This is a genomic window from Dietzia sp. oral taxon 368 (genome assembly GCF_002999155.1).
In the GTDB taxonomy this organism is placed as follows: domain Bacteria; phylum Actinomycetota; class Actinomycetes; order Mycobacteriales; family Mycobacteriaceae; genus Dietzia; species Dietzia cinnamea.
In genome coordinates, this window is record NZ_CP027238.1 from 1,187,412 (window position 1) to 1,418,097 (window position 230,686).

Below are 230,686 nucleotides of genomic sequence, written 5' to 3' on the forward strand. Positions count from 1 at the left end.
AGAGCATCCGCGATCGGCGGCGGCGACCTCTTGTCGTCGTCGTCACCGACGGCCGCGCCACCCATGGCCGGCACGCCCTCGCCCGGTCCCGCACCGCGGCGGCCGGGCTGGCCTCTCTCGGCGTGGCGTCCGTGGTGGTGGACTGCGAGACCGGCCGGTTCCGCATGGGCCTGGCCGCCGAGCTCGCCGCGCACCTCGGCGCCGAGCACGTGCCGTTGGGCGAGGTCACCGCCGACGGCCTCACCCGCACCGTTCGAGAACACACCACCGCACCGACCCCCACGACGCGAAACGAGGTCGCCTGATGCCTCAGGGACAACCCACCACCGTCCCCGACGACGGCCTCAGCACCCGCCAGCGCCGAAACCGCCCGCTCGTCATGGTCCACACCGGGCCCGGCAAGGGAAAATCCACCGCCGCGTTCGGCCTGGCCATGCGCGCGTGGAACCAGGGCTGGGACATCGGCGTGTTCCAGTTCGTCAAGTCCGCCAAGTGGCGCATCGGCGAGCAGACCGTCATGGAACGCCTCGGCCAGCTGCATACTGAGACCGGCGAGGGCGGCCCGGTGGAGTGGCACAAGATGGGCTCGGGATGGTCGTGGTCGCGCAAGGAAGGCACCGAAGCCGACCACGCCGCCGATGCCGCCGAGGGCTGGGCCGAGATCAAGCGCCGCCTCGCCACCGAGCGGCACGACCTGTACCTGCTCGACGAGTTCACCTACCCCATGAAGTGGGGCTGGGTGGACGTCGACGACGTGGTGGCCACCCTCGCCGCGCGGCCCGGGCGGCAGCACGTCGTGATCACGGGCCGCGACGCCGACCCGCGGCTGCTCGAGGTGGCCGACCTCGTCACCGAGATGGGCAAGGTCAAGCACCCCATGGACGCCGGGCAGAAGGGGCAGCGGGGGATCGAGTGGTAAGCGAACTCCCGCGCCTGGTCGTGGCCGCGCCGGCGTCGGGGCACGGCAAGACCACCGTCGCCACCGGCCTCATGGCCGCGCTGCGCCGTACCGGGCTGGAGGTCTCGGGGCACAAGGTGGGCCCCGACTACATCGACCCCGGCTACCACGCCCTCGCCACCGGGCGGCCCGGGCGCAACCTCGACCCGCACCTCGTGGGCGAGGATCGGATCGTGCCGCTGCTGCTGAACGGTGCGCGGTTCGGCGGGACTCGCGGCGGGCGGCCGGCCGACATCGCGGTGATCGAGGGCGTCATGGGCCTGTACGACGGCCACATCGGCCGCGAAGGGTTCGCCTCCACCGCGCACGTCGCCCGCCTCACCGATTCCCCCGTCGTGCTGGTGGTCGACATCTCGCACGCCTCGCGCACCATCGCCGCCACGGTCCTCGGCATGGCCACGTTCGACCCGGACGTCCGGATCGCCGGGGTGGTGCTCAACAAGGCGGGGTCCGTACGCCACTCCGACGAGGTCCGCCGCGCCCTCGCGCCCCTGGGCATCCCCGTGCTGGGCGTGCTCCAGCGCGACGACGACGTCACCGCCCCCTCCCGCCACCTCGGCCTCGTCCCCGCCGCCGAGCGCCCCGAGGCCGCGCGGTCGCTGGACCACCTCGCCGGCAAGGTCGCCGCATCCATCGACCTCGAGGCCGTCATGCGCATCGCGCGGTCCGCGCCGCCGCTGCGCGGGCAGGCGTGGTCGGCGCAGGAGGCGGTGGCAGGTGGCGGGCGCGGATCCGGCGGCGACGACGACAAGGGCCGCCCGCTCATCGCCGTGGCCGGCGGCCGGGCCTTCACGTTCCGCTACGCCGAGACGGTCGAACTGCTCGAGGCGGCCGGCTGCTCGGTCGCACCGTTCGACCCGCTGGCCGACGAGGCGCTGCCCGACGGGACCGCGGGGATCTACCTGGGAGGCGGGTTCCCCGAGGTGCACGCCGCGGACCTCGCCGCCAACGAGCCCATGCTGCGGGCGCTCCTCGCGGCCACCTCCGCTGGGGTCCCGACGGTCGCCGAATGCGCGGGCCTGCTGTATCTCTGCCGGAGCCTGGACGGCGTGCCGATGGTGGGCGCGATCGACGCCGACGCCGCCATGGCCCCGCGGCTCACGCTGGCCTACCGGCGCTCGACGGCCGTCGCCGACAGCGTCCTCGCCGCCGCCGGCACCGAGGTCACCGGGCACGAGTTCCATCGCACGGCGGTCACGCCTGCGGCGGGTGCGGACACGGAGCCGCGGCCGACGTGGCAGGGCTCAGGCGCGGGCCCGGGCCCGGGCTTGAGCGCGAGCCCGGCGTGGACGAGCAGTGCGGGGCCGGAGGGCTTTGTCACCGGCTCGATCCACGCCTCGTACCTGCACACGCACTGGGCGGGGCATCCTGCGCTGGCGGTACGGTTCGCGGAGCTGGTCCGGGCGTTCGCCGGAGCGCCCCAACCGCCCCGCCGAGCGTCGGATCGCCGGCCAGCCCAACTCGCCCGGCCCTGACCCCGGTTTGGTCGTAGCCATCGCGGGGATGCGGCCGGAATCGCTCGATGGCTACGACCAGTTCCGCGATGATGACGACCGAACAAGATTGGGCTGGGCATCGACCGGACCAGCGCCCCGGCCGACCGCGGCAAGCGAGGAGACCATGAGAGCGTCCACGACGTCATCACAGCCCACTTCGAGGCCTACAACAGCGAGGACCCGCACCAGCTGGCGGCCGTGCTGCACGAGGACGCGGTCCTGCACTCCGCCGCCGGGACGCAGCTCGGGCTCTCCGCCTACCTCGACACCTACCGCGCGATGACCAGCACATTCGTCGACCGCATGACGCCCGAAGAGATCGAGGTCGACGGCGACACGGCCACCGTCACCATCGTGAACACGCTCACCGCGCGCGCTGACGTGAAGGACTTCATGGGGATGTCGCTCGACGAGGGGCAGGCCATGACGTTGAACCTGAAGGGCCGGTACACCGTGGACGGCGACCGGATCCGCGAGATCAACCTCGAATTGCTCTAGCGGGAGTCGGCCGGGCGCTCCACGACGGGCCAGACGGTCCGCGACTGCCACGACGCGAAACTCTGGTGTAGCTACTGCGATGAACCGGCCGGATTTTCGCAGTAGCTACACCAAAGTTCGTCTAGGAAAGTGAGGGAAAGGCGCGCGCCCAGTCCGCGGCGGCCGCGGCGTCGCCGACCATCTGCACTCCGGGCGCGGGGCCGGGTCGGCGCACCACCACGACCGGCACGCCGAGCTCGTCGGCCACAGCCATCTTCGACCAGGTGTGGTCGCCGCCCGAGTCCTTGGTGACCAGCACGTCCACGCCGTGCTCGGCGAAGAGATCGCGCTCGGCGTCGACAGAGTAGGGGCCCCGGCTCAGCAGCAGCTGCCACGGCTCGGGCAGCGCCACCTCGGGCGGGTCCACCACCCTGACCAGCGCCTGATGCTCGGCGAGGGGGCTCACGAACCTGTCCAGCGACTGCCGCCCGATCGTGAGGAACGGCCGACGGCCCAGTCGGGAGGTGGTCGCCGCGGCCTCGTCGTGATCGCCCACCCAGTGCCAGCGGTCGGCCCCCGGAGCGGCAGCCCAGCCGGGTCGCTCGAGGCGCAGCAGCGGAACCCGCGCGGCCGCGCACGCGGCGGCGGCGTTGGACGAGATGCCCGCGGCGAACGGGTGGGTGGCGTCGACGACCGCTGTCACGCCGGCCTCGATCAGGTATTGCTGCAGTCCGTCGACGCCGCCGAACCCGCCGATCCGCACCTCGCCCACCGGCAGTCGAGGCCGCGCCACCCGCCCCGCGAGCGATGACATCACCGGCACCCCGCGCTCGACCAGCAGGGCGGCGAGCTCGCGGGCCTCGGCGGTGCCGCCCAGGATGAGCACGCTCACCGGTCCGCCCCCGGCGGCAGGATCGGCAGCGGCGGCGGGCCCGAGCGCGCCAACTCCAGCAGCGCGTCCAGGTCGAGGTGCTCCTCGGCGAGGTCGCCCAGCAGGTCGAGGCGGCGCTCCCGCGCGGCCGCGAAGCTCACGTCCGAGCGCTCGCGGGTCCGCCCCAGCCCTGCCGCGACCTCGCCCAGGAAGGCGCCCCGGAAACCGTCCGACTCGAGACTCCCGTGCCACATCGTGCCGAACACCCGCCCCCGCCGGGCTCCGCCGGGGAACACCTCGTCGTCGTCGCCCGTCTCTCCCCCGCCGCCGACGCTCACCCGGCCGTGATGGATCTCGTACCCGCTCACCGGCTGCCCCAGCGCGGTCCCGGTCGGCAGGCGCAGCACCTTCTCCGCGCCGAAGCGGGTGGTCACGTCGAGCAGCCCGAGGCCGGTCGTGCGCGCGCCGGGAGAGCCCTCGATGCCGGCGGGGTCGGCGATCTCGCCGCCGAGCATCTGGAGGCCGCCGCAGATCCCCAGCACCGCGCCGCCCCGCTCGACATGTGTAGTGACCGCGCGGTCGAGGCCCCGCGCGCGGAGCCAGGCGAGGTCGTCGAGGGTCGCCCTGGTTCCGGGGACGACGACGAGGTCGGCGCCCGCGAGGTCGCGGGGCTCCGTGACATAGGCGACCTCGACGTCGGCTTCCAGGCCGAGCGCGTCGACGTCGGTGAAGTTGCTGATGCGTGGCAGACGGATCACGGCCACGCGCAGGGCCGCCGTGGCGTCGGCGGCGCGGGGGCTAACCGCGAGGGCGTCCTCGGAGTCCAGCCACAGATCGGGGTGCCAGGGCAGGACCCCGTGGACCGGGCGGCCGGTGAGCGCGGTGAGCTGGTCCAGTCCGGGCGCGAGGAGCGTGGGGTCGCCGCGGAACTTGTTGATGACGAACCCCGCGACCAGCCGCTGGTCGGCAGGCTCGAGCAGCGCGACCGTCCCGAACAGCGCCGCGAAGACGCCGCCGCGGTCGATGTCGCCCACCACCACCACGGGCATGTCGGCGTGGCGGGCCAGGCCCATGTTGACGTAGTCGCTCGAGCGCAGGTTGATCTCGGCCGGGCTGCCGGCGCCCTCGCAAATGAGGAGGTCGTAGCGGGAGGCGAGATCGTCATAGGCCGCGAACGCCGCCTGCGCCAGGTGTGCGCGTCCGTGGACGAAGTCCCGCGAGGACACCGTGCCGGACGGCTGGCCCATCACCACCACGTGGCTGCGCCGGTCGCCGCCCGGCTTGAGCAGCACCGGGTTCATGGCGGGCTCGGGATCGGCACGCGCGGCGAGGGCCTGGATCCACTGGGCGCGGCCGATCTCGGCGGTGGCGTCGGGGCCACCGACGACCATCGAGTTGTTGGACATGTTCTGAGCCTTGAACGGCGCCACCCTCAGGCCGCGGCGGGCGAACGCCCGACAGAGCGCGGTGGTGACGATGCTCTTGCCGGCATCGGACGTCGTCCCGGCGACGAGTAGGGAGGCCGCCGGGGCGTGCGGGGCGACCCGCTCCCCGCGCGGAGGGCGCGAGATATTCATGTGCTGGGGGCTCCTCGGCCGGCATGCGCCGACCACGGACGCGGGCGGCGGTCGGCAGGTATCGGGCTCGACCTCGCCCGCGGGGGCGCCGCGGCGCCGAGGGGCGAAAAGGTCACACCGTTGCGGGACAGCCCCGGACTCTCACCGGGTTCCCTGGACCAACGCACAGAATGCTACCGACAGACGCCAGGGCCCGCCTCCCGGGCTGGGAGGCGGGCCCTGTCAGCGGCGCGCGGCGCGGGGTGCGCTGCGGCGTGGTGGCGCGCGGTGCGTTGCGGCGCGCGTCAGACGGACGGGCCCCCGGAGCGGGCGGTCCGGCCGATCTCGGCGTCCTCGGTGTACATCGAGGCCTTGCTGGTCTCCGGCGCGAGGATCAGCGAGATGATCGTCAGCACGGACAGGCCCACGAGGTAGTAGCCGACGTAGGCGACCGAGTAGTTCTGCACGAGCCACACCGCGACGAACGGGGTGAGCGCCGCGCCGAGGATCGCGGAGAAGTTGTACGCCACGCCCGAGCCCGTGTAGCGGGTGTTGGTGGGGAACAGCTCCGGCAGGACCGCCGACATCGGGCCGAAGGTCAGGCCCATGAGCATCATGCCCACGCTGAGGAACAGCAGCATGCGGGTCACGTCGAGGTCGTCGCCGGTGCCCATGGCCTCGGGCTCGAGCCACCAGCCGAAGCTCAGGCCGAAGACGATGATCGCGGCCGTGACGCCGATGAGCATCCGACGGCGTCCGAGCACGTCGGCCAGCCAGCCGGCGATCGGGACGAACGCCGCGAACAGCAGGATCGCGATGACCTGGATGATGAGGAACGACTGGTAGCCGTAGCCGAGCCCGCCGGTCTCCTCGCTACCGATCGCGAACGACAGGATCCACGTGGTCATGAGGTAGAATAGGCCGTAGGTGGCCAGCATGATGAACGTGCCGAGAATGATCTCCCACCAGTTGCGGCGGAACACCTCGGACACCGGGGTCTTGACGCGCTCGTTGTTGGCGACCGCGCGGGCGAAGACCGGCGTCTCCTCGATGCGCAGCCGCACGTACAGGCCCACGCCGACCATGACGATCGACAGCAGGAACGGCAGGCGCCAGCCCCACACGAGGAACGGCTCGTCGAGGTCGGCGGCGGTGGAGTCGTACGCGAACCAGACGGTCAGCAGCAGGAAGATGCCGTTGGCCAGGATGAAGCCGAACGGTGCGCCGAGCTGCGGCCACATCGCGGCGAACCCGCGCTTCCCGGGCTGCGCGGTCTCCGACGCCAGCAGCGCGGCGCCCGACCACTCCCCGCCCAGGCCGATGCCCTGGAAGAAGCGCAGGATCGTCAGCATCGCCGGGGCCCACAGGCCGATCTGGTGGATGGTCGGCAACAGTCCGATGAGGAACGTCGCGATACCCATCGTGAGCAGCGCGCCGACCAGGGTGACCTTGCGGCCGAGGCGGTCGCCGTAGTGCCCGAAGACGATGGACCCGAGCGGGCGGGCGATGAACGCCGTGCCGAACGTGGCCATCGACGCCAGCAGCGCGGTGCTCGCGTCGCCGCCGGCGAAGAACAGCAGCGGGAAGACCGACACCGCGGCGGTGGCGAAGATGTAGAAGTCGTAGAACTCGATCGTGGTACCGATGAGCGAGGCGAGGATGATCCGGTGACGGGGCACCGGCTCGGCCGAGATCGTCTCGGCGACCGCGGCCGTGCTCCCGTGGGGATCGGTGTTCCCGTCCGGCGTTGCCATGTTCCTCCTAGGTCCGGGTAGCGGGGTGGCTACCGACGACCGCGACAAGGCTAGGCGGCGCGGTGATCTCGGTCACCCCGCCCAGCGGTGGATGTGCACGTGGCACAGTGTGGATCGTCATTTTTCTCGCCCGCTGGGCACCGTGTCCAATCCCGGACACGCCGTCGGGTGTACGGGCGGGGGTGTGACGACGACGACCTGGCAACAGCGCACGGCCTGCGCTACACCGCCCACGCGCTCTGTTGCGGGTTCACCGGCTCCGGTAGTGCAGGAGCACCGTCCCGCCTCCGAAGACGCGCTGCTCGGCGAGCTCCAGATCCAGGCGCGCATCCGGCGGCAGGGCGCGAAGGCCCCCGCCGACCACCTTCGGGACGACGAAGAACAGGAAGTCGCTGACCATCCCCGCCCGGATTGCCTCCGCCGCGGTGGTCGGACCGAAGATCTCCACCTCACCGTCGGCCTCGTCGACGATGCGGCGCAGGGTGCCCGGGTCGAGACGCGGCACCAGGCGGTCGGTGTCCGAGGCGAGGTCGTCGGCCGTCATGGTGGACGAGACCAGGGTGCGGGGGATGGCCTGCCAGCGGCGAGCGAACTCCTGCTCGTCGGGTCCCCACTCCTCGCCCTCGGGTGGGTTCTGCCAGTACTCCATCAGCGCGTAGGTGTGGCGCCCCAGCACCTCGTGGGCGACGGCCTCCATGCGGTCCACGTGGAACCGGAAGACCTCGGCGTCCGGCGCGGACCACTGGAAGTCCCCGTCCGCGTCCGCGACGTACCCGTCGAGCGAGACGGTCGCGGTGTAACTCAGCGTGCCCATGATCGACCTTCCGAGGGTGGCGCGGGGACGATGGGGGCAGCGTATCGCCGGATCCCGCTCCTAGGCTGAGCGTTGACCAGGGTTCTCCGCCGAGGACTCGAGGATCGCCTGCAACAGACGGGCACGGTCGTCGAAGTCGTCCCGGCGGGACCCGTAGCGTCGGGACACCTCGCTGCCCCGGCCGGCGACCACCACCACGTCCCCCGGCCCGGCCACCGCCACGGCGAGGGCCAGAGCCCGTCCCCTGTCCGGCTCCTCCACGACCTCGACCCCCGCGGCCTCACGCGCGCGGGCCACCGCGGCCTCACCCGCGCCGGCGAGGACCTCGGCGCGGAGGGCGGCCGGGTCCTCGTCCTCGGGGCTCTCGTCGGTGACGATCACCAGGTCGGCGAACGACGCCGCGGTGCGCCCGAGCGGGCGCCTCTTGGTGCGGTCGCGTCCGCCGGTCGCCCCGATCACCAGGATCAACCGCCCGGTGGCCATCGACCTCAGGTGCGGCAGCAGCGCGCGCTGGCCGGGTTCGTTGTGCATGTAGTCGACGAGCGCGGTGAACGACTGCCCGGCGTGCACCGGCTCGCAGCGCCCCGGGACCCGGGACAGTCGGGAGATGCCCTCGGCCGCCGCGGCCGGGTCGATGCCGTCGGCGAGGAGGCCGGTCAGCGCGACGAGGGCGTTGGGCACCTGGTGCGGCCCCAGGACCCGCAGCCGGACCGGGACGGCACCGTACGGCGTCCGGGCGGTGAAGCGCGAACCCGTCCCGTCATAGACGACGTCCCCGGCGTAGACGTCCGCCCCCACGTCGCGGACCGAGCACGTCCACGTGGGCGGTTCCGATTCCGCGGCGAGCCGACGACCGTGGGGGTCATCGATGGAGACGACCGCCGTGTCGGCGCGCGCGGCCGTGAACAGTGACGCCTTGACGCTCGCGACCACGGCGCCGGCCTCGGCGGCCCGGTCCTCGAAGTCCAGGCCGTGGTGGTGGCTGCCCGGCAGGGCGAGGTAGGCGTGGCCGGTGGAGACGCTGCGGGAGTCGTCGGTGATGTCGACGACGACGACGAGGTCGGCCACCGCCCGGGCTGTCGCCCGCGACCCGCCCACCAGCGGAGTTCCGAGGAACCGGGAGAGGTCTCCGACCGTGATCGGTGCTCGCTGGGGCACGTCAGGGCTGGTGCGTACGGAACGGGCGCGTCTCGCGGACTCATCGGCTGATCGGGTCACCGCACCCCTTCCGCCCGGGCTCACGTCGTCGTCGTCGACCGCCACGGTCCCACCCCGGACGGTCGGCCGCGACCGCTGAGCCCTCCGGGCGCGGAGTCAGTCGGCCGGTGCGCGGTCGGTGTCGCGCTCGGCGACCTGCTCCGCGCGGGCGAGAGCCTGTCGCCCGTACGCCCACCGGGCCGTGGAGTTGAGGTGCGAGCGATGGTCGCCCATGTGCAGTCCCCAGGACAGCAGGGTGATGACCCGGTTCCGGAAACCGATGAGGAACGCCAGGTGCACGACCAGCCACAGGACCCAGGCGATGAACCCCTGCAGCTGGAACGGGCCGATCTTGGCGACCGCGCTGTAGCGGGACACGGTCGCCATGGATCCCTTGTCGAAGTACTTGAACGGGCGGCGTGCGGCCGGCGACCGTCCCGTCGCTACCTCGCGGGCGATCTGCTTGGCGACGTACTTGCCGCCCTGGATCGCGACCGGCGAGACGCCGGGTAGGTCGTCGAGGTTGATCATGTCGCCGATCACGAAGATCTCCGGCCGGCCCGGCAGGGAGAGGTCCTTGTTCACCAGCACGCGCCCCGCGCGATCCACCTCGGCGCCGGTCTGCTCGGCGAGCATCCGGCCCAGCGGGCTCGCCTGGACGCCGGCCGACCAGATCTTGCACGTGGCGTCGATGCGCCGCAGCGATCCGTCCTGGTCCTTGACCTCGATCCCGTAGTAGTCCACGTCGGTGACCATGGCGTTGAGCTGGATCTCCACCCCGATCTCCTCGAGGCGCGCCCGGGCAGCGTTGCCGAGCCTGTTGCCGAACGGCGGAAGCACGGCCGGGGCGGCGTCGAGGAGGATGACGCGGGCCCGGCGCGGGTCGATCCGCCGGAAGCTGTTCTTGAGGGTCCGCCGCGCCAGTTCGGCGATCTGCCCGGCCATCTCCACCCCGGTCGGGCCGGCGCCGACAACGACAAAGGTGAGCAGCCTGCGACGCTCCTCCTCGTCGTCCGTCACCTCGGCCTGCTCGAAGCAGCCCATGATGCGGCTCCGCAGCTCCAGCGCGTCGTCGATGGACTTCATGCCCGGCGCCCAGTGCTCGAAGTGATCGTTGCCGAAGTAGGACTGGTTGGCCCCGGCGGCGACGATGAGGCTGTCGTACTCGAGCTCGAAGTCGACGTGCCCGGCCGTCGCGTGCACCCTCCGGGCGGTGACGTCGATCTGGTCCACCTCCCCCAGCGCGACCGTGACGTTCTTCTGGTCCCTCAACACGAGCCGGGTCGAGGGCGCGATCTCGCCGACGGACAGGATGCCCGTCGCGACCTGGTACAGCAGCGGCTGGAAGAGGTGGTGGCCGGTCCGGGCGACGAGCGTGACGTCCACGTCGGCCTTCTCCAGCGCCCGGGCCGCGGCGAGCCCGCCGAATCCCGACCCGATGATGACCACCCGATGGCGGTTCTCCTTCGACGGCCCACTGTTCATCGGCGAGTGCGAGTATCCGGTCATGGCGCCTCCTCGAACTGACTGTGCCGTTCCCATGAGCCCGTCGACGGGCTCCGTTGCGGCCGACCCTAGTCGTGTTCGTCGGGTGCGTCGTCCGGTTCCGGATCGCCGTCCTCGTACATCTCCGCATCCATCAGGTATGACGAGTCACCCTCCCCGACCCAGAACCCGTTCGTGTACGCGCCGGTGACGGACGGGCACTCGTGCGCGATCGCGTAGACCTGCGCGACGAGGTCCGCGGCGTCGAGCTCGCCGTCGGCGTCCCGGTGCGGACTGACGATGCCGACCCGGTCCGGCACGGCTCCCGGTTGCCCCAGCAGCGTGACGCGGCGGGCGCGGTGGTCCCCGTCCCGTGCCAGGCGCAGCACCCGGCGGATGACGGTGCCGCGATGGGTGTCCGAGATCGGTTCTGCGATATCCATGCCCGGCACCCTCACACGCCCGCGGGGGTGCGCGTCCCGCGACGGGCGCAGTGAGCGCCGGAGCTGTGGAGGCAGTGCCGGGCCTGTGAATACCGCGTCTCCGCAGCTCTACGCGCCCGACCGGAACACGGTGCCGCGACGCGGGCGATCCCCAGGAAAAAATCAGTCCGCGAGCGGTTCGGAAGGGCGAGAGTCACTGTTACTCTCGGCCAAGTGAGCGGAGATCACTCTCTGCTCGCGCCTCATGCCCGTCGAAAGGAGACACATCCATGGGTTCTGAAGCTCTCGGATCGCTCGGTTCGCTCGCCGCGGGGTCGCTCGCGGCACCCATCCTCGGCTCGCTCGGCCTCGGCTCGCTGCTCGGGGGACCCGGTAGCGGCGCCGGCAGCGCGACCGACTCGCTGACCGGCCTCCTGCCGACCGACCTGCTCGGCGGACTGTCCTAGCCTCGACTTCTCGGCGACCCGGGGGCTCCCGCCCCGGACATCTCGGTGTCCGGCGGGCGGAGCCCCCGGGTCGCTGCGTCTGTGCGGCCGGTGAGCCACGCGCACCGGCCCGCGCCCGCGCTGGCGAGGCCCGCGCTCGCGCCGCGCTGCGCCGCGCTCGGCCCGCGCTCGTCGCTCGAAGTTTTTCCTGATTTTCTCAGCGATTCTTTCTAGGCTGATGCCGTGAACACCGATGACGACGGCCGGCGCCGCTGGCGATCCACGGTGACGACCACGCGCCTCGGTCCCGGCTCGGCCGCCGCCCTGATCCTCATCCCGCTTCTGATCTTCGGTGTCCTGGCCGTGGAAGTCGCCCGGCAGGGTTCCTTCGCGTTCGACCGGACCGTGATGTTGTGGGTGCACGGCGCGACGACGCCCTGGCTGACCGACGCCGCGACGTTCGCCTCGCTACTCGGCGGGAAGGTGGTGCCGGTCGCCGCCGCCCTCACCGCCCTCGTGCTGTGCGTCAGACGCCGATGGGTGGATGCCGGCTTCGTGCTGGTGGCCTACTTCGCCGCCTCGCGGATCAACGTCGCGCTCAAGGCCCTCTTCGAGAGAACGCGCCCCGACTTCTGGGAGCACCTCTCCGCGGAGAACACCTTCTCGTTCCCCAGCGGGCACGCGATGGGGTCGATGTCGATCGCGGCGCCACTCGTCGTTCTCGCCTGGGGCACCCGGTATCGCTGGCCGGCACTCGTGGCGGCGGCGTTCTACGTGCTGGCGGTGGGCGCGTCCCGCGTCTACCTGGGGGTCCACTTTCCCAGCGACGTCATCGCGGGGTGGTGCATGACCGTGGGCGTGGTGGCGGTGTTCGTCGTGATCCTGCAGGTGACCTCTCAGCGGATCCGCCGCCACTCTCCGGCCCTCTCGACCTGAGGGGCCGAGCGCCATCAGCTCAGCGCTGCAGGTCGGTCCTGGGCGCTGGTCCGCCGATGAGCCGGACGGCCTCATCGAGATGCGTCGACTCGACGAGCACGTCGTAGGAGTCGGCTTCCATCGTCTGCACCGACGAGAAGTCGCGGCGTCCGCCCGTCGAGGCGTGGCCGATTGCGCCGAAGAGCGCGCCCCACAGTGCGCCGAAGCCGAGGGACCAGACGAGGATCCACAGGAAGCTCGCCAGCGGGGCGAGGATGAGGAAGAGGATCGCGAGTAGGAGGCCGAACCACAGTCCCGCCAGCGCTCCTCGACCCGCGGCCTTACCCGTGGTCATCCGACCCGTCACCTGCTCGATCGAGCGGAGGCCGCTGCCGACGATCCGAACCCGCTCGACGGGGAAACCGCGATCAGACAGCCGATCGACGATCTCCTGCGCGACCGAGTAGTCCGGCGCGCTCTGCAGAACCCGGTAGTCGGTCACGTTCGTCCCGTACGCGGTCTCCGGGTAGTCGTTACGAGCTGTCGTCAACGTGGTGTCCTCCTTCTCTGCGACGCCCTCTGCAGGCGCCGCCTCGGTGAAAGTTATCGATGCATACACCATCGTACCGATGTGAGGAGAGGGTCCGGGCCCACGAACGGGGGTCCGCATGTCGAGTGGCTGTCGGTTCTCACCCAACTTGTCAGCTTCGTGCCGATCCAGCAGCACGTTGTCAGCAAGTTGTCAGGGGCCGATTGTCACGAAGTTGGCAGAATCCTCGCTCCTGACAGTTTTCCAGCGTCTCCGAGAGGGCTGCACTTCGTTCGGCTCGACCGACTCCAGAGCCTTCTTTCACAAGGGGCTGGTCCCACCCACCTTCGATCCCGAGGTCAAAGGGTTAGCGGTAAACCACCTCGAAGGACCTTGGTACTCATATCGAAATGTCTTGTAACAGCGCCCCAGTCTCAGTCGAACTGAGTACGGTCTGCGTAATGAGTGACCAGCGACGCGGCACGCTTATATGGATCAACGGTGCCCATGGCAGTGGCAAGACTCATGTTGCCGCTGATCTGGTCCGTCGTGTGCCGCACTCCCACCTCGCCGATCCGGAACATGTTGGTTTCGGCTTACGCCGGATGTACCCGCGTAGCGAGAGGCCTGACTACCGAACCCTCGACGCCTGGACCTCTGCCGTCTCATCCACTTTGATCGACATCCTCGATCGCACAGGGGCGACGATCATTGCTCCCCAAACTGTCGCCGACAGTCTTCTCCTATCTCACGTACTCGATCCCGTACGGGCATCGCAGCACCGGGTTTTTCACGTCACGCTGTCACTGCAACTCCACGAACTGCGTAGGCGTCTCCGATCTCGTGGCGACGTGATCGCCTCCTACGCCCAGCACCAAGCTGGCGCCACACTCGATGCGTTATCCGCGCCGGAGTTCGGGGTTCATATCGACACAGGCAACCGGACCGTGCAGCAGGTCGCCGACGAAATCGCGAAGGTCGCTGGCTTGGACATTCGCCCGGACCGCTCGTTCCGTGCGGCCAGGGCTATCCGTACGGCAGCGCTGCGAGTCTCGGCTATCCGTTCACCTTTGGCCTGAGCAGATCGGGTGCGACTACCAGTCAGCGGCTCGACTAGATTGCGTGCAACAGGCGCTCACCTTCGAGCCTCTCGGCCTATCAGAAATGTGCCGCCGTATGAAGCTGAGAAATCCCTCTAAACGAAGTTGAAGGTCACGCCATCACGGCCACGGTGGCGTTCTTCCGAGAGCGTGTCCACCTTAGGAGATCTGGATGCACCGAATCATCAGCTACGCCCCAGAGCACCGGTCTGCGCTACTAGACCTCTCACTCCGAGCTTGGGAACCAGTCTTCCCGATAGTGAGAAACGAAGTGCCGGGTTTCGTGTACAGCGCGTTCTACCCAAATGGGTGGCGTGAAAGGCAGCTCAAGGACCTGTCAGAAGTGCTTGACAACGAACCTGAGAACGTCGATGTCGCGGTTGATGAGGGGCGGCCAATCGGATGGGTGTGCACTCGCTTGCACCCTGACGACAAGATGGGCGAGGTGTTTGTCATCGCCGTTGATCCCGACTATCAGCAACGGGGGGTCGGGCGTCATCTCCTGGAGCACGCGTTCGCTCGAGTTCGCGCGGCGGGCATGGCAATGGTGATAGTCGAGACGGGTGGCGATAGCGGGCACGCGCCTGCGCGAAGAGTGTACGAGTCGATCGGCTTCGAGCCGTGGCCCGTAGCGCGATACTTCAAGCAGCTTGATCAGTAGGAGGCGCTCAGGGGCGCACATCCATCTCAACTGCCGAGAGGTTTGTAGCCGCCCCTCGGCTCCGATCTCTAAATGGGCCATCGGGGCTGATGCATGAGTAGGTGACATCTGATCTGGCTTGCCCTGCGGGGCGGGCCTGGAAGGATGTTGCTGTGCCCAAGCCCTACCCCCAGGAGTTCCGCGACGACGTCGTCCGGGTGGCTCAGTCCCGCGAGGACGGTGTCTCCCTGGACCAGATCGCCCGGGACTTCGGTGTCCATCCAGTGACGTTGCAGAAGTGGATGCGCAAGGCCGACGTGGAGGCCGGGATCAAACCCGGCACCACGTCGGCCGAGTCGCGTGAGCTGCGCGAGGCCAAGCGCCGAGTACGTCTGCTGGAGCAGGAGAACGAGGTCCTGCGCCGCGCTGCTGCCTACCTGTCCCAGGCGAATCTGCCGGGAAAAGGTGGTACCCGCTCGTGAACGAGCTCGCCGCTGACGGCATCGCTGTCACGGTGACGTGCCGGGTACTCGGAATTGCTCGTCAGCCCTACTACCGGTGGCTCAAAAAGCCCGTGACCGACGCCGAACTGGCCGAGGCGTACCGGGCCAACGCCCTGTTCGATGCCCACCGCGAAGACCCGGAGTTCGGGTACCGCTACCTGGCCGACGAGGCCGAGGCCGCGGGCGAGAAGATGTGCCGGCGAACCGCTTGGCGGATCTGCTCGTCCGGTGGCTGGACCAGCGCCATCAGCCGAAAGGGCCGCGGCAAGCACCGCAAGGCCGGCGAGCCCGTACACGACGATTTGGTCGAGCGGGACTTCACCGCCTACGGTCCGAACGAGCTGTGGCTGACCGACATCACCGAGCACCGCACCGGCCAGGGCAAGCTCTACCTGTGTGCGATCAAGGACGTCTACTCGGGACGGATCGTCGGGTATTCGATCGATGCGCGAATGAAGTCCCGCCTGGCGGTCAACGCTCTGAACAGCGCTGTCGCCAGGCGGGGCGAGGTGACCGGTTGCATCCTGCACAGCGATAGAGGATCTCAATTTCGCTCGAAGAAGATGCAGAAGGCCATCCGGCGACACGGCATGCTCGGGTCGATGGGCAGAGTCGGCGCGTGCGGTGACAACGCGGCCATGGAGAGCTTCTTTTCGCTGCTGCAGAACAACGTCCTTGACCGCCGATCCTGGGCCACCAGAGACGAGCTCCGGGCTGCCATCGTGCACTGGATCGAACGCACCTACCACCGCCGCAGACGGCAGGACCGCCTCGGCAGATTGACCCCGATCGAATACGAGACCATCATCAACCATGAGGCCCCTCAGGCCACTCAGGCCGCGTGACTAACCCTGTCACCTAACCGTGCACCACCCCCATCTTTCCAGGGCGGCGTCACATTCCAGGGGACTGCTGCACGAACAAGTGACATCTGATCTGTGGTGCCGAACGTTGCCGCTGGAAATATGTGTACCGTGCCAAAGCCGTACCCCAGGGAGTTCCGCGACGACGTCGTTCGCGTCGCAGGGGTCTTGCGTGAACCGCAGCTTGCCCACTACGTCGTGGGCTGGCCGCGTTACGGGGACCTTGGCGTGGTCGCGCTGTACGAGGTAGCGCCCGTGGGGGCAGCGTGGGTGCGACTGCTCCCAGAGAGCGATCCCAGCTACGGCTACGTCGATGCCGCCACGCCCGAGCTGGCCATGGGGGTCGTGCGGAGTTGGCGCGGACACGGAATTGGGTCCCGACTCCTTGACGCGCTGATCGGGGCCGCACGACAGCGGGGGCTGGCATCGTTGAGCTTGAGCGTTGAAACGGACCTGGGCGGCAGTGCCTGCTGGGAGCGTGGTGGCCACTCTGGCAGGGCTGATCGCTGCGCTGGCTTCCGCCGTCCTCGTTGGCTGTCCCGTGCCGGGCAGAGAGCCGGGACGCGTTGCCGATGTCTCACCGCGAAGATGGACTCATCGACACTCGGCCGGCTGCCTTCGCTGACAAGCTAGTGGCACGCTACTGACACGCAGTTGGCAAACTGACAAACTGTTTGGCAACCGATGTCGCCATGCGGTCCAGATTGACAAGAAACACCGACGCAGATTGGCAGGTCTCTGACTTACCGTTGGGGTGCGTCAATCTATCTGCCCACCGTTCCAGGAATCCGGCGAAAGAGGTGGGATCACCTCTCACGCGTTAGCTGACATCGCCAACACCCTTGAGCCACCCCGGCCAAGGCGGCGGCGGTGTAAATCCATGCTCGTCGACTAAGTTACTCGTGTGCCGACCGAGATGCCTGACCCTGAAGACAGCAGCGAGAATGTTGAGCTGACACCCGATCAGCGAGAGGCGGTACGGCGCGCACGGAGGTCCTTCGAGGAGGCGAGTAGAGCGATGTCGCCCAAGGTCAACTTCGATGCTCCAGCGCTAGCGGGCCTGCGCCAGCTTCAGCAAAGCATGGCCCAAGTCGCCATGGTGCCGGAGGCAGTAAGAAAGAAGCTCAGGGAGGGGCTCAATCCACTCAGAGCTGGTGAGGCTGAGTGGGCGAAGCAGATGCCTGCCATCAATTCGGACGCCCTCGAACAGCTGAATGCGATGCCGAGGATGGACTCTATCTTCGAGCAGATCGCTCGGAAGGCCGAGTTCGCTGACTCTATCTCGAGCTCGGTCACTCAGATCGCAAAATTGCACCAAGCGCAATTCCGGTCCCTCGCAGAGAGCGCAAGCAGGCTGCGCTCCACCTTCTACCCGCCGAACCTACTAGCTATCGAGGAACGCTTCGACTTCACCACGATTGAACAGATTGTGCTAGAAGACGGGATTGCACTGTACGGAGTGCCCCGGTCTTCCATCGCCAAAGCGCTGGTTCGCGCTGAAGGTACGGCGGCCAGATTTGCCGTTATCGATTCCGAATGGAGAGCGGTTGTCGACGATTGCCGCGCCTTGCTCGACGGGTGCGCGAACAACCATGTTTCAGAATGGGTGGTCGCTGGCTACGCCGCGATAGAGGCTCTCGTTGAGGGGCACGAAATCGCCGCCCAAGCCTTGGTGGGGTCGATAACCGGCTCTTCCGGATCCGGAGTGCGTAGCTGGGGTTCGCCGGTGATGCGGTGAGACACAAGATGTAGGGGTCCTGGGGCGTGTGAAGATGCAGGTTCTCACGCCACGCATCGAACACCCCAGGACCCGCTTTGAACGCTACCGCCAGCCTGCTTGCCGACACCATCTGCCGCACCGTCGAGCTCGGGGTGACGATCACCGACGCCGCTGTGGCTGACGAGTTCACGCACCTGTTCTGCTCCCCGGTCACACTCGACCCGATCTGCGCCGAGTGCGGGATGGCGGGGCGCCTGCGAGACCACGTCCAGCGGAAGGTCACGGATCTACCGATCGTCGGGCACCCGACCAGACTGCACGTGCGGGTACCGCGCTTCACCTGCGACAACATCGAATGCGAGACGCGCATCTTCCAGCAGCGGATGCGGGATCTGGCTGAGCCGAGGGCCAAGACCACTCGTCGCTGCAGCCGCTGGATCCTGCAGCGTCTGGCGATCGACCGCACCAGCGTGTCCGCGGTGGCCAAGGCCCTCGGGCTGGGGTGGGATTTGGTCAATGACCTGGCGGTCTCGGAGGTTCGCACGATGGTCTACGAGCAGCCCGGACACTTCGATGGCGTCCGCGTTCTCGGTGTCGATGAGCACAAGTGGAAGCACGTGCGCGGCGATGGCAGCAGTTCGTTCGTCACTGTCCTGGTCGACCTGACCCCGGTCGTGGACGGCACCGGCCCGTCTCGCCTGTTGGACATGGTCCCGGGGCGTTCGGCGAAGGTGCTCACCGAGTGGCTCGACGCCCGTGACCAGGTGTTTCGAGACCGAGTCAAGGTTGTCACGATGGATGGGTTCGCCGGCTATCACTCGGCCGCAGCCAAAGCCGTCCCCGAAGCACGCACCGTGATGGACCCCTTCCACGTCGTGCACCTGGCCGCCGACAAGCTCACCGTGTGCCGCCAACGCATCCAGCAGGCCACCACCGGGCACCGGGGCCGCACGGGAGATCCGCTGTACGGCATCCGCCGCACCCTGCGCACCCGCGCTGAGCTGCTGACCGACAAGCAGAAGGTCCGCCTGTTCAAGGCGTTCACCGCCGACGATGCACACGCGGCGGTGGAGGTCACCTACAGCGTCTACCAGCGGCTCATCGCCGCCTACGAGGCCTCGGGCAAGCGGGAGGGCAAGGTCGCGATGTACAAGCTTCTGCGTTCCATCCGGGCCGGGGTGCCCACCGAACTCCCGGAGCTCGCGCAGCTCGGCCGCTCATTGTGGAAGCGGCACCGCGAGATCCTTGCCTACTTCGACGTGGGCGCCTCCAACGGCCCCGTCGAGGCCATCAACGGACGCCTCGAGCACCTCCGCGGAATCGCCCTAGGTTTCCGCAACCTCAAGCACTACATCTTGCGGTCACTGATCCACTCCGGACAGCTCCAGGACCGGATCAACGCACTCTAAATCCGGAAGGGCCCGATAACCGACACCATTGTGACATCTTATATGGGCGATCGCCAAACTCGGGCCCAGTTCACCCCGGACAGGCGTGGCAATCGCACCAACGACGCATACCGCAAGCTGGGCCTCCGATCGCTGATCGCGCTCGGCCCGATCTTGCAGGCGCACCAGCAATTCCACGCCGAAGACGGCGATGAGATTCCACCGACCTTTAATCGCCATGCGACCGCTCACACCGTAAGCGCAGTGCAATACACACGTCGGAACGTCGTCCAGGGCTTAATGCTGGTATGCAGCTTGATCTTCTACATTGACGAGCGGGGGACTTCTGAGGAAGCGGCGTGATTGGGAAGACCCTCCCGCCGAAAGCTCAGAGCTTCCGATCCAAAGACTTTGACGACGTCGCCCAGTCCCATCCTGGTTGTCGCTTCCGTCCGCTCCACCCAGCAGGCGCCGCTAACCCTATCTAGCCCTTAGCTCCGATAGCAGCACGGGCTCGTCAAACACAGCGCTCCAGTAGTCCCAACCGTCGACATCGTCCGCTCCATCGGCGTAGGCAGCCAGGTCCGGCGTGCGGTACTCGATCTCTTCTAGCAGGATCGTCCCATTTTCAGTCACCTCGGCCAACGAGTCCTTTTCTCCGTCGGCTGGGGCGAGGTAAGTTCCAACGGGGATCGTTCCAGCCTGAACTAGCTCATCGAACGAGGGCAACTCCGGCTCGGACGCAGACGGGACTGGCTTGGCTGCTGGCTTCGGCGAGTAGTTCGGGTCGGAGAGTTTGCGAAAGCCCTCGCGGGTGACCTCCGCCATCAGCTTGCGTCGGGCTGCCAAGAAGTCCTGGTAACTCAAGGCCGTCCAGCCTTCGGGCAGCGCGTGCCACCACATCTGCTTGGCCAGTCGTTCATCGCCAATGGTCTTGTCCGCCACCTCCTGGGGCCAGTAGTCCCCGGGGGCCTTGTCGGAGATATCGATGTTGTCTGACCACTCCACCAACGCTTGATTGGCCACCTGGTTAATCTGCCGCGTCGTGGAGACGTGGAGCTGCTCCTTGAGGTACCCCTTCGGAAACAAGTGGTGTTTCTCGACTCCCTTCACAGGTCGGCGGGAGGGGTCGATCCAGTCCTTGACTGTAAGCGTCGACAGCAACACCTCAGCATCGAGAATCGTAAGCGCTGCCAGGTACGCCGTGAAAGCCGGGCTCGTCGTACCAGAGGTGTACAGGTCGTCTGGCAGTGTGACGCTCCACCAGTCCTCTGTCAGGGTGGTGTCTACCTGAGAAGTGATCACCTCCTTGAACGCCGCTGGAGTGCGATCTAAGCCGTCCAGTCGATTCAAGTCTTCTTGAGCTCGCGTTTCCGGGCTGCCCGAGAAACGGCCAGTGATCTGGGCCATGAAATACCAGCGCGCCATGACCTCCCGCAATTCATCAACCGGCACGTGAAACTCAGTACGACCAATCAGCCAAAGGGCGTACCCGTAGATGACAGTGTTCTTGGAGGTCACCATGGCCCTTGTCCGGATCCCAGCCCTCTCAAGAGCCTTCAGATATTCGTCCCAATTCTTGGGATCCAAAGCTCGGGACTGCCCATTCTTGAGCTTTTCCAGTTCCTTCTCTCGGTCGGCCGGGACGATCTCGCGTGTCCTGGGATTCCGGCCGCGGAGGGCGTTATACGCATCGCCCAAGGGTGCACGACGGTTGCCGATTGCCACCACCACCCGCAGCAGGTGGTTAGGATCCAAGGTCAAGTAGGGATTCTTGGGCGTCCACTTGACCTGTTTACCGGTCAAGCGGGTAATTTCTTGGGGCGTAAACCGTGATCGTCGCGCAAAGTCTTCAATTGCTTGTCGACCCTCTTCCCAGAACACTGAGAGCCAAGTCAGGATGAAGTCTGCTGACGACAACGTGGCTCCCTGAGAGTTAATCCTCACGAAGATGTCAGCCACGGTCTCGCGAGAGACATGCTCTTTGAGCTGGACAACCTCGAAGACGAACTTGAGAACGTCGGCGAGCTTGTTGATCGCGACCTCCGCGGCTCGCTCGGTCTCCCTATCCAGCCTGTCGACTCCGCGAGCCTTCTCGAGCCCTTCAAGGTACTTTGACCTTGCGTCGATCGGCGACTCAAACACCTCGCGGATGTCCTGGATCCACTCCGATGACCGTTTGGTCGCGCCGTCCGGCACAGAAAACCGTTCGGTCAGCGGATTGAAGGAAACAACTATTAGTTCCTCGGAGTAGTCTTCGCGCAGTACGCGCTGTCCATGCACGACTGCATACAGTGACGTCAACCGTTGCTGACCGTCGACGACCTGCATCGAACTGGCCTGAGACTTCGAGTCAAGCCCAATCGCTTTGGTGTGCTCAGCGGCCGTGTTTTCCCAGAACATCAGCTGCCCAACTGGGAAACCGCGGTACATCGAGTCGACCAAGTCTCGGACTTTCGAATTGCCCCATACGAAAGGTCGCTGGATATCAGGAAGCCTTACACGCCCGGAAGACACTCCGGCGACCAGGTCCTGGACGGTCCACGGATGGTGACCGAAGGTTTCAGCCATTGACAACTCCTCGCTCTGGCGACGCCATCTCATAGCTTCAGCAGCCGGTTGACTAGCAGACCTGCTGTGTTGAATCGCATCTTTCGGGCTCGCGGCCGCGGTCAGTGCGCGAACGCAGGACTAGGGGTCATCTAGCCTGTACATCGGCCCTGGACACACTCTTGCACCTGAGTACGACACCGGTCGGCGATCCGGCTCCTGCGGTGCACTCAAGTGTCTCCCCTAACTGGACAGATTGCCCACGGACTGGCCGGCCGCGTCGTTGTCCCAATGCTGGTGCGTAGTCCCTAACTTGCCCGCCTGTGTTGCTGGACGCCAGTTTCGCAGCTCAGGAATCCGCTCAATGCGGTTCAGTCGACCGGGATGCTGCGCCACCACTGAGGGTCTACCACTGAATACCTAAGAGACCACCCCTCGTCATGCCTCCAGACCCATTCGGCCCGCCACCGCTACCACTTCTTCGCGGTCGCCGGGGTTACTGCGGGCTGTACCGGATCAGGGACAGCCGCCGATTTTCGTCATCTTCCTCGCACCAAAATGTAAATGCGTCACTTTGCGAATACGCCGACTCAAACTCTTGCTCGGCAGCCGCTGTTGTAAGTTCTGCGTGCTGATGCTGTTCTGACAGTCGGGCAACCTCAGGCTCATTACCAGCATCAAACGCCGTGTCCATCTCGCGTTCAAGCGATTCTGCGAGTTCGAGGGCGCCCTCCCTGAGAGAATCAGTCCTGTTTGCGTCGCGAGCTCAACATCCTCGTCGGTCTTCCACGGCCGTCCCTCGGCCTCCGGGCCACTCCCAGCTGTGGTCAGGGAGTGGTGCTCATCGACAGGGGGTTTGCCTAACACCTCATGCGCTCTTTCGGTAGGTCGCATCGAAGACGGCCCCGGCGAGCCAATTCTTAAAGCTGCTGTTGTCCTGGAACTCCTTGAATAGCTGAGTGTCATCGGAGATGAGGCGCAACATGACCTGGCTGAGGGCACGGTCACTCTCCACACGGGCGTTCACAGGGTCGTCGTTGGCCTGCGCGTTCTTGTAGGCCTCGTCCTCGGACACCAGCCGCGGGATCTCTTCGGTGATGAACCGCTGCACACGATCAGCGTCGTTCCACTCGATGTTGCCGAAGTGATCGTTGAAGCTGCGCACAATCGCTGAGAGCCTCTCGAGCTCTGGGTCTGAGCGGTGCCCACCGCCGGCGGCTGGCACCGGATCGAGAGTGCCATCCTCATCGTCGAGGACGATCTTCATGGCGCTGAGCTTCTCGGCCCGGTACGACTCCAGATCGATATTCTCCAGGATGCCAGCCGAGAGGTCCTCCTCCTTCGGCGCGGGCAGCTTCGGCACCAGGTGGTCGAGGAAGATTGAGCGCTTCTCCCACTCGCTGCTCCCGTACGGCAGCACAGTCGAGAGGAAGTTGTAGGTGCGCAGGAACGCCTTTGCGCCGCCCTTGAACGCCACCTGATCGTCCTCGTCGGGCATCTCGATGTACTCTGCGACACTCACATCGAGCAGCGGGTCGAGCTGGTCACGGCTCTCGCCAGCCAGGTAGCGGCTCACGAACTCATCGATCTGTTCGATGGTGTAGACCGCGAAGGTGTCGAGATCGTTGACCAGGTCATGAAGCTTGTTGGCGTCGGTCTCCTCGGCCAGCACGGTCGTGCGGTAGTACGGCTCGAACGCACGCTGGATCTCGTCGGCGTCGTTGGCGAAGTCGAGGACGAACGTGTCGTGCTTCGCGGGATGGGCGCGGTTGAGGCGCGACAGTGTCTGCACCGCCAGCACTCCGGAGAGTGCCTTGTCGACGTACATCGTGTGCAGTAGCGGTTCGTCGTATCCCGTCTGGAACTTATTGGCGACGACCAAGATCCGGTACGGATCGGTCTTCACCTGCTCAGCGATGGCGTTGGAGGGGAAGCCATTCAGACTGGCCTCGGTCACCTTCATACCCTTGTACTCGTGCTCACCAGAGAAGGCGACGACCGCCCTGTACGGGCTCTTGCGGGCCGCCAGCGCGTCACGAATCGCATGGAAGTACTCAATGCACCGTGCGATCGACGAGGTTACGACCATTGCCCGAGCCTGGCCGCCGATCTTCCGCTTCGCGACCACCTGAGCAAGGAAGTGTTCGACCATGATGTCGGTCTTCTGCGCGATGGCGTGCTCGTTGCCTTCGACGTATGCGCGGAGCTTTTTCGAGGCGCGCTTTGCATCGAACTCGGGGTCGTCTTCCACGGTCTTCATCAGCTTGTAGTAGCTGCCGACCGGGGTGTAGTTAGAGAGGACGTCGACGATGAAGCCTTCTTGGATCGCCTGCTTCATCGTGTAGGAGTGGAATGGCCGGAAGCTCGTGCCTCCTTCGCCGTTGGGCACCGGTTCGCCGAACATCTCGAGCGTCTTGTTCTTCGGCGTCGCGGTGAAGGCAAAGTAGCTCGCGTTCGTCAACAGCTTCTTTCCCTCGATGATCCGGTTGATCCGGTCTTCGACGGTGTCTTCCTCATCGGCTTCGACACCTGCAAGCGCACGAGAGACGGCCGCGGAAGTCTTCGACCCCTGGGACGAATGCGCCTCGTCGATGATGATCGCGAATGTACGATCTCGATGGTCCGCGCCGATGTCATCCAAGATGTAGGGAAACTTCTGCACCGTCGTGACAATGATCTTTTTGCCCGCAGTGATCGCGCGGCGCAGATCTCCGGAACGGTCGGCATGCACCACGGTCGACCCCACCTGCAGGAACGACTTGATCGTCTGTGTGAGCTGATTATCGAGAATAATGCGGTCGGTCACGACGATGATCGAATCGAAGGCGATCTTGCTGTCATGTGCGGCCTCGGCGAGCTGATGAGTCAACCAAGCGATCGAGTTCGACTTCCCGCTGCCAGCTGAGTGCTGAACCAAGTATCGCCGGCCCGCACCGCGAGCCTCGACGTCCCCGAGAAGCTTTCGAACCACGTCGAGCTGGTGGTACCGAGGGAAAATGGCCTTCGACACCTTCTTGCCCGACTTCTGGCTCTTCTCGACCACGATCTGCGCGTAGTTCTCGATGATCCCGGCAAGGCTCTGTGGTGCGAGAACCCGCCGCCACAGGTAGTCCGTCATGACCCCGTCGGGGTTCGGCGGGTTGCCCGCGCCGTCGTTGAACCCCTGATCGAACGGCAGGAACCACGAAGAAGCGCCTTTGAGATCCGTACAGAATCGTGCGCGCTGGTCGTCCAGCGCGAAGTGCGCGATCGTCCGTCCGAACGAGAACAGTGGCTCACGGGGATCGCGGTCACGCTGATACTGCTGCACCGCGTCTTCCACTGTCTGGTTGGTGATGTTGTTCTTCAACTCGAACGTAAAGATCGGCAGACCATTAATGAACGCCGCCAGATCAACCGCGTCACCTGGATTACTGACGCTGTAGTGCACCTGCCGTGTGATGACGAATCGGTTCGCAGCGAAATGCTCAGCCGCCCTCGGGTTCCCGGCCGCAGGCGTCGGGTAGTACAGGTCAACGTGCAGACCAAGATGGTCGATGCCGTTGCGCAGCACATGGACAACACCCCGCCGGGTGATCTCACCTTGCAGCCGCGCGAGAAACTTATGACGCGTCGGGGTCTCTGTTGCCAGTCCGAGCTGCTCAACGAGTGCTGGCTGGGTCGACTCGATGAACGTTGTGAAGTGCACTAGATCAATCGCGTAGGACGCGACGTAGTCGGAGGGTGTGCCCTCCGTCCAACCGCCACCGCTCATCTGAGCGACGATGAGCGTTTCCAAGCTCTCCTCGTTGAGACGCTGCATCATCAGTTCTCCCCTTCGCTCAGTACTTCCTGAAACTCATCATCGATTGTCAAGACCGCATTTTCGAACGACTCTGGTGCGTCCGGCAAGGTCGCTGCGATCCCGCGAACATCAACCTGGCCGGTTACTACGTCGGCGACGAGTCGAGCTCGGAACTCCTGCAACAGGGTTATCTCACGCGATGCGCGAGATCGTATTGGCAGTGTTTCGGTGTGCTGCCCCTGAATGTCCTGAACAACCCGCCGCTGCTCTTCTATGGGCGGTAGCGGCAATGCGATGGGGCCAAAATCTTCGTAATACAAGCGCATAAATCCCGATGACCCGGTGCCCAAGCCGTTCGATCGCCGGCGAAACTCTGCCATCGCCAGGTCAGTTTTAAAGAGATGTAAGTAGAAGTGCGGATCAACGCCGTCCGCTACGGTCATCGTTGAGTAATCAGGACTCACTAATCCTGTTGTCTTCGCTACCCCGAAAAGACCGATGGATGCGCGCATCCTATTCATGACAAGCTCACCAGGATGAACGATCTTGTAGCCGACAAGATCTTCTGGAGGAATAGGGGTCTCTGTGAATTCGTTGGCGTCGACCAAACCTTCGCGCATCCGTAGCGAGAGGAGACCCTCGCGCCCAGTCTTACTTCTCCGATCGACCTCCTTCAACAGCCGCTTGGCCGGCACAACCAACCACGTATACGGCAACGCACCCAACCAGGAAATCTCGCGACCGCCCGAGGCCATCGAGCTAATTGAACCTGCAAGACCGTTCTCAACCGACCGATCAAGCTCATCAAGCAAGGAGATGAGGCGGCACTTGGCGGCGATAGCCTTGTCGATACGCGCGTTCGCGTGGGCGAGATACCTCACGATCGCCGCCTGCTCCTCCGCCTGCGGTAGCGACACTTGGATGTTTCGCATGCGAGGGATGTCGAGATCCCACTGCCCGATCCGAACGCCGTCCGACGCCGCAGCGAACTTAGCCACATAGGGCTTGCTTCGCAAAAGATACTCGCCAAAACGCGGTACGTCGAAGTCGGCTTCGAATACGAAGTAGGCAGGACTAACTATGCCGTCTACTGGGGCGAGCCCCAATGAGCCCTGCCACGCCTTCATCTTGTTTACGACTAGGTCACCCGACCGGGCAACTTTATATTTGCCAAGATCTTCGGGAATCGAATTCTGATTTGCGTCCTCATTGGAACGGACGAACACGCCGCGTTCACGAGCTACGGTAAGGAGTGGAAGATCGGGGCGGTTTCTCTCGCTGCGAGGGGTCAGGATCGATCGCAGAGATCGAGCTTCCCACGCATCCGCCGACCTATCCACCCGCGGAAGATTAAAGAATGACACTGTCATTACCCCTCACCCGCGATCTCGGCGATCAGGTCATCGGTCTCTGCTTCTAGAGCGCGGATGTCCGCTTGGATCTCAGCGAGAGTGCGCATCGGAGCAGGCTTGTAGAAGTGGCGAGTAAAAGAGATCTCGTAGCCAATCTTGGTCTTCGATTCGTCGATCCAGGCGTCCGGCGCATAGGGCGTCACCTCACGTCGAAAGAAGGCTTCGATCCCACTCGTGTGTTCGCCAGCTGGCTCCGTCAGCGGCACCTGCTCGGTGTCGCGAAGCTCGGTGTCAGGTTCGTACTCGACAACGCGGGTACGACCAGCGATGACGGCCTCGTACCGTCCGTGTAGCGGGTCAGGTACAGCCGTGTAGGGGAGAGCCTTCTTGATGACTGGCGGCGCACTTTCATCGCGCACGCCATCTTCTTTGAGCTGCTTGATCTCCTTCGCGGTGTAGATGCGGTTCGGGTCCACGCCGGCAATGCGCAGCGGACGCTCGACAACGATCTTGTTGTAGCCGAAGTCGATACCGTCGAACACCTTGGAGCGATCAGAATCTTCGAACTTGTCGAACGCAGTGAATGCCTCAAGCACCTTGTCGGCGTCGGTAACGCCAACCTCGACACCTTTCTCGCCGAGATTCTTGCGGAGCGGCGTGTACCAGCTGGTCGCGTCGATGAGCTGCACCTTGCCTTTGCGGCGTTCTTCCTTTCGGTTGGAGAGAACCCACACGTAGGTCGCAATACCAGTGTTGTAGAACATCTTGAGCGGCAGTGCGACGATTGCCTCGAGCCAGTCGTTCTCAATAATCCACCGGCGGATGTTGCTCTCGCCCTGGCCCGCGTCGCCCGTGAACAGCGACGATCCGTTATGTACCGATGCGATGCGGGAGCCCAGCTCGGTCTCCTGTTTCATCTTCGAGATCAAGTTCGCGAGGAACATGAGCTGCCCGTCGCTACTGCGCGTGACAAGCGAGTACTCGCTGTCGCCGTTGTGGGTCACGACGAACCGAGGGTCGATGATCTTCTTCGCGCCCCCGAGTCTCTCCTGGTCGGTCTTCCAACTCTTGCCGTACGGCGGGTTCGAAAGCATGAAGTCGAATTCCTGGCCCGCGAACGCGTCGTTTGACAACGTCGAGTACTCCGGCCCGCCGACGATGTTGTCTGCAGCCTTGCCATCGCCCTTGAGAATCAGGTCGGCCTTCGCGATCGCATACGTCTCGGCATTGATCTCCTGCCCGTACAAGTGGGTCGAGACCTTTTTGCCGGACGACTCCGTCAGGTGATGCAGTGTCTCCTCAGCAACGGTCAGCATGCCACCGGTACCCATAGCGCCGTCGTACAGGCGGTACGTGCCCGACGGGACGGCGTCAGCAATCGGTTCGAACATAAGCCGGGTCATGAGTCGGACGGCGTCGCGCGGCGTCCAGTGCTCGCCGGCCTCTTCGTTGTTCTCCTCGTTGAAGCGGCGCACAAGCTCTTCGAAGACCGTGCCCATCCCGTGGTTGTCCATCCCCGCTGGGGAGAGATCGAGATCTGGAGCGAGGAACTTCTCAATCAACGCACCGAGCGCGTCAGCCTTCGTGAGACGAGGTAGCTGGTTACGGAACTCGAAATTGTCGATGATCTCCTGCACGTTGGGCGAGAACCCGTCCAGGTACGCCTCGAAGTTCTGCCTAAGGCGAGTCGAGTTCGCCACGTGGCGAAGGTCCTGAAGCGAGAACCCCGAGGTGTTGTAGAAATCCTGCTTGGCCGCATCCCGCAGCGGTGCGTCTTGGTCGGCGACGCCCGCCTCATCCAGCATCTTCTTCATCGCCATCACTGCGTCGCGCGTCGGGCCAAGGACGCTGTCCAGGCGACGCAGGACCGTGAAAGGAAGGATAACGTCACGGTACTTGCCCCGGACATAAAGGTCGCGGAGGACATCGTCAGCGATGTTCCAGATGAGCGCCACGATTCGAGAGTGGTTGATGGAGCTGTGTGGCACGGGGATCCTTCATTCTTGATTAGACTTCTTGCCTACCGACTTGCTACAGGCAGTACCGCCTCACCAGGAAAAAGAGGGTAGACGGCACCACTGATATGGTCCCAGACCGCATAGCGGTATCTCGACCCGGTGCCGTGTTCCAGGTATTGGCGCCCAGCTTCAGCGGTCGGGCGCTCAGTTGTTGAGACTACTTGCGCGCATCCATTGGTTTACTGTGCCCAGCGGGAAGCAATGTGTCCCGCAAACATCTCGGCCATGTCTGCCGGCTGCCCACTTTCGGCCCACTGCAGCGGGGACTGGTCATCCAGGTCAGGGTGCGGGGCGCATATCCAGAGCAAAGCGGTCCACGCATCGGTGCTCTTGACCAGCGACCTCCGCAGGGCTACGAGCTCGGGACATACCGAATTGTTGGTGAGCTGCCATGTCGGACAAACCCACGCGCCATTCAGGGGACATCGAGGGTGACCATGTCCTAGCTAGTGATGTCAACTTTAGCCCCTGTCGGCGGGTTCAACGAGGCACACTAGGGCCACTATGGATGCCTACGTCCTGGGTACAGGCCCCAGTGAATTGCATGCTCTCATTGACCTCGACCGCCGCGTGGCGAGCTGCGCCCCCGGTGAACGTTCGTTCGTGGAGGTCGTCGGTGCGTCCGAGTGCGACGGACACTGGTCCGTCGTCGCTACGGTCCGGCGCGCAACGGAGGATAGTCAGTGACTCCCGACGAGGCCCGATCACTGGGTCGAGCCATCCGCGCCGCCCGCACCGAACGCGGTGTCAGCCAACTCAAACTCGCCCATGCCGTTGGGGTAAGCAATGGGCAACTCAGTATTTGGGAACGCGGCAGAGTTCCTACCGCCCGCGGCCGCACTGAGCGTACGGCTGAGGTCAGTCGAACCCAGCTGGAGGAGATCGCGTCCGCGCTGGGCTGCACTGCTGCTGAGATAGCCGATCGTGCGGCGCTAACGGCCACCACGCGGCTTCTTTTCGGCCTCGAGCCGCTTGGCCCAGCTCGCACGGTCATCGGTGGACGAGAATTTGACCTCACTGATGAGGAGGCCGACCGCGTCGCCGACTTCGCTGCCGGGCTGCTGGCGAGCCGCGACCTTCGGCACCAGACCGTGTCAGGCAGCGTCACCTAGGAGACTGCTGAACAAAGTGCGTGTCCGGCCCGCGGAGTTGGGGTGGCCCTGAAATGATGTGGGTCATGCAGGGCGAGTCGGATCGGCAGCGTGAGTTGTTGGATGTGGAGTCGGTGGCGGGGCATCTGCTCGAGGAGGGCAGCGTGTTCGCGTTGCTGGCCGAGCACCGTGATCGGCTGTTCCCGGACGAGTTGTTCGCCGACCTGTTTCCCTCGGGTCGGGGCCGACCGTCGATCCCGGGTGAGGTGATCGCCTCGGTCATCGTGCTCCAGGCACTGTTCGGTCACTCAGACCGGGAGGCAGTCGACGCGCTGACGTTCGATCTGCGGTGGAAGGCCGCCTGCGGGTATCCGGTCGATGCGAAGGGTTTCAACTCGTCGACGTTGACCTATTGGCGGCGCCGCCTGGCGGCCAGTGACCGACCGCAGCGGATCTTCGAGGTGGTGCGCCAGGTCATCGCCGAGACCGGTGCGGTCAAGGCCAAGACCCGCCGGGCGCTGGATTCAACGGTCCTGGATGACGCGGTCGCCCGCCAGGACACGATCACCCAGCTCATCGCCCAGATCCGCCGGGTCGGCCGCGAGGTGCCCGGGGCGAAGGACCTGATCGCCACCGAGTGCACCCGGCTGGCGGCGGTGTGCGGGCAGGACTACTCCGAGGCCGGTAAGCCGCGCATCGCCTGGGACGACCAGGCCGCCCGAGACGAGCTGGTCTCCGCGCTGGTCGCAGACGCGTTGGCGCTGTTGGCGGCACTCGATGTTCAGGCGATCACCGCCGCCGGCGGCAAGCCGGCCGAAGCGGTCGCCCTGTTGGCGCTGGTGGCCGGCCAGGATGTCGAGCCGGCTGAGGATTCAGATGGCACTGACGGGCGGTGGCGCATCTCCCGCCGCACCGCCCCTGATCGGGTGATCTCCACCGTGGACCCCGATGCCCGCCACGCCCACAAGACCCGGCAGCGCCGCCAGGACGGGTTCAAGGCCCACATCGTGGTCGAGCCCGATACCGGCCTGACCACGATGTGCGCCCTGACCAAACCCAACGGACCCAGCAATTCCGATGCCGCGGTCGGTGCGGGGCTGGTCACCGCCGATCCCACCGTCGATGACGGTGAGCAGGTCGAGGTGCTCGGCGATTCCGCCTATGCCAGCGGCGACATGCTGCACACCCTGGCGGGCAAGCAGTGGCTGCCCCTGGTCAAGCCGTGGCCGCTGCGGCCCGCGGTCGAGGGCGGGTTCACCCTGGATGACTTCACCTTCGACGCCGTGGCGGGCACCCTGACCTGCCCCGGCAACATCACCCGTGGCCTCTCTGCCAAGGGCAATGCCACCTTCGGGGCGGCGTGTCGTGGCTGCCCGCTGCGTCAGCGGTGCACCACCTCAGCCACGGGGCGCAAAGTGGTGCTCGGCGAGCACCACCTGCTGCAACGCCAGCACCGCCAGCGGGCCGGCGATGAGGACTTCAAGACCGTGTACCGCCAGCACCGACCGATGGTGGAACGCTCGATCGCCTGGCTGACCCGAGGCGCTCGGCGTGTGCCGTACCGCGGGGTCGAGAAGAACAACACCTGGCTCCACCACCGCGTTGCCGCCCTCAACCTGCGCCGACTACTCGCCATGGGACTGACCAACCAGAACGGAACCTGGGCCCTGGCCTGATCAGCGGGCCGGGGCCAGGCATTCCCGCCCCAGCAGAGGCTCGAACAACCCGCGGTGGGCGCCACGAACCTTTCGCCGAACCCAGAAATCTCAAGCCCCACACTCCGCGCGACGGCCAACCGGACCTTCACGCACACCGGGCGTGCCAGGATCGCAGCTTGTTCAGCAGTCTCCTAGCCCGGGTGATTCATGGGAATCTGCGGATCGCTGGGCGAAAATAGACCGAAGTGCTTCCTGAACAGGGGAAACTGGGACTTGTCTAGAGCTCCAGGTCCTCAAGCAGAAAGCACTCGGTAGGTGAAGCGTACTTCGTGGTCGGCTGGTCTGTCCGTTACTGCCGATGGTGTCGGGGTGATCTCTCACGCCGGCGCCATCGCTCCACGCCTTCTGGCTGATCAGGTCGGTCTGACCACCGAGCTGTCAGGGGCCATGGCTCGCCGACAATTCATCCCCATCCATGACCGCGGCCGGGTGTTGACCGATGTCGCGGTGATGCTCGCCGATGGCGGCGAAGCCATCTCCGACATCGACGTCCTGCGCCACCAATCCGGGGCCCTGGGCCCGGTGGCCTCAGCACCGACGGTGTGGCGGACCCTGGACGAGATCACTGCCGGCAAGCGTAAGAAGATCCAAGTCGCGCGGGCCCGTACCCGGCGTCACGTGTGGTCCCACCTGCCCGGCGGGGTTCCCGCATCCAAATGTGCAGGTCGGGACCTCGGATCGACGATCGTGCTCGATGTGGACGCCACCATCGTGGTCACCCACAGCGAGAAAGAGAACGCCGCGCCGACGTACAAGCGCACCTTCGGCTACCACCCGATCGGCGTGTGGTGCGACAACACAGAAGAGTTCCTCGCCGCGAGCCTGCGCCCGGGCAACGCCGGGTCGAACACCGCCGCCGACCACATCGACGTCCTGGGCCAAGCAATCGCCCAGATCCCCGCCGCTCACCGGCGCGACCTGCTGATCCGCTCCGACGGCGCCGGTGCCTCCCATGACCTTCTGGATTGGATCACCGAACAGAACGGCATCCGCGGTCGACGGGTGGAGTACTCGGTCGGGTTCTCGGTCACCGCCCCGTTGCGCCGGGCCATTGCGATCGCTCCCGAGGCTGCGTGGGGGCCAGCGTTGAATCCCTCCGGCGACATCCGCGACGGGGCTGAAGTTGCTGAGCTGACCGGGTTGCTCGCCTCCAGGATGCTCGCGAAGTGGCCGGACGGGATGCGGGTCATCGTGCGCCGCGAACGGCCCCACCCCGGCGCCCAGTTGTCGATGTTCGAGGAGATCGACGGGTGGCGCTACCAGGCGTTCGTGACCAACACCATCACTGGTCAGCTGCAGTTCCTCGAGGCCAGGCATCGGGCTCACGCCCGGGTTGAGGACCGGATCCGCCACGCGAAAGACACCGGGCTCGGCCGGCTTCCCTCACGGGAATTCGCTCTCAATCAGGCATGGCTGGTGGCGGTGATGATCGCCGCGGATCTCGTGGCCTGGACGCGGATGCTGGCCTGCACCGGCGCGGCCGCAGTTCTGGCCTTGTGCGAGCCCAAAGCGTTGCGCTACCGCTTCCTCCACGCCGCGGCCCGACTGGTCCACAGCGGCCGCAGGCGGCGGGTGAAGATCCCCGAAACCTGGCCGTGGGCCGCCGCCATCGTCGCCGTATTCAACACAATCGCCGCCATCCCCAAACCAGCCTGACCCCGCCTGCCCGCCCACGACAGCACCACCCGGAGACCCGCCCACCGGCAGCGCCAGCCGGCACCCCCGCACGCCCACACGCGAAAACAAGCCCGCCGTCACCCGACATCAGCAGTTACACCGGCCCGTGAATCAGCGGGGCTAGGCGCTCGAGCGGTCGCATCCGCCAGGCTGCGGCCGGCGGTTAGGCCAGCAGGCCGGCCCGAGTGAGGAACTGTTTGGTCGAGTCGAGGCTATCGGTGCCGGTCAGGGTGAGGTTCAGGCCGGTGACTTGGTTCGCGTACTGAGCATGAAACCAGCTGTCCTCGTCTCCACTGATGTGCGCTGCAGCGGTGCGAGCGGGATTTTCGACGATCTCATTGGTTACCACGGCCGAGTCGTCGTATACGCGCTTGCGGATGCTGATGAGCTTTCTCTGGGCCTCGGCCGGGTCGATAGCGAAGGACATGCTGACGGCGCCGCTGGCGGAAAGGCCGTCGACCACGGTGGACTGCGCGGACAATTGGCAGGCGACCTCAAGGGCTCCGCTGTCGGTTCGCCCGTCGGGCTCACAGGAGTCGATGGCGGAGCGAAGCGGAGTCGGTAGAGCTGACAATGACTTCCCGCCCGGCCGGCACCTACAGGACATCGAGGACGGTGAAACTACAGATAGGGCTGCCGACTACATAGTCCCACCGCCCCTGCGTCTCGAAAGCGGGCCTGCCGACGTTTCGCGCGGGCCGGATATCATGAAGCCAGGGTTCCGATTCGACCTCAATCGAGAGATTGGAACCGAGCACTAGGCGTCCGAAAATTCGACAGGCGGAGATCGGTCAATATGGCATTTGTAGGTAAACCTAGGCGGACTAGCCAGCAGTTTTCTTCGCCTGAAGAGTTGTATCTCAGCGGAGCTCTGCCGCGCACCACCTCGGCTGTCGATTCTCTATGGCTGCACCAGGGCGACGTGATTAGAGCCTATGCCGAGAATCATCGGGAGACACCGGATCTGGCGCTCGAGTTGCCCACAGGGACTGGCAAGACGCTGCCAGGGTTGCTCATAGGAGAGTGGGTGCGAAGAGAAGACGAAGGGCCCGTCATTTATGCCACACCCACAAAGCAGTTGGCCCGCCAGGTCGCGGCGACGGCCGCTCGGGAGGGGGTTCCGGCCGCGCTTCTGATCGGAACCGCGAGGGACTGGGCACCGGCAGACGAGGCATTCGTCGAAGGCGGCGAGGCCATCGGAATTACGACCTATAGCTCAATCTTCAACAGTAGGCCGAAGTTGCCCGAGGCTCGGCTACTGATTTTCGACGACGCTCACGCTGGTGAGCAGTTTGTCGGGAATGAGTACGCCATCACTATCCGTCGCCACGACGATGAGGGTGCTTACCTTCATGTCTTAGATGCGTTGAAACCGTTTTTGAGTCCACTCCTAATTCAGCGACTCGAGGGCGAACCCGACCCAGGTGCTCACCACCAAGTGCGCCTAATTTTACCGGGAGTCAACCAGCCAGCCCTAGCTGGCCTCGATGCAGCGCTAGCTGGCCTGCCCCAACCTCACTCGTACAAGCTGGCCATGGTCCGCTCGGGGTTAGGAGCCTGCGCCGTCTACCTCTCGTACGGTGGCATCCAAATTCGGCCGATGGTTCCACCGACCTATGACAATCGCGTTTTCGCTCGGTCCAGGCAGCGCGTTTACTTGTCAGCGACTCTCGGCTCGGGTGGTGAGCTGGAAAGGGCCTTCGGGAGGCAGACAATTCTGCGGATGCCTCTTCCGACCAAGACACCCCCTCGCTCTGGGCGGCGGCTCTTTGTGTTTCCGGACTTGGTCGAGGGGGGTGATGCTGTGGGGCTGACAAAGAGAATTATTGGCCTCACCGACAAGGCGTTAGTGCTCAGTCAGCAAACTGTCGCTAACGCGGAGGCACTTGCAGTTGAATTGGCGGGCGAGGGCGTTCCCGTTATGGGAAAGCGCGACCTGGAGCAATCTGGCTTGGAGTCTTTCGCCGAGGCGCCGACTGGCGTACTCGGACTAGCCAATCGTTACGACGGCCTCGATCTACCAGGAGACTCTTGCCGGATAGTCGTTCTTAGCGGGAAGCCGGATGCTGTCGGTCTCCAAGAGCAGTTTCTGAGTGAGCGGGCAGACTCTAATGCAGCGCTGGCGGAACGTGTGAGAACCCGCATCGTGCAGGGCGCCGGCCGATGCACTCGGGGGCCGAACGACTTCGCTGTGGTAATCGTTCTCGGGCCCGATATTATGAAGTACTTTTCGAGAACCGAGAATCTCAAGGCGCTCGAACCGGAATTGCAAGCTGAAGTCGAGTTCGGTTGGGTAAACAGTAAGGCGGCTGAACCCGACGAGGTAGTCGAAAACGTCGAGATGTTCCTCGAGCACGCATCTGACTGGCGAAAGCTGGGCGAGCCGATGGTGGCCGAGTTCCGCCAGGACGCCATCAAAGTCGAGGCCCCAGGGGCAGACGCTCTCGGTAAAGCTGCTGCGCCGGAAGTTGAGGCTTGGCAGCTCGCCTTCGGCGGCGACTGGATTGGAGCCAGTGAAAAACTACAGCAGGCCGTGCCCCTTGTCGGCCCAGAGGCGACTCGCGGTTACCGTGGTCTGCTGCTGTACCTTGCGGGCGTTTGGCTTCACCTTGGTGCACAGGACGAGACTCAGCGATCACGCGCGCGAGAGCTAGTCCGGCAAGCGGCTCTCGCGGCCAAGCGGGGTACGTGGCTGAAAGAGATGCCAGAGCTTCCTGGGGCCGACGAGGCTCCGCCCGCTCCAGAGGACATCGCAGCTGTTAACAGCGTAGTCGCTAGGCTCCGTGGGCAGTTAAGGGTGAAGCAGATTAAGAGTGACCTTAGTGAGATGCAAGACGCTCTAAATCAGGATGAGGCTTCGAGGTACGAACGTGGGTTGACGGCCCTAGGGTCCTTTCTCGGAGCCGAAGCCTCTAAACCAAAGGGTCAAGGCAGGTGCGACTCCGCATGGTGTTGGGGCGTTGCTATGTGGATGACTATTGAGGCAAAGTCCGAGGAGGACAGTAACGGCCTCCTACCGCTTAAGGACGTGCGTCAGGCCAACACCCAGCTGGACCAGCTGGCGGCGGACCGAGGATCGGACCACCCTCCGGCAGGCAGCCCGGCGGTCATTCTGGCGGACAAGTCGTCGGTGGATCCGCAGCATGCACCTGTGGCGAATTCGAACGTCTACCTCGCATCGACGGTAGTTGTAAGGGAGATCGCTAGTGACGTCGCAGCAGTTTGGACTGACCTGCTTTCGACCGCCGCTGGAATCGCCTCAGAAAGTGACCAGAAGCAACACGTCCGGTCTGTTATGGCTGACAACGGTTGTTTGCCCAGTCAAGTAATCGATCGATTGACACAACACCGGATCAGGCCCGTCAGTTGAGCGGGATCAATTTGGTTGAGTCGGTATCCCCAACCGGGCAAATTTTAGAGACACGTATTGAGATGTCGTCAAGCCTTGTCCTTACGTGCCCGGCCGAGGCATACCGTCTCGAACTACTTACCGTCACCGCGGCGCGGGAACGACGATGTGATGCCGTAGGGAAGCTCGCCGGACCGGTATACACGGCTGTCCAGCCACCGAAATGTCGCTGTCCCGGTCCAGGTCGGCTGGCCTGCGTGGGGCGTCCCCAATTCCTTGAATGCGATTGCTACTTCCGTACTAGTCGACGCGTTGTCGAGCAACTGCACTCCGGGGATGGCTTGGTCCGTTGCAGTTCCGAGAAACTTTCCCCGGTGGAAAAGTAGAACATGGATTGGGGACGAGATGGTGGCGCCCTCCAGCGTGACCAACGCAGCAGACAGCTCGGAATCGGATGACACGTTGTCCTCGATCGGATCGGTAGACCACTTCACTTCCGGAAGCGACGGGAAAGGGGCCAGAGTGGCAACTGCATCGGCGATCATGCAATGCACTATAGGGTTTGCTCTACGTTGAGGGGGGCCTGCGCGCATATTCAGATTCGGATCTAAACCTCAACACTTCATGCGACAGAGGCCTGGAGCCCCCGTGACGAGAGAAGGTCACGGGCTTCGCGCGCGATGTGGTACGCCATGTATGCCGTTCGAGTCTATCCAAAGCCATTCCCCCCTGACGAACGTCACGCGGCCGGCGAGGGTCGCGGGTAAGCGTAGGCGGGCGATGGCGCGTCCGTAGTCCTGTCGGACCTGCTCGATACAATTCCTGGCAAGATCGGGCGGTCGCCCGCGCGATAGGTGCCGGCGGAGTCACTTGCCTCCGTTGCTGGTCTCTGAGCAGCCGCGGAGTCTCGGCTGTCACTGACGAGGATGATGTCAGCTGAGTGAGAATCGACGGATGACAGGCTCGTGATAACGCGCAGGTCGATCGATTTGGGACGGACACTCTGGCTGGGAACCGACAAGTGGCTACAGCCCGCGCGCCATGTCCACGAAGCGCGAGTAGTGGAGCTGGTGCGCGACCGTGATCGTGGACGTGGGACCGCCACGGTGCTTACCAAGGATCAGGTCGGCCTCGCCGGCGCGCGGGTCGTCGCGCTCGGAGGCGTCCGGGCGGTGCAGCAGCATGACGATGTCCGCGTCCTGCTCCAGCGAGCCCGACTCACGAAGGTCGGAGACCTGCGGCCGCTTGTCGGTACGCTGCTCCGGCCCACGGTTCAGCTGCGAGATCGCGATCAAGGGCACGTCGATCTCCTTGGCCAGCAGCTTGAGCTGACGGGAGAACTCCGAGACCTCCTGCTGACGAGACTCGACCTTCTTGCCCGAGGACATCAGCTGGAGGTAGTCCACCACGATCAGGCGCAGGTCGTGCTTCTGCTTGAGCCGACGGGCCTTGGCGCGGATCTCCATCATCGTCATGTTGGGAGAGTCGTCGATGAACAGGGGCGCCTCGGAGATCTCGCCCATCCGCCGGGCCAGCCGCGTCCAGTCCTCGTCGCTCATCTTGCCCGACTTCATGTCGGACAGCTTGACCCGCGCCTCGGCGCTCATCAGACGCATGACGATCTCGGTGCGGCTCATCTCCAGCGAGAACACCACGGAAGTGAGCCCGTGCTTGATGGAGCAGGACCGCATGATGTCCAGGCCGATGGTGGAGTTGTGCGTCGGGATCGCGGTGGGACCCGCCAGGTAGAGGTGGTCGTCGGCGGCCACCTCGATGCACTTGACCGGCACGCTCGCGGCGCCACGCACGTCGGTGATGAGCCGAGCCGCGCGTCCGGAGTCCGGGTGCTCGGGGACGACGATGCCGAAGTCGCAGACCAGCATGAGCGTGTCCAGCGACTTGGTGGTGACGATCTGCTCGGTGCCGCCCATCTCGATGCGCCACTCGTGCTCGGCGTCGGCGACCAGCTCGGTGCCGTCGTTGAACCGCACGGTGAAGCAAGGACGGTCCTCCCACACCTCGGTCTCGGCCACGACCTCGGTGGGCTGCCCGTCGGCGCCGAGCACGCGGTCACCCACCGCGACCTCGCCCATGGTGGTCTGACCGTCCGGGGTGGGCAGGACGGTGTCCAGGCCGAGGGCCTTACCGACGCCGGGGCGGGCGGCGATGATGATCATCTGCCCGCCGTGCAGGCCGTTCGTCACGGCGTCGAGGTCCGCGAACCCCGTGGGAACACCCTGTGCGAGACCGCCCGCGGTATGGATGTTGTCGATCTCGTCCATCGTGGGCTGCAGCAGCTCCTCGATGATGACGTAGTCCTCGGTGGTGCGGCGCTCGGTGACCTCGAAGATCTCCGCCTGCGCCCGGTCCACGACCTCGGCGACGTCCGAGCCCTCGGACCCCGAGTAGCCGTACTGCACGATGCGGGTGCCCGCGTCGACCAGACGACGCAGTACCGCCTTCTCCGCGACGATCTGGGCGTAGTACCCCGCGTTGGCGGCGGTGGGCACGGTCGAGATGAGCGTGTGGAGATAGGGAGCGCCACCAGCGCGGCGGAGATCCCCGCGGCGATCCAGCTCGGCGGCCACGGTCACCGCATCGGCCGGCTCCCCGCGCGCGTACAGGTCGAGGATGACGTCATAGATGGCCTGATGCGCCGGCTTGTAGAAGTCACCCGGCTGGATCTCCTCCACCACGTCCGCGATGGCGTCCTTGCTCAGCAGCATGCCGCCCAGCACGGACTGCTCGGCGGTGAGATCCTGCGGCGGGGTACGGCCGAACTCGCCGCCGCCACCCTCGTCGGGCGGAGGGGGCAGCTCGCCGGGACCGTCGTATCCCGCCTGCGCCATGACCGCTCCTCTTTCACTGTCGAACTCGGCCGCCCGCCCGGTCCCGACTGGGAACCGGCGAGCGACCCCTTCACTGTAGGGCACCGACACGAGACACCCGGAGTCGCGCCCCCGCAGTTATCCACAGGCTTCTCCACATTTGCGAGAGGGCGTCTGTGGAGAACTGTGAATGGTTGGGGGTTACGCAGGGCCGATGGGCGTATCACTGTGGAGAACCGGTGGAAAGACCAGGTCAGTTCGCGCAAAACCGCAGGTCACCGGTATCAATGCAGGTCGGAGGCCTCGTGGAGAACCACGTGTATCACGTCACAAACCGGGACACAATAGATAACGAAAGATGAACGCGACGGATTTGAGAACCCACCGGACCCTAGCCTTTCCAACTAGTTATCCACAGGCCGTCCACAATGGCGAGGGCCCCGGCCGTCACTGTGACGACCGGGGCCCTGCGCGGCGTATCAGGCGGGGACGACCTCGACCGCGACGCGCGCGGTGGTGTCGTGACCCAGGTCGACGACGACGTTGTGGCTGCCGGTCGCCTTGATGTGCTCCTTGGGCATCTCCACGGAGCGCTTGTCGAGCGTGGGGCCGCCGGCGGCCTTGATGGCCGAAGCGACGTCACCTGCGGTGACGGAGCCGAACAGCTTGCCCGTGTCGGAGGTCTTGACCGCGACCTTGACGTCGGTCATCGACTCGAGCTTCTGCTTGAGCTCGTTGGCGTGATCCGAGTCGCGGACCTCGCGGGCCTCGCGGGCACGCTTGATGGACTCGATCTGGCGCTCGGCACCCGGGGTGGCCACGATGGCCATCCCGCGCGGGAGCAGGAAGTTACGACCGTATCCGCCCTTGACCTCGACGATGTCGCCCGGCGCACCGAGCTTGTCGACGTCGGCGGTGAGGATCAGCTTCATGATCCGTCTACCTTTCTTTCCTCCGACGGACCCGACCTGGGCCGGATTGTCGCGAGGTCATGTCTCATGCTTGTGGGGTGGGACGCCGGCAGCGCCCCGGGGAATCGACCCGATCTAGAACGGGGGCTCGTCGTCCATGCCGCCGAAGCCACCGGAACCGCCGGCCTGCGGGGCGCTGCCCCACGGGTCGTCGTTCTGCTGGCCGCGGCCCTGGCCGCCGCCGTAGCCGCCCTGCGACTGACCGCCGCCGTAGCCACCCTGCTGGCCGCCGCCCTGGAAACCGCCGCCCCCGCCGCCTTCGCGGTTGGTGCGGGTCACCTTGGCGGTGGCGTACTTGAGGGACGGGCCGACCTCGTCGACCTCCACCTCGTACACCGTGCGCTTCTCGCCCTCACGGGTCTCGTACGACCGCTGCCGGAGCCGGCCGTTGACGATGACGCGCATGCCCTTCTGCAGCGACTCGGCGACGTTCTCCGCCGCCTGCCGCCAGACGTTGCAGGTGAGGAACAGGCCTTCGCCGTCCTCCCACTGGTTGGTCTGCGAGTTGAAGCGACGCGGCGTGGAGGCGATCCGGAAGTTCGCCACCGCGGCACCCGACGGCGTGAACCGCAGCTCGGGGTCCGCGACGATGTTCCCGACCACCGTGATGGGGGTGTCGCCCTGTGCCATTCGCTTGTCCTCCGTGTTTCAGGCCTGGTGTGGATGGTGATCGGAGGCCGACCGACCGCGCCCAGAGTACCGGGGTGGTCGGACAGTCCGGGTCACTTGTCGGCGCGCAGCACCTTGGTGCGGAGAACGTTCTCGTTCAGACCGAGCTGACGATCCAGCTCCTTGACCGCGTCCGGCTCGGACTTGAGCTGGACGACGGCGTAGATGCCCTCGTTGAGCTTGTTGATCTCGTAGGCGAAGCGGCGCTTCCCCCAGACATCGACCTTGTCGACCGACCCACCCTCTTGCCGGATCACGTTGAGGAACGTGTCCAGCGACGGCGCCACGGTGCGCTCGTCGAGACTGGGATCGAGGATGACCATCACTTCGTATTGACGCATGGGACCTCATCACCTCCTGTGGACTACAGATTCGGCCACGGTGTCTCCGTGGCAGGAGGGTCGTTGCGTCAGCAACCGCTCAAGGCTACCCCGCCCGAACTCGGCTGACGAAATCCCCGTCGGTCTCGGACCGTGCCGCGAGCAGCCCGCGCCCTCACAGATCGTCGAGCCGGACGTACCCGTCCTCCACGGCGCGCAGGAGTAGACGCACCTTGGTCCGCGCGGGCCTGCCCACCGCGTCGTACTTGGACCGCACACGCTGGATGTACGTACTGACCGTCGAGTCGGCCAGGAACAGCCGCTCGGTGACCTCCCGCTTGCTGTCCGAGGCGAGCCAGGCGATGAGGACCTCGACCTCGCGGTCGCTGAGGTCCGGCCGGTTCGCGGCGGATGGAAAAGGAAGTGTTGCCGTCATGATGCCCCCGATGAGATGAATGTGAGTTCATCCTGAGGACTCGCACGACCACCGTCGACTCGGGGCGAGATGTCCGGACGAGTCCGTACGGTCGCGTCGTACGTTCGCATGAAACGCCTGGTTTTCCTGCGCCTTCTCGCCCCGCACAGGCGGCGGTCGGCCGTACTATGTTGACCGTGGAGACAACCCGCGGGCCCGGCGATCACGCCGACGGTCGATCAGCACCCTCTCAGGTTCGGACACGGGAGGAGCTCGGGGCCGCCCTCACCGCGCTCCGGGCGGGGGCCGGTCTGTCGGTCCGGGACGTCGTCCGCCTGGTGCCCTCACTGTCCCTGGGAACCGCCTCGGGATGGTTTTCCGGCCAGCACGTACCGACCCGCGCCAGCGAGTCGACGCTCGTCGAGATGCTCCGGCTCTTAGGCGTGGACGACGCCGGGTCCATGGCGGAATGGCGTGCCGCCGTCGAACGGGTCCGGTCCCGACCGGGGCCGCGACGTCCCGCCCGCCGGTCCACGGGGGCGGCCGCGCCGGGTGGCCGGGCCACGACGGCGGACCGGGACCGTCCCGGGGGAGGGATCACCGAGCCGACCCGGCCGGTGCACCGCACACCGGTGCCCCAGCCCGACGACACCGGCAGCCCGTACGTCGGACTGCGTCCCTATCTGGCGGGTGACGCGCCGCTGTTCCACGGCCGCGAGGCGGAGGTCGGACAGATCCTCGGCCGGCTGGCCTCGCCGCGGGTCCGCCCGTTGATGCTGGTGGGGGCGTCCGGGTCGGGCAAGTCCTCGCTGCTCGCCGCGGGCCTGGCCCCGCGCTGGATCGCCGGCGGCGCGGGCGGCGGCGTCCCCGGTGACGCATCCGTGGTGATCGTCCGGCCGACCGACGTCACCGCGGAGTCCGCCGACGGCGCGAGCCTCCTGGTGGTGGACCAGCTCGAGGAGATCTGGGCGGACGACCTCGACGCCGGCCGCCGCTCTGCGATCCTCGACCAGCTGGGCCGACGCGCCGCGGCCGGCCGCCCGACCGTCCTGGCCCTGCGCGCCGACTTCTTCCAGTCCGCCCTCGCCGAACCGCTCCTCCGCGACGCGCTCGACGACCCGGTGGTGCTCGGCCCGCCGAGCCGCGAACAGCTGGCCGAGATCATCGTCGAGCCCGCCCGGTCCCTCGGCTACACGGTCGAGCCGTCGCTGGTGAACCTCCTGCTCGACACGGTCGCCCCCACCCACGCCGGCGCCGACGAGCGCTCGCTGCTGCCGTTGCTGTCCCACGTGCTGCTCGTGTGCTGGGAGCGCAGCCGGCGGCGCCGGATCACCGTGGACGACTACTACTCCTCGGGCGGGGTCGAAGGCGCCGTCCGCGCGTCGGCGGAGTCCGTCTACCAGGAACTCGACCGGGCGGGACGGGCGAACTGCCGGGCCCTCTTCCTCCGGCTCGTCGACGTCCGCTCCGCCCGACCCGTCCGTCGCCACGCCCCACTCGCCGAGCTGTCCGAGGACCTCCTCGTCGTCGCCACCCCCTTCGCCCACGCCGGCCTCCTCACCGTGGACGGTGACTCGGTCACCCCCACCCACGAGGTCCTCTTCTCCTCCTGGCCGCGCCTGGTCGACTGGATCGACGCGGACCGCGAGGGCCTGCGCGTCCTCGCCCGCGTGCGCGCCGCCGCCGCCGACTGGGAGGACTCCGGCCGCGCCGACGCCGCCCTGCCCCCTGCCTCGGCCACCGCGGACTACGTGAGATGGAGGGACGACGACGAGGTCGCCAGCTCCCACCTGGCGGAATCGGAGCGGCAGTTCCTCGCCGCCGCGGAATCCCATCACCGCTCCGTGGCCCGGCGGGACCGCCGACGCATCCGCGCGCTGACAGGGCTCGCGGCGTCGTTGGCGGTGGTGACCGTACTGGCCCTGGTCGCCAGTGTGCTCGCGCTCCGGGCCGGCGCGGACGCCCGCCACACCCGCGACGTCGCCCTGTCGCGCTCGGGATCGGTGTCCTCGACCACCGCGTTCAGCCGCGACCCCGGGCTCGGCCGCGCGCTCGCGCTGGCCGCCTACCGGATCCATCCCACCACCGAGGCACGATCGGCCCTGCTCAACACCAGCCGCGCCGACGTGCCGCTACGGTTCGAGGCCGCCGCCGGCTCCGGGCGAGTCGTGGCCCTGCCCGACGGTGCGGGCGTCGCCGCCATCAGCTCCGACGGCGTGTTGCGGCTCTTCCGCCCGGGAGACACGGCCGCCTACGCCTCCCTCGCGCTGGGTGCCGGTCCGAGGCACGAGCTGTACGCCGCCGACCTCTCGCCGGACGGCTCGGTCCTCGCGGCCGCCGGGCAGGGCGGGGTGCACCTGGTCGACCTCCGCGACCCCGCCGTGCCCACCGCCCTGTCCGTCCTCGAGGCCGACACCGGCCCGTTCCACTCCGTCGCCTTCTCCCCCGACGGCGCCACCCTCGCCGCCGGCACCGGCGACGGCCGCGTCCTGCGCTGGCCGCTCGCCACGCGGGGCGGCGCCCCCGCCGTCACCGACCAGCGGGCCCGCGTGGCGGTCCCGGACCCCGGCGCCGAGGTCGCCAAGCCCGTCGAATCGCTGGCCTGGCTCCCCGATTCGCGGACCCTGCTCGCGGCCAACCGGACCGCCGGGATCAAGACACTGGTCGACGCCCACGCCGAGGGGCCCGCCCGCCGCGGACCCGCCCTCGACACCGGGCCCGTCGCGCTGCCGCTGGCATTGGCGGTGAGCCCGGACGGCCGCCGCATCGCCGCCGGTACCACCGGCCGGACCGTGCAGATGTGGCAGCTCCCGGGCAGCGGCGCGGGGGGCTCCGGCGCTGACGGGTCGGGCATCGCGGAGCTCGCCGGCGCGCGGGAGCTGCCGAAGCTGACCGGATGGAACGCCTACGTCAACGACGTGGCCTTCGACGATCGGGGCCGACTCGCCGCCGCCGGGTCCGACGAGCGGGTCCGCGTCTACGACCCCGCCGGGCGCGTGCTCACCGAGCTACCCGCCTCGCAGGTCGCGACCGGCGTCCGGTTCACCGACTCCGACCACCTGGTGACGTACTCGGTCGACGGCCTCGTCCGGCTCTGGCCGCTGGGACGCCTCGGGGCCGCGTCGGAGTCCAACTCGATCTTCCAGACCGCCTCCTCGCAGGACCGGACCTCCGGGGTGCTCGGCGTCACCGCCGCGGAGATGCACCACACCGTCGTCGACACCACCGGCCCCGTCCCACGCGAGACCGGCCGCGTCATCCCCGGCGACGACACCCGGTTCTCCGGGTCCGTGGCGATGTCGCCCGACGGGCGGGTCGTCTACGCGGGCCTGGCGGACGGCGGCGTGGAGGTGTTCACCGCGCCCTACGGTCCGGCCACCCGGTCGGTCGCGAGCCTGCCCGTCACCTCCGGCGTCGTGGTGGCCAGCCCGCTCAGCCCCGACGGCCGCACGCTCGCCGTGTGCAGCGACACCAGCCCCGACCTCGGCCTGGTCGACGTCACCGATCCCGGCCGCCCCGCACTGCGGGTGACCGTCCCGCTGCCCGACCCGTGTGTGGTCGCCGAGTTCTCCTCCGACTCCCGGCAGCTCGTCGTCCCGACCCTCGGCCCGGAGACCGTCATCCTCGACACCACCGATCCCGACCGCCCGTCGGTCGCGCACCGGCTCACCACCGGGATCGGCGCCTCGCCGTCCGCGGGGTACGCCCACCACTCCCCGCTGCTCGCCACCTCAGGCGGCGACAAGACCGTCCGGCTGTGGGACGTCTCCGACGCGGCCGCGCCCGCCGAGCTCGCCTCGTTCACGGCGCCACCCGGTGAGATCTACTGGACCGCGTTCTCCGCCGACGACGACCTGCTCCTGCTCACCTCCAGCACCGGGCAGGTGACGGTGATCGACGTCGCCGACCCGTCCGACCCGCGACCGTGGGCGGTGCTCGGCTCGACCACCGACCCGCTGCTCTACCAGGGCCGGAGCGCCTCCCCGGCGGGCGGACTGCTCGCGGTGGGCGCGGAGGGCGCCATGTGGATGTGGCAGCTCGACCCCGACCGCGTGGTGAGCGAGGCCTGCGCGGGCGGCGTCCAGCTCACCGGCGAGGAGTGGGAGCGGTACTTCCCGGACACCGAGCCGTTCGACCTGTGCGGCTGACCCCTCGGGCTGTCGCCGCGGCGGGGCCGCACGCGGCGGGGATGCACGCGGCGGGATGCGTCAGCCGTGCTGCAGCCCGATCGTCAGTGCCTGCGCCACCGGGATCACGGTGAGGAACAGGAAGGCCGCGACGGTCCAGCCGATCCACACGGGTTGACGCCACCCCGCGCGGTAGCCGCCGGCGGCGGTCACCATGCAGATGAATCCGACCAGGATGCACAGGAACATCCAGATCATGGCGCTGGTAGTCATCGGATCGGGTCCTTCGTCTCGGGGTCGGCGGGCTGTGTCCCACCGGAGTCTGAGGGGGTCGCACGGGTGACCGGTCGTTCCCCGGGATCGGCGAGGACCCCGGCGAGTGGGTCGGGTCCCTCGGGCGTGCCCTGATGCGTCATGCGGACGCGGTCGAGGTGGGGCCGGTAGATCTCGAGGATCACGACCGCGCACACGGCGAGGACGAGCAGGTCGCGCACCAGCACGAGCGGGTGGAAGAGCTCGGGGCCGATCCCCTTGTTGGCCACACCGTGGAAGTACGACATGTGCGCCACCCACAGCAGCGCGTCGAACGCCATCCACGTCAGCAGCAGGCGCACGCGTGGCACGGCGAGCACCGCGAGCGGGACCAGCCACAGCGAATACTGCGGGCTCCACACCTTGTTGGTGAGCAGGAAGAACGCCACGATGAGGAACGCCAACTGCGCCACGCGCGGGGTCACGGGCGCGGTCAGACCGATCACCAGCACCGCCAGGCAGGCGAGCGCGAACAACACCAACGAGACGGTGTTCAGCGTCGCGGGGGCCTCCCCGGCGGCGCGACCCGCGTCGAAGCCCTGCCAGCCGGTGAGCGTCTGGATGACGACGTAGATGCTCTCGGGGTTGGCGGGCCGATCGGAGTTGAGTCGGAAGAACTCCCGCCACCCGTCAGGGAACAGGACCATGATCGGCAGGTTGACGGCCAACCACGCCACGACGGCGGCGGCCGCGGCCTTCCCTAGCTCGACGAACCGCCTGCGGCGGATCGCCACCACCAGCAGCGCGCCGAACAGGAACAGCGGGTACAGCTTGGCCGCCACGCCCAGCCCCAGCACGACGCCGGCCCAGACCGGGCGGCGGCGGGCCCACAGCAGCAACGCGACGGAGGCGAACATCACCGCCATGAGGTCGTAGTTGGTGAAGGCCTGGAAGATCACGAGCGGGCTGGCCGCCATGAGCAGCGTGTCCCAGGGCCGCCGGCCGGCCGACCGGTAGGTGGCCCACACGGCGACCATCCACATGAACGCCAGCAGGACACAACCCAGCGCGAAGTACGTGACCACCTCGAGCGGCCCGCCGGGGAAGATCTCGTGCAGCGCCTGGGCGGCCTGCGCCGTGACGTACTGGAACATCCCGGACAGCACCGGGTACTCCATGTAGCGGACCTCGCCGCCCTCGGCGATCCACGAGTACTTGTAGGGCAGCGCCCCGGTGTCCAGGCCCTCGGCCGAGTACAGCGGCAGCGGGTCCGCATAGCAGGCCTTGTAGTACTGCCGACCGTCCCAGTTGAGGCCGGGCTGCGACCCGTCGGTGGGATGGGTGGTCTCCAGGCAGGCGGCCTTGGAGAAGAAGCCGAACGCCAGGAAGATCCCGGCGAACAGCATGATCACGCGCAGCGGCGTCCAGAAGCGCTGGCGGCCGACCACGGCGTGCCGGCCGAGGGGGCCGCCCCACGCGGCGAGCGCGCCCGCACCGGCTCCGTCGCCGGGTCGGACCCGCTCGTGCGGCTCGAGCGATCGCAGGTCGTCGTCGAGCGGCAGCGGGGAGAGGTGGCCGTCGTTCTGCACGGTCACACCGGGTCAGGCCCCGCCGTCGTCGTCGCCGCCGGTTCGGCCGGTGCCGCCGCCGGTTCCGGCCTCGGCCCCGCCGCCTCCCGCGTTGCCACCGCCCGCGTTGCCACCACCCGCGGCACCACCACCCGCGCCGCCACCGGGCACGGCCGGCTGGGGGGCGGGGGCGGGCTGGGCCGGGGCGGGCGCGCCGGCGCCGGGGATGACGATCTCCGGTAGGCCGGGCACCTGAATGGTCAGCGGGCCGGGGGCCTGCGGGGCGGGGGCGGGCTGGACGGGTGCGGGCGCGACGCTCGGCTGGGGAGCCGTGTCGCCGGTCCCGGTACCGCCCGTGGTGCCCGAGCCGGTTCCGGAGGACTCCCACGACGAGCGGCCGGCCTGACCGCCGATGTAGCCGGGCTCGGGGAAGGACTCCCAGTCGGTGCCCGACAGCGCGCCGTCCATGGCCGACTTCCAGATGTCGGCGGGCACGGAGGCCCCGTACATCGTGCCGCCCCAGGCGTTGAGCAACGGCTTGTTCTCGTCGGTGCCGACCCAGACGGCGGTGGCGATCGACGGGGTGTAGCCGACGAACCAGGCGTCCTTGTTGTAGCCGGTGTCGCCGAGCTGGGTGGTGCCGGACTTGGACGCCGATGGGCGGCCCCCGGCCAGCGAGTGGCCGTTCGAGTAGGCGGCGATGGGCTGCATAGCGGACGTGAGGTTATTGGCGACGTCGGCCTCGACGACCTCCTCGCCCTCGATCGACGAGTTGTCCAGAAGGACCTCGCCGTCGGCGGTCTCGACGCGCTCGATGAAGTGCGTGGGTCGGTGGACGCCCTCGGCGGCGAAGGTCGCCAGGCCGGTCGCCATGTCACGGACGCGGATGGGGTACTGGCCCAGGATGAGGCCGTCGTACGGGTCCTCGCCCTGCTCGCTCAGGGTCTCCCACGGCAGGCCCGGGATCTGCTTGGGGATGCCGGTGCGGTGGGCCATGTCGCGCACGTCGTTGGCTCCGTTGTCGAGCATCCGCTGCAGGCGGATGAACGAGGTGTTGAGCGACATCAGCAGCGCCTGGGAGATCGAGCAGGAGCCACAGGACTTACCGCCGACGTTGGTGACGGTGACGTTGCCGGTCGTGACCGGGGCGGAGGAGATCTGGGTGCCGAGGCCGATGCCCTGCTCGAGGGCGGCGGCGACGCCGAAGATCTTGAACGTCGAACCGGTCTGCAGCGGGGCGTTGGCGTAGTCCCAGCCCTCGGCCTCCTCGCCGCCGTAGTAGCCGATCACGCCGCCGGTGCGCGGGTTGATCGACACCACCGCGGTCCGGTTGTCCGGGCTCTCGCCCCGCATGTTGGAGCGCGACGCGTTGACGACCGCGTCCTGGGTTTTGGGGTCGATCGTGGTGATGATCTTGAGACCGCGGGTGTTGAGCATCTGCTCGTCGATTCCGGACTGGGCGAGCTCGGCGAGCACCTGGCGCCGGATCGGGCCGTTGGTGGGGTCGCCGACGTTCTGCTCGACGGCCTGTGGATCCTCGACGACCTGCGGGAACACGGCGTTGCCGCGCTGCTGCGCGTCGATGGCACCCATGTCGCGCATGCCGTCCATGACGTAGTTCCAGCGTCGCTCGGAGGCCTCGCGGTTGTTGAGCGGGTCCAGAGCGGAGGGCGACTGGATGACGCCGGCCAGCAGCGCGCCCTCCTCCACCGTCAGCGCCTCGACGGGCTTGTTGAAGTAGGCGGTGGACGCGGCGGCGATCCCGTAGGCGCCGCGGCCGAAGTAGATGGTGTTGAGGTAGGCCTCGAGTATCTGGTCCTTGGACCACTCGTTCGTCATCTTGGCTGCGATGATGATCTCTTTGGCCTTGCGCTCGTAGGTGGGCGCGTCCCCGACCATCGTGTTCTTGACGTACTGCTGCGTGATGGTGGAGCCGCCGCCCGCGCTGGACTCGCCGGTGATCTGCCCGATCACCGCACGGCCGATGCCGGTGGGGTCATAACCCTCGTTGGTGTAGAAGGAGCGGTCCTCGGCGGCGATGACCGCGTTGCGCACGTGGACGGGCACCGTGTCGAGTTCGATGAGGGTGCGGTTCCCCTCGGGCGGGACGATGCGGCCGATCATCGTGGTGCCGTCGCTCTGGTAGATCTCCGAGATCTGCTCCGTGCGGACACTGCCGGGATCGGGGATCTCCGTGCGGTTGTAGGTCACGACCGCCACCGTGAGGGGGACGACCAGGAAGACGACGGCGAGGAGGATCACCGTCGTCCAGACCGGATGGCGGCGGACCCACCCGGCCTGCTCCGAGGCCCTGCCCCGGTCCTCGCCGGCGGCCTTACCCGTCGTGCCGTTCTGCGCCATGCTCTACCCTCCCGCGAGCCGATCCGACCGACCCGGAAGGCCCCCGGCGGCGGTGCTCTGGCGACCATTGTGTACGAAAAGGGCGCCGACTCTGTACTCCGGAGGCGGTGTCGGGCACCCGGCGGGGTGTTCAGCGGTGGCGTCGGAGCTCTCTGACCGCCCGTCGTACGCGCTTTCCGGTCCCCGGCGTGAGCCCCACCTCGTAGGACTCGACGAGGTGGTTCCACGAGCAGCTGCGGCACACCTCGACGACGTGGACGGTGAACTCGTCGTGGGACAGGGCGAGCTGCTCGATCTCGTCGGCCCCGCGGGCGGAGCCGGACGCCGGGCCCAGGTCGTCGCCGAACACCCAGGACACCTCGGTGAGGTTCTCCTTGCGGCAGACCGGACACACGGTGTCGGTGACCACGCCGTGGAAGCCGGCCGCGCGCAGGAGGTAGACGTCCGCGTCGCAGACCTCGCGCAAGGACAGGCCGCCCTCGCGCAGGGACGCCAGGACGCCGCGACGGCGCAGCGCGAAGTCCACCACCCGGCGACGCCGCAGCGCCGCCCGGCCGGTGGGGTCCTCCGGCCCCGGCGGGGGGCCGGGTCGCGGGAAGCGGGAGTCGGCCTGGTCCACGACCCCAGCCTACGGCTCCCGCCGGGACCCCGGGCCGGGTAGCGCTCACCGGTATATCGCTCCGATACATCAGCGGGTGTACGATCGGTGACCGTGGCATGACATCCGCAGGCACGACCGACGTGGGAAGGGGGGTTGGAGTGCTGGAACTGGCCATCCTGGGGCTGCTCGACGAGCGGCCGATGCACGGGTACGAGTTGCGCAAGCGGCTGTCCGAGATGCTCGGGACGGTCCGGACGGTGTCCTTCGGCTCCCTCTATCCGACGCTGCGTCGCCTCCGACACCAGGGCGACATCGTCGAGGACTCCTCGGCCGCCACCGCTACCCGGCCACCCGCTACGGCGCGGCGCGGGCGCAAGACCTACCGCATCACCACGCGCGGCAAGGAGACGCTGGCGACCCTGCTCGACGAACCCGGGGCGTCGTCGTTCACCGACGACGGCTTCGGCGTCCACCTGGTCTTCTTCGACCGCACGCCCGGCCCCGCCCGGGTGCGGTTGCTCGAGGGCCGGCGTCGGGTCCTGGAGGAGCGACGCGAGGGTCAACGCGATGCCGCCGCACGCACCGGCCCCACCGAACTGCGGTACGCCCGGCAGCTCACCCTGCTCGGGCTCGAGACCAGCGAGCGCGAGTTGCGGTGGATCAACGAGCTCATCCGGACAGAGAACCCATCACAAGGAGAACCCCAATGACCGACCAGAAGGTGCGCGTCGCGATCGTCGGCGTCGGCAACTGTGCGTCCTCGCTCGTGCAGGGCGTGGAGTACTACAAGGACGCGGCGATCGACTCGACCGTCCCCGGCCTCATGCACGTGAAGTTCGGTGATTACCACGTCAACGACGTGCAGTTCGTCGCCGCGTTCGACGTCGACGGCAAGAAGGTCGGCATGGATCTCGCCGAGGCCATCCGCGCCTCCGAGAACAACACCATCACCCTCTGCGACGTCCCGCCCACCGGCGTGACCGTGCAGCGCGGCCCCACCCTCGACGGCCTCGGCAAGTACTACCGCGAGACCATCGAGGAGTCCGCCGCCGAGCCCGTCGACGTCGTGCAGGCCCTGCGCGACGCCGAGGTCGACGTGCTGGTGAGCTACCTGCCCGTCGGCTCGGAGGAGGCCGACAAGTTCTACGCGCAGTGTGCGATCGACGCCGGCGTCGCGTTCGTCAACGCCCTGCCCGTGTTCATCGCCTCCGACCCCGAGTGGGCCGAGAAGTTCCGCTCCGCCGGCGTCCCGATCGTCGGCGACGACATCAAGAGCCAGGTCGGCGCCACCATCACCCACCGCGTGATGGCCAAGCTCTTCGAGGACCGCGGCGTCGCGCTGGACCGCACGTACCAGCTCAACGTCGGCGGCAACATGGACTTCAAGAACATGCTCGAGCGGGACCGCCTCGAGTCCAAGAAGGTCTCCAAGACCCAGGCCGTGACCTCCAACCTCGAGGGCTCGCTCAAGAACAAGGTCCACGACCGCAACGTGCACATCGGCCCCTCGGACTACGTGGAGTGGCTCGACGACCGCAAGTGGGCGTACGTTCGTCTCGAGGGACGTGCGTTCGGTGACGCCCCCATCAACCTCGAGTACAAGCTCGAGGTGTGGGACTCGCCCAACTCGGCGGGCATCATCATCGACGCCGTCCGCGCGGCCAAGATCGCCAAGGACCGCGGCATCGGCGGACCCATCCTGCCGGCCTCGGCGTACCTCATGAAGTCCCCGCCGGAGCAGATGGCGGACGACAAGGCCCGCGCCGAGCTCGAGGCCTTCATCATCGGGGCCTGACCAGCGCACCACAGAGGATCGAATGAACCCCACAGCGACGAACCACCGGCCCACCACCTCGGGACGTCGCCGTGTCCCGGCCGTCATCGCACTCGCGATGGCGGCCGGGGTCGCACTCTCGGCCTGTTCCGCCGACCCGGACGGCGAACCGGTCGCCCCGCCGGCGGCGACGTCGAGCACCTCGTCGTCGTCGACCCCCACGTCCCCCACGCCGACCCGCGACACCGCCGAACCGGTGTCCGCGCCCGCCACCACCACTGCGCCCGTCACGCCCCCACCCCCGCCGCAGCTGCCCGCCAACGTCGTGGGCGCCGGCGGGCCGTGCCAGATGCTCGGCGAGGTCGCCCAGGCCGAGGACGGATCCGCGCTGTTCTGCACCGAGGACCCCCGCGGCGCCGGCCCGTTGTGGCTGCCCCGCGCCGGCTCCGTGCCCGACGCCGGCGAGGGCGGGGGCGGGGGCGGGCTCGCCGAGGCCGTCGGCCAGCCACGCCCCGGCGGGCCGTGCGCGCAGGAGGGCCTCGCCGTGACCGGCGCCGACGACACCGTCCTGACCTGCCGACTCACCGGCGGCGCGGACGTGCCCGGCGGCCTCTACTGGCAGTAGCAGCTCCGTCTCGCGCGGTCACATCGGTTGCAGGCGCCGGCCTTCACAGATTGACTGGGCAACATCCGACCCCCTGCTCAACCGGAGGCCCCGATGACCCAGACCCGGTTCGCCCATATCGAGGTCGACGACGGCGTGTACGCGCCGCAAGACGATTCCTGGCTGCTCTGCGACGCACTCGAGGACTGCGACGTGGTCGCCGGTAAGCGCGTGCTCGACATCTGTACGGGCAGTGGCATCCTCGCCATCGAGGCCGCGCTCAAGGGCGCCCGCGAGGCGGTCGCCTACGACATCTCCCCCGCCGCCGTCGCCTGCGCGTCCAGCAACGCGGAGCGGGCGGGCGTCGACGTCGACGTCCGCCTCGGCACACTGGCCGACGCCCGCTACGCCGGGCCCTTCGACGTGGTGGTGTCCAACCCGCCGTACGTCCCCTCCGACGCCCCTCTCGAGGGCACCGGCCCCAACCGCGCGTGGGACGCGGGTGCCAACGGGCGGGTCGTGCTCGACGAGCTGTGCGCGCTCGCCCCCGACCTGCTCGTGCCGGGCGGGACCATGCTCATCGTGCACTCGGAGTTCTCCGACCCGCCGCAGACCATCAGCAAGATGGAGCAGTTCGGGTTCACCGCGCGCGTCATCGCCACCCGCACCGTCGACTTCGGCCCCGTCATGACCTCGTACGCCGAGCGCCTCGAGGCCGCCGGTCTGCTCGAGCCCGGACGGCGCGAGGAGGAGTTGGCGGTGATCCGCGTTGACCGCAGCTGAGCGCGGGACGCGCGACGCCCGCGGGACCGGCGGCTCGGCTGGTGGCGGAAGCGGCGCGTCGCGCGACGCCCGCCGCGTACGGATCGTGCCGGGCGGTCCTATTCTGGTCGAGGGCCCGGTCGACATGACCACGCCCGACGGGCACCGGGTGTGCTCGGACCGCTTCATGGTGGCGGTGTGCGCGTGTCGGCGCAGCAAGAACTACCCGCTGTGCGACACCAGCCACCGCCGCAAGGTGCGCCCCACTGACACGGACGACGCGCAGAGCTGACCGCCCAACCAGGAATCCGCTACTCCGAGTGGGGATCCGCTACCCCTGTGGGAGTAGCGGATCAGGAGCGGGAGTAGCGGATTCCGGGCTTGGCTGAGCGGGAGTAGCGGATTCCGGGCGGGGGCCGCGTCGGCCCCGCGCTCCGCAGGGGTCGTCGGGCGTCAGGGCAGGAGCGAGGACTCCCCGCGCTTCCACGCCGCGAGCATCTTCTCGGCCGCGAGGTCGTCGAGGTAGTCGAGCGCCCGCATCCCGAACACGATGTCGGCGGCGAGCTCGGGCTCGCGTCCGACCAGGTCGCCCACCACGTCGTGGCGCATGACCTGCTCGTGGACCGCGTCGGCCTCGACGTGCTCGGCGTAGAAGTGCACGCACTCCTCGGGAGCGTCCATCCGTCGCAGGCCCGCCACCAGGCGCGCGGACCCCGGCGAGGAGGTGATCTCGATCGCCGCGAAGTGCCCGATCGCGGCGCCGCGCAGCGACCGGTGCAGGCCGAACATCGACATGAGGTTGACCGTCGACAGCGTCTCGGCGCTGACCCGGTCGATATAGCCGAGGTACGACGGGTCCAACCCGGCCGCGCTCATGAGGTCCGCCCACAACTGCTGGTGGACGCGATCTCCGCGGCCACCACCGAACTCGTCGAACTCGACGGCCACGAACGACGCCTTGGCCTGACCCTGCAGCCGCGGGATCGCGAACGCGTGCGGATCCCCCTCCTTGAGGTGGTACAGCGAGCGGTGGGCGAAGTACTCGCGGATCTGATCCCAGGTGCCCTCGTCCTTGAAGTACCACGACGGGCCGGTGCCGGAGGTGGCCTCGACCGACATCGCGTCCATCTCGGCCACCGGGTCGTCGCCCGGCTCGACCGCGCCGCGCAGGTGCTCGAGGAACACCCGCTCGAGGTCTCGACGCATCCGCAGGAGCTCCGGATCCCACTCGAGTTCGGCATCGACGCCATCGAAGCCCCGGTAGTGCAACTCGTACAACGTGTAGAGCGTCAGCTGCAGGTCGCGGCCCAGCGGCTCGACGTCGGCCGACACCGCCGGCAGGCCGCCCGTGCGCCCGGTCGATAGCGCCCCGATCACCGCGTCGGACAGCGGCCCACACGCGCGGGGCAGCGGCGGCGCGGTCGTGGTGGCGTCGTTCACGGGGGCGAGGTCGGCGGGTGCGGCGGTCATGCCCCTTGTCTACCCTCTCGACCGGTCATCCTCCACCTGCCGAGAGGACTCGGAGTCGCCGTCCGCGATGACGCCCCCGCGGTCCGGGGCCCCGTCGTCGTCGACCTCTCCGCGGCTTTCGCCGCCGGCGGCCGTGTCGACACCCGGATGCTCCCCGTGCCCCTGTTCGCCGTGGCCCTGTTCGCCGCGGCTCCGCTCGCCGTAGCTCCGCTCGCCGTGATGCTGCGTGTCATGGCCGCGGGCGTCGTCGTTGTCGTCGTCGTTGTCGTCGTCGTTGTCGTCGTCATGCTCGCGCTCGATCCGCTGCTGTTCCTGCTGCTCGTCGGGGTCGCCCTCACGGCTCTGGTAGCTGTCGAACATCTTGCGGCGCTCGTGCCACCGCAGGCTGTAGGTGGACTCGCGGACCACGTTCTCGTCGTCGAAGTTCGATCCCAGGGCGCCGGCGAAGGCACCCAGGCAGCTGGACAGCCACGCCAGATGGACGTAGTCGAGCAGGACCGCGGGTCGGTCGAGCTGCGTCGCGAGGTAGTCCGCGTCCATCACGGTGAGCGCCAGGACGAACATCGCCGCGAACAGACCGACGAACATGATGCCCACACCCGCCCCGACCGTGAGGACCGTGGCCGCGTTGTCCATCCGTCGGTTGCCGGGCGTGAAAGCGTCGTTCCGACGGGTCCAGAGTCCGTTGCGCAGGATGAGCCACAAAACGAGGGTGAGCACACCCATCATGCTGATGAGCAGCAGTCGGAGCGCGTGCAGCTCCACCGCGAGAGAAGCGATGCTGCCGTAGAAGATGCCGAAGGCACCGGAGCCCGCCCCGGCGGCCACGACACCGGACAGCGTCGTCACCATCCGGGTGGGTCGGTTGTTGTGCACCATGCCCGTGAGCAGGCGGGCCCGGTTGGCGAACCCGCGCCGGTGCGCCGGGGGCAGGTCGTCGGTGCCGGGCACGCCCAGTCCGTCGCGGCGGGTCCCCGAACGCACCAGCCGGAGCGCCAGCTCGCGGACCTTCGACCGCACGCGGAAGACCCCCAGCACCGGCACACACACCAGGGCGGCCGCGGTCGAGCCGCTGACGTCGTACAACACCGGCACGCCGTCGGGGTGGGTCGCCAGGTCCGTCAGATAGAGCACGAAGTCCCACCCGTGCTGCTGCAGCAGGCGGGGGGCGTGCTCGGTGAGCCGGATCTCCCCCTCCGGTCCGAGCGGGAGGGTCTCCTGGTCGACCTCCACCCGCCAGCGTCCGCCCAGTTCGCGGCCCAGGTCCTCGGCGAGATCGTCGGCGATCGCCACGGCGATCCGGCGCGGCACGCCGGGGTCGGCCATGAGCCCGACGGTCGCGAACGCTCCGGAATCGGTCTGAGTCTGCTCGTCCACCCCACCATGATGCGGATCGGAGGCGCCCGCGGGACGGATCGGTCACCGCCCGCCCGCGACCGGGCGGGTCCGACGGCGATTCGGTTGCGGGGCCCGGGGGGCTCGCGTTACATGGGGCACGTACGCGAGTACGGGAGGTGGCATGTCGGAGACGGAGAACCAGCAGTCCGGGCCGGATCGGCCCCGGGGGTCCAGGCCCGAGCTGGCGAGGTACGGCTCGCCGCTCAACTGGCCCGTGTTACGCCAGCTGGCCGGGTCCGACCTGCTCGGCCGCGGCAGCGCCACCCGTTCGCGCCGCTCGCTAGAGATCACCCCTCGTACGAAGACGGCCGACAAGGTGGTCAAGAGCGTCTGCCCGTTCTGCGCGGTCGGGTGCGCCCAGGACGTCTACGTCTCCGACGGCAAGGTCGTCCAGATCGAGGGGGATGACGACAGCCCCATCTCGCGTGGTCGCCTGTGCCCCAAGGGATCCGCGAGCAAGCAGCTCGTGACCAACCCCGAGCGCATCACCACGGTCCTGCACCGCAAGCCGTACGCCACCGAGTGGGAGGAACTGGACCTCGAGACGGCGATGGACATGGTCGCCGAGCGCGTCCTGGCCTCGCGGGAAGAGTTCTGGGAGGACACGGACGACAAGGGCGACACTGTCCGGCGCACCCGCGGCTTCGCCAGCCTCGGTGGGGCGACGCTGGACAATGAGGAGAACTACCTCATGAAGAAGCTCTACACGGCGCTCGGCGCCATCGAGGTGGAGAACCAGGCCAGAATTTGACACTCCTCCACCGTTCCCGGTCTGGGAACCTCATTCGGGCGTGGTGGTGCCACGAACTACCAGCAGGATCTGGCCAACGCTGACTGCATCGTCATCCAGGGCTCCAACATGGCCGAGGCCCACCCCGTGGGATTCCAGTGGGTCATCGAGGCCAAGCGGCGCGGCGCGACCATCATCCACGTGGACCCGCGGTTCACGCGCACCAGCGCCCTCGCGGACCTGCACGTGCCGATCCGGGCCGGCTCGGACATCGCGTTCCTCGGCGGGCTGATCAACCACATCCTGACCACCGACTCCTACTTCCACGAGTACGTGCGTGCCTACACCAACGCGTCGACGATCATCGGCGAGGAGTTCCTCGACACCGAGGATCTTGCGGGCCTGTTCTCCGGTTTCGACATCGAGGACCGGACGTACGACTTCGAGTCGTGGCAGTACGAGGGTCGCAGCAACGACATGCCGGACGAGAGCGGCTCGGGTCAGGACGACTCGGACGACGAGCCCGCGGAGGTCCCCGGCGCCGCCGGAGCCCGCGCCTCGGCGACCACAACCGACCCGAACGTGGACGAGACCCTCCAGCACCCGCGGTGCGTCTTCCAGGTCCTCAAGCGGCACTTCAGCCGCTACACCCCCGAGATGGTCGAACGGACCTGCGGCATCGCCACGGAGGATTTCCACCGCGTCGCGCGGGCGCTGACCGAGAACTCGGGGCGGGAACGCACGTCGGCGTTCTGCTACGCGGTCGGTTGGACCCAGCACACCGTGGGCGTGCAGTACATCCGCACGGCCGCGATCCTGCAGTTGCTGCTCGGCAACATCGGCCGGCCCGGCGGCGGCATCATGGCGCTGCGCGGGCACGCGAGCATCCAGGGCTCGACCGACATCCCGACCCTGTTCGACCTGCTGCCCGGCTACCTGCCCACTCCGGACGCGCACAGCCAGCCGGATCTGGACAGCTACATCGGCACCGACGACGAGGCGCAGGGCTTCTGGGGCAACATGCGCTCGTACACGGTCAGCCTGCTCAAGGCGTGGTGGGGCGACGCGGCCACCGAGGACAACGACTTCGCCTACGGCTATCTGCCCAAGCTCACGGGCAAGGCCGACTCGACCGCAACCGTGCAGCGTCAGGTCAACGAGGGCGGCGGCGGGTACTTCCTGGTGGGCGAGAACCCGGCGGTGGGCACCGCGAACGGGCGGATGCAGCGCGCCGGGTTGGCCAATCTCGATTGGCTGGTCGTCCGCGACCTGGTCATGATCGAGTCGGCCGACTTCTGGAAGAACGGGCCGGAGATCGAGACCGGCGAGATGCGCACCGAGGACATCGGCACCGAGGTGTTCTTCTTCCCGGCCGCCAATCACGTGGAGAAGAAGGGCACGTTCACCAACACGCAGCGGCTCCTGCAGTGGCGGCACCAGGCCGTCGAGCCGCCGGGCGACGCGCGCAGCGAGCTGTGGTTCTACTACCACCTCGGGCGTCGCCTGAAGGAGAGGTTGGCCGGCTCCACCGATCCGCGCGACCGTCCGCTGCTGGACCTGACGTGGGACTACCCCATGGAGCCGGGGACGGTGGACGAGCCGGACGCCGAGGCCGTGCTCGCCGAGATCAACGGCCGCGGCCCCGACGGCGAGCCGCTGTCCGCGTTCACGCAGCTCAAGCCGGACGGGTCGACCGCGTGCGGCTGCTGGATCTACTGCGGCGTCTACGCCGACGGCGTGAACCAGGCCGCGCGGCGCAAGTCGCGGCACGAGCAGGGCCCGGTCGCGTCGGAGTGGGGCTGGGCCTGGCCCGCCAACCGGCGCATCCTCTACAACCGTGCCTCGGCGGACCCGGAGGGCCGGCCGTGGAGTGAGCGCAAGTCACTGATCCGCTGGGACCCGGATGCGAACGACGGCGCCGGCCGGTGGGTGGGTGACGACGTGCCCGACTTCGAGGCCGACAAGTCACCCGACTACACCCCGCCCGAGGGAGCGGTGGGTCCGGAGGCGATCGGCGGCGCGCAGCCGTTCATCATGCAGGACGACGGCATGGGCTGGCTCTATGCTCCCCGCGGGCTCGCCGACGGCCCGCTGCCCGCACACTACGAGCCGCCGGAGTCGCCCGTGGCCAACCCGATCTACCCGGATCGGGACGCCAACCCCGCCCGGTCGATCCGGCCGGGCCGGTACAACGAGACGCAGCCGGGTCACGGGGATCCGGGGACGGACGTGTTCCCGTTCGTCTTCACCACCTACCGCCTGACCGAGCACCACACGGCGGGGGCCATGAGCCGGACGCTGCCGTACCTGTCCGAGCTGCAGCCGGAGTTCTTCTGCGAGATCTCCCCGGAGCTCGCGCGGGAGCGGGGACTGGTCAACGGCGGGTGGGCCACGATCGTGACCGCCCGTTCCGCGATCGAGGCCCGCGTCCTGGTGACCCGCCGGATGACGCCGCTGCAGGTCGACGGCCGCACCCTCCACCAGATCGGGCTGCCCTACCACTGGGGCGGCAACGGCGTGAGCATCGGCGACCCGGCCAACGACCTGTTGCCGCAGCAACTCGACCCCAACGTGTCCATCCCCGCGACCAAGGCGACGAGCTGTGACATCGTCGCGGGACGTCGCCCGCGTGGCCCCGCGCTACTCGAGTTCGTCGAGGAGTACCGTCGCCGCGCCGGCGTGCCCACCGAACCGGGAACGGAGAGCTGAATCATGTCCGCCTTCCTGTCCGACCTCGGACGGTCCTTCTTCGGTGACATCGACCCGGCCGAGGACAACGGCTACTCGGATCCGCCGCCGCGCAAGGGCTTCTTCACCGACACGAGCGTGTGCATCGGGTGCAAGGCCTGCGAGGTGGCGTGCAAGGAGTGGAACCTCATCCCCGAGGACGGCATCGAGCTGTCGGGGATGAGTTATGACAACACGCAGGCGCTGGGGGCGTCGACGTGGCGGCACGTCGCGTTCATCGAGCAGGAGGTGCCCGCGCGGGTGGCGAACGCGTCGGTCGCGCCGGCGCCGAGCGCGCCCGTCGACCTGGGCATGCCGGCGCCGACCCTGCCCGGTGACTCCCCCGACGCCGGCGAGCCCACCGACTTCCGCTGGCTCATGGAGTCGGACGTGTGCAAGCACTGCACCCACGCGGCGTGCGTGGACGTGTGCCCGACCGGCGCGCTCATGTACACCGAGTTCGGCACGGTCGTGGTGCAGAGCGACATCTGCAACGGGTGCGGGTACTGCGTGAGCGCGTGCCCGTACGGCGTGATCGAGCGGCGCTCGGGTCCGGCTGGCGATCCGGCGGTGGGCATCGCGCAGAAGTGCACGCTCTGCTACGACCGGCTCACCGAGGGGCAGACCCCGGCGTGCGCGAAGGCGTGCCCCACCGACTCGATCCAGTTCGGCGATCTCGACGAGCTCCGCGAGCGCGCGGCCGGTCGACTGGACCAGCTGGTCGAGGCCGGCGAGCCCAACGCCCAGCTGTACGGCCACGACTCCCGCAACGGCGTCGGCGGCACGGGCGCGTTCTTCCTCCTGCTCGACGACCCCGAGGTCTACGGGCTGCCGCCGGATCCCGTGGTGACCACGCGGCACGTGGGGGCGATGTGGCGCCAGGCCGCGCTCGCCGCGGTGACCCTGCTGGGCGGGGCCGTGGCGGCGTTCGCCGCGGGGGGACGGTCCTGATGGGCGACGACGACAAGGCGGGCCTCCCCGCAGGGCCGGGGCAGCGTGCCCGGACCCGCCGGAAGGGCCGCGGGGGCCGCGAGCAACTCGTGGTGCCCCCCGCGGAGTTCCGTTCGTATTACGGCAAGCCGATCGTCAAGGCTCCGCCGTGGAAGTACGACATCGCGGCGTATCTCTTCCTCGGCGGGCTGGCCGGTGGCTCGTCGCTCCTCGCGGCCGGTGCGGACCTGGCCGGGCTGCCCAATCAGCGTCGCTCGGCGCGGATCGTCGCACTCGGCGGGATCACCGGCAGTCTGTACTACCTGGTCCACGACCTGGGACGTCCGGAGCGGTTCCACCACATGCTGCGGGTCCTCAAGCCCACCTCGCCGATGAGCGTGGGCACTTGGATCCTCTCCGCGTACGGGCCGTTCGCGGGCCTGGCGCTGGGTGAGGAGATCGTGCCGCTGCTGCCGGCGAAGCTCGCCCGGCGGCTGCCCACCGAGCTCATCAGCCGGGCGTCGCGGCCGGCCGGCCTCGTCGCGGCGCTCGTGGCCCCGGCGGTCGCGTCGTACACGGCGGTGCTGCTCAACGACACGTCCCTGCCGAGTTGGAGCGCGGCGCGCCGAGAGCTGCCGTTCGTCTTCGTCGGCAGTGCCGCGGCCGCGTCCGGCGGGGCGGGCCTGTTGCTCACTCCGCTCGAGGAGACCGGTCCCGCCCGTCGGCTGGCGGTGGGCGGTGCCGCTCTCGAACTGACCGCCGACCAGATCATGCAGCGGTCCATGGGCATCACCGCCGAGCCCCTGCACGAGGGCCGGGCCGGGAAGTACCACCGGGCGGCGCAGGTCCTCACCGGAGCCGGCGCGGTGGGCGCGGTCCTCGGTCGGCGTAGTCGGCTGCTGTCCGCGGTGTCCGGACTGGCGATGGCGGCCGGGTCGGCGTGCACGCGGTGGGCGGTGTTCCACGCCGGCATGGCCTCGGCGGAGGACCCGAAGTACGTGGTGGTCCCCCAGCGTGAGCGCCGCGACGCCCGCGGCGGCGGCGAGGCCTACGCGGAGCAGGTGGGCGACGACCGGGCCCGCTGACGACCGGATCAGGTGACGACGTGGCCGTCGTCGCCCTCGCGGCGGGTGAGCCCGCGCGCGGCGAGCGCCTCGAGCAGCGGCATCACCACACGCCGCGACGAGCCCAGGTGGGTCCGGGCCGTGCTCGGGGTGAACGGCTGCCGCAGCTGGCGTAGCCGGCGCACCGCCTCGTCGTAGACGTCCGGGCCCAGCCACACGCCGGGACCCAGCGCGGTCAGCAGTCCGGCGCGCTCGCACGCGGCCAGCTCGCGCGGCCCGAGGCCCAGCTCGGCGAGCTCGTCGGCGGTCGGCGCGTCGAACGGGGCGGCCCGCAGCCGCTCGGTCACCTGCTCCGCGGCGGACCGAACCTTCTCCGGTAGCGCAGCCGCGCCGGCCGTCACCCGCCCGCCCTCCGTCCGCAGCGAGGCGGCGGCGGGCTGCGCGAGCACCGCCTCCAGAAGAGCGGCATTCGGCAGGTCGAGGGCGCGACGCGCGGCCTCCGTGGGCAGTCCGGGATCGAGGGGGTCGTCGCGATCGTGCACGCGGACGGCCTCGACCAGGCGTCCGGCCAGCGCGGCCGCCCACTCCGGGTCGATGAGCCACCCGCGGTACGCCTCACCGACGCGTGGGGCGGACACGCCCCACGCCCGCAGGTCGTCGACGTGCGCGACACCCCGACGACGCAGCTCCGACTCCAACTCCGGCGACTCGGGCGCCTGCGCGAGCTCGTCCGCCCGCCGACGGGCGGCGCCGCGGCGACGCAGCTCCGGCGGCGCGGGGTCGAGGACGACGGCACCCGAGGGGATCCGGTCCGCGCCCGGTTCGCGCAGGATCAGGCGGTCCCCGATCCGCATCGGCAGCGGCGCGGAGATCGCCAGCCGCGCGTGGCGCTCGTCGAGGGGCCGGACGCGGGCGGCCACCGCCGCGGAGCCGAGATGCACCATGATCTGCTCGGGCAGCGCGTCGGTTCGCCCGTCGACCCGCACGTCGACCGTGTCGGCCGCGCGCCAGCGGCCCGGCGCGACCAGGGTGCTGCCCCGCGGGACGTCGTCGGCGGCGACCCCGCGGAGGTTCACGGCCACCCGCGCCACCGCGGACACCTCGTCCCGCGTGTGCCCGAGCGACTGCAGGCCACGCACGGTGACGCGCGGGCCCGACGGACCGAGCTCGAGCGAGTCGCCCACGCGGATCGTGCCGGCGGGCAGGGTCCCGGTGACGACCGTGCCGGCGCCGCCGATCGTGAACGAGCGGTCCACCCACAGGCGCACGTCGGCGTCGGGAGCGGGCCGGGGCAAGAGCGAGCCGAGCCTGGCCAGTTCGGCGCGCAGTCGGTCCATGCCCTCGCCGGTGACCGCGGAGACGCACACGGCCGGGATGTCGGCGAGCGGGGTCCCGGCGAGGGCCTCGCGGGCCTCCGCCAACGCGAGCTCCGGCTCCAGCAGGTCACTGCGGGTGATCACCAGGATCCCGTGCCGCACCCGCAGGGCCGCGAGCGCGTCGAGGTGCTCGGCGGACTGCGGCATCCAGCCGTCGTCGGCCGCCACGACGAACATCACCGCCGGCACCGGCCCCACCCCGGCGAGCATGTTCGGGACGAATCGCCGGTGCCCGGGCACGTCGACGAACGCGACGGTCCGGCCGTCGTCGAGGGTGGTGGAGGCGTAGCCGAGATCGATCGTCAGTCCGCGGCGCCGTTCCTCGTCCCACCGGTCGGGCTCATCGCCCGTCAGCGCGCGGACGAGCGTCGACTTGCCGTGATCGACGTGCCCGGCGGTAGCCACGACGAACATCAGGCGAGCGCCCCCACGCGGAGCACGAGCGCCGCGAGCTCGTCGTCGTCACCCGGAGGCAACGCCCGCAGATCCAGGAGGCACCGGCCCTCGGTGACCCGCCCCAGGACGGCTGGGCGGCCGGCGCGCAGCGCGTCGGCGAAGGACTCCGGCAGGGACACCGCGGCGCTGGGGAGTTCGACGCCCGGTGCACCGCCGCCGCCGACGGCCGCCACCGACCGCACGGCCCGCGCGTCGACCCCGGCCTCGCGCAGACGGCCGGCGATGCGCTCGGCGCGCGTCATGAGCTCGACGGGATCCGCCTCGAGTCCCACCACGACGGGCGGGCGAGGCCCCCGCAGCGTCGCCTCGAGCGCGGCGAGCGTGAGCTTGTCGACCCGCAACGCGCGGGCGAGCGGGTGGCGGCGCAGGCGGTGGACGAGCTCGGCGTCGCCGGCCAGAATCCCGGCCTGCGGTCCGCCGAGCAGCTTGTCGCCGCTCGAGGTGACGAGGTCCGCACCCGCCGCGAGCGTGGTCGTCATGTCCGGCTCCTCGGGGAGGGCGGGGTGGGGCGTGAGCAGGCCCGAGCCGATGTCGACGACCAGCGGCACGCCGAGGTCGCGGAGGTCGGCGGGCGGGACGGACGAGGTGAAGCCGCTCACCACGAAGTTCGACGGGTGCACCTTGAGGACGAACGCGGTGGTGTCGTCGACGGCGCGGGCGTAGTCGTCGGCGTTCACGCGGTTGGTCGTGCCGACCTCGCGCAGGCGCGTGCCCGTGGACTCGAGCAGCTCGGGCAGGCGGAAACCGTCGCCGATCTCGACCATCTCGCCGCGCGCGATGACGACCGTGCGGCCCGGGCCGCCCAGTGCCGTCACGGCCAGCGCGAGGGCGGCCGCGCCGTTGTTCACCACGTGTACGTCACCGGCCGTAGGCACCGCGGCACGCAGGGCGTCCAGCGCTCCGCGACCCCGCCTGCCGCGGCGTCCCGTCGCCAGGTCCAGTTCCACGTCGTTGGTCCCCGCCGCCTCGGCGAGCGCCCGCACCGCGGCCTCGGACAGAGGCGCGCGGCCGAGGTTGGTGTGCAGCAGCACGCCGCTGGCGTTGAGGACGCGGGTGAGCGAGACCGGCGCCGCCGGCAGCCCTGACAGCACGGCGTCGACGATGCTCGCCGGGTCGAGGTCGCCCGAGCGGGCCCGCTGCTGCGCGCGCTGGATCTCGGCCTTGACCAGCTCGCGCCCCAGCTCGGCGACGGCGGCCGCGAGCCGGGGATCGCGGAGAAGGACGTCGGTGGACGGGATGCGTCGGCGCGGATCGTCGGAAGCGGGCCGGGGCGGCACCGAGCGTGGATCGTCGGCGGCGGTCCGCGTGGGCCCCGCGGGCGGCTGCTCGGCGATCGTCGCTCCCCTTACGGACGGTTGTGGCGGAGGCGGACGGGAATCGAACCCGCCTGACCGAGATACTCGGCCACGTCGGTTTTGAAGACCGCGGGGACCACCAGGTGCCCGGACGCCTCCCTGCCACCACGAGGGTAGGCGTTCGTCGCCGGACGCGCCCGGTGATCCTCGCGCGTGGGTGCCCACCAGCCGCTCTCGTGGTCACCCGCCCGGCCGCTCTCGTGGTCACCCGCCCGGCCGCTCGCGTGGCTAGGGTCGGGGCATGGCCACCGACACCACTTCGTCCCCCGCCCGGTTGACCTCGTACGCCCACGGTGGCGGTTGCGCCTGCAAGATCCCGCCCGGCGCGCTGGAGAACGTCGTCTCCGGACTCGTCGGGGCCCCGGTCCGCGATCCGGCCGCGGAACTCATCGTGGGCCTCGACGACGGCGACGACGCGGCGGCGGTGCGGATCACCGGTGGCCGGGCCGTCATCAGCACCGCCGACTTCTTCACCCCCGTCGTCGACGACCCGTACGACTGGGGGCGCATCGCCGCGGCCAACGCGCTGTCCGACGTCTACGCGATGGGCGGGACGCCGATCATGGCGATCAACCTGCTGTGCTGGCCGATGGACGTCCTGCCGTACGAGATGGCCGGAGAGGTGCTGCGTGGCGCCCAGGAGGTGGCCGGCGCCGCCGGATGCCACGTGGCCGGCGGGCACAGCGTCGACGACCCCGAGCCCAAGTACGGCATGGCCGTCACCGGGCTGGCGGACCCGGACCGGCTGCTGCGCAATGACGCGGGCCGGGCCGGGATGCCGCTGTCGCTCACCAAGCCGCTGGGGATCGGGATGCTCAACTGTCGGCACAAGAACACCGGGGAGGTGAGCCGCGAGGCGATCGAGACGATGACCACCCTCAACGACGTCGCCTCCCGGGACGCCCTGGCCGCCGGGGTCGAGTGCGCCACGGACGTCACCGGGTTCGGCCTGCTCGGCCACCTGTACAAGATGGCCCGGGCCAGCGGCGTCTCGGCCGTGATCGACCCCGCCGCGGTGCCCTACCTCGAGGGCGCCCGTCAGGCGCTCGCCGACGGATACGTCAGCGGCGGGACGCGCCGCAACCTCGACTGGGTACGTCCGCACCTCGCGGCCGACGTGGACGAGGACGAGCTGCTCCTGCTCGCCGACGCCCAGACCTCCGGCGGGCTGCTCGTGGCCGGGGAGATCCCGGGGGGCACCGTGATCGGCGAACTCGTCCCCGCCGGAGACGCGGCGATCACCGTGCGCTGACGGGGCCGGTTTCCCCGCGCCTCGCCGAGCAGAGGGTTTCGCACACCCGCTCTCGGGCGATACCGGCGAAATCCTCTGCTCGGCGGGAGAGTGAGCGCCCAAAGGCGGGAGGGTGAGCGCACGAGGGCGGGAGAGTGAGCGCGCGCGGCCGGGATCCGCCCCGCCAGCTCAGGCGGGGCGGTCGAGGCGGGCGAACGCGTCGAAGATGCGGGCACCGTGGGCCAGCGCCCGCTCGTCCAGCACGAAGCCCGGATGGTGGAGATCCGTCTCCTCGGACTCGCCGTCCCACACCCCCAACCGCAGGTAGACGCCGGGGATCTCCTCGGTGTACCAGGCGAAGTCCTCGCCGCCGCTGGACTGGTCGGCGGTGCCCACCCCGTCGGTTCCGAGTACCGATTCGACGGCCTTCGCCGCGAGGTCGGCGCACTCGTCGTCGTTCACCACGGGCGGCACACCCTGGATGTACTCGACCTCAGTGCGCGCCCCGTACAGGGCACCGATCCGCTCGACCGTCTCGCGGACCAGCGGCTCGACGGTCGCCCACACATCCCGGTCCGCACTGCGCAGCGTGCCCCAGATCTCGCCCGAGTCGGGGATGACGTTGGGCGCGGACCCGCCGGCCTTGAACGAGGCCCACGTGAGCACGGTGCCGGACCGCGGGTCGATCCGCCGGTCGATCACGCCCGTGACGCCCGTGACGATCTGGGCGAGGGTGAAGACGGTGTCCTGGGTCTCGTGCGGACGCGCGGTGTGCCCGCCGTCCGAGTGGACGGTGATGCCGATCTTGGCGTTGGACGAGGTGATGGCCCCGCCGGTCACGCCCACCTCGCCGACCGGGCGGTGCGGGTCGCAGTGCAGCGCGAGGATGCGGTCGACGCCCTTGACCACGCCCTCCTCGACGCAGTCCTTGGCACCGCCGGGCATCGTCTCCTCGGCCGGCTGGAAAATCAGGCGCACCGGGCGGGGCGGCGGGTCGGCGACCAGCATCTCGGCGGCGCCCAGCAGCATCGCCGTGTGGCCGTCGTGCCCGCAGGAGTGGCTGACGCCCTCGACCTCGGAGGAGAAGGACTCGCCGGACTCCTCGCTCATGGCCAGCGCGTCGATGTCCGCGCGCAGCGCCACCACGTCGGTCGACGTGGCCCCGTCGGCGGCCGCGATGTCGCACCACAGCCCGGTGCCCACCTCGAACCGCTCGGGCTTGAGCCCCATCGAGCGGAGCTCGCCCTCGATGTACTCGGTCGTCTCCCGCTCCTCGTAGGACAGCTCGGGGTGGGCGTGGATGTGCCGCCGCCACCCGACGAGCCGGCCCTCGAACCCGGTCGGGTCGGGGGTCTCATTCTTCTTGCGTCCGAACATCGAACACCTCCTGGCAGAACTGGACCACCCGGTCGCCGAGACGCTGCCGGTTGGCCAATTTCACGAATTCATGACCTTCGTCCTCGAACAGCAGGACGTCCACCGGTACGCCGCGCCGGCGCAGGAACTCCACGGCCTGATCGGTCTCGCTGAGCGGCACATTGGTGTCGTGCGCGCCGTGGACGAAGAGCATCGGGACGTCCACGTGGTGGTACCGCCGTAGGGGCGAGACCTCCCGCAGTAGCTCACGTTCCTGGAGCGGGTTGCCGTACTTGGGGTAGGCGGCCGCGGCGATCCACGGCTCGGTGGTGCGGTAGAAGGTCTGCAGGTCGCTCATCCCGCACGCGGCGATTCCGCCTCGCCACCTGCCGGGGTGGCGGACCAGGGTGGCGTTGACCAGGTAGCCGCCGTAGGACCGGCCCGAGACCACCGCCCGGCCTGGATCGGCGATGCCCTCGTCGATCAGGTGCAGCAACGCGTCCTCGACATCGTCGATGCCGGAGAAGCGACCGTAGCGGTCGTCGGCGTGACTGAAGAAACGCCCCGAGCCGGTGGAGCCGCGCACGTTGGGCAGGAAGTAGTTCACGCCGATGTCGAGGTAGCGGCGGGCGATGTCGTTGTACCCGGGGCGCGACTGCCCCTCGGGACCGCCGTGGAGGTGGACCACGGTCGGGCCCGGTTCGTCGCCGATGTCGGGACGGTAGAGCCAGCCGCTGAGCTGGAGCCCGTCACGGGCGGTGAACTCGACCAACGTCGGCGCGGGGTCGGGTTGCTCGGGCGGCCGCCCGGTCCACCTGCGGTTGTCCACGTCGTACATCACCACGCGCGGCGGCTGGTCGAGGCTCTCGATGGTGAGCGCGAGCAACCGGCCGTCTGCGGTGAGCGTGGGTGAGGTCGCCACGACCTCGGGCAGCGGTGGCCGAACGATCACGCGGGGGCGCTCCGGCCGTAGGTCGAGGACCTCGATCTCCGACAGACCACCGCGCACGTTCCACAGCAGCACCGCGGTCGAGCGGTCCAGGCTCACCTCGACGCGGTCGAGATCGGCGTCGGTGCGGAACGCCACCGGCCAGGACTCGGTGGAGTCCTCGTCCGCCTCGACCGCGAGCAGGCCCATCCGGTCCGCCGAATGGTCGCTGCGGACGACCATCCGCATGGGACGGTCGTCGTCCCCCGCGTCGAGGATGACCCCGGCGTCCGTGGTGGAGCCGGTGTCGACGGGTAGCAGTGGCCACCACCGGCCGTCGGGGACGATGCGCAGCAACTCGCGGTTACCGCGGGCACCCACCCGGAACAGCGCGGCTCCGTCCCACGCGTGGACCAGTGCACCGCCCATCCGTCGATCGACGACGGTGTGCTCCCCGGTCTCGGGGTCCACGAGGCGGCCCTCGGCCAGGCCCTCGGAGTCGAACGCCGTCACCGCGAGCAGGTCGCCGTCCCAGCCGACGATCTGGACGGTGGCGTCGCCCACGGTGTCGACGGGGTAGACGTCGTGATCGTCGGGGTCGGTGGTGACCAGCCAGATCCGTTCGCGCTCGCCGCCGTCCGGGGCGACCTCGCAGGCGAGCCACCTGCCGTTGGGCGAGTAGGCCACGCGGCGCACGGGGCCGTCGACGGGCAGCACGACGTCGCGCTCCGGCCCGGCCCCGTCCAGCCCACCCGGCCCCAACGGCCGCTGCACGGCGCGCGGGTAGCCGGTGCGCTCGGTGACCACACACGCCAACATCGACCCGTCGGGCGACAGGTTGGGGGACGTGGTGTGGCGGATCTGGGTGGCCCCCCCGGCGGCGTCGTCGGGTGGTCCCGCGACGTCGCGGGACTCGGCCTCCTCGGTGACCTCGACGTCGACCTCGGTGGTGTCAGGCACGGTGAATCCAGGTGTCCTTTCCGCCGCCTCCGCTCGAGGCGTTGACGACCATGGTGCCCGCCGGGGCCACGCGCGTCAGTGCGACAGGCGGGGCCGTGGCGGCGATCTCTCCCCCCTCACCGTGCCGCAACATGACGAACGCCCGCATGTCCACGTGGCGACGCTGCAGTTCGCGGCCGTCGAACGTCGGCAGGGTGGACAGCGACTGCACCTCTTGCGCGACGAACCGGTCCCCGTGGCGGCGCAGCTCGTCCCGACGCTCGTCGAGCTCCCGGGGCGAGCATTCCGGGCCCACGGTGATGTCGGACCCGCCGTAGCCGTCGATCGGCTTGACGACCAGCTCGCCGAGCCGGTCGAGGACCTGTCGACGCTGGTCCGGGTCGGCGCACAGGTACGTGTCGACCTGGCCGATGAGAGGCTTCTCGCCCAGGTAGAAGTCGATGATCTTGGGGACCATGGCGTAGATCGCCTTGTCGTCGGCGGCACCGTTGCCGGGCGCGTTGACCACGGCGACGCCGTGCTCCGCCATCGCGTTCAGAAGCCCACTGCGCAGCGCGGTGCCATCTGCGCCCGTAGAGGACAGGAGCATCTCCTCGTCCATACGGACGTAGAGCACGTCGATCTTCTGCCGCTCCCCGCCCTCGACCCGCCACAGGGCGGAGTCCTCGCACACCAGGTCCGAGGGCGTCACCAGGGTGCCACCGACCGCCTCCGTGACACTCTTGAGGTCGTACGCCTCGAGTTCGTCCTCGGCGACCACCACGCCGATGGCGGGATCGTCGACCCCCTCGGGCGCGGCCGCCCGCAGGGTGTCGGTCAGCATCGCCAGCGCCTCGCGGGGGTCGTGGACCTCCGACCGCGCACCGAACTCGGGGAAACCCTCGGCGATCCGGTCGCGCAGTGCGACCGCCATCGCCATCCCCCCGGGCATCCGCAGGTTGTCCTCGAGCACGATCCACTCGCCCGGCGCCGTGGAGACCAGGTCCACGCCACACACCGGGGCGTGGAGGACGCCCTCGGGCACCGCGCGTCCGGTGGGACGGAACCCCGGTGCGCGCTGGAGCGCCTCGGCGGGGACCACGCCGGCCCGGCTGATCTCGCCCGCCCCGTAGATGTCGCGCAGGAACATCTCCATCGCGCGCGCCCGCTGCTCGATGCCCGCAGAGATCCGCGCCCATTGGTCAGCCGGGACGATCCGCGGGACGGAGTCCAGCGGGAAGACCTGCGGCTCGTCCTTGCCGTACACCTTGAGCGTGATGCCCATGGAGCGCAGCGTGTCGTCCACCTGCTCCTTACGCTCGCACAGGACCTCGGGGCCCATGTCGGACACGGACTTGAGCAGGTCCACGTACTCGGGCCGCGGGGTGCCGTCCTCGGAGATGGCCTCGTCGTGCACCTCCTCGGTGACCGCCTCCCCGAGCGGCGAGTAGGAGGCGAGCATGTGTCGCATCCCGCGGTCGTCGGCGGTGTCCCGGGGGCGGATCCGCTCGACGGTCTCGGCCAGCAGGACGGCGATCACGTCGCTGCGGCGTCCCCGTCGGCGGTGCGCCGCGCGTTGGCGGGTGGCCGAGGTCGCGGAACCGCGGACCCCGTCGAGCAGGTTCAGCACCAGGTCGAGTTCGCCTCCGGCCCGGAGGTGGTCGACGTGGTCGTCGACCAGTCCGGTGAGCACCTCGGTGGCGGGGCGGGGGCGCCCGGTCGCCACGTCCACGAGGTCCCCCTCGAGTCCGGAGCGTGCGGCGCGCCAGAACGCCGCGGCCAGCACGGCGTCGGAGGGTCCGTCCCACCCACCGGATCCGGAGTCCTGACCGGCGTCCCGTTCGGCGAGGACGCGGTCGACCGCCGCGCGGAACAGGGCGGCGACGACGACGAGGGTGTCGATCGTGCTGCAGGAATCGCAGGCCACGAGTTCGATCCCGTCCCCGTCCCGGGCGGGGCGGACGTCGACCGCGATCCCCTCCCGTCCCGCGACCACGCCGGTGGCGACGATCTCGTCCTCGCAGGCGAGCGCCTCGTCGGCGGTGTCGGCGGCATAGGCGGGCAGGTGTGCGGGCGACCACTGGCTCTCGAAGTAGCGGGTGGAGGCGTACCCGGAATCGGTGCCGTCGGCCCAGTAGGGGGAACTCGCCGACAGTGCCAGCAGCACCGGCGCGAGGGCGGCGACCCGTCGGGCCGCGTACTGGGCCTCGTCGGCGTCGGCGGTCTCGACCACCACCCGGAAGCCGGCCGAGGCGCGGGTCTGCGACTCGCGGCCCGGCGCGGGGTGGGGGTCCTGCGGGGCGGGGTCGAACTCCACGCCGGGCGAGGCCAGCGACCCTGCCGCGACCACCCCGGTCCGCAGTCCGTTGGCGGCCTCCGCCAGGCGGGTCCGGTTGCGGCGGAGGGTGTCCCCGAGCTCGCCGAGCCCGGTGTGGGCGCCCGCGTCCGCGACCACGATCGCGCCGTGTTGCTCCGGCCGGACGTGGCCCTCCTGTCCCCGTTGCCCGGTGTCGCCGAGAGCGGCGAGCACCTCCGTTGCCCGCCGAACCGGTCGCCGGGTCCTCGTGTCGACGAGGTGGAGTTCCTCTTCGACTCTGATCCATCGCTGTGCGTCGGTCATCATTCCCACGCTAAGCGAACCCGGGCGAGCCCGCACCCGCAGCAGCTCTCCGGGCCCGGCGCGGGGGTCACCGCATGATCCACGTGTCCTTGCCGCCGCCGCCCCGCGAGGAGTTGACGATCATCGATCCCGCCGGCGCGACCCGGGTGAGCCCGGCCGGGACCGCGTGTGCGGTGGTCCTGCCCCCCTCGCGTCGGACGTGGGCGAACGCGCGGAGGTCCACGTGTCGGCGCTGCATCCGGGTGCCGTCGAAGGTCGGCAACGTGGACAGGGGCACGACCTCCTGGGCGATGAACCCCTCCGGCCGGGTGAGCAGGTCCTCCCGGCGGGCGGCCAGCTCCGCCTCCGAGCACTCCGGCCCGATGGTGATCCCGAGTCCGCCGTACCCGTCGATCGGCTTGACCACCAGCTCGCCGAGGCGGTCCAACACGAGGTCCCGCTGCGTCCGGTCGGCACACAGGTAGGTGGGGACCTGCTCGAGGATCGGGGTCTCCCCCAGGTAGAAGTCGATCATGGCGGGGACGGAGGCGTAGACGGCCTTGTCGTCGGCCACCCCGTTGCCGAGGGCGTTGGCGATGGTCAGCCGACCGGCGCCGAGCGCGTCCAGCAGCCCGTCGCGCAGCGGGATGCCGTCGTCGCCCGGCGAGCTGAGGAGCATGTCCTCGTCTATCCGGGCGTACATGACATCCACCCGGTGCAGGTCGCGGCCCGCGCGATGGTGCAGCACCCCGTCCCGGAAGGTGAGCCGGTCTGGCGTGACCAGCGGCAGTCCGGTGCGCTGCGCGATGAGTCGGTGCTCGAACCAGGCCGAATCTGCCGACCCGGAGGAGACGACCGCGAGCTGCGGCTCGTCCCCGGCGGCCGGCGGGGCGGCCGCCTCGAGCGTCTCGCGGATCATGCCGAACGCCTCGTCCGGCGCGTGGAGATCGAACCCGCCCGTGAGGTCGCCGAACAGGGAGGTGGTCATCTGTCGCAGGGCGTGGGAGAAGGCGATCCCGGAGGGCACCCGGACGTTGTCCTCCAGCACGAACCACGTGCCGTCGTCCCCGCACACCAGGTCGATCCCGCAGATGTGCGCCCGCGTCCGACCCGGCCGCTGTACGCGTCCCGTGCTGCGGTGACCGGGGGCGCGGTCCAGGGACTCGGGCGTCATGTGCCCCGCGCGCACGAACTCGCGCTGGCCGTAGATGTCGTCGAGGAAGGCGTCCAGGGCGCGGGCGCGCTGCTCCGTGCCGGCGGCCAGCACCCGCCACACTTCGGGCGAGATGATGCGGGGTACGAAGTCCATGGGGAACGCCTGGGGCCGCTCCTGTCCGGTGACCCGGAACGTCACCCCGGCCACCGAGGCCTCCTTCTCCGCCGTCACCTGTCGCGACCGGAGCCGCACGGTGCCCGCCCGGTCCAGGGCCGACATCACGGGAGCGTAGGCCTCACGGGGGGCACCCCCCTCCTCGACCGCCTCGTCCCAGCTCGGGTCGGCGTCGAGGCCCTCGATCGGTTCGTAGACGCCGAACAGTCGGGAGTGGGCGTCGGGGACCGCCGACCGGGGACCGCTGATCCCGGCGGTCTCCGCCGCGAGCAGGTCGACCACGTCGTGGGGGTGTCCCCGCCGACGGAGGGCCTGGCGCTGCCGGAACGCACTGCTGCCGTTGTAGAGCGCGTTGTCGAGGAGGGTGCGCACGGTGTCGAGGTCGCCCGAGCGGCTCAACTCGCCGGTCAGGGACTCCACCAGATCCGAGACGACGTCGGTGGCGGGCCGGGCCCGGAAGGTGACGGGGTCCACGAGATCACCCTCGAGGCCCGACCGGGCCGCGCGCCACAGGGCTGCCCGCAGCCTCGTCTCGGCGGGGGCCGCCGACCCGGCGCCGTCGGCGACGGCGGTCGCCTCGCGTTCGACGAGGGCCCGGAACAGGGCGGCGGCCAGAACGGTGGCGTCGGCGGAGGGACAGGCGTCGCCCACCTGCAGCTCCACGGACCGCCGGTCGGCCCCGGGCTGCACACCGAAGTCCACCATCGACGCATCGACGACCACCCCGCTGGCCACGAGGTCGGCCACCAGCTCGTCGTACTCGGCGGCCGAGCACACGCCCGCCACGGGCGCCGCCGTGGGCCACTGCGAGGCCGCCACCGAGCGGCAACTCGCGTAGCCGGAGTCCGACCCGTCCCTCAGGAAGGGCGAGCTCGCCGTGAGCGCGAGGAACACCGGCAGGTACGGAGCGATCCGGCAGGACACCGCGACCGCCTCGTCTGCGCCATGGGCCTCCACCCGGATCCGGACGCCACAGTAGATCTGATCCCGGGCCAGGTACTCGTAGTCGGCCAGGAGTCGACGAGTCCTCGGCGTCTCGTCGACGAGGGCGGACCCGGGGGGCACGAGCGGGACGGCCCCGGCGGCGACCACCGCCAGCCCGAGCTCGGCCCCCGCCCCGTTGAGCCCCGCCCGCTCCGCGCGGAGGGCCGACCGCAGCTCCGTCGCGGACCCGGCAGGGGCGGTCGCGGCGCGGATGACGCAGTTGCGCAGTTCCTCTCCCGCGCCACCTCCACCCCGCAGGGCCAGCAGCTCCGCCGCCCGGGGCGTCAACTCCCTGCTCGCGGTGTCGAGGACGTGCAGGTCCTCTTCGACGACCATCGACCTCAACACTGCTTCCATAAAGGAAGTGTAGGGCCGGGGGGGCGGAGTTCACATCCGGTCGGATTGTGGGATGGGTCTCATCGGATCCGGGTTCAGCGCGCCTTCCATACCGGGGCACGCTTCTCCGCGAACGCCCTCGGGCCCTCCGCCGCGTCCTCGGAGGTCATGACGGTGATCATCTCCGTGTCATTGACCTTCCACTGGTCGACCTCCGCCGGACGCCCGCCGTCGGTGATACCGAGCGCGACCCGCTTGGTCCCCTGGACCGCCAGCGGCGCGTTGGCGGCGATGGTCCCGGCGAGCTCGAGCGCGGTGTCGAGCAGCCGGTCGGCCGGGACGACGTGGTTGATCAGGTGCAGGTCGAGCGCCCGCCCGGCGGTGATCGGCTCGCCGGTGAGCATCATCTCCATGGCCACCCGGTGGGGCAGCTGGGCCGGCAGCCGGAACGCGCCACCGGCGGCGGCGATGAGCCCACGCCGCACCTCCGGCAGACCGAACACCGCGTGGTCGGCGGCCACCACGAGGTCGCAGGCCAGGGCGATCTCGCAGCCCCCACCCAGTGCGGTGCCGTTGACCGCGCCGATCACGGGGACCGAGACGTACTGCTGCATCATCCCCGCGAATCCCCACCACCGGTTCTCGACCGGGAAGATGTCCTCACCCCGGGAGATGGCCTTGAGGTCGGCGCCCGCACAGAACGACCGCTCTCCCGCGCCGGTGATCACCACGACCCGGATCTCGGGATCGGTGTCCGCCTCGTGCAGCGCGTTGCCCAGCAGCGTGCTGACCTCGCCGTTGACGGCGTTGCGGGCCTCCGGGCGGTCGAGGGTGACGAGTAGGACGTGGTCCCGGCGCTCGGTACGGACGGCGGGACGGTTCTCGGTTGACGTCATGGGCCCAGTCTCGCCCGGCGGTGGCTGCCACGCAGCCCCTCCGCGCTATTCGGCCCTCTCCGCAGGAAGGTTCGTGCGGATGTCCGCGCATCGCACGCTCGAGTGGCACGGCCGACGTCGCTGCGCGTAAACGCATCCTTCCCCTCGGCCGGTCCCGGTGCGGGCGGGCCCAGGCGCCCCGCCGGTCGGGCACCGTGCCCCGCCGGTCGGGCTCCATGTCGCGGGTCGGGGGCGCCACTCGCGGGTCGCCGACGGTCGCCGCGGGGCCACCGCCGAACTGTCGCCGATTCCGACCCGCGCTGCAGCGCCCCGAGGAGACGGGCCGGTCGAGGGTTGTCATAACCGAAACGAAGGCGAGCGAGAGATGTTTCACGTGAACCCTTCTCGGCGGTGGGTGGATGCCCCGCCCCCGGCGAGGTAGTGTGAGCCACTACAGATATATTTGATTTAGATCATCGGTCTCGGCGCTCCGGGTGGGTGCCCTTCTCTCGTGGAATGAGGTGGCGGACGTGGCCCCCACACGACTCGGCCAGCGCCCGCAGCTCTCCGAGGAGGTCGCCGACCACGTGCGGACTCGGATCATGAGCGGCGATGTCCGCCCGGGGTCCTTCATCCGGCTCGACGAGACCGCCTCCGCACTCGGGGTGAGCGTGACCCCGGTCCGGGAGGCACTACTCACCCTGCGCGGCGAGGGCCTCGTCGATCTGGTGCCGCGGCGCGGCTACCTGGTCTCGCCGATGAGCCGCCAGGACATCGAGGACATCTTCTGGCTCCAAGCGGAACTCTCCAAGCGCATCGTCGACCGGGCCATCACCCGCTACGACGCGGAAACTCTCGAGTTCCACGGTCGTCTGATCGACGAATTCGAGAAGGCATCCGCGTCAGATGACACCGACGGCGTGGTGCACGCCCAGTACGCGATCCACCGGTGCCTCAACCGGGCTTCCCGCTCGGACAAGCTGTCCCGGTTCCTGTCCAACGCCGCCCGCTACATGCCCTACCGGCTGTACGCGGACGACCCCGAGTGGCGTGCGGGCGCACTGACGGACAACCGCCGCATGCTCGAGGCGCTGCGTGACGGCGACGTCGAGACGGCCCACGAAGTGGTGGACGCCGAGTTCACCGGTGGCGCGAGTCTGCTCATCGCCCATCTCGAGCGAGCGGGCGTGTGGGACGACGAGCGCGCACCGGAACTCGACCCCGAGCACTGAGTCCCACTTCAGTGATCGGTCCGTCCGCACTCTCCACCTCAGATCGGTTTGAACAGGATGCGGTGGGTGGCCGTCCGAACCGTCCGGGGGAGTTCGTCGGGCCGCGTGCGAACTCCACGGGATTCCGAGTTCATCCCGGAACGGTCGCTGCAGGAAGCCGGTGGTCGCGCACCTGTGGATCCGGCCCGACGATAGAGCTGGTGAGCACTTCCCTGCTCTCCCGGAGTGGTCGGACGGGAGCCGGGACACCAGCTCAGACGCCCACGGTGCCGTGCTCGGAACGCAGTGTGCCCTTGACGACCTTGCCGCTGGCGTTGCGGGGGAGTTCGTCGACGTGGACCAGATGCTTGGGGAGCTTGAAGCCGGTGAGCTTGTCCCGCAGCCACTCGCTGAGCTCCTCGAGGGTGAGATCGGCAACGCCGTCCTCCACGTTCTGGGCGACCACTGCGACGGGGACCTCGCCCCACCTGTCGTCCTTGCGGCCGATCACCGCGACCTCGCGGATCCTCGGGTGCCCGGCGATGATGTTCTCCACCTCGGCGCAGTAGATGTTCTCGCCGCCGGAGATGATCATGTCCTTCTTGCGGTCCACCACGTAGACGAAGCCCTCGTCGTCCATGCGGACCAGGTCGCCGGAGTGGAACCACCCGCCCTCGAAGGCCTCCGCCGTCTCCTTGGGCTTGTTCCAGTAGCCGGACATGGTGGTGGGACCGCGGTAGACGATCTCACCCGGGCCGACGAGCTCGCCGAAGGCGTCGACGACGCGGGCCTGGAGGGTGGGGATGACCTTGCCGACGGAGCCGATCTTGCGGATCGCGTCATCGCCGTCGAGGGCACAGGTGATGGGGCTCATCTCGGTCTGGCCGAACACCGCGCAGTTCAGGGCGTCCGGGAAGGTCTCGGCCATGGCGCGCAGGATCGTGTCGGTGGACGGGGCCGCGCCCCAGGAGATGGTGCGCAGCACCAGGCTGCGCGGGCGGGCCTGCTGCTCGGCACAGACGGCCTGCCACTGCACGGGGACGAGGAAGATGCTGGTGATGTGCTCGGCCTCGAGGGTGTCCAGGACCGCTGCGGGGTCGAAGGCCTGCAGCGGGTGGACCACCGTGACGCCGCCGAGTTGGAGGCTCGGCGCGATCGAGCCGAGCGCCGCGATGTGGAACATCGGGGCGGCGCACAGTGCGCGCCCGTCCTCCTCGAACAGTCGGAACACCCGGATGCAGGTCAGGGACTGCGCCGTGAGGTTCTCGTAGGAGAGCATCGCGCCCTTGGGGCGACCCGTGGTGCCCGAGGTGTACATGATGAGCGCGGTGGAGTCCTCGGGGACGTCGACGGGCTCGTGCGGCTGGCCCTCCTCCGCGATCGCGTCCGCGTACGTGGTCTGGTCGGGCGTCCCCGGTTCACCGCCGATGACGATGTGGTGGCCCGGCTCCTCGCCCTGGGCGCGGATCGCGCCGACGAGCGGGGCGAGCATCGCGTCGGTGATGACGCCCTTCGGCGTGCAATCGCTGACCAGGTAGGCGAGCTCGCCGGGGGTGAGACGGAAGTTCACCGGGACCGCGATGGCACCCAGCTCGTTGATGCCCAGGACCGCCTCGACGAACTCCGGGTTGTTGAGCGTGATGAGCATGACCCGGTCGCCCCTGCCCACACCGCGGCGGGCCAACGCGTCGGCGAAGCGGTTGCTGCGGTCGTGCAGCTGGGACCACGTGGAGGTCTGGCCGAGGAACCGCAGCGCCTCGGCGTCGGGCTGCATCTCGGCGTGGGTGGCGACCCACGTGTTCCAGTTGTTGCGACGTGCCGCGTGGAGTTCGGCGATGGGATCCGTGGCGGTGGTCATGATCTCGGCCTTTCGTAGGGCGGTGGGTGACGGGAGGGGCAGGTGACAGGAGGGACGGTTCAGGAGAAGTTCGGGCGCCGTTTCTCGAGGATCGAGGACACGCCCTCGGCGAAGTCGGGGGAGATCAGCAGCTCGCACTGGCCCTCGTGTTCCCTGGCCAGGGCCGCGTCCAGCTCGGCGAGCGTGGCCCCGGTGACGGCCCTCTTGGTCAGTTCCAGGGCGCGGCGCGGACCCCGGGCCAGTCGGCGGGCGAGCTTCGCGGCGGCGGGCTCGAGGTCCGCGGTCGGGTGGACCTCCATGGCCAGTCCGACGTCGTGGGCCTCCGCGGCGGAGACGGCGTCGCCACGCAGCAGCATGCGCGAGGCGATCGATCGTCCGACGGCCGCGGGCAGCAGCACGCTGGCGCCGCCGTCGGGCATGAGTCCGATGTTGGTGAACGCGAACAGTAGGTAGGCGTCCTCCGACATGAGGACGAGGTCGGAGGCCAGCGCGAGCGAGACGCCCACCCCGGCCGCCGGGCCGGTGACGGCGGCGATTACCGGGACCGGGGCCGTGAGGACCGCGCGGACCAGTGCGGCGGCCCCGGCCATGGTCGCGTCGGGGCTGGGCGCGTCCGCGCCGGCGTCCTTGATCGCCTGCAAGTCAGCTCCGGTGGTGAACGCCCCGCCCTCCCCTGAAAGCACGATGACCCGGGTGCCCGGATCGCTGCCGTGTTCGATGATGAGCTCGGTCAGCGCGGTGACGGTGGGGTGGTCGAGCGCGTTCATCCGGTCGGGCCGGTTGATACTGATCGTGGTCACGCCCAGGTCGTCATGGTCGACCTTGATGGCGTCACGTCCGGTCGCGGTCATCGGACCGTCTCCCCCGCCTCGACCATCCCGGCCAGCCTGCCGGTGATGATCTCCTCAGCCTCGGCCATCATCCGGTCGACGAGCTCCGCCGCGGTGGGTACGTCGTGGATCAGACCCTGACACTGGCCGGCGCTCCAGATGCCCGCGTCCAGGTCGCCGTCCTCGAAGACCTTGCGTCCGCGGGCTCCGGCGACGAGGTGCTGGATGTCGGAGAACTCGGCACCCTCGGCCTCTTTCGACACGACCTCGGCGGAGACGGCGTTGGCGGCCACCCGCGCGGTGTTGTGCAGTGTCCGGAAGATCAGCTTCGTGTCGAGCTCGGTGTTGGCCACGATCTGTTGTTTGACCTGCTCGGCCACCGGCGACTCGGCCGTGCACATGAAGCGGGTGCCCATGTTGGCGCCGTCGGCTCCCAGCGCCAGTGCTGCCACCATGCCGCGGGCGTCGGCGATCCCGCCGGAGGCGAGGATCGGGATGGACAGCCTCGCCGCCGCGGCAGGGATGAGCACCAGGCCGGGGACGTCGTCCTCCCCCGGGTGGCCCGCGCACTCGAAGCCGTCGATCGACACCGCGTCCACACCGAGCTGCTCGGCCTTGATCGCGTGGCGGACCGAGGTGCACTTGTGGATCACCTTGATGCCGGCCTCGTGGAACACCGGTAGGTGGTCCTTGGGATTGGACCCGGCCGTCTCGACGATCTTCACGCCCGACTCGACGATCGCCTGCCGGTACTCGGCGTACGGGGGCGGAGAGATCGCGGGAAGGATCGTGAGGTTGACGCCGAACGGCTGGTCGGTCATCTCCCGGCAGCGCGCGATCTCCTTGACCAGGTCCTCGGGCGTGGGTTGGGTGAGTCCGGTGATGATCCCCAGCGCGCCGGCCTCGGACACGGCGGCGGCGAGTTCGGCGCGGCCGACCCACATCATGCCGCCCTGGACGATGGGATGACGGACGCCGAACTCCTCGGTGAATCGGGTGCGGATCACGGCTGGACCTCCTCGTAGGTGCCACCGGAGGTGGCCTCAGGACTTGGCACGGGCGACTGATCCCTTCTGCAACCGACCGCGATGACGTCGTCCCTCCAGAACGACCATGGATCCGATCACATATATGTGTAAGTGTCGCTACGCGATGCCCACTGTAGCCGGTGTTGTCAAGATCACACCGTGTTCCACCTAACCCGGAAAGCGCACCCATGTGCCCCTCACGCCCTCGTGGGTCACGCACCCTCTCCGGGCATCGGGTTCGGCGTCCCGACGTGCGGAAATCGCGGGGCGCGGCGGCAGTTCCGCCGGGTTAGGCGGCTCCGGTGGAGCCGGCGGCTGGAGCGTGCACGACCGGGCAGGCGACCACCCGGTCGCGCGGCTGGATGGGGCAGGCCCCCAGGTCGGCGGGACGGTAACCCTCCGGGTATCCCGGGTACGTCCGGTTCTCGGTCCGACGGGACCCGAGCTCGCGGCGGCGGACCGGCAGCCACCGCACAGCCTTCGACCGCATCCGCAGCGCCGCGTAGGCGGCCTCGCGGAACGCCGGAGGAGGCCACGGGAAGCCGAAGGCGCGGGTCATGTCGTCGTCGATCAGCGCCTGCACGACCTTGCGGACCACCGGCCGGGCCGGCTCCGGGTACCAGGAACACATGAGATCGAGCGTGTACGTCCCGATGAGCTCGTTGGTCCGGGCGTAGCGCATGGTGCGCGCCTCGTAGTCGTCCCGCCAGCGCCGGAACTCCCCGATGTCCTGCGGGATCCCCTTGATCTTCATCCGCTCCCCGACTGCGCGGTAGAAGTGGAACGCCGCGAGCCGTTCGTTCGGATGCAGACGCCGCCAGCCGTTCGCATCGATCCACTCGAGCGGTTCGTAGATGAACGTCGACAACACATAGAGCATGTCGTCATTGGTGATCTCGTACATCGCGTGTTGGCGGTTGATCACCCGCAGCGCCTCCTTGCCGCGGGGCGAGTCGTACCCGTGCTCGACCAGCTCCACCATGAGCAGCGCGGTGTCGTCGTACCGCTTCTGCGGGTGATCGCGGAAGTTGCCCGCCTGCTCCAGGACCGCCGACACCGAAGGGATGCAGTAGGTCCGGTACAGCGCCAGCTCGAGCGCCCGCTGATAGTCCCACGGGAACTCGTACGCGGAGGTGATGCGGTGGATCTCCGCCGCGTCCGCCACCGGATCGAGAGTCGCGATGAGATCACGCCAGTACCAGCGCCCGGGCCTGAACGGGACCCCTGCCGTGAGCGGGTGGTCGACGGCGGAGTCGGCGACGAGGTCGGCCGGGATCGGTCCGAACACCCCGGGCACGGCGGACCGCTCGGTGGCCGCGGCCCTCGTCGTCGTCGTCATCTCCTCGGTTCTCTCGGAGGTGGCGGTCATCTCACCTCACATCCTTCCCTGGACGTTCGCGAGCATCCACTTGACGATCTTGATGTCACGCGGCTTGCGGGTCATGGTCATGAGGTTCAGCGGGGCCGCGAACTTCTGCGCGGTGATGGCCTTGGGGCGGGCGAACTCGCGCAACCCGTCGGCGCCGTGGATACGGCCGAAGCCCGAGTCACCCGAACCGCCGAACGGCAACGCCGGGATACCGGCGAACGCGAGGAACGAGTTGACCGACACCATGCCCACGTCCAACTTCTCCGCGAGGGCCAGCCCCCGCTTCTTGTTGCCGGTGAAGATCGAACCGCCGAGGCCGTAGCTGCTGGCGTTCGCCTTCTCGATCGCCTCCTCCAGGTCCGCGACAGGGTTGATCACGACGGTGGGGCCGAAGGTCTCCTCGGTGATCGCGGACGAGTTCTCGGGGACGTCGACCAGGACGACCGGCTCGATGATCTTCTCGCCGACGGAGTCCTCGCCGCCGAGTACGGCCCTGCCCCCCTTCGCGAGTGCGTCCTTGACGTGCCTGCGGACGATGTCGACCTGTGCCGGCAGCGTCATGGGCCCGTAGCTGGAGGAGATGGAGTTGCCCGGGGTGAGCGCGCGGACCTTGGCCGTGAACTTCTGGACGAACGCGTCGTGGACGTCCGAGTGGACGTAGATCCGCTCCACGCCCGCGCAGGTCTGGCCCGCGTTGCCCATGGCGCCGAAGACCGCCTGGTCGGCGGCCGCGTCGAGATCCGCGTCCGAGTCGACGAGCAGGGCGTCCTTGCCACCGCCCTCGATGACGACCGGCGTGAGCGTCTCCGCGCAGGCGGCCATGACCTTGCGGCCCGTCGCGGCGGAGCCGGTGAACGCGAGCTTGTCCACGCCCGCCCGGCACAACGCCGCACCCGTCGAGCCGTCACCGGTGATCGTCTGGATGAGCGGCTGGGAGGCGCCCAGGGAATCCCACACCTCCGCCAGCCACACGCCAACACCCGGCGTGAGCTCGCTGGGCTTGAACACCACCGCGTTGCCCGCGGCCATGGCGTAGGACAGCGTGCCCATCGGGGTGAACGCGGGGTAGTTCCACGGGCCGATCGCGCCGACCACGCCGTAGGGCTGATATTCCACGTAGGCGGCCTGGTTGCTCATGAGCAGCCCGGCCGAGACGGAGCGCCGTCGCAGGACCTTGTCCGCGTTCTTGGCCGCCCACTCCAGATGGCTGACGGTGAGCATGACCTCGAGGGTCGCGTCCTCGTCCGGCTTCCCGGTCTCGGCGGAGATCAGGGACGCCAACTCCTCGGCCCTGGACGAGATCGCCCGCTTGTACTCCAGCAGCCACTCACGGCGACCCCGCGGACCCTGGTTCGCCCACCAGCGGGCCGCGGCACGCGCACGCTCCACGGCGAGGGCGACCTCCTCGGGACCGGCGACGGGGTACTCCGCGAGGACGGTGCCGTCGCGGGGGTCCAGGCTCGCGAACGTGGGGCCGGTCTTGCTGGGCTCGGTTGTCGTCATCTGAGGTCCTCTCGCTTCCGATCACATATATTTGATGTAGCGTGCCGTGATACGGGCCACAGTAGTCCAGTGTGCACCCAACCGACACCCCGTGACAGATACCGGGGCAGCCACACAGAAAAACGAGGCGAGAAGTGTTCGACATCCTCACCGAAGAGCAGCGTGACTTCGCCAAGTCGATCGATGACTTCTGCGCGCGCGAGGTCGGCGGCGTCGAGAAGCGACGCGAGCTCACCACCGAGGGCGGCACCCACTCGCCGCACATCTACTCCAAGATGGCCGAGCTCGGATGGTTGGGGCTGACCGTCCCCGAGGAGTACGGCGGCTCCGACGTCGGTGCCGTCGAACTGTGCCTCCTGCTCGAGCACTCCCTGCGCGGCCTCGCCCCGATCGGCGGCATCGGCCCCACCCTCATCACGGCCGCCGCGTACCAGAAGTTCGGGACCGAGGAGCAGCGCAGGCGCGCCCTCGAGCTGGTCGTGAACGGCGGGACCCTGTCCATCTCGATGTCCGAGCCCGGCGCCGGGTCCGACGTCGCCGCCCTGCGCTGCAAGGCCGAGCGCGACGGCGACGACTGGGTGATCAACGGGCAGAAGACCTGGTGTTCCAACGCCCACTTCGCCGACCGCATCCTGCTCGTCGCCCGCACCGACTCGTCGGGCAAGAAGCACGAGGGCATCACGATGTTCGACGTGCCCGCGGACATCGAGGGCCTGCAGATCACCGGGATCGAGACCATGGGCGGCAAGGAGGTCAACGACCTCTACTTCACCGACGTCCGCCTGCCCGCCGACTCCGTGATCGGAGAGGTCGGCGGCGGCTGGGCGCAGCTCATGACCGGGCTCAACACCGAGCGCCTCATCCTCGCCGCCATGCAGCTCGGCGTGGCCCAGCGGGCGTTCGACGACTGCCTGACCTTCATCAAGGAGCGCGAGCAGTTCGGCCGCCCCGTCGGCTCCTTCCAGGTGCTCCGCCACCGTATGGCCGACCTCGCCACCGAGATCGAGGCCACGCGCCTGCTCGTCTACGCGGTCGCCAGGAAGGTCGACGAGGCCGACCCCACGGCCCTGTTCCCGCGTGAGGCCTCCATGGCCAAGCTCAAGGCGTCCGAGCTGAGCAAGCGGGTCACGCTCGAGTGCATGCAGTCCATGGGCGGGTACGGGTACGCCACCGAGTACGGGATGGAACGTCTGGTCCGCCAGGCGGTGGTCTCCACCATCTACGGCGGCACCAACGAGGTCCAGCGGGACATCATCGGCAAGACGCTCGGCCTGTGAGCACCGCCGGTACAGCCGGGGCGGCCGGGACCGCAGGGACCGCGGGTGTCGCCGCGCGACGACATCGCGGGCAGCCGCTGGAAGGGCATCGGCCTGGACACCGGGCACCCCATGTTCGGCATGCTCGGGCAGATGCGCTGGTGGGGCAAGGACTTCACCGAGGCCCGCAAGGTGGACCCGATCCTCGTCACCGACGACTCCGGTGAGGTCGTGCCGGACACCTCGGCGACCGGCGGGGGCGGGGCGTCCCTGTGGGAGGTCTCCTTCCGCGGCCGCCCGACCGCCTCCATGGTGTACGACCGCCTGCCGGTGATCGACCACTTCGCCGTCGTCGGACCCGACACCCTCCTCGCGGTGATGAACGGGCGCCGCACCGTGCACGAGGGCGAGCACTTCTGGTTCGTCCTGGAGCGCGAGCGCTGAGACGCACGGGCCGGGTGCGCGGGGCGGCGCCACGCCCCACAATGGGGCGCATGACCCCGAACCCCACGCGCCCGGTCCGCATCGCCGTCCAGCTCCAGCCGCAGCACTCGCCGGACTACGGACTGATCCGGGACGCCGTCCGACGCTCCGAAGACGCGGGCGTGGACGTGGTCTTCAACTGGGACCACTTCTTCCCGCTCTACGGTGATCCCGACGGCGCCCACTTCGAGTGTTGGACGATGCTGGCCGCGTGGGCCGAGCAGACCGAACGCGTCGAGATCGGCGCCCTGGTCACCTGCAACACCTATCGCAACCCCGACCTGCTCGCCGACATGGCCCGGACCGTCGACCACATCTCCGGCGGCCGCCTCATCCTGGGCCTGGGCAGCGGATGGTTCGAGCGGGACTATGCCGAGTACGGCTACGAGTTCGGCACCAAGGGCTCGCGGCTCGACGACCTCGGGCACTCCCTCGAGCGGATCGAGCAGCGCTTCGCCACGCTCACCCCCGCCCCGACGAGGGACATCCCCGTGCTGCTCGGTGGCGGCGGTGAGAAGAAGACCCTGCGACACGTGGCCCGCCACGCCGACATCTGGCACTCGTTCGTGGACGTGGAGACCTACCGCCACAAGTCGGAGGTGCTCGCCGGGCACTGCGCGGACGTGGGGCGCGATCCGGGCGAGATCGAGCGGTCGACGGAGATCGGCGGGGCCAGCTCACCCGACGAGGCGAAGCGGCTCGCCGAGGACCTGCACGCCGAGGGCGTCACCCTCTTCACGGTCGGGCTCAACGGCCCCGACTACCCGCTGGACCTGGTCGAGTCGCTGGTGGCCTGGCGCGACGGCCGCTGACTCGGCGCTGACCCTGCCCGTCGGCGCCGAGCCTGCCCGTTGGCGCTGGAAATCCGCTACTTGGATTCCGAATCCGCTATCCCGATCGGCGTAGCGAATCCGCATTCCGAGTAGCGGATTTCGGGTTGGGAGGGAACCGGGCGGGCCGGGCGGGCTGGGGCGGGCGCGTGTCGGCGCAGACCGCGGCGGGTCAGCCCCGCTTGACCGCCCGGTCGACCCGGCGCCACGTCCGGTAGGTGTACCACGACGCCACCAGCATGAGCACCAGCACGAGCGAGGCGAAGATCGACGGTCGCCCGGTGAGGATCAAGCCCACCGCGTTGACCAACGCCAGCACGGTGAAGAACCCGACGAACCCGCCGATGACCTCCAGCCGCTGCCGGGCGCCCAGGGCGTCACCGCCGCTCCGAGCCACCGCCGATCAGCTCTTCAGGCCGCCGGCGGTGAGGCCGGAGATGATCCGTCGCTGGAAGATCAGCACCATGATCACCAGCGGCACGGTGACGAGCGCGCCGGCGGCCATGATCGCCGCGTGCGGCGGCAGGTACGGGTTGACCCCGGAGAACCGGGCGATCGCCACCGTCACGGGCTCGGTCGCGGTCGTGGACAGCTGCTGCGAGAGCACGAACTCGTTCCACGTGATGATGAACGCCAGGATCGCGGTGGTGAACAGGGCCGGCGCGGCGAGCGGAAGGATGATCTTGATGAACGCCTGGCCGCGGGTCGCACCATCGACGCGGGCAGCCTCCTCCAGCTCCCACGGCAGGTCGTTGAAGAACGACGTGAGCGTGTAGATGGTCAGCGGGAGCGCGAACGAGATGTTGGGGATGATGAGCGCCTGGTAGGTGCCGATCCAGCCGATGTCCGTGAACAGCTGGAACAGCGGCGTGACCAGGGCGACGCCGGGGAACATCGACGCGGCGAGGATGAGGCCGGTGACGAAGAATTTGCCGCGGAAGTCGACCCGGGCGAGCGCGTAGGCGGTGAACACGCCGAACGTCAGGGCGAGCGCGGTGGTGACGGAGCTGATGATCACCGAGTTGATGATCGCGCCCAGGAAGTTGTTGCCGCCGTCCGTGGACAGTGCCTCACGGAAGTTGTCCAGCGTGACGTTCGACGGCAGCGGGCTGGCGGAGAACACGAACCTGTTGTCGCGGAACGCCGTGACGAGCATCCAGTAGAACGGCGCGAGCCCCCAGATGAGGATGAGCAGGGCGCCGACGTAGGTGCCCGCGGTGCGGCCGAGGGGCTTGCGCGGGGGCTTGAGGTCCCGGTCGTCGGGACGTCGGTGGGGGCCGGAGGTCGACGACGACGAGGTGGTCGTCGGCGTGGCCGGCGAGGTGCTGTGGTCAGGCACTCGGTGGCTCACCGGATCTCCTCCTTCTTGCCTGTGCGATCTTCCACGACGTTCGCGCCGAGGAACTTCACCATGATGTACGCGACGGCGAAGACCAGCAGGAACACGAGTGTCGAGATCGCGGAGGCGCTGTTGAAGTTGCCCATCCTCATCTCGTTGACCACGAGCATGGACACGGTCGCGGTGGGCGAGTTGGAGTTCGCCGAGACCAGGATGACGGGCAGGTCGTACATGCGCAGCGCGTCGAGCGTGCGGAACAGGATCGCGACCATGAGCGCGGGCCGGACCAGCGGCAGGGTGATGCGGACGAACTGCTGCCACCGGGAGGCGCCGTCGACGCGGGCCGCTTCATAGACGTCACCGGGGATCATCTGCAGTCCGGCCAGGATGAGCAGGGCCATGAACGGCGCGGTCTTCCACACGTCGGCGACGATGATGGCCACACGGGCGTAGAAGGGGTCGGTGGTCCAGGCGATGTTCGTGCCGAGGATCGTGTTGGCGATGCCGTTGGGATCGAAGATGAACGCCCACAGCTTGGCGGTGACGGCGGTGGGGATCGCCCAGGGGACGAGCACCGCGGCCCGCAGGAGGGAGCGGCCCCAGATGCTCTTGCCCATGATGACGGCCATCGCGAAGCCGAGCACGGTCTCGAGCGAGACCGTGGTGACCGTGAAGAACAGGGTGTTGCCCATGGCGGGCCAGAAGTCGGTGGCCGAGACGCCGTCGGGGCAGGTGACGGTGCCGCCGCCGGGGGCCGGGCACGCCTGCGTGAGCCAGTAGAGGTAGTGCTGGAAGCCGGCGAACCCGCCGGAGGTGAACATCCCGGTGGCGGGGTCGAGCCCGCGGTCGGCCATGAAGGACAGGTACACCGCGCGGACGATCGGGTAGCCGATCACCACCGCGAGGATGATCAGGGCGGGGCCCACCATCCACACCGGTCGCCAGTCGAATCTCTTCGCCACCAGCGGAGCCTGGGACTTCTCGCTCGTCGTCATCTCGCCGCTTCCTCGCCGGGTGCGCCACACCCTGTCAGGGAGACCGCTGGGCCCCGGGCTCGCACCCGGGGCCCATCGGCCGTTGTTCAGAGAGGGCCCGTCACTGAGCCTGTTCGATCGCGGCGCTCATGTCGGTGAGCGCCTGCTCGACGGTCTTCTCGCCCTTCAGGGCCGCGAAGGTGTTGTCCTGGATGGCCTTCGACAGAGCCGGGTAGAACGGCGAGACCGGGCGCGGCTCGGCGTTGTCCAGGGCGGCCTTGAGGGCCTCCATGTACGGGAACTGCTCCTGCAGCGCGGCGTCGTCGTAGATCGAGGACAGCACCGGCGGGAAGGACTCCTGCGCGAAGCCCATCTGGACGTCCTCGGAGATGAGGAACTCGAGGAACGCCTTGGCCGTGGCCTTGTTCTCGGAGTAGACGTTGATGCCGTTGTTGTAGCCGCCGAGCACGGACTTGCCCGGACCGTCCGGGCCGAGGATCGGCGCGACGTCGAACTTGTCCACGACCTCCGAGGTCGGGTCGGTCTGGCCCGAGTCGTACATGTACGGCCAGTTGTAGGCGTACATGGTGCGGCCGCCCAGGAAGGCCTGCGCGGTCTGCTCCTCCGTGAAGCTGTCGGACTTCATGGCGACGACGTCGTTCTTGTACGCGTCGACCAGGGCCGTGAGGCCGGCGCGGGTCTCCTCGCTGTCCAGCTCGGGGGTCTGGCCGTCGTCGCCGACGATCCTGCCGCCCCAGCTGTGGATGAACTGCGTGGCCGCGACGGTCAGGCCCTCGTACTGCTTGAGCTGCAGGTTGACGCAGTCGATGGCGGCCTCGACGGCAGCGCCGCAGGACTCGACGAGCTCGCCCCAGTTGGCGGGGGCCTCCGGCTGCAGGTCGGTGCGGTAGTAGAGCAGCTGCGCGTTGGTGTTCTGCGGCACCGCGTAGAGGGTGTCGTTGTAGGTCGCCGAGTCGACGGCGGCCTCGATCAGCCCGCTGGTGTCGACCTCGGTCTCACCCTCGATCGGCTGGAGCCAGCCGTTGGCCGCGAAGTACGCGGTGTCGGTGACGTCGAGCGCGAACACGTCGTACTCGCCGCTCTCCGTCTGCAGCGACTGCACGAGGGTGTCGCGCTGACCGTCCTGCTCGGCGGGGAGCTCGTGGAGGGTGACCTCCTGGTCGGGGTTCTCCGCGTTCCACTGTTCGATGACGGGGCGCAGCTTGTCCGTGTCGTTGCTGCCCATCGCGAAGGTGATGGGGCCGACGCCGGAGGTGCCGGAGCTCGCCTGTTCGCTGTCCTCCCCGCCCCCGGAGGAACAACCCGCGGCGACCACCGCGACGATGGAGGCGGCCGTCGCCGCCTTGAGGAACCTGCCGTGAACGGCCATGCGCTCTCTCCTACTGTCGTGTCTCGACTCCCGTCGGCGCGCGCCGAGGGGCAGCTGATCGACGTCGACTGTGACGCGGATCTCACTGAGGACCTGCTGAGCGTAACCCACACGACGGCGGCGGCGCGGGACCACGGCGATCATCGGCCGCGTCGCTCGCTCCCGCCGTCACGTGGGGTTCACGCAGGCGAGGTCACAGCGTTAACTGTAACAACAACAGATGTTGCGCCGCTTGACGGTTCAGCGGAGGCGGTCGCCGGTCTCCACGTCGAAGAAGCGCACCTCGCCGTCGAGCGCCTCGAGGTACACGGTGTCGCCCTTGCGCGCGTGCTCGCCGGACCCGGCGCGGTACACCACGGGGTGGCCGTCGGCGGTCGAGCAGTGCAGGTAGCTGTCCGCGCCGAGCTCCTCCACCAGCACGACCGTCACCTGCAACCCGTGACCGTCCTCGGCGATCCGCAGGTGCTCGGGCCGCACGCCCACCGTGACCCGCGGACCCGACCCGGCCGGCACCGGCTCGCGGAAGCCCTCGAGGTCCACCGCCCCGTCGGCCACGGGCGCCTCGAAGAGGTTCATCGACGGCGAGCCGATGAACCCGGCGACGAACGCGTTGACCGGGTTGTTGTACAGCTCCCGCGGGGTGTCGACCTGCTGGAGCACCCCGTCCTTGAGCACCGCGACGCGGTCGCCCATCGTCATGGCCTCGACCTGGTCGTGGGTCACGTAGATCATCGTGGTGCGCAGGTCCCGCTGCAGCTTGGCGATCTGCGCACGCGTCGCTACGCGGAGCTTGGCGTCGAGGTTGGACAGCGGCTCGTCCATGAGGAAGACCTGCGGGTTGCGCACGATCGCCCGGCCCATCGCCACACGCTGCCGCTGACCACCGGAGAGTTCCTTGGGCTTGCGGTCCAGGTACGGCACCAGGTCGAGCATCTCCGCGGCGGTCTGGACCCGCTCGGCGATCTCCTGCTTGCTCGCCTTGGCCAGCTTGAGCGCGAAGCCCATGTTCTCGCGGACCGTGTAGTGCGGGTACAGCGCGTAGTTCTGGAACACCATCGCGATGTCCCGGTCCTTGGGTTCCGTGCCGGTGACGTCCTTGTCGCCGATGAGGATGCGGCCGGCGGCCACGTCCTCGAGACCGGCGAGCGCGCGCAGGGTGGTCGACTTGCCGCAGCCGGAGGGCCCGACCAGGACGAGGAACTCGCCGTCGGCGATCTCCAGGTCCAGCCGGTCCACGCTGCGCCGCGCGGCCCCGGGATAGACGATGGACACGTTCTCGAAGGTCACCGAGGCCATGAGCGGGTCTTTCCCTTCACCGGCAGGAACGTGCCGGACGATCCGAGATAGAGGGTGGACACGACGACTGTAGCGGCCCGCGCCGGAGTTCACCGGCACTGCGCCCACAGTTCATCCGGACGTTCACCGGGCGCGTCCGTCCGGTGGTTCTGCGCACCTAGCGTCACAGCGTCCGTTGAGCCGTAGATGTCTTCAGGGAGACTCGAATGTCCGTCCGCCGCCTGCTTCCGATCGCCACTCCGGGGATCTCCAACCGCCAGCACGTGACCTGTGTGTACAAGTGTGGAGACCAGTGCGCCGCCCCGGTGCCGAACACCTCCGACAACGCCTACTTCGGCGACATCGCCACCGAGATCAGCCGCCGCGGGGCGCTCAAGGCCGCGGGCGTCGTGGCGCTGGCGGTGGGAGCCGCGCAGGCCCTGCCCGCGACCGCCGCCGCGCAGGGTTCCGCGGCCACCGGCTCGCTCGGGGCCACCGGCTCGACCGGCGGCGCCGCGATCGACACCGGATTCACCCCGGTCGCGCCCAACAAGGCCGACGCTGTGACCGTCCCCGAGGGCTACTCCAGTGACGTCGTGATCCGCTGGGGCGACCCCGTGCTGCCCGGCGCCCCGGAGTTCGACTTCGAGAACCAGACCGCGGCCGCCCAGGCCATGCAGTACGGCTACAACTGCGACCTCGCCGTGATGTTCCCGATGGACGACCGCGACGGCCGCTACCTGCTCACCGTCAACCACGAGTACACCACCGAGCCCACGATGTTCCGTGGCTACGACTCCGCGAACCCCACCCGCGAGCAGGTCGAGATCGCATGGGCCGCACACGGGCTGACCGTCGTCGAGCTGGCCACCCGCTCCTCCGACGGCGGCCTCGACCCCGTCATGGGCTCCTACAACCGTCGCATCACCGCCACCACCCCGTTCGAGCTGCGCGGTCCCGCCGTCGGCCCGCTCACCCGGACCACCGCCGACCCGACCGGCACGCGCGTCCTGGGCACGCTGAACAACTGCGCGGGCGGGCACACCCCGTGGGGCACCGTGCTCTCCGGCGAGGAGAACTTCAACCAGTACTTCGGCACCTCCGGTTCGGTCACCGACACCGAGCGCCGCGCGCAGCTGAGCCGCTACGGCATCAGCGTCTCCCCCTCCGGCCGGCTGTGGGAGCGGTTCGACGACCGCTTCGACCTGGCGAAGGAGCCCAACGAGGTCAACCGCTTCGGCTACGTCGTCGAGGTCGATCCCTGGGATCCCGACTCGACGCCGGTCAAGCACTCGGCCATGGGCCGCTTCAAGCACGAGGGCGCGAGCATCCACGTGACCGCCAACGGGACCGTCGTGGCCTACTCCGGTGACGACGAGCGCTTCGACTACCTCTACAAGTTCGTGTCCAGCCGCCGCATCGTCCCCGGTAACACCCGGGCCGCGCGGGCCCAGAACATGCGGATCCTCGACGAGGGCACCCTCTACGTGGCCACCTTCTCCGGCAACTCGCCCGCGTCCGAGATCGACGGCTCGGGCACGCTTCCGTCCGACGGCGCGTTCGACGGTTCCGGCACCTGGATCCCGCTCATGACCGTCAACGCCGACGGCAAGGCCGTCTCTCACGTCGAGGGCATGACGCCCGAGCAGGTCGCCGTGCACACGCGTATGGCGGGCGACCGCGTCGGCGCCACCAAGATGGACCGGCCCGAGGACGTGGAGCCCAGCCCGACCACCGGCAAGGTGTACATGGCGCTGACCAACAACTCCCAGCGCGGCGGCACCGGCCGGGCCGCGGCCGACGAGGCCAACCCCCGGCACAACAACAAGCACGGTCAGGTCGTCGAGATCACCGACGACCACGAAGGCACCACCTTCGGCTGGAACCTGCTGCTCGTGTGTGGTGATCCCGCCGAGGCCGATTCCTACTTCGGCGGCTTCGACAAGTCCAAGGTCAGCCCGATCTCGTGCCCGGACAACGTCGCGTTCGACCCCGCCGGCGGACTGTGGGTGTCGACGGACGGCAACGCGCTCGGCTTCAACGACGGCCTCTACTCGGTGGCCACCGAGGGGTCGAACCGCGGCGAGACCAAGCTGTTCCTCACCGTCCCGATCGGGGCGGAGACCTGCGGTCCGCTGGTGTTCAAGGATCGCGCGATCGTCAACGTCCAGCACCCGGGCGAGATGGACGGCGCGTCGATCGAGAACCCGGCCTCGCACTGGCCCGATGGCGGCGACTCCCAGCCGCGCCCGTCGACGGTCGTGGCCTGGCGCGACGGCTTCTCCGGCGGCACGGGCTCGCTCGGCTCGGGTTCCCTGGGCGGGGGTTCCCTGGGCTCGGGGTCGCTGCCGACGGGCTCGCTCGGCCGCTGACCCCACTCGGCCGCTGACCCCGCCGCGCCCCGGAGCGTAGGCCTCTGACCCTGCGCACCGGGGCGTAGGCCGCCGTCGAGAAGACCGTTTCGCACATTTCCACTCGGACAATGCGGGGCAAACGCTCTTCTCGACGGGCCGGCGGACAGGCGGGCAGGCGGGCGGCGCGGCTTACCGCCCGGCGGGTGCGCCCGCGTTCGCGACCGCCGGTGCCGCGCCCGTGTACGCCAGTCCGCGCTCGGCGCAGGCCGCGATCGACGCGGCCACGCCCTCGGGGTCGTCGGACATCGGCACGTGCCCGTCGGCGGTGATCTCCACCTTCGCCTGCGGGAACAGCCGCGTGGCGAGCTTGATCTGACCGACCGGTAGGACCATGTCGAACCGGCCCCAGCGGATGGTGATGGGGAGGTTCTCGTCGACGGGCGCGGAGAACAGGAAGGTCCGGCGGTCGGCCCGGTCCAGCACGGTGTTGGACACGATCGCCTCGCTGTCTATCGCGGCGGCCTCGGCGGGGTACCGCCACGGGCGGGCGCAGAACACCGCCATCATCACCGCGCGTCCGGCGGCCCGCTCGGTGAGGGCGGGGATGTGCCGGCCGAGTCTGCCGGCCGCGCGTCGGAGGCTGCGGAAGACGGTGATCGTGTAGCGCCACTCGGCGTGCGAGCGGAAGAACCCGGCGGGCGAGAGCGCGGTGACGCTGCTGGCCAGCCCGCGCGCGCCGAGTTCCAGCGCGAGGAAGCCGCCGAGGGAGTTGCCGGCGATGTGCGGCCGCTCGCCGGCCGGGACGACCGCCTCGATCAGGTCGACGAGCTCACCGACGAAGTGGTCGAGCACGTCCCCATCGTCCGGCAGGTCGGCGGAGCGTCCGTGTCCGGGCAGGTCGACGACGACCACGCGGAACCGGTCGGCGAGCAGCGGCACCACGGCGTCCCAGGCGTGCGCGCGGTGGCAGACGCCGTGGATGAGGACGATGGTCGGTCCGGATCCGGTGATCTGGTGATACAAACCCATGCCTTCAGTGTCCACCACCACACGCCCCCCCACCAGTGCCTCGACGTGACGCCCCACGGCGGGAGAGGAAGGGCTTACATTCGGTGCCGCGAGGCTCCCGGGGGGGAGCCGGTCTCGAGGGGGCTGGGGTCATGGTGACGACGACGAGGGAACCGGACACCGGTGAGGTCGGGCCCGCTCTGGGTCTCGCCGAACAGTTCCGGCCCATCCTCCTCCGGCTGGACCTGCTGGTCCGCCGGCAGAGCACCCAGTACGCGCTGAGTAGAGCGCAGACGTCGATACTGCACACCCTGGCCTGCCACGGGCGGCTGCGCATGACGGACCTCGCCCGTCTCGAGAACGTGCGGGTGCCGACCACCAGCAACTCGGTGAGCGTCATCGAGGCCATGGGGTACGTCGAGCGCGAGCCCGACGAGTCGGACCGGCGTGGTGTCTGCGTTCGTCTGACGGACCTGGGCCGTGCGCGCATCGAGCAGGTGCTGGCAGACCGCGACCGCGACTTCGCCGAACACCTGGGGCGGCTGACCGGCGAGCAGCGTGAGCTGCTGTCGGCGGCGGTGCCCGCCTTCAACGCCCTCCTCGACGCCTTCGACGCCGACTCCGCCGGACCCGCCTGAACCCACCTGGCCCCCGCCCGACGCACGGCCCCCGCCTGGACCCGCGCGGCCCACTCCCCCGCCTTGCCCGACTAGCCTCGGCGGGCATGAGCACAGTCGTCATCACCGGCGCCTCCCACGGGATCGGGGCGGCGACCGCCCGCGCCCTGGCCGGCAGCCACGACCTGGTCCTGGTGGGCCGCGACGCCGACGCGCTGCGGGCCGTCGCCGCCGACTGCCGCTCCGCACACCCGGGCGACCGCCGGGCCGTGGAGATCGTCGAGGCAGACCTCACGACCGCCGACGGGGTCGCCCGCGTCGCCGACGGCGTCAGCACGCTCGACGGGCTCGTCCACTGTGCCGGGGTCGCCGATCTCGGCCGGATCGAACACACCGACGCCGAGCAGTGGCGCCGGGCGTTCGAGGTCAACGTGCTGGCCGTGGTCGAGCTGACCCGGTCACTGCTCCCGGCGCTGCGCGCGGCACGAGGACACCTCGTCGTCGTCAACTCCGGCGCGGGGACCACCGCCAAGCCCGGCTGGGGCTCCTACAGCGCCTCCAAGTTCGCGCTGCGCGCCGTCACCGACACCCTCCGCGGCGAGGAGCCCGACCTGCGCGTCACCTCCATCCACCCCGGCCGCGTCGACACGGACATGCAGCGCGCGATCGTCGCGCACGAGGGCGGCACCTACGACCCCGGCGCCTACCTCAGCGCCGACTCCGTGGCCACCGCCGTCCGGCACGCGTTGGAGTCGACCCCCGACGCCCACCCCACCGAGGTCGTCCTGCGACCCCGGCCCCGCTGACGCCCGCCGGCCACCCCCTTACGCGCCGCGCCCACCCCCTCGCGCTCTTTCCGCACGCCCGCGTGCCGCGAACGCCTGCCGCGCGGCCGTGCGTGTCGTAACGTCTGCACCACCATGACCAGCCCCGATTCCCCTCTGCGGATCACCGTGATCGGCGCGGGCGTGGTCGGTTGCTACCTCGGCGGCCGGCTCGCCCGCCACGCCGACGTGACCCTCGTCGGGCGACCCCACGTCCTCGACCCCATCCGTGAACTGGGCCTCACCGTGGAGGCGGGCGGCAACGAGGGCGGCCGCCTGCACGTCCCCGCCGACATGCTCACCCTGGCCACCACGCCGGACTCGGTCCGCCGCGCCGACGTCGTGCTGGTGTGCACCAAGGCCGGTCAGACCGCCGCCGCCACCGCGGAGTTCGCGCCGCTCCTGCGCCCCACCACCCTCGTGGTCGGGCTGCAGAACGGGCTGCACTCCGCCGACCTCATCCGCGAAGGCGTGGACTCCGCGCCGGTGATCGCCGGGGTCGTGCCGTTCAACGTCGCGCGCACCGGGCCCGCCACCTACCGCCGCACGTCCACCGGTGAGATCCGGATCGCCGAGCACCCGAGGCTCACCCCACTGCTGCGCACGGCCGCCGAGGCCGGCCTGCCGCTGCGTCCCACCGACGACATCCAGGCCGTCCTGCACGGCAAGATCCTCATGAACCTCAACAGCGCCGTCCAGGCCCTCTCCGGCCTGCCGCTGCGCACCGAGCTGCTCGACCGCGACCTGCGGTGTTGCGTCGCACTGTGCCAGGCCGAGGCGAACCGGGTGTTCACCGCGGCCGGCGTGGTGCCCCGGGTGCCGCTCGCCGTGCCCGCGGGCGCCCTCCCGATCGTGATGCGCCTGCCCACCCCGCTGTTCCGCCGACTCGGTCGGGCCGTGATGCGGGTCGACGCCGACGGCACCTCGTCCATGAACGACGACCTGCTGCGCGGCCGGCCCACCGAGATCGACGTCCTGCAGGGCAAGGTCGTGAAGATGGCCCGTCAGCTCGGACTATCGGCGCCGGCCTGCGAGCGGATGGTGGAGCTGGTGCGCGAGGCGGAAGCCGACGGCGAGAACCGCCGTCGGTGGGGTGGCCCCGACCTGCTCGCCGAGTTGCAGCGCGCGCGGCGCCGGGCACGCCGGCTCGCCCGTTCCAGCAGATGAGCGGTCAGTCCTCGTAACCGATCGAGAACGCGGCCTCGAGGTCATGCTTGGACTGGGTGCGGAACGCGATGTGCGTCTCGGTGTCCAGCACGCCGGGGACCTTGTTGAGGCGGTCGGAGACGATGTCGGCGATCTCCTCGTTGCGCCGCGCCCGGACCAACACGATGAGGTCGATGGTGCCGGTGACGGAGTACACCTCTGACACGCCGTCGATCTCGGCGATGGCGGAGGCGACCTCGGGGATCCGCGCCGTCTCGGCGTGGACGAAGACGATTGCGGTGATCATGGGCCCAAGGCTAGTGCAGTCGAGCGGCCAAGGGGCGGCGGTGTCCGGTGCGAAAACCTCCGGATGGTGGAGCGGCGAACCGCACGGGCCCACTCCTCCGACCGGAGGCCTTCGCTCAGCCGGGGTCAGCTTCTCGAGCCGCGAACGACCCTCCCGTGGATCAGATCTCGCCTGCCTCATCGAGCACCGCATGAGCGCAGGCGACGAGTTCATCGACCGCCTCCGCCGGGATCTGACCCATCGCCGTGAGGTTGCGCGGATCGTCGAGCTGGCGCCGTCGCACCCCCTCGAGGATGATCGCGAGCTTCCACAGTCCGAGGCCATGCCAGAAGGGCAAGTCCGAAACGTCACGTCCTGACACCTCGGCGTAGTGCTCGACCAGCTCGGTCCGTGTTGCGAAGCCCGGCAGGGTCGAGGCGTCGAAGCGCATCGTCGGCGGGTCTCCCTCTTGGGGCCAGTAGGCCAGCAAGGTGCCGAGGTCGGCGAGCGGGTCGCCGAGGGTGGCAAGCTCCCAGTCGAGGATCGCCCGCACCTGCGCGTCATCCGGGTCGATGATGATGTTGCGGAGGTGACTGTCGCCGTGGACGAGGGCGACTTCGCCAGGCGCCGGCTCCAGCGCGTGCAAACGGGTCGTCAACCGATCCAGTTCGCCCAGCTCGCGGGTGCGGGACAGCTCCCATTGACCAGCCCACCGACGCAGCTGCCGCGCGGCGTAGGGCTTGCGGCTCGCGAGGTCGGCGAGACCGACTTCCTCCAGATCGACAGCGTGAATGCGTGCCAGGGTCTCCGCCAGAGACAGCCCCACGGCGTGCCGAGCAGCCGCGGAGAGCCGCTCCGCATCCGCTCGATCATCGAGCACGAGCCCGTCGACGAAGGACACGACGAGTACCGGACGGTCGGCGACCGCCGGGTCCTCGCACAATCCGTGGACGACAGGCAAGGGTACCCGCGTGTCCTGGAGAGCCGAGAGAATCCGGTGCTCCCGCGCGACATCATGCGCGGAGGCGAGGATCTCGCCCATCGGTGGACGGCGTAACACCAACCGGCGGCCCCTGACGTCTGTCGCCAGGTAGGTCAGGTTGGACTGACCCAAACCCACACGTTCGTAGGTCAACGGCTGCTCGACCTCCACTCGCTCGGCGAGCCACTCCGTCATCGCCTCCGTGTCGATGCCCTCGATCACTTCTTCCGCCCCCACTCGGGATCGCGGCGACGGTACTCGCGACGCGCGATGGTCATCTTGTGCACCTCGTCCGGACCATCGGCGAGACGCAGGGTGCGCATATTGGCGTACCAGAGCGCGAGAGGGAAGTCGTCGCTCACGCCGCCACCGCCATGCACCTGGATGGCGCGGTCGATGACCTTCAACGCGACAGCTGGGGCCGCGACCTTGATCGCGGCGATCTCCGTGCGCGCCACCTTGTTGCCGACGGTGTCCATCATGTGTGCCGCCTTCAGGGTGAGCAGGCGGGCCATCTCGATCTCGATGCGCGATTCGGCCACCCAATCCATGATGTTGGCCCGGTTGGCCACCGGCTCGCCGAACGTCACCCGCGACTGTGCGCGGTCGATCATCAGGTCGAGAGCACGCTCGGCCACACCGATCGCTCGCATGCAGTGATGGATACGACCCGGGCCGAGTCGTGCCTGGGAGATCATGAAGCCATCCCCCTCGCCGGCGAGAAGAGCGGAGCGGGGCACGCGCACATCGGTGAACGTCACCTCCGCATGACCTTCCCGATCCATGTACCCGAAGACCGGGAGACCGCGTTCGATCTTCACTCCCGGGGTGTCGAGGGGGACCACCATCATCGACTGCTGCCGGTGAATGGGGGCGTCTGGGTCGGTTTTGCCCATGACGATCATGACCTTGCAGTTCTTGTGCAAGGCGTTGGAGGTCCACCACTTGCGGCCGTTGATGACGTACTCGTCACCATCGCGCTCCATGCGGGTCTCGATGTTGGTCGCGTCGGAGCTCGCGACGGCGGGCTCGGTCATCGCGAAGGCGGAGGCCATCTCGCCGGCGAGCAGCGGCTTGAGGTACTTCTCCTTGTGCTCGTCGGTGCCGAAGAGGGTGAGCACCTCCATGTTGCCGGTGTCCGGGGCGTTGCAGTTGATGGCCTCGGGGGCGATCTCGAGGCTGCGGCCGGTGATCTCGGCGAGGTGCGCGTACTCGAGGTTGGTCAGGCCCGGCCCCCACTCCGGATGCGGGTGGAAGAGGTTCCACAGACCCTGGCTACGAGCCTCGGCCTTGAGGTCCTCGAGCACCTGCGGCTGGTGGTTCGCATCGTTTGATGCACGCATCTGCTCGTGGTAGACGCTTTCCGCGGGATAGACGTGCTCTTCCATGAAGGTGAGGAGACGGTCGCGGTAGTCCTGTCCGCGATCGCTGAGTTCAAACATCGTGGTGGTCCTTTTCTGATGGCGTGCCGGCTACTCGCCGGCGACGGATGGGGCAGGAAGGTGCAAGAGGTCGTGAACGACGCCGATCGTCTCTTCGGCGGTTCGGTGGAGAATGCCGGTGATCCCCAAACGGGCAGCACCGACGAGGTTGTGCTCGAGGTCGTCGACGAGGAGGCACTCATCTGGTGCCACACCGAGCCGAGCACACGCGATGCGGTAGATCTCGCGTGATGGTTTACGTACACCCACCTGAGCGGAGATCACACTGACATCGAAGAGTTCGTCGAGGTCGATGCGGGAATAACAATCCCGACCGAGGGAGTTGGAGACGAGCGCCACCGGTACGCCAGCGGCACGAATCCGGCGGACCATGTCGATCATCGGCAGGTCCAGCTCGAGGTGGGCGCCCAGGCTGGCCAGCAGCCCCCGCGCCTCGACCTTTCCCCCTGCCTCGACAAGGGCTGCCGCGAACGCATCCTCGAAACCCTCATCATCCAGCTGTCCCACCTCGTGCTGCACCAGCGCACAGCGTGCCCCTTCATGGGTGCCGAGCACACCAAGCGCCTGACTCGGTTCGAGTCCGGCGTCTTCGGCGATTCCACGGAAGGCTGAACCCAGCGGGACCGTGAGCACTCCCCCGTAGTCGATCAGAAGTGCCCGCACATGGCGCTCGGCGGACGGGACTGGCTCCGGAGACATTGACGTCATAGCGTGGCTCCTTCACGTTTCATGTGGCTACAGGTATACTTGAACCCTGATTCGCCTTCAAGTCTTTGGCGACCTTTGCCTGAGGAGTGACCATCTCCAGCGCCAGCCCGCCACCGGCTCCGCACCGCGGGACGCTCGCCTGGGCCATCGCCGTGCTCTTCGGCGTGACCGGCCTCGGCAGCGCGGCGGTCGCTGTCGCCCTGCCGGCGATCGCGAACGATCTCAACCTCACAGCTGGTCGTGCCGCTCTCGTCGTCAGCTGCTACTCGCTGGCCCTTGCGGTGGGCAGCGCGATCTTCGGGCGCCTGGGCGACTTTTTCGGCATCCGGCTGCCCCTTCTCGTGGGAGTGTCGGTCATGGTGACCGCGGCCTGTGCGGGGGCGCTCGTCGATTCCCTGCCCGCCCTCATCGCTACACGGACCCTGCAGGGACTGGGTGCTGCAGCCGTCCCGGCGTTGACCATCGCCGCAGTCCAAGCGCTATTCGCGGGCGACTCGAGAGCGCGCGCCATGGCGACGTACTCAGGCATCGGAGCGACGATCAATGCACTCGGTCCGGTGGCCGGGGCCCTGCTCGTCGACCCCTTCGGCTGGCGGCCGGTCGTCGCTATTCCGGTGCTCACCCTTCTCATCGTTCCCCTCGTCTGGCGCGACCTGCCGACAGATCGCCAGCAGGGCGCGACGCTGGACCCCGCCGGAGTGTCCCTCATTGGGGGCGCGGCTGTCGGCGCCGTGATGTCCCTGCAGGCAGCGACGCTGGGCCCGATCGTGGCGGCCGCAGGTGGCGCGCTCCTACTCGTCTGCGGACCCACCGCGGTCCTGCGTTCGCGCTGGCGGCCGCACGGGGTCGTGCCCGCCGGCCTCGTCAGCGACCGAATAGCCCGCCGGAGCCTGCTCACCGCGGTGAGCCTTCCAGCGGCGGCGAACCGGTGGTCCCTGAGGTGTAGAGCAGCACTGCGGCGTCCTCGGACTGTGGCTGCTCGAGCCCGGTTGACGATGTGGAACGCCATGCTCCACGCCGACACCGACGTCACCGCCGAGGATCTGAGCAACCTGCGGTCGCCGAGGCGGTGGAGACGAAGTACCCGCTCCCCCGCTCGACCCACCCCGGTACGAGCTGCCGAGCCGCGCGCACGTGGGCGAGCAGGTTGACGTCCAGTGCGAGCTGCCATTGTTCGTCCGTGGCAGCCAGGCCGGAGCCGTCGCCGACCCCGGCGTTGGCGAAGAAGAGATCGACCGGGCCGTAGTGATTCTGCGCTGCGGTGATCATCTCGCTGATCGTCTCCTCGCGGGAGGCGTCCCCCGCGACCGCGATCGCGCCGAGACGCTCAGCGGTAGCGGTCAGCCGGTTCTCGTCGAGGTCGGAGACGACCACCCGCGCGCCGGCCTCGAGGAGCGCTTCCGCGAGGGCGGCACCGATGCCACCGGCAGCGCCGGTGACCACGGCCACCTTGTCGTGTACCTGCATCGGGACGCCCATCAGTCGCACGGCCCGCCCGCAACGTAGAGAACCTGGCCCGTGGTGAAGCCGGCGCCCTCGCTCGCGAAGAAGGAGACGGCATGCGCGATGTCGTGGGGCGTGCCCGTGCGACCGACGGCCGCCTGGTCGCGCGCCATATTCTTCAGGTCGTCGAACGAGATCCCGATGCGCTCGGCGGTTTCCGCGGTCATCTCGGTCTCGATGAATCCGGGGGCGATCGCGTTGGCGGTGACGCCGAACTTCCCGAGTTCGATGGCGAGGGTCTTGGTCAGACCTTGCATGCCGGCCTTCGCGGCAGAGTAGTTGACCTGGCCCCGGTTCCCCTGCGCCGATGTCGAGGAGAGGTTGACGATACGACCGAAGCGTTCCTGCGTCATGTACGCCTGGCAGGCCTTGGTCATGAGAAAGGCACCGCGCAGGTGGACCGCCATGACGGAGTCCCAGTCCTCGACCGACATCCTGAAGATCAGGTTGTCGCGGATGATGCCGGCATTGTTGACCAGCACCGTGCCTCGACCTGGTCGGGATCCGACACGTCGGCGCCGACCGCGAGCGCCCGGCCCCCGTTGGCGACGATGTCCTCGACGACGTCCGCACAGGTGGATTCGTCCAGGTCCAGTACTGCCACCGCCATTCCGTCGCCGGCCAGTCGCCGGGCGACGTCCGCGCCGATACCCCGCGCGGCGCCGGTCACGACGGCGACACGCTGATGATCAGTGGTCATGTGAGCTCTCCTGTATCCGTATTTGCGATCTATCTCACACGTTAGTTGAATCCGGTTTCAGGTTCAACTATGGTTGAAATCACAACGTTCATGACCCAAGGAGTTCCGCGTGACCCAGACCGCCCGACACCGCCCGACTTCTGTGCAGGACCTGAAAGACCTCTCGGGCCGAGAGCTCGGCCCCACCGCGTGGCACACCGTTGACCAGTCCCGAATCGACGGATTCGCCGAGCTCACCGGCGACCATCAGTGGATCCACGTCGACCCCGCGCGAGCGGCGGACTCGCCGTTCGGCTCGACCATCGCGCACGGTCTCTACAGCCTGTCGCGCACGCCCGCCTTTCTCGAAGAGCTGATGGCCTTCGACGGGTTCGCCCACAGCCTCAACTACGGCTACGACAAGGTCCGCTTCATCCACCCACTGCCGGTGGACTCTCGGATCCGGATGCGCGCCACGTTGACCTCGGTCGAGGAGACAGCCCCGGGCGCGGTGAAAGTCGTCACCACGCTCACCGTCGAGGCCGACGGCATCGACAAGCCGATCCTGGTCGCCGAGTCGATCGGCCGCTTCACGGTCTGACCCGTAACTCGCACGAAAAGGGACCGCATCTGCAGTGCAGGTGCGGTCCCTTTCTGTTTCCCGGTCCGGGTTCGACCTAGTGGCGCACGGCCATAGCCCCCGAGAGGGGGAGCTGCCACCCGAGACCTCGGTGGGCGGCTACCTGCTCATCGATCCGCTGCGCGACGCCGGCGGGGAAGGGCGCCGTCCGTCGCGCGGTGAGGTCGACGTGGCCCTCAATCATCTCGAGCGTGTTGGCGATCCGCCCGGTAGTACGGTTGACGATCACCGAGATGCCGTGAAACACCTTGTCCCCGCGGTCGAGCCACCGGACGTGGACCGAGATCTCCTCACCGATCCGCACTTCGTCGAAGAACTTGAGGTGCTGCTCCATACTGAAGACCCCCATCCGCCGGCTGGCACGGTAGGCCTCGTCGATTCCCACTCGACGTAACTCCTCCTCAGCCCCTCGGATGTGGAAGCCGTAGAAGTGAGCGACGTTGACGTGGCCGTTGCCGTCCTCCCACTCGCCTCCGGCGACCGTACTGCACGCCGCCGGGATCTGGTCGACCTCCTCCACGGAGGGCAGGTTCTGTTTCACGGCACCAGCACGACCTTGCCGGTGACCGAACGCCCCTCGAGGGAGCGCAGTGCAACGGAGGCGTCCTCTAGTGGATGAGTGGCGCCGACGACGGGCCGCAGAGCCCCGCTTCTTAGGTGCGGCAGCATCGCCTCCCACTCCCTGCCGACATGGCCGGGGCGGGATAACGCGTAGGCACCCCATCCGACTCCCACGACGGAGACGTTGTTCAGCAGGAGCCGGTTGACCTTCACCTCGGGGATGGATCCGGCGGTGAAGCCGATGACGAGAAGACGGCCGTGCTCCCGCAGGGAGCGCAGCGAGTCGGTGAACCGTTCACCACCGACGGGATCGACGACGATGTCGACGCTCGCTTTGCCGACCGCCTCGAGGAAGCCGTCGGCCGGGACCACCTCGTCCGCGCCCGCAGCGCGGGCAATCTCGCCCTTCTCCGGCGTGGAGACCACTCCGATGACCTTGCCCGCCCCGAACGCCTTCGCCATCTGGACGGCCGCGGTCCCGATCCCGCCCGCGGCGCCGTGGACGAGGACGGTCTCACCCTCGGCGAGGTGACCGCGCTCGACGAGGGCGAAGTAGACCGTCGCGTAGTTGAAGGTGAAGGATGCCGCCTCCTCGAAGCCGACCTCGTCCGGCAGTGCGAAGGTGAGGTCGGGGCGCGCCAGGGCCTGCTCCGCGAAGCCACCGAGCAGCGTCAGGGCCGCCACGCGGTCACCGACAGCCAGGCCGCTGCCCTCGGGCGCAGCGGTGACGACACCGGCGACCTCCGCCCCCGGGACGAAGGGGAGCTCGGGCTTGAGCTGGTACAGGCCTCGGGTCTGGAGCAACTCGGGGAAGGCGACCCCGGCCGCTTTGACCTCTATGGTCACGAGCTCGTTGTCGCGGAGGTCGGGGAGCTCGACGACCTCGACGGCGTCCGGGCCATCGAGAGAGGAGATGTGGATGGCGCGCATGGTCAGCCCTTTCGGATTCTCAGCAGAAGCTTGCCGGTGTTGACCCCGTCGAAGAGGCCGAGCAGGGCGTCCGGGAAAGCAGGCACCCCGCCCTCGAGGATCGTTTCGGTCGCGACGAGGCGCCCCTCGGCGATGAGTTCCGAGATCTCGGCGACGGCCTCGGCGTAGCGGTCCGCGTAGTCGGACACGACGAACCCCTGCATCGTGGCGCGGAAGACCAGAAGGGACATGTACCGCCGCGGGCCGTCGGCGAGGGTCTCGTCGTTGTACGTCGACACAGCCCCGCACAGCACGACCCGGGCGCCGCGGCGCAGGTTGGCCAGTGCCGCGTCGAGGAGCTCGCCCCCGACGTTATCGAAGTAGATGTCGATTCCGTCGGGGGCGGCGTTGCGGACCTGGCGCAGGAGGTCGCCCTCCCGCCGGTCGATGACCTCGTCGAGTCCGAGCTCGCGGAGCCAGGACACCTTGTCCGGACCACCGGCGACGCCGATGACGCGGGCCCCTTTCGCCTTGGCCAGCTGCGCGACGGTGCTCCCGACCGCCCCGGCCGCCGCGGAGACCAGGACTGTGTCACCGGCCCGGAGTCGGCCGACGTCGTGGAGGCCGAAGTACGCGGTCATGCCGGGCATGCCGAGCGCGCCTAGCCAGGTGCCCATCGGGGCGATGTCGGTGTCGATACGGTCCACCCCCTTGCCGTCTGACAGCGCGTACTCGCACACGCCGAAACTGCCGGTGACCCGGTCGCCGACGGCGAAGTCCGGGTGCTCCGAGGCGATCACCTCGCCGGCGCCCAGTGCCCGCATGACGTCTCCGATCCCGACCGGGGGAATGTAGGACCGCACGTCGTTCAGCCATCCGCGCATCGCCGGGTCGAGGGAGATCAGATCGACGCGTACGAGGATCTGACCGGGACCCGGGTCCGGGATTTCGGTGCTGGTGAGATCCCAGGTACTGGAGTCTGGGCGGCCTTGCGGGCGGGCGGCGAGACGGATCTCCTGCGAGGTCCGGGACATAGGTCGACTCCTGTGTTCGGTGCGGGGTTTGTTCGTCAGCCTCCCACAATCTGAATCTAGGTTCAACTAGTATGAATCGGGATTCAATCGAATCTCGAGTCGACCCACTGCACCCGAACGAAGGACAACAATGGACATTCCCGCCCTCTTCTCTCTCGATGGACGCGTCGCCCTCGTCACCGGCGGGTCCCGCGGCATCGGCCGCATGATCGCCGAAGGCCTGCTCGCCCAGGGCGCGACCGTCTACATCACCGCGCGCAAGTCAGAGGCCTGCCTGACCACCGCCGACGAGCTGTCCGCGACCTACGGCGAGGGGCGGTGCGTCGCCCTGCCGTACGACATCTCCACGACCGCTGGCATCGCCGCCCTGCTCAACGCATTCCGCGAGAACGAGGACCATCTCGACATCCTCGTCAACAACGCCGGTGCAGCGTGGGGAGAGGCCTTCGACGACTTCCCCGAAAGCGGTTGGGACAAGGTGATGGACCTCAACGTCAAGGCGCCCTTCTTCCTCACCCAGGCCGCCAAGCAACTGCTGCTGGCAGGACGCGAGAGCACGGGCCACCTCGCCAAGGTCATCAACATCGCTTCGATCGACGGGCTCTCCCTCAACCCGATGGAGACGTACTCCTACCACGCGAGCAAGGCCGGCATCGTCCACCTGACCAAGCGCATGGCGGTGCGCCTGGCTCCCGAGGGCATCATCGTCAGCGCGATCGCCCCTGGCGCATTCGCGTCCGCGATGAACAAGGGGGCCCGCGACCACGCCGAGGAGATCGCCGGCGAGATCCCCTCCGGCCGTATCGGCCGTCCCGAGGACATGGCGGCCGCGGCGATCTACCTGGCCTCGGACGCCGGCGACTACGTCGTCGGCAGCACTCTCGCCGTCGACGGCGGGGTCAACATCGCCCGCTGACCGCGCGGAGTTGCGCGCTGGACGCCTCAGTCCGCGCGCAACTCCGGCGTCGTCAGGCCCAGGGCATTGGTCCACAACCGGGTCGCTGTTTCGACGAGTTCGTCGATGGACTCGACCACCGCGCCCCCGGTAAAGGATTCGAAGGCCAATCGGGCCACCATGCCGGACAGCGCCATCGCCGCCATCGAGGCGTCGACACCACGATCTGCCAGGCCCCGTTCCTGCAGATCCGCTATGGCACGCGCGTTACGCGTGACGAAGGCCATCGTGCGGGCGTTGCGCAGCTCGCGGAATCGGGGATTGAGCGCCGCCACCTGCTGCAGGAGCACGTTCAGCTGGGCGTTGCGCCGATAGGCTTCGAAGTAGGCGCGGTTGCTGGCGGCGATGATCGCGACCGGGTCATCGCTCGCCTCGATACGGCCCGTCCCCGGATGGAGCATGTCGCTTTGCGCTTGGTACAGGACAGCAGCAAGAACCTCGTCCTTGCTGTCGAACCACGTGTAGAAGCTGCCAATCGAACATTTGGCCTCGGCGGCAATGTCTACGAGCCGGGAATCAACGTAACCATCGCGCTCGAACACCGTGCGCGCGGCCGCGATCAGAGCGTCACGGGTGCGCCGGCCACGCTCCGTCTGCGGCTGCGGCTGGGCACCCAGCCGTGCAGCATCGACGAGGTCGGGGGCCGCCGTGCTGTTATCGCGGTCGCTGGACATACCGGTTATGCTAGCGGCCGCTTATCCGGGAGCGACAATGGTGAAACCGCCAGGGCTTGTGTACTACATGGCGTAGCCAGGTCGGTATGGCGCAGAGGTGACGCCGGGGCGGCAGGTGGTCGGAGCTCGTCATGGCGGGTAGCGAGGGCTCGCCATTGCGTGGCCAGGCTTCGGCGAGCACCGCGCCGTCGTTGCGTTAGCCTCCGGTGGTTGCGCCCGGTGCGAAACGGGTGTCGAACATGCAGGTCAGTACCCACTTGTCGACGCGCACCATGTTGGTATGCGAGCGGCCGCGATTAGCTCATGTTCTCCGGGGTCCAGTAGGCGCGCATCGAGGCGACCTTGCCCTGGTCGTTGTGCACCATGAGGTCCCACACGTTGATGGTCGCCTTGGAGCCGCCGTCGAAGTGGGTGGTGATCTCGAAGTTGAACAGCAGGTCGTTGCCGCACACGCGGGTCTCGAGGACCTTCGCCTCGATCTTCAGCGCGGTGACGGTGGAGTAGAAGGCGCGGATCGCGTCCGCACCCTCGTGCACGGTGCCGCCGCCGACGGGGTCCTCGACGGTGGCGTCGTCGGCGTAGAGGGCCATGACGGCCTCGAGGTCGCCGGCGACGAGCGCGTCGACGTAGGACTGCGCGGTGGCGCGGATCTGCTCGGGTGCTGTGACTGCGGCGCTCATGGTGGGTGGCCTTTCGGTACGACGACGAGGTGACCCGAGCCTAGAACGTGTTCTCGCACTGCGGCCGCGCACCGGCGTATTTCCCGGTGGGCCCTCCTTCGGTGGCGCCTCTCCCGCCCCAGCCCTACCCTCCTCTCACCACTGTCACAGGGCCGGCGGGCCCGGGGAGCGGGGTACGCATGTCCACACAGCAGACGTCCCGACAGCCGTCCGACGAGGAGTCGTTCCACACGGGCCGGGTGGTGATCATCTCCCTGGTCGCCGCGCTCGGCGGGTTCCTGTTCGGCTTCGACACCGCGGTCATCAACGGCGCGGTCGACGCGGTGCAGCAGGACTTCGGGATCGGTGCCGGGCTGATCGGGTTCACGGTGTCCTCGGCGTTGCTCGGATGCATCCTCGGCGCCTACCTGGCCGGGCGACTGGCCGACCGGTGGGGCCGCACCCGCGTCATGGTCCTGGCGGCGGTGTTGTTTCTCGCGAGCGCCCTGGGATCGGGGCTCGCGTTCGGCCCGTGGGACCTCATCGCCTGGCGTGTCCTCGGCGGGCTCGGGGTGGGCGCCGCGTCGGTCATCGCGCCGGCGTACATCGCGGAGGTCGCGCCGCCGGCCGTCCGAGGTCGCCTCGGTTCGCTACAGCAGCTCGCGATCGTCTCGGGCATCTTCGTGGCACTGCTCTCGGACGCGTGGCTGGCGGGAGTGGCCGGCGGCGCGATCGAGGAGTTGTGGTTCGGGGCGGCGGCCTGGCGGTGGATGTTCTGGGCGGAGGTGATCCCCGCGGTGGCCTACGGCGTGCTGGCGCTGATGATCCCCGAATCGCCGCGCTACCTGGTGGGCCGCGGGATGGTCGACGAGGCCAAACGCGTGCTGCGGTCGATCCAGGAGGGCGGCATCGACTCCCGCATCCGCGAGATCCGGGCGACCGTCCGCGAGGACCGCCGGCAGTCGTGGCGGGACCTGATCCGCCCGGGCGGATGGAACTTCCTGCCCATCGTGTGGATCGGCATCATCCTGTCGGTGTTCCAGCAGGCCGTCGGCATCAACGTGATCTTCTACTACTCCACCACGTTGTGGCAGTCGGTGGGCTTCGCCGAGGAGGACGCGTTCACGCAGTCGGTCATCACCTCCGTGACGAACATCGTGGTCACGGTCGTGGCGATCGCGCTCATCGACAAGATCGGGCGTCGCAGACTGCTCATGATCGGCTCCGTCGGCATGACGGTCTGCCTGGCGGTGATGGCGGCGATGTTCAGTCAGGCCACGATGGTCGCCGGCCCGGACGGCGCGCTCGCCCCACAGCTCGGCGACACCTCCGGGCTGGTCGCGCTGATCGCGGCCAACGGGTTCGTCGTGTTCTTCGGGATGTCGTGGGGCCCGGCGGTGTGGGTCCTGCTGGGCGAGATGTTCAACAACCGGATCCGCTCCACCGCGCTGGGACTGGCGGCGGCCGCGCAGTGGCTGGCGAACTTCGCCGTGTCGACCGCCTTTCCGCCGATGGCCGAGTTCAGCCTGCCGTTCACCTACGGCTTCTACGCGGTCGCGGCGCTACTCTCGCTGCTGTTCGTGGCGCGGTTCATCCCCGAGACGACCGGCCGCTCGCTGGAGGAGATGGAGTAGCCACCCGCGCCCCCACCCGCCGCCCCGCGACCCGCCCCGCGGACCCTCACCGTGACTGGACTCCGCCAGCCGTCACTTCGGCCCGCGTTCGCCCAGGTCGCCTCCCGGTGGAACGTACACAAGCGACGGCTGACGCGCGAAACCCTCTCGGGAGGCGCCGGGGCGGGTCAGGCCGCGTCGTCGGGCGTGCCCACCGCGCAGAACAGGTCGGTGCGCAGCGTGGCCGGGTCCATGTCGGGCGACGGCTCGGTGACGTAGGACTCCCAGAACGGCAGCCCGGGCGCGCGTCCCGTCCCCGCGATCTCGCCCATGAAGTCGCCCCAGGCCCGCCCGAGGTCGTCGTACGAGCCCACGTGGCTGATCACGGCGATCTCGCCGGCCGGCAGCTCGGAGGCGACGAGCTGTCGACCGTCGGCCTCGATCGGCTCCGTGCCCACCTGCTCGGCCAGCTGGGCGCGGAGCGGGAAGCCGATCTCCAGGTCCACCACCGAGTCGGGCCCCTCGACCGCGGCGGTGTAGAGCGCGATGGGCGGGCCCGCGGGAGCCAGGCCGACCTCGAACGCGCGCGGCAGCACGGTCCCGAAGACGGAGTCGAACACCCCGGTCAGCTCCGACATCGGCACGCCCGTCACGCGGACCACCGCGGTGGGCACGGCAGGCGCGCGCAGCACCCGCATCCCGTCGATCGGGTCCGCACCGAGGTCGGGGTAACCGGACGGGGGGTCGGCCGGCGCCGTCGGCGCCTGATCGTGTGACGAAGAGGATGACGACGACATGGTGTGCCCTTCCGACGACGAGGTGCCTCCTCCCAGTGTGCGCCGTGGTCGGGATGAGGGGAAGACCCGCCGAGCAGCAGTGTGGACCGTCCCGCGCCGACGGGTGCGCCCGGCGCCCGGGGGAGGCGGCCGACGACGGGTGCGCCCGGCGCCCGGGGTATGCGCCCGGCGAGGGATGCGGCCGGCGCCCGGCGGGGGGACACTGGGGGCATGCCCCACTACCGCCTCCGCACCCCCGACCAGACGATCGATCTCGGCGAGCACGAGACCGCCCAGCAGGCCCTCGAGTCCGCCGTGTCCGGTCATCGCGAGACCCGGTCCGCCGACGGGTCCCTCGAGGTTCAGGTGGGCGAGTCGTGGCACCCCGTCGATATCGAGGGGGACATGCCGTGAGCGCGGCGCGCGGTGCCGGGGCCGATGGCGGACCGGGCGGGGCGGAACCGGGTTCGGTGACCCAGTGCGCGACGTGCGGGGTCGAGCGGGCGGAGCCCCTGCCCGAGGTGTGCCCGATCTGCGCGGACGAACGCCAGTACGTGCCCGTCGCCGGGCAGCGCTGGACCACCCCCGAGCAGTCGCGGGCGGCGGGTGCGTCCATCGAGTTCACCGAGCGCGAGACCGACGTGATCGGTCTGGAGCAGAAGAACTGCCCCGGGATCGGCCAGCGGCCGTCGCTCATCCGGACCGACCACGGGAACGTCCTGGTCGAGGTCCCGAACTACATCAGCGACGAGGCGGTCGCGGCGATCCGCGGGTGGGGCGGGTTGTCGGCGATCATCGCCTCGCATCCGCACATGTACGGGCTGCAGTCGCTGTGGTCGGCGGCGTTCGACGACTGCCCGGTGTACGTCTCCGCCCCGGACGAGGAGTGGTTGGGCCTGCGACCGCGCAACACGATCGTGTGGGGCGGGGGCCACGCGGCGGACCCGTCCGACGGCGGCGAGATAGAGATCCTGCCCGGCGTGCGGGCGTCGCAGCCGGGCGGCCACTTCCCCGGCAGCGTGGTCGTGCACTGGACCGCCCCCGACGGCCGCGGCGTGCTGTTCAGCGGCGACACGATCGGCACGGTCGCCGACCCGGAGTGGGTGACGTTCATGCGGTCGTTCCCCAACTGGATGCCGCTGTCCGGGGCGGTGGTGCGCCGGATCGCCGACCACGTCTCGCGGTACGACTTCGACCGGCTCTACAGCAACTTCGGCGGGTGCGTCCCCCGGGACGCGCGGGCCGCCGTGCAGCGGTCGGCCGAGCGCTACGCGGCGTGGGTCGACGGCGAGTACGACCACCTCACCTAGGGGCGCCCGGGCCCGACCCGCGTTCGGCGGACTCGGCGACGTCGCCGCGCTCGTCGGACGCGGCACCCTCCCCGCGCTCGGCCGCCTCGGCCCGATCCAGGCGCTCGGCGCGCTCCCTGACCTGCGCGAGCCGACGATCCCATCCCCGCGACACCGCGCCGAGGAGGTCGGAGATCTCCCGGATACGGTCCGGCCGCACGGCGTGTACCTGTCGACGGTGATGCGGTCGCGCGTGCACGAGCCCTGAGTCGGTGAGGATGCGCAGGTGCTTGGCGACCGCCTGGCGGCTCACGCCGAGATCGCGGGCCACGGCGCCGGCGTCGTCGGGCCGATCGGCGAGTCGGACGAGGACCCGGCGACGCGTCCGGTCCGCGAGGGCGCCGAACACACCGTCCGCCTCCTCGCTGAGCAGCCGGTCGTGCGGGACCTCTCCCCTCGGGCTGCTCATCCGCCGCCCTCGGCACGCACCCGCGCGAGCTCCAGCTCGGACACCCAGCCCTCGGAGTTCTCCTCGAACCGCCGGCGCCGGACGGCCGCGTCGTCGTGCAGCCCCGCGAAGCCGGTCTCGCGGACCGTCAGGACGACGCCCGATCCGTGGTCCTCGATCGTGAACTCGACCAGATTGGCCTGCGCCTCGTCGATCTCTCCGGCCATGCCGCCGAGCCACCGGAACACCGCGCGACGCGGCGGGTCGAGCTCGACGGTGCCGATCGTGAACTCGCCGTGCACGGGGTCGACGACGCGCGACACGTCGCCGTCGGTGGTGATCTCGTGCTCGGTCCATGTGCCGTCGTTGATGAACCATCCCGGTTCCGACACGATGGCCCAGACCGTCTGCGCCTCGGCTTCGATGTGGATACTGCGGACGATCTCGTCGGGCACGTCATCGCTGGTCACTCCCGCTCCGGGCGCGCTATCGCCGTCGACGGGCACGGTGTTCTCGCTCATCGGGCTCTCCTCTCCCCCGCGGTGCCTCCCGCTCGGTGAGGTGGTGTCGCGGCTGCACCTGCCCTCCCACGATGACACGCCGCGCGCCCGGGTGCAACCATTCAGTTGCAGTTAAGCGCTGTCTCGGCCGCGGCGAACTCCCAGAACCGCGCGGCCGCCGCGGGGTCGGAGGCCTCGGCGCTCCGACCGATGAGCGTGGGCATGCCGCGCAGGTGCCTCATCGCGTCGGGACCGGTGTAACTGCACGGCGGCAGCGGTCGAGTCGCGGCGCTCATCGTCGTCAGCGCCGCCTGCGCCGCGGGCTGGGCGAACAGGGAACAGACGCCGGTGACGATCCTGTCCAGCGTCGCGTTACCCGTCGCGTTGGAGATCCCGGTGGCCGCCCACCCGGGGTGCGTGAGCTGGACGTCGACCCCGACCCTGCCGGCCTCGGCACGTCCGTCGCGCAGCCGCCGCTCGAGCTCGAGCCCCCACAGCATGTCCCCGAGTTTGGACTGCGCGTACGCCGCCGCGGACGTCCACCGCCGACGCCGGAAATGCGGGTCGTCGCCGTCGAAGGTGCCCGCGTGGTGGGCGTTGGACGCGACGATCACCACGCGCCGACGCACCACGGGCAGCAGCAGGTTGGTGAGCAGGAACGGGCCCAGCACGTTGACGCCGAGCAGCATCTCGAACCCGTCCACGGTCTCCCGCCGACGAGGCGTGATGGCTCCCGCGTTGTTGACCAGCACGTCGATCTCCTCGCGGCCGCGGCCGTCCTCGCCGGTCAGTTCGCCGGCCGCGCGTCGCACGCTCGCGAGGGAGGCCAGATCCGTCTCCACGACCCGCGCGTCGCCGGGCAGTTCGGACGCCACCTGACGACCGCGGGCGGTGTCGCGGACCGCGAGGATCACCCGCGCCCCGTGCCCGGACGCCGACCGAACCGTCTCGAGCCCGACCCCGCTGGTCGATCCGGTGACAAGCCACGTCTGGCCGGTGAGGTCGGGGATATCGATCTGCTTTCGCGCCACGGCCGAAGCGTACGACCCGGATCCGCGCGCCCGCGCCACTTCGCAGCGGAGCCGGCAGCGCGAACCAGCCCCATGAGACGCCGCGCGTGGGGCTGCGGCCGGCGATCCGGTCGTAACCACCGCAGAAAAGGTCGTAGTCATGTGGGCAAAACGCCGCCGGGGCCACGATGGCGACGTCCAAGAAATCGATGATGACGACCAGCTGCGCGATGGACCGGCGAGTGTGTGGTCACGTGTCGAAACGGCGGGCCAGTTGACCTAGCGACGACGGGCACGGGCACCCTACTGCGGGGCTCGGGAAGAGAACCGGCTCGCCGCTTGCGGGGCTGGGTGAAGCCGGGACGAACGCGGCCCGCCGATTGCGGGACCGGACGAACCCGCCTGGAGAGGCGCGGGCGGCGGACTACCCTCCGGGTATGAACTCCCTCACCTCCCCGAAAATCGGGCGGACGCTCTGCGCGGCGGCTGCGGCCCTCGTCGTCGTCGCCCCTCTCACCGTCCCCACCGCCGGCGCGGCGCCCACCGCGGCGACCAACCCGGCACCCACCTGGTCCGGACTCGACACCCGCGAATGGGCTCGGCCGATCCCCGCGCCGGGGGCCGCGGCGGAGACCGTCCCGCTCGACCCGTCACTCTCCCTGCCGCAGGCCGGACGGGCCGTGCGGCAGGTCTACGGCACCCTCGACCAGCACGGCCGGCCCGCGATCTCCGGGTCCGCGGTCTTCCTGCCCCACGGCGCCGCGCCGGAGGGCGGCTGGCCGGTCATCGCGTGGGCGCACGGCACCACCGGCCTGGGCGACGACTGCGCACCGTCCACCCAACCCCGCTCCGAGCGTGACGCCGAGTACCTCGGCCACTGGCTCGACCGGGGCTACGCCGTGGTCGCCTCCGACTACGTGGGCCTGGGCACGCCCGGGCTGCTCAGCTACCTCAACGGGCCCGCCACCGGCCAGGCGATCGTCGACTCGGTCATCGCCGCACGCTCCGCCGGCCTGCCCCTCTCCCCCACCTGGGCACTGGTCGGCCAGTCGCAGGGCGCCGGGGCCGCGCTCAACACCGCGGTCCGCGCCACCGAACTCGGCGCGCCCGCCGGGCTCGACTACCGCGGCGTCGTGGCCACCGGGGCCCCGGCGAACATCGAGCACATCTTCCAGTGGGGCGCGCCCGGCTTCCCGCCCGTACAGCTACCGACCGGACTCAACGTCTACGCGATGTACATCCTCGCCGGGTTCCGCGACCAGCACCCCGAGCTCGACATCAACGGCTACCTCACGCCGGCCGGGCGCGAGATGGTCGACGCCGCCGAGACCCTCTGCTACGCGGCGATGCGCGAGAAGGTGGGCGGATTCCAGATCTCGCAGGCGCTCTCGCGGCCCCTCCAGGAGATCCCCGACGTGTTCGGCCACCTGCGCCGCTACATGGGCACGCCCGCCACCGGGTACGACCGACCCGTGTTCCTCGGCCAGGGGTTGCTCGACCTCGACGTGCCCGCGCCGTCGGCCCTGTCGCTCGCCGCGGAGATGACGCTCAACCGGCAGCCGCTCGAGCTGCGCGTCTACCCGGACAGGGACCACAGCGGGACCGTGTACGCCGCGACCCCGGATGCGACCGCGTTCCTGGCGCGGGTGATGGGATGACCGGGTGATGGGGTGGTTCAGATCACCCCGAACACCCCGTTCGGTGCGGTCGTCCACTTAGCACCGCGCATTCCTGCACGTCAGGGCGCGCGCTCGAGTGCTCACAGTGTGACCTGCACAATAATCGTTACAGACTTGTCACATCGCGCTGTCACGGGTTAGAGTCTCGCCATCGCCGCGCGGGGATGTTTCAGGGACTCCCCGCGCGGCTGACATCATTTCGAGGCGACGCCGGGTTCGCCGGGCCGCTAGATTGCCGGGACAGCGCGATTCCTAGAACGCGTTCTAGTACCGTTGAGGCCATGAGCGCCCTCGACTTCGAGTCCACCAGCAAGACCATCACCGCCGGCCGTTTCGAGCTGCACTACCACGAGGCAGGGCGGGCCACGAGCGCAGCGGGCACGGCCGAGCCCGAGAGCGCGGTGCCCGTCCTGTTCCTCCACGGATCCGGTCCGGGCGTCACCGCCTGGTCCAACTTCTCGGGCAACTTCCCGGTCTTCGCCGAGCGGTTCCACACCATCCTGCTCGACATGCCGGGCTTCGGGAAGAGCTCCGACCTCGAGTGGGAGAAGGCCTACCCGATGATCGCCGCCGAGGCGATCGACGCGTTCTGCGAGGCCAAGGGCATCGAGAAGGTCGACATCATCGGCAACTCCATGGGCGGCAACGTCGCGTGCGAGACCGCCCTCGCCTACCCGGACCGCGTCCGCAAGATGGCCCTCATGGGCCCCGGCGGCCTCGCCGCGCCGCTGTTCGCGCCCGACCCCAGCGAGGGCTCGCGCCGCCTGTTCGAGTTCCTCGCCGATCCGACCGACGAGAAGATGAGCGCCTGGGTCGACACGATGGTGGGCAACAAGAAGGTCGTCTCCCCCGAGCTGATCCGCGCCCGCACCGAGGCCGCGACCGCGCCGGGCGCCGTCGAGCGCATGTACTCGATCTTCGGCTCGATCCTCAAGCCCGAGAACGCCTACACCCCGCTGTACACCCGCGCCTCCCAGATCCGCCAGGAGACGCTCCTCATCTGGGGCCGCGACGACCGCATGCTCCCCTACGAGCAGGCGCACTTCGCGTTCCGCCAGCTCCCCAAGGCCGAGCTGCACGCCTTCTCCCGCTGCGGGCACTGGGCCATGATCGAGCAGAAGGACAAGTTCGAGCGCCTGGTGATCGACTTCCTGCTCAACTGAGCGCCCGCCGGGCGGCCGGGCATGTGGCGGCCGGGCGCGTGGCGTCCGGTCGCGTCGTGGGCCGGACGTGTCGCGGCCGCCGGGACGCGGGTTAGCCTGTCGTGCATGACCGACTCCCCGCAGCCCGGCCAGCCCGAGCAGCCGCAGGACCAGCCGCCCGCCGTCGACCCGCGGACCGGCGAGGACCTGTCGTGGAAGCAGACGCCCGTGGCGATCGTGCTGCTCGACCGGCCCGCCCCCGGCTACGACGAGATCGGTGAACTGCTCGCCGAGATCTTCGAGGGCTCCTACGAGGTCGAGCGCGGCACCGAGGACGACCCCGCCACGGCGGTGTACATCGAGGACGCGACGGTCATCGTCTCCTCGATCGACGCCCCCGTGGCGGAGGCCGCCCAGTACACGCGCGACCTGGCCGCGTGGAACGGCGGCGAGGCCGTGGTGGAGACGCACCGGTCCCAGGTCGTGGTGGCGGCGTTCCGGTGGGGACCGGTCGGCGACGACGGCGAGCCCACCGATCCCGAGTACCTGGACCCGCGGCTCGATACGCTCCGTTGCGAGTTGGCGGTCGCGAACGTCACGGCAGCACTGACCGCGCTACCCGGCGCGGTGGCCGTCACCGTGGGCGGCGCCGCGATGACCCTGCCGGCCGGCCCGTACCGCGATCTCGTCACGGGCAACCCGGTGCCGGCGCCGGCGCTCGTCGGGGTGCGGGCGGGGATGCAGTCCGAGTCCACGTCGTGCGTCTACACCACGGGGATGGGCCGGTTCGGCCGGATGGACCTCGAGCGCCTGGACGTGGACGCGCCGCCGGCGGCCGTGTACTCCGAGATGTGCAATCTCGTCGCCTACTCGCTGGCCACCGACACCGTGCTCGTGCCCGGCCAGACGATCGAGGTGGGCGGGCCGCAACCGCTGGTCGCCAGCGCCGAGGTCTCCCCCTTCACCGGCCAGGAGATCCTCCGGCTCGCGCCCGGCCCGAGGGGCTGACCGGCACGCGCCGGGCCCGGGCGCCGCGGCGCGGACCCGGCCCGAGGGGCTGACGGTCAGGGCCGCTGGCGGTTCATCCGCTCCACCACCAGCCGCGTCGTGGCCGCCAGCTGGAACGGCCGGATGACCGGCTCGATCCGGCTGGCCAGCCGCTCCTTCTTGAGCCGGGCGATCACGCTGCGGACCAGCTCCGGCAGCGGGTTGCCGAGGTGGTCGACCAGTGGGTAGATCCGCACCTCCGGCGCGATCCGCGCCATCTCGACGATCGCGTCGACGTGGTCGGACAGATCCATCCGGTCGGCGTACGTGAACAACAGGTGCGAGCACAGCACGAGGTCGGACGAGTCGCTGGCCAACGGCAGCGACGGCAGCGCACCGGCGATGTACCGCTCGGGCGAGGCCTCCAGGTCCGTGAGCATGCGGTCCGCCGCCGTGCGCCGGATCGCCTCGTGTCCCACGACGCCGCCGCGGACGTCCCAGTCGAAGTCCACCTCGCGCGCCTGCTTCTGCGCCACCGAGCGGTCGACGTCCGCGAGGATCCGGCCGCGGAGGTCGTCCGCACCCCGGGCGTACTGGGGGTCCACCGCGATCGCGTCCCCGCCGGCCGCGCAGATCTCCGCCACCGCGCTGGCCGCGCCGCCCGGGCAGTCCACGATCCGGCCCTCCAGGTCAGCCCCGTTCAAACCGAACATGTCCGTGTACTCGGCCAACGATCGCGCGCTCACGAGGACATCGGTGTCCTCCAGCGCGTGGAACGTGGTGTCGGGACTTACGGTCACCTGGAAACTCTCCTGAAGTGAGCCGGCGCGGATCTGATTTCCGCCGCCGTGGGGTCATGAGCATGGACCCGGGTTCCGGCGCGGACCGCCGCTGATACCGACCGCGGCCCGCCCTTCTCCGGTGGGCCCGCGCGTCGTCCGTGCTACGCCATGACGGCGTGGGCGACGCGGGACCTCTCCGGTACGCGTCGCCAGCACATCAGCACATCTTTCGGCACGGACTCACCGTAACAGCGGCGTACGACAGTGGCCACCGTGAAGTTCACGGTGATCAGAATCGACTCCTGAGGTGCACCACCGGCCGAACATGACACACGCTAGGGTTTTGTCCAGTTCACGGTCCTCGCGGACCACCTACCGTCTCGACCCCCGGGGAGCACTTGTGAGATCACCGACCAGCCGCCGCAGGAGAACGCCCGGACTGTCCGCCGCCGCGGGTGCGCTCGCCCTGGGCGTCGCGATGGCGCTGGCCCCCGCCGTCTCGCCCGCCGCCCCGGAGGCCGCCGCGCAGGGCTCGTCCAACACGCCCGACCGCAGCGCGTTCTACACGCCGCCGGCCGACCTGCCCGCCGAGCCGGGCACGGTCATCCGCACCGAGCCCATGACCATCACGCCCAGCTTCCCCGATCTGGCGAACGGCGGCGCACTGCCCGCCGACGCGCAGCGGATCATGTACCGCTCCACCGGTGCGGCGGGCGGGCCGATCGCCGTCACCGGCACGTATCTCCAGCCCAAGGCCCCGTGGACCGGGCCGGGCCCGCGGCCGCTCGCCGTGGTCACGCCCGGTACCCAGGGCCAGGGCGACCAGTGCGCGCCGTCCAAGTCCATGGAGGTCGGGCTCGGCGTGCAGACCGCACCGCTGTCGGCGGCCGCCGGCTACGCGGTGATCGACGCCCTGACGATGGTCCAAGAGGGCTTCGCCGTGGTCGTCACCGACTACGAGGGCCTCGGCACTCCCGGCCACCACCCGTACGTCAACCGCGACTCGCAGGGCCGCTCCGCGTTGGACGCCGCACGCGCCGCGCTGCGCCTCCCGGGCACGGATCTCGCTCCCGACTCCAAGACCGTGATCAGCGGCTACTCCCAGGGCGGTGGCGCCGCCGCGGCGGCCGGTGAGATGCAGCCGACCTACGCGCCGGACGTCACCCTCGTGGGCATCGCCGCGGGCGCACCGCCGTCGGACATGATCGGCACGCTCGAGCGCGTTGACGGCGGCCTGCTCACGGGCGCCGTGGGCTACGCGATCAACGGGATCCTGCAAGTCCACCCCGAGCTGCGAGAGGCGTTCGACCGCCAGCTCAACGACGAGGGCCGTCGGATGCTCGAGGTGACCGCCGGGCAGTGCGTCGCCGAGACCGGCTTCGCCTACGGCCTGCGCCGGACCACCGAGTTCACCCGGGACGGCCGCTCCCTCGCCGACGCGGCCCGGTCCGAGCCGGAGATCATGCGTGTCCTCGAGGGCTACAACCTGGGCGACGAGGCGCCGGCGGTCCCGTCGCTCGTGCTGATCGGGCGGAACGACGACGTGGTCCCGCACGACACCGCCGTCGACCTCGTCCGGGACTGGTGCGCACAGGGCACCACCGTCGAGCTGCGGACCGCCGAGGCGCCCGCCCTGGCCCCAGGCCTGGTGATCGACCACGCGATCCCGATGCTGTCCGAGCGCGCGACCAACGCCCGCTACCTCATGGACCGGGTGCACGACCGTCCCGCGCCGAACTCCTGCGGGACCGTCTGACCGACCGCGCGCCGCGGCGGTCTCAGGGCAGATTGTGGTGGTACGCCTGCTGCTGCGTCAGCCGCGAGATCCGCCAGCCGGCGTCCGCGCGGACGAACTCGAGGACGTACCAGAGCCCGTAGAAGAACACCTGCTGGTCCTTCTCCTCCACGGGCCGCAGCGCCATGGGGTTGAAGCACATGCACCGGCCCGTCGCCGAGTCCCCGTCCAGACTCACCTCGAGGTTGGCCATGAGGTGCTGCGTGGCCGTGAAGACCGGCAGCATCTCGGCCAGCCACGCACGGATCGCCGGGTAGGCGTCGTCGGGCCCACCGGAGGCCTCGTAGCTCACCCGCGCGTCCGGCGTGAAGACCCGGTCCAGGCCCTCGAAGTCGCGGGCGTCGATGCAGGTTGCGTACCTGGTCACGAGGTCCTGCAGGTCCCAGCGGTCGGATAACTCGACCAGTGTTCGGCTCATGATCCCTACGCTAACGTGGCCGTATGCAGTACGAGGAGGAAAGGCGCGCCCGCGAGGCTATCGAGCAGCTGAAGTACCGCTACTGGCGGGCATGCGACGCCAAGGACCCCGACGGCTTCCGCTCGTGCTTCGTGGCGACCGGCGGAGTACTCGACTTCGGCCCCCTCGGCCGGACCGACCCCGACACCATGGTCGGCATCTTCCGGCAGATCGCCCTGGCCACCGCCGCCGACGGCGGGCCCCGCATCCTCGACATGCACCACGGCTTCATGCCCTCCATCACCATCGAATCCGGCGGACCGAGCAGCCCGCCGAACCGCGCCACCGGCACGTGGACCCTGCAGTTCCGTCAGATCGACCGGGACAAGGGCACGGAGACCCTCTCCACCGGCGAGTACTCGGACGTTTACGTCCTGGAGGGTGACGGCGAGGACGAGCGCTGGGTCATGGCCGAGTGCCTGTTCACGCCCGGCTGGTCCATCACCCGCACCCTCGACGAGGCCACCGTGACCTACCCGGAGGTCAGCGTCGTCCCGGGTGCGGCCACCGAGGGAGCCGACTCGTGAGCGCCCGGGTCGCACTGGTGACAGGTGGCAGCCGTGGGGTCGGCCGCGGGGTGGCCACCGCGCTCGCCGACGCGGGGTGGGATGTCTACGTCACCGGACGGTCCGCCGAGCGACTGCAGAGCACGGTCGACGCAGCCGACGGCGCCCCGGGCCGGATCCGTCCACTCGAGTGCGAGCACTCCCGGGACGAGGAGATCCTCGCCGTCGTCGCCCGGATCGCCGACGAGACCGGCCGCCTGGACCTCCTGGTCAACAACGTGTGGACCAACCCCAAGGGCTTCATGGGGTTCAACGGCCGGTTCTGGGAGCGGCCCGCCACCGACTGGGACGCGCTCATGGGTGTCGGCCTGCGCGCGCACTACGTCGCGAGCTGCGAGGCCGCCAAGGTCATGGTGCCGCAGGGGTCGGGGCTGATGGTCAACATCTCGTCGTTCGGTTCGCGCGCGCCGTTCCACACCGTCCTCTACGGCATGAGCAAGACCGCCCTGGACAAGATGGCCTCCGACATGGCGCATGAGCTCGCCGGCACCGGCGTGTCCACCCTGTCCCTGTGGTTGGGCCTCATCCGCACCGAGCTGCTGCTGTCCACCGGCATGGAGGACTTCAACGGCTTCCCGCTGGCCCGCGCCGAGGACCCGACGTTCGTCGGTCGCGTCATCGCCGCCCTCGCCGACGACCCCGATCTCGCGGGTATGAGCGGCTCGACCGTCATCACGGCCGAGTACGGTCGCGAGAAGGGGATAAGGAACGACGACGGCGAGGTGCCGCTGTCGCACCGGGGTGCCTTCGGCGGGGGCCCGCTCTTCCCGCCCGTGACGGATGAGCATCTCGGGATCGAGACAGTGGACGAGGTGGCCGCGGCGGGCGGACACAACGGATTCACCAAGGAGGGCTGAATGACATCCGCCGAGTTCGGGGAGCTCAACGACCCGCTCGAGCGACTGGAGCGAAACGAGCGTCAGGGCAACCAGGCGTTCCGGTTCGTATTGCTGTCCACGCTCGCGGTCGTGGCGCTGGCCGTGGTGATCGTGCTGATCCGCGGCGGCGTCGGGGACGAGTGCGCCGACCAGGGCGCGCTGTGCCTGACCTCTGACCGCGTCGAGGTGGTCATCATCCCGCTGCTGCTGTCGATCGTGCTGGCCATCACGTCCGCCGTGAAGACGTACCGGCGGTGGCAGGCGCGGATCCGCTGGCGGCCGTGGCTGTACGCGACCTACGCGATGTGGATGGTCACCACCGCGTACCTGCTCATCTCGTCGTCGGCGGTGTTCGTCCAGCGCGGCTGAGCCGCGCACGGCCCCGGTGCCCGGGCACCCCGCCCGGCACGCGCCCGCCAACCCGAAATCCGCTACCCTCCCTCCGGATCCGCTACTCCCATACGAGTAGCGGATCCCGAGTCCGGGTAGCGGATTTCGGCGCGCGTCAGCAGTAGCACCAGGGTCAGGGCACGATATTGACCATCTTGCCCGGCACCACGATCACCTTCTTGGGCGCGGCGCCGCCCAGGTTCTCCTGCACCTTGGCGTCGGCCAGGGCGGCGGCCTCGACGTCGACCGGCGAGGCGTCGGCGGGCACGGTGATGCGCGAGCGCACCTTGCCCTTGATCTGAACCGGGTACTCGACCGAGTCCTCGACCAGGTACGACTCGTCGAAGGTCGGGAACGGGCCGTGGGCCAGCGAGCCGGTGTGCCCGAGTCGGGCCCACAGCTCCTCGGCGAGGTGCGGGGCGACCGGCGCGACCATGAGGACCAGCGGCTCGACGACCGAGCGAGGGGCGCCCGGCCCCTCGGTGGGGTACGCCTTGGTCAGGGTGTTGACGTACTCGATGAGCTTGGCGATCGCGGTGTTGTCCCGCAGGCCGGCGTAGTCGTCGCGGACACCGGCGATGGTGCGGTGCAGCGCCTTGAGCACGTCCTCGCCGGGTGCGCTGTCGGTCGAATCCGTGTCGGTCACACGGACCTCGCCGGTGGACTCGTCGATCACCACGCGCCACAGCCGCTGCAGGAACCGGTGCGCGCCCACGACGTCCTTGGTGGCCCAGGGACGCGAGGTGTCGAGCGGGCCCATGGACATCTCGTACACGCGCAGCGTGTCGGCGCCGTAGGAGTCGCAGATCTCGTCCGGGGAGACGGAGTTCTTGAGCGACTTGCCCATCTTCCCGTACTCCTGGAACACCTCGATCTCGGTGGCGTCCGCGCCGGCGGAGGCGTCAGTCCAGTAGAACTTCCCGTCCCGCTCGGTCACCTCGGCCGCGGGTACGTAGACGCCGCGGGAGTCGGTGTAGGCGAAGGCCTGGATGTACCCCTGGTTGAACAGGCGCCGGTAGGGCTCCTCGCTGGTGACGTGGCCGAGGTCGAACAGGACCTTGTGCCAGAACCGCGAGTACAGCAGGTGCAGCACGGCGTGCTCGACGCCGCCCACGTAGAGGTCCACGCCGCCCGGGTCGCCGGCACCGTGGATCTCGGGGCGCGGGCCGGTCCAGTAGCGCTCGTTCTCGATCGCGCAGAGCTGCTCGGAGTTGGTGGGGTCGATGTAGCGCAGCTGGTACCAGCTGGAACCGGCCCAGTTGGGCATGACGTTGGCGTCGCGGGTGTAGGTCTTGAGCCCGTCACCGAGGTCCAGCTCGACCGTCATCCACTCGGTGGCCTTGGCCAGCGGCGGGGACGGCACCGAGTCGGCGTCGTCGGAGTCGAACGAGACGGGCTTGTAGTCCTCGACCTCGGGCAGCTCGACGGGCAGCATCTCCTCGGGCAGCGCGTGGGGCACGCCGTCGGAGTCGTAGACCACGGGGAACGGCTCGCCCCAGTAGCGCTGGCGGGCGAACAGCCAGTCGCGCAGCTTGTACTGGACGGTGCCCTCGCCGGTGCCCTCCCCCTCGAGCCAGGCGATGGTGGCGGCCTTGGCCTCGTCCACGCCCAGGCCGTCGAGGGACAGCCCCTCGTCGTTGGTGGAGTTCACGGCCACGCCGTCGCCGGCGTAGGCCTCGGCCTGCACGTCGAGCTCGCGCCCGTCGGCGGGCGCCACGACCTGCCGGATGGGCAGCCCGAACGCCAGGGCGAACTCGTGGTCGCGCGCGTCGTGGCCGGGCACGGCCATGATGGCGCCGGTGCCGTAGCCCATGAGGACGTAGTCGGCGACGAACACCGGGACCTGTTCGCCGTTGACCGGGTTGACGGCGTAGGCGCCGGTGAAGACGCCGGTCTTGTCCTTGTTCTCCTGGCGCTCGAGCTCGGACTTCATGGACGCGGCGCGCCGGTAGGCGAACACGGCCTCGGCGGGCGAGGAGTGTCCGCCGGTCCAGCGCGGGTCGAGGGCACCGGGGGTCGACTCGCCGGGGGCCGAGCCGGGCGCGCCGGCCGGGACCTCGGGCCAGAACGGTCCGGCGAGCTCGTCGACCAGCGGGTGCTCGGGCGACAGGACCATGTAGGTGGCGCCGAACAGGGTGTCGGGGCGGGTGGTGAACACCTCGATGGACTGGTCGGCCACGGCGAACCGGACGCGGGCGCCCTGCGAGCGACCGATCCAGTTGCGCTGCATGGACTTGACCTTGTCGGTCCAGTCGAGCCGGTCGAGGTCGTCGACGAGCCGGTCGGCGTAGGCGGTGATCCGCATCATCCACTGGCTGAGGTTCTTGCGGAAGACGGGGAAGTTGCCGCGCTCGGAGCGGCCCTCGGCGGTGACCTCCTCGTTGGCCAGGACTGTGCCCAGGCCGGGGCACCAGTTGACCGTGGAGTCCGAGAGGTAGACGAGCCGGTGCGCGTCGAGGACCTTCTCCTGCTCGGCGCGGGTCAGCTCGCCCCAGGTGCGGCCGGCGAGGTCGGCGGCGAGATCGGCGGGCAGTCCGGCGGCCAGCGGGCGGGCGCCGGAGGCGAACTGCTCGACGAGCTCGGCGATGGGCCGGGCGCGGCCGGTGCGGGTGGGGTGGTCGCCGCCGTCGATCGTCCGGGCGGGGGCGTCGGGGTCGTACCAGGAGCCGTGGATCTGCAGGAAGATCCACTGGGTCCAGCGGTAGAAGTCGGTGTCGGTGGTGGCGAAGACGCGGCGGCGGTCGTGGCCCAGGCCGAGGCGGCCGAGCTGGCGCTCCATGTTGGCGATGTTGGACTCGGTGGTCACGCGCGGGTGCTGTCCGGTCTGGACGGCGTACTGCTCGGCGGGCAGGCCGAACGCGTCGTAGCCGAGGGTGTGCAGCACGTTGGTGCCGAGCATCCGGTTGTAGCGGGCGAACACGTCGGTCGCGATGTAGCCCAGCGGGTGGCCGACGTGCAGCCCGGCGCCGGACGGGTAGGGGAACATGTCCTGGACGAAGAGCTTGTCCGCGGGCAGCTCGCCATCGGGCGCGGCCAGTGGGCCGACGGGGTTGGGCGCCTCGAACGTGCCGCGCTCGGACCATTCGCGCTGCCAGCGGGACTCGATCTCGCCGGCGAGCGCCGCGCCGTAGCGGTGGGCGGGCCCGGTCTCGGGCTGGGTCCCGCTCCCGGACGCCCCCGCGGTCTCGGGCTGCACGCCGGTGGCGCTCTGGTCGCTGCTGCTCACGTCGTCTGCTCTCCCCTGGTCTCGCCGGTGCCCACACGCAGGCCGTGTCCAGCCTAAACCCTGCCCGAGGTGGGGCCGCGCCAGCGTGGGGACCGCGCGGCCGGACGGGTGGTCACGTCCGGCCGCGCGGGGCCGTGGGCGCCGGGCCGCGGCGGGGTCCGGGTCAGACCGTGCGAGGTCGGACCGCGCGCCTGGGGGCTCGGTCAGGTGCCGCGCCGGGTCGGGTCAGGCGCGGGCCGCGCGCCGGCGGGCGAGGACCGCGTCGACGCTGTAGCGGCCGGGGCCGACCAGACCGAAGACCGCGGCGGCGAGCCCGACCACGGCGACGAGCTCCCAGCCGTTGTTGGAGACGTAGACGCCGGAGCCGGCGTGGACGGTGAAGAACGCGCCGATCATGACGACGACGAGGACGGCGACCAGGGGGGTGAGCAGTCCCAGGATGAGCAGGATGCCTCCCACGAGCTCGATCACGCCGACGACGGCGGCGGCGGCCGTGGCCCCGGGGATGCCGACCGAGTCGAAGAAGGCGCCGGTTCCCTCGATGCCGTTGATGGCGAACTTCTCCCAGCCGTGGGCGATGAGCACGACGCCCAGGATGACGCGCGTGATGAGCAGGCCCGCGTCGCGGACGGCCGCGGGGACGGGGAGGAGCCGGCTGTCGGCGGCCTCGGGACGGGTGGCGGTGGTGGTCATGGGAGTCCTCTCGGTAAGTGATACGGCACATACTTTCACCCACCCGCTACGTGTCGTGTCAACTACGCCGCTATAGTGGAGCTATGGCAGACCAGGCTCGGAATCACCAGGTGCGCTGGCTGGACAGCGAGGAGAAGGCCCTGTGGCGGGACTACCTCGCCGTCCAGGGCCGCCTCCACCTCGAGATCCAGCGGGACCTCAAGGCGTCCTCCGACCTGACCGAGCCCGAGTTCGAGGTCCTCGTGTACCTCAGCGAGGCGGACGGCCCGCAGCGCATGACCGCCCTCGCCGACGTCCTCATGTGGGAGCGCAGCCGTCTCTCTCACCAGGTGAGCCGCATGATCAAACGCGGCCTCGTGCAGCGGACCGCCTGCCCCGAGGACGGCCGGGGGGCGTTCGTCTCCGCGACCGACGAGGGGATGCGCGCCATCGAGCAGGCCGCCCCGGACCACGTCGCCACCGTGCGTCGGGTGTTCCTCGACCGCCTCGGCGAGGAGGACAAGCGGGAGCTCGCCCGACTTCTCGCCAAGGTACGGGGCGCGGACGGGGCTGAGGCGACTCGGCGATCCGCCGTCGCGGGCGTACCCTCAGGGGCGTGAACGCAGTGCTCGTGGTGGTCATGGTGCTCCTCGTGGGGCTCGCGGTCGTGGTCGGCGGCACCGGGCTGGCGGGCCTCCTCGGCCGACTCCCCGGCAACGGCGTCCTCGGCGTTCGCACGCCCGAGACCCGCCGCTCCCCCGAGGCGTGGGAGCTCGCCAACCGGGCCGCCGGACCCGCGTTCCTCGGCTCCGGTCTCGTGCTCCTGCTCGGTGCGCTCGCCCTGGGACTGATCGGCGGATGGGTGGGCGGCCTCGTCGTCGTCGTCTCCCTCGTCGGCTCCCTCGCCCTGCTCAGCGTCGCCGGCCTCGCCGGGGCACGCGCGGCGGCGATCTGGGCCGCCAGCGAAGACGGCGACCAGGGCGGATGCGGTTGCGGCCCCGACGGTTGCGGCGGCCACTCCGGCATCGACACCGCCGACACCGGGTGCGCGGGCGGCTCGTCCGGCGACTCCCCCGCCGGCACCTGCTCCCCCGCCGACGCAGGGTCCGGCGCCCCCGGCGACCCCGCCGCCGACTGCGGTGTCACCGGCGGATGCGGCTCGTGCGCCCTCCGGGGCATGTGCGAGACGGAGAGCGCCACCCGCTGAGCGGACCGGTGGATCGGCCCCACGGTCGCCCCTACGGTGTGGGACACATCAGTCACCACCGTGGAAGGAGACCGACATGGCCGCCACAGACACGACCCGGGACGTCACCGAGATCCTCACCGCCGATCACCGCGAGATGATCGAGCTCCTCGACCAGATCGAGACCTCCACCGACCCCTCCGACCGCCGCGCCCTCGCCGACGCCGTCACCGCCGAGGTGATGCGTCACTCCGTGGCCGAGGAGATGTTCGTCTACCCCGTCATGGAACGCGACATCCCCGGCGGCAAGGACGAGGTCGAGCACGACAAGGAGGAGCACGACGAGATCGTCGTGGTGATGAAGAAGCTCGAGAACGTCGACGCCGCGGACGCCGAGTTCATGGGCCTCGTGCGCGAGCTCAAGGAACTGCTCGACCACCACGCCGACGACGAGGAATCCGACCAGTTCCCCAAGCTGCGCGAGCACCTGTCGAAGGACACACTGCTGGACATGGGCCGCAAGGTCGAGGCCGCCAAGCAGGTCGCCCCCACGCGGCCGCACCCCAGCGCCCCCCACTCCGAGCTGTTCCATAAGACGGTCGGCGCGGGCGTCGGCATGGTCGACCGGCTGCGTGACGCCCTGAGCGGGCGCATGAAGAACACCTGAGGCGAGGGGCGACGCGGCTGCGGCGATGCTCGGCTCGGCGCCGCGCGGCGCCGCGCGGCGCGGCGCCGCGCGGCGCGGCGCGGCGCGGCTCGGCGCGGCGCGGCGCGGGCACGGATTTGGACGTAACCATGTTGGTCTGGAGGCCATTTCGCCGACATGGTTACGTCCATTCCCTCCATGACTACGTCCACACCCGCGGAGGCCTGTTCCCAGGGCGCCCGGGAGGGTGATCGGCGGGGCGCGACGCCCGGACGGGTCACCGCAGGGACGTCACCACGATCGCGACGAGCCCGCAGGCGGCGATCACGATCACCAGGGCCACCAGCCCGATGTTGTGACGGGTCTGCGTCTGCTCGACCTCGTCCGCGCGGACAAACCGGTCCACCCGCTGCTCGTGCCGACGCTGCACCCGCAACAGGGCCAGCAGCGGGGCCACCACGAGCGCCGAGAACGCGGCCGCCCACGCCCACGACAACTCCCCGACCAGCTTGGCGACGAGGATGATGTTCACCGCCACCACGGCCCAGGTGCGGGCCCACGACAGGCTGGTCCGCTCGGATTGGAGCCCGGCGTCGGGCGGAACCGCAGCGGGCTCCACGCCGATGCGGCGCGGGCGCGGAGAGGTCACCCGAAGGTCCCGCTGAGGATCGCCACGATGAGCACCACCGCACCCGCCGCGATGCCCAGGACCAGCAGGATCGACGCCTGCGGCATGGGCAGCGGCCGCTGGTGTCGCATGGCCGACTCGATCCGGATCCAGCGCCGGAACGCCACGATCGCCAGCAACCCGGCCAGCACCAACAGGATGCACGCGAGCGGGGTGCGGATGATCTCCGGGATCTCGTCGCCCGCGAACGCCTCCAGCGCCACCGCCCCGGCCGTCAGCCCGAGGCTCGTGCGGATCCAGGCCAGGAACGTGCGCTCGTTGGCGAGCGTGAAGCGCGGGTCCGGCTCCTCGCCGTCCCGCAGCGCCCTGGGCCGCCATCCCTGCTCCGTCATCCGGCCTGCTCCGTCATGACCCGAGCCTATCGGGCGCCCCGCGCGGCGGGAGTGATGCAATAGGGGGATGGGCCTTCTGCGTCGTCTCCGGATCGAGCCGTTCATCCTGGCGATCCTGGCCGCGGTGGTCGTCGCCGCGTTCCTGCCCGCCACCGGCGGTGCGGCCGACGCCCTCGACTGGGTGACGACCATCGGCATCGCCGTGCTGTTCTTCCTCTACGGCGCGCGACTCGAGCCGCGCGAGCTGCTGGTCGGCCTCACGCACTGGCGGCTGCACTCGGTGGTGCTCGTGGCGACATTCCTGCTGTTCCCGCTGCTCGGCCTGCTCGGGCAGTGGATCCTCACGCCCGTGCTCGGCCCGGCGCTCGCCGCGGGGGTCCTGTTCCTCACGCTGGTCCCGTCGACCGTGCAGTCCTCCATCACGTTCGTGGCGATCGCGCGCGGGCACGTCAGCGCCGCCGTGGTGTCGGCGTCGGTGTCCAACCTGCTGGGCGTGTTCGTCACTCCCCTGCTGGTCTTCGCCCTCATGACCACGGACGGGTCGGTGGTCATCACGTGGGACTCGGTGGGGTCGATCGCGTTGCAGCTGCTGCTGCCGTTCGTGGTGGGTCAGTTGCTGCGGCGGTGGGTCCTGCCCGTCATCCGCAGGATCCCGAGGATCGCGCTGTTCGACAAGACCGTCATCGTGCTGGTGGTCTACGCGGCGTTCTCCGAGGGGGTCGCCGACGGGATCTGGTCGACGATCGGAGCGGCCGAGCTCGCGTGGCTGCTCGTGGCGTGCTGCGTCCTGCTCGCGGTGGTGCTGGGCCTGACCGAGCTCGCCTCCCGCGCCCTGCGCTTCGAGGACCGCGACAAGCGCGTGGTGCAGTTCTGTGGTTCCAAGAAGTCGCTGGCCACCGGGCTACCGATGGCGGCCGTGCTGTTCGTCGGGCAGCCGATCGGCCTCATGGTGCTGCCGCTCATGCTGTTCCACCAGATCCAGTTGATCGTGTGCGCGTGGCTGGCCGGTCGCTACGGCCGCGCAGAAGACGCCCGGGCCGAACCCGCGGCCTGAGCGACGGGCTGCCGCGGGCTTGCGCGCCGGGCCGCCGCGTCGGACTGTAACGCCGGCCCGCGCCGGCTCACACTCGCCCGGATACCCTCCGGAGAAAGTCGACGATCCCCTCGGCCACCTCGGCCGGCCGCTCTTCGGGCGCGAAGTGCCCGCACCGCTCGATGAGTCGCAGGCCGCTGCCCGGGATCGCGGCCTGCAGCCGGCGCGCCCAGTCGGTGACCTGCCAGGTATCGTCGGCGCCCCACAGCAGTTGCACCGGCACCTGACCCAGCCGGTCCAGCTGATCGCTGATCTCGAGCGTGTGCCGCGGGTCGTAGTGGGCGACCTGGTGCCGGAAGAAGCTGGGTTGGCCGATCGGCCCGCTGATGAAGTCGAGGTACACGTCGAGCGCGTCCGGGTCGAAGTTGCGATCCCGCCGCCGATGTCGTGGGCGACCAGGTGGAACGTGTCCAGCCCCCACTCCTCCAGCAGGCCGTCCAGCACGGCGACCTGCCCGGTGATCGAGGTGTCGACCTCCGGGTCCGCCGGTCGCTCGGACAGCCCGTAGCCCAGCAGGTCGAAGACGTGGGTGCGGTACCCGGCCTCGGTGAGACCGGGTACCATGCCCCGCCAGATGTACGACGACGAGGGCGTTCAATGGATGAGGACGACGGGTTCGCCCTCGCCGTGTATGCCGAACCGGATCCGGTGGCCATCGATGACGGTGTCGCGGTCGGCGATGTGGTTCATCGGCATCGGATCAGCCGAGGTCGGCCACGATCCGCTTGGCAAGTTCCTCAGAGGACTGCGGGTTCTGGCCGGTGTAGACGTTGCGGTCAACCACGACGTGCGATCCCCAGGGCTCGGTGGCCTTGGAGTAGTCGGCGCCCAGCTCGACCAGCTTGTCCTCGAGCAACCAGGGCGCGTTGGCGGCCAGGCCGACCTGCTCCTCCTCGTCGTTGGAGAACCCCGTCATCTTGTAGCCCGCGAACGGCGAGGAGGCCGGATCGTCGGATGCGGCGAGCACGGCGGCCGGCGCGTGGCACAGGAGCGCGACGTGCTTACCTTCGCTCACGCGGTCCCGGAGGATCGCGCCGGAGGTCGTGTCCACGGCGAGGTCCTCCAGCGGGCCGTGCCCGCCGGGGTAGAACACCACGTCGAAGTCGTTGTGGTCGACGCTGGCCAGGTCGGTCGGCGCCTCGAGGACCTGCGCGAGACGGTCGAGGGAGGCCCGGACGTGCTGCAGGGTCTCCGGGTCGCCGGCGCCCTCGTCGAGGCTCGCCTGGTCGACGGAGGGGGTGCGGCCGCCCGGCGTGGCCACGGTGACGGACCACCCGGCGTCGGTGAACACCTCGTAGGGGGCTACGAACTCCTCGGCCCAGAAGCCCGTCGGGTGCTGGGAACCGTCCTTGAGAGTCCAGTGGTCGGCTGCGGACAGGATCATCAGTACGTTCGCCATGGGCGCGACCCTACGGATCTCACGCGGCCTCGCAACTGGTCTCACCGAGGTTCCTCCCGCGTGACCTCGCCCACAGATAACTGTATTTTCCCTCGCCCGGATGTGACGGAAGGTGACATGCGCGATCCCACTACCAGCAGCTTTTCTGTTGTACGCGAGGTAGGCGACATATCAGCAGGTCAGGACGGGTGCAATCCGAACGGCTGCTTAGGGAGCAAAACGTTGAAGAGCGGTGGGGCGACCCTTAGCGTTCACGCCGCATGAGCTGAGCGGCTCACGCGAGTCGAGGGGTGACCCAGGCCCCTTTCGGTGCACTGAAGGAGTTCACGTTGGCCACAAAGCCCGCCCTGCTCCGTCGCATCGCTCCACTCATCGTCCTGCCCGGCCTCGCACTGCTGGGGTTCTCGGCAGGGGCGGGAACCGCATGGATGACTGAAGCTACCGCCTCAGCATCCACGAACCACCGCGCAGATCCTTCCGTCGCGCAAGCGGGTTTGGTCTCTCCGACGACGGCCGACCCGACGTCCACAGCGCCCACATCGACTCCGGCGACGTCGACGGCCCGCGTAGATGCCAAGCCACCGGAGTCTTCGACATCCGAGGAGCCCTCGACCGGGCCGGCGCCTGCACCCGCGCCCGCCGTCCGCGTGCCAGTGGCGCCCGCACAACCACCCGTGCGGCCGCGGTACACGCCGGCTCCCGCGCCGCAGCCTGTGCCACCACCAGCGCCGGCGCCCGCACCGGCACCGGCACCGGCGCCGCCCGAGACGATCACCATCGATCTCGGCGGCCGCGGGGGGATTATCCCGCAGGCGCCGATTCCGCCAAAGCAACTCCATATCGGCTAGCGGCCAACCGGCCGCGAGCTAATCACAAAAATCGAAGGAGAACTAGCATGGACCCGATCTCGATCCTCATTGCCACGATGATCGCCAACACCGCCGTGCCCGCCGGGGCCGCGTCCGCCGCGCCCGCTTTGGCAGGTGCGGCTGCGGCAGTGGCCGCAGCTCCCGCTTGGGCCGTCCCTGCGGGCATCGTCGGTACCGGCGCCGCGGCTGGCGGATCGGCTGCCCTCGGGGCAGGGGCGGGCGTCGTAGCGAACAACCCGCACGCTGCCACCGGCATTGAGAATGCCTTTCATGAGGCGATGAATAACGCCAAGGACGCTGCTGCGGGGTCGATCAACAACATGAACATCCCGGGTGTCCCTTACATCACCTTCAACTGACCTAAGTTGAACGCCGCGCCAAGCCTAGATGGTCACTGAGCCTCAGAGCTGATCGCCGTGCCGCCCTCTCCCCCGCAACAGCCGGGTAGGAGAGGGCGGCACTGTTCTAATAGGGCGGTGACCAGCGTGACCTACCTTCAGCAGACCACCGCGGACCAGCTTCGCCCGGCCAATCGCGCAGATCTCACGATCTCCCGCGTCTTTCCCGCCGAGCCCGCCTTCAACGAGCGGATGTACCGCGTGATCGGCAGCGACTGGAACTGGGTCGACCGCCTCGACTGGTCACAGGGCCGCTGGGTCTCCTATTGCTCCGACCCGTGCGTCAGCACCCTCCGCGCGAGACTGGGCGACGAGGTCGTCGGCTACGCGGAACTGCGCATGAGTCCCTGCGACAGCGCAGCCGACGCGGCCACTGCGGGCGGGACCGGGTCCGACGATGACGGAGTCGACGTGGAGATCGTCTACTTCGGCATCCTGCCCGCCTTCGCTGGCCGCGGCCTGGGCGGCTGGTTCCTCTCCGAGGTCTGCCGCATCGCCTGGAACGTCCCGGGCTGCCGCCGCGTGTGGCTGCACACGTGCGCCGACGACTCCCCCGCCGCTGTCCCCAACTACCTCGCCCGCGGGTTCGTCGAATACGACCGGGCGGACACCGGCTGCGACGCCTGCACTGCGTGATCCAACGAGCGGGCCCGGCTCACTGCTCGGGAAGCCGACTCAGCGCCCGCCCGCTCATCCGCGAGATCAACTTTTCTGCGACCGCCCCGAACGCCTGCAGCTCGTCGTCGTCACATCCCTCGAACAACCAGTCGGCGAGGCCGACGCGCGCCGTCACCACCTCATCCACAATCCGGCGCGACTTCTCCGTCAGGCTCACCAATCGCACCCGCCGGTCATCCGGCGGCATCGTCCGCTCCACGTGACCACTGGCCACCAGGCCGTCCACCAGCGCCGTCACCTGGCGCGGTGAGCAATCGAGGTACGTCGCCAGCTCCACCTGCTTGCACTCACCCTGCAGGCCCAGCACGAACAGCAGCTCCAACCGCGGCACGGTGAGACCGTAGTTCGCCGCCGCACGCTCGATGTGCCCGGCCATCTGCTCGGAGAGCATCAACGCGCGATCGAGAATTTCCCTCGAAGATAGTGCCACCTGTTTATAGTTACCACTATTCACGGTTTCATCCCCACCGGGGGCCGGTGGGCGACCAGTCTCAGGAGACATCATGGACGTGACCATCCCGGCGGGCTTCGACTTCACCGACCCGGACCTGTTCGAGAAGCGGCTCCCACACGACGAGTGGCGCCAGCTCCGGCGGACGCAGCCCATCCACCGCGTCGACAAGCGCCCCGGCTCCGACGGTTTCGACGACGACCACTACTGGCTCGTCACCAAGCACGCTGACGTCAAGGAGATCTCCCGCCTGACCGGCGAGATCTTCTCCGCGGGGGAGAACACGATGATCCCGCGCTTCGCCGAGGGCACGCCGCGCGAGATCATCGAGGCCCAGCGCGCGATGCTCGTCAACGAGGACGGCGAGATCCACAAGAAGCACCGCCGCATCATCTCCCGCGGCTTCACGCCGCGCGGCGTCGCCGGCATGCGCGACGAGCTCGCGGACCGCGCGCGGAAGATCGTCACCGCCGCCGCCGAGAACAACGCCGACGACTTCGTCACCGCCGTGGCCTCCGAGCTGCCGCTGCAGGCGATCGCCGAACTGCTGGGCGTACCGCAAGAGGACCGGCACAAGATCTTCGAGTGGTCCAACATCATGACCAGTTACGACGCCGGCGTCGACCCGGACGCGCCCGCCATCGCGTCCATGGAGCTCATCGGCTACGCCAACGCCATGGCCGAGGACCGCGCCGCCAATCCGCAGGACGACATCGTGACCAAGCTCGTCCAGGCCGACGTCGACGGCGAGCACCTCTCCGCCGACGAGTTCGGCTGGTTCGTGACCCTCCTCGCCGTCGCCGGCAACGAGACCACCCGCAACGCCACCACCCACGGCATGGTCGCCATGCTCGAGCACCCCGACCAGTGGGAGCTGTTCAAGCGCGAGCGGCCCGAGACCGCCTACGACGAGATCCTGCGCTGGGCCTCGCCCATCACCCAGTTCCAGCGCACCGCCATGGAGGACACCGAGATCGGCGGGGTGTCCATCGCCAAGGGCGATCGGGTGCTGATCTGCTACGGGTCGGCGAACTTCGACGAGGAGGTCTTCGACGACCCGTTCACGTTCAACATCCTCCGCGACCCGAACCCGCACGTGACCTTCGGCGGCCAGGGCCCGCACTACTGCCTGGGCGCGAACCTCGCGAAAATGCAGCTCGAGCTGATCTTCAACGCCGTCGCCGACCACCTGCCGGATCTCACCGCGCTCGGCGACCCCAAGCGCCTGCGCTCCGGGTGGCTCAACGGACTCACCGAGTGGAAGGTCGACCTCGGCGTGTGCCCCGTGGCGAGTTGATCCGCCCGCGTGCTCAGCCCAGCCAGGCCTGCAGCACCATGTACGTCGCCGTGCCCAGCACGATGCTCGCGGCGGCGCGGCGGAACGCCAGGTGCACGCCCAAGGTGAGCGCGAGCGCGACGGTCGCCGGCACCCACGAGCCGAGCGCCGTGGTGGTGTCGCGCAGCGTGTAGACCACCAGGACCACCATCACGCCGGCCGGCATGGTGCGGCCGAGATAGCGGACCACGCCCGAGTCGCGGAGGCGGGTGAGCGCGACAAACGGGGCGGCCCGCAGCGCCACGGTGACGAGGAACATCACGCCCAACCCGGCAAGCAGGTAGGCGGTCCCGGGGACGGCGGTCACGCGACATCACCCCCGGTGCGCTGCGTCTGTTCGGCGTGCTTCGCCCGCCCGGTCCGCTGCAGCCACGCGTACCGCACCAACAGCACGCCCACGAACGCGCACAGACCCACGATGAGCATCTGGTCGGGAGCCACCACGGCGGCGACCAGCCCGCACACCAGGCCGATCACCGGCGCGGGCAGGTCGCCGGACGACCGCCACGCGTCCACGGCCAGCACGGCGAACAGCCCGGTCAGCGCGAACTGCAGTCCGTCCAGCCCCTCGGGGAGGGCGGTGCCGACGAGCGCTCCGATCACGCCCGGGATCACCCACAGGGACTGGCAGGTGATCGCGATGGTCAGCGTCCGCGGACCGCTCATCTCCGCGCGCCGCTTGGTCGACGTGATCGCGTAGACCTCGTCGGTGAGCGCGTACACGGCGTACAGCCGACCCAGCCGTGAACGGATAGCCTCGAGCGGGAAGCTCAGGCCGTAGAAGACGTGGCGGAAGTTCACCAGGAACGCCGCGGCGGCCAGCGAATACAGGGGGGTGACGGCAGTGAGCAGGCCGATCGCCAGGAACTCCATCGACCCGGCGTAGATCACCAGGGAGAACACGGGCGCCCACCACCAGTCGAACCCCGCCTGGGTCATCAGCACCCCGAACGCCAGTCCGAGCGGCACCAGTCCGAGCCCGACCGTCGAGCAGTCGGCCAGACCCTTGCGGATCTCTGCGCGGATCTCTGCGCTGGCGGAGGGGCTGGTCGACACGCCGGGCAGTCTAGCCAGCCACGATTTCGCATCACCCCCGACAGAGGCCTACCGCCGCCCGGCCGGCCGGCGCAGACTCGACCCATGGACGCACATCAGACGGGCACGCCACCCGCGCCGACGGTGTGGCACTGTTTCCGGTGCTCCGACGCCCGGACGGTGATCGACTGGCTGGTCGCGACCCTGGGGTTCGTGGAAACGGCGTGTTACTCCGAGGACGGCGTGGTGACCCACGCGGAGCTGCTGTGGCCCGAGGGCGGGGGCGTGATGCTGGGCGAGGGCGGGCGCGGGGCGGACGATCCGCACGCCTCGCCACCCGGCACCGGTCTGGCCTACGTCGTGACCGCCGACTCGGAGGCGGTGTACCGCAGGGCCGTGGACGCAGGGGCCGAGGTGGTGCTGGAGCTGCAGGACACCGACTACGGGGATCGCTCCTTCTCCGTGCGCGACCCGGAGGGCAACGTGTGGTCGGTGGGGCAGTACCGGGGCGCTCCTGCACCCTGACGATCGCGCGATGCGGGGCGGTCAGGCGCGACGCGGATCGGTCAGGCCCGGCGCTGGTCGGCGGCGGGTACGAGCGGAATCGCCAGCGCCGCGATCACGGCCGCGCCGGCGAACACCGGCCAGTAGCCGACGGCGTCGATCACCGCGGCGACCAGGGGAGTGGACGCCGAGATCGCCACGAACTGAGTGGTGTTCTGCACCCCGAGCGCCCGGCCGCTCCACCGGGGCCCGGCGAACTCGGCGACAGCGGTGAACGCCAGGCCGTTGTCGGACACCGAGAGCACGGTCGCGATCACGCCGAGCGTCACCGCGATGACCCCGGGCGCGCCCAGAGCTTCCGCGGCCGCCAGCGCGGCCAGTCCGGCGGTCACCGAGATCGCCACGCCGCGAATGGGCGTCATGCGGGACCCCACCCGGTCCGAGACCGCGCCCGCCACGATCCGCGCGACCGCGCCGAGCACCTGACTCACCGTCACCACGACGCCCGCGGACACCGCCGACCAGCCGTGCCCCAGCACCAGCCACGTCAGCAGGAACGCCTGCAGCATCCCCTGCGGCAGCACGAGCAGCACCGACACCCCGTGGACGCGGTACAGGTAGCCGGACCCGCGGTACGGCGAGCCGTCCGTCGCCGCGCCACTCACCGCCTCACCGTCGGCGCCTGTCGCCGCGCCACTCATCGCCTCGGCGCCCGCGTCGCGCGTGGCCTCGGGTGGAGGCGGATCGGTGACGACGACGAGGGCCGCCACCGCCGAGACAGCGGCCATCGCCAGGGGGAGCGCGAACGCCGCGCCCAGACCGTACGACTGCGCGAGCAGCGGCATGGTCATGGCCGCGACCGCGGAACCGGCCGGCTGCGACATCTGGCGGACACCCATGGCGAGCCCGCGGCGGTGCGCGGGGAACCAGCTCACGACCAGTCGCCCGCTCGCCGAGTTACCCGAGGCGGTGAAGGCGCCCGTGACCAGCAGCAATACCGCCAGCAACACGAACGACTCCACGAACAGTGCCGCGGTGAGGGTGACGGCGGCACCGACCGACCCGGCGACCAGGACGACCTTCTCCCCGGCACGGTCGACGAGCCAGCCCCACGCGATCAACGCCGCGGCCATGCCGACCAGCGGCATCGCGACCAGGATCCCGCCCTGCGAGAGGGACAGTCCCATGACGCTCGTGAGATGAGGGAGCAGGAAGCCGACGCCGATCACGAACGCCGATCCGGACGCGGCGACGAACGTGGCCACGGCCAGCACCAGCCAGTGCCGGGCCGTCACCGTCGTCGACTCGCCGCCTACCGTCTCCACCTGCAGGAGCATATGTCACTGCCCAGAATACGGAAACATCGTACCACATTGTGAGACAGCGCGAGGCGGCGATGTCAGTTGAGGTCGCCGTCCTGCAGGTACGTGGCGTACAGGGGCAGGGGCATCTCCTGGCGGCGCAGCACCGCGCCCCATACGTCGACGCGGGCGGGCGCGAGCAGATCGCTGGGCAGGCTGGGCGCGACGTACCAGTCGCCGCGGTCGAGCTCGTCCTGCAGCTGACCGGGCGCCCAGCCGGTGTACCCGACGAACACCCGCATGCCGTCGATGTGCTCCCGCAGGAGGTCGGGATCGCTGTCCAGGTCCACGACGTGCACGCGGCCCTCAATCTGCTGGAGCCCGCTGAACCGGTGGCCGTCGACGCCGGCGCTCAGCACGACCAGGGCGATGCCGGTGTCGGGTTTGACGGGTCCTCCGATGTGGAACACGGACGGGGGAGCGCACAACTCGGACCAGGCGGGCAGGATCTCCTCGACATCGGTCTCGCTGCGCCGGGTGATCACCACGCCCAGCGACCCGGAGTGGTCGTGTTCGATCATGTAGATGATCGCGCGCCGGAAGTTCGGGTCGGGCATGTCGGGCGCGGCGATGAGCAGTGAACCGGCGACGGGATCCCGCTTGTCCATGGCGTCGTAGAGGCGGTCGCCGAACAGGCCTCCGCCGCTCAGATCATCCGGTCCCGTGTCCATGTATCCATGATGCCCCCGTCGTCGCCGGGCCACACGCGCGTCCCCTCGATCGGGTCTCGCCGCGGTGATCGGCGGCCCGGCCGCGAGCGCTACCGTGACTCCCGTGACCTCACCGCCCACCGACCCGGCCGTTCCCACACGGGGCCGCCTGGCAGCCGCACTGCGCGAGTCCGAAGGTCTGGGTCGGCTGTCGACGGCACGGCTGGCGGCGTTGCTCAGCGAGGGCATCCATCAGGCCGCCCTCGGCGGGATCGTGCTGTTCAGCCCCGAGTCGGGCACCACTCCGGCGGCGATCGTGGGCGGGTTCGCAGTGATGCTGCTGCCCTATTCGATCGTCGGGCCCTTCGCCGCGGCCGCGCTGGACCGGTGGGACCGCCGGGTCGTGGTGGCCGTCGCCGCCCTGGTGCGGACCCTCGCGATCGTCGCGACCATCGCGCTCATCGCCGCCGGCGCCGTCCACTCGGGCGCGGGTCTGACGGCGCTGTTCGTCCTGTCCCTCGTGGCGATCGGCCTGGGCCGGCTCATCAACACCGGGATGACCGCGGCCATGCCCAAGGTGGTGCCCGACCGCCTCCTCGCGGCCACCAACTCGGTGCTGGTCACGGTCGGTTCGGTCATCACCGCGGTGGGCGCGGTCGCGGCGTTCGCGGTGCTCGCCGTCCTGGGCGCGGGCGACACCGCGGTCTCGTGGACCCTCGTGCCGTCCGTGGTCACCGCGTTGGCGGGGGTGTGGGCGATCCTCGCCCTGCCGCGGCGCCACCTGGGACCCGACGACGACGAGGTCCGCTCCCACCCGGTCGAGGCCGTCACCCGCCGTGCCGCCCGGGCGTTCGCCGGGGGACTCGCCGAGGGCGTCCGGGCCGCCCGTTCCTCGGCCCTGGTGTGGGTGTCGTTGACCGGCGTGACGCTCGGGCGGGCCGCGTTCGGGATCACGACGATGCTGGCGATCCTGCTCCTGCGCGATGCCGAGTCCGGCGGGTCGGGCGGCCCGGTCGTCGCCGGGATGGGCGGATTCGGCTTGATGTCGGCGGCCGTGGCCGCGGGCATGGGTCTGGCCGCGGTCGTCACACCGTGGGCCATCGCCCGAGCCCGACGCGTCCTCGTCGTCGCCGCCGGGGCCGGTGTGTCCGCGCTCGCCCAGCTCGTCGTCGGACCGACCCTCGACCCGACGGCCCTGGTGGTCGGCGCGGTGGCGATCGGCCTGGGGGCGCAGGTGGTCAAACTCGTCGCCGACAACGCCATGCAGACCGACGTCCCCGATGTCCGCCGGGGCGGGGTGTTCGCCCTCCAGGACGCGCTGTTCAACTCGGCGTTCGTCGTGGGCATGCTCGTAGTGCTTCCGCTCGTGCCCGCGGACGGCCGGTCGGTGTCGCTGATGGTGGTCCCGGCGGTGCTGTACGCCGCCGCGGCCGTGATCGCGCTGGTGGTGGGCACGCGATCAGGAGCCCAGACCGAGCGAGCCCGCGGCGATCGAGCCGCCACCCACTGAGCCCCCACCAACAGAGCCCCCACCCACCGAACCCGCACCGACCGACCCGGCGCCGATGCTTCCGGCACCGACCGAGCCGCCGGCCGCAGAGCCGCCCCCGACGCTGCCCGCGCCGGCCGACCCGGTCGCGGCGGACCCTGCGGCGGCCGAACCCGCGGCCGCGGAGCCGGCTCCGAGCGCGCCCGCGTCGATGGCCCCGACGTCCACCGAGCCGGCCACCGACCCCGCGTCGACGTGCGGCAGTTCGACATGCGGGAGCTCGATGGTGGGGAGCTCGATGCGGGGCGGTTCGAAGTGCGGCAGCTCGATGCGCGGGGGTTCGAACGGCAGGGCGGTGTCGAGGCGACCGTTGCCGTCGACGTCCGCGACCGACAGCCACCCGCCGCCCGTGTCGACCGTGATCGATCCGTCCTCCTCGACGACCGGGGCCGCGGGCTCGGGGACCGTGCCACCCTGTACCGGCGGGGGCGGGGCCGGGGCTGGCTCGGTGACCGGGGGAGTCGACCATCTGGACGAGTCCGCAGCCGCGGCGGAGCCGTGATGGATCGCGCCGATCGCATCGGACAGCAGCGAACCCCAGTCCGGCAGCGCCCCCAACGACTGCGAGCCCGCGGCGATCGCGTCCGACCCTGCGGCCAACGCACCGTCGACGAGGCCGTCCGACCCGTGCACCCCTGCCGCGATCGACCCGGCCGCCAGGGAGCCGGCGCCGACGGAGCCGAGACCGACCGAACCACCGCCGACCGAGCCCGCACCCACCGAGCCACCGCCGACGCTGCCTGCGCCGACCGAGCCACCACCGACGCTGCCCGCGCCGACCGAGCCGGCGCCCGCGGCTCCCGCGCCGAGAGAACCCGCCGCGAGCGCCCCCACGCCACCCGCGTGCACGTTCCACACGCCGCGGTTGCCGTCGTCGGCGTAGGCGACCTGACCGGCGGCGCCGACGTCGGTCACCACACGGTCCGCGGTGCCGTCGACGTCCGAGTCCCAGAGGGCGTCATCGGCGTACCCGTCGCCGTCGAAGTCCAGCCACAGCGCGTCCGGCGCGCCGATTCCGAGGGTGAGGTCGGGCTCGCCCTGCCACTGCGTCGGTTCACCGACGCCGTCTCCGAAGAAGTAGTCCATGCGCCGATCGTGTCGCTCACGAACCGCACCGACCAGAGCCACCGGCCGATCTGTGGAGAGCCCACCGAGTTGTCCACAGGCCACGCGGAGCGCTTGACGCCTTTCCGCTCGTCGCGCGGCAGTTGCCGCCCGATCGTGGGGCCACGCCGTCCCGAGGAGCGGCGCTGCGGAGGCTCGCTCGGGCCCTACGGCATCGCGGTCAACCGTCGAGTGGTCAAGAACGGCAACAATTCCCCAGGTCACCGCCGCCGAAAACCGGCATTTGCGACCACTCGGCGAGCGGGGCGCTCCGAGCGGCGCTCGTGCGGTGAGGTGCGCGCTGCCGAAGCGGGCCGACTGGAGCCCGAGTGGGCGAGCTGGCTCGGTGGGGCGCCACGGGGGCCCCGGCGAGCTGGGCGGCTCGCCGCGGCGCACACCCGCCATCGAGTGGTCAAGAGCGCCCACGCTTCTCCAGGTAAGTGCGGCCGACGACCGGCATTTGCGACCACTCGGCGAGCGGGGCGCCCCGAGCGGCGTGCAGCGGGGCGGAGTCGGCAGCGTGCCGCCGGGCCAGGCGGGCGCGGCGGCGGGCGGACCGGGGGCCGGCGCGGCGAGCAGCGGCCGGCCGGGCCAGGCCAGCGGCGCGCAGCCGGCGGAACCGGCCGGGCCGCGCAGCCCGGGGGAGGCGCGGTCAGCGGGCTAGCGCGCGGTCCAGCACCACGGGCTGGCGGGGGTCGCCGCCCAGATCGGGCCGGCCCAGGCGGGCCGCCCGCAGCCCGAGCACCACCAGGAACACCAGCGCCCAGATGAGGTAGGCGTTGCCGACGAGGTGCTCGACCGGGCTCCAGCCCAGCTCGCGGCCCTCGCTGTTCGGCACCCACCACTGGGGAGTCGCCAGGAAGATCACCACGCCGCTGGCGGCGAGGCCCAGCCAGAGGCGCTCGTCGCGGTCGCCCCGCCGCCCCGCACGGTCGGCCCACACCAGCGCGAGCACGACCGCCGGCACCGCCCACACCCAGTGGTGGCCCCACGACACGGGCGAGCAGAACAGCGCGACGTGACCCACCGCCACCGCAGCGGCGACCTCCTGACCAGACCGCAGCAGACGCCACGCGACCCACGCGATCCCCAACCCGATCGTCGCGGCCACGAGGAACCACACGATCGACGCGGCGGTGTCCTCGAGGCCGAGCCGGTAGACGACGCCGTTCACCGACTGGTTGGAGGTGAACGCGAGGCCGCCGATCCGCTCGGGATCACGGATGGCGAAGCTCCAGTAGCGGGCGGAGTCGTCAGGCGCGAGCAGGTGGCCGAGGCCGGTGAACGCCAGCGCGGACACCACCGCCGTGGCCAGCCCACGCCAGTCCCGCCGCAGGAAGAAGTACAGCAGGAACACCGCGGGCGTGAGCTTGATGGCCATCGCCAGCCCGGTGAGCGTCCCGCCCCACCACCGCCCGCGGCCGAGGATGACATCGACCAGCACGAGCGCCATGAGGAACACGTTGACCTGTCCGAACCCGATCGTCTCGCGGACCGGGCCGAACCATAGCGCCACCACCATGACGGCGGCCGTGAGCCACCACAGCTCGCGCGCCGGCCGCTCGCACGTGCGCGTGAGCACCAGCTGCACGACGAGCGCCAGCACCGCGATGGTCGCCAGCGTGACGAGCGCGGACGCCACCGGCAGCGGCACCAGCGTGAGCAGCGAGAAGATCTGCGCGGACAGCGGGGGATAGGTGAACGGCAGGTGCGCGCCCTGCGCGAGCTGCGGCAGTTCGCCGTACAGCTCGCCGCCGTCGCGGAACACCTGTCCGCCGACGCGGTAGACGTCGAGGTCGATGCGGTACGGCGGGATCTGTTGCAGGCCCGGGACGCCGACGGTGTGCAGCAGCGTGCCGACGGCGGCGAGGACGACGACGACGAGGCGACCGACCGCCGACGAGAGGTAGCGGTCGACCGCTCCGCCGGTCACGCCGGGTCGCCGTTCTGCCGGTCCGTGTCCGGTCCCCCGGCCGGCTGGTCCCCGCCGTTCTGCTCGGCCCACCACCGGAGGAGTTCGGCCTCGGCCTCGTCCCGGTCGAGCGGGCCGCGGTCCAGACGCAGTTCCTTGAGGAACGCCCACGCTCGGCCGACCTCGGGCCCGGGCTTGAGGCCGAGCAGACTCATGATCTCGTTGCCGTCGAGGTCGGGGCGGACCCGCGCGAGGTCCTCCTTCTCCTCGATCTCGGCGATCCGCCTCTCCAGCGAGTCGTAGTTGGCCTGCAGCTTGGCCGCGCGGCGCCTGTTGCGGGTGGTGCAGTCGGCGCGCACGAGCCGGTGCAGGCGGGGGAGCAGGTGACCGGCGTCGGAGACGTAGCGGCGCACGGCCGAGTCGGTCCACTGGCGCTCGCCGTACCCGTGGAAGCGCAGATGCAGGAACACCAGTCCCGAGACGTCCTCGATCATCTGCTTGGGGTACTTCAGGGCGCGCATGCGCTTGCGGACCATCTTGGCGCCCACCACCTCGTGGTGGTGGAACGTCACGCCGCCGCCGGGCTTGGGCGCGCGGGTGGCCGGCTTGCCGATGTCGTGCAGCAGCGCCGCCCAGCGCAGGACGAGGTCGGGACCCTCCGGCTCGAGGTCGATGGCCTGCTTGAGCACGGTCAGCGAGTGCCAGTAGACGTCCTTGTGCTGCATGTGCTCGTCCCGCTCGAGCTTCATGCCGGGCACCTCGGGCAGCACGTGGTCGGCCAGGCCGGTCTCGCACAGCATGTTGATGCCGTCGATCGGGTAGTCGCCGAGAATCGTCTTGTCGAGCTCGGCCCGGACCCGCTCCGCGGTGATGCGGTCGATCTCCGCGGTCATCTCCGTCATCGCCCGGAACACGCGTGGCGCGAGGGTGAAGCCCAGCTGGGAGACGAAGCGGCACGCCCGCAGCATGCGCAGCGGGTCGTCGGCGAAGGACTGCTCGGGCGCGGCCGGGGTGTCGAGCACGCCGGCCAGAAGCGCGTCCATCCCGTTCAGCGGGTCGACGAACTCGTGCCGGCCGTCGGGGTGGAGACGCACCGCCATGGCGTTGACGGTGAAGTCGCGCCGCACGAGGTCCCCGTCGAGGGTGTCCCCGTAGACGACCTCGGGGTTGCGGGTGACCCCGTCGTAGGAGTCCGCGCGGAAGGTCGTGATCTCGATCTGCTGCTCGATCCCATCGCGGTCCCGCTTGACGGCGGACAGCGTGCCGAACTCGATCCCCGTGTCCCACACCGCGTCCGCGTAGCGGTCGAGGATCCCCCGGACCGCCTCCGGGCGGGCGTCGGTCGTGAAGTCCAGGTCCGTGCCGAGCCGCCCGAGCACGGCGTCGCGGACGCTGCCGCCCACCAGATACAGCTCGTGCCCGGCCTCACCGAACGCCGCCGCCAGCGGGGACAGCACGTCGGCGAGCTGGTTGAGGGTGGTCTGGGCACCGGCCAACAGCCGGACCCTGCGGGCCTCGACCTCCGCCGGATCGGGCCTGGCGCCGGGGCCGTCCTGCAGACCCGAGAACACCGCGGCATCGTGTCGGTCGGAGGCGGCACGATCGCCGGCGGCGCTGCGATCGGAGGTCGGTCTGCGGGCTGTCACGGCGCTGACTTTACCGAGTGGGCCCGACATCCCCCGGCCGGGCGGAGAACCGGCGCTGGCGACCCGCCGCGGGTCTCAGTCGTCCGCCACGGCCGTCTTGGACCACAGCGGCTCGACCGCCTCGACCTCCGGCGGCCCGCTCAGCAGGTCCCCCGACTCCTCGAGATACCGCAGGTAGGCCGGGTTGCCGAGGAACTCCTGCGCGGCGGCCGCGTCCCGGTAGTGCTGGAACACCACCATCACGTCCGGGTCCACGTACGAGGCGCACAGGACGTAGGCGCGATGCCCGTCGTTGGCCTGTACCGCCCCGGGCATGTGCCGACGCCACGCCTCGATCAGATCCTCGCGACGGCCCGGCTTGGCCCGGTGTCGCAGGACCAGGGCGTGCGCGGGCGGGCCAGAGCTCATACAGCGGACTCTAGCCGCGCCCGGGTCGCCGGTCCCGCCTCACGTGGCGCCCACCCCGACACCCTGTGCCCTGTGACAGGAGTGACTTAGAGTGACGGGCGTGTCTCGTCGTCGCCGCCCCTGTCCACGCCTGTCACCCACCCGTCGGACCGGCGCCCCGGCCGCCGTCACCCTCGCGGCGGTGGCGGCCCTGACCGGCGCGGCGGCCACCCTGACCGCGGTCGTCCCCGGGACCGTCCCCACGGCGGCCGCACAGTCCGCCGGCGGCGTCGACACCTCCACCGCCCTGGGCTTCACCACCGCCCCGCGACCCACGGCCCCGCCGCCCGCCGACCCCGCACGCCCGCAGGTCCTGCGCGTCCAGCCCGTGGAGGGCCGCAAGGTCCTCGCCGACGTGTGGTCGCCGGCCATGAACAAGGCGGTGCCGACGTTCGTCCTCCTCCCGCCGAGCGCGCGCCCGGCGCCGCTGCTGCTGCTGCTCAACGGCGTCGGCGGCGGCGAGGACCACGTCGGCTGGGCCTACCACACCGACTACCAGGACTTCTTCGCCGACAAGCACGTCCTCGTCGCCAGCCCCGAGGGCGGCCGGTTCAGCCTCTACACCGACTGGCAGCGACCCGACCCCGTCCTCGGCGTCAACCGCTGGCACACCTTCCTCGACTCCGAGCTGCCCGCCGCGCTCGCCGAGCGACTCCGCGGCACCGCCCTCTATCTCGCCTCCGCACCGGGCAACCCCGGCCCCGACGACGCCGCGGAGTTCGGTTCGGCGACCCTCGCGATCGGCGCCCCCACCGAGCTCGCCGCCGACCTGGGGACCCGCCACATGGCCGCCGCGCTGCGGGCCGGCGGCGTGCCGTTCACCTACGACCGCTATCCCAGCGGCGCGCACACCTTCGGCCTGTTCTCCCGCGAGCTGCGCGACTCGTGGCGGGTCGTCGGGCCGGCGCTCGGGGCCTGACCGCGCGCGGCCCGGCGACGGCACGCCGTGGATTCCGGTCAAGTCACCCCCGGCCGGTAGCATCGATGGGTGTCCGAAGCCGATCGTCCCGCCGACCCGCGCGCCAACGCGCCGCGGCGTCGTCGTGCGCGTCGGCCGGCCGGACCCGGCACCCCTGGACGTGAATCCGCAGGTCATCGGTCGGATCGGACCGGAGCGAAGGGCTCCGACGGGCAGCGGTCCGGGCAGGGCGACGCCCAGAAATCAGCCCCGCAGAAGCCCTCCGGCGGTGCCGGCGGCGCGTCGGGCCCGAAGGCCGCCCACGGGGGACAGTCCGGGGCCCCCGACGACGGCCAGCACCGCCAGGGCCGGCGACGCCGTCGCGGGGGCCGCGGACGACGCGGCGGCCGGGGGCAGGGCCGCGCGGCCGAGGCCCAGAAGCAGCAGAGCGCCGACACCACCCACACGGTGAAGTCCGGCGACGGCACCGCCGGCGCGACCTCACGCCAGGCGCCCCGCCACCCACGCGCCTCCACCCGGTCCCGATCCGGTGGGGGACAGGCGGCCTCGGCCAACACCACCCGCACGTCGCCGCCCGCGAAGGCCGGCGGCAAGGGCGGGTCCAAGACCGGCGGTAAGACGGCCGCCAAGAACGCGCCCAAGACCGGCGCCAAGCCGGGCGCCCAGGGCGGCAAGGGCGGCGCCAAGAACGCCCGCGGCGGCCGCGGGGGAGCGCGCCATCCCCGCGGGGGCCAGCGCCTCAAGACCGTGCTGGAGACCTCGGCCGGCGGGCTGGTCGTGCGCGGTCTCGAGCGCGCCGCGAGCGGGCCCGAGCCGGACCTGTCCCGGCTCGAGGTGGCGCTCATCGGTCGCCTCGACCGGCGCGGGCGCATGCTGTGGTCCATGCCCAAGGGGCACATCGAGCCGGGCGAGACCGTCGAGGAGACGGCCCGGCGCGAGGTGCTCGAGGAGACCGGCGTCGACGGCACGGTCCTGGCGGCGCTGGGCACCATCGACTACTGGTTCGTGGCCGAGGGCCGACGCATCCACAAGACCGTCCACCACCACCTCATCCGCTACGACCACGGCGACCTGTGCGACGAGGACCCCGAGATCACCGAGGTCGCGTGGGTGCCGTTCGACGACCTGCCCCGCCGCCTGGCCTATCCGGACGAGCGGCGGCTGGTCGAGGCCGCCCGCACCCTGTTGCCGCAGCTCGCCCGCGCCGAGGCCGCAGGCGACAACCCTCCGCCCGCCGACGCGCAGGTGGTGGACCCGTCCCGCCGGGCCGACGGTCCGGAGCCGGTCCGCCGCAGTCACGCCCCGGGTTCCGCAGCCGCGCCCCGCGACGACTCCCCGGAGGAGTCAGGGCCGTGATCGGGCGGCCGGTTGGGCGTGCAGTCCGGGCGGTCGTCCCGACGGCGTTGTGCGCGGCACTGGCGATCGGACCGGGCTGGGGCGTCGGCACCGCGTGGGGCCCGGCCGCGGCCCGCGCGATCACCCCCGAGCAGGCCTCGGCCGCCGGCTACATCCCCGATCCGGCCCCCGCACTGGCCAGGATCAGCATCGACGAGCTCACCCCTCGGGTCCTCGACGGCGCGAACGACCCGGCGGGCGCCGGGGGCGGGGGAGGGGCCGCCGTCGGCACCGAGGCCGGCGTCCCGGTCGTCACGGTGTCGGGGACCATCACCAACGTCGGCGACACCCCGCTCGAGGCGGTCGACGTGCGCCTGCAGCGCGGGCCGCGGTCCGCCGACGCCGAGTCGGTGCGCGAACCGCTGGTGTGGTCGGAACCGTCGTTCGGGGTGCGCGGCGAGTTCGTCCGCGTGGCGGAGGCCGTGCCGCCGGGCGCGTCGGTGACGTACCGGGTCTCCATGCCCGCGCGCGCCGTGCCCGGTGATCCGGGTCCCGACCTGCAGCTCACCGAGCCCGGCGTCTACCCGCTGCTCGTCAACGTCAACGGCACGCCCGCGGGCGGATCCCCCGCGCGCCTCGACGACGCCCGCACCCTGTTGCCCGTGCTGGAGGCGCCGCGGCCGGCGACCGTGCCGGGGGTCGACGACGACGAGGTGGTCGACCCCTCGCCGGCGGACGAGCAGCGTCCGGCGCCGGTCCCGCTGACGGTGCTGTGGCCGCTGGCCTCGTCACCGACGCGGGTCGCGGCGGTGCCCGGTGTCGAGGGTCCCGATCCCGTGGTGATGCTGACCGACGATTCCCTCCTGCGGGAGCTGTCGGACTCCGGTCGCCTCACCGGTCTGGTCCGCGCGGCCGACGAGGCGTTCGACGGACCCGGGGGTCAGGAGCTGCGGCGTTCGATGTGTCTGGCGGTGGATCCGTCGCTCCTGGGGACCGTGTCCGAGATCGCGGGCGGCCGCCCCATCGTGATCTCCGACGACGCCGGATCCGATCGCACGGGTGACTCCTCCGCGCGTGGCGCCAGGGTCCGCGGCGGTGGCGATGACGACTCCGGGTCCGGCGGCGCCACGACGCGCCCGGCCGATCCGGAGGCCGTCGCCGCGGACGCCACGCGCTGGTTGGACGAGCTGCGCGCCTTGGCCGACGGCGCGTGCGTGGTGAGCCTCCCGGCCGCGCAGGCGGGTCTCGAGTCCGTCGCGGCGGTCGGGTCCACCGACCTCACGCGTGCGGCACTCGACAACGCGGGCTCCGTCGAGCGGATCCTCGGGGTGGCGCCCGTCCCCGACGTCGTCGTGCCCGCCTCGGGCACCCTGGCGCCGGGCACCGCCGAGGCCCTCGCCCCGCAGGGCGGTGGCGCGGGCAGCGCCGTGGTGGCCGCGCCGTCCACCCGCACCGACACCGGCCTCGTGCCGCCCCCCGGGGTCGTGGGCCTGGCCGGCACGGCGGCCGGGCGCGCGCTGACCTACTCCGCGACGATCGGCTCGGCCCTGGCCGCGACCGGCGACGTGCCGGAGAACCCGCGCTACTCGGACCCGGCCACCCGGTACTGGCTCACGGCCGACTCGCCGGCAGCCCGGCTCCAGGACGCCCGCGCGGCCCTCCTCGCGCCGGTGGTGGACGCGATCGACGCGGCGGGTGGCCCGGGGGACACCACGGCGGACGCTCAGGGCGTCCTCGCCGTGCCGCCCCAGGTGTGGACCGTCGACGGGGAATCGGCCGGCTCCCTGCTCGAGTCGCTCGGCGCCCAGCTGGCGGCCGGCCGCATGCGGGCGCTCCCGCTCACCGAACGCCTCACCGGCCCCGTGACCGTCCCCGACGGGACCCTCGCCCCGGATCCGACGGGCGCGGTCGACCCCGGCGCGCCCGACCCTGCCGACGCGGACCGGCGCATCGCCACCGCCCTCGAGGCCGTCGGCACGCTCCGCTCGTTGGTCGACACCTCCGATCCGACCTCCGCGGGCGCCCAGGATCACCTCGACCCGATGGTCACCGACGCGCTGCGGGTCCTCTCGGAGACCGGGCGGCGGGCCGGCGGCGACGGTGTGGACCCCGGATCCGGGACCGGCGAGGACGCACTGGCCCGGTCCGCCGCGCGACTCGACCGGCTCGAGGAGACGGTGAGCGCCTCCCTCGACCGCGTCGACCTCCTGCCGCCGGGCAGCGTCTTCACGATGGCCAGCCCCAACAGCCCGCTCCTGCTCGTGACGCGCAACGCCCTGCCGTTCCCGGTCCGCGTCGGCGTGACGGTGACCGCCCCGGAGGACATCCGGGTGGACCCGGTGGGGGTCGTCCAGATCCCGGCGAGCGGATCGCGCACCCTGCAGGTGCCCACCCAGTCCGACGCCGAGGGCGGCACCCGGCACGCCGTGACCTTCATGCTCACCGGTCCCGACGGCCGACCGCTGTCGGAGCCGGTGGAACTGTCCGTCCAGACCGGCGGGTACCCGGTCGCGCAGGCGTTCGCGTTGGCCGCGGCGGCGCTCGCCCTCGTCCTCGGGGGTCGGCGCTACCTGCGCTACCGTCGGGGCATCCTCGACCCCGCGGACGAAGGGCACCGACCGTGAACGACGAGCAGGGGTCCACCGGACCCGAACTGCGCAGACCGGATCCCGGCCTCAGGGCCAGGCGGCGTGAGTCGGGCAGCTGCGTGCTGCCCGGCCCGGCGTCGCCGCCGCCGGTCGCCGACTCGTTCGTCCCCGACGCGATCCCGACCCCCGCGATGACGGCCGCCTCCGTGAGCGCGGCGACCCCGGCTGCCGGCGCGTCCACGGACGGGTCCTCCGAGTCCCGCTCCGGGGGCGGGACCGGGGGCCGCACGCGCGACTCGTCCGACGCGTCCGTGATGCGGTCGACGGGCTCGATGGCCGTGGCCAACCTCGCGAGCCGTATCACCGGCTTCGTCCGGATGATCCTCATCCTCACCGTGCTGGGCCCCGCGGTCGCGTCGGCGTTCAACACCGCCAACACGCTGCCCAACATGATCACCGAGCTCGTGCTGGGTTCGGTGCTCACGGCCATGTTCATGCCGCTGCTGGCCAAGGCGGCGCAGGAGGACGCGGACGGGGGAGTGTCCTTCATCCGCCGCCTGCTCACCGTCACCTCGGCGCTCGCGCTCGGCGCGACGGTGCTCGCCGTGGCGTGCGCGCCGCTGCTCACCGAACTCAACCTCGGCGACGGCGAGGTCAACACCGACCTGGCCACCGCGTTCGCGTTCCTGCTGCTTCCGCAGATCTTCTTCTACGGCGTGTTCTCCGTGATGCTGGCGGTGCTCAACTACAACGGCGTCTTCCGGCCCGGCGCGTGGGCGCCGGTGTGGAACAACGTCGTCGCGATCGCCACGCTCGCCCTGTTCGCGGTGGTGGGCAGCGGTATCGACCCTGCGGCGCCGGTCAACCTGCTCAGCGGCCCGATCCTGCTGCTCGGTCTGGGCACGACGCTCGGCGTGGTCGTCCAGGCCGCCGTCCTCGTCCCCGCGCTGCGCCGCGCCGGTGTCGACCTGCGCCCGCAGTGGGGGCTCGACCCGCGGATCAAGCAGTTCGGCGGGCACGCGCTGGCCGGCGTGACGTACGTGCTCATCTCGCAGGTCGGTCTGGTCATGACCAACCGCATCGGCGCCGCCGCCGACGAGGCCGCCATCGCGATCTACCAGACCTATTGGCTGCTGCTGCAGGTCCCGTACGGGATCATCGGCGTCACGCTGCTCACGGCGATCAACCCCCGCCTCGCGGACAACGGCGTCGCCGGCCGGAACGACGCGGTCGTGCGCGACATCTCGCTGGGGACCCGGCTGTCCCTGTTCGGCCTCCTGCCGATCATCGCCTTCATGACGGCGTTCGGACCGACCATCGCCACGGGCCTGTTCCGCTACGGCAACTTCGACGCCGAAAGCGCCCGGGTCCTCGGCCTCACCGTGGCCGCCGGCGCGTTCACCCTGGTGCCCTACGCGATCGTGCTCCTGCAGCAGCGCGTCTTCTACGCCCGTGAGGACTACTGGACGCCCACGGTGATGATCCTCGCGATCACCGTCGTCCGGGTCGTCCTCTCGCTCCTCGTCCCCGCGGTCGCGGACGAGCGCTCGCACGTGGTGATCGGCCTCGCCCTGGCCAACGGCATCGGCTGGGTCGTCGGCGCGGTGGCCGGGTACGTCCTGCTCCGCTCGAAGCTCGGGTCGTTGCGCGGCCGGGAAACCCTCCGGTCCGCCGCGTGGACGCTCGGCGCCTCGGTCGCCGGCGCCCTGGTGGCCCTCGCGGTGGACACGGTGCTGCCGATGGACGCGCTCACCGACGCCGTCGGCAGCATCGGCTACGTGCTCCGCGCGGCGCTCGCCGGTGTCCTCACCCTCGCGGTCACCGGGCTGGTCCTGTCGAGATCCCGTCTGCCGGAACTGGACTCCATCACCCCCGTTCTCCGCGGCCTCGTGGGGCGTCTGAGGCGATAGTCGATTCCCCGGGCGGGCGGTACGTACACTCGAGGGGTCACGAGCGGCCGACGGGAGGCCGGGCGCACCAGGCGAGGAGGACAGCGGGTGGGCGATCAGACCGGGGCCCCCGTGGGGTCCGCTTCCCCCACTCCTCCTCGTCTGACCGTCGGCGGCCTCGTCTCCGGTGGCCGGTACGAGCTGCTCGAGCCGTGCGGCGGCGTCGCCGGGCAGGCGTTCTGGAAGGCCCGCGACCGGCGCCTCGACAGGTTCGTCGCCCTCACCTTCGTCGACCCCCTGCCCGGCGAGCAGCCCCCGGGCTCGGCCACCGGGGTCCTCGACCGGACCGTCGCCCTGACGTCCGTCTACTCCGACGGCCTCGCGCGCGTGCTCGACGTCATCCGCGGCCGCGCGGGCGGCATCGTCGTCACCGAGTGGATCCCGGGCCGCAGTCTCGCCGCCGCCGTCTCGGAGCCCGACCCGGATTCCGCCGTGGGCGCGGTGTGGGGCCTGTCCGACGCCGCGACCCGCGCCGAGGAGGCCGGCCTCGCCCTCGGGTTGGACTCGCCGGACCGGGTCCGCCTCACCGAGGACGGGCGCGCCGTACTGTCCTTCCCCGGAGTGCGCGAGGGCGCGGACGCCCGCGCCGACGTGCGGGGTCTGGGCGCGGTCCTCTACGCGCTGCTCACCGGGACGTGGCCGCTGCCCCTTCCCGACGGGTCCGACCGGCACGATCCGGCCGACGGGCGCCCGGGGGAGGCCCCGAGGGGCGACGACGACGAGGTCCTCGATCCCACGGTGGTCGGCGCCGGGGTCTCGCCCGAGTCCGCCGTGCTGGCGATGCGGACGCTCGACGGGTCGTCGGTGAGCTCGGCGGCCACCGTGAGGTCCATGGTTGCCGACCGCGTCGGCGGGCCGGTGCGCGCCGCGCGTGTCACCCGCCCGGTGGACCCGGACCCGGCGGGCGGGGCGTACGACGGGGCGTACGCGGGCGGGACCGCTGAGCCGTACTCCGAGCCGTACTCCGATCCGGACCCGGAGACGCAGAAGCGCCGGTGGCAGATCATGGCCGGCACCTCCGCCGCGGCGGTCGTGGTGATCGTCCTGGTCCTCACGTGGTTGCTCGGCGGCTTCGGCGGCACGAGCAACAACACGCCGTTGTCGCAACAGCTCGACGCGATCGAGCGGGCCGCCCAGGCCAGCCGGGCGTCCCAGACCACCGAACCCGCGCCGGAGGACCAGGCGGACGCCGACGCGGACACCGAGGAGACCGAGTGGGACACCCCGGACACGCCGGTCGAGGTCTCGACCGTGACGACCTGGCAGCCGGCGTCCTCGGCCGGCACGGCGGAGAACTCGGCGAGCGCGCCGAACGTGGCCGACGGTGACCGGTCCACCTCGTGGTCGAGCGACACCTACCGCGCGCAGATCGGCGACTCGCCGTCCGCCTACAAGCCGGGCATCGGGCTGATGTTCACCCTCGACGGCGAGCAGGAGGTCCGGCGGGTGGTCCTGCACTCCGAGGACGACGACGTGCGCTTCGAGGTGCGCTCGGCGACCAGCGCGACGCCGAGCTCCCTCGACGAGACCACCCGGCTCGGGACGGGCACCGTCCGCGACGGCGAGGCGACCGTGACGATCGACGAGCCCGAGGAGTCGCGGTACCTCCTCGTGTGGATCACCCGGCTCGGCACGTCCGGTGCCCAGGCCTACGACGCCGAGATCACCGAGGTCGAGCTCACCCGCTGACCCGCCCGGCGCCGAGGTGGCACCCCCACCGGCCGAGGCACCGGGTTACCGTGACGCCCGTGAACACCGGTGCCACCGTCACCCCCGCCCCGGCGACGACGCGTGCGTCCCTGCGGGCGGAGTCCCCGCTGACGGACGCGGAGTTGATCGACGCGCACGTCGCCGGCGATCCGGACGCGTTCTCCGCGCTCGTCCGCCGTCACTACGACTACCTGTGGCGGCTGGCCATCCGGACGTCGTTCAACCGCGATGACGCCGCGGAGGCCCTCCAGGAGGCCCTCGTCTCGGCGTACCGCAAGGCGGACACGTTCAAGCACGCCTGCCCCGTCCAGGGATGGCTCTACCGGATCGTGGTCAACGCGTGCCTGGACAAGATGCGCGCCCAACGCCTGCGCACCCATACGCAGCTCACCCCGTCACTGCACGAACAGGTCACCCTGCGCGATCACTTCCACCAGGATCCCGCCTACGCGATCATCGTCGCCGAGGCGCTCGCGGGCCTGCCCGACGATCAGCGCGACGCCGTCGTCGTCGTCGACATGTTGCGGTGCACCGTGGCCGAGGCCAGCCACCTGCTCAACGTCCCCCCGGGCACCATCAAGAGCCGGTGCGCCCGCGGCCGCGCCAAGCTCGCCGTCCTCCTCGAGGGGGTCACCCTCACCGCGTGAGGGGGAGACCGGGGACACTGAGGGAACAAGCCGCCCCACCCGCGTGTTGAGCCCTGGTGAGTAGGCCTGACACGGTGGTGCAGGTCCGCCACCCTCCCCATCGACCGCCCACCCCGAGGAGCCCCGAGAACTCATGAGCGACACCGTCCACGACGTCATCATCGTCGGATCCGGCCCGGCCGGCTACACCGCCGCCATCTACTCCGCGCGGGCCGAGCTCAAGCCGGTGGTCTTCGAGGGGTCGCAGTTCGGTGGTGCGCTCATGACCACCACCGACGTGGAGAACTTCCCGGGCTTCGCCGAGGGCATGATGGGCCCCGACCTCATGATGCAGATGCGCGAGCAGGCCGAGCGGTTCGGCGCCGACCTCCGGATGGAGGACGTCACGTCGATGGACCTGGCCGGCGACGTGAAGATCGTCCGCGTCGGCGAGGAGGAGCACCGTGCCCGCGCCGTCATCCTCGCGATGGGCGCCGCCGCCCGCTACCTCGGCGTCCCGGGGGAACAGGAGTACCTCGGCCGCGGCGTCAGCTCGTGCGCCACCTGCGACGGCTTCTTCTTCCGCGACAAGCCCATCGTGGTGGTGGGCGGCGGCGACTCGGCCATGGAGGAGGCGACCTTCCTCACCAAGTTCGGCTCCTCGGTGACCATCGTTCATCGCCGCGAGGAGTTCCGCGCGTCGAAGATCATGCTCGAGCGGGCCCGCGAGAACGAGAAGATCTCCTTCATCCTCAACACGACCGTCGACCGGGTCGTCGCCGGCAGCACCGGCTCGGTCGAGAAGCTGTGCCTGCGCAACACGGTCACCGGCGAGACGAGTGAGCTCGAGACCGCCGCGATGTTCGTGGCGATCGGCCACGACCCGCGGTCGGAGCTCGTACGCGACCAGGTCGAGGTGGACGAGGACGGCTACGTCCTCACCGGCCAGACCACCGCCACCTCCATCCCCGGGGTCTTCGCCTGCGGCGATCTCGTCGACAAGCGCTACCGCCAGGCCATCACCGCCGCCGGTTCCGGCTGCTCGGCGTCGATCGACGCCGAGCGCTGGCTCGCCGAGCAGGCCTGACCCCAGCCACCCGAACCTCCACCGAAAGGACCGCCATCATGGCCGACACCCCCAACATCGTCGACGTCACCGAGGCCGACTTCGCCGACGCCGTCCTCGCCGCCAGCGCCTCCAAGCCGGTGCTCGTGGACTTCTGGGCCACCTGGTGCCGCCCGTGCACCATGATGGCGCCGGTCCTCAACGAACTCGCGGGCGCCGAGGCCGACAAGCTCACCGTCGCCAAGGTGGACGTCGAGGCCAACCAGGAGCTGGCCGCCGAGTACCAGATCACCGCGATCCCCGCGCTCCTGCTGTTCTCCGAGGGACAGCCCGTGAAGCGCCTCACCGGCGCGAAGTCCAAGTCGGCCCTGCGCTCGGAGCTCAGCGACGTCCTGGGTTCCTGAGGGTCCCGCAAGAAGCTGCTGAGAGACCCCCTGAGCCGTCCCCCGCCGCGCGGCGCGGAAACGGCACTCGGGTGGGTGAGGCGGTAAGTTCATTCGAGTACGTAACTCGAGAGAGCGGGAGGAACCCATGGCGTGGAGGCGTGGTGACCGCGGGCCCGAGGTGGCCGCGATCCGGGCCACCCTCGCTGGGATGGGCCTGCTTCACAACATCGATTCGGTCGGGGTCACCGAGCCGGAGACCGGTTCGGTCCTCGCCCGGACCGACGCGGTGTTCGACGCCGATCTCGAGACGGCCGTTCTGGCCTTCCAGCAGGCCCGTGGGCTGATCTCCGACGGGATCGTGGGTCCGGCGACCCAGGCCGCCCTCGACGACGCCAGCCACGTCCTGGGGACGCGGGATCTGAGCTACATCGTCTCCAAGCCCATGGCCGGGGACGACGTCGCCCAGCTCCAGCGCCGGCTCGGGGAGCTCGGTTTCTACGCCGGTCTCGTCGACGGGACCTTCGGCGCCCTCACCCACGCTGCGGTCACCGATTTCCAGCGGGACTGCGCCCTCGAGGCGGACGGCGTCGTGGGCGCCGAGACCCTCGACACCATCAACCGCTTCTCGACCCTCTTCAAGGGCGGCGACGTGGCGTCCCTCGTCGAGAAGGAGCGCGCCCGTACCTCCGGTCCGATGCTCGCCGGCAAGCGCATCGTGCTCGACCCCGGGCCCAGCGGTTCCGAGAACCCGATCCGCATCGACACGCCCTACGGGACGATCACGGACGCCGAACTCCTGTGGGACATCACGCGACGCCTCTCCGAGCGGATGAACCAGGCCGGCGTGGAGGTCTTCCTCTCGCGGCCCGAGGCGATGATCCCCACCGATCCTGAACGCGCGGAGATCGCCAACGCGTTCAACGCCGACCTCGTGATCTCCCTGCGGCTCGACCGGCATCCCAATCCCGTGGGCAACGGGGTCGCGACCTTCTACTTCGGTAACTCGCTGGGCGCGGAGTCCATGCTCGGTGAGGCTCTGTCGGGATTCATCCAGCGGGAGATCGTCAGCCGCACCGAGCTGCGGGACTGCCGCACCCACGGCCGCAGCTGGCCACTGCTGCGGATGACCCGTATGCCGTCCGTGCAGATCTACCTCGGGTACGCACACAACGCCGGCGACCTCGCCATCCTGGGGGACCGCGACGCGCAGGACACGATCATCGATTCGATCCTCGTGGGCGTCAAGCGCCTCTATCTACTCGACGAGGACGACCATCCCACCGGGTCGATGTCCGTCGACGACCTCATCGACTACGAGCAGCGCCAGCGTAGCTGAGTCCGGCGGGCCGGGCCCGCACACGCGTCACCCGGCCCGGCCGGGCATCACGCCCGGCCGGGCATCACGCCCGAGCCGACGCCCCCGACAGGACACCGACCCGGCGGGTGGCGAAGCCGTGTTCCGCGAACAGTTGATCGAGCGCGCGCTCGACATCCGCCTTCCACAGGTGCTCGCTCTGGATATCGAGGCGGAGCCTCGGATGGGTCTCGTGCGGCGCGATGATGGTGAACCCATGCTCGATGAGGAAGCTCGTCGCCGGCACACACGAGTCCGCGCCGCACGTGTCACGTGACGCTATCTCGCCCGTGTCCTCGGACGTGACCCCGAACGCCTCGATGGCCTTGATCCCGCGACTCCGCAGGTCCACCACGACGGCGTCGAGGAGCGAGGTGAGGACTCCGGCGGGCGCGCTGTCCTCGACGCTCATCCCCGCCAGGAGGATCGCGTCGGCGCCGACCGGTGAGGTCGGGAAGCAGGACGCCCGGGGGATCATCCCCGGGGGCGCGTAGAACGCCGCGGCCGCTGGCCGGTCGGCGGCCCGGGCGATCTGTCCGCACACGCCCCACTCGAGCGAGACGTGGGAGATCCACGCCTCCTTCTCGAACTCCGGATCCCCGGGGGATCCACTCGTCGACTCGCCGTCCGTCTGCCAATAGACGCAACGCCGGGCCCGCGGACCGAGATGGTCCACGGCGGACAGGTCCAACGAACGGATCGAGATCATCGTGTCGTACCGGTCGACCCGCCCTCGAGTAGAGAGAGGACACGGGCCATATCGTCTGCGTCCCCGACATCGATCGTGATGCGGCCCTTCCGGCGACCCATCGTCACCGACACCGAGGTCTCGAAGCGGTCGGACAGCCGACCGGCCACCGCCTCGAGTTCGGGGTCCTTCCGACGACCGCGGGGGGCGGGCTTCGGTTTCTCCTCGGCATCGCCGGCGTCACGGTTGGCCAGAGTGACGATCTCTTCCGTGGCTCGGACCGACAAGCCCTCGGCGACGATCCTCGCGGCGAGCTCGTCCTGTGCGGCCGCACCCGCCTCCAGCCCGAGAAGAGCGCGGGCGTGCCCTGCGGACAGGACGCCTGCGGCCACCCTGCGCTGAACCGCCGTGGGGAGCTGGAGGAGACGGATGCTGTTGGTGATGGCGGGCCTGGACCGCCCGATCCGGTTGGCCAGCTCGGACTGTGTCACGTTGAACTCGTCGAGCAGCTGCTGGTACGCGGCCGCCTCCTCCAGGGGATTGAGCTGTACCCGGTGGATGTTCTCGAGCAGGGCGTCGCGGAGAAGGTCCTCGTCCTCGGTCTGACGGACGATCGCGGGGATCGTCGCCAGTTCGGCCCGCTGGCTCGCGCGCCAGCGGCGCTCGCCCATGATGAGCTGATACCGCCCACCGGTCATCTCCCGGACGACGATGGGTTGCAGCAGACCGAACTCCTTCACGGAGTGCGCGAGCTCGGCGAGCGCCTCCTCGTCGAAGTAGGTCCGCGGCTGCTTGGGGTTGGGGTCGATGTCGCTCGGCGAGATCTCCCGATACACCGCGCCCGGATCGACCAGGTCCGCGGTTTCACGTGAAACGTCGTCCGGGCGGTCGCTTGCATCGGCGGGGGGCGTTTCACGTGAAACAGCGCCCCGCCCGCGACCCGCTCCTGCGGACGCCGACGACCCGTCGCGGCCCGCACCGGCAGGCGCCCCGCCGACGCCCGGGGCCTCTGCCGGCGCCGCGGTATCCACCGACGCCCGACGGGGGCGCGGGGGAGAGGTGCGCGGGCCGCCGGCGCGGGGGCCCAGGATCACGTCGGCCGCGTCGCTACCGAGCCGTGGGCCGTCGTCGGGTCCGGTCGGGATGAGGGCCGCCAGGCCGCGTCCGAGCCCACCCTTGCGTTGCTGACTCATCGACTCTCCTCCGGACGCGTCTCGTCCGCGCTAGTGCCGGGGGCGGGGGTGCCCACCAACTCGTCTGCCGTCGTACCGCCACCGGGCCCGTTGGCCCCCCGACCGCTCGGGCCACTGCTGGCGCCGCCCCGGCCGTTGAGCTCGCGGGCGGCGTCGAGGTACGCCAGGGCACCTCGTGATCCCGCGTCGTACTGGAGGATGGTCATGCCGAAGCCCGGGGCCTCCGACACCTTCACGCTCCGAGGAATGACCGTCCGCAGCACCTTATCGCCGAAGTGGCTGCGTACCTCGCCAGCGACCTGCTCGGCCAGCTTCGTCCGGCCGTCGTACATCGTGAGCATGATCGTCGAGATCTCGAGTTCGGTGTTGAGGTGCTGCTGGATCAACTCGACGTTGCGCAGCAGTTGCCCCACGCCCTCGAGGGCGTAGTACTCGCACTGAATGGGGATGAGCACCTCGCTCGCCGCCACCATCGCGTTGACGGTGAGCAGGCCCAGAGAAGGCGGGCAGTCGAGGAAGACGTAGTCGATCCCGAGCAGTTGGAGATCATCCGGATGGAGGACCTCGGCCAGCCGCCGCTCCCTGTGAGGCAGGCCGACGAGTTCGATCTCCGACCCGGCGAGATCAATGGTCGCAGGGATGCAGTACAACCGCTCGGCGTGCGGGCTCTTCTGCATGAGGTCCTCGATCGAGGCCTCCCACATCAGCAGCTCGTAGCTCGACGGCGTCCCCTCGCGGTGGTCCACACCGAGAGCCGTGCTCGCATTCCCCTGAGGGTCCATGTCGATGACGAGGACCCCCAGTCCGCCGAGAGCCAGTGCTGCGGCGAGATTCACGGTGGACGTCGTTTTCCCGACGCCGCCCTTCTGGTTGGCGATCGTGATGATGCGCGGCGTCTCGGGCCGGGGGAGCGCGGGGGCATCCCCGTGGAGCACCTCGTTCGCCTGCCTCGCAGCCGCGAATATCGGGGTCTCGTCGTCGGACATCCGTCACCTTTCGACTTCCATCATGGACACCGGCGGTGCAGCATCTGCTGCCCGTGGAGTCAGTGTTTCACGTGAAACCGACACGATCCCGAGCCGGATGCCCGGGCCGTTCACCGACCGCGTCGTCCTCCCCCGCGAGATCGCGAGCCACGATGTCCCATCCTAGTCGCCAGGCTGCCGATCACCAGCCTCGTCGGCTCGGCATCGGGGGCGGCCACGGTCTCGACGCGAAGCCCCTCGAAACCGAGCTTGGCGAGTGCCCCACGATCCCGTTCGACCTCGTCTGCCGCGGACTCACCCTTCAGCGCGACCATCCGGCCGCCGACACGGAGCAGGGGAGCGGACCACCCCGCGAGCTTGGCCAGCGGCGCCACCGCGCGGGAAGCGACGACGTCGGCGTCCCCCGCCGTCGAGATGATGTGCTTCTCCTCCGCGCGGCCCCGAACCACCCGCACGTCGATCCCGAGCTCGTCGATGATCTCCTCGAGGAACGTGACACGACGCAGCAGGGGCTCCACGAGCGTGACGCGGAGATCCGGGCGGGCGAGGGCCAGCGGTATCCCCGGGAGGCCGGCGCCGCTGCCGATGTCCACGACGGCCTCCCCGTCCTCGAGCGCAGACGCTGCCGCTGCGGAGTTGAGGACGTGCCGGTCCCACAGACGAGGTCGCTCGCGTGGCCCCATCAGACCCCGCTCCAGTCCCGCGGAACCGAGAAACTCGACGTAGCGGATCGCCAGCGGGAGGCGCTCGCCGAACACGTCTGCGGCGCCGGCCGGCACATCGAGGGAGGCGGTATCGCCGCCGTCACGTGTCGTTTCGTCAGCGGTGTCGTCGGTCATGGCTTTGAGCTACCTCCATCGGGCCCCCGCCCGGTTTCACGTGAAACATCGAACTACATTGTTGTCATTCTCCCCGGACACGCGACAGGGGTGCGAGCCGCTCGACTCGCACCCCTGCCCGCGTCCTCATGGCCTCACTCCGGCACGACAACCACCCGGCGGTTCGGCTCGACGCCGGTCGAGTCCGACGTGACCCCGTCGATCTCCGTGATCGCGTCGTGGATGATCTTCCGCTCGAACGGGGTCATCGGCTCCAGTTCCTCCGACTCTCCGGACTCGAGCACCCGCTGGGCGGCGACACGACCGGCATCGGTCAACGCCTCCCGCTTGGCCTCGCGCCATCCGGCGATGTCGAGCATCAGCCGACTCCGGTCACCCAACTCCTGCTGGACGGCCAGACGGGTCAGCTCCTGGATCGCATCGAGCACCGCGCCGTCCGGACCCACGAGCGTGTCGAGATCGTCGCCCCCGACGATGCTCACGACCGCGCGGTCGCCCTCGACATCCAGGTCGATGTCCCCGTCGAAGTCCAGGATGTCGAGGAACTGCTCGAGATAGTCACCGGCAACCTCGCCCTCCTCGACCAATCGTTCCTCGGACACCTCGATGCTCCTTCTGGACATGGACCCGCCTCCGTCGTGACCGCCGATCGCCGTACCCACACGAGCCGACGAGTATCTACCCCAAGTATGGGACAAGGTCCCCGACGCCGGCGCATCGGGGACCTTGTCCAGTTGCGTGCCCTACCGGGTCACCGCTTCTTTTTCTTCTTCTTGTTCTTGGGCCGCGATCCGGAGGCCTTCTGAGCCGGCCTACTCCGCTGTCCGCCCGGCGCCTGTGGGCGCTGCCCCGGGCGGGGCCCGCTCGGCGAGGGAGAGGCGGGAGCGGCCTTCGGCGGGACCACCTCGTCGTCGTCCCCATTCACCTCATCCGCGCCCACGGTGGGCGCGGTGGCCACGGCGGTACCCGACGCGGCGGCCGACACGCTCCCACGGCCCTTCTTGGGGTTGACCGGCTTCACCCCGACGCGCGGGGCGAGGGCCTTCTGCTCCTCACGGCGCGCCAGCGCGGCGGCGTCGTCCTCCTTGGCCATCCGCTCGTACAGGAAGTACTGCTGGCCCAGGGTCCACAGGTTGTTGGTGACCATGTAGACGAGGATCGCCATCGGCCAGAACGCACCGGTCACCAGGATGCCGATGGGGAACGCCCACAGCATCAGCTGGTTCATAATCTTCGCCTGCGGATTCGCCGCCGCCTCCGGCGACTGGCGCGACAGCGACACGCGGGCGTTGAAGTGGGTCGTGACCGCCGAGATGATCATCAGCGGGACGGCGACCAGGATGATGTTCCAGCGGGCGAAGTCCAGCGCGGCACCCGGTTCGACGAAGGCCTGGAACTGCTCGACCGGCTGGGAGATGAACGACGACAGCGGGGCGCCGAACAGACGGGCGTCGAGGAAGCTCTGGACCTCGTCCGCGTTGAACACGTAGTTTCCCGTGTTGCGCGTCTCCTCGGCCGTCATCCCCAGCGCGCCGAACTGCTCACCCATCCGGTTGAACGAGCGCAGCACGTGGAACAGACCCAGGAACACAGGGATCTGGATGAGCATGGGCAGACAGCCCAGCAGAGGGTTGAAGCCCTCCTGCTTCTGCAGCTTGCGCGTCTCGACGGCGAGCTTCTCGCGGTCGTTCTTGTACCGCTTCTGCAACTCCTTCATCTTGGGCTGCAGCTCCTGCATCTTGCGGGAGAAGCGGATCTGCTTGGCCGCCGGCCAGAACAGCAACGCGCGCAGCGTGACGACTAGGAAGATCACCGACAGCGCCCAGATGACGCCGTTGGAGTCCGGCGCCTCGACCCACGGGAGGAGCCCCCCGAGGAAGGCGAAGATCTTGTGCCAGAACCAGAGGATCCCGGAGATCGGGTAATAGACCAGCGGGTTGGTGATGAACGACATGGGTGTGTGAGTCCTAGCTACGTTCGTGAATTGTGGTCGTGCGCGTCATGCTCGTCCGGGGGATCGGGCGCGCGTGGCTCCGGGACCGGGTCCCACCCGCCCGGCGTCCACGGGCCGCAGCGCAGCAGGCGCCACACAGACAGCCAGGTGCCGTACCAGGCGCCGTGGACACGCACGGCCTCGACGGCGTACGCGCTGCACGTCGGCTCAAACCGGCAGCTCGGCGGGGTGAGCGGCGAGATGCCCTTCTGATAGAAGTCCAGCATCCACAACAGGACCCGGGCCACGAGTCCCGGACGCCCCCGGGTCATGAGGACCCCCGAGCCCGTGCCGCCGCCGCGGCCAACCCGGTTCTCATGTCCCGCACCAGATCCGCGTGAGGGGCCGTCGCCGACGCCGGGTTCGCGCGCACGACGACCATGAGGTCCGGGTCGACGTCCGCCAGCACCTCGGCGGCGATATGACGAAGCCGCCGGCTGACCCGGTGGCGTGTCACCGAGTCCCCGACGGCTTTGCTCACGACGAGCCCGAAACGCGGACCGCCCACGCGGACATCCGAGGAGTCCACGTGGGCGTGTACGACCATGGTGCGGCGGCCCTTCCTGGCACCCTTGCGCACCACCGTCGCGAAATCAGCGGAACGGTGGAGCCGGTGCGACCTGGGAAGCACGCGCCACCCCGGCCGGGATCAGGCCGTCAGCGAGGCGCGGCCCTTGCGACGACGGGCGCCGACGATGCCACGGCCGGCGCGCGTGCGCATCCGGAGACGGAAACCGTGCACCTTGGCACGACGACGGTTGTTCGGCTGGAAAGTCCGCTTGCCCTTGGCCATGGTTGGCTCCTCACGTGAAGTCGGCGCCGTGACCGGCGCCTGTTCGAGTACGAGACGTCGTCGAATCACCGGGGTCGGCGGCACCACGACGCGCCGTACGCCCGCGGGCGCACGGCAGACTGTTCAAGATTACGCGCACCACGCGCCGGCCACCAAACCGTGTAATCCCATTCGTCCCACGGTCACCACTTCGCAGGCCAACTCGACACGCCCACGGCCGCGATGCTTGACTTCCGGCCTCCAGTCGATCTTGAGGGTTGCCCCTGGCTGGGACGTGTTGTTACGGTCATTCACCAACAAGCCCCCCGGGCTGTACATAACCTCAGATCCGAACCAGTACCACCGATCCCTCGCCGCTGATCCTTCACCTGCGAACCGTCCACGGGAGAAGTCTGTCTTCTCACAGCTGTGGACAACCATGTGGATACCTCAGTGGACCTGGGTCGGAGCCTGTGGATAGAGTGTGGTGTCCGGCCTGGCCGGCCCCCCGGCCCGCCGGGATCGCCCGACACGCTGACGAGAGGAGACCGCCCACCGTGTCTCCTGAGCTCGAACACGTGTGGAGTGCCGTCCTCGACAGGCTCACCGATCCCGAGTTGGCCAGTGACGACAACCCGGCCCTGTCCCGCCAGCAGCAGGCGTGGCTCCGGCTCGTCCAGCCGATCGCCGTGGTCAACGGATTCGCGATGCTCGCCGCGCCGTCGGCCTTCGCCCGCGACAACATCGAATCCGTCCTGCGCGGACCCATCACCCGCGCCCTGAGCGCGCAGCTCGGCGAGCCCGTCGACCTCGCCGTCAAGGTCGACACCTCCCTGGCCGGCGGGCAACCGCCCACCGACGACCAGGACGACCAGGTCATCGACGCCGACGAGATCCATCGCCCGGCCGCCGAGGAGGAGCCCCCGCCGGCCACCACACGGCCCCGGCGGATGACCGAGGAACAGATCGCCGCCGAGCGACTCCTCCACGGCAGCGACCGCGACGAGGCGCTGTCCGCTGCGACGGCCCCCGGCCTCAACGAGCGCTACACCTTCAGCGCGTTCGTCCAGGGCAACTCCAACAGGTTCGCCAGGGCCGCCGCACTCGCCGTGGCCGAGGCGCCCGCCCGTGCGTACAACCCCCTGTTCATCTGGGGAGAATCCGGACTCGGCAAGACCCACCTGCTCCATGCCATCGGGCACTATTCGTTGCGCATGTACTCCGAACAGAAGGTCAAGTACGTCTCGACCGAGGAGTTCACCAACGACTTCATCAACTCCGTCCGCGACGGGCGCCAGAACATGTTCAAGAAGCGGTACCGCGAGGCGGACATCCTGCTGGTGGACGATATCCAGTTCCTGATCGGCAAGGAGCAGGTCCAGGAGGAGTTCTTCCACACCTTCAACACGATCCACAACGCGCAGAAGCAGATCGTGATCTCCTCAGACCGACCGCCCAAGCAACTGCAGCCCCTCGAGGACCGACTTCGCACGCGCTTCGAGTGGGGGCTGATCACCGACATCCAGCCGCCCGAGCTCGAGACACGCATCGCGATCCTGGACAAGAAGGCGAAGTCCGAGAACTACGTCGTCCCCCGGGACGTCCTCGAGCTCATCGCCACCCGCGTCCAGCGGAATATCCGCGAACTCGAGGGCGCGCTCATCCGTGTGGTGGCGTTCGCGTCGCTCAACGGTCACGAGATCGACGTGCCGCTCGCCGAGATCGTCCTGCGCGACGTGGTCTCCGACGACGATTCGCTACAGATCTCCGCGGCGACCATCATGGCGGTGACCGCGGAGTTCTTCTCGACGAGCATCGACGAACTGTGCGGCACGTCCAAGACGCGGTCGCTCTCCCGGGCACGGCAGATCGCCATGTACCTGTGCCGCGAACTCACCGACCTCTCCCTCCCCAAGATCGGCGTCACCTTCGGCGGCAAGGACCACACCACGGTCATGTACGCCCAGCGCAAGATCCTCAAGGAGATCAAGGACGACCGGCGTACCTACGACCAGATCCAGGAGCTCACCGCCCGGATCAAGGAGCGCTCCCGCTCGCTCTGAGGGCCACTCGTACCGTCCCCCTTCCCGCCATACGGGCTGATTCGTCGTGCGCGCGGGTCGCCGCGTCGCCGCGCCCCCTGTCATCCGGCCGGAGCCGTCGTGTCACGGCGCCTGCGACCGTCATGTCACGGCGCCTGCGACCGCATCGCGACACAACTGAGACCCCCCGCGACCCCCTTCGTCACATCGTTCACAGCTGTGGACAAAGCTGTGGGATCTTGTGGACCGACGGTGGACAGAGGGTGGACGGGATCTTGTGATTCCACCGGGGCGCTCGACCAAATCACAAGAATCGACAGACGCGTTCACACGACGAAATCGGCGGAGACCTGTGGTTACAGGTCTCGGCTCACAATTTCACAGGACCTACTACTACTACCTCTTATCTCTCTTGAGAGTTCTTGTAAGAAGTAGGGATGTGGAACGGCGAGCCTGCTTGACCGGTTACGCCGACTCCGTGTGCCCACTGTCGGTGCGAGCGGTTACCCTCATGGAGACGTTCCGCCGACCGCGGCGGGCACGTACGGCACGACCCCCCGAAACAGACCGCTCGTCCAGATACCGGCAGCCGGTATCCGCCCCGCCTGAAAGAGGTCATCGATGGAGATCACGGATCCGACGTTCCGCGTCACCCGCGAGGACTTCGCGGAATCCGTGGCCTGGGTCGCCCGCACGCTGCCCTCGCGGCCGTCGGTGCCGATCCTCGGCGGCGTCCTGCTCGAGGCGGACTCGGGTCTGACGATCTCGGGGTTCGACTACGAGACGTCAGCGCAGGTCTCGGTACCCGCGGAGGTATCCGAGCCGGGCAGCACGCTGGTGTCCGGGCGGCTGTTGGCCGACATCGCCCGCGCCCTGCCCGACCGCCCGGTCGAGGTGGTGGTCACCGCGCAGAAGATGTACATCACCTGCGGCTCCGCGAAGTTCACCCTCCCGACCATGCCGGTCGAGGACTACCCGCAGCTTCCGGCCATGCCGGAGGTCACCGGCTCCGCCGAGGTCGACGCGTTCTCGGAGGCCGTGGGCCAGGTCGTCGTCGCGGCCGGCAAGGACGACACCCTCCCGATGCTCACCGGCATCCGTATGGAGATCGAGGGCACCCGGGTCACGCTCATCGCGACCGACCGGTTCCGCCTGGCCATCCGGGAGTTCGACTGGGAGCCGGCTCGCGAGGACGTCACCGTCGAGGTGCTCATCCCGGCCAAGGCGCTGTCCGAGGTCACCCGCTCGGCCGGACACGGTGGTCGAGTCGACCTCAGCCTCGGGGCGGGTTCCAACGTCGGGGCCGAGGGCATCCTCGGTGTGCTGGTCTCCGGTCAGCGCACCACCACCCGCCTGCTCGACGCAGAGTTCCCCAAGGTCCGGCAGCTGCTGCCGTCCCAGCACACGTCCGTCGCGATCGTCGAGGTCGACGCCCTCGTGCAGGCGATCAAGCGTGTCGCGCTCGTCGCCGACCGCGGCGTCCAGGTCCGCATGGCGTTCAGCGAGGGCGAACTCGCGCTCTCGGCCGGCGGGGACGACGCCGCGCAGGCCAACGAGTCGCTCCCGGTGGACTTCGTCGGCGAGCCGCTGACCATCGCCTTCAACCCCGGCTACCTGCTCGACGGCCTGGGCAGCATCCACTCGGCCCGCGTCGCGTTCGGGTTCACGCAGCCCAGCCGCCCCGCCGTCCTGCGACCCGCACCCGAGGCCCTCCCCGAGCCGGGCGCCGACGGCGCCATCGCGCCCGTCGAGTCGGACCACACCTACCTGCTCATGCCCGTGCGCCTGCCGGGCTGAGCCCGCGACCCGGGACCGTTCCGGTATGCACCTGCGTCACCTCACGCTCCTGGACTTCCGCTCCTGGCCGCTGCTCGAACTGGATCTCGAGCCGGGGGTCACCACGCTGATCGGCCGCAACGGCCACGGGAAGACCAACGTCCTCGAGGCGATCGGCGTGCTGGCCAGCCTCCGATCCCACCGCGTCGCGGGCGACGCGCCGATGATCCGGACGGGTGCCGGGACCGCGCTCGTCGGCGCACTCGCCCACAACGCCGGGCGGGAACTCACCGTCGAACTCGCGCTGAACACCGGCAAGGCCAACCGCGCGAGACTCAACACCTCACCGTGCCGCCGACTCTCCGACATCCTCGGGGTCGTCCAGTCCGTCCTCTTCGCGCCCGAGGACCTCGCCCTCGTGCGCGGCGAGCCAGCCGAGCGGCGTCGGCTGCTCGACGAGCTCATGGTCCAACGCCGTCCCTCGCTCGGTGGCGACCTGGCCGAGTACTCGTCCGTGCTGCGTCAGCGCACCGCGCTGCTCAAGTCCGCGTCAGGTGCGCTGCGGCGCGGCCGGCCCGAGGAATCCGCCGCGGTGCTGGACACCCTCGACGTGTGGGACGGCCGGCTGGCCGAACTCGGGGCCAGACTCGTGGCCGGTCGGATCGACCTCCTCCGGCAGCTGCGCCCCCTCGTCGTCGACGCCTATCGCGGGCTGGCACCCGAGTCCCGCCCGGCCGATCTCGCCTACCGGTTCCGCGTCGCCGACACCCCCGATGAGTCCGAGCTGACCGATCCCGAACTCGTCGAGGCGGTGCTCCTCGCGGAGCTCGGTCGGCGGCGACGCGACGAGATCGACCGCGGCATGTCGCTCGTCGGGCCGCACCGCGACGACCTCCTCCTGACCCTCGGCGACGAACCGGCGAAGGGGTTCGCCAGCCACGGTGAGACGTGGTCGTTCGCGCTCGCGTTGCGCCTCGGCTCCCTCGAGTTGTTCCGCGCCGACGGTGCCGAGCCGGTGCTCCTCCTCGACGATGTGTTCGCCGAACTCGACCGCCACCGCCGCGCCGCGCTCGCCGATGTCGCGGCCGGGGTCGAGCAGGTCCTCATCACCGCGGCGGTCGGGGAGGACGTCCCAGCCGGACTGCGGGGCGTGCGTCATGACGTCGTGATGACGGGCGAGGGGCGGGACCGTCACTCCGCGATGACACTGTCACGACCCCGGGACGACGAGGGTGACGACGACGAGAACACCGATACGGAAAGTGGGGACCCGACATGACGGGCGGGACCGGCGCGGACGGCATAACCCCGTCTGACCAGCCACAACGTGGTTATGACATCGCCAAAAAGGCGCTCGAGGAGGCCAGGGCGAAGGCACGTGCGGAAGGCAAACAGGTCGGTCGCGGACGGACCGGCCCGGTCGGCGCGGGACGTCGGCTGCGCAAGCGCGGGTGGACGGGCGCCGGCGCCGACCCGTGGGATCCCCAGCCGCTCGGGCGGCTCGTCGGCCAGGTCGCCAAGAAGCGCGGATGGGACGACAAGGTCGCCACCGGCCGGCTGTTCGCCGAGTGGGGACGGATCGTCGGCGAGGACGTCTCGAGCCACGCGACGCCGGAGCGTCTGGAGGAGGGGATCCTCCACGTGCGGGCCTCGAGTACCGCGTGGGCCACGCAGCTGCGGTTGATGTCCGCGGACATCCTCCGCAAGATCGCCGCCGCCATGGGACCGGGTCACGTCCGTCGGCTCAAGGTGGAGGGGCCGGAGAAACCGAGTTGGCGGAAGGGCCCCCTCCACGTGTCGGGTCGCGGCCCGCGGGACACCTACGGGTGAGGGCCGGGCGTGCCCGCGGCCCGCGCGGCGGTTCCCGCAGGTAGACTGGGCCGGTCCCAGACCCCCGAGACGCGAGGAGATCGCACGTGGCGGACGCCAGGAGCACGGCCGACAACGGCGGAGCCAAGGAATACGGCGCTTCATCGATCACTGTCCTCGAAGGGCTCGAGGCCGTCCGGATGCGGCCGGGTATGTACATCGGCTCCACCGGACCGCGGGGTCTGCACCACCTGATCTGGGAGGTCGTCGACAACTCCGTCGACGAGGCGATGGCGGGGCACGCGACCGGCGTCAAGGTCACTCTGCTCGAGGACGGCGGCGTCGAGGTCATCGACGACGGCCGAGGCATCCCGGTGGAGATGCACGAGTCGGGCATGCCCACCGTGCAGGTGGTCATGACCCAGCTCCACGCGGGCGGCAAGTTCGACTCGGATTCCTACGCGGTCTCCGGTGGTCTCCACGGCGTCGGCATCTCGGTGGTCAACGCGCTGTCGACCCGCGTCGAGGTCCAGATCAAGCGCGACGGCCGCCTGTGGAAGCAGGACTTCGACATGGCCGTGCCGGCGGAGCTGGTCGACGCCGGGCCCGCCGAGGGCACCGGGACCAAGGTCCGGTTCTGGGCCGATCCGTCGATCTTCGAGACCACCGAGTACGACTTCGACATCGTCGCCCGCCGCCTGCAGGAGATGGCGTTCCTCAACAAGGGACTGACCATCACGCTGACCGACCGTCGGCCGCGCGCCGAGAAGGCGGCGGAGCTCGACGCCATCGCGGACAGCGAAGGCGTCGGACCGGACTCCGCACCGGGCTCGGACGAGGGCTCCGACCTGGCCAGCGCCGTGGACGCCGAGCAGGTCTTCGTCGAGGGCGCCGGTGACGGAGCCGAGGCGGCCGAGCCCGAGAAGATCCGCGAGCGCAAGCGGACCTTCCACTACCCGGACGGCCTCAAGGACTACGTCAAGGCGATCAACAAGTCCAAGACCGCGATCCACCCGACGATCCTGTACTTCGAGGGCAAGGGCACCGGCCACGAGGTCGAGGTCGCCATGCAGTGGAACTCCGGGTACTCGGAGTCCGTCCACACCTTCGCCAACACGATCAACACCCACGAGGGCGGCACCCACGAGGAGGGCTTCCGTGCGGCGTTGACCTCGCTGGTCAACAAGTACGCCCGGGACAAGAAGCTCATCAAGGAGAAGGACCCCAACCTCACGGGTGACGACATCCGCGAGGGTCTCGCGGCCGTCATCTCCGCCAAGATCGCGGACCCGCAGTTCGAGGGGCAGACCAAGACCAAGCTCGGCAACACCGAGGTCAAGGGCTTCGTCCAGCGGCAGGTGGCCGAACACATCGGTCACTGGTTCGAAGCCAACCCCGCCGAGGCCAAGGTGATCGTCAACAAGGCCATCGCCTCCAGTCAGGCACGCGTCGCCGCCCGCAAGGCCCGCGAGATGGTGCGCCGGAAGTCGGCGACCGACATCGGCGGCCTGCCCGGCAAGCTCGCGGACTGCCGGTCCAAGGACCCGTCGAAGTCCGAGCTCTACATCGTGGAGGGTGACTCGGCCGGTGGTTCGGCCAAGTCCGGTCGCGACTCGATGTTCCAGGCGATCCTGCCGCTGCGCGGAAAGATCATCAACGTCGAGAAGTCGCGGATCGACAAGGTCCTCAAGAACGCCGAGGTCCAGGCCATCATCACGGCGCTGGGCACCGGCATCCACGAGGAATTCGACATCGACAAGCTGCGGTACCACAAGATCGTGCTGATGGCCGACGCCGACGTCGACGGCCAGCACATCGCGACGCTGCTGCTGACGCTCATCTTCCGCTTCATGAAGCCGCTCGTGGAGAACGGGTACGTCTACCTCGCGCAGCCCCCGCTGTACAAGCTCAAGTGGAGCAAGGGCGAGCCGGACTTCGCGTACTCGGACCGCGAGCGCGACGAACTCCTCAAGATCGGCCTGGAGAACAAGCGCAAGATCAACGTCGACGACGGCATCCAGCGCTACAAGGGCCTCGGCGAGATGAACCCGAAGGAGCTGTGGGAGACCACGATGGACCCGTCGGTCCGCACGCTTCGGCAGGTCACCCTCGAGGACGCCGCGGCGGCCGACGAGTTGTTCTCGATCCTCATGGGTGAGGACGTGGACGCGCGCCGCAACTTCATCACCCGCAACGCCCGCGACGTCCGCTTCCTGGACGTCTGACCCCCGAAATCGGCGACTCCGCCGCTGTCTCCGCGACCCCCACAGGGGCTGCCGATCCGGCGGCGGAGTCGCCGATTTCGGGGCAGGGCTAGAGGCGCCCGCAGTCCTGACTTCCACAAGTTTTAGTGTCACCCTGAGTTGATCGCGTCGATGACGGCTCGCGCGGCGTCCGAGATTGTGGGTTCGACGAGCATTTCGTGGTCGCCGATGGCAACGGTGACGGTGCGCAGGGGCCGCAGGGTGGTGACGATCTTCTTGATCGACATGCCGGTGACGTCCTGCAGGTGCCGGGCCACTGCCAGGGCCGCGAACACGACGGTCAGATGAGCTTCGATCGCATCGCGGGTGCGGTGGAAGATCGGGCGGGCCCTCAGGTCAGCCTTGGCCATACGGAAGGACTGCTCGACTTTCCAGAGGTCGTGATAGGCCGCCACGACGGCATGGCCGTCCATGACCTCCGACGCGATGTTGGTGACGTACCCCTTGTAACCTGCAGATTCTCGGGCCCGCTGGATCGAGACCTCGTCCAGGATCACCTTCTGGTCGGTGATTTTGACGAACCGCTGCTTCTTGAGTGGCTCTGCCCGGTCGGCGACGCGCCTGGCGCGGTCAATCTGCGCGTTTAGCGTCCGCCGGTCTCGTTTGGCCCGCTCCCATTTGTAGTGCCACACCACCCGCCGGTCGCGCCGGTCCCGGCCCTGTCCTATGGGGCGGATCAGCTCCACGACGCCGTCGTCGGCGATTGCGTTGCCGCGGCGGCCGAAGTGGTCCTCGAGCTCTTTGGGCGCCTTGGAAGTGCGGGAGCCGACGATGAACGACAGGCCCGCGTCCTCCAGCGCATTGAGGTTGGCCGCCGACAGCATTCCCGCATCGGCCACCACGACCATGTCGCTGATCTGGTGGCGCTCTTGGAAGGCCGTGATGACCGGGATTAGCGTCTTGGTCTCTGCCTTGTTGCCCTCGAAGACGTGCACGTCCAGCGGGAACCCATCCCGGGCCGCCAGCAGGCCCACGGTGATCTGCGGGTCGACCTTGCGCTCTTTACTCATGCCGACTTTACGCAGGTCATCTTCTTTCTCGGCCTCGAAGTACAAGGTGGTCAAGTCGTAGAGCACCAACGCCACGCCAGGGCCGCCGGTGCGGGTGACGTGGGCCCAACATGCGGTGGCGATCAGGCTGCGGTAGTCCCGGCCGACCACTCGCTGTAGACAGTTGTAGAGCGTATTGACGTGCGGCGGCTTGGTCCCCAACTCGGCCAGGACCCGAACCGAGTCCAACTTGCTGGTCGGCTCCACCACACGGCACAGCACCAGGTCGCGGAACACCGGATCGCCCACCACGTCGAAGCCCAGCCTGGCGTACGTGCCAGTCAATCCTTGCCACAGGATCCGCGCCGTGGACTGCTGGATCCGCGCGGCTGTCGCTGCCGGCACGTCGATCACCGCGCCGCTGTGCTCGCTCAGCTCCAGGTCTAACGCCTGCTGATCGCCCTGGATGCGCTGCTTGGCGACCTCGATCAACGCCGCCAACTCGCCGGGGGTGTGAGCCGAACCCAGGTGCTCGCGCACCACCAAGCGGCCGTTGGTCCATTCGACCAACTGCACGCCCGTGGCCCCCGACCCCGTCGGCACCTTCCGAAATTTCAGCCCCACAGGCCTACCGGCCCGTTTAGTGTCACAAACGCCAGCACCGAACTAGCTCTACCAGCGCAAACCACAAACCCGAATGCTAGAACAGCGTCAACTTGTGGAAGTCAGGGCAGTCGTTGCGCGGGGGCACGCCGGCGAGGCGGTCGTGGACGAACTGCACGGCCAGCGGGAAGTTGGTCACGGCGGCCGCGGCGTGGGTGACGCCGCGCACCGGCGGGGTGGTCTCGTGGTGGAACTGCACGTCGACGCCCTGGCCGCACCAGTCGCGGCCGAGCTGCTCGACCTGGCCGAGCGGGATGATGTCGTCGTGGATCCCGCCCGCGAGCAGCACGGGGACGTGGGGCCGTCGGGCACCGATGCGCTGGTGGTCGAGGACCGCGAGGGCGTCCGGCTCGGAGACGATGACGTCCCCCAGACGCTCGCCGCTGCGGGTCCACTCGGCGGTGGTGTGACCGCCGTACCGGCTGCGCAGGTCGAGGGTGCACAGCTTCGCGGTGTTGGCCAGGGCCGCCCGCCCGGCGTCGTTGATGTTGCGCTCGATGACCCCGGCCAGCGAGGGGTAGCGCAGGAGCATGCCGTTGATGGAGTAGCCGATGGCGCCGGTGAGGGTGCTGCCGTCGATGTGGCGGAGCACGGCGAGCAGGTTGGCCGGCGGGGCGGAGGCGTAGGCGCCGCGCAGGTCCAGCTCGGGCGCGTACTCCGGGGCGAGCTCGGCCGCGGCCGCGGAGGCGCCGCCGCCCTGCGAGTGGCCCCAGAAGACCATGGGGGCGACGCCGCCGGTGAGCGCGTTGGCGGCGCGGGCGCCGTCGAGCATGGCGTGGGCCTGCTCGACGCGGTCGGCGTAGGTGTGCATGCCCGGGGTGCCGAGGCCGATGTAGTCCACCACCATGACGCGGTGCCCCTGGCCGGCGAGCGCCAGCGCGAAGGCCTGCTCGTACGAGGGCGCGGGCCCGCCGGTGTGCGGGTTGATCCCCACGCCGGACTCCAGGTTGCGCGAGGGGGCGCACGGATCGCCCTGGCCCTGGGTGCCGGGCCCGAGCACGATCGTCGGCCGTGGGCCGGGGCCGTGCCACGGGGCGGTGGAGTCGTACAGCGCGCCGGAGGTGGCGACGGGCGCGCCGTGCACGTCGGCGGACTGGTAGACGACGCGCTGGGCGCGGGCGGGGAGCGGTGACGGCACCTCGGGCAGCCCGGACACGGTGACGGCGAGGGGCAGGCCCGCCGGCTCCGCGCGCAGGACCTCGCCGGGCGCCCCGTCGGGCAGGTCGCGGGTGTCGTAGAAGCTCCCGGGCAGGTCGAACACCTCGGTGTCCGCCGCGGCCGCGGAGGGCGGGGCCGGCTGGGCGCCGGCGGGGGCCGGTAGGCCCAGCCCCAGGGCCAGGGCCGCGGCGAGGGCGAGGAGGGGACGACGACGAGGGGTTCGCGTGGACACCATGTCGGGATGTTATCCAGGTCACACATGCGTCGACCGGGAAATCACCGTCCGGGTCGGTTGCGCAGCGACGAGACGTACCCGGGGTCCTTGAGGTGCATCCGGCCCACGGCGAGCAGGTCGAACTCGCCGCGGCCCACCGCGGCGGCGTGGCCACCACCCTGCGCGAGGCCCGCGAGGGACGCAGGGCCGCCGTCTTCATCACCACTTCGACGTTCTCCGCCGGTGCGATCGCGGAGGCGGAGCGGATCAACGCCCGGATCGAACTCATCGACGGTCCACGTCTGGCCGAACTGCTGGTGGCCTACGGAGTCGGAGTGCAGGCTGAGCAAACCGTCACGCTCTACCGGCTCGACGAGGATTTCTTCGAGAGCTTGTAAGCGATTCGATGACGCATACGTGCAGGTGAGAGTGATTTTCCTTCAAGATTGTCGCTGTCGTCATCTATACTTCCCGTAACACTGACACCATCGGCCACAGTCGCGAAGGGGGTCGATTCTGATGCGTCACTACGGCATTCGACTGATCGACATGGACGCCCCCGACGGCGAGATCGATACCGACGACCTCGTCGCGATCGTCGCCGCGATGAAAAGACTGACCCGCCGCCTGACCAGAGAAGTCTTGGAGCAGCCGGGACAGGGCCGTCCTTCGGGAATGGTGGAGAGCCTGAGTCGGTCGCGGGTGGCAATGGGTACGGGTTCGACGACACTAGCCTTTACCGTTGGTGACCCGGCGGCGCTCGAAATCGACCCCATCGCCGAGGCCGTGGACGCCCGTTTCCGGGAACTCGTGTCCGACTTCGAGTCGGAGGACGGACCACAGAACGCATCGGAGTCAATCCTGGGTGCCGCAGCGGAACTCGCGAGAGCGGTGACTGCCGCAGCACCGGTAGCGGAGTTCTCCACCGGAGACGAGTCGTCGACGATCCCCGTCCGCCGAAGTGAGGTCCACCTCGATCGCTGGGTCGGCCGTATTCCGGCACCGGAGGTGATGCGGTCGCTGACGGGACGCCTCGAAATGGGCGATCTGCACTCGTCGGCGTTCAGGATCAGAGACGCGGTCGGCAACACTGTGGACCTCGTCGACGTTCCGGAACCGGAGACCGTCATTCCCTTCCTGGGAATGAACGTGACCGTGACCGGACTCCTCACCCCGGCGGTTGGCGCCACCAAGAACAGGATGCGGGCTCCGGAGATCACGCTGGCCGTCGGAGTGCTGGAACGACTCGGACTGGCCGAGCTGCCATCTATGGAGACGCTCCGCGAACAAGCCCGATCGGCACCCGAACCGCAACCACTGGACCTCACCGACGACGAGATCGACAGCTTCATGGCAGCGATCCGTGAGTGAACCAGCAGTCCTGGTCGACACCAATGTGTGGAGTACTGTCATCCTCCCGGCCGGGAAGCACAATCAGACGCCTGAGCTCCTCAAGTGGCGAGGACTCCTCTTGGGTAGAGAGGTGGTGATCGCCGCGCAGACCGAGGCCGAGCTCCTATACGGCGCCTACAAGGCCTCATGGGGTGCCACTCGCCTGCTGGGCCTTCGGCAGGCGATCGCCACGACACCGACGATCCCGGTGACGGCCGACGTCATCGAGGCCTTCGCGCGACTCAGGACAGAATGCAGGTTCGCCGGACACGCCCTTCAAGCAAAGGACCACATGGGCGACGCCTGGATCGCGGCCACTGGCATCGCTCATGGCTTTCCGTTGCTTACCGGTGACTCGATCTTCGGGGATACCCCGGACTGACTCTCTTGGAGGACGCTTCGTGGCCGACGCCCGCAGGCTCGTCGACAAGCTGTGGTCGTACTGCAACGTGCTACGCGACGACGGCGTGGGCGTAATCGAATACACCGAGCAGCTCACCTACCTGCTGTTCCTCAAGATGGCCCATGAGCGGGCGACCCGGCCCCTCAAGCCACAGCAGATCGTCCCCGAGGAGTACTCGTGGCAAAGGCTGGTCGACGCGCAAGGCGATGAGCTCGAGTTCGAGTACACGCGGATGCTCACCGGCCTGGCCAAGGAGCGCGGAGTCGTCGGCACCATCTTCCGCAAGGCGCAGAACCGCATTCAGGACCCGGCAAAGCTCCGCCGCATCGTCGTGGACCTCATCGACAAGGAGAACTGGTCGCAGTCCGGCGCGGACATCCAGGGCGACGCCTACGAGTCGTTGCTGGCCAAGGGTGCGCAGGACAAGGGGTCGGGCGCTGGCCAGTACTTCACCCCACGCCCGCTGATCCAAGCGATCGTCGACGTGATCCAGCCGACCATCGAGGACACGGTCGTCGACCCGGCGTGTGGCACCGGTGGCTTCCTCCTCGTGGCACATGAGCACGCCGCTGGCACCGCCTCGTCTATGACCCCTACCCAGCGGCACAAGCTCCAGGAGAAGTTCGCCACCGGCTTCGAGCTGGTCGACGGCACCGCGCGGCTCGCCGCGATGAACGTGCTCCTCCACGGAATGGGCACGTCCGGGACGCGCTCGTCGCCGACCCGGGTCACCGGTGGTCCGTCGTCCTCACCAACCCGCCGTTCGGCCGGGAGTCCTCGGTGACGATGGTCGCCGCCGACGGCAGCCAGACCAGGGAGGACCGCGAGATCGAGCGCCAGGACTTCGTGGCCACCACCAGCAACAAGCAGCTCAACTTTGTCCAACACATCATGACGATCCTCGACACGAACGGTCGGGCCGCCGTGGTGTTGCCGGACAACGTGCTCTTCGAGGGCGGCGCCGGCGAGACCATCCGCCGCAAGCTGCTGGACGACTTCGACCTGCACACCATGCTCCGGCTGCCCACCGGCATCTTCTACGCACAGGGCGTCAAGGCCAACGTCCTCTTCTTTGACAAAAAGGTCGCCCGCCCGGGCACCCCGTGGACCGAGAAGCTCTGGGTGTACGACCTGCGGACCAACAAGCACTTCACGCTCAAGCAGAATCCGCTGCGTCGATCCGATCTTGACGAGTTCGTCGAGGCCTACCTTCCCGGCCGCCACCACGAGCGGACCGAGTCAGAGCGGTGGAAGCCGTTCACCTACGACGAGTTGGTCGCCCGCGACAAGGCGAACCTGGACATCACGTGGCTGCGGGACTCCTCGCTCGACGACCTCGACTCGCTGCCCTCGCCGGAGATCCTCGCCCGCGAGATCGTGGAGGCCCTGAGCGCGGCGTTGGCGGAATTCGAGGCGGTCGCGTCCTCCCTGGAGGAGCAGCTCTCGTCGTCGTCGCCCGGGACCTCAGCCCCCGACACCCTGGAGTAACACGGCCCCCGCGTGCCCGGCGGTCCCGTTTCCGCAGGACCTATAGACTGTCCGGGTCGGACCGCTGCCCACTGCATCCGTGCGCCGCACTGGTCCGCGCCGACAGAAGAGGAGCCCATGACGGACACGACGTTGCCGCCCGAGGCCGGGGGCCACGACCGGATCGAGCCGGTCGACATCCAGGCCGAGATGCAGAGAAGCTACATCGACTACTCGATGAGCGTCATCGTCGGGCGAGCACTCCCGGATGTGCGGGACGGGCTCAAGCCCGTGCACCGTCGCATCCTGTACGCGATGTGGGACAACGGCTACCGCCCCGAGCGTAGTTACGTGAAGTCGGCCAAGCCGGTCGCCGACACGATGGGTAACTACCACCCGCACGGTGACTCGGCGATCTACGACACCCTCGTGCGTCTCGCCCAGCCGTGGGCCATGCGGTACCCGATGGTCGACGGGCAGGGGAACTTCGGCTCGCGGGGCAACGACGGCGCCGCGGCCATGCGCTACACCGAGTGCAAGATGACCCCGCTGGCCATGGAGATGGTCCGGGACATCGACAAGAACACCGTCGATTTCCAGCCGAACTACGACGGCAAGACGTCCGAGCCGGTCGTCCTGCCCTCGCGTATCCCGAACCTACTGGTCAACGGCTCGAGCGGTATCGCCGTCGGTATGGCCACCAAGATGCCGCCGCACAACCTGCGCGAGGTCGCCGAGGCGATCTACTGGTGCCTGGACAACCCGGATGCCAGCGAGGAGGAGACCCTCGCGGCGTGCATGGAGCGGATCAAGGGCCCGGACTTCCCGACGCACGGCTACATCGTCGGCGACCAGGGGATCAAGGACGCCTACTCCACGGGTCGAGGCTCGATCCGCATGCGGGGCAAGACCTCCATCGAGGAGGAGGGCAACCGGACGGTCATCGTCATCACGGAGCTGCCCTACGAGGTCAACCCGGACAACATGATCCTGTCGATCGCCGAGCAGCTGCGCGACGGCAAGATCGCCGGCATCTCGAAGATCGACGACGAGTCCTCGGACCGCGTCGGCCTGCGCATCGTCGTCACGCTCAAGCGTGACGCCGTGGCCAAGGTGGTGCTGAACAACCTCTACAAGCACTCGCAGCTGCAGACGTCGTTCGGCGCCAACATGTTGTCCATCGTGGACGGTGTCCCGCGGACGCTGGCGCTGAACCATCTCGTGCGTCTGTACGTCGCGCACCAGGTCGAGGTCATCGTCCGGCGCACCCAGTACCTGCTCGACGAGGCCGAGAAGCGCGCCCACATTCTTCGTGGTCTGGTCAAGGCACTCGATGCGCTCGACGAGGTCATCGCCCTGATCCGTCGGTCGGAGACCGTCGAGATCGCCCGAGAGGGCCTCAAGGACCTCCTCGAGATCGACGACGACCAGGCGCAGGCGATCCTCGACATGCAGCTGCGCCGCCTGGCGGCCCTGGAGCGCCAGAAGATCATCGATCAGCTCGCCGCGATCGAGCTCGAGATCGCCGACTACAAGGACATCCTGGCCAAGCCGGAGCGTCAGCGCGCGATCGTCGGTGACGAGCTGCGCGAGATCGTCGAGAAGTACGGCGACGACCGTCGGACCCGCATCATCCCCGCGGACGGAGACGTCACCGACGAGGACCTCATCGCCCGCGAGGACGTCGTCGTCACGATCACGGAGACCGGGTACGCCAAGCGCACCCGGACGGACCTGTACCGCGCCCAGAAGCGCGGCGGCAAGGGCGTCCGGGGAGCGGAGCTCAAGCAGGACGACATCGTCCGCCACTTCTTCGTCTCCTCGACGCACGACTGGCTGCTGTTCTTCACCACGAAGGGCCGGGTCTACAGGATCAAGGCCTACGAGCTCCCGGAGGCCAACCGCACGGCCCGCGGCCAGCACGTGGCCAACCTCCTGGCGTTCCAGCCGGAGGAGCGGATCGCCGGCGTCATCCGGATCAAGAGCTACCAGGACGCGCCGTACCTCGTCCTGGCCACCCGCAACGGACTGGTCAAGAAGTCGCGGCTCGAGGACTACGACTCCCCGCGTTCCGGCGGCCTCATCGCCGTCAACCTGCGCGACGGGGACGAGCTGGTCGGCGCCGCGCTGGCCGGACCGGACGACGACCTGCTGCTGGTGTCGGAGAAGGGCCAGTCGATCCGCTTCCACGCCAACGACGACACGCTCCGCCCGATGGGGCGCGCGACGTCCGGCGTGATGGGTATGCGGTTCAACGACGGCGACGCGCTGCTGAGCATGTCCGTGGTCCGTGCGGACACGTCGGACCAGGAGAAGTACTTCCTGCTGGTGGCCACCGAGCGCGGGTACTCCAAGCGCACCGCGCTGAGCGAGTACACGGCCCAGGGGCGCGGCGGCAAGGGCGTACTCACGCTTATGTTCGATCCCAAGCGCGGCAAGCTCGTCGGTGCGACGATCGTGGAGCTGCAGGACGAGCTGTACGCGATCACGTCCAGTGGCGGCGTCATCCGCACGTTCGCCAAGCAGGTCCGCAAGGCCGGCCGGCAGACCAAGGGCGTGCGTCTGATGAACCTCGCCGAGGGCGACTCGCTCCTGGCCATCGCCCGCAACGCGGACGAGCCCGACGACGAGGACAAGGCCGAGGCCGAGTCCATCACGGAGGAGTAGGCGATGACCGACCCGACCGATCCGGCCGCCGCGCGTCCCGAGACCGCGGGTTCTGGGACCGCGGGTTCCGGTACCGAAGGTCCCGGCGCCGGGGCGACCGCCCCGGCGCCCGGGTACGGCGGGTCCGGACCCGGCGCGAGCGAGGCGGCCACCACCGCGTTCCCGGCGGCGCCCCAGCACCGGGCCGAGGGCGTGAGCGGCGGACTGTCCAAGGCCCACTCGGGTGGGGCCGCCGGTCGGGCCGCACCGGTGGTATCGCCCACCGAGCGCCGCGGGCCGCTCGAGTCCGTCCTCGTACTGCGCAGGATCGACCCGTGGTCGGCGTTCACCACCGTCCTGGGGCTCATGTTCGCCCTCTACCTCGTGTGGATGGTCGCGATCGGCGTGACCTACCTGCTGCTCTCCGGCATGGGCGTGTGGGACCGGCTCGGCGGGTTGCTCTCCGGGGTGGCCGGCGACGAGTCCGCGTCCGTGATCGGGCCGTCGACGATCTTCCTCTACAGCGGCGGCGTCGGTCTGCTCAACGTCCTGCTGCTGTCGATCCTGGCCACGCTCGCGGTGTTCATCTACAACCTCGCGGCAGACCTGACCGGCGGCGGAGTGCAGGTGACGCTCAGTGACCGCCGCAACTGACGCGGCACCGGGGGACGGCCCAGCGGCCGCCCGGCGCGCTGTCCGTGACCGCCTCCGAGGTGCCGATTTGGGTCCGGGGGAGTGCGTCGGGTAGATTCATCCATCGGTACGAGGGCCTATAGCTCAGGTGGTTAGAGCGCCAAACTGATAATTTGGAGGTCGGAGGTTCAAGTCCTCCTAGGCCCACTCCGCAAGGCAGACGCCGGATCCGCACCCTGCGGTCCGGCGTTTATGCTTGGCGGTGACGGGGCCTTAGCTCAGTTGGTAGAGCGCTGCCTTTGCAAGGCAGATGTCAGGGGTTCGAATCCCCTAGGCTCCACTCATCGGCGCCCGCCGCGCGGACCGCGCCGCAGCCCGCCGCGGCACAGGACGCCACCCCGACCGACGCCGGACCCGGCGGATAGGGAGACCGTGCAGACCACCCCCCGCTCGTCATGGGTCCCGTTCGTCCTCATGGCCCTGGTGGTGACCGTGGCACTGGCGTCCAGCGCCACACCCTCCCCCCTCTACGTCGATTACCAGCAGTCGTGGGAGGTCGGCGACACCACCATCACGGTCGTCTACGCCGTGTACGCCCTCGCGGTCCTCGTGCCCCTGCTGTTCCTCGGGCGGCTCTCCGACGCCATCGGTCGCCGACCGGTGATCCTGGCCGGGCTGGCGCTGCTGGCGGCGAGCATGGGAATGCTCGCGGCCGCCCCGTCGGTCGCGTGGCTGATCGCGGGCCGCATCATCCAGGGACTGGCGGTGGGGCTGATCACCGGCTCTGCCTCCGCCGCGCTGATCGAGCTCCATCCGACCCGCGATTCACGGGTCGGCGCACTCACCAGCAGTTCCACCACCAACTTCGGTATAGCGGTGGGAGTGCTCCTCGCGGGCGCCGTGGCCACCTCGTCGTCGTCACCCCTCGTGCACCCCTACCTCGTGATCGGTGCGGCCACCGTCGCGCTCCTCGTCGGCGTGGCCACCGTCGTCCCGGAGACGGCGGGCGGCTCCTCGACGGCGCGCGACGCCCTGCGGGTCCGGCCTCCCACGGTCCCGGCGGAGATCTGGTCCACGTTCGCCCTCGCGGCGGTGTGCGTGATCGTCTCGTGGTCCGTCGGCGGCGTCTTCCTGGGGCTGGGCGGGGCGATCGCGCGCGACCTCATGGGCCGGTCGGACTACATGGTCACCGGGCTCGTGGTGGCCAGCCTGCAGGGTGCGGCGGGGATCGCCCAGCTCGTGTGGAACCTGCGATCCGGGCCGGAGCGGTGGCGGCTCGGGGTGGCCGTCGGGGTGGGGGCCCTGGTCTCCGGGCTGGTCGTCGCATCCCTGTCGCTGGAGGCCGGCGAGGTGGCGGGCTTCATCGCCGCGGCCGCGCTCACCGGGCTGGGCATGGGGCTGCTGTTCCTCATGGGCAACACGCTGGTGGCGCAGAGCGCGCCCCCGGCGGTACGCGGGCAGGTCTTCTCCGCGTTGTTCGTGGTGGCCTACACCTCGCTCGGTGTCCCGGCGGTGGTGGCGGCGGTCATCGCCGAGGGCATCGGGCTCATCCCGGCCTACCACGTGCTGGCGCTCGTCGTGGGAGCGGTCGCCCTCGGGGCGCTGGTCGCCGTGACCCGGGCGCGGCGGCCCTAGCCTCTGCTCAACGCCTGCGCGGCGGCCACGACACCCAGCGCGGCCAGCCCGGTGCGGATGCGGTCCGACGCCAGGAGTGCGGCGATACGGGGTCGGTTGACCTGTTCGCGGGCGATGCCCACGTGGAGCGGAACGACACCGGCGGTGATCGCCGGCGCCGCGACGCCCGCCGCGCAGGCGACGAGCGTGGCGGTCAACCCGGTCCGCTCGCGCGAGCGGATGGACCCGTAGGCCGTCCACGCGGTCGCCCCCAGGCCCGCCGCGTACAGCGTCAGCGCCACGGGGGCGATGCGGCGGGCGTGATCGGCCTGCCGTTCGGCGATCCCGTGGGTGGGCCCGTCGAACAGCTCGGGGTACATCACCGAGGTGACCACCGACTGGAAACCCAGGTGGACCGCGGACGTCGTGAGCAGCGCGAGGCGGCCCGCTCGGAGCGTCGGATCGGCGGACGCACGGCGTCGGCGGTTCATGCCCGCCACGCTACCTCTCGCGGGAGCGTCCCAGCAGGGCGCGGCCCTCGCCGTCGTCGGTCATCGCGCGGGCGGTGCGGAGCACGACGCGCCACCCCCGGTCGGGCGCGTCCACCGACCCGCGCCGTTCGAGCTCCCACCGGCTGGCCGTCACCCGCACGACGGTGTACCGACCCGGCTTGGAGGAGCGGACGACGAGCTGGGTGTAGCCGGTCGCCACGGCGCGGTCCCCGTCGAGCAGGACCACCGGCAGGCTCGGGACGTGACCGCACCCGTGCGCGATGAGGCCCTGGTGCGCGTCACCGGTCACCATCTCCACCAGACCGTCGTGGCCCTCGAGGCGGCCGGTGTCGACGTCGTAGACGCCGTCTTCGGTCCACAGCTCGGCCACGCCCTCGGCGTCGCCGGAGTCCACGCGCGGGGAGTAGGCGGCGAGGATTCGGAGGATCGCCAGCTCGTCCTCGGCGGCGGCGAGGCGGTCGTGCGTGTCGGTGAGGCGCGCCTCGAGGGCGGCCAGTCGGGCGTCGAGGGAATCGAGGCTCACGGCCTCGGAGGAGGAAGTCATGGCCTCCACATTAATGCGCCGCCTGAGTGGGTGAACACGTTATAGTTCCGGTATGGCGGACACTACATCGGACACCGGTCCATCGGTCTTCACGGCCGGCGTCCTGGTCGTGGGGATGGGCATCGCGGGAGCGTGCGCGTCGATCGAGGCCGCCGAGGCCGGCGCCACGGTCATCGCGCTCGAGGGCGCCTCCGGGCCCGGTGGCTCGTCCGCGCAGTCCGGCGGGGAGGTCTACCTGGGCGGCGGAACGGCCACCCAGCGGGCGCTCGGCATCTCCGACACGGTCGAGGACATGCGCGCGTTCCTCACCGCCGCCCTCGGACCCAACGCCGATCAGGCCAAGATCGACGAGTACTGCGCCGGCGCGGTAGAGCACCACGACTGGTTGGTCGACCACGGCGCGGTGTTCAATCACAAGCTGTGGGACACCCCCACGTGGATGCCGGGCGACGATTCGGGGCTCATGTGGATGGGGGAGCGCGCCGAGCCCTACGCCTCGCTGGCGAAGCCCGCCGCCCGCGGTCACCGCCCGCCCGGCCCGAACTTCGCGGGCAACCTCCTCATGGACTCGCTGGTCGCCACCGCCGAGAAGGCCGGCGTCGACCTGCACTGTGACGTCAAGGCGCGGTCGCTGATCGTCGAGGACGGCCGTGTGGTGGGCGTGCGCGCAACGCAGTTCGGTGAGGAGCGCGAGTACCGCGCGACCGGCGGTGTCGTGCTGGCGACCGGCGGGTTCGTGGACAACGACCGCATGCTCGAGCAGTGGGCGCCCCAGCAGCTGGGCAAGGACAAGGTCTCCGACGGCCGCGACGACGGCTCGGGGATCGAGATGGGCATGGAGGCCGGCGCCGCGGTGCGTCGCATGCACCAGACCGAGACCGCGATGCTCATCATCCCGCGCCTGGTCGTGGGCTCGATGCTCGTCGACGGTGACGGCCACCGCTTCATCAACGAGGAGGTGTACCCGGGCCTGTACTGCCACGCCGCCGTGCACCACCGCCGCCCGCCGGTGTGGGTGATCATCGACGAGAAGGGCATCGAGGACGTGCCGGAGAACGAGCTGTGGGGCATGCAGCCCATGCACGCGGCCGAGACCATCGAGGAGCTGGCGGCCGACTGCGGTCTGCCCGCCGACGCGCTGGCCGACCAGCTGCGCCGCTACAACGAGGGCGCCGCTCGGGGCGAGGACCCGCAGTTCGGGAAGAGCGCGCAGTGGGTGCGCCCGCTCGAGCCGCCGTTCGGTGCGTACCCCACGGGGGCCGGCGGACCGGACACCTTCAACGGCCTCCCGCTCAAGGCGCAGGGATTCACCCTCGGTGGCCTGCACACCGACCTCGACTCCCGCGTGCTGAGCCGCGCCGGCGAGCCCATCCCCGGCCTGTTCGCCGCGGGCCGCTGCACGCACGGTCTCCACGGTGACGGCTACATCTCCGGCACCTCGCTGGGCGACGGATCGTTCTTCGGCCGTCGCGCGGGCCGGGGCGCGGCGGGGGCTACCGGTGCGGCCGGTACCGACGGCGCGTCGGCCGCCGCGGACGCCGTCGGGTCGGTGCAGGCGTGAGCGGGCAGGTCGCCGTCGTACGACGGGACCGGCCGGAGATCGACCTGGGTCCGTTGGACCCCGCGCGCGGCGGTGGTCGCGCTGTCGATCGGATGGACGACGACGAGGCGGGCCTCTTCGCCCTGGTCGAGCAGGTCCGCCGGATCCGCGCGCTGACGACCGGCGGGATCTTCGACACCGACCTGGGCCCGCTGACCGCCCGGCTCCGCGAGGTGGCGGACACGCTCGAGGCCGCGTCGGGCGGCGCCCGACCGCGGAGTAACGTCACACGGCGTGACCGAACAGCCAGAATCCGGGGAAGCGGTCTCCGCTCAGACCTTCCTCGACCAGCCCGACCACGCCTCCGGTGCCACCGAACTCGCCCGCCAGCTGAGGCGCATCCGCGGCCTCGTCTCCGGCGCGGAATTCGAGGACCTGTCCGCGGAGATCGAGCTGGCCCGCGAGCTGGCCGACCGCATCGAGAACGCCGCGACCCCCCACCCGCCGGCCGAGTACGCTTCATGGGGCGTGCCCGAGCACATCGCCTCCAACCCGGTGATCGGCTCGCGCAACCCGGCCGCCCCGCCGCTGGAGGCCGCCGTATTCCCGGACGGCACCGTCCGCGCGGACCTGACGCTGGGCGTGGAGTTCCAGGGCCCGCCCGGATGTGTGCACGGCGGCGTGGTGGCGATGCTGTTCGACGAGATGCTCGGCCTGGCCAACGCCGCGGCGGAGCGCATCGGGATGACGGTGGACCTGCAGGTCACCTACGTCGCCCCCACCCCGCTGGACACGCCCCTGCGGTTCGAGGCCCGCCAGGACCGGGTGGACGGGCGCAAACTGTGGTGCACGGGCACGCTGCACGCCGGTGACACCCTGTGCGCGTCGGTCACGGGCATGTTCGTCACGCCGCGCTGGATGCTCGACGGGGATCAGAGCAAGCCCATCGAGGGCTGACAGTGATGATGTGTGTAGTGGTTCTTCGGGCGGGTCTGACTCACGGGCTGACCGTCGCGGTGGCTGACTAGTGGGCATCTCCGTTAGTTCGTCGGGGGTCGGTGATCCAGGCGGTGGGGTCGCCGAGATAGAGGCCGCAGGCGGTGTCGAGGGCTTCTGCGGGAGTGCCTGAGGGCCATCCGTTTGGCAGGGCGGCTTGCTGGTAGTCGTCGTGGCTGGCGCGGTAGATCGCAAAACCCCACTGGCTGGCTGATCCGGCGTAGCGCAGTCGGCAGAGCTTGACTTCGTCCCCGTCGGTCAAGGTGGCATCGATGTAGGCGAATCCGGCCCGGTAGCGGGTGTGCAGGGCCTGGATCTGGGGCCACCGTTCGGCAGCGCGGGCCAGGAGTTTCTGTCGCAGTGAGGTCTGTGTCGAGTCGGGGATCTTGGCCATGGTCTCCATCATCGCCGCCGCCGTTTCTCGCCCTCGACTTTCGGCTTGTTCCGGCGTGGCGGCTTGGCGGGCGCCGCTGGGTGCGTCAGAAATGAACATGCCTCCCACCAGCGCCGTTATCGTCATCCTGTCCGGCAAAGAACGCGACGTGCTGACCCGCCGCGCGCACGCTGCTCGTTGTGCGCACCGCGATGTACTGCGAGCCCGGATCGTCCTGGCGGCCGCTGCCGGTGATGCCAACGCTGCGATCGCCCGCGAGGTCGGGGTGTGCGAAGACACGGTGCGCCAGTGGCGGCATCGGTTCTGCACCGAGCGCCTGGAGGGTCTCAAAGATCGGCCCCGCTCGGGACGACCGCGAGTGTTCACCCCCGTCGAGGTCGCCCAGGTCAAAGCGTTGGCGTGTACGCGCCCGGCTGACCACGGTCTGCCACTGACCAGATGGTCGGCCGCCGAGTTGAGAGCCCACGCCGTGGCCACAGGGCTGGTGCGCCCCGTGGCGTCGGCGACGATCGGGCGCTGGCTGGCCGCAGATGCGATCAAGCCGTGGCAGCACCGGTCGTGGATTTTTCCCCGCGACCCCGACTTCGCCGTCAAGGCCGCCCGGGTGCTGGACCTGTACCACCGGCGCTGGAACGGCGTTGCTCTCGGCGACGATGAGTACGTCATCAGTGCGGACGAAAAATCACAGCTCCAAGCCCTCAAACGCCGTCACGCCGAGACTCCCGCCAGGCCCGGTCAGCCGCGGCGCGTGGAGTTCGAGTACCGCCGCGGTGGGACGTTGGCCTACTTCGCCGCCTACGACGTCCACCAGGCCCGCGTGATGGGGATGACCGCACCCAAGACAGGGATCGCCCCGTTCACCGAACTGGTCGAGCAGGTGATGACCCAAGAGCCATACGCATCCGCGAAGCGAGTGTTCTGGGTCGTCGACAACGGCTCATCCCACGCAGGTCAGGCCTCGAAAGACCGGATGCGTCATGCGTTTCCCAACGCGGTCCTGGTGCACCTTCCGGTGCACGCCTCGTGGCTCAACCAGGTCGAAATCTACTTCTCGATCCTGCAGCGCAAAGCCATCGCCACCGGCGACTTCGCAGACCTCGACGATCTCGCCGCACGCATCCTCGCGTTCCAGGATCGCTACAACCGAAGCGCCGAACCGTTCGGCTGGAAGTACACCCGCGACGACCTCAACCGCCACCTCGACCGCCTCAACAACGACGGCACCCTCCGCGCAGCATGACCCCCGACGAACTAACGGAGATGCCCACTAGAAGCGGATTTGTCGGCCCGCTCGGGGGATCGCTACGCACGCGACCGGACGGGCGTTTGTGACCTCATAGGAGCTTGGTTCAGAAGCCCCGCCACTGTCTTGTCCGCCCGCCTGGCCGGCGCGTGCTGCCCCACCGGGATCAACGAGAAAGGCAGCAGTGACCATGATGTCCGATCAGCACGTGCATGTCATCGCCGGAGTGGATACGCATGGCCAGACCCATCACGCGGCGGTGATCGACTCCCTCGGGCGGCATCTGGCCGACCGAGAGTTCCCGGCCACGGGTTCCGGGTACCGGCAGCTACTTTCATGGCTCGGCGGCCACGGCACCGTGCAGGCCGTTGGGGTCGAGGGCACCGGAGCCTACGGCGCCGAGCTGTCTCGGGTGCTGGCCCGGGCCGGACTACCGGTGGTCGAAGTCGACCGACCCGACCGCAAGACCCGGCGGATGAAGGGCAAGTCCGACCCGATAGACGCCTATGCCGCTGCTACCGCGGTCGCCTCCGGGCGTGCCACTGGCGTGCCGAAGACCCGCGACGGGATCGTGGAGGCCGTCCGGGCCTTGCGTGTGCCTCGGCGCTCCGCGGTCAAGGCCCGCACCCAAGCGATCAACCAGGCCAGGCAGCTGGTGATCACCGCTCCAGAGGAATTGCGAGCCCAGTTGCGTGGCCTGCCCGCCCGCGAGCTGGCCGCAGTCTGCGCCCGGTTCCGTCCCGGCGACCTCGCTAGTCCCCTCGGCGCGACCAAGGCGGCACTACGCATTCTGAGCCGCCGGATCCTGGCACTGAGTGAGGAGATCGCCGACCTCGACGTCGAGCTGAAAGCCCTGACCGCGCAGACGGCTCCGACCCTGATGAACCGCATGGGCGTGGGACCTGACGTCGCCGGGCAGCTTCTGGCCACCGCGGGCGACAACCCAGACAGGCTGCGCTCTGAAGCGGCGTTCGCGCACCTGTGCGGCGTGGCCCCGATCCCTGCCTCTTCAGGACGACGAGACCGACACAGACTCAACCGCGGTGGCGACCGGGCCGCGAACCACGCCCTGCATACCATCGCACTGAGCCGCATGCGCTGGGACGAACGCACCCGCTCCTACGTTGACCGACGAACCGCGCAAGGCCTGTCCAAGAAAGACATCATGCGCTGCCTCAAACGCCACATCGCGCGCGAGATCTACCATGCCCTGATCAACGACCTACAGGCTCGCGACCCCGCCACCCAAGCACCGACCACCGCCGACCTCGCCAAAGCCGCTTGACATCCATAGGAGCATCCGCGCCCGCGACCCGGAGGTCAGTTCCCGCGGAGGGCCTTCATCCGCTTGTGGGAGCCGGCCACGATCCGGCCGCGGTCGACGCCGGACGAGAACTCGACGCCCTTGCGGTTGTTCTCGCCGCCGCAGACGTGGATCGGCCCGTTGCCGATGGACGCCAGGACCTCCTCGGCGACCTCTTCGGGCTCGCTGACGGTGAAGCCGGGCAGATCCATGTCCAGGCCGGCGCGCACCATTGCGGGGGTGCGGACGACGCCGAGGATGACCTCGACGACGTCGACGCCGTACTCACGCATCTCCAGCCACAGGCCCTCGACGAAGACGCGGCTGAACGCCTTCGCCGCGGAGTAGACGCTCATGTCGGCGTGACCGAGGTAGCCGGCCATCGAGCCCATCACCACGATGCCGCCGCGACCGCGGGCCTTGAGGCCGGGGCCGAACTGACGGATGATCTGCATCGGCGAGGTGATGTTGAGGTCGATGACCTTCTGGACCTTGTCCATATCCGACTCGACGAACTCGGAGCCGTAGGTGTTGGCGCCGGCGTTGAGCACGATGAGGCCGAGGTCGAGACCCTCGCAGGCCGCGGCGATGCCCTCGGTGGCACCGGGCTCGGTGAGGTCGACGGACAGGGTCCGGCACCCGACTCCCTTGGCGCGGACGGCCTCCGCGGTCTCCTCGAGGGGCCCGGTCTTGCGGGCGACGAGGACCGTGGACACCCCCTGATCGGCGAGGCGGAAGGCGATCTCGGCGCCCACGCCCTCACTTCCGCCCACGACGAGGGCCCAGGGACCATAGGTAGCAGGATCGATCGGCTTCGGATTGACAGGTGTCGACATACCCTTAGAGTATGACTAAACAGAGCGATAGTCCCGGATTCGGCGGCGTACCCCTGCCGAAGCTGGGTCCGGACGAGGACTTCTCCCTCGAGGCGGCGCGCAAGCGACTGGGCACAAGGTTCGAACCGATCCCCACCCCGGAGTTGCCGCCGGCGGATCCCGAGCTCGACCGCGTAGTGGCCGAGCTGCGTCGACTCCGTGAGGCGACCGCGGCGTTGGCGCACTCGGAGGTCGAGCTGGGGGACATCGCCGACCGCCTGGCCGCGGTGGCCGACCTGATCGAACCGCGCGTCCCGTCGCCGGCGAAGCGGCTTGAGATCATGTGGACGGGTGCGGGCACCCGCCGGTCGAACCCGGTCGCCGGGCCGGAGAACCCACTCGCCCCGCCGGTGCAGTTCTACGGGTGCGATGACGGCTCGGTGCGTGCCGAGGTGACGCTGGGCCCCGTCTACCAGGGCCCTCCCGGCTGTGTCCACGGGGGTATCAGCGCGCTGATCATCGACCACATGATGGGGTTCGCCAACCACTGGGGCGGCCGCTTCGGGATGACCGCGCACTACGAGATCGACTACCGGTCGCCCACCCCGCTGCTCGAGCCGCTGTCGTTCCGCGCGTGGGTTCAGGAGCGCGAGGGCCGCAAGACGTGGACGCACGCGACGATCCACGCCGGCGATCGTCTGTGCGTGGAGGCGCGGGGGCTGTTCCTGGAGGCGAGTGTGCCGGTGCCGGGCCAGCCGGGCACCAAGTCGATGCTCGGCGACGGGGGATAGGGGCTCAGCCGGGGAGGTCGACCTGGACGACCTTCTGCAGGTAGGGCGCGATGACCTCGGTCAGGCCGGAGGCCAGCTGGTCGGGATCCTCGGGCGGCAGCGAGATGAAGCTGATGCCGATGCGGGCGATGATGGAGGCCGCCAGCCTGGCCTGCGACTCCTCGATCCGCATCCAGCTCTCGGCGAGTGCGGGGGTGAGTACCTCGGTGGCCCGCTCGATCAGTGGGCCGGCCTCGGTGGTGATGAGCCGGAGTAACTCGGGCTTGATGTCCCCGGTGAGCAGGGCCCGGACGAGCGGGTCGCGCTGGCTGGAGAGAAGAAAGCCGTTGATGCCCTCGCGCAGCGCGGTCTCGATCTGTCCGGGATACCGGATGATGGAGTCGCTGATCTCACCGGCGAACGTCTCGGACAGTTGCAGCGCGTACGCCTGCGCCAGACCCTGCCGGTTGCCGAATGTGCTGTAGAGGGTCTGCCGACTCAGTCCGGCGGCTTTGGCGACGTCGGACATCGTGACGGCGGACCAGTCGCGCGAGCCGAGGAGCTCGTGCATGGCCTCGAACACGGTACTACGGAGCGGCCGACGCTCCCCGCGGGCGTCCCCGGGGGAGGGTCGGTCACTGGTCTGGCGGTGACGGGGCATGGTGCCCATTGTTGCGGATACCCGGCTCCGGGCGGGGGAGGGGCGGGTTCGCACCCCGTACGCGGGGGTCACTTCACCGGCAGGAAGTCGACCTTGTCGCGGACGCCGCAGTCCGAGCACTGCCAGGAGTCGGGGATGGCCGACCACGGGGTGCCGGGCGGGAAGCCCTCGCGCGGGAGGCCGGCGGCCTCGGAGTAGTGGTTCCCGCAGTTGGGGCACACGTACTCACCGGTGGGCGAGGTCTGGTCGGTCGCGATATCCGTATCGGCGATGATCTTCTCCGCCACCGCGGTCGAGCCGGCCGCGTAGCGGGCGAGGATCTTCTCCCGCTTGGAGGGCTGGATGTTCGCGCGGGTGATGTCGCCGTCGTAGTGGTCGAGGACGCGCTTGTCCATGACCTTCCGCCACAGCGGCGGGATGTAGGCGATGACCATCATCGTCGCGTACCCGGACGGCAGCTGCGGGGCCTGCTCGAAGCTGCGGAGCATCTGGTAGCGGCGCATCGGGTTGGCGTGGTGGTCCGAGTGGCGCTGTAGGTGGTACAGGAAGATGTTGGTCACCAGGTGGTCGGAGTTCCAGGAGTGCTCGGGGCGGCAGCGCTGGTACCGACCGGCCGAGGTCTTCTGGCGGAGCAGTCCGTAGTGCTCGAGGTAGTTGACGACCTCGAGGAGGGAGAACCCGAAGATCGCCTGCACGATCAGCCAGGGGGCGACCTCCCAGCCGAAGATCGCGATGAGCGCGCCGAACAGCACGACGGTCATGAGCCAGGCGTTGAGGTTGTCGTTGCGGAGGGTCCACGGGCTCTTGCCCAGGCGGCCGAGACGCTCGGACTCGAGCGACCACGCCGAGCGGAGCGAGCCGACGACACTGCGCGGCAGGAACGCCCAGAAGGACTCTCCGAAGCGGGAGCTGGCGGGGTCCTCCGGAGTGGCGACGCGCGCGTGGTGGCCACGGTTGTGCTCGATGAAGAAGTGGCCGTAACCGGTGGTGGCGAGCGCGACCTTGGACAGCCACTTCTCGCTGCCCGCGATCTTGTGGCCGAGCTCGTGAGCGGTGTTGATGCCGATGCCGCCGGTGATGGCCACGGTCCAGGCGACGCCGATGGAGGCGGCGACGCCCAGGCCGCCGTCGTAGCCGAGCCAGGACAGGTCGTCGGCGGTCCAGAGGTAGCAGGCGGCGATGAGCGAGGCGTACTGCAGCGGGATGTACAGGTAGGTGCACCACCGGTAGAACGGATCGGCCTCGAGCTTGTCCATGACCTCGTCCGGCGGGTTCTCCCCGTCGGCGCCGATCGCCAGGTCGCCGAGCGGGATGGCGACGTAGACGAGGAACGGCAGCAGGAACCACGCGATGGTCGCGGGGATCTCCCAGCCGAGGGCGTTGAAGCCGGCGACGAACGGCATGGACAGGAACAGGCCCATCGCCGGGATCACTCCGAGGAGCCACAGGTAGCGCTTGGCGTCGGTCCACGCGTACGGCTCGACGTCCGCGTGGTCGTGTTCGTGATGGTCGTGTCCGTGATGGTCATGGTGCGCGTGAGGCGCCTCGTGCTCATCGGCCCCGTCAGTGGGGCGGATGTACTCGGTGCTGGACATCGCTGACGACCTCCGAATCGACGTTGTGTGGCATATGCCACTGTGTTGCACCCAACATTAGACAAAATGCGGGGCTATGTCTAGACATACCGTCGGCCTTTGTCCAGAAGGGCGAGAGGGTGGCGACGACGAGGACCCGCGTCGACCGACCCGGGCCGGAATAGGTCGGGCACCGGCCGGGTTGTACGGAGGTGTCGTCGGTACACCCCTCGACCGGCGTGAGAGGAGTGGCCCGGCTTGTCCATGCACATGGCCGCCATGCGGACGCTGTACCGGGCCGAGAACAACGACATCTCGCTCGACCGGAGCGTCTTCACACGCGAGAACTTCCGCCGGATCGGGCAGTTCGCGCGCCCCCACACCCGGCGGATCGTCGTCTTCCTCATCCTCTCCGTCTTCGGGGCGTCGCTGGCGGTCCTGACCCCCGTGCTCGCGGGCCGGGTCGTGACCGCGATCGTCGAGGCCTCGCCGGTTCGGGTGGTCGTCGGGCTCGCGGTACTGATCGCCGCGATCGGCGTCGTCGAGGCGGTCGCGGCCGTGTTCACCCGGCTGTGGTCGGCGCGCATCGGCGAGGGCTTGATCCTCGACCTGCGTCGCGCGGTGTTCGACCACGTACAGACGATGCCGGTGGCATTCTTCATGCGCACCCGCACCGGCGCCCTGGTCAGTCGCCTCAACAACGACGTCATGGGTGCCCAGCGGGCCTTCTCCGACACCCTCTCCGGGGTCGTGTCCAACCTGGTGCAGCTGGTCCTCACCCTGGCGGTGATGGCCGGCATCAACTGGCAGATCACCGTGCTGTCGGTCCTCCTGCTGCCGATCTTCCTGTTCCCCGCCCGGTACGTCGGCAGGCGTCTGGCACGACTCCGACGCGAGGCCTCGGACCTCAACGCGTCGATGAACGACCAGATGACCGAGCGGTTCAACGCCGGTGGGGCGACCCTGGTCAAGCTGTTCGGTCGGCCCTCCGCGGAGTCGGCGGAATTCGCGGCCCGTGCCGGGCGGGTCCGCGGCATCGGGGTGCGCACCGCGCTGCTCATGAGCGTGTTCATGAACTCGCTGACGCTCGTGTCCACCCTGGCGCTGGCACTGGTCTACGGACTGGGCGGGTGGTTCGCCCTCAACGGCGGGTTGGACGCCGGGTCGGTCGTCGCGCTGGCGCTGCTGCTCACCCGCCTCTACGGCCCGCTCACGGCGCTGGCCAACGCCCCGATGGACATCGTCACGGCCATCGTCAGCTTCGAGCGGGTCTTCGAGGTCCTCGACCTGGAGCCCCTGATCGCCGACGCCCCCGACGCCGTCGACATCCCCGAGGGCCCGGCGACCATCGAGTTCGACGACGTCCACTTCTCCTACCCCGCGGCGGACAAGATCTCGCTGGCCTCCCTGGAGGAGGTCGCGGTCCTCGACACCCGCGGCGGGCAGGAGGTGCTACACGGGATCTCGTTCCGCGCCGCGCCGGGCGAGATGGTCGCGCTCGTCGGGTCGTCGGGCGCCGGCAAGTCGACCATCGCCTCACTCCTGCCCCGCCTCTACGACGTCGACTCGGGCGCGGTGCGGGTCGCGGGACTGGACGTCCGTGACGTCACGTCGTCGTCGCTCCGTCGCACGGTCGGCATGGTCACCCAGGACGGCCACCTCTTCCACGACACCATCCGGGCGAACCTCACCTTCGCGCGCCCGGAGGTCACCGACGATCTCGTGTGGGACGCCCTGCGCCGGTCCCGGCTCGAAGGCCTGGTCGCCTCGCTGCCCGACGGTCTCGACACGGTCATCGGTGACCGCGGATACCGGCTGTCGGGTGGAGAACGTCAGCGCCTGACCATCGCGCGACTGCTCATCGCCGAGCCGTCGGTCGTGGTGTTGGACGAGGCGACGAGTGCGCTGGACTCGACCAACGAGTCCGCGGTCCAGGAGGCACTGACCGAGGCGATGTCCGACCGGACGTCCCTGGTGATCGCGCACCGGCTGTCGACCGTCCGGGCCGCGGATCGGATCCTCGTCCTCGAGGCGGGGCACGTGGTGGAGTCGGGTACCCACGCCGAGCTGCTCGCGGGCGGCGGACGGTACGCGGAACTGTACGAGACGCAGTTCGCCGACCAGGAGTGACCCGCGGCCGGCCGCCGGCGTCATCCGTGCCGCCCGGCCGCCTACCGACCGACGAGAAGAGCGTCTCGCACGGCCCTACTCGGGCGATGTGTGCGGGACGCTCTTCTCGATGTGCCGGCCGCGGGCGAGGGCCGCGGCCGGTCAGCTCTCCAGGTGCAGGCCGAGCTCGCGGGCGGCCAGGGCGGCGTACTTGGAGGTCTGCTCGAAGGCGCCCTCGAGGGGGTTGGCGTCGGTGACGTCGGCGATCTCGGCCCAGCGTTCGGCCACCACCTCGGGGGTCCGCGCACCCTCGGGCAGGTAGACGCCCCGGCTCTCGACCATCTGCGACACCGCGAACACGCCGGCGCCGGCACCGAGGATCGTCTTGGTGGGGGCGTCCTCGCTGACCATGAACAGGGCGCCCGGCGCGATGGTCTCGGGGCCCATGATGTCCAGCACCCGCTGGGGCAGCAGGTCCTCGGTCATGCGGGTCGCCGCGGTGGGCGCGATGGAGTTGACCTTGATGTTCTTCTTCTCGCCCTCGATGGCCAGGACGTTCATCAGGCCGACCAGCCCCGACTTGGCCGCGGCGTAGTTGGCCTGGCCGAAGTTGCCGTAGATGCCGGAGGAGGACGTGGTCATGAGGATACGGCCGTAGCCGGCCTCGGCCATGTGCGGCCAGACCGCCTTGGTGCAGTTCACCGAGCCCATGAGGTGGACCTCGACGACCTTGCGGAAGTCCGCCGGCTCCATCTTGGCGAAGGACTTGTCGCGCAGGATGCCGGCGTTGTTGATGAGGATGTCGATCCGGCCCCACTTCTCCATGACCGTCGACACCATGGCCTCGACCGCCGCCTCGTCGGTGATGTCGCTGCCGTCCACGATCGCCTCGCCGCCGGCCGCGGTGATCTCCTCGACGACCTGCTGCGCCAGCGACGGCGACCCGCCCTCACCGCGGACATCGCCGCCGAGGTCGTTGACGACGACCTTGGCACCACGCTCGGCCAGCGCGAGGGCGTACGCGCGGCCCAGGCCGCCGGCCGCACCGGTGACGATCGCGACCCGATCGGTGAACTCGATGGACTTGGTCAATTGGGGGCTCCTTTATCGAGGGTAGGGAACGTGATTGGTGGTCTGGTGGGGGGCGCGGGCCCCGTCCGGCGCGTCAGCCCAGCTCGCCGCGGACGAACGACTCGTACGCGGGCAGGTCGAGGAAGCCGTGACCGGACAGGCCGATCACGATCGACGGACCGGTGCCGGCCTCGCCGGTGTGCTCGCGGGCCTTCGCCATGGCGCCGGCCAGCGCGTGGGTCGACTCGGGGGCGGGCACGATGCCCTCCGCCTTGGCGAACTCGACGCCGGCCGCGAACGCGACGTTCTGCTCCACCGCCATCGAGTCGAGCAGGCCGAGGTGTTTGACGTGGCTGACCAGCGGCGCCATACCGTGGTAGCGCAGGCCGCCGGAGTGGATGGGATCCGGGACGAAGTCCTGGCCGAGGGTGTACATCTTCATCAGCGGGGTCAGACCCGCGACGTCACCGTGGTCGTAGCGGAACTCACCCTCCGTCAGCGACGGGCAGGCCGTGGGCTCGACCGCGACGATCCGGGTCCCGGCGCCGGCGAGGTTCTCCCGGATGAACGGGAACGCCAGCCCGGCGAGGTTGGAGCCACCGCCGGCGCACCCGTACACGTAGTCCGGCGCGCCCTCGCCGAACATCGCCAGCTGCGTGATGGCCTCCTCGCCGATCACGGTCTGGTGCAGGCACACGTGGTTGAGCACCGAGCCCAGGGAGTAACGGGTCTCGGGATCCGCGGCGGCCACCTCCACGGCCTCGGACACGGCCATGCCGAGAGATCCCGGGGTGTCGGGGTCCTTGGCGAGGAGCGCGCGACCGGCCTCGGTGAGGTCGGACGGGCTCGGGTGCACGGACGCCCCGAAGGTCTCCATGAGCATGCGCCGGTACGGCTTGGAGTGGAAGGAGGCCTTGACCTGCCACACCTCGACCTCGATCCCGAAGGCCTGCCCGGCGAACGCCAGCGACGCACCCCACTGGCCGGCGCCGGTCTCGGTGGTCAGCTTGGTGATGCCCTCGGCGGCGTTGTAGTACGCCTGCGCGACCGCGGTGTTCGGCTTGTGTGAACCGACGGGGCTGGTGCCCTCGTACTTGTAGTAGACGCGGGCGGAGGTGCCCAGCGCCTTCTCGAGACGCCGTGCACGGATGAGCGGCGACGGCCGCCACAGCCGGTAGATCTCCCGGACCGCTTCCGGGATCTCGATGTACCGTTCCGGGGTCACCTCCTGCTCGATGAGCGCCATCGGGAACAGGGGCGCCAGGTCCTCGGGACCGAGCGGCTCCTTGGTTCCGGGGTGCAGGTGGGGCGCCATCGCCTCGGGCAGGTCGGCCTGGATGTTGTACCAGTGCGTCGGCATCTCGTTCTCGGGCAGGAGAGCCTTGACCAGCGGGACGGAGGGGGCGGCAGACGTCATGTGTGTCCTCGGAGGCGATCGAAGGGTGAGCCTGGTCTCATCCTAGGAGGTCGCGTCGCATGGGCAGATGGGGGATCCGTCCGTCGAGGTAGTCCGGCCCGCACCGGACGAATCCGAACTGCTCGTACCACCGCTCGAGGTGGGCCTGGGCCCCGATCTCGACCGGCCGGTCACCGCACAGTTCCAACGCCCGGCGGATCAGCTCGGCCGCGATACCCCGGCCCCGCCACGACGGTGCCGTACACACGCGCCCGACGTGCATGAGTCCGTCGGCGGCGTCGTCTGCGAAGACGCGCAGTGTCGCCACGAGTTCACCGCCCGACCCCCGCGCGAGGAGATGTGTGGTGCCGGGGTCGGCGTCGACGTCGTCGATCTCGGCGTACGGGCAGTCCTGCTCGGCCACGAAGACGTCCACGCGCAGTCGGTACAGCGCGTGGACGTCCAGTGGGCCCAGTTCCTCGAGGGCCGATGCGGATATCTCAAGCGCCGGGTCGGGGGCCGGCGCGTCGGTTCGGCTCATGCGTTGGTGGTGTCGCCGTCCGTGGTCTGACCACCCGTCGCGGCGTCGTCCGCCGCGGCGTCATCGGAGGGCTGCGGCGCGGAACCGGCAGCGGGGCCGGGCACGCCGCTTCCCGCGGCCGGCGACGACTCGGCGGACTGGTCGGCAGGGCCCTCGGGATCCGGGGACTCGATGGTCAGGTCCTCGCCCGTCTCAGAGGCCTCGGACGCACCGGCGTCCGGGCCCGCGGATCCGGTCGCGGCACCCCGGGAGTCGGCGGCCGCCTCGGCCGGGGTCGGCGTCCGCGGGGGTGCCGGGGTGGGCTTGGGCGCCGGCGGGGCGGAGGGAGCGGGCGAACCCTGGTCACGCAGGAAGTACGCGGTGGCACCCACGACGGCGGCACCGCCGACGAGCCCCACGATCCACAGCGGCGCGAAGCGACGCAGCGGTCCGTGCTTCTTCTGCGGTGTGGCGAGGGCGGTGGTCTTCTCGCTCAGGGCGTCGGCGTGCTGGCGGGCGTCGGCGGCGAGGTCACCGAGGATCTCCGCCTGCTCCGCGCGGCGCTCACGGATCACCTGGATGCCGCGGCTTGCTCCGAAGAGGGCGAGCCCGACGGGGCCCCGGGTGGCGGCGACGGCGGCCTCGCCGAGGAACCGCGGGTCCTTGAGGTCGAACGCCTTGCGCGCGGCGGTCCCGGCCTTGTTCAGGTCCTTGCCCGCCTGCTTGACGGCCTTGCGGTGGGCGGCGCGATCGCTTCGTGTGCTCATGTGACGATGGTGGCACAGCGCTCGGACACCGACCACCACCTCGCCGACATCGGTTCGACCATCGTGGCAGGATGGGACGCGTGAGCATCGCAACGCAGAAGGCAACCATCCACACCAACCGGGGCGACATCGTCGTCGAGCTGTACGGCAACCACGCCCCGGAGACCGTGCAGAACTTCGTCGGGCTGGCCGACGGCTCCAAGGAGTACGCCCAGTCCAACGCCAAGGGGGAGAAGACCGGCCCGTTCTACGACGGCTCCATCTTCCACCGCGTCATCTCCGGCTTCATGATCCAGGGCGGCGACCCCACGGGCACCGGCCGTGGCGGCCCGGGTTACCAGTTCAAGGACGAGTTCCACCCCGAGCTGCAGTTCTCCGAGCCCTACCTGCTTGCCATGGCCAACGCCGGACCGGGCACCAACGGTTCGCAGTTCTTCATCACGGTCGGCCCCACGCCGCACCTGAACAACCGCCACACCATCTTCGGCAAGGTCGCCGACGAGGACTCCCGCAAGGTCGTCGACGCTATCGCCACCACCCGTACCGGTGCGATGGACCGCCCGACCGAGGACGTCGTGATCGAGTCGATCGAGATCTCCTGACCGACCTCCCCGGCCGGTCGGCGGCGCGGGTCCCGGGACACCCGGACCCGCGCCGCACGTCTATCCGCAGCACGACGAACCGGGAGCCATGAGCATCCAGACCCACCGCGGTGGCGCGGTCTCGCGTTTCTTCCGCCTCCAGCCGGTCACGGCGTGGCTCATCACCGCCAATCTCGCCGTCTACGTCGCCACCGCGGCGCAGGCGCGCAGCATCATGGCGAACAGCGCCTCGGCCCTGTTCGAGGCCACGGCCCTGTTCCCGCCGATGGTGGCGGTCCGCGACGAGTGGTGGCGGCTGCTCACCTCGGCGTTCCAGCATTTCGGCCCGATGCACCTGCTGCTCAACATGTACATGCTGTGGATCCTCGGTCTGGGGATCGAGCGCAGCATCGGGCACGCCCGGTTCCTCGGTCTCTACCTCGTCTCCGCCCTCGGTGGGTCCGTGGCGGTGATGTTCACCAGCCAGAACGCGCTCACCGCCGGCGCCTCCGGGGCCATCTTCGGGCTGATGGGGGCATACGCCATCGTCGCGATGTCCCTGCGCCTCGACGTCAAGGGCATCGGGTTGCTGCTCGTACTCAACATCGGCGTCAGCTTCCTCGTCCCCGGGGTTTCGCTGGGCGCGCATCTCGGCGGGCTCGCGGTGGGTGCGGTCGCCGCCGTCGCGCTGGTGGTGCTGCCGCGGCGCCTGCCCCCCCGTGTGGGTCGCGGGGGGCGGGAGGTCGTGTCGTGGACCGCGTACCTCGTCGTCGTCGTCCTCGTCGGGCTCGCCGCGTGGTACGCGGCGGAGTCCATGACCGCGGGGCTCGTCTTCCTCCGCTGAGCCCCGCCGGCCGCCGTCCGCGCCCCGCCGCCGTCCCGCTGGTGGTGCTGCCGGGCCGCCCGCGCCGCCTCGCCGTCCGCGACCCGCCGCCCGTGGCTACGTGTCCCCGCGCCGGCCGCCGAACCCCAGCCGCGTCAGCGTCTCCACGACGTCGCGGGGATCGGTGCCCAGATCGAGCCGGGTGAATACGTCGAGCTGCTCGCGGCCGCGCTCGTCCGTGTACTCCAGTCTCATCATGTGCTGCCGCACGCCCCACCGGGCCGAGCCGAGGGCGCGCACCTCCACCACCTCCGACCGGGGCACGAACAACACCCGTCCGAGCTTGGCGATCGCCAGCTGACCGTCGACGACCTCGATCCGTGGCCGCCGCAGCAGCTGCGACACCCCGGACGGGATGAGGAACAGCGCCGCCAGGCCCGTGAGCAGCATCGCGAGCGGTTCCTGGCGCTGCAGTCCGAGCATCACCAGCACGACTCCCGCGGCGATCTGCACGCCCGGCCACACCATGCCGGGCGACCACGACACGGCCCCGGGCCCCGCTCCGGAGACCGCCTCACCACTCACACGCCCATCCTCCCTTATCCACAGGCGTTATCCACACTGTGGAGGAATAACACGGGTGGAGTTCGAAAGTCGTTCGAGTCGGAGCGGGCTCGACCTGCGGCGTCGACTTCGTCGTCGTCCCACAGGCTTTATCCCCAGTGTGGAGGGAATTGTCCACAGTGTGTGAGGGGTGTGTAAGAGCGGAGTCACGGTCGTCGGTGGTCTTGCAATCGTGCTGTTGACCTGCATGAATGAGGGAGAGCCAGAGAAAATGCAGGTCACCCCCCGCGTTGTGCGGGGGGTGACCTGTGGAAAAGACTGTGGAAAGCGCGGGAGCACCTCGTGGAGGGGCCCTGTGGAGAACCCTCAGCGCCACCGCATCGTCATGAGCAGCCCGACGACGGCCAGCCCGAAGCCGATCGCGAAATTCTGCCACGTCTCCAGATCGCGCATGAACGGGATCCTCTCCCCGGCGATGTAGTACGTGACCAGCCACAGCAGGCCGAGAATCATGAAGCCCAGCATGAGTACGACGTACCAGCGCGCCGTCGGGGTCCCCTTGACCTTGACGGGGGTGCGGCTGACGGCCGCGTCGGTGTACTCGGTCTTGGACCGGACCTTTGACTTGGGCATTACAGTCCTCGTGGTGGGGGATGTCGGGGCGAGTCTACCAAGCCCACCGGAGACGCTCCCCGGCCCGAGCGCAGTACCCTGCGTCTATGCGCATTCTCGTCGTCGACAACTACGACAGCTTCGTCTACAACCTGGTCCAGTACCTGGGCCAGTTGGGCGCGACGTGCGACGTGTGGAGGAACGACGACTCCAGGCTCGCCGGCCCGGACGGTCGCTACGACCCGGCCGGTCTGGAACGCGCCATCGGCGGGTACGACGGCGTCCTGCTGAGCCCGGGGCCCGGAACGCCTGACCGGGCGGGTGCCACGATCCCGCTCATCGGGGCCTGTGGACGCGCGGGCGTGCCGGTGCTGGGCGTGTGCCTGGGACATCAGGCGATCGGTGAGGCGTTCGGCGCGACCGTCGACCGTGCCGCCGAGCTCATGCACGGCAAGACGAGCCGGGTCACTCACGACGACTCCGGTGTCCTCGCCGGCATCCCCAGCCCGTTCACGGCCACGCGCTACCACTCGCTGACCGTGCTGCCCGAGACGATCCCGGACACGCTCGTACCGACGGCGTGGACGGAGTCAGGGCTGATCATGGCGATGCGTCACCGCGACATGCCCGTCCACGGCGTGCAGTTCCACCCCGAGTCGGTCATGAGCGACGGCGGGCACCGCATGCTCGCCAACTGGCTGGGGATGTGCGGGGAGCGTCCGTCCGAGACCCTGGTGACGCGGCTGGAGTCGGAGCTCGACCGGACCCGCGGCGCCGCCCTCGCCTGACCGCCGTCGAGCAGACGGTTCGGCACGCATCGCCCGCGAGGGGGCGTGCCGAACTGTCTTCTCGATGAGGACGGCGGCGGGTCAGCCGGGTCCGGGAACCAGGCCGAAGCGGATCACCCGGACCACGACCTGGTCGTTGACGCCCGCCTCGCCCACCGGCGGCTGCTGCGAGTAGATCCGGCCGACGCGGGACAGGTCCGGGTCGTTCTGCGGGAGCTCGACGAGCTGGCCGCGGCCGCCACGCCAGCCCGCCTGCTCGAGCTTGGCCAACGCCTCCTCGACGGTGTCGCCGACGATGTTGGGCATCTCGAAGCGGTTCCCCGCCGAGACCTGCAGCGTGATCGTCGCGCCCTTGAGCTGGGACTGACCGGCGGGCGTCGACTGGCCGACCACCTGGCCCTCCGGCGCCGTGCCGTCGACCCGCAGGGTGTCGACCCGGAAGCCCGCGGCCTCGAGCGTCGCGCGCGCGGACTCGGCGCCCTGGCCGATCACCCCGGGCACCGCGACCTGCTCGGGCCCGGACCCCACGGTCAGTCGGACCGGCCGGTCGGAGGGCACCTGCGCGCCCGGCGCGGGATCGGTGTCGACGACCTTGTCCTGGTCCTCCGGCGTCGACGGCCGGGCCTCGTTATCCGGGACGACCTGGAACCCGGCCTCCTCCAGCGCCAGACGGGCGTCGGCGGGCGACATCCCCATGACGTTGGGCACCGACAGGATCGGCTTACCCGTGGACACGACCAGGGTGATCTCCGAGCCCACCGCGAGGCGCTTGCCGGCGATCGGGTCCGACGAGATGACGTGACCCTCCGGGATCTCCGGGTGCGGCGCCGGGGCCTGCACCGGCTCCAGGCCGAGCGCGGTGAGCTCCTCGACCACCTCGGCCACCGGACGCTGCGCCACCTCCGGGATCGTCACCTCCTGCGGCCGCGAGATACCGCCGCCCCCGCCGTTCGAGGTCGCCCACAGGGACACGGCGGTGACGCCGCCCAGGACGAGGAGCACCGCCAACGCGATCGCCACCCCCCGGGGCCTGCGGCGGTCGTCATCCCGGGCCGCCGGCTGGCGACCGCCCGCGGAGTGGGACGCGGGACGGGACCCCGCCGCCGCGCCCGCGGCTCCGCCGGCCGCGCCACCGGTCACGCCCGCCAGATCGTGGGCCTCGGTGAGGGCATCCGACGGAGACTGCTGGGGCCGGCCGGTCCCGTACCCCGCGCCGGTGAACCCGTGTGGCGCGTCGGGCCGCTCGTCGTCGTCGAGGTCGTCGTCGGACAACACCAACGGCGCCGCCGGACGTCCGCCGGTGAGCACCGTGATGAGGTCGGTGCGCATCTCCCCGGCCGAGGTGTAGCGGTTCTCCGGGTTCTTGGCCATGGCCTGCATGACCACCGCGTCGACGTACCGCGTCACCTCCGGGTTGACCGCCGACGGCGGCCGCGGGGACTCGCGGACGTGCTGGTACGCCACCGCGACCGGCGACTCGCCCGTGAACGGCGGCACCCCGGCGACCATCTCGTAGAGCACGCAACCGGCGGAGTACAGGTCCGACCGGGCGTCGACGGTCTCGCCGCGCGCCTGCTCCGGGCTCAGGTACTGCGCGGTGCCGAGGACCGACGAGGTGGTGGTGAGCGTCGACGAGGAGTCGCTGACCGCGCGCGCGATGCCGAAGTCCATGACCTTGACCGCGCCGTCGCGGGAGATCATGACGTTGGCCGGCTTGACGTCGCGGTGGATGATGCCCTTCTTGTGCGAGAAGTCGAGCGCCCCGCACACGTCGGCCATCACGCCGAGCGCGCGGTCGAGCGGCATCGGGCCGTCCATCCGGATGATGTCGCGCAGGGTGTCGCCCTCGACGAGCTCCATGACGATGTACGGCAGGGAGCCCTCGTCGGTGTGCTCCTCGCCCTGGTCGTATATCGCGACGATCGACGGGTGGTTGAGCGATGCCGAGTTCTGCGCTTCACGACGGAAGCGCTGGTAGAAGGTCTCGTCGCGGGCCAGCTCGGGCCGCATGATCTTCACGGCGACGTCGCGGCCGAGAACCGTGTCCCGACCCCGGTGGACCTCCGACATGCCGCCGAAGCCGAGGGTCTCGCCGATCTCGTACCGGCCCGCGAGGACGGATGGTGTGGTCATGCGCCCTCACCCCCGCCGCGCGCCGGCACGGGCACGACGTCACCGTCGGTCCGCCCGCTGGCCTGGGGACCGTCGCCGCGGCCCTCGCCGCCCCTGCCGTCGCCGCCCTGACCCTGACCCTGGCCCTGTGCGCCCTGTTGGCCCTCGCCCTGCTGCGGCAGGAGCGAGCTGAACTCGGAGGTGAGCGAGTCGAGCATGTCCTGCAGGTCGGAGGTGGTCGGGGCCCCGGTCGGCGACGGTGAGGGCTCCGGCGTCGGCGTGGGGGACGGGGTGGGGCTCGGCCGCGGCGTGGGTGCCGGGGCGGGGGCCTGGGTGGTCACGGTGGTGACGGGCGTGGTGGCCGGCGTCCGCGGAGTGGTGGTGCCGCCGCCGAACAGCCCGCCCGGGCCGAAGACACCGAGGTTGGACAGCGCGACCGCCGCGGCGACCGCCAGGGCGGCGACCAGGACGAACACCACGAGGAACCACCCGGCGCAGCCGCCCCCGCGGCGCCGCCGGGGAGGTCGTGTGGTGACCGGCGGGGCGGGCTGTCGGCCGGTGGCCGGCGGCCGGCCCGGTGCCTGCGCGGCCGGCAGCCCCTGCGTGCGTGCGGGACCCTGTGTGCGGGCGGGTCCCTGTGTGCGGGGCGCGCCCTGGGTGCGGGGTCGACCCGCGGTGCCCGGGTGCATGCTCGTGTAGGCGCGCGTCGGATCCGCGCCGGCCGACGAGGCGCGGTACACGCCCGAGCCGTCGTCAGGGAGGACGGTGGTCGCCGCGGTGGCTGCCGCCGCACCCGCGGCCGCCCCGGCGGCGGCCCCGCCCGCGGCGGCGAGGAACGCACTCGGCGGGCGTGGATCGCGGCCGGCGCGGATGTCGGCGACGGCCTCGGCGAAGGCCTCGCCGTCGGGGTAGCGCCGCTCGGGATCCTTGGACATCGCCTCGGCGATGACGCGCCGGACCGGGCCGGGCACGGACTCGGGCAGCGGCGCCGGGATGTCGCGCACGTGCATCATCGCGACGCTCACGGGTGAGTCGGAGACGAACGGTCGCCGCCCGGCCAGGCACTCGTAACCCACCACGCCGAGGGAGTAGACGTCGCCGGCCGGGGTCGTGTCGTGGCCCATCGCCTGCTCGGGCGCGATGTACTGGGCGGTGCCCACGACCATCCCCGTCTGGGTGACGGCGGACGCGCCCATGGACTTGGCGATCCCGAAGTCGGTGAGCTTGACCTGCCCCGTCGGCGTAATGAGGATGTTGCCCGGCTTGACGTCGCGGTGCACGAGCCCGATCGCGTGGGCGGCGTTGAGGGCGCGGCCGGTCTGCTCGAGCATGTCCAGCGTGTGGCGCAGGGGCAGCGTGCCCTCGCGCGCGAGGACGTCCGACAGCGGCTCGCCCACCACGAGTTCCATGACGAGGTAGGACAGCGGGCTGCCGGAGGCGGGGTCGGTGATCTGGCCGTAGTCGTAGACGGTGGCGATGCCGGGATGGGAGATCCGCGCGGTGACCTTGGCCTCGGACCGGAACCGCTCGACGAACTCGGGGTCGGACGAGTACTCGGCTTTGAGGACCTTGACCGCGACGTGCCGGTCGAGGACGGAGTCGTCGGCCTCCCAGACCTGACCCATCCCGCCCGTGGCGATGAGCCGCAGCAGGCGGTAGCGCTGGGACAGCAGAGCCCCGGAGTTCAGGCTCACGGCGCGCCCCCGAGGAGGGCGCCCAGGACCTCGCGCCCGATGGGGGCGGCGTAGGTGGCGCCGACGGTGTCGCGGGTGATGCCGGGGCCGGACTCGATCGCCACGGCCACCGCTACGTCGCGGCCGGGGACGAACGCGATGTACCAGGTGTAGGGGATCGACGTGGAGGCGTCGACGCCGTGCTCGGCGGTGCCGGTCTTGGAGGCGATGGTCACCCCGGGCAGGCTGCCGCCGGCGTTGGCCTCGGCGCCGATCATCATGTCGGTGAGGGTGGCGGCCTGGTCGTCGGTGAGGGCGCGGGCCGCGTCGCGAGGGGTGAAACCCTCGACGACGGAGAGGTCGGGCGCCGTCAGGGACTTGATCAGCTGCGGCTCCATGCGGACGCCGCCGTTGGAGACGGTCGCGGCGACCATGGCGCTCTGCAGGGTGGTCATGCGGACGTCGCTCTGGCCGATCGCGCTCATGGCGAGCTGGGCCGCGTCCTCCATCTGCCCGAGCCCCGACGGCGCGACGGGCACCCCGAACTCCTCCGGGGCGGACCCGTCCACGCCGAACTTCTCGGCCATCTCGGTGAACGCCTCCGGGCCGATCTCCTGGCTCAGCTCCACGAACGGGACGTTGCAGGACAGCTCGAGCGCCGTGCGGAGGGTGACCGTGCCGCCGCCACAGGTCTGACCCGCGTAGTTCTGCAGGTAGGTGGCTGTGCCGGGCAGGAGGGTGCGGTCGGCGCCGGAGACGGGGGTGTCCGGGCCCATGCCCTGCTCGAGGGCCGCGGCCGTGGTGATGACCTTCATCGTCGAGCCGGGCGGCAGGGCCTGCTGGGTGGCGTGGTTGAGCAGGGGCCGGTCGGGACTCTGCTCGATGCGGGTCATCTCCGCCTCGCGCACGTCGGGGTCGGTGCTCGACAGGGCGCCCGGGTCGAACGAGGGGCTGGAGGCCAGCGCGAGCACCTCGCCGGTCGAGGGACGCACGGCGGCGACGGACCCGACGAACGGGCCCTGGCCGGCGCCGCGGCGGAGGGCGTCGTAGGCGACGCGCTGGCCGACCGGGTCGAGGGTCAGCTCGACGGAGCCGCCCTGGGGGGTGCGGCCGGAGATGAGGCCGGTGATGCGCTGCGACAGCAGGCGCGGATCGGAGCCGTTGAGGAAAGCGTCCTGGGACTGCTCGATCCCGGCGGTGGCGAACTGCAGCGAGTAGTAGCCGACGGTGGGGCCGAACACCTCGGGGTCGGTGGGGTAGGTGCGCTCGAACTCGAAGCGGCCCTCCGACGGTAGGGACATGGCCAGCACGCGCCCGCCGGCGGTGATCTGTCCGCGCTGGCGGGAGTACTCGTCGAGGAGCATGCGGGTGTTGCGCGGGTCGGCGCGCAGTTCGTCGGCGCGGAAGACCTGCACCCAGGTGAGCTGGAGGAGGAGGGCCACCACCATGACCATGGCGGCCACGGCGACCCTGCGGATGGCGACGTTCACGCGGCGCTCACCCGTTCCTCCGCCCCGGCAGCAGCCGCGGCGCGCGCATCAGGCCGGTGGCGGCCTCGGCGAGCGCCGGTGCCTGGCGGGGGGTGGGCATGGGCCGGCGCGCGTCGTTGGACAGGCGCAGCAGGATGGCCATGAGGGCGTAGTTGGCGAGCAGGCTGGACCCGCCGTACGCCATGAACGGCAGGGTGAGGCCGGTCAGCGGGATGAGCGTGGACACGCCGCCCACCACGACGAACATCTGGATGGCCACGGTGAACGCCAGGCCCACGGCGACGAGCTTGCCGAAGCTGTCGCGGATCGTCAGCCCGACGCGGATGCCGCGCAGCACGAGGATCGCGTAGACCATCAGCACGGCGGCCAGGCCGATGAGGCCCAGTTCCTCGCCGATGGTGGAGGTGATGAAGTCGGTGTTGGCGAACGGTACCTGGTCGGGCCGGCCGTTGCCGAGCCCGGTGCCACCCATTCCGCCGGACGCCAGCCCGAACAGGGCCTGCGAGCTCTGGTAACCGCCGGTGTCGAAGAACGCGAACGGGTCCCGCCAGATCTGGAACCGCACGCGGACGTGCCCGAACAGCGCGTAGGCGAGCACACCGCCGACCGCCACCAGCACCACGCCGATGAGCAACCAGCTCACCCGCTCGGTGGCCACGTACAGCATGGTCAGCACGGTGGCGAACAGCAGCAGGCACATGCCGAGGTCGGTGTTGAACACCAGCACGCCCAGCGACAGGAACCACGCCACGATGATGGGCCCGAGGTCGCGGGCGCGCGGCAGGTCCACCCCCAGCACGCGCTTACCGGCGGTGGTGAACAGTTCGCGCTTCTCCACGAGGATCGAGGCGAAGAAGATGATGAGCAGGATCTTGGCGAACTCACCGGGCTGGATGGTGAACCCGGGCAGGATGATCCAGTTCTTGGCGCCGTTGATCTCGGAGAACCGCGCGGGCAGCACGGCGGGGATCGCCAGCAGGACGAGCCCGGCGAACCCCATCGTGTAGCCGTAGCGGGCCATCACCCGATGGTCGCGCAGGAGGAACAGGACCGCGCCCATGACGCCGAGCCCGATGAACGTCCACAGCAACTGCCGGGTCACGTCCATGCCGGGCGGGTCGTTGCCGGCGGCCGCCGCGTTGGCGGCGTACGCCAGGTCGAGCCGGTAGATGAGCACGAGTCCGAGGCCGTTGAGCAGCGCGACGCCCGGCAGGAGCACGGGGTCGGCGTAGGGGGCGAGCCAGCGGATGAGCAGGTGGGCGCCGCCGGACAGGCCGAGGAACGCCAGCGTGATCCACAGCAGGGCCGGTGACAGTTCCTGCTCCTGGGCCAGCTGGACGAGCAGGAGCGCGAACCCGACGATCACCGACGCGGCGATGAGCAGGACGAGTTCCTTGCCCCGGCGCGGGTGGTCGGGGACCGCCTGCCCCCGGGGGTCGGACGCGGGCGAGGTCGATGCGGCGCTGGTCACGCTCAGCTCACCGCCCGACAGGTCTCACCGGGCACCGGCGCCGGGCCGGTGGGGGAGGAGGGCGACGACGGCGAGGTGCGCCCGTCGCGGTCCGGGTCCCGTGGTTCGGGTTCGCACACCGGCAGGAGATTGTCCTGCGCGAGGCGGGAGACCTGGGCGGTCGCCTCGGCCAGGCTGCCTGACGGCATCCCGGCGCGCACCGTCTCCCGGGCGGGTTCGCGCAGGTCGCCCAGGGTGAACACGTCGCAGCCGGTGGGGATGGCGTCGGGGGAGTGCATCGTCAGGTCACCGTCGGTGGCCAGGCAGGCGACCTGGCTGACCGAGGCCAACGAGATGCCGAAGACCTCCCCGGAGATGCCCCTCTTCACCACGACCTGGTTGTCCTCCTCGGTGACGAAGTAGTTGCTGCGGACGAGCAGCGCCGACACGCCGACGATCCCGGCCAGCAGTGCGAGGACCCCGACGACGCTCAACGCGAAACGCCATCTGCTGCCCCGCGGCGGAGCGGGATCGCCCTCGTCGTCGTCGACCCCCGGCCCCGACCCGGCGGCCCCACGGCCCACACCGGACCCACCGACCTCCCCGGCGCGCGACGCGACCTGGGCGCGGGAGAACGCGGCGGCCTTCCCGGCCGCGGTGTCCGAGTACGGATCGGCGGCCGGGTCGATCTGTCCGGGCTCGTCGCCGGACGCCGCGCCGACCACCACGGGGACCACGGACGCCTCGCGGGGCGAGTCCACGACGTCCGCCAGCACGACCGTGATGTTGTCCGGCCCGCCCGACCGCAGGGCCAGCTGCACCAGCCGGTCCGCCGCCTCCTCGACCGTGCCCGTGGCCAGGGTCTCGGCGATGGTCTCCGTGCTCACGGGGTCCGACAGGCCGTCCGAGCACAGCAGGTACCGGTCGCCGACCCGGGCCTCGCGGATGACGGCGGTCGGCTCCACCGGCTCGCCGGTCAGCGCCTTGAGGATGAGCGAGCGCCGCGGATGGCTGTGCGCCTCGTCGGCGGAGAGCTCCCCGCGGTCGACGAGGGACTGCACGAACGTGTCGTCCTTGGTGATCTGGCTCAGCGTGCCGTCGCGCAGCAGGTACGCGCGTGAGTCACCCACGTGGATCAGCCCCATGCGGCGGCCGTCGAACAGCAGGGCCGTGGCCGTGCAGCCCATCCCCTCGGTCTCCGGGTGCGCCTCCACGTGGGCGGCGATCGCCTCGTTGCCGACGGTGAGCGCGCGGGCGAGGGCGGCGGTGAGGTCCTGCCCCGGCTCGTCCTCGTCGAGCCGGGCCAGCGCGGCCACGACGAACTGGCTGGCGATCTCCCCCGCCGCGTGGCCGCCCATCCCGTCGGCGAGCGCGAGCAGGCGCGGGCCGGCGTACGCCGAGTCCTCGTTGTTCTCCCGCACCATCCCCAGGTGGGACCGGGCGGTGTAGACGAGCGCCGGGGTCACGCGCGCAGCTCGATCACGGTCTTGCCGATCCGGATCGGCGTGCCGGCGGCCACCTTGACCGGGGTCGTCACCCGCGTCCTGTCCAGATAGGTGCCGTTGGTCGAACCCAGATCCTCGAGGAACCAGTCGGGGCCGTGCGGCGACAGTCGGGCGTGCTGGTTGGACGCGTAGTCGTCGTCGATCACCAACGTGCACGAGTCCGCCCGGCCCAGCAGGACGGGTTGCTCGGACAGCGTGATGCGGGTGCCGGCCAGCGCACCCTGCGTGACGACGAGATGGCGGATGGCCCTGGCGCCGCGACCGAACACGCCACCGCGCCGCTCGGTGCGGCCGCCGGAACGCATGCCCACGTTGCCGAAGACGTCGGTCTTCAGCGCCCGCAGCGTGAGGTAGATGAAGAGCCACAGCAGCACCAGCAACAGGCCGCGCGACAGCTGCAGAACGAGTCCCTGCACTGGTGCCGTCCTCCCCTCGCCGGTCGGGTCACCTTTACCAACGTGTCACCGCCCCCGGTGGTTCCGGGGGTCATTCGTGTCGAGGCTAGTCGAACCGGACGGTGATCTCCGAGTGTCCGACCCGGATCACGTCGCCGTCGGCCAGCTGCCAGTCCTGGACCGGGCCGCCGTTGACGGTGGTGCCGTTGGTCGAGCCGAGGTCGGTGAGAACCGCTTCCCGGCCGTCGAAGTGGATGTCCGCGTGCTGCCGCGAGACGCCGGTGTCGGGAAGCCGGAACGCGGCGTCTTGACCCCGTCCGAGCAGGTTGGAGCCCCGCTGGAGGCGGAAGGTGCGGCCCGAGCCGTCCTCGAGGTGCAGCGTGACCGCCAGGGACGAGCGCCCCTGCGTGATCTGGGTGGGCGCGTCGGACGGGCCGCCCCAGCCGGAGCTGCGGGGACCGGTCTCGGCCGCGACGGGGTAATTGGAGGCGGGTGCCTGCATGTCGATGTTCTCCTTGCTCGCACTCGGTTCGCGGCGCGACGGCGACGACGGCGCGGGATGACCCGGTCGCGGTGCCGGCGCGGCGGCCGAGATGTGGAACGGGACGGCGTCGGGGTCCACGACCCCGTCGATACGCATCTGTCCGGTGTGGAGGTCGTCGCGCTCCACGAAGGTCACGGTGACCGGACCGTAGGTCTCCCAGCCCTGCTCGCTGATGTGATCCGACAGGTGGCGGGAGAAGGTCTTCACGGCCAGTGCCTCGTCCTCCGTGAACGACGCGTAGTCGGAGCGCGCGAGGGTGATGGTGTAGCTGTTAGAGACCAGCAGGTGGCCGTCGACCACCTTGAGGGAGGCCTCCGCCTGCTTGCGCAGCTGGGCCTCCACCTCCGCCGCGACGACCCGGCCGCCGAAGAGGCGGGCGAACGCGTCACCCACGGCGCCCTGCAGGGTGCGCTCGAATTTGCCGACGATCCCCATGGCCGCCTCCTCTCTGTGCGTACTGTGGTCCTTGTCCGGTCCTTGTCCGGCCTGGCCCGGTTCTGCCGGGCAGTGCGGTGCCAGCCGCCAGGCGGCGGCATCCGATCGATCATAGAGCCGCGACGGGCCGTAAGGCACGCGCCGAACCGCCCCGACCTCCGACCGGACGCACGCCCAGCCGCTCACCAGCCGATTAGTGTGCCACGTTCGGGTCGTGTTAACGTATCCGTGCGTTACTCGGGCGAGTGGCGGAATGGCAGACGCGCTGGCTTCAGGTGCCAGTGTCCTTCGGGACGTGGGGGTTCAAGTCCCCCTTCGCCCACCACGAGCAGTTGAGCAGTTGGAGCGTGAGCCAACTGCGAGCGGAGCCGGCCCGGAGGCCGGCTTTAGCGCATTTGAGGCCTGTTTCGGTGGCGAACCGAATGGGCTGCCCCCGCCTGACCGGCATCCGCTCCCGCTCCTGGCGCCTCGCTCGCGCGCCTGTACGCCCCCATTGCAGGCTGTTCCGGATCCGGAGTGCATAGCTGGGGTTCGCCGGTGATGCGGTGAGGCACAAGATGTAGGGGTCCTGGGGCGTGTGAAGATGCAAGTTCCTACACCAGCACTTCGCATCCCCAGGACCCGCTTTGAACGCTACCGCCAGCCTGCTTGCCGACACCATCTGCCGCACCGTCGAGCTCGGGGTGACGATCACCGACGCCGCCGTGGCTGACGAGTTCACGCACCTGTTCTGCTCCCCGGTCACGCTGGACCCGGTGTGCGCCGACTGCGGGACGGAGGGGAGGCTGCGTGACCACGTCCAGCGGAAGGTGACCGATCTGCCGATCGTCGGCCATCCCACCACACTGCACGTACGCGTACCACGCTTCACCTGCGACAACACCGAGTGCGCTACGAGGATTTTCCAGCAGCGGATGCCGGCGTTGGCTGAGCCGCGGGCCAAGACCACCCGCCGGTGCAGCCGCTGGATTCTGCAGCGTCTGGCGATCGACCGCACCAGCGTGGCCGCCGTCGCGAAGGCCCTCGGGCTGGGCTGGGATCTGGTCAACGACCTGGCGGTCTCGGAGGTTCGCGCGATGGTCTACGACCAGCCCGGACACTTCGATGGCGTCCGCGTTCTCGGGGTCGATGAGCACAAGTGGAAGCACGTCCGCGGCGACGGCAGCAGCTCGTTCGTCACCGTCTTGGTGGACCTGACCCCGGTCGTGGACGGCACCGGCCCGTCTCGTCTGTTGGACATGGGCCCGGGCCGTTCGGCGAAGGTGCTCACCGAGTGGCTCGACGCCCGCGACCAGGTGTTTCGAGACCGAGTCAAGGTGGTCACGATGGACGGGTTCGCCGGCTACCACTCCGCCGCCGCCAAAGCCGTTCCCGCTGCCCGCACGGTGATGGACCCCTTCCACGTCGTGCACCTGGCCGCCGACAAGCTCACCGTGTGCCGCCAACGCATCCAGCAAGCCACCACCGGACACCGGGGCCGCACCGGCGATCCGCTGTACGGCATCCGCCGCACCCTGCGCACCCGCGCTGAGCTGCTTACCGACAAGCAGAAGGTCCGCCTGTTCAAAGCATTCACTGTTAGGGACGTGCTTCGGAAAGCAGGGTTCTGATGATCGGGTAGCGCGAGTATGAGCATCGGATAGCGGTGCCGGTCATCGTGTGCTCGTGTCGGTTCTACGCGTGGCAACCAGGCTGCGCGTGATTCCGAACAGGAGGCACGGTGACTGATTACCGATTGGTGATGTCGCTACTGCTGCAGGACAGGTCCTACCGGGACATCGAGGCGATCGCGGGTTGCTCGCACCGCACGGTCGCGAAGGCGAAGAAGGTCTGCCACGAGCACGGGTTGACCGCCACGAGCCAGGTCGAGGCGCTCAGCGGCGAGGAGATCGACGTCTTGTTCGCCGATGGGCGCAAGACGCCGTCGGCGGAGTTCGTGGCCTTCGACGTGGCGGCGACCGTGAAGAAGCGCACGGGCAAGAACAAGCTGCCGCTGCGGGTGCTGTGGGCCAACTACCTCGACACTGACGGCACGCCGGGGCAGCGGCACTACAGCTACCAGCGGTTCTGCCAGATCATCGGCGAGTACGTCGAGGTCAACGAGCTGACGATGCGGATCACGCACGTGCCCGGGCACACGATGCAAGTCGACTGGGCGGGCACGAAGATGGCCATCTTCGACCCCGTCATCGGTACCAAGACCACAGTGTCGGTGTTCGTGGCGTCGCTGCCGTACTCGGGGATGGTCTTCGCCTGCGGCTGCCTGGACGAGAAGATGCCGAACTGGCTCGACGCGCACTTACAGGCGTTCGAGTACTTCGGCGGCGCGGCGCAGGTGATCGTCCCGGACAACGCCTCGACGGCGTCGAACCAGATCGCCCGCGGTGACCGGGCCCGCGAGGTCAACCGTGAGTACCGGGACTTCCTCGAGTACCACCAGACCGCCGCCGTGCCCACTCGGCCGGTGCGCCCGACAGACAAGGGACACGTCGAGGCCGGGGTGAAGGTGGTGACGAACTGGGTGATCGGACGGCTGGCCGATCGGCGGTTCGCGAGCCTGGACGATCTGAACGAGGCGATCGCCGCCGAGGTGGAGGCGATCAACGACCGGATCCCGTTCCGCGGCCAGAAGACGAGCCGCCGCGAGCTGTTCACCGAGCATGAGCAGTCCGAGTTGATCGCTCTGCCCGAGGTCCGCTGGCAGCCGGTCATCTGGAAGAAGTCCAAGGTCAACAGGGATTACCACGTGGAGATCGCCACGGTGAAGTACTCGGTGCCGTACACCTTCGCCGGCCAGCACGTCGATGTGAAGATCACCGGCCCCACACTCACGGTCATGGCTGGCGGTGAGGTCATCGCCTCCCACGTCGTCTCCGGTAGGCGGCACGCGTTCGTCACCGACCCTGACCACGTGCCCGCCCAGCACCTGCAGTCATCGGACCTGTGGTCGCGGGCCTACTTCGTGCGCCAGGCCCACAAGATCGGGCCGCATACCGTCGCCGCGATCAGCGAGGTCCTGGATCGCCAGCGGATCGAGGCGCAGGGCTACCGTTCGTGCCAGAACATCCTCGCCCTGGCCCGCGGCGACAACAAGATGCTGCTCGAGCGGGCCTGCGGGCAACTCGTCTCCGAGACCGCACGCCGGGCTATCAGCTACACCGCCGTCAAACAGCAACTGGCGGCCCTGCGGGCCCAGGCCGCCGCCCGGCCCACCACCACGCAGCCGGCGGTGGCGGCTACGACGGTCCGGGTGGAGCCGCCGCCGGGTCGGCGGGATACAACGGGGGCGCATCTGGCCGGGCCTGAGCAGTTCAGTCTCGCCGCCCTCACCGGACGCCCGAGTACGAGCACCGGCATCGCGGGGAAGGAGGAGCTGCAGTGACTGATCGTCATCTCACCGACGCTGACATGCCGCTGTTCACGCAGTTGCGGATGACCGCGTTCGGCCAGACCGTCATTGACCTGGCCAACGATCCCGCCTGCGACGAGTGGACCTTCTCCGAGAAGATCTTCCACGCTCTGGACAAAGAGATCACGGCCAGGCAGGAACGCCGGACCCAGAAACTACTCAAGGCCTCCAGATCGCCAAACCCTGACGCCTGCGTAGAAGAGATCCGCTACCTGCCTGACCGCAACGTCAACCGCGAGCTAATCGCACGACTTTCCAGCTGTCAATGGATCGACGCCACTCGTAATCTCGTCGTGCTCGGCCAGTCCAGCGTGGGCAAGACCTACCTCGCCCAAGCGCTTCTCAATGCCGCGTGCCGAAAGTACTACACCGCGAGATTCTTCCGGCTCGACGACCTGGCCAACCGGCTCGCCGTTCTAGAACCGACCTCGCAGCGCCGGCTGGACTTCCTCACCGACCTGCACAACTGTGACCTGCTGGTTCTGGACGACTTCCTGACCACCCCGGTGGCCCCGCACACCGCGGCCGAGCTGCTCAACATCCTGGCCGCCCGCGAAGGGCGAGGATCGACTCTGGTGACCTCCCAGTTCGACCCGCCCGATTGGTACAAGTCGCTCCAAGACGCGGTCATCGCCGAATCAATACTCAACCGCATCGTCGCCGGCGCCGAGATCATCGCACTCGACGGACCCAACATGAGACGACACCTCGCCACGACAACGCCATAGCGGCCCAGCGGTCGGACGGGTGCACTCCGCTATCCGATACCCGTCCGACCGCTACCCGATCATCAGAACCGCGCTTTCCGAAAGGCGTCCCAAACAATTCACCGCCAATGACGCGCACGCGGCGGTCGAGGTCACCTACGGCGTCTACCAGCGACTCATCGCCGCCTACGACGCCTCGGGCAGGCGGGAGGGCAAGATCGCGATGTACAAGCTCCTGCGCTCGATCCGGGCCGGGGTGCCCACCGAACTGCCCGAGCTCGCCCAGCTGGGCCGGTCGCTATGGAAGCGCCGCCGCGAGATCCTCGCCTACTTCGACGTGGGCGCCTCCAACGGACCCGTCGAGGCCATCAACGGACGCCTCGAGCACCTCCGCGGAATCGCCCTAGGTTTCCGCAACCTCAAGCACTACATCTTGCGGTCGCTCATTCACTCCGGACAGCTCCAGAACCGGATCAACGCACTCTAAATCCGGAAGGGCCCCATTGCAGCCGCTCCTGAACATGGCGTCTCGCGCGCGCTTCAGTGAACGCGAGACGCCATGTCGGCGTGCGGCTGTGGTCCGCCCCTGAGCGCTGGCTGGCTTGCGCGGCCACCGCGGTCCATTCCGCCAGCGCAGCCCCTAGCCCCGGTGATTCACGGGGATCTGCGAATTTCTGGGTGCTGATACACCGAAGTGCTTCCTGAACAGGGGAAACTGGTTCTTGTCTAAGGATCCGGTTCCTCAAGCAGAAAGCACTCGGTAGGTGAAGCGTACTTCGTGGTCGTTTGGTCTGTCCTTCTCCGCTGACGGTGTCGGCGTGATTTCTCACGCTGGGGCCATCGCACCTCGTCTTCTGGCGGACCGTGTCGGGCTCACCGCCGAGTTGTCGGGGGCCATGGCGCGTCGGCGGTTCATCCCGGTCCATGATCGCGGCCGGGTGCTGATCGACGTCGCGGTGATGCTCGCCGGCGGTGGCGAGTCCATCTCCGACATCGGCGTCCTGCGCCACCAATCCGGGGCGCTGGGCCCGGTGGCGTCTGCACCAACGGTGTGGCGCACTCTTGATGAGGTCACCGCCGGAAAGCGCAAGAAGATCCAGGTGGCGCGGGCTCGGGCCCGCCGTCGCGTGTGGTCCCAGCTGCCCGGCGGGGTCCCAGCATCCAAGTGTGCCGGTCGGGACCTGGGAGCCACGGTCGTGCTCGATGTGGACGCCACGATCGTGGTCACGCACAGCGAGAAAGAGCACGCCGCGCCGACGTACAAGCGCACGTTCGGTTACCACCCGATCGGCGTGTGGTGCGACAACACAGGCGAGTTCCTCGCGGCGAGCCTGCGGCCGGGCAATGCCGGGTCGAACACCGCCGCCGATCACATCGCGGTCCTGGGCCAGGCGATCGCCCAGATCCCCGCCGCTCACCGGCGTGATGTGCTGATCCGCTCCGACGGTGCCGGCGCCTCCCATGACCTGTTGGACTGGATCACAGAGCTGAACCGCGTCCGTGGTCGACGTGTGGAGTACTCGGTCGGCTTCGCCATCACCGCCCCGCTACGCCGGGCCATCGCGGCCTGCCCAGAGGCTGCGTGGGGGCCGGCATTGACCCCCTCCGGTGATATCCGCGACGGGGCTGAGGTTGCCGAGCTGACCGGGTTCCTCGCCCCCGGGCTGCTGGCCAAGTGGCCGGATGGGATGCGAGTCATCGTCCGCCGCGAACGGCCCCACCCCGGCGCCCAACTATCGATGTTCGAGGAGATCGACGGGTGGCGCTACCAGGCGTTCGTCACCAACACCGCTACCGGTCAGCTGCAGTTTCTCGAGGCCAGGCACCGGGCTCACGCCCGGGTCGAGGACCGCATCCGCCACGCCAAAGACACCGGGCTCGGACGGCTACCTTCGCGGGAGTTCGCGCTCAACCAGGCCTGGCTCGTGGCGGTGATGATCGCCGCGGACCTCGTGGCCTGGACGCGGGTGCTGGCCTGCACGGGCGACGCCGCAGTCCTGGCCTTGTGCGAGCCCAAGGCACTGCGCTACCGCTTCCTTCACGTGGCAGCCCGACTGGTCCACAGCGGCCGACGACGACGCGTGAAGATCCCAGAAACCTGGCCGTGGGCCGCCGCCATCGTCGCCGTGTTCAACACGATTGCCGCGATTCCCAAACCCGCCTGACCCCGCCTGCCCGCCCTCGACATCACCACCGGAGATCCGCCCACCGGCAGCGCCAGCCGGCACCCCCGCACGCCCACACGAGAAATCAACCCCGCCGTCACCCAACAGGAGCAGCCCTCACGGCCCATGAATCACCGGGGCTAGTGACGCGTGCGTCCTGGATGCATGAAACAAAGAGGCCGCGCAACCAGAAGTGGTTGCGCGGCCAGATTGCTCGGCGATCGGTACCTGAAGCTCCAACCTTCCCGGAGTCCCGAGCCCGGCAGCCCGGCTCATCGGCCGGGCTGCCTTGCGGGGTCGAACCGGGGTCAGAAGAAGTTGATCCCCGAGGAGATGAGGGCCGGCCCGTCGCTCACGACGCTGCCCATGGGGTTGACGGCGTCTCCGGTGGCGATGGTGTTGATCACCGGGACGTAGTCACCCGCGCAGTAGGTGATGAGCGAGTGCACGCCGGTCGGGACGTTGTCCGCGGACACGGTGACCGGACGGAACAGGACAGGGAGGGCGACGGGGCTACCCGAGTCGGTGCGCAGGATCGTGGTCCGCTCACCAGACAGCGTGCCGACGATGTTGTTCAGGTTGATGTTCTTGATCATGCCCGCGATGTCGTCCGCGGCGTCCCGCTCGGCGATCACGGCGACGCAGCCTCCGATGGGCTCGGTGACCCCGGCCTTGAACGTTGCCGAGACGGTGTTGCCGTCGACGTTGTGGCTGGCGGTGGCAGCGGAGGCGATGCCGGCCGCGCCGACGGTCAGGGCCGCGGAGGCGGCGATGGTCGCGGCCACCCGGCTGGCGATGCGGGAAATGGTCATTGGGACTCCTAGTGAGGGGTTGTAACAGATGAACATGATGTCACGGATGGTGGAAACCGTAGGTCGCGAAGTTTTTCCGGGGCGGCGCTAAGGCCTCACCGTCCTTCTCGTTCAGGTATCTCGCAGGTTGCGCGAGCGGCTACTCCGCCCGCCCCCGCCCCCGCCGCTGCCGGCGGGGGCGGAGGCGGGCCGCGGTCTTTCAGCGGGCACGCAGGGGCACCGCGTGGAGGTCAGCTACCCAGCGACCCGAGCGACCCGGAGCTGTGCAGGGCCAGTCCGAGCGAACCGAACAGGCCGATGATGCTCAGCGAACCGGTCGAGGGCTCCTGCGGGTCGGTTCCCGGGTCGGCGTCCTCGTCCACGATGAGCGTCTCCGTGGCCTCACCGGGGGCGTAGGCGCCGGGATCCGCGGGCAGGAACTCGGCCAGGACCGTGTACTCGCCCTGCTCACCGGCCACGTGAACCAGCGTGGCCACACCGTTGACAACCGGGACGGTGCGAGCCACGCCGTTCACGGTGAAGCGCACCTGGCCCTGGGCGTCAGCGGGAGTGACCCGCGCGGTGATGGTGACTTCCCGGCCCGGCTCCGCCGTGCCGGCGTCGAGCTCCACGGTCGTGGGTACGGCCTCGACGTCGCTCTCCACCTGGACGGTCCGGGTGTCGCTGCTGCCGTTGTAGCGGCCCGCATCGGTCGGGATGAACGTCGCCGTGACGGTCAGCTCGCCCGCCGCGGTGGCCGGGAGCTCGGCCGTGGCGACGCCCTCGGCATTCACGGGGACGCTGATCGGGGTTCCACCAGCGACGAACTCGACGTTGCCCGCGACACCGGCGGGCGTGACGCTCGCGGTGGCGGTGACGGTCTCACCGACGGTCACCTCCGTGGCATCGAGTGAGAGCTCGGTCTGAGTGGCCACGGCATCGGCCGTCACGCTCCGGGTGTCACTGCTGCCGCTGTAGCGATCGGCTTCGCTCGGGATGAACGTTGCCGTCACCGTGTTGTTCCCGGCGGTCGCAACGGTGAACTCCGCGGTGGCGACCCCGTCGGCCACGCCGACGGTGTCCGACTGGCCGGCGTACTCGAAGCGGACCTGCCCGGCCGCCTCGGCAGGGGTGACCTGCGCGGTGGCCGTGATCGTGCCGCCGACCGTGACCTCGGCAGGGGCCAGGGTGAGTGTGGTCTGGGTCTGTTCGACCTGGACGTTGACGGTCTCCGTGTCGGAGCTGGTGGTGTACCGCTGGTCGTCGGCGGGGATGAACGTGGCGGTGACGGTGGCCTCGCCGGCGGTGTCGAGGGTGAACTCGGCCGTGGCGGTGCCGTTCGCCAGGGTGACGGTGTCGGTCTGGCCGCCGACGGTGAACTGGACCTGTCCCTCGGCGTCGGCCGGGGTGACGCTCGCGGTGGCGACGATGGTGCCGCCCGCGGTGACCTCGACGGGGTCGAGGGTCAGGTCCGTGGCGGTGGTCTCGGCCTCGACGTTGACCGTGGCCTGGTCGGAGCTGCCGCTGTAGCGGTCGGTGTTGGTCGGGGCGAAGTCGGCGGTGACCGGGTACTCGCCCTGTGCGGTGAACGTGTGGGTCGCGGTGGCGACGCCGTCGATCACGGTGGCGGGGTATTCGGTGCCGTCGACGGTGAACGTGACGGTGCCTTCTGCGCCAGCCGGGCTGACGGTTGCGGTGAGCGTGGTCTCCTGGCCGACCCGCACGGGGTCGGTGTCCACGGTGAGTGTGGTCTGGGTCTGTTCGACCTGGACGTTGACGGTCTCCGTGTCGGAGCTGGTGGTGTACCGCTGGTCGTCGGCGGGGATGAACGTGGCGGTGACGGTGGCCTCGCCGGCGGTGTCGAGGGTGAACTCGGCCGTGGCGGTGCCGTTCGCCAGGGTGACGGTGTCGGTCTGGCCGCCGACGGTGAACTGGACCTGTCCCTCGGCGTCGGCCGGGGTGACGCTCGCGGTGGCGACGATGGTGCCGCCCGCGGTGACCTCGATCGGGTCGAGGGTCAGGTCCGTGGCGGTGGTCTCGGCCTCGACGTTGACCGTGGCCTGGTCGGAGCTGCCGCTGTAGCGGTCGGTGTTGGTCGGGGCGAAGTCGGCGGTGACCGGGTACTCGCCCTGTGCGGTGAACGTGTGGGTCGCGGTGGCGACGCCGTCGATCACGGTGGCGGGGTATTCGGTGCCGTCGACGGTGAACGTGACGGTGCCTTCTGCGCCAGCCGGGCTGACGGTTGCGGTGAGCGTGGTCTCCTGGCCGACCCGCACGGGGTCGGTGTCCACGGTGAGTGTGGTCTGGGTCTGTTCGACCTGGACGTTGACGGTCTCCGTGTCGGAGCTGGTGGTGTACCGCTGGTCGTCGGCGGGGATGAACGTGGCGGTGACGGTGGCCTCGCCGGCGGTGTCGAGGGTGAACTCGGCCGTGGCGGTGCCGTTCGCCAGGGTGACGGTGTCGGTCTGGCCGCCGACGGTGAACTGGACCTGTCCCTCGGCGTCGGCCGGGGTGACGCTCGCGGTGGCGACGATGGTGCCGCCCGCGGTGACCTCGATCGGGTCGAGGGTCAGGTCCGTGGCGGTGGTCTCGGCCTCGACGTTGACCGTGGCCTGGTCGGAGCTGCCGCTGTAGCGGTCGGTGTTGGTCGGGGCGAAGTCGGCGGTGACCGGGTACTCGCCCTGTGCGGTGAACGTGTGGGTCGCGGTGGCGACGCCGTCGATCACGGTGGCGGGGTATTCGGTGCCGTCGACGGTGAACGTGACGGTTCCGGCGGCGTTGGCCGGGCTCACCCGTGCAGTGAGAGTCGCGGCTTCGTCGACGCGGGGGTTGGCGGAGATCTCGACGGTGGTGTTCGTGGAGATCTGCTCCGAGACCGTGACGGTGGCAGTGTCCTCGCTCGTCGTGAACCGATCGGGATTGGCCGGGATGAACGTCGCGGTGACGGTGGCCTCGCCGGCGGTGTCGAGGGTGAACTCGGCCGTGGCGGTGCCGTCGGCCAGGGTGACGGTGTCGGTCTGGCCGCCGACGGTGAACTCGACCTGTCCCTCGGCGGTGGCCGGGGTGACGCTCGCGGTGGCGACGATGGTGTCGCCAGCGATGACCTGCGTGGCGTCGAGGGTGAGGTCGGTCTGGGTGGCCTCGGACTCGACCTGCGCCGTCCCGGTGGCGGTGCTGGTCGCGTAGCGAACCGAATCGGTCGGGGTGAACGTCGCTTCGACGGAGAAGTCGCCCTGTTCGGTGAACGTGTGGGTCGCGACGGCCACGCCGTTCTCCACCTCCACGGGATACTCCGCGCCATCGACGGCGAACGTCACGGTGCCGGGTACGTCGGTCGGGGTGACGGTGGCGGTGAGCGTGGCCTGTTCGCCGACCCTGGCGACCGTCGGCGCGACGTCGAGATCGGTGTCAGTAGCGATGTTGCCGACGGTGACGGTCTCCGTGTCCGAACTGGTGGTGTAACGCTGATTGTCGGCCGGGACGAACTGCGCGTTCACTGTCGCGCGGCCGAGGTCGGTGAGCGTCAGCTCCGTGGTCGCGGTGCCGCCGACGACCGGGACCGTCTCGGTCTGGTCCCCTACGGTGAACACGACATCTCCCGTTGCATCGGCCGGGGTGACATTGGCGGTGGCGCGGACGGTGTCTCCGGCGATGATTTCAACGTCGCTGAGGTCGAGGTTCGTCTGGGTTGCCTCGCTCTGGATGGAAACCGTCCCACTGCGTGAGGAGCCGTTCCACTGGCTGGAGTTGGCGGGGATGTAGGTAGCCGTGACGGACTTGGAGCCCGTCGTCGAGAAGGAGGTCGTGGTGGTCGCGACCCCGTTGACGACGTTCGCCGTGAGAGTCTGACCGTCGACGTTGAAACGCACCGTGCCCGTCGGGGTGTTGGTGCCGTGGTTGGCGCTCACTCGCGTGGACAGGGTGACGTTCTCGCCCACCCGCCCGGTCGACGGGGTGACGCTGATGGCCTGGGTCGTGGTGGCGACGGCGGGGAGGGTGAAGCGGACGACATTGTGTGCAGTCGGGAACCAATCACCGTTCGTCTCGAGGTGTGCTCGAACTCCGAACTGGTGGACGCTCCCGCCTTGGGCATTGGCGGGAATGTTAAACGACAACCAGCCAGAGCGGGAGCTGTCCTTCTGCACGGTCCGCATCGCAACGCTGCTCGGCTGACCGCCGAAGTAATCGGTTTGTCCGTGAGCGCCGACGTTCGTCATGTGGTCACCCCCGCTGCCGCGCAGTGTGTATCCGGACGGAACGGTGAAACCGTAAGTATTGAGTACGCGGTTACTAAGTAGCCAGGCGCCGGAGCCGTGTGTGTTTGTCGCCGTGATGTCAAGTCGAATGTGACCGCCCGGCCGGAGATCACTGCCCCCGGCGTTGACAGAGGTACTGAACGTGAAGTCCCCGATCCGAGTGGAACCGGTCTGCGCATTTGCGGCTGGCGCGAGACCCAGTACGAGGGCGAGGGTCGACAGCACGACGACAGCGGCGCGGGGGATCCAGGCGGCCGGTGGTGCGGAACGAGGCGTTGGGGGGCGGCAAACAGCTGACATCAAGGGACTCCGAGAAGACGGTGGAGGGTGGAGGGTGAGATGCGAACGATCGAGAACGTTGATCCCGCCCGGGCTCGGGCAGGCACCGTGGTTCATCGACCGCGGTGACCGGACCCATCTTAGCGGGACTATTATTTTAGTAAACCCTTACTTCTCAGATCTCGGCCCAAGGGCTGACTGCTCCCAGCCGCCACACGAGAAGCTACGCGCGGTCGAGCAGTAGGGCCGAGAATCCAGCAGACGACCACCACTCGACCGGCCGGTTAACAACTGGCCAACACAGTTCGATCCTGAGGCGGCCATACCGCGGCGGAGTATGCAGGTTAGGGCGGGCGCAGAAAACCAGTGTGCTAAGCCCCTTGCGCGCCTGAGAATGGTCTATATAGTTCATGAAGGTAACCTGCCGCGCGCCCAACCCCCTCGGGCGTCCCCTTCCAGCTCTGAAGGAAACTCATGCGCCGCGCACTCGCGTGGTTGTCCGCCGTCGTCGTCACACTCGGGGTTGCCACCGTTCCGTCGGTTGCCACCGCTCAGACGACCCGCACAACCACTTCATTCGGCACCACTTGTTCCATCAATGCGCCGATTGTCGGGCAGATGGATATGTCACCCCAGAACCCGGTGCAGATCCACGTGACCTCACCGGAATCTGTCGAAATCGGTGAGCGGTTCGATGTGACGTTCGAAATCGACCCGATCAGCGTGTCACTGGACTCGATACCCGGTGGAATCAGTCTGCAGCAGGCGTCGCGCCTCAAGCTCGATCTTCAGCGTCCTGCTGGCACCCGTCTCGTCGGTCACCGGTTCACCGGCGGAAACATAGACATCTCGAACGCCCAGGTCATTACGGTCAACGAAAACGGCGCACCGGACGTGAACGGAAACGTGCTGCGACTCACCGACAACGGCCACCACACCGTCGGCAACGGCGGCAACGTCGCGACGAACAACCACAGAGGCCTCGGAATGGACCTCCGTGGTGCCACCTCGCTGGATTTCGAGTTCCCGCGGGTCACACTTACCTTCGAGGCCGAGCGGGCGGGCCGGGCCGACATCGGGGTCCGGACCCAGGGCCAGGCGGCCAGCTACGGCTCCAATCCGGCCAGCTTCCTGACAGCCCTCGCGTCCGCGTCGGTCCCGCTTCTCGGTGCGCAGTGGGTCCCGGCGTACTGCAGTCCGCGGGTGTCGGCCTCGGCGCCGATCAGTCCCGCAGCTGCGGCAATGAAATCGGTTACCATTCGGGGACTTCCCACGTCGGCGACCCTGGAGGGGCCCGATACCGTCTTCCTGCGGACGCCGGCCGAGTTCGTCGCCACTGTCGATCCTCGGATCGCGGGCGAGGTCACCTTCGTCAACGGTGCCGAGCGGGTGACCGCTCCGGTGAACACCGGGACGGGCGAGGCTCGCGCCGAGCTGACGTTTAACAACCCCCAGCCGGCTCATGTCATCGCGACGTTTACACCCACCAACGCGCGCTACGCGCCCGCGCGCACCGAACTCCTGGTGACACCGGAACGTCTGGCCGCGGTGATGACCATGGAGGCCCCCGGGGTGACGAACGCGTTCACCCGCACGTCGGTCTCTGTCGACCTGCCCGCCGAGGCACGCGGAACGGTGACGTTCAGCGGCGGTGGCCAGGAGCGGACCGTCGACGTACGTGACGGCCGGGCCGCCACGAGCCTGACGTTCACCAACCCAGGGGAGACCGAAGTGACGGCGGTGTACGCCCCGTCCGCCGCGTCCCCGTACGGGACCGCAACGGCTACGTCGATGATCCTCGTGGAGGAGAGCACAGCTACCACCCTCGTTCTGAACGGGCTGGACGAGCCGGGATATGTCGCCGAACCCGTGATACTCGAGGCGGTCGTCAACCCGGCCGAGGGCACGGAGAACCCGCGCGGCCGTGTGGAGTTCTCCGCCGGGCAACAGTCGAGCGTCGTTGACGTGGTCGATGGACGGGCCGTCGCCGAGTTCACCTTCGGCCGGGAGGGTGCCGTCGAGGTAACCGCTACCTACCATCCCTCAGGCAGCGGTCAGAACCTGGCCAGCGACGCCGGGACCCTGCAGATCGTCGACGCGGTTGCGACCGATTCCCAGCTCGTCGGTCTGACGTCGGCGGAGCCTGGCCGCGCCACCCCATACACGATCGTCGTGAACCCGGCGGGCGCTTCCGGTACGGCCACCGTGCGTATCGACGGCCGCGTCGTGGGCACCGACATCCCGGTCATCGATGGTGAAGGGCAGGTCAGTCTGACGTTCCCGCCGTCGACGAACTCCGATCGCACCGTCACGGTGGACTTCACCCCGACCGACGCTCGAGTCCTGCGCCCGCACACGTCCCAGCACGTCGTGCAGGTCGCGGCGGCCCCGGTCAACGAGGACGCGCTCACGATGACCATCGCCGGCCCCGAGTCGGTGGTGCCGGGCGAGACGAACCGGATCCGCGTCGAGGTGAGCCCCGAGAACCCGGAGCTGGCCGCCACGACACTCAACGGCTACCTGACCGCCACCAACAACGGTGTCGCGGTGGTGGGTGCGGACGAGCAGCCGGTCCGGATCCCCGTGGTCCGGGGCATCGCCGACATGGACGTGGTCTGGACGAGCGGCTACCCGGCCTCCAAGTTCCTGCAGTTCACCTACCACTCGGCGGACGGTGCCGAACGACTCAGTGAAGCGATCACCGTCACCGTCGTCGGCGCTGGGGACGGCACCGACACCGTGGTGCTGAGAACGGCCGCAGCCGGAGGTCCCGGCGCACCAGCCGAAAGCGGCGAACTCAGCCTCGGCTCCCTCTCCGGTGGCGGCGGCAGCCTTTCCACCACCTTCGGTAGCTGACGGCTAGAAAAGGACTCAAGAGATCATGTTTCGCAAACTCATCGTCGCCCTCGCGGCGCTAGCCCTGGTGGTGGGCCTGGCGCCTGTCGCGTCAGCTCAGACTGGAACCACAAACATCGATGACTTCCGGTTCGATGTCTCACTGGACTCCGGGCAGAGCGCGCTTCGTCCCGGGGGACACGTCCGCTTCAACATCTCGGCCACTAATACCCGATCGGGCCTGCCGCTAATCGACAACCGTGTCATCAATACGTATGGATTGACCGTGCCCGACGGGTTTACCCTGCACGGTAGCGGCGGCACTGACTTCATCGAGGTCGGTAACCACGATCAAGGTCCTAACTACTGGGGCGGGAAACCGAGAAACTTCGCGTATCAGACGGTGCAGCCGGGAGCTTCCCGCTCTGGCTGGCTGACACTCAACATCCCTGCGAACGCGCAAGGCGGCACCGAATTCCGGTTCGGGGTTCGAGCTCATCTCGGCACCGGCGGTAGCTGGAAACCCACCCGGGACAACGTCGTTAGATTCACGCTGCCCGCGGTGGGAACCCGCACGACCGTGATGGCTGATCCGGTCAATGTCCAGGAGGGTGGTTCCACCACTCTGACCGCCGCCGTCTCGCCGGTCCACGGCACCAACACCGTCGACAGTGGCGAGGTCGAATTCCGCGTGAACGGAACGGCGCTCGGCCGGGTCCCGCTCGAGGCGGACGGCCGGGCGAGTATTCCCCACACCGTGCCGTTGCTTGCAGACCGCACTCCCGTGCCTCAGCAGGTGACCGCGCACTTCCTTGGTCTGAGCCCACGATTCGCCTCGTCGCAGTCGCCGGTTACCACCATCACGGTGCAGCCGGAACCGAAGACCGAGATCACCAGCACGATCGGCGTCGAGCTCACTCGGGGGCTGATCGAAGACGGACGGTTGCCGGTCAACCTGGGGATCACCGTTAATACCAGCGACGGACTCGACCTACCTGCAGGCGCCCGGGTCGAGGTGCTACGCAACGGCACCGTCATCGGCACGGCAGAGGTCGACGGGGTCACCGCCACGTTCACTGACATGGTCGATGCCGTCGTCACCGAAGCGACCGCCTACACGTACACCGTCCGGATGCCTGAGATCGACGGGTACGACACCATCCACCGCGGGACGACGTCCGACCCGGTGCGGGTGACGCTCGCTCCCGAGTTCGTACCGGCCCTCACGGTCTCGGTCGACCCGACGACAGTGCTCATCGGTCGCCCGGTCGACATCACCGCCACGATGGACATCGACGACGCCCCCGTGCCGGCCGGCGCGGACGTGATCATCCGGGTCAACGGTCGCGACATCGGAACGGTCCAGACGGACGCCAACGGCAACGCACTTCTCCCCGATCACGTCTTCACCACCGCCGGCGAGAAGTCGATCGTCGCGGTGTTCGAGGGCGGCGAGGTCGACGGCACGGCGTATGAGCCGAGCACGTCCGCCCCGGTTCTGCTCACCGTCGACGCGCTGCCGGAGGTCGACAGCGGCACGGTCATCGAGCTGCAGACCGAGGCGACGGCCGGCGACGAGGTGGCCCTCACCGCATTCGTCTCGCGGGCCGACGGAGCGGATCTGTCCGACGAGGCGGTCGCCGATCTCGGCTCGGTGTGGTTCTTCCAGGACGGCCAGGCCGTCGGGTCCGCGCCGGTCACGGTCGATCCCGACACCGGCATCGCAACGGCGGTGTTCACACACCGCTTCGCCGAGCGTGGCGAGTACCGGATGACCGCTGAGTACTCGGGCGTCACGGTGGGCGAGGAGATCATCTCCCCGTCAGAGACGACCGCGGCCACGATCATCACGGTCTCCCCGACCGAGCTCGTCATCGAGGAGCCCGGGCCACCTCCGACTGACGGCGGCGGAGAGGGGGCCCTGGGCTCCCTGGACCTGGGCAGCGTGATGGACCTCATGGGAGACTCCGGCAGCCTGGGTTCGCTCAGCGCGGCCAGCTGACAGCCCGCTCGGCGAAAGCGGCCCGTCCCCGATGGGGCGGGCCGCTTCCGCGTCCGCGGCCGCCATTGCGCGAAGAGCCAGAAATCCTGATCACATCATTTCTACGCGGTGCACGGCGTGAAGTAAGCTTTCGCAAAGTCTTCTCGACCGTTGAGGCACCACCCCGCCCCGGTGTGAAGGCGTTGCCGTAGCGGCGGGCGAAGCAGGGGCCACAAACTCTTCGCGGTGCTTCGTGAACTCGATTCCGGATCGTTGTCGAGGGACCCACTGCCCTGACCGGGCGGGGCTACACGGAGAATGACCAGAACTCTGGTGCCCACCACCCGAACCGCCGCCCGGCGCACATGCGTCGGCTCGAACACAACGTTGTAAAAGGATGCCCTATGGCCTCGAGTCTTGAAGAGATCCCTGAGATGACCCCGGAGACCGAAGTCGGAGAAACCGTGGAGGCGTCGTCGGTGATCGGTGTCGTCGCGGAGTCCGACCCGGCAGAGAACCGTGTCGCCGCGACGCCCGCCACCGTGGCCAAGCTGATCGGCCTCGGTTACCGGGTCGTCGTGGAGCGCGGTGCCGGAACCCGCGCCGAGTTCGCCGATGCCGCCTATGTCGAGTCCGGCGCGGAGCTGGTCGACGGTGACAGGGCGTGGTCGGCCGACGTGGTGATGAAGGTGGCCGTGCCCACCGAGGCCGAGGTCGCCAGACTGCGGTCCGGGGCCACGCTGGTGGGTCTGCTGGCGCCGGCGCAGAACGAACGACTGCTGACCGTGCTGGCCGAGCGCGGAGTCACCGCGCTGGCCATGGACGCGGTGCCTCGAATCTCTCGCGCCCAGTCCATGGACGTGCTGTCCTCGATGGCCAACATCGCCGGATACCGCGCCGTGATCGAGGCCGCCCACCACTTCGGCCGGTTCTTCACCGGGCAGGTCACGGCTGCGGGCAAGGTCCCGCCGGCCAAGGTCCTGGTGGCCGGTGCCGGGGTGGCCGGACTGGCCGCGATCGGTGCGGCCTCGAGCCTGGGCGCGATCGTGCGCGCGACCGATCCGCGGCCCGAGGTCGCCGACCAGGTGGCGTCGATCGGTGGCGAGTACCTGCCGGTCGAGGTGCCCGACGAGGAGAAGGTCGTCTCGACCGACGGCTACGCCAAGGCCACGAGCGAGGCCTACGACCGCGCGGCCGCCAAGCTTTACACCGATCAGGCCGCTGAGGTCGACATCATCATCACCACCGCGCTGATCCCGGGCCGTAAGGCGCCGCGGCTCATCACCGCCGCGGACATCGCGGCCATGAAGCGCGGTTCGGTCATCGTCGACATGGCCGCGGCGCAGGGCGGCAACGTCGAGGGAAGCGTGGCCGACGAGGTCGTCGTCACTGACAACGGCGTGACTATCATCGGCTACACCGACCTGGCCGGCCGTCTGCCCGCGCAGGCCTCGCAGCTGTACGGCACGAACCTGGTCAACCTCACCAAGCTCGTCACCCCGGACAAGGACGGCGGTTGGGCGCTGGACATGGACGACGTCGTCCAGCGGGGCGTCACCGTCACCAAGGGCGGCGAGATCATGTGGCCCCCGCCGCCGGTGCAGGTCAGTGCCGCACCCGCCGCTGCGGCGGCCTCCGCGCCGGCCGAGCCCGCGCAGGAGAAGAAGAAGCTCTCGCCCGCCGCGAAGCTGGGCATGATCGCCGTGGGCATGGCGCTGCTCCTGCTCCTGACGGCAGCCGCGCCGGGTGACATCGCCCGGCACATCACGGTG

General features: G+C 69.6%; 199 protein-coding genes, 4 tRNA genes, 5 pseudogenes and 1 riboswitch (2 of these 209 only partly in view). Of the genes and pseudogenes, 99 read left to right on the forward strand and 109 right to left on the reverse strand.

Features of this window, described 5'->3' with window-relative positions:
• The 4 genes from C3V38_RS05670 to C3V38_RS05685 all read left to right on the forward strand — a co-directional run.
• Positions 1-305: the final stretch of a VWA domain-containing protein gene (locus C3V38_RS05670; RefSeq protein WP_106385255.1), read on the forward strand. Its footprint begins 1,843 nt before the window's first position; 305 of the gene's 2,148 nt are visible here — the last part of the coding sequence; its start codon lies off the left edge, out of view; its stop codon occupies positions 303-305.
• Positions 305-919, forward strand: coding sequence for a cob(I)yrinic acid a,c-diamide adenosyltransferase (gene cobO / locus C3V38_RS05675; protein ID WP_007628512.1), 615 nt, complete (start codon positions 305-307; stop codon positions 917-919). The genes C3V38_RS05670 and cobO overlap by 1 nt, the downstream gene beginning before the upstream one ends.
• Positions 913-2,433 (forward strand): cobyrinate a,c-diamide synthase, encoded by a 1,521-nt coding sequence (locus C3V38_RS05680; protein ID WP_106385256.1) that lies wholly within the window; start codon positions 913-915, stop codon positions 2,431-2,433. Before cobO ends, C3V38_RS05680 begins: the two co-directional genes overlap by 7 nt.
• 99 nt (positions 2,434-2,532) lie before the next feature.
• Complete coding sequence (locus tag C3V38_RS05685; RefSeq protein ID WP_106385257.1) at positions 2,533-2,952, forward strand: nuclear transport factor 2 family protein; 420 nt, start codon at positions 2,533-2,535, stop codon at positions 2,950-2,952.
• Positions 2,953-3,073: 121 nt separating this feature from the next.
• On the opposite strand, the gene C3V38_RS05690 is transcribed toward C3V38_RS05685, so the two are convergent.
• From C3V38_RS05690 to C3V38_RS05720, 7 genes are all read right to left on the reverse strand, one after another.
• Positions 3,074-3,823 carry a cobalt-precorrin-6A reductase gene (locus C3V38_RS05690; protein WP_106385258.1) on the reverse strand — a complete coding sequence of 250 codons (750 nt, stop codon included), beginning with the start codon at positions 3,821-3,823 and terminating at the stop codon, positions 3,074-3,076.
• Positions 3,820-5,379 (reverse strand): cobyric acid synthase, encoded by a 1,560-nt coding sequence (locus C3V38_RS05695; RefSeq protein ID WP_106385259.1) that lies wholly within the window; start codon positions 5,377-5,379, stop codon positions 3,820-3,822. Before C3V38_RS05695 ends, C3V38_RS05690 begins: the two co-directional genes overlap by 4 nt.
• Before the next feature lie 50 nt (positions 5,380-5,429).
• A riboswitch (cobalamin riboswitch) is annotated at positions 5,430-5,560 on the reverse strand.
• Positions 5,561-5,663: 103 nt separating this feature from the next.
• The gene (locus tag C3V38_RS05700; RefSeq protein WP_254426089.1) at positions 5,664-7,112 is read right to left on the reverse strand and encodes an MFS transporter; all 1,449 of its coding nucleotides are present in this window, start codon (positions 7,110-7,112) and stop codon (positions 5,664-5,666) included.
• A gap of 250 nt (positions 7,113-7,362) precedes the next feature.
• Complete coding sequence (locus C3V38_RS05705; RefSeq protein WP_106385260.1) at positions 7,363-7,926, reverse strand: dihydrofolate reductase family protein; 564 nt, start codon at positions 7,924-7,926, stop codon at positions 7,363-7,365.
• A gap of 60 nt (positions 7,927-7,986) precedes the next feature.
• Positions 7,987-9,084, reverse strand: a complete 1,098-nt coding sequence (locus C3V38_RS05710) for a glutamate ligase domain-containing protein (protein WP_106385261.1) — start codon at positions 9,082-9,084, stop codon at positions 7,987-7,989.
• A 156-nt stretch (positions 9,085-9,240) separates the two neighbouring features.
• Positions 9,241-10,632, reverse strand: a complete 1,392-nt coding sequence (locus C3V38_RS05715) for an NAD(P)/FAD-dependent oxidoreductase (RefSeq protein WP_106385262.1) — start codon at positions 10,630-10,632, stop codon at positions 9,241-9,243.
• A gap of 65 nt (positions 10,633-10,697) precedes the next feature.
• Entirely contained in the window at positions 10,698-11,051 is a 354-nt protein-coding gene (locus C3V38_RS05720; RefSeq protein ID WP_106385263.1) for a hypothetical protein, read from the reverse strand.
• A 269-nt stretch (positions 11,052-11,320) separates the two neighbouring features.
• Here C3V38_RS05720 and C3V38_RS17560 point away from each other — a divergent pair, with 269 nt between their 5' ends.
• Entirely contained in the window at positions 11,321-11,497 is a 177-nt protein-coding gene (locus C3V38_RS17560; RefSeq protein ID WP_007627834.1) for a hypothetical protein, read from the forward strand.
• Positions 11,498-11,719: 222 nt separating this feature from the next.
• Complete coding sequence (locus tag C3V38_RS05725) at positions 11,720-12,412, forward strand: phosphatase PAP2 family protein (RefSeq protein ID WP_106385264.1); 693 nt, start codon at positions 11,720-11,722, stop codon at positions 12,410-12,412.
• Between the two features lie 19 nt (positions 12,413-12,431).
• On the opposite strand, the gene C3V38_RS05730 is transcribed toward C3V38_RS05725, so the two are convergent.
• Entirely contained in the window at positions 12,432-13,013 is a 582-nt protein-coding gene (locus tag C3V38_RS05730) for a general stress protein (protein ID WP_223210233.1), read from the reverse strand.
• A gap of 368 nt (positions 13,014-13,381) precedes the next feature.
• On the opposite strand from C3V38_RS05730, the gene C3V38_RS05735 reads away from it, so the two are divergent.
• The 7 genes from C3V38_RS05735 (at position 13,382) to C3V38_RS05765 (ending at position 19,497) form a co-directional block, all read left to right on the forward strand.
• Positions 13,382-13,999: an AAA family ATPase gene (locus tag C3V38_RS05735; RefSeq protein ID WP_165001071.1), complete on the forward strand. Its 618-nt coding sequence runs from the start codon at positions 13,382-13,384 to the stop codon at positions 13,997-13,999.
• 280 nt (positions 14,000-14,279) lie between these two features.
• A complete protein-coding gene (locus tag C3V38_RS05740; protein WP_254426090.1) occupies positions 14,280-14,681 on the forward strand; it encodes a GNAT family N-acetyltransferase in 402 nt (133 codons plus the stop codon).
• Between the two features lie 152 nt (positions 14,682-14,833).
• Positions 14,834-16,008, forward strand: a protein-coding gene (locus C3V38_RS05745; protein ID WP_106385267.1) for an IS3 family transposase whose coding sequence is annotated in 2 segments (ribosomal slippage) — positions 14,834-15,118 and positions 15,121-16,008 — 1,173 coding nt in all. Because the reading frame shifts where the segments join, the coding sequence is not laid out codon by codon here.
• Between the two features lie 120 nt (positions 16,009-16,128).
• Positions 16,129-16,659, forward strand: a complete 531-nt coding sequence (locus C3V38_RS18300) for a GNAT family N-acetyltransferase (RefSeq protein WP_106385268.1) — start codon at positions 16,129-16,131, stop codon at positions 16,657-16,659.
• Positions 16,660-17,044: 385 nt separating this feature from the next.
• Entirely contained in the window at positions 17,045-17,764 is a 720-nt protein-coding gene (locus C3V38_RS05755) for a hypothetical protein (RefSeq protein ID WP_106385269.1), read from the forward strand.
• A 77-nt stretch (positions 17,765-17,841) separates the two neighbouring features.
• Positions 17,842-19,155 carry an ISL3 family transposase gene (locus tag C3V38_RS05760; protein ID WP_106385225.1) on the forward strand — a complete coding sequence of 438 codons (1,314 nt, stop codon included), beginning with the start codon at positions 17,842-17,844 and terminating at the stop codon, positions 19,153-19,155.
• A gap of 42 nt (positions 19,156-19,197) precedes the next feature.
• Positions 19,198-19,497 (forward strand): hypothetical protein, encoded by a 300-nt coding sequence (locus C3V38_RS05765; RefSeq protein ID WP_106385270.1) that lies wholly within the window; start codon positions 19,198-19,200, stop codon positions 19,495-19,497.
• Positions 19,498-19,614: 117 nt separating this feature from the next.
• Here C3V38_RS05765 and C3V38_RS05770 read toward each other — a convergent pair whose 3' ends face one another.
• From C3V38_RS05770 to C3V38_RS05785, 4 genes are all read right to left on the reverse strand, one after another.
• Positions 19,615-21,705: a DUF262 domain-containing protein gene (locus C3V38_RS05770; protein WP_165001073.1), complete on the reverse strand. Its 2,091-nt coding sequence runs from the start codon at positions 21,703-21,705 to the stop codon at positions 19,615-19,617.
• 847 nt (positions 21,706-22,552) lie between these two features.
• Positions 22,553-25,489 carry a type I restriction endonuclease subunit R gene (locus C3V38_RS05775; RefSeq protein ID WP_254426091.1) on the reverse strand — a complete coding sequence of 979 codons (2,937 nt, stop codon included), beginning with the start codon at positions 25,487-25,489 and terminating at the stop codon, positions 22,553-22,555.
• Positions 25,489-26,694 carry a restriction endonuclease subunit S gene (locus C3V38_RS05780; protein ID WP_129591167.1) on the reverse strand — a complete coding sequence of 402 codons (1,206 nt, stop codon included), beginning with the start codon at positions 26,692-26,694 and terminating at the stop codon, positions 25,489-25,491. The genes C3V38_RS05775 and C3V38_RS05780 overlap by 1 nt, the downstream gene beginning before the upstream one ends.
• 143 nt (positions 26,695-26,837) lie before the next feature.
• Entirely contained in the window at positions 26,838-28,775 is a 1,938-nt protein-coding gene (locus C3V38_RS05785) for a class I SAM-dependent DNA methyltransferase (protein WP_254426092.1), read from the reverse strand.
• 746 nt (positions 28,776-29,521) lie between these two features.
• On the opposite strand from C3V38_RS05785, the gene C3V38_RS05790 reads away from it, so the two are divergent.
• The 3 genes from C3V38_RS05790 (at position 29,522) to C3V38_RS05800 (ending at position 33,303) form a co-directional block, all read left to right on the forward strand.
• Positions 29,522-29,950, forward strand: a complete 429-nt coding sequence (locus C3V38_RS05790; protein WP_106385274.1) for a helix-turn-helix domain-containing protein — start codon at positions 29,522-29,524, stop codon at positions 29,948-29,950.
• 65 nt (positions 29,951-30,015) lie between these two features.
• Positions 30,016-31,605, forward strand: a complete 1,590-nt coding sequence (locus C3V38_RS05795) for an IS1182 family transposase (protein WP_106386378.1) — start codon at positions 30,016-30,018, stop codon at positions 31,603-31,605.
• Positions 31,606-31,902: 297 nt separating this feature from the next.
• A complete protein-coding gene (locus tag C3V38_RS05800) occupies positions 31,903-33,303 on the forward strand; it encodes an IS1380 family transposase (RefSeq protein ID WP_106385275.1) in 1,401 nt (466 codons plus the stop codon).
• Between the two features lie 184 nt (positions 33,304-33,487).
• Here C3V38_RS05800 and C3V38_RS05805 read toward each other — a convergent pair whose 3' ends face one another.
• Positions 33,488-33,805, reverse strand: coding sequence for a hypothetical protein (locus C3V38_RS05805; RefSeq protein ID WP_106385276.1), 318 nt, complete (start codon positions 33,803-33,805; stop codon positions 33,488-33,490).
• 372 nt (positions 33,806-34,177) lie between these two features.
• On the opposite strand from C3V38_RS05805, the gene C3V38_RS17355 reads away from it, so the two are divergent.
• Positions 34,178-36,694 (forward strand): DEAD/DEAH box helicase, encoded by a 2,517-nt coding sequence (locus C3V38_RS17355; protein ID WP_129591168.1) that lies wholly within the window; start codon positions 34,178-34,180, stop codon positions 36,692-36,694.
• A gap of 113 nt (positions 36,695-36,807) precedes the next feature.
• Here C3V38_RS17355 and C3V38_RS05810 read toward each other — a convergent pair whose 3' ends face one another.
• The 6 genes from C3V38_RS05810 to C3V38_RS05835 form a co-directional block, all read right to left on the reverse strand.
• A complete protein-coding gene (locus tag C3V38_RS05810) occupies positions 36,808-37,218 on the reverse strand; it encodes an LppP/LprE family lipoprotein (protein ID WP_254426093.1) in 411 nt (136 codons plus the stop codon).
• Between the two features lie 480 nt (positions 37,219-37,698).
• Positions 37,699-39,522 carry a replicative DNA helicase gene (dnaB, locus tag C3V38_RS05815; RefSeq protein ID WP_106385278.1) on the reverse strand — a complete coding sequence of 608 codons (1,824 nt, stop codon included), beginning with the start codon at positions 39,520-39,522 and terminating at the stop codon, positions 37,699-37,701.
• 458 nt (positions 39,523-39,980) lie between these two features.
• Positions 39,981-40,433, reverse strand: coding sequence for a 50S ribosomal protein L9 (rplI, locus tag C3V38_RS05820; RefSeq protein ID WP_063972775.1), 453 nt, complete (start codon positions 40,431-40,433; stop codon positions 39,981-39,983).
• Between the two features lie 114 nt (positions 40,434-40,547).
• Positions 40,548-41,102: a single-stranded DNA-binding protein gene (locus C3V38_RS05825; protein WP_106385279.1), complete on the reverse strand. Its 555-nt coding sequence runs from the start codon at positions 41,100-41,102 to the stop codon at positions 40,548-40,550.
• 92 nt (positions 41,103-41,194) lie between these two features.
• Positions 41,195-41,482, reverse strand: coding sequence for a 30S ribosomal protein S6 (gene rpsF, locus C3V38_RS05830; protein WP_007632072.1), 288 nt, complete (start codon positions 41,480-41,482; stop codon positions 41,195-41,197).
• A gap of 154 nt (positions 41,483-41,636) precedes the next feature.
• Positions 41,637-41,897 (reverse strand): LuxR C-terminal-related transcriptional regulator, encoded by a 261-nt coding sequence (locus C3V38_RS05835; protein ID WP_007632073.1) that lies wholly within the window; start codon positions 41,895-41,897, stop codon positions 41,637-41,639.
• Between the two features lie 176 nt (positions 41,898-42,073).
• On the opposite strand from C3V38_RS05835, the gene C3V38_RS05840 reads away from it, so the two are divergent.
• Entirely contained in the window at positions 42,074-46,024 is a 3,951-nt protein-coding gene (locus tag C3V38_RS05840) for a hypothetical protein (protein WP_129591169.1), read from the forward strand.
• A gap of 60 nt (positions 46,025-46,084) precedes the next feature.
• Here C3V38_RS05840 and C3V38_RS05845 read toward each other — a convergent pair whose 3' ends face one another.
• The 4 genes from C3V38_RS05845 to C3V38_RS05860 all read right to left on the reverse strand — a co-directional run bounded on the left by C3V38_RS05845 (position 46,085) and on the right by C3V38_RS05860 (position 50,803).
• Complete coding sequence (locus tag C3V38_RS05845; protein ID WP_043567330.1) at positions 46,085-46,276, reverse strand: hypothetical protein; 192 nt, start codon at positions 46,274-46,276, stop codon at positions 46,085-46,087.
• Positions 46,273-47,850 carry a glycosyltransferase family 87 protein gene (locus C3V38_RS05850; RefSeq protein WP_106385281.1) on the reverse strand — a complete coding sequence of 526 codons (1,578 nt, stop codon included), beginning with the start codon at positions 47,848-47,850 and terminating at the stop codon, positions 46,273-46,275. Before C3V38_RS05850 ends, C3V38_RS05845 begins: the two co-directional genes overlap by 4 nt.
• Positions 47,851-47,856: 6 nt before the next feature.
• Positions 47,857-50,184, reverse strand: a complete 2,328-nt coding sequence (locus C3V38_RS05855) for a transglycosylase domain-containing protein (RefSeq protein ID WP_106385282.1) — start codon at positions 50,182-50,184, stop codon at positions 47,857-47,859.
• 130 nt (positions 50,185-50,314) lie between these two features.
• Positions 50,315-50,803 (reverse strand): DUF5318 family protein, encoded by a 489-nt coding sequence (locus C3V38_RS05860; RefSeq protein WP_106385283.1) that lies wholly within the window; start codon positions 50,801-50,803, stop codon positions 50,315-50,317.
• A gap of 140 nt (positions 50,804-50,943) precedes the next feature.
• Between C3V38_RS05860 and C3V38_RS05865 the strand changes: the two genes are divergently transcribed.
• The 5 genes from C3V38_RS05865 (at position 50,944) to C3V38_RS05885 (ending at position 54,217) form a co-directional block, all read left to right on the forward strand.
• The gene (locus C3V38_RS05865; protein ID WP_106385284.1) at positions 50,944-51,495 is read left to right on the forward strand and encodes a PadR family transcriptional regulator; all 552 of its coding nucleotides are present in this window, start codon (positions 50,944-50,946) and stop codon (positions 51,493-51,495) included.
• A complete protein-coding gene (locus C3V38_RS05870; protein WP_007630381.1) occupies positions 51,492-52,580 on the forward strand; it encodes an inositol-3-phosphate synthase in 1,089 nt (362 codons plus the stop codon). Before C3V38_RS05865 ends, C3V38_RS05870 begins: the two co-directional genes overlap by 4 nt.
• A gap of 22 nt (positions 52,581-52,602) precedes the next feature.
• Positions 52,603-53,184 carry a hypothetical protein gene (locus tag C3V38_RS05875; RefSeq protein ID WP_106385285.1) on the forward strand — a complete coding sequence of 194 codons (582 nt, stop codon included), beginning with the start codon at positions 52,603-52,605 and terminating at the stop codon, positions 53,182-53,184.
• Positions 53,185-53,277: 93 nt separating this feature from the next.
• Entirely contained in the window at positions 53,278-53,946 is a 669-nt protein-coding gene (locus C3V38_RS05880; protein ID WP_106385286.1) for a HemK2/MTQ2 family protein methyltransferase, read from the forward strand.
• Positions 53,933-54,217: a CDGSH iron-sulfur domain-containing protein gene (locus C3V38_RS05885; protein WP_254426094.1), complete on the forward strand. Its 285-nt coding sequence runs from the start codon at positions 53,933-53,935 to the stop codon at positions 54,215-54,217. Before C3V38_RS05880 ends, C3V38_RS05885 begins: the two co-directional genes overlap by 14 nt.
• A 161-nt stretch (positions 54,218-54,378) precedes the next feature.
• Here C3V38_RS05885 and C3V38_RS05890 read toward each other — a convergent pair whose 3' ends face one another.
• Positions 54,379-55,395 carry an iron-containing redox enzyme family protein gene (locus tag C3V38_RS05890; RefSeq protein WP_106385287.1) on the reverse strand — a complete coding sequence of 339 codons (1,017 nt, stop codon included), beginning with the start codon at positions 55,393-55,395 and terminating at the stop codon, positions 54,379-54,381.
• A gap of 9 nt (positions 55,396-55,404) precedes the next feature.
• A complete protein-coding gene (locus C3V38_RS05895; protein ID WP_106385288.1) occupies positions 55,405-56,772 on the reverse strand; it encodes a hypothetical protein in 1,368 nt (455 codons plus the stop codon).
• 142 nt (positions 56,773-56,914) lie between these two features.
• Between C3V38_RS05895 and fdh the strand changes: the two genes are divergently transcribed.
• The 3 genes from fdh to nrfD are packed head-to-tail and all read left to right on the forward strand — an operon-like array spanning position 56,915 to position 62,265.
• On the forward strand, positions 56,915-60,232 hold the full coding sequence (gene fdh / locus C3V38_RS05905) for a formate dehydrogenase (RefSeq protein ID WP_371412141.1): 3,318 nt from the start codon (positions 56,915-56,917) through the stop codon (positions 60,230-60,232).
• A 3-nt stretch (positions 60,233-60,235) separates the two neighbouring features.
• Positions 60,236-61,201, forward strand: coding sequence for a 4Fe-4S dicluster domain-containing protein (locus C3V38_RS05910; protein WP_106385290.1), 966 nt, complete (start codon positions 60,236-60,238; stop codon positions 61,199-61,201).
• A complete protein-coding gene (gene nrfD / locus C3V38_RS05915) occupies positions 61,201-62,265 on the forward strand; it encodes an NrfD/PsrC family molybdoenzyme membrane anchor subunit (protein ID WP_106385291.1) in 1,065 nt (354 codons plus the stop codon). The genes C3V38_RS05910 and nrfD overlap by 1 nt, the downstream gene beginning before the upstream one ends.
• Positions 62,266-62,273: 8 nt before the next feature.
• Here the strand turns inward: nrfD and selB are convergent, their stop codons facing one another.
• From selB to C3V38_RS05930, 3 genes are all read right to left on the reverse strand, one after another.
• Positions 62,274-64,034 carry a selenocysteine-specific translation elongation factor gene (gene selB / locus C3V38_RS05920; protein WP_174705758.1) on the reverse strand — a complete coding sequence of 587 codons (1,761 nt, stop codon included), beginning with the start codon at positions 64,032-64,034 and terminating at the stop codon, positions 62,274-62,276.
• The gene (gene selA, locus C3V38_RS05925) at positions 64,034-65,353 is read right to left on the reverse strand and encodes an L-seryl-tRNA(Sec) selenium transferase (RefSeq protein ID WP_106385293.1); all 1,320 of its coding nucleotides are present in this window, start codon (positions 65,351-65,353) and stop codon (positions 64,034-64,036) included. Before selA ends, selB begins: the two co-directional genes overlap by 1 nt.
• 81 nt (positions 65,354-65,434) lie before the next feature.
• Positions 65,435-65,530 (reverse strand) — tRNA-Sec (locus C3V38_RS05930).
• Positions 65,531-65,672: 142 nt separating this feature from the next.
• Between C3V38_RS05930 and selD the strand changes: the two genes are divergently transcribed.
• Positions 65,673-66,683, forward strand: coding sequence for a selenide, water dikinase SelD (gene selD / locus C3V38_RS05935; RefSeq protein WP_007627206.1), 1,011 nt, complete (start codon positions 65,673-65,675; stop codon positions 66,681-66,683).
• Positions 66,684-66,851: 168 nt separating this feature from the next.
• On the opposite strand, the gene C3V38_RS05940 is transcribed toward selD, so the two are convergent.
• The 5 genes from C3V38_RS05940 to C3V38_RS05960 form a co-directional block, all read right to left on the reverse strand.
• Positions 66,852-68,039 (reverse strand): M20 family metallopeptidase, encoded by a 1,188-nt coding sequence (locus C3V38_RS05940; RefSeq protein WP_007627205.1) that lies wholly within the window; start codon positions 68,037-68,039, stop codon positions 66,852-66,854.
• Positions 68,017-69,906 carry a S9 family peptidase gene (locus C3V38_RS05945; protein WP_007627203.1) on the reverse strand — a complete coding sequence of 630 codons (1,890 nt, stop codon included), beginning with the start codon at positions 69,904-69,906 and terminating at the stop codon, positions 68,017-68,019. Before C3V38_RS05945 ends, C3V38_RS05940 begins: the two co-directional genes overlap by 23 nt.
• Positions 69,899-72,505 (reverse strand): carboxylate--amine ligase/circularly permuted type 2 ATP-grasp protein, encoded by a 2,607-nt coding sequence (locus C3V38_RS05950; RefSeq protein ID WP_050797105.1) that lies wholly within the window; start codon positions 72,503-72,505, stop codon positions 69,899-69,901. The genes C3V38_RS05945 and C3V38_RS05950 overlap by 8 nt, the downstream gene beginning before the upstream one ends.
• Positions 72,506-72,572: 67 nt before the next feature.
• Positions 72,573-75,155 carry a carboxylate--amine ligase/circularly permuted type 2 ATP-grasp protein gene (locus C3V38_RS05955; RefSeq protein ID WP_100086214.1) on the reverse strand — a complete coding sequence of 861 codons (2,583 nt, stop codon included), beginning with the start codon at positions 75,153-75,155 and terminating at the stop codon, positions 72,573-72,575.
• A 74-nt stretch (positions 75,156-75,229) separates the two neighbouring features.
• Positions 75,230-76,030, reverse strand: a complete 801-nt coding sequence (locus C3V38_RS05960) for a crotonase/enoyl-CoA hydratase family protein (protein ID WP_007627199.1) — start codon at positions 76,028-76,030, stop codon at positions 75,230-75,232.
• A gap of 500 nt (positions 76,031-76,530) precedes the next feature.
• Here C3V38_RS05960 and C3V38_RS05965 point away from each other — a divergent pair, with 500 nt between their 5' ends.
• On the forward strand, positions 76,531-77,241 hold the full coding sequence (locus C3V38_RS05965) for a GntR family transcriptional regulator (protein ID WP_007627198.1): 711 nt from the start codon (positions 76,531-76,533) through the stop codon (positions 77,239-77,241).
• 253 nt (positions 77,242-77,494) lie between these two features.
• Here the strand turns inward: C3V38_RS05965 and fadD5 are convergent, their stop codons facing one another.
• The 5 genes from fadD5 to C3V38_RS05990 form a co-directional block, all read right to left on the reverse strand.
• On the reverse strand, positions 77,495-79,078 hold the full coding sequence (gene fadD5, locus C3V38_RS05970) for a fatty-acid--CoA ligase FadD5 (protein WP_007627197.1): 1,584 nt from the start codon (positions 79,076-79,078) through the stop codon (positions 77,495-77,497).
• A 59-nt stretch (positions 79,079-79,137) separates the two neighbouring features.
• The gene (locus tag C3V38_RS05975; protein ID WP_007627195.1) at positions 79,138-79,929 is read right to left on the reverse strand and encodes an enoyl-CoA hydratase-related protein; all 792 of its coding nucleotides are present in this window, start codon (positions 79,927-79,929) and stop codon (positions 79,138-79,140) included.
• A complete protein-coding gene (locus tag C3V38_RS05980; protein WP_174705796.1) occupies positions 79,926-80,912 on the reverse strand; it encodes a nitronate monooxygenase family protein in 987 nt (328 codons plus the stop codon). The genes C3V38_RS05975 and C3V38_RS05980 overlap by 4 nt, the downstream gene beginning before the upstream one ends.
• Before the next feature lie 313 nt (positions 80,913-81,225).
• Positions 81,226-82,305 (reverse strand): oxygenase MpaB family protein, encoded by a 1,080-nt coding sequence (locus C3V38_RS05985; protein WP_007627192.1) that lies wholly within the window; start codon positions 82,303-82,305, stop codon positions 81,226-81,228.
• Positions 82,306-82,311: 6 nt separating this feature from the next.
• Positions 82,312-83,808, reverse strand: a complete 1,497-nt coding sequence (locus C3V38_RS05990) for an aldehyde dehydrogenase family protein (protein WP_007627191.1) — start codon at positions 83,806-83,808, stop codon at positions 82,312-82,314.
• Positions 83,809-83,942: 134 nt separating this feature from the next.
• Between C3V38_RS05990 and C3V38_RS05995 the strand changes: the two genes are divergently transcribed.
• From C3V38_RS05995 to C3V38_RS06005, 3 genes are read left to right on the forward strand one after another with little or no spacing between them, the layout of a single operon-like run.
• A complete protein-coding gene (locus C3V38_RS05995; protein ID WP_007627190.1) occupies positions 83,943-85,085 on the forward strand; it encodes an acyl-CoA dehydrogenase family protein in 1,143 nt (380 codons plus the stop codon).
• A gap of 45 nt (positions 85,086-85,130) precedes the next feature.
• Positions 85,131-85,508 carry a DUF4334 domain-containing protein gene (locus tag C3V38_RS06000; protein WP_007627189.1) on the forward strand — a complete coding sequence of 126 codons (378 nt, stop codon included), beginning with the start codon at positions 85,131-85,133 and terminating at the stop codon, positions 85,506-85,508.
• A 50-nt stretch (positions 85,509-85,558) separates the two neighbouring features.
• On the forward strand, positions 85,559-86,359 hold the full coding sequence (locus C3V38_RS06005; protein ID WP_061228349.1) for an LLM class F420-dependent oxidoreductase: 801 nt from the start codon (positions 85,559-85,561) through the stop codon (positions 86,357-86,359).
• A 190-nt stretch (positions 86,360-86,549) separates the two neighbouring features.
• Here the strand turns inward: C3V38_RS06005 and C3V38_RS06010 are convergent, their stop codons facing one another.
• From C3V38_RS06010 to C3V38_RS06030, 5 genes are all read right to left on the reverse strand, one after another.
• A complete protein-coding gene (locus C3V38_RS06010) occupies positions 86,550-86,774 on the reverse strand; it encodes a hypothetical protein (RefSeq protein WP_007627187.1) in 225 nt (74 codons plus the stop codon).
• 6 nt (positions 86,775-86,780) lie between these two features.
• Positions 86,781-87,716, reverse strand: a complete 936-nt coding sequence (locus C3V38_RS06015) for a carbohydrate ABC transporter permease (RefSeq protein WP_106385294.1) — start codon at positions 87,714-87,716, stop codon at positions 86,781-86,783.
• Positions 87,717-87,724: 8 nt separating this feature from the next.
• Positions 87,725-88,711, reverse strand: a complete 987-nt coding sequence (locus tag C3V38_RS06020; protein ID WP_061228351.1) for a carbohydrate ABC transporter permease — start codon at positions 88,709-88,711, stop codon at positions 87,725-87,727.
• A 100-nt stretch (positions 88,712-88,811) separates the two neighbouring features.
• On the reverse strand, positions 88,812-90,080 hold the full coding sequence (locus C3V38_RS06025) for an ABC transporter substrate-binding protein (RefSeq protein ID WP_007627184.1): 1,269 nt from the start codon (positions 90,078-90,080) through the stop codon (positions 88,812-88,814).
• Positions 90,081-90,320: 240 nt separating this feature from the next.
• A complete protein-coding gene (locus C3V38_RS06030; RefSeq protein ID WP_061228352.1) occupies positions 90,321-91,376 on the reverse strand; it encodes an ABC transporter ATP-binding protein in 1,056 nt (351 codons plus the stop codon).
• A gap of 206 nt (positions 91,377-91,582) precedes the next feature.
• On the opposite strand from C3V38_RS06030, the gene C3V38_RS06035 reads away from it, so the two are divergent.
• Entirely contained in the window at positions 91,583-93,727 is a 2,145-nt protein-coding gene (locus tag C3V38_RS06035) for a PhoX family phosphatase (RefSeq protein WP_061228353.1), read from the forward strand.
• A 171-nt stretch (positions 93,728-93,898) separates the two neighbouring features.
• On the opposite strand, the gene C3V38_RS06040 is transcribed toward C3V38_RS06035, so the two are convergent.
• On the reverse strand, positions 93,899-94,738 hold the full coding sequence (locus tag C3V38_RS06040; protein ID WP_061228354.1) for an alpha/beta fold hydrolase: 840 nt from the start codon (positions 94,736-94,738) through the stop codon (positions 93,899-93,901).
• Positions 94,739-94,869: 131 nt separating this feature from the next.
• Here C3V38_RS06040 and C3V38_RS06045 point away from each other — a divergent pair, with 131 nt between their 5' ends.
• From C3V38_RS06045 to C3V38_RS06055, 3 genes are all read left to right on the forward strand, one after another.
• Positions 94,870-95,355 (forward strand): MarR family winged helix-turn-helix transcriptional regulator, encoded by a 486-nt coding sequence (locus tag C3V38_RS06045; protein WP_061228355.1) that lies wholly within the window; start codon positions 94,870-94,872, stop codon positions 95,353-95,355.
• A gap of 86 nt (positions 95,356-95,441) precedes the next feature.
• A complete protein-coding gene (locus C3V38_RS06050) occupies positions 95,442-96,140 on the forward strand; it encodes an SDR family oxidoreductase (RefSeq protein WP_061228356.1) in 699 nt (232 codons plus the stop codon).
• Positions 96,141-96,254: 114 nt separating this feature from the next.
• Positions 96,255-97,325, forward strand: a complete 1,071-nt coding sequence (locus C3V38_RS06055) for a 2-dehydropantoate 2-reductase (RefSeq protein WP_061228357.1) — start codon at positions 96,255-96,257, stop codon at positions 97,323-97,325.
• Between the two features lie 4 nt (positions 97,326-97,329).
• Here C3V38_RS06055 and C3V38_RS06060 read toward each other — a convergent pair whose 3' ends face one another.
• From C3V38_RS06060 to C3V38_RS06075, 4 genes are all read right to left on the reverse strand, one after another.
• The gene (locus C3V38_RS06060) at positions 97,330-97,611 is read right to left on the reverse strand and encodes an Lrp/AsnC family transcriptional regulator (protein WP_061228358.1); all 282 of its coding nucleotides are present in this window, start codon (positions 97,609-97,611) and stop codon (positions 97,330-97,332) included.
• 160 nt (positions 97,612-97,771) lie between these two features.
• Entirely contained in the window at positions 97,772-98,767 is a 996-nt protein-coding gene (locus C3V38_RS06065; RefSeq protein WP_371412144.1) for a phosphotransferase family protein, read from the reverse strand.
• 23 nt (positions 98,768-98,790) lie between these two features.
• A complete protein-coding gene (locus tag C3V38_RS06070) occupies positions 98,791-100,014 on the reverse strand; it encodes an acyl-CoA dehydrogenase family protein (RefSeq protein WP_106385296.1) in 1,224 nt (407 codons plus the stop codon).
• Positions 100,015-100,044: 30 nt separating this feature from the next.
• A complete protein-coding gene (locus C3V38_RS06075; RefSeq protein ID WP_106385297.1) occupies positions 100,045-100,722 on the reverse strand; it encodes an HAD family phosphatase in 678 nt (225 codons plus the stop codon).
• 152 nt (positions 100,723-100,874) lie between these two features.
• On the opposite strand from C3V38_RS06075, the gene C3V38_RS06080 reads away from it, so the two are divergent.
• Complete coding sequence (locus C3V38_RS06080; protein ID WP_256386861.1) at positions 100,875-101,873, forward strand: MFS transporter; 999 nt, start codon at positions 100,875-100,877, stop codon at positions 101,871-101,873.
• Here C3V38_RS06080 and C3V38_RS06085 read toward each other — a convergent pair.
• Positions 101,782-102,189 (reverse strand): annotated as a pseudogene (locus C3V38_RS06085) (SDR family oxidoreductase); the annotation flags it as partial. The gene C3V38_RS06080 and the pseudogene C3V38_RS06085 sit on opposite strands and share 92 nt — an antisense overlap.
• An 11-nt stretch (positions 102,190-102,200) precedes the next feature.
• Positions 102,201-102,925: pseudogene (locus C3V38_RS06090) on the reverse strand (SDR family oxidoreductase).
• A gap of 109 nt (positions 102,926-103,034) precedes the next feature.
• Between C3V38_RS06090 and C3V38_RS06095 the strand changes: the two are divergent.
• Complete coding sequence (locus tag C3V38_RS06095) at positions 103,035-103,505, forward strand: MaoC family dehydratase (protein ID WP_061228362.1); 471 nt, start codon at positions 103,035-103,037, stop codon at positions 103,503-103,505.
• A gap of 76 nt (positions 103,506-103,581) precedes the next feature.
• Here the strand turns inward: C3V38_RS06095 and C3V38_RS06100 are convergent, their stop codons facing one another.
• From C3V38_RS06100 to C3V38_RS06110, 3 genes are read right to left on the reverse strand one after another with little or no spacing between them, the layout of a single operon-like run.
• The gene (locus C3V38_RS06100) at positions 103,582-104,085 is read right to left on the reverse strand and encodes a thioesterase family protein (RefSeq protein ID WP_061228363.1); all 504 of its coding nucleotides are present in this window, start codon (positions 104,083-104,085) and stop codon (positions 103,582-103,584) included.
• Positions 104,082-105,035 (reverse strand): NADPH:quinone oxidoreductase family protein, encoded by a 954-nt coding sequence (locus C3V38_RS06105; RefSeq protein WP_106385298.1) that lies wholly within the window; start codon positions 105,033-105,035, stop codon positions 104,082-104,084. The genes C3V38_RS06100 and C3V38_RS06105 overlap by 4 nt, the downstream gene beginning before the upstream one ends.
• A gap of 2 nt (positions 105,036-105,037) precedes the next feature.
• On the reverse strand, positions 105,038-106,048 hold the full coding sequence (locus C3V38_RS06110; protein WP_061228365.1) for an NADP-dependent oxidoreductase: 1,011 nt from the start codon (positions 106,046-106,048) through the stop codon (positions 105,038-105,040).
• A gap of 130 nt (positions 106,049-106,178) precedes the next feature.
• Between C3V38_RS06110 and C3V38_RS06115 the strand changes: the two genes are divergently transcribed.
• The gene (locus C3V38_RS06115; protein WP_061228366.1) at positions 106,179-106,964 is read left to right on the forward strand and encodes an SDR family oxidoreductase; all 786 of its coding nucleotides are present in this window, start codon (positions 106,179-106,181) and stop codon (positions 106,962-106,964) included.
• A 26-nt stretch (positions 106,965-106,990) separates the two neighbouring features.
• On the opposite strand, the gene C3V38_RS06120 is transcribed toward C3V38_RS06115, so the two are convergent.
• Positions 106,991-107,677 carry a TetR/AcrR family transcriptional regulator gene (locus tag C3V38_RS06120; RefSeq protein WP_061228367.1) on the reverse strand — a complete coding sequence of 229 codons (687 nt, stop codon included), beginning with the start codon at positions 107,675-107,677 and terminating at the stop codon, positions 106,991-106,993.
• A 296-nt stretch (positions 107,678-107,973) separates the two neighbouring features.
• The gene (locus C3V38_RS06125; RefSeq protein ID WP_061228368.1) at positions 107,974-108,357 is read right to left on the reverse strand and encodes an SgcJ/EcaC family oxidoreductase; all 384 of its coding nucleotides are present in this window, start codon (positions 108,355-108,357) and stop codon (positions 107,974-107,976) included.
• Between the two features lie 179 nt (positions 108,358-108,536).
• On the opposite strand from C3V38_RS06125, the gene C3V38_RS06130 reads away from it, so the two are divergent.
• On the forward strand, positions 108,537-109,970 hold the full coding sequence (locus C3V38_RS06130) for a sugar porter family MFS transporter (RefSeq protein ID WP_007631606.1): 1,434 nt from the start codon (positions 108,537-108,539) through the stop codon (positions 109,968-109,970).
• A gap of 167 nt (positions 109,971-110,137) precedes the next feature.
• On the opposite strand, the gene C3V38_RS06135 is transcribed toward C3V38_RS06130, so the two are convergent.
• Positions 110,138-110,746: a GyrI-like domain-containing protein gene (locus tag C3V38_RS06135; protein ID WP_007631604.1), complete on the reverse strand. Its 609-nt coding sequence runs from the start codon at positions 110,744-110,746 to the stop codon at positions 110,138-110,140.
• A gap of 210 nt (positions 110,747-110,956) precedes the next feature.
• On the opposite strand from C3V38_RS06135, the gene C3V38_RS06140 reads away from it, so the two are divergent.
• Together C3V38_RS06140 and C3V38_RS06145 are read left to right on the forward strand one after the other, a co-directional pair.
• Positions 110,957-111,139, forward strand: a complete 183-nt coding sequence (locus C3V38_RS06140) for a hypothetical protein (RefSeq protein ID WP_007631602.1) — start codon at positions 110,957-110,959, stop codon at positions 111,137-111,139.
• A complete protein-coding gene (locus C3V38_RS06145) occupies positions 111,136-112,035 on the forward strand; it encodes an MBL fold metallo-hydrolase (protein ID WP_007631600.1) in 900 nt (299 codons plus the stop codon). Before C3V38_RS06140 ends, C3V38_RS06145 begins: the two co-directional genes overlap by 4 nt.
• Here the strand turns inward: C3V38_RS06145 and C3V38_RS06150 are convergent.
• From C3V38_RS06150 to C3V38_RS06160, 3 genes are all read right to left on the reverse strand, one after another.
• Positions 112,028-112,483, reverse strand: a complete 456-nt coding sequence (locus C3V38_RS06150) for a helix-turn-helix transcriptional regulator (protein ID WP_007631598.1) — start codon at positions 112,481-112,483, stop codon at positions 112,028-112,030. The two genes, C3V38_RS06145 and C3V38_RS06150, sit on opposite strands and share 8 nt — an antisense overlap.
• Positions 112,480-112,983 carry an SRPBCC domain-containing protein gene (locus tag C3V38_RS06155; RefSeq protein ID WP_007631596.1) on the reverse strand — a complete coding sequence of 168 codons (504 nt, stop codon included), beginning with the start codon at positions 112,981-112,983 and terminating at the stop codon, positions 112,480-112,482. The genes C3V38_RS06150 and C3V38_RS06155 overlap by 4 nt, the downstream gene beginning before the upstream one ends.
• A gap of 101 nt (positions 112,984-113,084) precedes the next feature.
• Positions 113,085-113,993, reverse strand: a complete 909-nt coding sequence (locus tag C3V38_RS06160) for an SDR family NAD(P)-dependent oxidoreductase (RefSeq protein ID WP_007631594.1) — start codon at positions 113,991-113,993, stop codon at positions 113,085-113,087.
• A 416-nt stretch (positions 113,994-114,409) separates the two neighbouring features.
• Between C3V38_RS06160 and C3V38_RS06165 the strand changes: the two genes are divergently transcribed.
• The 3 genes from C3V38_RS06165 to C3V38_RS06175 all read left to right on the forward strand — a co-directional run bounded on the left by C3V38_RS06165 (position 114,410) and on the right by C3V38_RS06175 (position 117,801).
• Positions 114,410-115,630, forward strand: a complete 1,221-nt coding sequence (locus C3V38_RS06165; RefSeq protein ID WP_007631592.1) for a lipase family protein — start codon at positions 114,410-114,412, stop codon at positions 115,628-115,630.
• Positions 115,631-115,932: 302 nt separating this feature from the next.
• Positions 115,933-116,814, forward strand: a complete 882-nt coding sequence (locus C3V38_RS06170; protein WP_007631590.1) for an alpha/beta fold hydrolase — start codon at positions 115,933-115,935, stop codon at positions 116,812-116,814.
• Positions 116,815-116,919: 105 nt separating this feature from the next.
• Complete coding sequence (locus C3V38_RS06175) at positions 116,920-117,801, forward strand: DUF4261 domain-containing protein (RefSeq protein ID WP_007631589.1); 882 nt, start codon at positions 116,920-116,922, stop codon at positions 117,799-117,801.
• Between the two features lie 56 nt (positions 117,802-117,857).
• Here the strand turns inward: C3V38_RS06175 and C3V38_RS06180 are convergent, their stop codons facing one another.
• Positions 117,858-118,580 carry a hypothetical protein gene (locus tag C3V38_RS06180; protein WP_007631588.1) on the reverse strand — a complete coding sequence of 241 codons (723 nt, stop codon included), beginning with the start codon at positions 118,578-118,580 and terminating at the stop codon, positions 117,858-117,860.
• A 382-nt stretch (positions 118,581-118,962) separates the two neighbouring features.
• On the opposite strand from C3V38_RS06180, the gene C3V38_RS06185 reads away from it, so the two are divergent.
• Positions 118,963-120,318 (forward strand): lipase family protein, encoded by a 1,356-nt coding sequence (locus C3V38_RS06185; protein WP_100086323.1) that lies wholly within the window; start codon positions 118,963-118,965, stop codon positions 120,316-120,318.
• 22 nt (positions 120,319-120,340) lie between these two features.
• On the opposite strand, the gene C3V38_RS06190 is transcribed toward C3V38_RS06185, so the two are convergent.
• Positions 120,341-120,775, reverse strand: coding sequence for a nuclear transport factor 2 family protein (locus tag C3V38_RS06190; RefSeq protein WP_007631585.1), 435 nt, complete (start codon positions 120,773-120,775; stop codon positions 120,341-120,343).
• Between the two features lie 23 nt (positions 120,776-120,798).
• On the opposite strand from C3V38_RS06190, the gene C3V38_RS06195 reads away from it, so the two are divergent.
• The 3 genes from C3V38_RS06195 to C3V38_RS06205 are packed head-to-tail and all read left to right on the forward strand — an operon-like array spanning position 120,799 to position 122,627.
• Positions 120,799-121,341 carry a nuclear transport factor 2 family protein gene (locus tag C3V38_RS06195; protein WP_007631584.1) on the forward strand — a complete coding sequence of 181 codons (543 nt, stop codon included), beginning with the start codon at positions 120,799-120,801 and terminating at the stop codon, positions 121,339-121,341.
• On the forward strand, positions 121,338-122,237 hold the full coding sequence (locus C3V38_RS06200) for an SDR family NAD(P)-dependent oxidoreductase (protein WP_106385299.1): 900 nt from the start codon (positions 121,338-121,340) through the stop codon (positions 122,235-122,237). The genes C3V38_RS06195 and C3V38_RS06200 overlap by 4 nt, the downstream gene beginning before the upstream one ends.
• Positions 122,238-122,627, forward strand: a complete 390-nt coding sequence (locus tag C3V38_RS06205) for a hypothetical protein (protein ID WP_106385300.1) — start codon at positions 122,238-122,240, stop codon at positions 122,625-122,627.
• 154 nt (positions 122,628-122,781) lie between these two features.
• Here the strand turns inward: C3V38_RS06205 and C3V38_RS06210 are convergent, their stop codons facing one another.
• Complete coding sequence (locus tag C3V38_RS06210) at positions 122,782-125,844, reverse strand: leucine--tRNA ligase (protein ID WP_106386380.1); 3,063 nt, start codon at positions 125,842-125,844, stop codon at positions 122,782-122,784.
• A gap of 255 nt (positions 125,845-126,099) precedes the next feature.
• The gene (locus C3V38_RS06215; RefSeq protein ID WP_007632666.1) at positions 126,100-126,567 is read right to left on the reverse strand and encodes a DoxX family protein; all 468 of its coding nucleotides are present in this window, start codon (positions 126,565-126,567) and stop codon (positions 126,100-126,102) included.
• A gap of 83 nt (positions 126,568-126,650) precedes the next feature.
• On the opposite strand from C3V38_RS06215, the gene C3V38_RS06220 reads away from it, so the two are divergent.
• The 3 genes from C3V38_RS06220 (at position 126,651) to C3V38_RS06230 (ending at position 128,399) form a co-directional block, all read left to right on the forward strand.
• Entirely contained in the window at positions 126,651-127,166 is a 516-nt protein-coding gene (locus tag C3V38_RS06220; RefSeq protein WP_007632665.1) for a MarR family winged helix-turn-helix transcriptional regulator, read from the forward strand.
• Positions 127,163-127,753, forward strand: a complete 591-nt coding sequence (locus C3V38_RS06225; protein ID WP_007632663.1) for an SdpI family protein — start codon at positions 127,163-127,165, stop codon at positions 127,751-127,753. Before C3V38_RS06220 ends, C3V38_RS06225 begins: the two co-directional genes overlap by 4 nt.
• A 76-nt stretch (positions 127,754-127,829) precedes the next feature.
• Complete coding sequence (locus tag C3V38_RS06230; RefSeq protein WP_106385301.1) at positions 127,830-128,399, forward strand: hemerythrin domain-containing protein; 570 nt, start codon at positions 127,830-127,832, stop codon at positions 128,397-128,399.
• A 256-nt stretch (positions 128,400-128,655) separates the two neighbouring features.
• On the opposite strand, the gene C3V38_RS06235 is transcribed toward C3V38_RS06230, so the two are convergent.
• Both C3V38_RS06235 and C3V38_RS06240 read right to left on the reverse strand, forming a co-directional pair.
• Entirely contained in the window at positions 128,656-129,027 is a 372-nt protein-coding gene (locus C3V38_RS06235) for a DUF202 domain-containing protein (RefSeq protein ID WP_106385302.1), read from the reverse strand.
• Positions 129,024-129,398 (reverse strand): YidH family protein, encoded by a 375-nt coding sequence (locus C3V38_RS06240; protein WP_007632656.1) that lies wholly within the window; start codon positions 129,396-129,398, stop codon positions 129,024-129,026. The genes C3V38_RS06235 and C3V38_RS06240 overlap by 4 nt, the downstream gene beginning before the upstream one ends.
• Before the next feature lie 67 nt (positions 129,399-129,465).
• On the opposite strand from C3V38_RS06240, the gene C3V38_RS06245 reads away from it, so the two are divergent.
• The gene (locus tag C3V38_RS06245; protein WP_007632647.1) at positions 129,466-130,452 is read left to right on the forward strand and encodes a bile acid:sodium symporter family protein; all 987 of its coding nucleotides are present in this window, start codon (positions 129,466-129,468) and stop codon (positions 130,450-130,452) included.
• Positions 130,453-130,519: 67 nt separating this feature from the next.
• Here C3V38_RS06245 and C3V38_RS17790 read toward each other — a convergent pair whose 3' ends face one another.
• The 3 genes and pseudogenes from C3V38_RS17790 to C3V38_RS06255 all read right to left on the reverse strand — a co-directional run bounded on the left by C3V38_RS17790 (position 130,520) and on the right by C3V38_RS06255 (position 131,890).
• On the reverse strand, positions 130,520-130,834 hold the full coding sequence (locus C3V38_RS17790) for an alpha/beta fold hydrolase (protein ID WP_007632645.1): 315 nt from the start codon (positions 130,832-130,834) through the stop codon (positions 130,520-130,522).
• A gap of 80 nt (positions 130,835-130,914) precedes the next feature.
• Positions 130,915-131,055, reverse strand: a pseudogene (locus tag C3V38_RS18305) (alpha/beta hydrolase); the annotation flags it as partial.
• Positions 131,056-131,191: 136 nt separating this feature from the next.
• On the reverse strand, positions 131,192-131,890 hold the full coding sequence (locus C3V38_RS06255) for a type 1 glutamine amidotransferase domain-containing protein (protein ID WP_007632641.1): 699 nt from the start codon (positions 131,888-131,890) through the stop codon (positions 131,192-131,194).
• 895 nt (positions 131,891-132,785) lie between these two features.
• Between C3V38_RS06255 and C3V38_RS17565 the strand changes: the two genes are divergently transcribed.
• Positions 132,786-133,118: a hypothetical protein gene (locus C3V38_RS17565; RefSeq protein ID WP_007632639.1), complete on the forward strand. Its 333-nt coding sequence runs from the start codon at positions 132,786-132,788 to the stop codon at positions 133,116-133,118.
• Between the two features lie 117 nt (positions 133,119-133,235).
• Positions 133,236-133,793, forward strand: coding sequence for a GNAT family N-acetyltransferase (locus C3V38_RS06265; protein WP_007632638.1), 558 nt, complete (start codon positions 133,236-133,238; stop codon positions 133,791-133,793).
• A gap of 19 nt (positions 133,794-133,812) precedes the next feature.
• Here the strand turns inward: C3V38_RS06265 and C3V38_RS06270 are convergent, their stop codons facing one another.
• On the reverse strand, positions 133,813-134,289 hold the full coding sequence (locus C3V38_RS06270; RefSeq protein ID WP_254426095.1) for a MarR family winged helix-turn-helix transcriptional regulator: 477 nt from the start codon (positions 134,287-134,289) through the stop codon (positions 133,813-133,815).
• 49 nt (positions 134,290-134,338) lie between these two features.
• On the opposite strand from C3V38_RS06270, the gene C3V38_RS06275 reads away from it, so the two are divergent.
• A complete protein-coding gene (locus tag C3V38_RS06275; RefSeq protein WP_106385303.1) occupies positions 134,339-135,583 on the forward strand; it encodes a cytochrome P450 in 1,245 nt (414 codons plus the stop codon).
• Positions 135,584-135,596: 13 nt separating this feature from the next.
• On the opposite strand, the gene C3V38_RS06280 is transcribed toward C3V38_RS06275, so the two are convergent.
• Both C3V38_RS06280 and C3V38_RS06285 read right to left on the reverse strand, forming a co-directional pair.
• Positions 135,597-135,881 carry a branched-chain amino acid transporter permease gene (locus C3V38_RS06280; RefSeq protein WP_106386381.1) on the reverse strand — a complete coding sequence of 95 codons (285 nt, stop codon included), beginning with the start codon at positions 135,879-135,881 and terminating at the stop codon, positions 135,597-135,599.
• A 44-nt stretch (positions 135,882-135,925) separates the two neighbouring features.
• Positions 135,926-136,678, reverse strand: a complete 753-nt coding sequence (locus tag C3V38_RS06285; RefSeq protein WP_061228387.1) for an AzlC family ABC transporter permease — start codon at positions 136,676-136,678, stop codon at positions 135,926-135,928.
• A gap of 84 nt (positions 136,679-136,762) precedes the next feature.
• Here C3V38_RS06285 and C3V38_RS06290 point away from each other — a divergent pair, with 84 nt between their 5' ends.
• Positions 136,763-137,182: a VOC family protein gene (locus C3V38_RS06290; RefSeq protein WP_106385304.1), complete on the forward strand. Its 420-nt coding sequence runs from the start codon at positions 136,763-136,765 to the stop codon at positions 137,180-137,182.
• 41 nt (positions 137,183-137,223) lie between these two features.
• On the opposite strand, the gene C3V38_RS06295 is transcribed toward C3V38_RS06290, so the two are convergent.
• Positions 137,224-138,456: an MFS transporter gene (locus C3V38_RS06295; protein WP_082767667.1), complete on the reverse strand. Its 1,233-nt coding sequence runs from the start codon at positions 138,454-138,456 to the stop codon at positions 137,224-137,226.
• A gap of 104 nt (positions 138,457-138,560) precedes the next feature.
• Complete coding sequence (locus tag C3V38_RS06300) at positions 138,561-139,193, reverse strand: YqgE/AlgH family protein (RefSeq protein WP_007633273.1); 633 nt, start codon at positions 139,191-139,193, stop codon at positions 138,561-138,563.
• A gap of 103 nt (positions 139,194-139,296) precedes the next feature.
• Between C3V38_RS06300 and C3V38_RS06305 the strand changes: the two genes are divergently transcribed.
• Positions 139,297-140,682: an MFS transporter gene (locus C3V38_RS06305; protein WP_106385305.1), complete on the forward strand. Its 1,386-nt coding sequence runs from the start codon at positions 139,297-139,299 to the stop codon at positions 140,680-140,682.
• Here C3V38_RS06305 and C3V38_RS06310 read toward each other — a convergent pair.
• The 4 genes from C3V38_RS06310 to C3V38_RS06325 all read right to left on the reverse strand — a co-directional run bounded on the left by C3V38_RS06310 (position 140,632) and on the right by C3V38_RS06325 (position 145,791).
• Positions 140,632-141,807, reverse strand: coding sequence for a hypothetical protein (locus C3V38_RS06310; RefSeq protein WP_061228391.1), 1,176 nt, complete (start codon positions 141,805-141,807; stop codon positions 140,632-140,634). The two genes, C3V38_RS06305 and C3V38_RS06310, sit on opposite strands and share 51 nt — an antisense overlap.
• Positions 141,808-142,477: 670 nt before the next feature.
• Positions 142,478-143,758, reverse strand: a complete 1,281-nt coding sequence (locus C3V38_RS06315; RefSeq protein ID WP_061228189.1) for a glycosyltransferase 87 family protein — start codon at positions 143,756-143,758, stop codon at positions 142,478-142,480.
• Positions 143,755-145,308: a CCA tRNA nucleotidyltransferase gene (locus C3V38_RS06320; protein WP_174521526.1), complete on the reverse strand. Its 1,554-nt coding sequence runs from the start codon at positions 145,306-145,308 to the stop codon at positions 143,755-143,757. Before C3V38_RS06320 ends, C3V38_RS06315 begins: the two co-directional genes overlap by 4 nt.
• 150 nt (positions 145,309-145,458) lie before the next feature.
• Positions 145,459-145,791: a putative quinol monooxygenase gene (locus tag C3V38_RS06325; RefSeq protein ID WP_061228190.1), complete on the reverse strand. Its 333-nt coding sequence runs from the start codon at positions 145,789-145,791 to the stop codon at positions 145,459-145,461.
• Between the two features lie 181 nt (positions 145,792-145,972).
• Between C3V38_RS06325 and C3V38_RS06330 the strand changes: the two genes are divergently transcribed.
• The 9 genes from C3V38_RS06330 to C3V38_RS06375 all read left to right on the forward strand — a co-directional run bounded on the left by C3V38_RS06330 (position 145,973) and on the right by C3V38_RS06375 (position 157,745).
• Positions 145,973-146,749 (forward strand): alpha/beta hydrolase-fold protein, encoded by a 777-nt coding sequence (locus C3V38_RS06330; protein WP_061228191.1) that lies wholly within the window; start codon positions 145,973-145,975, stop codon positions 146,747-146,749.
• Positions 146,750-146,818: 69 nt separating this feature from the next.
• On the forward strand, positions 146,819-148,105 hold the full coding sequence (locus C3V38_RS17970) for an NUDIX hydrolase (RefSeq protein ID WP_244881652.1): 1,287 nt from the start codon (positions 146,819-146,821) through the stop codon (positions 148,103-148,105).
• Positions 148,102-150,708 carry a hypothetical protein gene (locus C3V38_RS06345; RefSeq protein WP_244881653.1) on the forward strand — a complete coding sequence of 869 codons (2,607 nt, stop codon included), beginning with the start codon at positions 148,102-148,104 and terminating at the stop codon, positions 150,706-150,708. The genes C3V38_RS17970 and C3V38_RS06345 overlap by 4 nt, the downstream gene beginning before the upstream one ends.
• Entirely contained in the window at positions 150,705-152,582 is a 1,878-nt protein-coding gene (murJ, locus tag C3V38_RS06350; RefSeq protein WP_061228193.1) for a murein biosynthesis integral membrane protein MurJ, read from the forward strand. The genes C3V38_RS06345 and murJ overlap by 4 nt, the downstream gene beginning before the upstream one ends.
• 87 nt (positions 152,583-152,669) lie before the next feature.
• Complete coding sequence (locus C3V38_RS06355) at positions 152,670-154,310, forward strand: protein kinase family protein (protein WP_061228194.1); 1,641 nt, start codon at positions 152,670-152,672, stop codon at positions 154,308-154,310.
• 50 nt (positions 154,311-154,360) lie between these two features.
• Complete coding sequence (sigM, locus tag C3V38_RS06360; protein ID WP_061228195.1) at positions 154,361-154,978, forward strand: RNA polymerase sigma factor SigM; 618 nt, start codon at positions 154,361-154,363, stop codon at positions 154,976-154,978.
• Positions 154,979-155,111: 133 nt separating this feature from the next.
• A complete protein-coding gene (gene trxB, locus C3V38_RS06365) occupies positions 155,112-156,044 on the forward strand; it encodes a thioredoxin-disulfide reductase (RefSeq protein WP_106385306.1) in 933 nt (310 codons plus the stop codon).
• A 38-nt stretch (positions 156,045-156,082) separates the two neighbouring features.
• Entirely contained in the window at positions 156,083-156,427 is a 345-nt protein-coding gene (gene trxA / locus C3V38_RS06370; protein WP_007629616.1) for a thioredoxin, read from the forward strand.
• 127 nt (positions 156,428-156,554) lie between these two features.
• Positions 156,555-157,745 carry an N-acetylmuramoyl-L-alanine amidase gene (locus C3V38_RS06375; protein ID WP_007629614.1) on the forward strand — a complete coding sequence of 397 codons (1,191 nt, stop codon included), beginning with the start codon at positions 156,555-156,557 and terminating at the stop codon, positions 157,743-157,745.
• Positions 157,746-157,809: 64 nt separating this feature from the next.
• Here the strand turns inward: C3V38_RS06375 and C3V38_RS06380 are convergent, their stop codons facing one another.
• From C3V38_RS06380 to rpmH, 9 genes are all read right to left on the reverse strand, one after another.
• Positions 157,810-158,472, reverse strand: coding sequence for a hypothetical protein (locus C3V38_RS06380; protein ID WP_106385307.1), 663 nt, complete (start codon positions 158,470-158,472; stop codon positions 157,810-157,812).
• A complete protein-coding gene (locus C3V38_RS06385) occupies positions 158,469-159,644 on the reverse strand; it encodes a ParB/RepB/Spo0J family partition protein (protein WP_106385308.1) in 1,176 nt (391 codons plus the stop codon). The genes C3V38_RS06380 and C3V38_RS06385 overlap by 4 nt, the downstream gene beginning before the upstream one ends.
• Positions 159,641-160,630 (reverse strand): ParA family protein, encoded by a 990-nt coding sequence (locus C3V38_RS06390; RefSeq protein ID WP_106385309.1) that lies wholly within the window; start codon positions 160,628-160,630, stop codon positions 159,641-159,643. Before C3V38_RS06390 ends, C3V38_RS06385 begins: the two co-directional genes overlap by 4 nt.
• A 110-nt stretch (positions 160,631-160,740) precedes the next feature.
• Positions 160,741-161,469: a 16S rRNA (guanine(527)-N(7))-methyltransferase RsmG gene (gene rsmG / locus C3V38_RS06395; protein WP_106385310.1), complete on the reverse strand. Its 729-nt coding sequence runs from the start codon at positions 161,467-161,469 to the stop codon at positions 160,741-160,743.
• A 134-nt stretch (positions 161,470-161,603) separates the two neighbouring features.
• Positions 161,604-162,092, reverse strand: a complete 489-nt coding sequence (locus tag C3V38_RS06400; protein ID WP_106385311.1) for a R3H domain-containing nucleic acid-binding protein — start codon at positions 162,090-162,092, stop codon at positions 161,604-161,606.
• Between the two features lie 128 nt (positions 162,093-162,220).
• Entirely contained in the window at positions 162,221-163,423 is a 1,203-nt protein-coding gene (yidC, locus tag C3V38_RS06405) for a membrane protein insertase YidC (protein ID WP_106385312.1), read from the reverse strand.
• A gap of 17 nt (positions 163,424-163,440) precedes the next feature.
• A complete protein-coding gene (gene yidD / locus C3V38_RS06410) occupies positions 163,441-163,734 on the reverse strand; it encodes a membrane protein insertion efficiency factor YidD (RefSeq protein ID WP_106385313.1) in 294 nt (97 codons plus the stop codon).
• Positions 163,731-164,093, reverse strand: coding sequence for a ribonuclease P protein component (gene rnpA / locus C3V38_RS06415; RefSeq protein ID WP_106385314.1), 363 nt, complete (start codon positions 164,091-164,093; stop codon positions 163,731-163,733). Before rnpA ends, yidD begins: the two co-directional genes overlap by 4 nt.
• 18 nt (positions 164,094-164,111) lie before the next feature.
• Complete coding sequence (rpmH, locus tag C3V38_RS06420) at positions 164,112-164,255, reverse strand: 50S ribosomal protein L34 (protein WP_007629603.1); 144 nt, start codon at positions 164,253-164,255, stop codon at positions 164,112-164,114.
• A 536-nt stretch (positions 164,256-164,791) separates the two neighbouring features.
• On the opposite strand from rpmH, the gene dnaA reads away from it, so the two are divergent.
• From dnaA to gyrB, 5 genes are all read left to right on the forward strand, one after another.
• The gene (dnaA, locus tag C3V38_RS06425; protein ID WP_106385315.1) at positions 164,792-166,297 is read left to right on the forward strand and encodes a chromosomal replication initiator protein DnaA; all 1,506 of its coding nucleotides are present in this window, start codon (positions 164,792-164,794) and stop codon (positions 166,295-166,297) included.
• A gap of 600 nt (positions 166,298-166,897) precedes the next feature.
• A complete protein-coding gene (gene dnaN / locus C3V38_RS06430; protein WP_106385316.1) occupies positions 166,898-168,073 on the forward strand; it encodes a DNA polymerase III subunit beta in 1,176 nt (391 codons plus the stop codon).
• Positions 168,074-168,098: 25 nt separating this feature from the next.
• Positions 168,099-169,331 carry a DNA replication/repair protein RecF gene (gene recF / locus C3V38_RS06435; RefSeq protein ID WP_106385317.1) on the forward strand — a complete coding sequence of 411 codons (1,233 nt, stop codon included), beginning with the start codon at positions 168,099-168,101 and terminating at the stop codon, positions 169,329-169,331.
• A complete protein-coding gene (locus C3V38_RS06440; protein ID WP_106385318.1) occupies positions 169,328-169,882 on the forward strand; it encodes a DciA family protein in 555 nt (184 codons plus the stop codon). The genes recF and C3V38_RS06440 overlap by 4 nt, the downstream gene beginning before the upstream one ends.
• A gap of 86 nt (positions 169,883-169,968) precedes the next feature.
• Positions 169,969-172,086 (forward strand): DNA topoisomerase (ATP-hydrolyzing) subunit B, encoded by a 2,118-nt coding sequence (gene gyrB, locus C3V38_RS06445; RefSeq protein ID WP_106385319.1) that lies wholly within the window; start codon positions 169,969-169,971, stop codon positions 172,084-172,086.
• Positions 172,087-172,214: 128 nt separating this feature from the next.
• On the opposite strand, the gene C3V38_RS06450 is transcribed toward gyrB, so the two are convergent.
• Together C3V38_RS06450 and C3V38_RS06455 are read right to left on the reverse strand one after the other, a co-directional pair.
• The gene (locus tag C3V38_RS06450) at positions 172,215-173,732 is read right to left on the reverse strand and encodes an IS1634 family transposase (RefSeq protein WP_371412145.1); all 1,518 of its coding nucleotides are present in this window, start codon (positions 173,730-173,732) and stop codon (positions 172,215-172,217) included.
• 82 nt (positions 173,733-173,814) lie between these two features.
• The gene (locus C3V38_RS06455; RefSeq protein ID WP_106385321.1) at positions 173,815-175,170 is read right to left on the reverse strand and encodes a lipase family protein; all 1,356 of its coding nucleotides are present in this window, start codon (positions 175,168-175,170) and stop codon (positions 173,815-173,817) included.
• Positions 175,171-175,262: 92 nt separating this feature from the next.
• On the opposite strand from C3V38_RS06455, the gene C3V38_RS17975 reads away from it, so the two are divergent.
• The 10 genes from C3V38_RS17975 to C3V38_RS06495 all read left to right on the forward strand — a co-directional run bounded on the left by C3V38_RS17975 (position 175,263) and on the right by C3V38_RS06495 (position 183,325).
• Entirely contained in the window at positions 175,263-175,547 is a 285-nt protein-coding gene (locus C3V38_RS17975) for a restriction endonuclease (RefSeq protein ID WP_371412142.1), read from the forward strand.
• A gap of 151 nt (positions 175,548-175,698) precedes the next feature.
• The gene (locus C3V38_RS17570; protein WP_165001075.1) at positions 175,699-176,520 is read left to right on the forward strand and encodes a hypothetical protein; all 822 of its coding nucleotides are present in this window, start codon (positions 175,699-175,701) and stop codon (positions 176,518-176,520) included.
• Positions 176,513-176,923 (forward strand): PIN domain-containing protein, encoded by a 411-nt coding sequence (locus tag C3V38_RS06465; RefSeq protein WP_165001076.1) that lies wholly within the window; start codon positions 176,513-176,515, stop codon positions 176,921-176,923. The genes C3V38_RS17570 and C3V38_RS06465 overlap by 8 nt, the downstream gene beginning before the upstream one ends.
• A gap of 19 nt (positions 176,924-176,942) precedes the next feature.
• On the forward strand, positions 176,943-177,728 hold the full coding sequence (locus C3V38_RS17980; protein WP_254426096.1) for an N-6 DNA methylase: 786 nt from the start codon (positions 176,943-176,945) through the stop codon (positions 177,726-177,728).
• Between the two features lie 2 nt (positions 177,729-177,730).
• The gene (locus C3V38_RS17985; protein WP_254426142.1) at positions 177,731-178,432 is read left to right on the forward strand and encodes a class I SAM-dependent DNA methyltransferase; all 702 of its coding nucleotides are present in this window, start codon (positions 177,731-177,733) and stop codon (positions 178,430-178,432) included.
• Between the two features lie 117 nt (positions 178,433-178,549).
• A complete protein-coding gene (gyrA, locus tag C3V38_RS06475) occupies positions 178,550-181,078 on the forward strand; it encodes a DNA gyrase subunit A (protein ID WP_007631466.1) in 2,529 nt (842 codons plus the stop codon).
• A 3-nt stretch (positions 181,079-181,081) separates the two neighbouring features.
• Positions 181,082-181,711: a DUF3566 domain-containing protein gene (locus C3V38_RS06480; protein ID WP_106385324.1), complete on the forward strand. Its 630-nt coding sequence runs from the start codon at positions 181,082-181,084 to the stop codon at positions 181,709-181,711.
• 112 nt (positions 181,712-181,823) lie between these two features.
• Positions 181,824-181,897: transfer RNA gene (locus C3V38_RS06485), tRNA-Ile, on the forward strand.
• A 60-nt stretch (positions 181,898-181,957) separates the two neighbouring features.
• Positions 181,958-182,030: transfer RNA gene (locus C3V38_RS06490), tRNA-Ala, on the forward strand.
• A gap of 92 nt (positions 182,031-182,122) precedes the next feature.
• On the forward strand, positions 182,123-183,325 hold the full coding sequence (locus C3V38_RS06495; RefSeq protein WP_106385325.1) for an MFS transporter: 1,203 nt from the start codon (positions 182,123-182,125) through the stop codon (positions 183,323-183,325).
• Here C3V38_RS06495 and C3V38_RS06500 read toward each other — a convergent pair.
• Positions 183,322-183,795: a hypothetical protein gene (locus C3V38_RS06500; RefSeq protein ID WP_063935456.1), complete on the reverse strand. Its 474-nt coding sequence runs from the start codon at positions 183,793-183,795 to the stop codon at positions 183,322-183,324. The genes C3V38_RS06495 and C3V38_RS06500 overlap by 4 nt on opposite strands.
• 10 nt (positions 183,796-183,805) lie before the next feature.
• Positions 183,806-184,360 (reverse strand): nuclear transport factor 2 family protein, encoded by a 555-nt coding sequence (locus C3V38_RS06505; RefSeq protein ID WP_070721389.1) that lies wholly within the window; start codon positions 184,358-184,360, stop codon positions 183,806-183,808.
• A 52-nt stretch (positions 184,361-184,412) separates the two neighbouring features.
• On the opposite strand from C3V38_RS06505, the gene C3V38_RS06510 reads away from it, so the two are divergent.
• Positions 184,413-185,921: an FAD-dependent oxidoreductase gene (locus C3V38_RS06510; protein WP_106385326.1), complete on the forward strand. Its 1,509-nt coding sequence runs from the start codon at positions 184,413-184,415 to the stop codon at positions 185,919-185,921.
• A gap of 273 nt (positions 185,922-186,194) precedes the next feature.
• Positions 186,195-186,857 (forward strand): PaaI family thioesterase, encoded by a 663-nt coding sequence (locus C3V38_RS06520; RefSeq protein WP_106385327.1) that lies wholly within the window; start codon positions 186,195-186,197, stop codon positions 186,855-186,857.
• Between the two features lie 67 nt (positions 186,858-186,924).
• Here C3V38_RS06520 and C3V38_RS06525 read toward each other — a convergent pair whose 3' ends face one another.
• A complete protein-coding gene (locus C3V38_RS06525; protein WP_254425955.1) occupies positions 186,925-187,389 on the reverse strand; it encodes a hypothetical protein in 465 nt (154 codons plus the stop codon).
• On the opposite strand from C3V38_RS06525, the gene C3V38_RS06530 reads away from it, so the two are divergent.
• Both C3V38_RS06530 and C3V38_RS06535 read left to right on the forward strand, forming a co-directional pair.
• Entirely contained in the window at positions 187,388-188,530 is a 1,143-nt protein-coding gene (locus C3V38_RS06530) for an IS630 family transposase (RefSeq protein WP_061917901.1), read from the forward strand. The genes C3V38_RS06525 and C3V38_RS06530 overlap by 2 nt on opposite strands.
• A gap of 196 nt (positions 188,531-188,726) precedes the next feature.
• A complete protein-coding gene (locus C3V38_RS06535; protein WP_202959131.1) occupies positions 188,727-189,818 on the forward strand; it encodes an IS110 family transposase in 1,092 nt (363 codons plus the stop codon).
• A 35-nt stretch (positions 189,819-189,853) separates the two neighbouring features.
• Here the strand turns inward: C3V38_RS06535 and C3V38_RS06540 are convergent, their stop codons facing one another.
• A complete protein-coding gene (locus C3V38_RS06540; protein ID WP_106385328.1) occupies positions 189,854-190,672 on the reverse strand; it encodes an SDR family oxidoreductase in 819 nt (272 codons plus the stop codon).
• Positions 190,673-190,683: 11 nt separating this feature from the next.
• Between C3V38_RS06540 and C3V38_RS06545 the strand changes: the two genes are divergently transcribed.
• A complete protein-coding gene (locus C3V38_RS06545) occupies positions 190,684-191,442 on the forward strand; it encodes a PaaI family thioesterase (protein WP_106385329.1) in 759 nt (252 codons plus the stop codon).
• Between the two features lie 4 nt (positions 191,443-191,446).
• Here C3V38_RS06545 and C3V38_RS06550 read toward each other — a convergent pair whose 3' ends face one another.
• Positions 191,447-192,082 (reverse strand): TetR/AcrR family transcriptional regulator, encoded by a 636-nt coding sequence (locus C3V38_RS06550; RefSeq protein ID WP_254426097.1) that lies wholly within the window; start codon positions 192,080-192,082, stop codon positions 191,447-191,449.
• Positions 192,083-192,150: 68 nt separating this feature from the next.
• Entirely contained in the window at positions 192,151-193,677 is a 1,527-nt protein-coding gene (locus C3V38_RS18225) for a fatty acid desaturase (RefSeq protein WP_106385330.1), read from the reverse strand.
• 237 nt (positions 193,678-193,914) lie between these two features.
• On the opposite strand from C3V38_RS18225, the gene C3V38_RS06560 reads away from it, so the two are divergent.
• The gene (locus tag C3V38_RS06560) at positions 193,915-195,786 is read left to right on the forward strand and encodes an ABC transporter ATP-binding protein (RefSeq protein WP_083961742.1); all 1,872 of its coding nucleotides are present in this window, start codon (positions 193,915-193,917) and stop codon (positions 195,784-195,786) included.
• A 141-nt stretch (positions 195,787-195,927) separates the two neighbouring features.
• Here C3V38_RS06560 and C3V38_RS06565 read toward each other — a convergent pair whose 3' ends face one another.
• The 4 genes from C3V38_RS06565 to C3V38_RS06580 form a co-directional block, all read right to left on the reverse strand.
• Positions 195,928-196,857 carry an SDR family NAD(P)-dependent oxidoreductase gene (locus tag C3V38_RS06565; protein ID WP_106385331.1) on the reverse strand — a complete coding sequence of 310 codons (930 nt, stop codon included), beginning with the start codon at positions 196,855-196,857 and terminating at the stop codon, positions 195,928-195,930.
• Positions 196,858-196,930: 73 nt separating this feature from the next.
• Positions 196,931-198,253 (reverse strand): TrpB-like pyridoxal phosphate-dependent enzyme, encoded by a 1,323-nt coding sequence (locus tag C3V38_RS06570; RefSeq protein ID WP_106385332.1) that lies wholly within the window; start codon positions 198,251-198,253, stop codon positions 196,931-196,933.
• 37 nt (positions 198,254-198,290) lie between these two features.
• Complete coding sequence (locus C3V38_RS06575; protein ID WP_106385333.1) at positions 198,291-198,773, reverse strand: GNAT family N-acetyltransferase; 483 nt, start codon at positions 198,771-198,773, stop codon at positions 198,291-198,293.
• Complete coding sequence (locus C3V38_RS06580) at positions 198,770-199,519, reverse strand: hypothetical protein (RefSeq protein ID WP_106385334.1); 750 nt, start codon at positions 199,517-199,519, stop codon at positions 198,770-198,772. The genes C3V38_RS06575 and C3V38_RS06580 overlap by 4 nt, the downstream gene beginning before the upstream one ends.
• A 71-nt stretch (positions 199,520-199,590) precedes the next feature.
• Here C3V38_RS06580 and C3V38_RS06585 point away from each other — a divergent pair, with 71 nt between their 5' ends.
• Positions 199,591-200,121, forward strand: coding sequence for a peptidylprolyl isomerase (locus C3V38_RS06585; protein ID WP_106385335.1), 531 nt, complete (start codon positions 199,591-199,593; stop codon positions 200,119-200,121).
• Between the two features lie 88 nt (positions 200,122-200,209).
• Complete coding sequence (locus tag C3V38_RS06590; protein WP_106385336.1) at positions 200,210-200,944, forward strand: rhomboid family intramembrane serine protease; 735 nt, start codon at positions 200,210-200,212, stop codon at positions 200,942-200,944.
• Between the two features lie 96 nt (positions 200,945-201,040).
• On the opposite strand, the gene C3V38_RS06595 is transcribed toward C3V38_RS06590, so the two are convergent.
• Together C3V38_RS06595 and crgA are read right to left on the reverse strand one after the other, a co-directional pair.
• Positions 201,041-201,508: a PH domain-containing protein gene (locus C3V38_RS06595; RefSeq protein ID WP_106385337.1), complete on the reverse strand. Its 468-nt coding sequence runs from the start codon at positions 201,506-201,508 to the stop codon at positions 201,041-201,043.
• Positions 201,509-201,853: 345 nt separating this feature from the next.
• Entirely contained in the window at positions 201,854-202,120 is a 267-nt protein-coding gene (gene crgA / locus C3V38_RS06600; protein WP_061916674.1) for a cell division protein CrgA, read from the reverse strand.
• A gap of 86 nt (positions 202,121-202,206) precedes the next feature.
• Here crgA and C3V38_RS06605 point away from each other — a divergent pair, with 86 nt between their 5' ends.
• A complete protein-coding gene (locus C3V38_RS06605; RefSeq protein ID WP_063935447.1) occupies positions 202,207-202,887 on the forward strand; it encodes an aminodeoxychorismate/anthranilate synthase component II in 681 nt (226 codons plus the stop codon).
• An 81-nt stretch (positions 202,888-202,968) separates the two neighbouring features.
• On the opposite strand, the gene pknB is transcribed toward C3V38_RS06605, so the two are convergent.
• The 7 genes from pknB to C3V38_RS06640 form a co-directional block, all read right to left on the reverse strand.
• Positions 202,969-205,020, reverse strand: coding sequence for a Stk1 family PASTA domain-containing Ser/Thr kinase (gene pknB / locus C3V38_RS06610; RefSeq protein WP_106385338.1), 2,052 nt, complete (start codon positions 205,018-205,020; stop codon positions 202,969-202,971).
• On the reverse strand, positions 205,017-206,693 hold the full coding sequence (locus C3V38_RS06615) for a serine/threonine-protein kinase (RefSeq protein WP_106385339.1): 1,677 nt from the start codon (positions 206,691-206,693) through the stop codon (positions 205,017-205,019). Before C3V38_RS06615 ends, pknB begins: the two co-directional genes overlap by 4 nt.
• Entirely contained in the window at positions 206,690-208,162 is a 1,473-nt protein-coding gene (locus C3V38_RS06620; RefSeq protein ID WP_106385340.1) for a penicillin-binding transpeptidase domain-containing protein, read from the reverse strand. Before C3V38_RS06620 ends, C3V38_RS06615 begins: the two co-directional genes overlap by 4 nt.
• Positions 208,163-208,169: 7 nt before the next feature.
• Complete coding sequence (locus C3V38_RS06625; protein ID WP_371412146.1) at positions 208,170-209,639, reverse strand: FtsW/RodA/SpoVE family cell cycle protein; 1,470 nt, start codon at positions 209,637-209,639, stop codon at positions 208,170-208,172.
• Positions 209,636-211,078 (reverse strand): PP2C family serine/threonine-protein phosphatase, encoded by a 1,443-nt coding sequence (locus tag C3V38_RS06630; protein ID WP_106385341.1) that lies wholly within the window; start codon positions 211,076-211,078, stop codon positions 209,636-209,638. The genes C3V38_RS06625 and C3V38_RS06630 overlap by 4 nt, the downstream gene beginning before the upstream one ends.
• On the reverse strand, positions 211,075-211,533 hold the full coding sequence (locus tag C3V38_RS06635) for an FHA domain-containing protein (RefSeq protein WP_070721848.1): 459 nt from the start codon (positions 211,531-211,533) through the stop codon (positions 211,075-211,077). The genes C3V38_RS06630 and C3V38_RS06635 overlap by 4 nt, the downstream gene beginning before the upstream one ends.
• 85 nt (positions 211,534-211,618) lie before the next feature.
• Positions 211,619-212,491: a DUF3662 and FHA domain-containing protein gene (locus tag C3V38_RS06640; protein ID WP_061228264.1), complete on the reverse strand. Its 873-nt coding sequence runs from the start codon at positions 212,489-212,491 to the stop codon at positions 211,619-211,621.
• Positions 212,492-212,730: 239 nt separating this feature from the next.
• On the opposite strand from C3V38_RS06640, the gene C3V38_RS06645 reads away from it, so the two are divergent.
• From C3V38_RS06645 to C3V38_RS06670, 6 genes and pseudogenes are all read left to right on the forward strand, one after another.
• Positions 212,731-212,816 (forward strand) — tRNA-Leu (locus C3V38_RS06645).
• A gap of 301 nt (positions 212,817-213,117) precedes the next feature.
• Positions 213,118-214,077, forward strand: a pseudogene (locus tag C3V38_RS06650) (ISL3 family transposase); the annotation flags it as partial.
• Between the two features lie 134 nt (positions 214,078-214,211).
• A complete protein-coding gene (gene istA, locus C3V38_RS06655; protein WP_254426098.1) occupies positions 214,212-215,873 on the forward strand; it encodes an IS21 family transposase in 1,662 nt (553 codons plus the stop codon).
• On the forward strand, positions 215,870-216,628 hold the full coding sequence (locus C3V38_RS06660; RefSeq protein ID WP_106385343.1) for an ATP-binding protein: 759 nt from the start codon (positions 215,870-215,872) through the stop codon (positions 216,626-216,628). The genes istA and C3V38_RS06660 overlap by 4 nt, the downstream gene beginning before the upstream one ends.
• Before the next feature lie 88 nt (positions 216,629-216,716).
• Positions 216,717-217,094, forward strand: a pseudogene (locus tag C3V38_RS18000) (transposase); the annotation flags it as partial.
• A 277-nt stretch (positions 217,095-217,371) separates the two neighbouring features.
• Positions 217,372-218,772, forward strand: a complete 1,401-nt coding sequence (locus C3V38_RS06670; protein WP_106385344.1) for an IS1380 family transposase — start codon at positions 217,372-217,374, stop codon at positions 218,770-218,772.
• 308 nt (positions 218,773-219,080) lie between these two features.
• Here the strand turns inward: C3V38_RS06670 and C3V38_RS06675 are convergent, their stop codons facing one another.
• Together C3V38_RS06675 and C3V38_RS06680 are read right to left on the reverse strand one after the other, a co-directional pair.
• Complete coding sequence (locus tag C3V38_RS06675) at positions 219,081-219,584, reverse strand: hypothetical protein (protein ID WP_106385345.1); 504 nt, start codon at positions 219,582-219,584, stop codon at positions 219,081-219,083.
• Between the two features lie 230 nt (positions 219,585-219,814).
• The gene (locus tag C3V38_RS06680) at positions 219,815-223,780 is read right to left on the reverse strand and encodes an Ig-like domain repeat protein (protein WP_165001077.1); all 3,966 of its coding nucleotides are present in this window, start codon (positions 223,778-223,780) and stop codon (positions 219,815-219,817) included.
• 792 nt (positions 223,781-224,572) lie between these two features.
• Here C3V38_RS06680 and C3V38_RS06685 point away from each other — a divergent pair.
• The 3 genes from C3V38_RS06685 to C3V38_RS06695 form a co-directional block, all read left to right on the forward strand.
• Complete coding sequence (locus C3V38_RS06685) at positions 224,573-226,954, forward strand: hypothetical protein (RefSeq protein WP_129591170.1); 2,382 nt, start codon at positions 224,573-224,575, stop codon at positions 226,952-226,954.
• A gap of 25 nt (positions 226,955-226,979) precedes the next feature.
• On the forward strand, positions 226,980-228,935 hold the full coding sequence (locus C3V38_RS06690) for an Ig-like domain repeat protein (RefSeq protein ID WP_106385348.1): 1,956 nt from the start codon (positions 226,980-226,982) through the stop codon (positions 228,933-228,935).
• Between the two features lie 413 nt (positions 228,936-229,348).
• Positions 229,349-230,686: the 5' portion of a Re/Si-specific NAD(P)(+) transhydrogenase subunit alpha gene (locus C3V38_RS06695; protein ID WP_070720232.1), read on the forward strand. The gene runs 249 nt beyond the window's last position; only the first 1,338 of its 1,587 coding nucleotides appear in the window; its start codon is at positions 229,349-229,351; its stop codon lies off the right edge, out of view.

Bases quoted from the DNA above. Each gene is read 5' to 3' on its own strand.
- cobO (WP_007628512.1), top strand. From the start codon at position 305: ATGCCTCAGGGACAACCCACCACCGTCCCCGACGACGGCCTCAGCACC.
- C3V38_RS05695 (WP_106385259.1), bottom strand. From the start codon at position 5,379: ATGAATATCTCGCGCCCTCCGCGCGGGGAGCGGGTCGCCCCGCACGCC.
- C3V38_RS05700 (WP_254426089.1), bottom strand. From the start codon at position 7,112: ATGGCAACGCCGGACGGGAACACCGATCCCCACGGGAGCACGGCCGCG.
- C3V38_RS05705 (WP_106385260.1), bottom strand. From the start codon at position 7,926: ATGGGCACGCTGAGTTACACCGCGACCGTCTCGCTCGACGGGTACGTC.
- C3V38_RS05715 (WP_106385262.1), bottom strand. From the start codon at position 10,632: ATGACCGGATACTCGCACTCGCCGATGAACAGTGGGCCGTCGAAGGAG.
- C3V38_RS05720 (WP_106385263.1), bottom strand. From the start codon at position 11,051: ATGGATATCGCAGAACCGATCTCGGACACCCATCGCGGCACCGTCATC.
- C3V38_RS17560 (WP_007627834.1), top strand. From the start codon at position 11,321: ATGGGTTCTGAAGCTCTCGGATCGCTCGGTTCGCTCGCCGCGGGGTCG.
- C3V38_RS05730 (WP_223210233.1), bottom strand. From the start codon at position 13,013: ATGGTGTATGCATCGATAACTTTCACCGAGGCGGCGCCTGCAGAGGGC.
- C3V38_RS05735 (WP_165001071.1), top strand. From the start codon at position 13,382: ATGAGTGACCAGCGACGCGGCACGCTTATATGGATCAACGGTGCCCAT.
- C3V38_RS18300 (WP_106385268.1), top strand. From the start codon at position 16,129: ATGTGTACCGTGCCAAAGCCGTACCCCAGGGAGTTCCGCGACGACGTC.
- C3V38_RS05755 (WP_106385269.1), top strand. From the start codon at position 17,045: ATGTCGCCCAAGGTCAACTTCGATGCTCCAGCGCTAGCGGGCCTGCGC.
- C3V38_RS05765 (WP_106385270.1), top strand. From the start codon at position 19,198: ATGGGCGATCGCCAAACTCGGGCCCAGTTCACCCCGGACAGGCGTGGC.
- C3V38_RS05770 (WP_165001073.1), bottom strand. From the start codon at position 21,705: ATGGCTGAAACCTTCGGTCACCATCCGTGGACCGTCCAGGACCTGGTC.
- C3V38_RS05775 (WP_254426091.1), bottom strand. From the start codon at position 25,489: ATGATGCAGCGTCTCAACGAGGAGAGCTTGGAAACGCTCATCGTCGCT.
- C3V38_RS05795 (WP_106386378.1), top strand. From the start codon at position 30,016: ATGCAGGGCGAGTCGGATCGGCAGCGTGAGTTGTTGGATGTGGAGTCG.
- C3V38_RS05810 (WP_254426093.1), bottom strand. From the start codon at position 37,218: ATGATCGCCGATGCAGTTGCCACTCTGGCCCCTTTCCCGTCGCTTCCG.
- dnaB (WP_106385278.1), bottom strand. From the start codon at position 39,522: ATGGCGCAGGCGGGATACGACGGTCCCGGCGAGCTGCCCCCTCCGCCC.
- rplI (WP_063972775.1), bottom strand. From the start codon at position 40,433: ATGAAGCTGATCCTCACCGCCGACGTCGACAAGCTCGGTGCGCCGGGC.
- C3V38_RS05825 (WP_106385279.1), bottom strand. From the start codon at position 41,102: ATGGCACAGGGCGACACCCCCATCACGGTGGTCGGGAACATCGTCGCG.
- rpsF (WP_007632072.1), bottom strand. From the start codon at position 41,482: ATGCGTCAATACGAAGTGATGGTCATCCTCGATCCCAGTCTCGACGAG.
- C3V38_RS05835 (WP_007632073.1), bottom strand. From the start codon at position 41,897: ATGACGGCAACACTTCCTTTTCCATCCGCCGCGAACCGGCCGGACCTC.
- C3V38_RS05845 (WP_043567330.1), bottom strand. From the start codon at position 46,276: ATGACTACCAGCGCCATGATCTGGATGTTCCTGTGCATCCTGGTCGGA.
- C3V38_RS05855 (WP_106385282.1), bottom strand. From the start codon at position 50,184: ATGGCGCAGAACGGCACGACGGGTAAGGCCGCCGGCGAGGACCGGGGC.
- C3V38_RS05870 (WP_007630381.1), top strand. From the start codon at position 51,492: ATGACCGACCAGAAGGTGCGCGTCGCGATCGTCGGCGTCGGCAACTGT.
- C3V38_RS05875 (WP_106385285.1), top strand. From the start codon at position 52,603: ATGAACCCCACAGCGACGAACCACCGGCCCACCACCTCGGGACGTCGC.
- C3V38_RS05880 (WP_106385286.1), top strand. From the start codon at position 53,278: ATGACCCAGACCCGGTTCGCCCATATCGAGGTCGACGACGGCGTGTAC.
- C3V38_RS05890 (WP_106385287.1), bottom strand. From the start codon at position 55,395: ATGACCGCCGCACCCGCCGACCTCGCCCCCGTGAACGACGCCACCACG.
- C3V38_RS05910 (WP_106385290.1), top strand. From the start codon at position 60,236: ATGTCCGCCTTCCTGTCCGACCTCGGACGGTCCTTCTTCGGTGACATC.
- nrfD (WP_106385291.1), top strand. From the start codon at position 61,201: ATGGGCGACGACGACAAGGCGGGCCTCCCCGCAGGGCCGGGGCAGCGT.
- selB (WP_174705758.1), bottom strand. From the start codon at position 64,034: ATGTTCGTCGTGGCTACCGCCGGGCACGTCGATCACGGCAAGTCGACG.
- selD (WP_007627206.1), top strand. From the start codon at position 65,673: ATGGCCACCGACACCACTTCGTCCCCCGCCCGGTTGACCTCGTACGCC.
- C3V38_RS05940 (WP_007627205.1), bottom strand. From the start codon at position 68,039: ATGTTCGGACGCAAGAAGAATGAGACCCCCGACCCGACCGGGTTCGAG.
- C3V38_RS05950 (WP_050797105.1), bottom strand. From the start codon at position 72,505: ATGACCGACGCACAGCGATGGATCAGAGTCGAAGAGGAACTCCACCTC.
- C3V38_RS05955 (WP_100086214.1), bottom strand. From the start codon at position 75,155: ATGGAAGCAGTGTTGAGGTCGATGGTCGTCGAAGAGGACCTGCACGTC.
- C3V38_RS05960 (WP_007627199.1), bottom strand. From the start codon at position 76,030: ATGACGTCAACCGAGAACCGTCCCGCCGTCCGTACCGAGCGCCGGGAC.
- fadD5 (WP_007627197.1), bottom strand. From the start codon at position 79,078: ATGACCACCGCCACGGATCCCATCGCCGAACTCCACGCGGCACGTCGC.
- C3V38_RS05975 (WP_007627195.1), bottom strand. From the start codon at position 79,929: ATGACCGCGACCGGACGTGACGCCATCAAGGTCGACCATGACGACCTG.
- C3V38_RS05985 (WP_007627192.1), bottom strand. From the start codon at position 82,305: ATGACCGCCACCTCCGAGAGAACCGAGGAGATGACGACGACGACGAGG.
- C3V38_RS05990 (WP_007627191.1), bottom strand. From the start codon at position 83,808: ATGACGACAACCGAGCCCAGCAAGACCGGCCCCACGTTCGCGAGCCTG.
- C3V38_RS06005 (WP_061228349.1), top strand. From the start codon at position 85,559: ATGACCCCGAACCCCACGCGCCCGGTCCGCATCGCCGTCCAGCTCCAG.
- C3V38_RS06020 (WP_061228351.1), bottom strand. From the start codon at position 88,711: ATGACGACGAGCGAGAAGTCCCAGGCTCCGCTGGTGGCGAAGAGATTC.
- C3V38_RS06025 (WP_007627184.1), bottom strand. From the start codon at position 90,080: ATGGCCGTTCACGGCAGGTTCCTCAAGGCGGCGACGGCCGCCTCCATC.
- C3V38_RS06030 (WP_061228352.1), bottom strand. From the start codon at position 91,376: ATGGCCTCGGTGACCTTCGAGAACGTGTCCATCGTCTATCCCGGGGCC.
- C3V38_RS06035 (WP_061228353.1), top strand. From the start codon at position 91,583: ATGTCCGTCCGCCGCCTGCTTCCGATCGCCACTCCGGGGATCTCCAAC.
- C3V38_RS06040 (WP_061228354.1), bottom strand. From the start codon at position 94,738: ATGGGTTTGTATCACCAGATCACCGGATCCGGACCGACCATCGTCCTC.
- C3V38_RS06045 (WP_061228355.1), top strand. From the start codon at position 94,870: ATGGTGACGACGACGAGGGAACCGGACACCGGTGAGGTCGGGCCCGCT.
- C3V38_RS06050 (WP_061228356.1), top strand. From the start codon at position 95,442: ATGAGCACAGTCGTCATCACCGGCGCCTCCCACGGGATCGGGGCGGCG.
- C3V38_RS06055 (WP_061228357.1), top strand. From the start codon at position 96,255: ATGACCAGCCCCGATTCCCCTCTGCGGATCACCGTGATCGGCGCGGGC.
- C3V38_RS06060 (WP_061228358.1), bottom strand. From the start codon at position 97,611: ATGATCACCGCAATCGTCTTCGTCCACGCCGAGACGGCGCGGATCCCC.
- C3V38_RS06065 (WP_371412144.1), bottom strand. From the start codon at position 98,767: ATGACGGAGTGGCTCGCCGAGCGAGTGGAGGTCGAGCAGCCGTTGACC.
- C3V38_RS06070 (WP_106385296.1), bottom strand. From the start codon at position 100,014: ATGTTTGAACTCAGCGATCGCGGACAGGACTACCGCGACCGTCTCCTC.
- C3V38_RS06075 (WP_106385297.1), bottom strand. From the start codon at position 100,722: ATGACGTCAATGTCTCCGGAGCCAGTCCCGTCCGCCGAGCGCCATGTG.
- C3V38_RS06105 (WP_106385298.1), bottom strand. From the start codon at position 105,035: ATGCGCGCCATCCACATCTCCTCTCTCGATGGCCCGGACGCCGTCGAG.
- C3V38_RS06110 (WP_061228365.1), bottom strand. From the start codon at position 106,048: ATGTCCCGGACCTCGCAGGAGATCCGTCTCGCCGCCCGCCCGCAAGGC.
- C3V38_RS06115 (WP_061228366.1), top strand. From the start codon at position 106,179: ATGGACATTCCCGCCCTCTTCTCTCTCGATGGACGCGTCGCCCTCGTC.
- C3V38_RS06120 (WP_061228367.1), bottom strand. From the start codon at position 107,677: ATGTCCAGCGACCGCGATAACAGCACGGCGGCCCCCGACCTCGTCGAT.
- C3V38_RS06125 (WP_061228368.1), bottom strand. From the start codon at position 108,357: ATGAGCGCCGCAGTCACAGCACCCGAGCAGATCCGCGCCACCGCGCAG.
- C3V38_RS06130 (WP_007631606.1), top strand. From the start codon at position 108,537: ATGTCCACACAGCAGACGTCCCGACAGCCGTCCGACGAGGAGTCGTTC.
- C3V38_RS06135 (WP_007631604.1), bottom strand. From the start codon at position 110,746: ATGTCGTCGTCATCCTCTTCGTCACACGATCAGGCGCCGACGGCGCCG.
- C3V38_RS06140 (WP_007631602.1), top strand. From the start codon at position 110,957: ATGCCCCACTACCGCCTCCGCACCCCCGACCAGACGATCGATCTCGGC.
- C3V38_RS06150 (WP_007631598.1), bottom strand. From the start codon at position 112,483: ATGAGCAGCCCGAGGGGAGAGGTCCCGCACGACCGGCTGCTCAGCGAG.
- C3V38_RS06155 (WP_007631596.1), bottom strand. From the start codon at position 112,983: ATGAGCGAGAACACCGTGCCCGTCGACGGCGATAGCGCGCCCGGAGCG.
- C3V38_RS06165 (WP_007631592.1), top strand. From the start codon at position 114,410: ATGAACTCCCTCACCTCCCCGAAAATCGGGCGGACGCTCTGCGCGGCG.
- C3V38_RS06170 (WP_007631590.1), top strand. From the start codon at position 115,933: ATGAGCGCCCTCGACTTCGAGTCCACCAGCAAGACCATCACCGCCGGC.
- C3V38_RS06175 (WP_007631589.1), top strand. From the start codon at position 116,920: ATGACCGACTCCCCGCAGCCCGGCCAGCCCGAGCAGCCGCAGGACCAG.
- C3V38_RS06190 (WP_007631585.1), bottom strand. From the start codon at position 120,775: ATGAGCCGAACACTGGTCGAGTTATCCGACCGCTGGGACCTGCAGGAC.
- C3V38_RS06195 (WP_007631584.1), top strand. From the start codon at position 120,799: ATGCAGTACGAGGAGGAAAGGCGCGCCCGCGAGGCTATCGAGCAGCTG.
- C3V38_RS06205 (WP_106385300.1), top strand. From the start codon at position 122,238: ATGACATCCGCCGAGTTCGGGGAGCTCAACGACCCGCTCGAGCGACTG.
- C3V38_RS06215 (WP_007632666.1), bottom strand. From the start codon at position 126,567: ATGACCACCACCGCCACCCGTCCCGAGGCCGCCGACAGCCGGCTCCTC.
- C3V38_RS06220 (WP_007632665.1), top strand. From the start codon at position 126,651: ATGGCAGACCAGGCTCGGAATCACCAGGTGCGCTGGCTGGACAGCGAG.
- C3V38_RS06230 (WP_106385301.1), top strand. From the start codon at position 127,830: ATGGCCGCCACAGACACGACCCGGGACGTCACCGAGATCCTCACCGCC.
- C3V38_RS06240 (WP_007632656.1), bottom strand. From the start codon at position 129,398: ATGACGGAGCAGGGATGGCGGCCCAGGGCGCTGCGGGACGGCGAGGAG.
- C3V38_RS06245 (WP_007632647.1), top strand. From the start codon at position 129,466: ATGGGCCTTCTGCGTCGTCTCCGGATCGAGCCGTTCATCCTGGCGATC.
- C3V38_RS06255 (WP_007632641.1), bottom strand. From the start codon at position 131,890: ATGGCGAACGTACTGATGATCCTGTCCGCAGCCGACCACTGGACTCTC.
- C3V38_RS17565 (WP_007632639.1), top strand. From the start codon at position 132,786: ATGGACCCGATCTCGATCCTCATTGCCACGATGATCGCCAACACCGCC.
- C3V38_RS06275 (WP_106385303.1), top strand. From the start codon at position 134,339: ATGGACGTGACCATCCCGGCGGGCTTCGACTTCACCGACCCGGACCTG.
- C3V38_RS06280 (WP_106386381.1), bottom strand. From the start codon at position 135,881: ATGTTCCTCGTCACCGTGGCGCTGCGGGCCGCCCCGTTTGTCGCGCTC.
- C3V38_RS06290 (WP_106385304.1), top strand. From the start codon at position 136,763: ATGGACGCACATCAGACGGGCACGCCACCCGCGCCGACGGTGTGGCAC.
- C3V38_RS06300 (WP_007633273.1), bottom strand. From the start codon at position 139,193: ATGGACACGGGACCGGATGATCTGAGCGGCGGAGGCCTGTTCGGCGAC.
- C3V38_RS06310 (WP_061228391.1), bottom strand. From the start codon at position 141,807: ATGGACTACTTCTTCGGAGACGGCGTCGGTGAACCGACGCAGTGGCAG.
- C3V38_RS06325 (WP_061228190.1), bottom strand. From the start codon at position 145,791: ATGAGCTCTGGCCCGCCCGCGCACGCCCTGGTCCTGCGACACCGGGCC.
- trxB (WP_106385306.1), top strand. From the start codon at position 155,112: ATGAGCGACACCGTCCACGACGTCATCATCGTCGGATCCGGCCCGGCC.
- trxA (WP_007629616.1), top strand. From the start codon at position 156,083: ATGGCCGACACCCCCAACATCGTCGACGTCACCGAGGCCGACTTCGCC.
- C3V38_RS06375 (WP_007629614.1), top strand. From the start codon at position 156,555: ATGGCGTGGAGGCGTGGTGACCGCGGGCCCGAGGTGGCCGCGATCCGG.
- C3V38_RS06380 (WP_106385307.1), bottom strand. From the start codon at position 158,472: ATGATCTCGATCCGTTCGTTGGACCTGTCCGCCGTGGACCATCTCGGT.
- C3V38_RS06385 (WP_106385308.1), bottom strand. From the start codon at position 159,644: ATGAGTCAGCAACGCAAGGGTGGGCTCGGACGCGGCCTGGCGGCCCTC.
- C3V38_RS06390 (WP_106385309.1), bottom strand. From the start codon at position 160,630: ATGTCCGACGACGAGACCCCGATATTCGCGGCTGCGAGGCAGGCGAAC.
- rsmG (WP_106385310.1), bottom strand. From the start codon at position 161,469: ATGACCGACGACACCGCTGACGAAACGACACGTGACGGCGGCGATACC.
- C3V38_RS06400 (WP_106385311.1), bottom strand. From the start codon at position 162,092: ATGTCCAGAAGGAGCATCGAGGTGTCCGAGGAACGATTGGTCGAGGAG.
- yidC (WP_106385312.1), bottom strand. From the start codon at position 163,423: ATGTCGTTCATCACCAACCCGCTGGTCTATTACCCGATCTCCGGGATC.
- yidD (WP_106385313.1), bottom strand. From the start codon at position 163,734: ATGACCCGGGGGCGTCCGGGACTCGTGGCCCGGGTCCTGTTGTGGATG.
- rpmH (WP_007629603.1), bottom strand. From the start codon at position 164,255: ATGGCCAAGGGCAAGCGGACTTTCCAGCCGAACAACCGTCGTCGTGCC.
- dnaN (WP_106385316.1), top strand. From the start codon at position 166,898: ATGGAGATCACGGATCCGACGTTCCGCGTCACCCGCGAGGACTTCGCG.
- recF (WP_106385317.1), top strand. From the start codon at position 168,099: ATGCACCTGCGTCACCTCACGCTCCTGGACTTCCGCTCCTGGCCGCTG.
- C3V38_RS06440 (WP_106385318.1), top strand. From the start codon at position 169,328: ATGACGGGCGGGACCGGCGCGGACGGCATAACCCCGTCTGACCAGCCA.
- C3V38_RS06455 (WP_106385321.1), bottom strand. From the start codon at position 175,170: ATGGTGTCCACGCGAACCCCTCGTCGTCGTCCCCTCCTCGCCCTCGCC.
- C3V38_RS17570 (WP_165001075.1), top strand. From the start codon at position 175,699: ATGGACGCCCCCGACGGCGAGATCGATACCGACGACCTCGTCGCGATC.
- C3V38_RS17985 (WP_254426142.1), top strand. From the start codon at position 177,731: ATGGTCGCCGCCGACGGCAGCCAGACCAGGGAGGACCGCGAGATCGAG.
- gyrA (WP_007631466.1), top strand. From the start codon at position 178,550: ATGACGGACACGACGTTGCCGCCCGAGGCCGGGGGCCACGACCGGATC.
- C3V38_RS06480 (WP_106385324.1), top strand. From the start codon at position 181,082: ATGACCGACCCGACCGATCCGGCCGCCGCGCGTCCCGAGACCGCGGGT.
- C3V38_RS06500 (WP_063935456.1), bottom strand. From the start codon at position 183,795: ATGAACCGCCGACGCCGTGCGTCCGCCGATCCGACGCTCCGAGCGGGC.
- C3V38_RS06505 (WP_070721389.1), bottom strand. From the start codon at position 184,360: ATGACTTCCTCCTCCGAGGCCGTGAGCCTCGATTCCCTCGACGCCCGA.
- C3V38_RS06510 (WP_106385326.1), top strand. From the start codon at position 184,413: ATGGCGGACACTACATCGGACACCGGTCCATCGGTCTTCACGGCCGGC.
- C3V38_RS06530 (WP_061917901.1), top strand. From the start codon at position 187,388: ATGCCTCCCACCAGCGCCGTTATCGTCATCCTGTCCGGCAAAGAACGC.
- C3V38_RS06525 (WP_254425955.1), bottom strand. From the start codon at position 187,389: ATGTTCATTTCTGACGCACCCAGCGGCGCCCGCCAAGCCGCCACGCCG.
- C3V38_RS06535 (WP_202959131.1), top strand. From the start codon at position 188,727: ATGTCCGATCAGCACGTGCATGTCATCGCCGGAGTGGATACGCATGGC.
- C3V38_RS06540 (WP_106385328.1), bottom strand. From the start codon at position 190,672: ATGTCGACACCTGTCAATCCGAAGCCGATCGATCCTGCTACCTATGGT.
- C3V38_RS06545 (WP_106385329.1), top strand. From the start codon at position 190,684: ATGACTAAACAGAGCGATAGTCCCGGATTCGGCGGCGTACCCCTGCCG.
- C3V38_RS06550 (WP_254426097.1), bottom strand. From the start codon at position 192,082: ATGCCCCGTCACCGCCAGACCAGTGACCGACCCTCCCCCGGGGACGCC.
- C3V38_RS18225 (WP_106385330.1), bottom strand. From the start codon at position 193,677: ATGTCCAGCACCGAGTACATCCGCCCCACTGACGGGGCCGATGAGCAC.
- C3V38_RS06570 (WP_106385332.1), bottom strand. From the start codon at position 198,253: ATGACGTCTGCCGCCCCCTCCGTCCCGCTGGTCAAGGCTCTCCTGCCC.
- C3V38_RS06575 (WP_106385333.1), bottom strand. From the start codon at position 198,773: ATGAGCCGAACCGACGCGCCGGCCCCCGACCCGGCGCTTGAGATATCC.
- C3V38_RS06580 (WP_106385334.1), bottom strand. From the start codon at position 199,519: ATGAGCACACGAAGCGATCGCGCCGCCCACCGCAAGGCCGTCAAGCAG.
- C3V38_RS06585 (WP_106385335.1), top strand. From the start codon at position 199,591: ATGGGACGCGTGAGCATCGCAACGCAGAAGGCAACCATCCACACCAAC.
- C3V38_RS06590 (WP_106385336.1), top strand. From the start codon at position 200,210: ATGAGCATCCAGACCCACCGCGGTGGCGCGGTCTCGCGTTTCTTCCGC.
- crgA (WP_061916674.1), bottom strand. From the start codon at position 202,120: ATGCCCAAGTCAAAGGTCCGGTCCAAGACCGAGTACACCGACGCGGCC.
- C3V38_RS06605 (WP_063935447.1), top strand. From the start codon at position 202,207: ATGCGCATTCTCGTCGTCGACAACTACGACAGCTTCGTCTACAACCTG.
- pknB (WP_106385338.1), bottom strand. From the start codon at position 205,020: ATGACCACACCATCCGTCCTCGCGGGCCGGTACGAGATCGGCGAGACC.
- C3V38_RS06640 (WP_061228264.1), bottom strand. From the start codon at position 212,491: ATGGGGATCGTCGGCAAATTCGAGCGCACCCTGCAGGGCGCCGTGGGT.
- C3V38_RS06675 (WP_106385345.1), bottom strand. From the start codon at position 219,584: ATGACCATTTCCCGCATCGCCAGCCGGGTGGCCGCGACCATCGCCGCC.
- C3V38_RS06680 (WP_165001077.1), bottom strand. From the start codon at position 223,780: ATGACGAACGTCGGCGCTCACGGACAAACCGATTACTTCGGCGGTCAG.
- C3V38_RS06685 (WP_129591170.1), top strand. From the start codon at position 224,573: ATGCGCCGCGCACTCGCGTGGTTGTCCGCCGTCGTCGTCACACTCGGG.
- C3V38_RS06690 (WP_106385348.1), top strand. From the start codon at position 226,980: ATGTTTCGCAAACTCATCGTCGCCCTCGCGGCGCTAGCCCTGGTGGTG.